The following is a 229869-nucleotide window of genomic DNA, read 5'->3' as shown; positions in this document are numbered from 1 at the left end:
GTCGTGACGTCGACGCGTCGGCGCCACACCCACGCAGGGACCGGGATACCGGTACGGGACCGCCGGCGGCAGCGCACCAGGGGTCGCACGGGTGGCACGAGCGAGTGCTGATAACACAGACGATTGTCCGCTCGCCCGTGGTTCCCCGCGCGTCGGCGGTGGGCCTCCGCAGGCGTCCGCCCGCGAGTGGATCAGCCAGGTATCAGCCCAGGTGGCGCACCCAGGTGGCGGTGGCTGCGGGTGGCCTGGCAGGTGTGGGCGGACCTGGCCGGTGGCGGTGGCTGCGGGTGGACTTACGGGAGCTGCCGCCCTCGGACGGAGGGCGGCAGCGGGTGTCCGGTGGAGCGTCAGCTACCGCTGTACTGGCGGCCGGCGAAGCGCCGGGCGAATCCGTCGCCGGTGTTCGCGGTGACGGTGTAGTCGTAGCGCCCCGCCGTGCTGCTCAGTGGGCCGCTCCAGCTGCCCCCGGCAGCGACGGTGACCTTCTGGGTGGACCCGCCGGACGCGCCCTGCGCCACGTTGACGCCGACGGTGAACACGACGGAGACCGTGCCGGCGTTGGTCAGGTGCAGCGTCTGGGTGGCACCGTCGGCCGCGTCCACGACATAGGCCTCGGGGTGCGCCTTGGTGGTGCTGGTCCACGTCCGGACATCGCCCTGGAAACCCCGGAGGTAGCCGTCCGGGCCGTGCAGGTCGATGTCGTAGAGGCCGCCGCCGTAGGTGAGAGCACTGAAGTAGTCGGAGATGCTGCCGCCCGCCGGGCAGGTGTAGCGCCAGTCGGCGAAGGTGCGGTGGTTGACCGCGTAGGCGGAGAAGCCACCGCCCAGGGAGCCGTTGCCGACGGTCTTGAACCAGAACCGGTTGGTGGACGGGTCGGTCCAGGAGGTGGTGTCGAAGCGGTAGCCGATCGGCAGCGCCGGGCGGTCACCGGACTCCGGGGTCGGCAGGGTGGAGCTGGACGGCGCCGTGGCGGCGGGCAGCGACTGCTCCGCGTCGGCGGCGGCGACCAGCGCCGCGGTGTCGGGCAGCGTTGTGGGGAAGCCGACCGGGGTGGTGGAGAAGCTGAACGCCGCGGTGAGGTCGCCGCAGATCTGCCGCCGCCAGGCGGAGATGTTGGGCTCGGTGACACCGGACCAGCGCTCGACGAACTGCAGTACGGAGGTGTGGTCGAAGGTCTGCGAGCAGACCCGGCCACCAGTGCTCCAGGGCGAGATCACGGTCATCGGCACCCGCGGGCCGAGGCCGATCGGCGCACCGCCGATGAACTCGTCGGCGGTGCCGGAGGGCGCCACCGGCGGGGCGACATGGTCGAAGAAGCCGTCGTTCTCGTCGAAATTGAGGAAGACCACGGTCTTCGCCCATACGTCGGGGTTGCTCGCCAGCGCGTCCAGGATGTTGTTGGCGTAGTCGGCCCCATAGGCGGGCGGGTACGCGGGGTGCTCGGACTTGGCGGCCGGGGCCACGATCCAGGACACCTGCGGCAGCACGCCGTTGGTGACGTCGGCGCGGAAGTCCGCGATGGAGTCCGCGGACCGGGCCAGGCCCTGGGTGTAGAGCGGCGAACTGGTGGACGCGTTCTGGAACTGGGTGAACCAGGCCAGGGGGTTGTCGTCGTAGTTGTCCGCCTCCTGGTAGATCTTCCAGCTCATCCCGGCGGACTGCAGGCGCTCCGGGTAGGTGGTCCAGGTGTAGCCCTTCTCGCTGTTGTCGGTGACCGGGCCGCCGGCCGTGCCGTTGGGGTCGATCCAACCGGTCCACTGGTAGAGGCGGTTGGGGTTGGTCGGACCCTGGACCGAGCAGAAGTACTGGTCGCAGATGGTGAAGGCGTCGGCGAGCGCGTACTGCCAGGGGATGTCGGCCCGGTCGTAGTAGCCCATCGTGGTCTTGGTCTTGGCCGGGATCCAGTTGTTGTAGAGCCCGTTGTTCCAGGCCGAGTGGGTGCCGGACCAGGAGTGGTCGAGGTCGGAGATCCGCTGGGCGTCGGTGGTGCTGGTGTCCAGGTGCCAGGGCTGCAGGACGGAGCCGCCCTTGGGGCCGCTGACGGTCTGCCTGAAGACGTTGGAGCCGTTCGGGAAGCGCAGCACCGAGGTGTCGCCGAACCCTCGGACGCCGGAGAGGTTCCCGTAGTAGTGGTCGAAGGAGCGGTTCTCCTGCATGAGAATCACGACGTGGGCGACGTCGGCGATCGAGCCGCTGCCGGTCGTCGCGCGGGTGGCGGCTGCGGCACGCAGAACCGAGAGCGGCAGCGCGTTCGCCCCTACGGCGGCGGCACCGGCAGCGCCGGCGCCGAGGAACGTGCGACGGGAGAGCGAGGGCATGACGGAACCTCCGGGAACCGGGCAGGGATGGGGAGGGCACTCCCGTTCACTGTCGGAGCGGGAGATGACGTGCGGCCCCGAGGCGCATGACGCCGCCATGAACATGGCCGTACTTGTGGTCCATACCCGTTATTCATACGTGATGTGATGGATCATCATATGCCGACTGCCGCCGCCCGGACAGGGGTCGACGGCAGGCGCTCGCGGAAGGGTCACCGGGTTGGGCTACCGGCAGCGTCAGGCGCTGTGCTGTTGGACGCCGTGCTGTTGGACGCCGTGCCGTTGCAGGCTGTGCCGTTGGCCGTTCTGGTGCGCCTCGGGTTGAAGACCCAGACCCGCAGCAGCAGGAAGCGCACGACGGTGGACAGGGCGTTCGCGCCGACCAGCGCTCCGAGCTCGGCGAGGTGCGAGGCACCGGGCGCAGCCACCCTCACCAGGGCCAGCGTCGCGGTACTCAGCACCAGCCCGATCAGAAACGCGATACCGCCCTCGACCTGGTGTTTCAGCGCGTCCCTCGAACCGGTGACGCCGAAGGTGAAGCGCCGGTTGGCGGCGGTGTTGGCGATCGCGGTGACGAACAGCGCCAGCGCGTTGGCCAGCACCGCGGGCGTCAGCTGACGCAGCACCAGGTACAGCGCCAGGTACGCCAGCGTGCTGACGACTCCGATCACGGCGAAGCTGGACAGCTGCCGTCGCATCGCGGGCGGCAACTGGGCCTGCTGCACCCGGGGCGGCACCGGCAGCCGGGTGGCACCCGAGACGGTCCTCCTGGCCACCCGCCACATCCCCTTGAGGTCGTCCTTCACCGTGCGGACGATGTCGACCCGGCTGTCCGGGTCGTCCACCCAGTCCACCGGGACCTCGTGGATCCGCAGCCCGCTGCGCTCGGCCAGCAGCAGCAGCTCGGTGTCGAAGAACCAGGTCTGGTCCTCGACCGCGCCGAGCAGCGCCTGCACCACGTCGGTGCGTCCGGCCTTGAAGCCGCACTGGGCGTCGGAGAACCTCGCGGCCATGGCGGTACGCAGCATCAGGTTGTAGCCGCGGGAGATGAACTCGCGCTTGGGCCCGCGGACCACCGCCGAGCCGCGGTGCAGCCGGCTGCCGATGGCCAGGTCGCTGTGCCCGGAGAGCAGCGGTGCGACCAGGGGCAGGAACGCCTCCAGGCCGGTGGAGAGGTCCACGTCCATGTAGCTGACGACGTCGGCGTCGCTGGCACTCCAGACGTGCCGCAGGGCGCGGCCCCGGCCCTTCTGGTCGAGGTGAACCGCGCGGACCGGCGCGAGTTCGGCGGCGAGGCCGGCGGCGACCTGCCAGGTGCCGTCGGTGCTGGCGTTGTCGGCGATGGTGATCCGGAAGCGGTAGGGGAAGGTCGAGGCCAGGTAGGCGTGCAGCCGCCGGACGCTCTGTGCGAGGACGCGCTCCTCGTTGTGGACGGGGACGACGATCTCGACGAGTCGGGCGCCCGCCGTCGGCTGGGCTTGCGGCTGGGCCGCCGGCGCTGTCGGTTGGCTCATGTCTGCCACCGTTGGCCATGGGACTGTGCACAGACTGTGGCCGACTTAGCGGGGACATGAGAGTCCGCGCCCCGGCTACCCCCGGGTCTCCGGGAAGCCCTGGCGGAGCCGGGTCTTGAGCACCTTGCCGGAGGCGTTGCGCGGAAGCTCCTGGACGAACTCGACCTGCCGCGGCACCTTGTAGTTGGCCATCTCCCGCCGCGACCAGGCGATCAGCTCCTCCGCCGCGCCGGGCGGCGGCTCCGTCCCGGGCACCACGAAGGCCTTGCCCACCTCACCGAGCCGGGGGTCGGGGACCCCGACCACGGCCACGTCGGCGACCAGTGGATGCCGGGCCAGCACCCGCTCGATCTCGGCCGGATAGGCGTTGAAGCCGCCAACGGTGTACATGTCCTTGAGCCGGTCGGTGATCCGCAGGTTGCCCTCGTCGTCGAGTACCCCGATGTCGCCGGTGCGCAGCCAGCCGTCGCGGGTGAAGGCAGCCTCGGTCTCCGCCTCGTCCTCGAAGTACTCGCGCATCACCGGATACCCCTGCACCTGCACCTCGCCGGGGGTGCCCGGCTGCTGCGGCTTGCCCTCCTCGTCGGCGATCCGGACGCTGACGCCCGGGACGGCGCGGCCGGAGGTGGCGGCGATCAGCCCGGGGTCGTCGCCACGCCGGCACATGGTGACCAGGCCGCAGGACTCGGTCAGTCCGTACGCGGTGAGGACGGTGGTGAACCCCAGCTCCTCCCGAATCCGGGTGACCAGCTCCAGCGGGACGACGGCGGCCCCGGTCACCGCGAGCCGCAGCGTGCCCAGGTCGTACCCGGCCCGGGCCGGGTGGTCCAGCAGCGACTGGTAGACCGTGGGCGCACCGGGCAGCACGGTGACCCGTTCGGTGGAGATCTTGGCGAGCACCGCCTCGGCCTCGAAGACCGGCTGCGGCAGCACCGTGGCCCCGCGCATCAGTGCGGCCAGGATCCCGGCCTTGTAGCCGAAGGTGTGGGTGAACGGATTGACCACCAGGTAGCGGTCGCCCTCGGCGAGTCCGGCCAGGTCGGCCCAGGTGGAGAAGGCCCGCAGGGTCTGGGCGTGGGTGGTGACCGCGCCCTTGGGACTGCCGGTGGTGCCGGAGGTGAACAGGATGTCGGCCGGGTCCTCGGGACGGATCGCGTCGGCGCGCTGCTGGACGCTGCGCGCGGGGACGTCACGGGCCGCGTCGAGGAAGCCGCGCCAGCTCCGGAACCCTTCGGGCGCGTCGGCCCGGTCGCCCAGCACCACGGCGTTCCGCAGGCCGGGCAACTCCGCGAACGGTCGGCCCGCACCGCCCTGTGCGGCCGCGCCGCCACCGGGCCGCCCGGCCGCCGCCCGCAGCGCGGAGACGTAGCTGACGCCGAGGAAGGCGTCCGTGACGAACAGCAGCTCGGCGCGGGTGCGGCGGAGCAGCTCGACCGCCTCGGCACCCTTGAGCCGGGTCCCCAGCGGGACGAGCACGGCGCCCGCCGTCACCGCGCCCAGCGCGGCCACGACGAAGTCGGGGGTGTTCGGTGCCCAGATCGCGACCCGGTCGCCCGGCCCGACCCCGGCCGCCATCACCGCGGCCGCCGCCCGTTCGACCCGTACGCCCAGGTCACGGTAGCTGAGCCGAGTGCGCGGGCCGACCACCGCCTCGGCCTCGCCGTAGCGCTGGGCGGCGATCCGCACCAGCCCCGGGATCGTGCCCCACTCCAGGTCCCCGCGCACAGATTCCTCCACTGGTCGCTCGGCCGCCCCTTGATGACGCTTCGTCAGATTAGATCCGCTACGGACTTCCGGCCAAGACCCACGCCGCCTATTCTGACGGCACGTCAGATTCGCTGCACTCGGGGGAATCCATGCTCAAGGACCGTACGGCGATCGTCGGCATCGGACAGACCCGCTTCGCCAAGCACCTCGACGAGCCGGAGAAGACCCTTGCCTGCCGGGCCGTGCTGGCCGCCCTGGACGACGCCGGGATCGACCCGTCGGAGGTCGACGCCCTCGCCTCCTACACCATGGAGGAGACCGACGAGGTCGAGCTGGCCAAGTCGATCGGCGCCGGCGACATCACCTTCTTCAGCCGCATCGGCTTCGGCGGCGGCGGCTCCTGTGCCACCGTCGCCCACCTGGCCATGGCCGTCGCCACCGGGCAGGCGAGCGTCGGGGTCGCCTGGCGGTCCCGCAAGCGCGGCTCCGGGGTCCGGCCGTGGACCAGTACCTCGGTGCAGCTGCCCACACCCGCGCAGTGGACCCGCCCGTTCGGGCTGCTGCGGCCCGCCGACGAGATCGCCATGCTGGCCCGCCGCTACATGCACGAGTACGGCGCGACCCGGGACCACCTCTTCAACGTCGCGCTGGCCTGCCGCAACCGCGCCAACCAGAACCCCGCCGCGGTGATGTACGACCGGCCGCTGACCCGTGAGATGTACATGGACGCGCGCTGGATCTCCGAACCGCTCTGCCTCTACGACAACTGCCTGGAGACGGACGGCGCGCTCGCCTGCGTGGTGGTCAGTGCCGAGCGGGCACGTGACTGCCGTCGGAAACCGGTCTACGTCCACTCCGTCGCACAGGGGCTGCCGGCCCAGCACCACGGCATGGTCAACTACTGGAACGACGACCCGCTGACCGGCCCCGCCTGGACCGCAGCCCGCCAGCTGTGGAAGACCGCCGACCTCGGTCCACAGGATGTGGACACCGCGCAGATCTACGACGCCTTCACCCCGCTGATCCCGCTGTCGCTGGAGGGCTACGGCTTCTGCGCACGCGGCGAGGGGGCGGCCTTCACCGAGGGCGGCGCGCTGGAACTGGGCGGGCGACTGCCCATCAACACCGCCGGCGGCGGGCTCTCCGAGGGCTATGTGCACGGGTTCAACCTGATCAACGAAGGCGTCCGGCAGCTCCGCGGCAGCTCCACCGCGCAGGTGCCCGACGCCGCGACCTGCCTGGTCACCGCCGGGGAGGGCGTCCCCACCTCGGCCCTGCTGCTGCGCGCCTGACCGGACGACGGCCCCGACTAGGCCAGCGCCCCGACCGGAGCGCAGCGGCGCCCCCGACGAGAGAGACGAGCCCCGATGACGTCATCCGCCGACACCACCGCGCCCGGCGCCACGCCCCGCACCGGCACCGGCAGCGCGCCGATCAGCGGCAGCGGGCACGGCACCGCCCCCAGCGCGGCGGCGACCGACCCGGCGGGCCCCGCCGTACCCGGCTCCGTGACGGCCGCCGTGCATGCCGCCGGAGGCATGGCGGACGGCCTGCTGCTGCCGTGGCCGGACGTCGACGGCGAGCCGTTCTGGCAGTACGCGCTGCGCGGCGAGCTCCGGGTGCAGGCCTGCGCCGACTGCGGACTTCGGCGCTTCCCGCCCCGTCCGTGCTGCCCGCACTGCCACAGCTTCGACTCCCGGTGGCAGCCGACGTCGGGACGCGGGCGGATCTGGTCCGTCGTCGTCGCCCACCCCCCGCTGCTGCCCGCCTACGCGGAACGCGCCCCCTACCCGGTCGCCGTGGTCGAACTGGACGAGGACCCCCGGATCCGGATGGCCGGCACGCTCACCCCGTCGGTCCGCCGCCCCGATGCCCCGTGGAACGCGGTGGCCCCGGGCCGGCTGCGCATCGGCGCCGCGGTGCAGGTGGTCTTCCAGACCGTCGCCCCCGGTGTCGCCGTCCCGCGCTGGGCACTGTGCGCGAGCCAGGGCAACAGCCAGGGAACCGGCCAGGGAACCGGCCAGACCGGAAACCCTTCCTGAGGCCGGGGCTGAGGCTGGTGCCGAGGTCGGGGCGGTCGGGCACTGAGCCACCCCGGTTACGATGCTCGGCATGACATGGCTGATCACAGGCGGAGCGGGTTTCATCGGGGCACACGTGGTGCGCTCCATGGTCGAGGACGGTCGCGCCGTCGTCGTCCTGGACGATCTGAGCACCGGTGATCCGGGCCGGCTGCCGGCCGGGGTGCCGCTGGTCACCGGGTCGACGCTGGACCGCGAGCTGGTGGCCCGGGTGCTGAAGGAGCACCAGGTCACCGGTGTGCTGCACATCGCCGCCAAGAAGCAGGTGGGCGAATCGGTGGAGCAGCCGCTGCGCTATTACCACGAGAACGTCGAGGGCCTGCGGGTCGTCCTGGACGCCGCCGCCGAGACGGGCGTGCGCCGGTTCCTGCTCTCCTCCTCCGCCGCCGTGTACGGGATGCCGGATGTCGAGACCGTCACCGAGCAGACCCCCTGCGTCCCGATGAGCCCGTACGGCGAGACCAAGCTCGTCGGCGAGTGGCTGGTCAAGGCGACCGGGCGGGCGCACGGCATGGGCACGGTGTCGCTGCGCTACTTCAACGTGGCCGGGGCGGCCACCCCGGAGCTGGGCGACCCGGGGGTCTTCAACCTGGTGCCGATGGTCTTCGAGCGGCTGGACGCCGGGCTGGACCCGCTGATCTTCGGCGCCGACTACGACACCCCGGACGGCACCTGCGTCCGCGACTACATCCACATCTCCGACGTGGCCTCCGCGCACGTCGCCGCCGTCCGGCGGCTGGAGGCGGACCCGGACGGCACCGAACTGGTCCTCAACATCGGCCGGGGCGAGGGTGTGTCGGTCCGCGAGATGCTGGACGCCATCGGCAGCGTCACCGGACTGGACACCACCGGCGAGGTGGTCGCCCGCCGGGCCGGCGACCCGGCGCGCGTGGTGGCCTCCGCCGAGCTGATCGCCAAGGAGCTCGGCTGGACCGCCGAGCACGACCTCGACTCGATGATCCGCTCCGCCTGGGCCGGCTGGCGCCTCCGTCACGGGTGACCGTCCCCGGGTCCCACCGGGGCGCGCGGCACCAGCCGTGCGCCCCGGCGCCCCAGGGCGCCCGCCTCGCTGCGACGGCTCAGTCGCGGTCGGTCGCGGTGCCCCGGACCGCGTCCAGGGCGTAGACGCAGCGGTCCTTGCTGCAGGCGAAGACCCTGCCCTGTGCGGCCACCGGGGAGCCGGTGATCTCGCCGCCGGTGTCCAGCTTCCAGCGCAGCCGCCCGGTGGTCAGGTCCAGGGTGTGCAGGGAGTGGTCCCTGCTGCCCAGGTGGACCAGTCCGTCGGCGGCCGCCGGGGCGCCGGTCAGCTCACCGCGCGCGCTGTAGCGCCAGCGCTCCTCGCCCCGACGGGCGTCGAACGCGTAGAGCGTGTCGGCGCTGCCGACCAGCACCGTGCCCGCCTCGACGACCACCGGGTCCGCGCCCTGGCGGCCACCGGTACGAGCCCGCCAGCGCAGCGAGCCGGTGGCCGCGTCCAGGGCGACGACGGTGCCGAGGTAGTCGGCGACGTAGAGCCCCCCGGCGGCCTGGTCGTCGTCCAGGGTCGGCGGAGTGAACAGCACCACCTGCGCGTCGTGCCGCCAGCGCTCGGCGCCGGTGGCCTCGTCCAGTGCGAGCACCCGGGCGCCCGAGGTGACGTGGAGCAGGCCGTTGCGCAGTACCGGGTGCGAGGGGACGTCCTCCCCCACCTGGTAGGTCCAGCGGGAGTGGCCGGTCGTCAGGTCCGCCGCGTGCAGCCGCCCGCCGCCGTAGTAGTAGACCGAGTCGCCGAGCACGCACGGGCCCGACTGGGGGCTCTCGTAGTCCTGCTGGGCCCCGTCGGCCTGCCACATCGGGCTGCCGTCGATCGCGGACAGCACTCGGACGCCGCCGCCCCGGGTCCCGGCGACCAGTGCGCCGCCGCCCGCGTCGAGGGAGAACGCCCAGCCGTCGACGACCGCGCGCCAGCGCTCGGCACCGTCCACGGCGCCGAGGGTGAACACATTGGGCCCGTCGGCGGCGTGCACCTGGCCGTCCGCCACGGACATCGCCCAGGCCACGTCCCGGGTCTTGAAGCGGCGCCGGCCCGTGGCGATGTCGAAGGCATGCACCTCGAAGCTGGTGACGTAGAGCGCACCGTCGCTGACCTGCGGCGCACCCCAGACGTCGTTGGTCATCCGGAACCGCCAGGGCCGCCAGCGGGGGTCCCCGGCCGCCCCGGCCTGAGCCTGTGCCTGGGACTGCGCCTGGGCCTGCTCCGTGGTCGTGGGGACCCGACGGATCCAGCCGGTGCCGGGCGGGGGCACCGGATCGCCCTCGGCGCCGGTCGAGGTCTCGCCCGCCTTGACGCCGGGTCCGATCGACACCGACCCGCCGACCAGCCGCACCACCGGGGTGGGCGAGGTGGGGCCGGCGACGGCGGCCTCGTCCGGGACCGGCGCCGCATGCCGGCGCCCGCCGCCGGGCTGCACCTTCTTGGTCGGCGGATGCTCCTCCACCAGCGCCGCCTGTGCGGGAACGGCGGCGGGCAGGGGCGAGGGAACGACCACCGAATGCTGCGAACGCGGATCGACGGTCACCGGCCCCGAGACGACCGCCGACACCCCGACCGGGGCCGGCACCGGCGCCTGCTGGGGCTGATGCTGAGGCTGCGGAGCGTGCTCCGGCTGACGCTGCGGCGCCTGCTGCGGCTGATGCTGTGGCGCTTGCTGCGCCTGATGCTGGGGCGCTTGTTGCGCCTGATGCTGGGGCTGCGCCGGCGGATACTGCGGTGCGCCCTGCGGCGGATAGCCGTAGCCGCCCTGACCACCCTGCCCCTGCGCACCCTGCCCCGGCGCACCCTGGCCGCCCTGCGGCGGGTAGCCCGACTGCGGCGGCTGCGGCGGGGCCGGCGGACGGCGGTTGGGGTGGCGGCGGCGGTCGATCAGTTCCAGGGCCGACGGCGGCAGCCAGTCCCGCGAGTCGTCGTCACCGTCCCCGTGCGAGAACAGGTGCGGGGCCAGCTCGGCCTGGATCTGCGCAGGCGTCAGCCGCCGTTCCGGGGCCGGGCGCATACAGGCCTTGACCAGCGGCGCCAGCTCCGGCGCGAGGCCCGACAGGTCGGGCGCCTCACGCAGCAGCATGAACACCGTCTCCACCGGGTTGGACCCGTGGTACGGCGCGTGGCCGGTGGCCGCGAAGACCATCAGCGAGCCGAGCGAGAAGACGTCGCTGGCGCCGGTGACGCCGCGGCTGTCCCTGGCCTGCTCCGGCGACATGTAGGCCGGGGTGCCCACCGCGACGTTCGTCATGGTCAGCCGGGTGTGCGAGACCCCGGCGGCGATGCCAAAGTCGATGACCCGCGGCCCGTCCTCGGTGACCAGTACGTTCGACGGCTTGAGGTCGCGGTGCACCAGCCCGGCCGCGTGGATCGACTGCAGCGCCTCGGCCGTACCGGCGATGAGCCAGCGGACCGCGTCCACCGGCATCGGGCCGCACTCACCGACCAGGTCCTCCAGCGAGGGAGCCGGGATGTAGGCCGTGGCCAGCCACGGCACCGGCGCGTCCGCGTCCGCCTCCACCACAGCGGCCGTGTAGAAGCCGCTGACCGTCCGCGCCGCCGCGATCTCGCGGGCGAAGCGGACCCGGAACAACTGGTCCTCCGCCAGTTCCGCACGCACGGTCTTGATCGCGACCCGGCGCCCCGCCGAGGACCGGGCCAGGTAGACCAGGCCCATCCCGCCCGCGCCAAGGCGGCCGAGCACCTCGAAGGGTCCGATCCGCCTCGGATCGTGCGCCGTCAGCTGGTCCACGTACCTCACACCTCCCCGTATGTGACGTCACAGGTCTGCGCCTGGCTCGCCGCGCCTGGTCGTCCGGGTCTGATTCTCCAACGCGAACCCGTGCCAGGGCCAACCAACCCCGCAGAAACGTCGCCGACCGGCCAAGCACACCCGTTCGGGCACTGTGTTTTGGACACTCCGGGGGCACGTCCGGCAACTGATCCAGAAATCGCCGTCCGCGCGTTAGATTGACGATCGGAGACGTGTCCGGAATACGTGGAGGCGCACGGGAGGCGCGACATGGCTGACGCCGCAGGACAGCTCGTCCCGGTCCTGGAGGATCTGCTCGGTACGGAGCTGCCGATACGGCTGCGCACCTGGGACGGCGCGGAGGCCGGGCCCTCCGGCGCGCCGTTGCTGGTGCTGCGCAACCGCCGCGCACTGCGGCACCTGCTCTGGCGGCCCGACGAACTGGGCCTGGCCAGGGCCTATGTCGCCGGTGACCTGGAGCTGGCCCCGGAGACCGACCTCTACCAGGTGCTGGGCGCACTGGACCGGCTGATCTCGCAGAGCCACACGGTGTCGCTGCGGCCGCACCCCCGGGACCTGTTCGGTCCGCAGGGGCGCCGGCTGCTGCGGACGGCGGTGGGCGTGGGCGCGCTCGGCCCCAGGCCGCCGCTGCCGCCCGAGGAGGCGACCCGGGAGAAGCTGACCGGCGCCCGGCACTCGCTGCTGCGGGACCGCAAGGCCATCAGCCACCACTACGACGTGGGCAACGAGTTCTACTCACTGGTGCTGGGCCCCTCGATGGTCTACTCGTGCGCCTACTGGCCGGCCGGCACCACCGGTCTCGAAGCCGCCCAGGAGGCCAAGCTCGACCTGATCTGCCGCAAACTCGGCCTGCGCGAGGGCATGCGGCTGCTGGACGTGGGCTGCGGCTGGGGCTCCCTGCTGCTGCACGCCGCCGAGCACTACGGCGTGCGCGGCACCGGGATCACCCTCTCCGCCGAGCAGAAGCGCGGCGCCGAGGAGCGGATCGCCGAGGCGGGCCTGTCGGACCGGGTGACGATCCGGCTGCAGGACTACCGCGAGGTCGCTGACGGCCCGTACGACGCGATCTCCAGCGTGGGGATGGCCGAACACGTCGGCTCCGAGCAGTTCCGCCGCTACGGCACCCAGCTGTACGGGCTGCTGGCCCCGGGCGGGCGGCTGCTGAACCACCAGATCGCGCGCCGGCCGAACCTGCCCGGCGAGGACTACCGGATGAGCCCCTTCATCGCCGCCTACGTGTTCCCGGACGGGGACCTGTCGCCGGTCGGCAACACCGTCAGCCTGCTGGAGGAGGCCGGTTTCGAGATCCGGGACGTGGAATCGCTGCGCGAGCACTACGCCCTGACGCTGCGGGCCTGGGTGGACAACCTGGAGGCCGAGTGGGACCAGGCGGTGAAACTGACCACCCTGGGCCGGGCCCGGGTCTGGCGGCTCTACATGGCGGCGTCGGCGATGGCCTTCGAGGAGAACCGGATCGGAGTGAACCAGATCCTGGCGGTGCGCACGGGGTCTGACGGTGCCAGCGGGCTGCCGCGCAGCCGGGAGGAGTGGCTGGCCAAGGACGTCTGAGCGGGCCCGGGCGGGGCCCGGGGGACTGTCACCGAACGGCCGGGGAGCAGCCGTGACCGCGACGGAGGCCGTGCGGCTACTGGTCCGTCAGTCTGACGGACCATTGGTCGTGCTCGCCGAATAGCGCGGAGATCTTGCCAAGGTAAACTGACGGCATGACAGGACAAGTTCGCACCGTCGACGGGCGTGTCGCCGGGCGACGCGGGCAGGCGACGCGGCAGAAGCTGCTCGAATGCCTTAGCGAGATGCTCAGCACATCGCCCTACCGGGACGTCAAGGTCATCGACGTCGCCCGGATGGCGGGTACCTCCCCCGCAACGTTCTACCAGTACTTCCCCGACGTCGAGGGCGCTGTCCTCGAAATCGCGGACGGAATGGCCCGGGATGGCGCCGCCCTGAAGGACCTGGTCGCCGAGAAGTCGTGGGCCGGCAAGACCGGCTACCAGACGGCTGAGGAGCTGGTGGACGGCTTCCTCAACTTCTGGCGCGACAACGAGGCAATCCTCCGTGTGGTGACGTTGGGCTCGGCGGAAGGGGACAAGCGGTTCTTCAAGATCCGCATGAAGATCCTCAACGCCGTGACCAACTCGCTCACGGACTCCCTGAAAGCACTCCAGGACACCGGCAAGGCCGACAAGTCCGTCAGTGCGCCGGCTGTCGCCGGCTCCCTGGTGGCCATGCTGGCCGCCGTCGCCGAGCACCAGAAGGGGTTCGACTCCTGGGGCGTCAAGGCCAAGGAGCTCAAGCCCAGCCTGGCGCTTCTGGTCTACCTCGGCATGACCGGTAAGAAGCCGCCGAAGTAGCAGACCGCTACTGAGCGCGGCCGCAGCACCAGTCCTGGGTCGCGAGCCCCGGCCTCCTGTCCGGCCGGACCGAACCGAGCCGTTAGGCACGCCTCGGGGGAGGTACATCGGTTCGAAGCTCGCGTCCATGTCCACCAAGGGCGGTCCCCACCCGGGGACCGCCCTTTCACGTGCGCCGTGCCCGTGCCGTGCGACCGTGCGGCCCGGTGTCGGCAACCGCGGCTTCGGCTACCGCGGCTTCGGCTCCAGCGGCTTCGGCTCCAGCCGGAAGATCCGCAGCTCCCGGTCCACCCGCGCCTGGTAGGTCGCGTACGGGGGCCACATCCGCAGCAGCGCGGCCCACGCCTCCGCCCGCTCCTCGCCCTCCAGCAGCCTGGCGGTGACCTGGACCGTGCGTCCCCGGTGCTCGACCACCGCCTCCGGACGGCCGAGCAGGTTGCCGGTCCAGGCCGGGTGGTCGGTGCGGCCGAAGTTGCTGCCGATCACCAGGAAGCCGCCGCCGCTCTCCGGCAGGCAGGCCAGCGGCGCGACCCTGGGCTCACCGCTGCGACGGCCGGTCGTGGTCAGGAACATCGACGGCAGCATGTACTGGCTGATCATCACCTTGCCGCCGGTCACCCGGTGCACCGCCTTGTCCAGGCGCGGCAGCAGATGCGGGGCGATCCGCGCGAACGTGGGCGAGGAGGAGACCTTCTGGATCAGCGCCTCCTGGCGCGACCTCGGCGGTCGGGGCACACCCGTGGTCATCTCAGGCCTCCAGGCGGTCGGCGGGGCGGTGCGGCTCCGGGGCGAACAGGGCGGCGTGCCCTGCGGCGCGGTCGCGCAGCAGGTGCGGGGGGCCGAACAGCAGTTCGTCGGCGGCGGCCCGGCGGAAGTACAGATGCGCGTCATGCTCCCAGGTGATCGCGATCCCGCCGTGCAGCTGGATCGCCTCGGCGGCGGCGGCGCGCAGCGCGTCCAGGGCGTGAGCCAGGGCCAGCGGGGCCGCGACACCCTCGTCCTCGGCCCGCTCCCGCAGTGCCCAGGCCGCGTAGTAGACCGCCGAACGCGCGGTCTCCACGGCGACGTAGACGTCCGACAGCCGGTGCTTCACCGCCTGGAAGGAGCCCACCGCCCGTCCGAACTGCTTCCTGACCTGGACGTACTCGACCGTCCTGGCCAGGCACTGGTGCGCGGCGCCGACCGCTTCGGCGGCCACCGCGAGGGCGGCCAGCAGCCCGGTGCGGGCCAGCGCGGGACCGGCGTCGCGCGCCGGGTCGCCCAGCGGGACGGCGGGGACGTCGCGCAGCTCGACGCCGCCGAGTGCGCGGGTCTCGTCCAGCGCGGCGTGGCGGGCCCGGGTCAGCCCGGGGGCGTCGGAGTCCACCAGGAACAGCACGGTCCGGCTGCGCGGGAAGCCGCCGGTGTGCGCGGCCACGACCAGCAGGTCGGCGCGCGCGCCGTCGAGCACCCGGGGCGCCTCCCCGTAGAGCAGCCAGCCGTCGCCCTCCGGGGCCGGACGGGCCTGGACTCCGCCGGCCCGGCCGCCGCCGGCCGGGGTTCCGTCCGGGAGGGCGTCCTGGCCGGTGGCCGGCAGCAGGTCCAGGCTGAGCGCCAGCGGGCCGGGGGTGGCCAGCGCCGCCGTCCGCGCCCCGCTCGCCAGGCCCGGCAGCAGCCCGGCGCGCTGCTCCGCGGTGCCCAGCTCCCGGATCGCGGACGCGGCCAGCACCGAGGACGCCAGCAGCGGCGAGGGCAGCAGTACCCGGCCGGTCTCCTCGCAGGCCAGTGCCAGCTCCACCGGGCCGAGCCCGGCCCCGCCGTACTCCTCCGGCAGCGCCAGGCCGGGCAGCCCGAGCTGGTCGGCCAGCCGGCCCCACAGCTCGCGGTCGTAGCCCTGCGGAGCGGCCGCCGCCGCGCGCAGCTCCTCGGAGCCGCAGCGCTTGGCCAGGAGCTCGCGCAGGGTGCGGCGGACGGCTTCCTGTTCGGGGGTGAGTGCGGGATCCATGCCGCCTCCAGCCTTCTCGTGGTCGTGTGGCAGCTTCTTCGCTCCTGACGGATCGTCATACTAGGAGGGTCCGGATCTGCGGCACAGGGGCACGGCCGAAGGAATCTGATGTACCGTCAGATTTGCTCGCCGGGCGCCCCCGGTGGGACACGCCGGGAACACCCCAGGGAGTTGGTCAGCCGTGCCCGCACCGTCACTGCACTCCCCGGTACCGCACCGGCCCCGGCGGCGGGTCGCCGTCGTCGGCGTCGCCCACTCCGACTGCGGCCGGGTGGACGGCATGACCCCGTTCCAGTTGCACGCCCAGGCCGCGCGCCGGGCGCTGGCCGACTCCGGGCTGCCGCGCTCGGTCATCGACGGCGTGGCCTCCAGCGGGCTCGGGCTGCTCGCCCCGGTCGAGGTCTCCGAGTACCTGGGGCTGCGTCCCACCTGGACCGACTCCACCTCCGTCGGCGGCTCCAGCTGGGAGGTCATGGCCGCGCACGCCGCCGACGCGATAGCCGCCGGACACGCCGAGGCGGTGCTGCTGGTCTACGGCTCCACCGCCCGCGCCGACCTCAAGGCCCGCCGCCGTACCGCCGGCATCGCGCTGGGCGCGCGCGGCCCGCAGCAGTTCGAGGCCCCGTACGGGCACACCCTGATCGCCAAGTACGCCATGGCCGCGCGCCGCCACATGCACGAGTACGGCACCACACTGGAGCAGCTCGCCGGAGTGGCCGTGCAGGCCCGCGCCAACGCCGCCGCCAACCCGGAGGCCATGTACCGGGCCCCGATCACCGTCGACGACGTGCTGTCGGGACCGGAGATCGCCTCCCCCTTCACCAAGCTGCACTGCTGCATCCGCTCGGACGGCGGCTGCGCGGTGCTGCTCGCGGCCGAGGAGTACGTCCAGGACGCCCGGACCGACCCGGTGTGGGTGCTGGGCAGCGGCGAAGCCCTCAGCCACAGCCTGATGCCGGAGTGGGAGGACTTCACCGTCTCCCCCGCCGCGGTCTCCGGCCGTCTGGCCTACCAGCGCGCGGGGGTCCGCCCGCCCGACATCGACCTGGCCGGGCTGTACGACGCCTTCACCTACATGCCGCTGGTGGCCCTGGAGGATCTGGGCTTCTGCGCCAAGGGCGAGGGCGGGGCCTTCGTGGAGGCCAAGCACGGCCGCCTGCTGCGGGACGGCGAACTGCCCACCAACACCGACGGCGGCGGGCTCTCCGCCTGCCATCCGGGCATGCGCGGGCTCTTCCTCATCGTCGAGGCGGTCCGCCAGCTGCGCGGGGACTACGCGGCCGACGCGCCCGAACGCCAGGTCCGCCGCGGCCCGGCGGCCCGCCTCCCCGAGGTCGCCCTGGTCAGCGGCACCGGCGGCTGGTTCTGCTCCTCCGGCACCCTGATCCTGGGCCGCACCTGACCCCACCCGAACGGATGAAGCCCGCCGGGAGCGCCTTCGTACTGGCTCCGAGCGGCCCCGGCTTCAGGCGGCCCCGGTCAGGGGCAGCGGACGACCTGGCCGGCGTAGGCGAGGCCGCCGCCGAAGCCGAGCAGCAGGACCGGGGCGCCGGAGCGCAGCTCGCCCCGTTCGACCAGCTTGGACAGCGCCAGCGGGATGGAGGCGGCGGAGGTGTTGCCCGAGTCGACCACGTCGCGGGCGACGACCGCGTCCGGGGCGCCGATCTTCGCGGCGATGGCGTCGATGATCCGCAGGTTGGCCTGGTGCGGGACGAAGCCCTCCAGCTCGGCCGGGGAGATCCCGGCCTTCTCGCAGGCCTGCAACGCCAGCGGGGCGATCTGGGTGGTGGCCCAGCGGAACACCGCCTGGCCCTGCTGGCTGATCGTCGGGTCCCAGCCGTCGATCCGGACCGCGTCGCTCTTGGACGGGTCGGAACCCCAGACCACCGGGCCGACGCCCTCGGTCTCGGAGGCTTCCAGCACCGCCGCGCCGGCGCCGTCACCGAAGATCACGCAGGTGGTGCGGTCGGTCCAGTCGAGGGTGTCGGACATCTTCTCCGCGCCGATCACCAGGGCGCGGGTCGCCGCCCCGGCCCGGATCGCGTGGTCGGCGGTGGCCAGCGCGTAGGAGAAGCCGGAACAGACGGTGTTGATGTCGTAGGCGGCCGGGGACGCGATCCCGAGCCGGGCGGCGACCTGCGCGGCGGTGTTGGGGCTGCGGTCGATCGCGGTACAGGTGGCGACCACCACCAGATCCACCGTGGCGGCGTCGAACCCGCTGGTGGCCAGCGCCTTCTCGGCGGCGCGGGTGGCCAGGTCAGCGACCGTCTCGCCCTCGGCGATGTGCCGGGTCCGGATGCCGACGCGGCTGCGGATCCACGCGTCGTCGGTGTCAACCATGGCGGCGAGGTCGTCGTTGGTGAGGACCTTCGGCGGCTGGTAGTGGCCGAGCGCGACGATACGGGAACCAGTCATGGCTCCACTCAAGCCGGTTACCGGCGAGTCGCCGGGCGTTGCCTGGGACAGTATCCGGGCGGCGATGCTGTAGGGGCCGGACAACTCAGCCCCCGGGACGTATGGACACAGGGGGTCCGAGGTTCGGCCAAAGTGGGTCAGAAACGCGATCGCGGCTGGTCAGGACTTCAGTGACGCCGCGTCGCCCATCACGATCACCGGGTGCTTGGACGGGTCCAGATCCCGCAGCAGCTCGGCCATGTCGGCCTTGGAGAGGCTGACGCAGCCGTGCGTCGGACCGCCGTGGTCGACGTGCACCCAGATCCCGCCACCCTTGCTCGCGCCCATCGGCCGGTCCGGGGACAGCGGCGAGGTGCCGGGGACGTGGTTGTAGTTGATCGCCACCACGTAGTCGAAGGCGTCCGCCAGCGACTCGCCCTCGAATCCGGTCCCCAGCGCCTGGAACGCCGAGGAGTGCAGATAGGGCAGCTTGGTGCCCGGGTTGGCGTCCAGGCCGCCCGCGTCGGTGAGCGAGAAGACGCCGATCGGGCTGTGCAGGTCGCCCTCCTGGTGGTCGGTGGTCCAGCCGTCCTTGGCGTTGTGCGAGGCCCAGGCGGTGCCCGGGAGCCAGGAACCGTCGGCGGTACGGGTGTAGAGGACGGCGGTGCCGGTGTTGGCGTCCTTCGCGGTGCCGGTGACCAGCAGCACCTGGTCGGTATTGGCCGGGATCTGCTTGAGGAAGGACGGGCCGACGCCGGGCAGCTGGGCCAGCGCGGTGGCCGGGGTCTCCCGCGTGGTGGAGCGCGAGGTGTCCGCCGGGGCGCTGCGGGTGGCGTCCGGGGCCGGGGCCGCACCCGCCTGGGCGGTGCTGGACTTCGCCGCCTCCGGGTGGACCAGGCCGGCGACCGCGATCACCGCCACCGCGGCGACCGAGCCGACACCGAGGAAACCGGTGCGCAGCCGGCGCTTCTTCTTGGACTGCTGCCGCGCCGCGACCCGGGCCTGCGCTCGGGACGGCCCGGAGGACCCGCGGCCCATCGGCCGTGACCCGCGCGGAGCGGCGGCCGGCGCCAGGGCGGTGGCGGCGGTGGACCCGAGGGCGACGGGGGCCGCCGCCGGCTCGAACGACTGCTCGGACTCGGGCTCGAAGGACGCGGACTCGAACGACGTCGGCCCGGACGGCCCGGACGGCCCGGACGGCCCGGGCTCGAACGTGTCCCGTTCGAGCGACCGGGGTTCGAACGGCCGCGACCCGGATGGTTCCGCCTCGAACGGCGATGGTTCGAACGGCGGCGACCCGAACGACTGCTGATCGTACGAATGCTGCTCGAACGCGCCCGGCTGGTACGGCTGGGATCCGAACGGCTCCGCTTCGGCAGGCGCCGGGTAGCCGTACTGCGCCGGAGACTCCTGCGAGGGGTACTGCTCGTAGTGCGGGTACTGCTGCTCGGTCGGAAAGTGCTGGTAGCCGTGCGGCTCCTGGAACCCCTGCCCGGCGAACTCCTGCCCGGCAAACCGCTGCTCCGGGAACCCCTGCTCTGCGAACCTCTGACCCGCGAACTCCTGCCCCGCGAACCCCTGCTCTGCGAACCCCTGCGGCTCCTGGTACTGCCCGTACGGGTCGTACTGTCCGTAGGGCTCGTACTCCCGGTCGAGTGACTGCTGGTACGGCTGGCCGTACGCGTACCCGTCGCCGGAGCCGGTCCCGTACCCGCCGTCACCGGGGGCGTAGCCCCCGTAGCCGTCCGAGCCGGAGGCGGCTCCGTCGGGGTGGGCGGATCGGACGTGACTCGACATGTGGGTGGTTCCTCGCAGGGGTGGAAGCGCGACTGGCAGGGCCCGCGGCGGCGGGCTGAGCTTATGGGTTCCGGCTCTCCTCGTGGGTGTTCCGGCCGCACCGTCCACTCGGCTGCGCAGCCTGCTCCTGCGTCACGGTACCCCTATCGAGTGACGGGTAACAGGAAGAGCACGCTCCTCAACACGATGTCCTCACAGCTTCGTCCGACGTCACCCGACGGTGCAGGACACCCCGCCGACGGGCTGGTGACGAGGGATCATCAGCCCTGAGCGGGACGGAACACAGGTGCGGCGACCGTGTCCACGCCGTCCTCCAACTGTGACCCTACTGTGGGGAAGCTCACATGCAACGCCATGCCGATGCACAGCGTCTCAGGGTCGCAGTCGACCACCGTGCTCATCATCCGCGGACCTTCGGCGAGCTCGACCACGGCGGCGACATAGGGCAGCCGGTCCCGGAACGGCGGCAGGTCGTTCGCGTACACCACGGACCAGGTGTAGAGGGTGGCCAGGCCCGAGGCCCGCTCCCAGGACACGTCCTCGCTCCAGCAGTGCGGGCAGAACTCGCGCGGGTAGTGGTGCGCCCGGCCGCAGGCGGCGCAGCGGCGCAGCAGCAGTCGCCCCTGAGCCGCGGCATCCCAGTAGGCGCGACTGAAGTCGTCGATGTCGGGCTGGTCGGCCGTGGTCATGACTCACACACTCCTGCTCGCCGCATCACGACTCCTCGCTCCGCTTCACCCGGTCTTCTCTCCATCCGCCCTCGTTCGCCTGTTATCAACCTGATCACCCTAAACTTCCCATATCGCAGCGATTGCCCCGATTGCCCATGCTCGCCACGGCCCTGGCACGGCGTCATGCGCCGAAGAGGTGCAGCAGGTGGTCGAGCGACCAGGTCTGCCAGCCCATGCCCAGCAGGGCCACCAGCGAGATCAGCGCCATCATCAGGTTCTGTCCCTGCTCGGCCCAGTCGTGGATCATCAGCACGAAGTAGAGGAGGTTCAGCAGCAGTCCGGCCACCAGCGCGATCGGGCTGAGCAGCCCCACCGTGAGCCCGAGCCCGAGCGCCAGCTCGGCGAAGACCACGACGTAGGCCATCGATGTGGGACGGGGGGCGACCAGCCGGTCGAACGAGCCGCGGACCAGCGTCCAGCGGTGCTTCTCCGCGACCCCCTTGGCCCAGGCGATGCCGGTACCGCGCTGCAGCCACCCGCGCTTGTCCTTGTGCCGCCAGCTCTCCAGCCACCACAGGCCGAGGCCGATCCGGAGCACCGCGAGACACTGCGCGGCGCTGAGCCCGTAGCTGTGGACGACCTGCATGTGCCGCCTCCTGGCAGTTCACTCCGGGCCCCGCCCGAAACATTTCTGACGATGCGTCAGTTCATCGCATCACGGCAGCCCACCGCAAGGGGAAGGTTCGATCCCGTCCTCTTCCTGGAGAGGCTTCCCGCCAGTAATCTGATGGAACGTCAGATTACTGGCGGGAAATGCTCGGGACAGAGTCAGGGACAGGACAGGAGGCGTCGCCATGCTGGACGCGGAGGGCGGGACCGATGTCGACGACTGCGGCGGCGCCGAACCGGTGGACGTCGGCGGCCGGCCGCTGCGCCCGCGCCCGGTCGACCTGGACGCCTTCTTCCGTCCCGCCACCGTCGCCGTGGTCGGCGCCTCGGACAGCCCCGGCCGACCCAACACCGGCATTACCCGTCAGCTGCGTGCCTGGTCGGAGCGGGTGGGCGCGCAGCTGTTCGCGGTGAACCCGGGCCGCTCCGAGGTCGACGGGCAGCCCTGTTACCCCGACCTGGCCTCGGTGCCGGCACCCGGCGGGGAGCCGATCGACCTGGCCGTGATCCTGCTGGCGGACCCGGCCCCGATCGTGCCGCAGCTGATCGAGGCCAAGGTCCGCTTCGCCGTGGCCTTCGCCTCCGGCTTCGCCGAGACCGGCGCGGCCGGCGCGGAGGCCCAGCGGCAGCTGGGCCAGCTGATCGCCGAGGCCCCCACCGGGCTGCGGCTGCTCGGCCCGAACACCAACCTCAACGCCTTCGAACGGTTCCGGGACGACCTGACCGGCCCCGCCGTCGCCCTGATCACCCAGAGCGGCCACCAGGGACGTCCGCTGTTCTCGCTGCAGGAGCTGGGCATCCGGCTCAGCCACTGGGCGCCGACCGGCAACGAGGCGGACCTGGAGGTCTCCGACTTCGTGCAGTGGTTCGCCGACCAGCCCGAGGTCGGCGCCATCGCCGCCTACATCGAGGGCCTCAAGGACGGCCGGGCGTTCCTGCTCGCCGCCGACCACGCCGCCCGGCGCGGGGTGCCCGTGGTCGCGGTCAAGGTCGGGCGGACCAGCGAGGGCGCCCGGATGGCCGCCTCGCACACCGGCAAGCTCACCGGCTCGGACGACGTGGTGGACGCGGCCTTCCGCCAGTTCGGCGTGATCCGGGTGGACGGCCTGGACGAGCTGCAGGACACCGCCGCGCTGCTGGCCCGGGCCAAGCCGCCGACCGCGCCCGGCGTCGCGGTCTACTCCATCTCCGGCGGGACCGGGGCGCACCTCGCCGACCTGGCCTCCGCCGCCGGGCTCGCCCTGCCGCGACTGTCGCAGCAGCGGCAGGACGAGCTGCACCAGTGGATCCCCGAGTACCTGAGCGTGGCCAACCCGATCGACAACGGCGGCCACCCGGTGGGTGACTGGCGCGGCCGGAAGATCCTCGACGCGATCCTGGCCGACCCGGACGTGGGCGTGCTGTTCTGCCCGATCACCGGGCCGTTCCCGCCGATGAGCGACAAGCTCGCGCAGGACCTGGTGGAGGTCGCCGAGACCACCGACAAGCTGGTCTGCGTGATCTGGGGCTCCCCGGTCGGCACCGAGGCCGCCTACCGGGACACCCTGCTGGGCTCCTCCCGGGTGGCCACCTTCCGCACCTTCGGCAACTGCGTACGCGCCGTGGCCGCGTACCTGGAGCACCACCGCTTCACCGCCCGCTACCGCAGCCCCTTCGACAACGCGCCGAGGACGCCCTGCGCCGGGAAGGCCAAGGCGCAGCGGGTGCTGCGGGCCGGGCAGCAGCTGAGCGAAGTGGCGGCGAAGCAACTGCTGCGCGCCTACGGGCTGCGGGTGCCGCGCGAGCAGCTGGTGACCAGCGCGGCCGGGGCGGTGCGGGCGGCGGGCATCGTGGGCTACCCGGTGGTACTGAAGGGCTCCGCCCCGGAGGTGGCCCACAAGACCGAACTCGGTCTGGTGCAGGTGGGACTGACCTCGGCGAGCCAGGTCAGGGAGGGCTTCCGGGAGCTGACCGACAACGCCCGCGCGGCCGGAATCCCCCGACTGGAAGGCGTGCTGGTCTGCCAGATGGTCGAGACGGGCGTGGAAATGGTGCTGGGCGTCACTCACGACCCCACCTTCGGCCCGACGGTGACCGTCGGCATGGGCGGGGTGTTCGTCGAGGTGCTGCGGGACACCGCGGTGCTGGTGCCCCCGTTCGAGTGCGGGGACGTACGGACCGTACTGCGGCGGCTGCGCTGCTGGCCGCTGCTGGAGGGGGTTCGCGGCGGTCCGCCGATGGACGTCGACGCGCTGGTCGAGACGGTGATGCGGGTCCAGCGGATGGCGCTGGAACTGGGAGGGGAGCTGGCCGAGTTGGACATCAATCCGCTGATGGTGCTGGAACGCGGCAAAGGTGTGGTCGCCCTGGACGCGATGGCGGTGTGCACGTGACCGCCCCTGTGGAGGAGGAGCTGCTGTGCCGGACGGACGGCGGGGTCCGCTGGCTGACTCTGAACCGCCCTGAGGCGTTGAACGCGGTGACGGCGGGGATGCGGGAGCGGCTGGTCGAGCTGCTGGACTCGGCCTCGGCCGACCCCGACGTCCGGGCGGTGGTGTTGACCGGCGCGGGCCGGGCGTTCTGCTCCGGCGCGGACCTGCGGGCGTCCTCCGGGGGCTCCAGCGGCGCTGGAGGCTCGGGCGGCCCTGGAGGCTCGGGCGGCTCGGGGGGTTCGGGGGGCGGAGCCGGGGCCGCGCCGGAGCGGGTGGCGGGCGACGTGGCGCGGATGCTGCGGCGCGGGGTGCAGCGGATGGTCGCGGCGGTGCTGGACTGCGAGAAGCCGGTGCTGGCTGCGGTCAACGGGACCGCGGCGGGGGTGGGCGTGCATCTGGCGCTGGCCTGCGACCTGGTCCTGGCCGCGGAGGGGGCCTCGTTCATCGAGGCGTTCGTCCGGCGCGGCCTGGTCCCCGACGGCGGTGGGGCGTACCTGCTGCCGCGACTGGTGGGACCGCAGCGGGCCAAGGAGCTGATGTTCTTCGGCGACGCGCTGCCTGCGGCGGACGCCGAGCGGATCGGACTGGTCAACCGGGTGGTCCCGGCGGAGGAGCTGGAGAAGACCGCGCGGGAGTGGGCGGAGCGACTGGCCGCGGGCCCCACCCGGTCCCTGGCCCTGACCAAACAGCTGGTGAACGCCTCGCTTGAGGCGGATCGGGCGACGGCCTTCGCCGCGGAGGCCACGGCCCAGGAGATCAACATGACCACCTCGGACGCCCCGGAGGGAGTCCGCGCCTTCGTGGAGCGACGCCCACCCCGCTTCACCGGGCGCTGAGCCGGGCGGCCATGCGGATGGGGGGTCAGCTCTCGATGACTTCGAGGCCGCCGACGAATCCGCCGGAGGCCTGCACCACGAGGTCCCGCTCGCGGCGGGTGTAGACCCGGTCGGCGTCGGCGCGCAGCGCCGTGCCGCCGTCCGGCGCGTGGTCCAGCGCCAGGACGGTGGCCTGGTAGCCGGCGCCCAGGTCGGTCGGCGCCGGGACCTTCAGCACGATCCGCTGTGCGTCGGCGACCGGCTCCCAGTCGCCGGTCACCACCGCGCTGCCCCGCAGCAGGCTGAAGCTGCCGTCCGCCTCCAGCCGCAGCATCCCGTCCGTCCCGTCCCAGGCGCCGGTCAGCTCGGCAGGGAGCGGCACCGGCTCGGGGCGCGGTATTCGGGTGCGCAGCAGCCAGGCCCCGGCGGCAAGCGGCAGCGCCGTCGTGCGCACCAGCTCGCTCCAGCTGAAGCAGAGCGCCACCGTGCCCTCCGTGGCCCCGTCGTTGAGGAACCAGACGACGCACCAGGTCAGCGCGGCGAACAGCAGCGAACCGATCAGCAGGGGGCGGCGGCCGCGCGTCAGAAACCTGCAGACGGTGGCGGCCAGCGCCAGCAGCACCAGGCAGCCCAGCGCCTCGCCACCGACCTGGCGGGCCAGGTCCAGCCGGCCCTGTGCGGCGAGGGCGGCCAGGTCCGAACCGCCGTCGGCGTTGAACTGCCAGGCCATCACCAGCTGCGACAGGTTCGTCAGCAGGAGCAGCGCGCTCACCGCACCGGTGGCCCGAAGCCATCGTCCGACCTGCTCACCCATGGGCGCCATCCCCTGATCCGGCCCGGCACCGGCCCGGACGCCGGGTCAGCGTATGCGGCGCCCGGCCGCCCCCGTCAAGAGTCCGCGGCTGTGAAGACCGGGATCAGTCGAGGTCCGGACGGGCCAGCCAGTCCTGCCAGCTGACCTCGCGGCCCACCAGGCACGGCTGCCGGAACGGCCACTCCTGGGCGAGCCAGGCCGGAACGAGGGCGTCCAGGTCGCGCTCCAGCTGGGTGCCGACCTGAGCGTCGACCACCCACCAGGAGACCTCCGCGTCGGCCCCGGCCTTGCGCGACGGATCGATGTAGACACAGCCGAGCAGGGCCGTGCCCGCCTCGTCGAACAGGGCGTAGTTGAAGGACTCGTGGGCCTCGATCTCGGCCTCGTGCCGGATCAGGTCGTCCAGGTCCTGCTGGTACGTCATGGTGGCCGGCGGCCACCCCCACGCCTCGCCGTAGAGGGACCACAGGCGCTCGCGCGACCCCATCACCGCCGGGTAGTCGAGCTCGGTGTCGGTCCCCCTGATGGGGCGGAGATAGTAGCCGCCGGGGAGGTCGACGCGCTCGGGATGGACGAAGTCTGCGGGGAGCCAGGTCATGCGGCGGAGGCTAGGGGACACGACGGCGTTCCGCATCCGATTTCCACGGCGACTGCGGAGTGTCGGCCCCCCCTTCTCATCTGACGATACGTCAGGTCTAATGGAGATTCGACGGAGGCCGGGGTCAGGGCCGGGACACGGACGACAGCGAGGCGACGATGGGTCACGAAGGCATGGCGGTGGCTGCGGTCCGCTACCTGCGGTCTGTTGCCGAGACCGCTCCCCCGGCCACCGAGGCCGAGGCACCGCCGCCGCTGCGCGCGGTACGGGCCGACGAGCGACTGCCCACCGCGGCCCAGGACCCGCGCCAACTGCGCTCTGTCCTGGGGCACTTCTGCACCGGGGTGACCGTGGTCAGCGCGGTCGCGGCGGACGGGGCGCCGGCCGGCTTCGCCTGCCAGTCCTTCTCCTCGCTCTCCCTCGACCCGCCGCTGATCAGCTTCAGCGTGGCGCGTACCTCGTCCTCCTGGCCCCGGATCGCCAACGCCGGATCGTTCTGTGTGAGCGTGCTGGCCGCCGACCAGGGCGAGCTGTGCCGGAACTTCGCGGTCAGCAGCTCGACCGGGGCGGACAAGTTCGCCGGGGTGGACTGGACCCCTGCGCCGGTCACCGGAGCACCCCGGCTCGCCGGAGCGCTGGCCTGGATCGACTGCACCATCCACGCCGTCCACACCGGCGGCGACCACCTCATCGTCCTCGGCCGGGTCTGCGACCTCGCGGTCCACCGCGACGACGCCGAGCCGCTGCTCTTCTACCGGGGCGCCTTCGGCCGCCTGCACGCCTGAACGGGACCGCCCGGAGCTGAACGGGACTGCCCGAGCACCGTCTGGCGAGGGGTCAGGCCGGCGCGGGCGCGCCGTCCCAGCCTTCCGCGGGATCCGCAGGCCTCGCGCGGAGCAGGAGCGCGCAGCTCGCGGCGACGACGCAGAGCGCCCCGGCGCCGTACCAGGCCGCGTCGTAGCTGCCCAACTGGTCCCGGACCAGGCCCGCGCCGAGAGCGACCAGCGCGGCGCCGACCTGGTGGCCACAGAACACCCAGCCGAACACGATCGGCGCGTCCTCGCCGAACCACTCCCGGCACAGTGCGATCGTCGGCGGCACCGTGGCCACCCAGTCCAGGCCGTAGAAGACGATGAAGACCACCATGCTGGGGTGCACCGTCCGCGCGAACAGGGCCGGCAGGAACAGCAGCGAGGCACCGCGCAGCAGGTAGTAGACCCCCAGCAGCCGGCGCGAGTCCAGCCGGTCGGTGAGCCAGCCCGAGAACACCGTGCCGACCACGTCGAACACCCCGACCAGGGCGAGCAGCCCGGCAGCCGCGGTCTCGGCCATGCCGTGGTCCCCTGCGGCCGGGATGAAGTGCGTGCCGACCAGCCCGTTCGTGGTCGCGCCGCAGATCGCGAAGGAGCCGGCGAGCAGCCAGAACGGCCTGGTCCGCGACGACGTACGCAGCACCCGCAGCGCCCGCAGCCCGCGGCCGCCAGGGCCATCCGTCGCGGGCGGCTCCTCGGTCGCCCCGTACGGCAGCAGACCCAGGTCGGCGGGGCGTTCGCGCAACAGCAACAGCACGATCGGGACCACCAGCAGCGCGCAGCAGGCGACCACCATCGAGGCGCTGCGCCAGCCGTACCCGTTGATCAGCCAGGCCAGCACCGGCAGGAAGACCAGGTTGCCGGCCGCGCTCGCGGCCGTGAGCACGCCGGTGACCAGCCCGCGCCGGGCCACGAACCAGCGTCCGGCGACGGTCGCGGTGAAGGCCAGCGCCATGGAGCCGCTGCCGATGCCGACCAGCACGCCCCAGCACAGCAGCATCTCCCAGGGCTGGGTCATCAGCATGGTCGCGCCACTGCCCAGAGCCATCAGCGTGAGCGCCACCGCGGCCACCCGGCGGATGCCGAAACGGTCCATCAGCGCGGCGGCGAACGGCGCCGTCAGGCCGTTCAGCACCATGTTGAGCGAGACCGCGGACGAGATGACACCGTGCGACCAGCCGAACTCCATGTGCAGGGGTTCCATCAGCAGGGCCGGGGTGGACCGGAATCCGGCCGCGCCGACCAGCACCAGCAGGCAGACGCCCGCGACGATCCAGGCATAGTGGAGCCGGGGCGCGTGCGGGGCGCCGGGCGCCGGGGACGTCCCGGCCCGCGAGGGACGGACGGCTCGGCCGGGGGCTGGGGGCTGCTGTGTGCTCACGGGACGAGTCTGGTCAGCGGCCCCGGCGGCCACGAGCGGCCGGAAAGACAGCTTGCGCAAGGATCGGGCCACGGGCCAGGCTGGGGGGATGCAGCCGCCCCGTCCGCATCGCGTCGCGGTCCTCGCCCTGCCCGGCGTGATCGCCTTCGAACTGTCCACGCCGTCACGGATCTTCGAGAGCGCCCACGCCACAGGTGACGATCCCCTCTACGAGGTGGCGACCTGCACCGTCGACGGCGGACCGGTGCAGACCAGCACCGACTTCCGGATCAGCGTCGACCACGGCGGCGAACTCCTGGCCCGGGCCGACACGGTGGTGATCCCGGCCTCTGTCGCCCTGGGGCCGATCATCGAGGAGGGACGCCTCACGGACGAGGTGAGCACCGCGCTGGCCCGGATCCGTCCCGGCACCCGGCTGGTCTCCATCTGCACCGGCGCCTTCGTGCTCGGCGCGGCCGGACTGCTGGACGGCCGTCCGGCGACCACGCACTGGAACTACAGCGAGCGGTTCCGCAGGCTGTTCCCCAAGGTCCGGCTCGACCCCGACGTGCTGTTCGTGGACGACGGGGACCTGCTCACCTCGGGCGGGGTGGCCGCCGGAGTCGACCTCTGCATGCACATCGTGCGCCGGGACCACGGCTCGCTCGTCGCCAACCGGGTGGCCCGGCGCTGCATCGTGCCGCCCTGGCGCGAGGGCGGCCAGGCCCAGTACGTCGACCTGCCCGTCCCCGACCCCGGTGGCGCCGGGACGGCCGCGTCCCGGGCCTGGGCGCTGGAGCACCTCGGCGAGCCGCTGGTGCTGCGCGACCTGGCCGAGCGCTCGGGGATGAGCGTGCGCACGTTCACCCGCCGCTTCCGCGAGGAGACCGGGCTCAGCCCCGGGCAGTGGCTGATCCGCCAGCGCGCGCACCGGGCCCGGCAGTTGCTGGAGGCCAGCGATCTGACGGTGGACCGGATCGCCCGCGACGTCGGCTTCGGCACCGCCGCGTCGATGCGCCAGCATCTGCGCGACACCCTGGGCGTCGCGCCCAGCACCTACCGCCGCACCTTCCGCCAGACCAGCTGACCCCCGGCCCTACAGGCCGGCCTACAGACCGGCGTACGAGTGCTTCCCGTTGATGCTCCAACCCCCGGGGGCAACCCCCGGACCCCCGGCCTACAGACCGGCGTACGAGTGCTTCCCGTTGATGCTCCAACCTCCGGGGGCAACCCCCGGACCCCCGGCCTACAGACCGGCGTACGAGTGCTTCCCGTTGATGAAGATGCTCACGCCGTAGGAGTTGAACAGGAAGCAGGCGAAGGCGATCAGCACCAGGATCGCCGCCCTGCGGCCCTTCCAGCCGGCCGTCGCCCGCGCGTGCAGGTAGCAGGCGTAGGCGACCCAGGTGATGAAGGCCCAGGTCTCGGTCGGGTCCCACTCCCAGTAGTGGCCCCAGGCCGCCTCGGCCCAGATCGCGCCCGCGATGATCGTGAACGTCCACAGCGGGAAGATGAAGGCGTTGATCCGGTACGACAGCTTGTCCAGCGTCGCCGCGGCGGGCATCCGCTCGCAGATGTCGGCCCAGCGGCCACCCTTGGAGCGACCGGAGGCCAGCGCGACCTCGTAGTAGTCGCGGCAGAGGTACATGATCGTGGTGATCGCGCCCGCGTAGAAGGCACCGCCGCAGATCATCGCGCCGGACACGTGGATCCACAGCCAGTACGAGTGCAGCGCCGGAACGAGCTGCTCCGAGGCGGTGTACAGGACGGTGACGGCCAGTCCGAGGCCGAGCAGCAGGCCGGTGGTCAGCGGCAGGCCGAGCCAGCGGACGTCGCGGCCGGAGAACAGCAGGCCCAGGAAGAGCAGCACCGCGACCAGGGTCAGCGCGCAGGTGAACTCGTACAGGTTGCCCCACGGCGGGCGTCCGGCCGAGACGCCGCGGGCGACCACGCCGCCGAGGTGCATCAGCGCGGCGAGCGTGGTGAGGCTGACCGCGACCCGGCCGAGCCGGTCGGCCCGCTCGTCGCCGCCGGCCGCGCCGACGCCGTCGGCGGGCGGCGCGGCGTCCCCGCGGGTCACCACGTCCACCTTGCCGGCCTTCGCGGCGACGGTACGGCTGAGCGTGGTCGTGCCGCCGTCCGCCCTGGTCACGGTGACCGCGACCGTGGGCGCCGCCGTGGACGCGGCCGCCTCGGCCTCCGCGAGGGACTCTGCCAGCGTCGCGCCCGGACGGGCCGTCAGCGCGGCGGACTGGCGGGCCACCCGGCTGCGTCCGCCGAAGGTCCACTCCAGGGTGTAAGCGAGGAAGGCGAAGAGGTACACCGCCATCGCGGAGTAGATCAGGACGTTGGAGATGTTCGCGAGATGGGTGTTGATCGCGGCATCGGCGAGGTGTGTCATCACACTCATCGTTCCTTGGAGGTGGACGGGGAGGAATGAACGACAGCGGACTCGGCCTCGTCGCCGGCTGTCTCGTGATCGGAGGACGTGTCGTCAGCGGACGCGTCGCCGGCGGCGCTCTCGTCCACCGGGGCGGAGTCCTGCAGGTCGAGGGCGATCTCGGCCAGCTCCTCCGCTATCCGCGACGACTCGCTGCGGGCGAGGCCGGCCAGCTCGACCGTGGTCACCCCGTCCGGGCCGGTGACCGCGCGGACCCAGATCCGGCGGCGCTGGACGAACAGCGAACCGATCAGGCCGAGGATCGCCAGCACCGAGCTGACCAGCGCGGCGGAGGTGCCGGGGTTGTGCGCGACGGTGAAGTTGGCCCACTGCTTGACGCCGGTGAAGGTGACGGTGCCGCCGCTGGGGAGCTTGAAGCCCTGCTGCGGGGAGAGCAGGAACTTCAGCGGCTGCTTGTCCAGGGTGAACTGGGTCATGTGCGAGGTGTCGAGGTCGTAGACGCTCTGCGGGATGCCCGAGCTGTCGCGCAGGTCCCCCTCGTAGCCGGTGATCGACAGCTGGGGGTTGGCCGGCGCCGGGAACACCGAGTGCGGACCCTGGGTGACGAACTGCGAGGGGTCCGCCATGGTCGGTGCGAAGATCCCGGAGAAGCCGAGCTGGGTCTTCTTGCCCTTGTCGGTGTAGCCGTCGTTGACCTTGATCGCGCAGAGCGAGGTCATGTTGCTGTCCTGCGGCAGGCAGGGTGTCGGGCCGTCGAAGATGACCTTGCCCTGGGCGTTGGTCACCTGGATCACCGGCGCGAACCCGTGCGCCGTCAGGTAGACGTTGTCGCCGCCCACCTCCAGCGGGTGGTTGACCAGGATCCTGCCGCTGGTCTTCCGGCTCGGGTCGCTGCCGTCCCAGTAGGACACCAGGGCCGCGAAGTAGCTGGCCTGGCCCGCGGCCGGACCGGAGGTCTGGTAGCTCGCGTCGAAGCTGTCCAGCCTGAAGCCGAAGGGGTTGAGGCTGTCGGCGGTGTAGAAGGTGCTCGGCGAGAAGTCGTCGTACTGGGTGACGTTGTTGCTGAAGGCCTTGCCCTCGACCACGATCACCGTGCCCATGCCGCCCGCGAGCTTGGTGAAGGCGAAGGCGATCAGCATCGCGACCAACGCGATGTGGAAGAGCAGGTTACCGACCTCGCGCAGGTAGCCCTTCTCGGAGGCGATCGCGTCCCCGGCGCGCGAGCTGCGGAAGCGCTTGCGGCGCAGCAGCGCCTCGGAGGCCTCCAGCACCGTCGCCGCGTCCGCGCCGGTCCGCCAGGTCGCGTACACCGGCAGCCGGACCAGGTGGCGCGGGGCCGCCGGCGGCTTCGCCCGCAGCACCCCGACGAACTGCCAGGTGCGCGGGATGATGCAGCCCACCAGCGAGACGAACAGCAGGATGTAGATCGCCGAGAACCAGAACGAGCTGTAGACGTGGAACATCCCCAGCTTGTCGAAGAGCGGGGCGAGCGACTTGTGGTTGCTGTGCCAGGCGGCGACATTCAGCGGCGACGCGGAGGTCTGCGGCACGATCGAGCCGGGGACGGCGGCGAGCGACAGCAGGAACAGCAGGATCAGCGCCACCCGCATCGAGGTGAGCTGGCGCCAGCCCCAGCGCAGCCAGCCGAGCAGGCCGATGCCGACGACGGCGTCCGACTGCTCCTGGCTCGGCGCGCTGCTGAGGCGTTCGGCGCTGGAGAGCTCGTCGCGCTCGTGGGTGTCGCTGTCGCGTCCGTGGTCAGTCATGATCAGTCAGATTCCCGGCGTGAAGTTGGCGGTCCAGTAACGCAGCTGAGCCACCAGCTGGTCCCATGCCCCGGTGATCAGCATCAGGCCGACGAGGATCAGCATGCCGCCGCCGATCCGCATGACCCACTGATAGTGCCGCTTGACCCACCCGAAAGCCCCCATCGTGCGGCGGAAGGCCAGCGCGGCGAGGATGAAGGGCAGGCCGAGGCCGAGGCAGTAGACCGCGGTGAGCAGGGCGCCGCGGCCGGCGGTGGCCTGGTCGTCGCTCATCGCGAGGGCGTTCACGGCGGTCAGCGTCGGCCCGAAGCAGGGCGTCCAGCCGACGCTGAAGACGATGCCCAGTACCGGGGCACCGATCAGGCCGACGACCGGCTTGCGGTGGCTGCGCAGTTCGCGCTGCGTGAAGCCGGGCAGGAAGCCCATGAAGGCCAGGCCCATGAGGATGGTGAGGGCCCCGGAGACCTGCTCGATGACCTTCTGATGGGCCTGCAGGGTGTTGCCGAAGTAGCCGAACAGCGTGCCCTCGGAGACGAGCACGGCGGTGAAGCCGAGGATGAAGAGCAGCGCCCCGAGCAGCACCCGTCCGCGCCGCTTGCCCTCCGCCGATGCCAGGTCCACGGCCGAGAAACCGGTGACGTAGGAGAGGTAGCCGGGGACCAGCGGCAGCACGCAGGGGGAGAAGAACGACACCAGGCCGCCCAGCAGGGCCACCGGGATCGCCAGGATCAGCGCGCCCGAGAGCACCGTCTGATTGTCGGCAACCGCCAGCAGGACGCCCTGACTGGGGGTCACGACTTCTCCGCGAGCACCGGGGCGAGGATCTTGTTGAGGTCGTCACTGCTCAGCGGCTCAAGCGCGCGCACCGCGATCCGCCCCTGCCGGTCGAAGACCAGCGTGGTGGGGATGGCCTGCGGGTTGAGCGTCCCGGGCGGGAACTTGAGCAGCAGCTCGCCGTCCGGGTCGTACAGGCTCGGGTAGGTGAGCCCGTGGTCGCTGACGAAGGACTGCGCGGCGGGGAGCTGCAGGTCCCGGGTGTCGATCCCCAGGAACTGCACGCCCTGGGCCTGGGTGGCCTTGTAGACCGACTCCAGGTCGCCCGCCTCGGCCCGGCAGGGGCTGCACCAGGAGCCCCAGACGTTGAGGACGACGACCTTGCCCTTGTAGTCGGCGAGGCTGATCGTCTTTCCGTCCAGGTCGGTGCCGGAGAGGCTGACCGGTGCCTTGCGGTCGGCCGCGGCGACCGTGGTGACCTCGCCGGTGCCCTGCACGATGTTCGTGTGGGAGCTGTCACTGGAGGTGCTGGCGGTGGAGCACCCGGCGAGGGCCAGTGCCGACGCGGCGGCGAGCGCGGCGATCAGCGTGCGGGCGGGGGTGCGACGGGTCAGGCGGGGACGCATGTGAAGAGTTTCGCATGGGTGTTTTGAACGGGTTCACCGCCCCCGGGCTCGTGTCCCGGCAGGCCCGTTGACCTGCCGCGACACGCGCCACACCGCGCGCCGACCGGCCGGCCCGACCCCCTGCCCTGCCGACCCGCTGCCCCGCCGACCCGCGGCCCCGCTGCCCCGCCGACCCGCGGCCGGGCAAACCCGCTGCGGGCCGACCCGGCGTCGCCGCGCCGTCGCCGCGCCGTCAGGCGCCGAAGCTCTTGGCGACCGGCGCGTCACCCTTGCGGCCCTTGCCGGTGAGGTGGGCCGGCAGCAGGTCCCTGGCCGGTTCGCTGTAACCGATGGAGACGATGGTGTCGCCGTGGTACGTGAACGTGGTCAGGCTCGCCAGCGAACACTGCCGCTTGCGCGGGTCGTGCCACAGCCGCCGGTGCTCGGTGAAGCTGCGGGTCACCCAGATCGGCAGCTGGTGGCTGACGCACACGGCCTCGTGGCCCCGCGCCGCGTCCCGGGCCGCGCCGAGCGCGCCCATCATCCGGACCACCTGCTCGATGTACGGCTCGCCCCAGGACGGGCGGAACGGGTTGGTCAGGTGCTTCCAGTAACCGGGGTTGCGCAGCGACCCGTCGCCGACCCCGAAGGTCTTGCCCTGGAAGATGTTGTCGGCCTCGATCAGCCGCTCGTCGGCGACCGTGTCCAGCCCGTGCGCCGCGGCGATGGGTCCCGCGGTCTCCTGGGCGCGCTCCAGCGGGGACGCCACCACGTGGGTGATGTCACGTCCGCTGAGGTGGTCGGCGACCCGCTCGGCCATCTTCCGGCCGAGGTCCGAGAGGTGGTAGTCGGGCAGCCGCCCGTAGAGCACGCCCTCCGGGTTGTGCACCTCGCCGTGCCGCATGAGGTGGACGACGGTGGTCTCGGGACTGCTCACCTGTACCGCTCCTTCTGACTGCGTGCCGCTGCCGGACGCTCGCTTGACGCCAGTATCGCCCAGCCTCCGCCGCGGGGACCGGGCGACACCTCTCGAAGTGCCTCGCGGGCCGCCGGCCCGGGGCGGTACCCCCCGAGTCGACGGCTGCGCCGCCCCGCGCTCGCTCGTTCGGGCCTGCCTCAGGCCGTCGCCTCCGCCGCGGCCCGGGCGGCCGCGGGCAGCGCCTCGGCGATCCGCTCGATCGCGCGGGCGTCGTGCGCGGCCGAGACGAACCAGGACTCGAACGCCGACGGCGGCAGGTACACCCCGGCCGCCAGCATCGCGTGGAAGAACGCGGTGAAGCGGAACGACTCCTGGCGGCGGGCCTCGTCGTAGTTCGTCACCTTCCCGTCCGTGAAGAAGACCGAGAACATGTTTCCGGCCGTCTGCAGCCGATGGGCCACGCCCTCCTTGCTCAGCGCCGCCGCCACGAGGCCGGAGACCTCCGCCGCGACCCGGTCCACCGTCGCGTACACCTCGTCGGTGCAGCCGCGCAGCTGGGCCAGGCCCGCCGCGGTCGCCACCGGGTTCCCGGACAGCGTCCCCGCCTGGTAGACCGGCCCGGCCGGGGCCAGGTGGGACATCACGTCCGCACGTCCGCCGAAGGCTGCGGCGGGGAAGCCGCCGCCCATGACCTTGCCGAAGGTCAGCAGGTCGGGGGCCCACCCCTCGTGTGCCGCCTCCAGGCCGTACCAGCCGGCCCTGGACACCCGGAAGCCGGTCATCACCTCGTCGGAGACGAACAGCGCGCCGTTCTCCCGGCACAGTGCGGCGAGTCCGCCGTTGAAGCCGGGCAGCGGCGGGACCACGCCCATGTTGCCGGGCGAGGCCTCGGTGATCACGCAGGCGATCTCGCCCGGGTGCGCGGCGAAGGCGGCCCGGACCGCGTCCAGGTCGTTGTAGGGCAGCACGATGGTGTCGGCGGCGGTGGCACCGGTCACACCGGGGGTGTCAGGAAGGGCAAATGTGGCCAGACCGGAACCGGCGGCGGCCAGCAGCGCGTCCACATGTCCGTGGTAGCAGCCGGCGAACTTCACGATCTTGGCGCGACCGGTGAAACCGCGGGCCAGTCGGATCGCCGACATCGTCGCCTCGGTGCCGGACGAGACCAGTCGCACCTGCTCGACCGGCGTGACCCTGGTCACAATCTCCTCGGCCAGCGCAACCTCGCCCTCACCCGGCGTACCGAACGAAGTACCGCGCACGACGGCCGCCTGGACGGCGTCGATGACGGCGGGGTGGGCGTGGCCGAGGATCATCGGACCCCAGGAACAGACCAGGTCGACATACTCCCGCCCGTCCGCGTCGGTCAGGTACGGGCCCTGGCCGGAGACCATGAAGCGGGGGGTGCCGCCCACCGCCCGGAAGGCCCGGACCGGCGAGTTGACACCGCCGGGAGTGACGACGGAGGCGCGGTCGAAGAGCGACTGGGACACGGGGGCTTCATAGGGGTAGCTCACACTGGACATGGTCTCAAATCGTCAACGTATGCAAACCGCTGCCTGTCACTCGGCCCGGCCGAGCCGATCATCTGGGACGATGATCGGGCCGCAGCAGTGCACAACCGCCCGCCGAAGGGACTCGGCGAACGGCATACCGCGTGGAGTCGGCCTACCGCGCGCCCGCTGCCTGTTGGCAAATCGATGACTGCCAGTAAGGATGGTCGCGGTGTCCGACGCGCGCGAGGGGTACGAGGATCCAGCCGGGGCTGCGCGCGGGCATCGACGTGAACGAGGCGGAAGCAGAGGTGGCGGCAGCGTGGGGGTGACCTACAAGTACTTCGGCGCTCCCGACCGCGCGACCGCGGCACGGGTACCGACCGCTCTGGGCCGTGACGGCCTCGGGCTGGACGCCGGGGAACTCGGCACGCTGGGCCGCCTCGGCGAGCTCTTCGGCCAGGACGGCCTCGAAGGCACCACGGACGAGCCGATCAGCGGCGGCCTCTCCACCAAGATCAAGCCGGAGACCATGAGCGCCATGGTGCTCACCGGTATCCAGGGCATCCCGCGCGCCGCCGTCCCCCCGCTGGAACTGGTCGTGCTCCACCCCGACTACGCCGTCTTCCAGCTCCCGCACACCGTCGTCGAACCGCTCCGCAAGGCGGACGAGGCCGAGCTCGGCACCGCCGCCTTCATCTGGTCCACCGTCCCCGACCGCGGCGGCCCCCGCGACGCCTTCGTGATCTACCAGATGCTCCACGAGTGGCAGGACTTCGCCAACCGCCTGCACGACGCCGGGCACCAGCTGTACTGCCTGATGTGGCCGTGAGCTGCGGGTTATCCATCCGCTCAGGACTGCCGGGTCTCCTCGGTGATCCAGTCCAGGTACTCGCGGCTGCCGGTCGGGATCTCGCCGACGATCACCTCCGGCGTGTCGTAGGAGTGCTCGGCCTTGATGTGCGCCTCCAACGCCGGGTACCGCTCGGCGGTGGTCTTGTAGAGCACCCGCCACTCCTGCGCGGTCTCCACTTCCCCCTGCCACCAGTACGTCGACGTGACCGGCCCGTCGACCTGCGCACACGCAGCCAGGCGCGCGGTCACGGCCGAACTGGCAAGAGCGGCAGCGGCGTTTGCGGAATCGGTCGTCGTGAGAACCGTCAGGTAGTCAGCCATGCCGTGAGCCTAGGTGCCGAGGGCAGTGCGATACGGCCACCGCACGCCTCAGGTCAACCGGATGCGAGCCGCAGATGGTTCATGAGCAGGCCGAGGGCGAACTCGAAGCGGTCAGGTCCGGTGCCGGAGATCAGCTCGGCGGCACGGCGTCGAGTGTGCGGGAATTTCTCGGCAGGCAGTGCGGTGAAGCGGTCCAGCAACTCCTCCTGGCTGAGCACCCATTCCTGATCCTGGCGCTGGTGCCGTTGCCGGACCAGCGACTGCTCCAGTGCATAGGCGCTGACGTAGAGGGAGAAGCTGCCCGCCTTCGCCCCCGAAGCGAAACTGTCCTGAGGCCGAAGTGCACCTGGCGCGATCGACCGGACCCACCCGCTCGTGGGCATACTGATCCCCGCCAGCTGACGACGCGACCGGGTCAGACGCCGAGAACCGTGATTGCCTGGCTGCCGTGGATCTGATCCAGATACGCCTGGATGTCGTCCCCGTCCGAGGTCGCGACGATCGCCGCATCGATCTCCACAGCCGTGAGCGCGACCAGGCCGTCCACGGGATCGGGTTTCTTCTTCGGGTTGAGGTCCGCCCTGCCGATCAGTTCGCCCACCCTGCGCCACTCCACCTCGGTGTAGCAGCACACCACCGCGCAGTCCTTGAGGGCCCGCGCCAGGTACGCAGTGCGGGCACCTCCCCGCCACGCCTGAGCGACCACCGGGGCGGGCACGACCGGACGCCCGGTCAGGCAGTACTCCGCGTGAAGCACTCGGGCTCGCCGGTCCCGCGGGTCGGCGAGCGCGATGAGCATCCCCGCGTCGTACACCACGTCGCCGAGTGAATCGGCGTCAGGACACGTCGGGCAGCCCCGATTCATGCCACGTTCCGACGGGCACGGATGGCTGCCGCCCGGGCTCGGGCCGCCGCAACCTGCTCCCTGATCCGAACGGAAACCTCCATCGGGGCGTCGCTCGCCGGCGGCCAGTCCAAGGACTCCGCCTCGGCCTCGGCAGCGGCAATGGCCGCGTCGATATCGGCGAAGGACGCAGCGATCCGCTCCCGGCGCACGGCCTCGGTGAGTGCGGCAGCAACCACGAAGGCAGAAACATCCTGACCGCCTTCCTCTGCGGCCAGCCTGATGCGTTCGGCCTGATCGAGATCCAGGCTGATGGAGATCCTCGTCTTCGCCATGGCAAAATCGTATCACGCCGTAATACGACAGCTGGAGTGGCAGGATTTCGCCAACCGACCGCGCGACGCGGGGCGCCGGCGCGGCGGAGGAGCCGTGCCCGGGTTACTTGGCCCCTTGCAGCTTGGGGTCCTGTGCGGCCTCCGCGTAGGCCTGTCGCAGGGTGTGGGTCAGGTACTCCTGCAACTCCTGGCGATGAGCGCCGGGCTCGTAGGTGATCTCCGGGCCGGGACCGCCCAGGCCCTCGACGAAGAAGTCGGCGTCCTCGGATGGCTGTCCGGCATGCTGATGGAAGGGATTGACGTCGCGCGTCCCCATCGACTCGAAGGTCGGGATCTCGATCGTGCCGGTGGTCTGCCTGGCCGCAGGCCGGTTCCTCTGGTACCAGTCGGACTGGTACCGGGGGTCGGTCGCCCCGATCTGATCGGACAGCAGATCGGCGGCCTGGCCGGACTCCAGGGCGTCGGCGATCTGCTCCAGGGACCGCCCGCCCTGGAACAGCTCCTCCATGTCCTTGAAGATCACCGGCTTGAACCCCGCCGCCAGGAGCAGCCGGGGCAGCAGCACATGGACGTTGAGCCGGCGGTTGGTGTCGTCGTACGGGTGGATGATGTGGATGGTCCGCACCACCCAGCCGATGGCCTTGAACCGTTCGCGGGTGGTCTTTGCCGCGTCGAGCTTCTCGTAGAAGCGGTCGAGGACTTCGCTGACGAGACCCTCGACCTCGCTGTCCTTGTAGAGGGTCTGGTTGAGCATCACGTCCACCCCGGGCTCGAAGTGGCCGGTCCAGGTGAGGGCGTCGGGCCGGATGTTGAAGGGCAGGAGTCCGTCCGCCTTGACCATGAGCGGTTTGCCGCCGACTGTCTCGTTGAGTACCGAGGGCGTCGGGGAGTCGGCACGCAGCGGATAGCCGGTGACGTATCCGGCCGTACCGGACTTGTCCGGCTTCTCCTTCAGCTCGGAGACCACGGTGTCGTGCATGGCCTCGTAGGTGCGGAAGTCGACGCGGTTGCCGATGGTCTCCGGGTCGTTCAGGTAGCGGTCGTAGGCGGCGGTCATGCTGCCCTGGAATCCCGGCGACTGCTGGTGGTCGTACAACTCCCCGGGGTTGTTCGGGTGCTTCCGGCGCGCCTCCTCGTGGTGCAGGGGGTCGAGGTAGCTGCGGTACCACTCCTTGCGGGGCAGCACATCCTCCAGGCGTTTGGCCCCCGACTGGCCGGAGTCGCTGACGCGTTGTACCGGCGTCGCCTGCCCGTCGTCCACGGACGTCGCACGGCGATCCGAGGCGATCACGCGGCCCACCGCCGCGTTGCCCGCCAGCCGCTGCATCGTCATGTAGTCCATCGCGCCGGGCGACTGCGTGGCGGACGGGCGTGGCCTGGCCCGGGAGGCATGCACGCGCGCTACCGTTTCGCCGGAGTCGGCCGAACGTCGCCTGTCCATCATGTGACTCCTCAGCGCTGTCGGTGAACCTGGCCGACAGGAGTGCTACGAACTCAGCCGACTGGACCGGCTGGGCCCCGATCGCCCGGACCACGGCCCTGGTCGACGAGTACGCGCGGGCTGTCGTCGCTGTCGTACCTCACGTGACCCGTCGCCCATCCTTTCTCCCGCCCTCCACCGTCGGCAAGGGCCTTGGTGCCCGCCCGGGGGCAGACCGTGTGCCCTTACGGACGGCCTGGTCGACCGGGCCCACCACGGTGCGGGCAGGCCCAGCGCACAGCCCTGCGCCCAATGGGGTACATCTGCCCGGACCCTCCTGCATTGTGGCTTTTTGACGTACATTCAACTCCAGGTGACCCGCTTGGCGGGTCGGTGAACCACCTACCTGGGGGGGTAGCAGTTGACCACGTTCATCATGGGCCACGGCAATTACACTGACAGCGAGCCGGACACCTTCGTCCCGACCGGCAGCAGGGTCGGGATCTACGCGGAGGTCAACACCCTGCTGGTCATCACGATCGGCATGGCGGTACTGGCCGAGCAGGGCGGGTTTGAGCCGCCGACCGTCTTCACCTCGACGGCGGACACGATCTCGCCGGTCCACAACTACCGGATCGGGCCGCTCACGCACCCCGAGTACCAGCGGATGCACACCGTCGAATCCTCGAAGAACACGATCATCTACATCGGCTTCACCGATGGCTTCGAGGCGGAGACCCAGCTCTGCACCAACCTCAAGGGCTGCAAGAACGGCCGGCACCAATGTGACGGCATCCTGGGCCGGGTCCAGGACACCGACATCCGGCTCAGCTTCTGCGTGGGGAAGTCGAGCGAGTCCGGACGGAACAGGATGACGACCACGTTCCCGGAGACCGAGACCTACACGGAGCCGAACGCCCGGCTGACCCGGTACATCGACTCGTCCAAGACCTGGTTCGAGAAGATCACGAAGAACCCGGCTGTGGCGATCCCCGAGTTCCACCAGCTCGCCCGCACCGCCGCGGGCGCCCGCGAGGCGGCGTTCATCCTGGCTTCGTCCAAGCGGCTGGAGGCCCTGCTGGTCCTCAACGACGCCCGCGAGTACCGCGCCTCGCTGAGCCCCTGGGATTTTCTCGCCTACCTCTACGGGCTGCCGGAGAAGTCCCGTGCCAGGGTGACCAGGCTGCTCCGGCGGGAGCCCGGACCGACGGCCGCCCCCGCGACAGTGACCGCGCTGGACCGTTTCGTCGCCTCCTACTTCGCCGCCACCACCGAGGAGCGCCGGGCCGGCTGGGCCGCCCTGACCCCGCAGGACCGGGAGCGGGGCACCGAGAACCCCCTGCTCAAGTTCTGGGCGACCCAGATCGTCCCCGTCATCGACGTCTACCAGAAGGGCTGGGACTCCCACGACCAGCCGGTCGGCTGGTTCCAGGGCGCCTCCTTCCGCTCCGCGCTCACGGAGTTCGGCGAGGCGGAGGCCCAGCTCTCACAGAGCTACGTGGACTCCTTCAACGCCTGCATGCTGTTCGGCTCCACCGCCGACGATGCGGCCTGCCTCGCGCTCTGGCAGCGTCTCGACGGGAACTCCGATGCCCAGCGCCTGCTGAGCATCGTGACCCACACGAAGGACCCGGGGGCCTGGAAGAAGGAAAAAGCCACGCCGGGTACCACGGCGGACCCGCTGGCCGCCTGGCTGGCCGAACGCCGGGCCGCCGAGCTGGAGGCCGAGCGCAGGGCGGAGCAGGCCGCAGCGAAGGCGTCACCGAAGGCCGCGGTGGTCGCGAGTTCGTCGTCATCGGAGAGTGAGGACCTGTTCGCGTCCGATCCCTTCGCGGACTTCTGGGACAACCTCACCGTGGAGAACTGGCGCGCCTGCGGGAACTGGCGCATGGGCGGTTCCGTCCAGGTCGTCGCGCGCGGAGGCTGTTTCAAGTTCGCCGAGCAGACCACCGCCCTGGCGGCCGCGTTCCCCGATGCCGTGTGGAGCACCTTCGAGGTGACGGAGCTGGGCTTCCACGGTGCCGCCATCCAGCAGAAGGGCGGCACCATCGACCTGGGCGCGTTCAGGGCCTATCTGGCGGAGCCGGCGATGACGCGTCTCACCACGATCACGGTGCGGTAGCGGGATTTCGTCGACGCCCAGGGCCTCCACGCCCAGGGTCTCCACGCGCAGGGTCTCCACGCGCAGGGTCTCCACGCGCAGGGTCTCCACGCGCAGGGCCTCCACGCGCAGGGCCTCCACGCGCAGGGCCTCAACTGTCGGCGGCGAGGCGGTCCAGCCACTCCCTCAGCAGATGCTGCTCCGCGCCGCTGAGAGTCGTCTGCTCGGGCAGCGCGGCGCGCAGCGCGCGGGCGGCGCCGGCCGGGCCGGCGTCCTGCACCGCCGGCTCCTGACTGGTTACCGCGGCGACCATGGACTCCCGAAGAGTGGTCAGCAGGGCCGGGTCGCGTCGGTCTTCGGGCTGGGACAGCCAGGTGAGTACCGCGCCGCGTGCCGTGGCGTGAATGAGCATGGCCGCGAGTTCCTCGTCGACGCGGAGCCAGCCGCCGGCGGCCAGGCGACGGATACGGCCCATCAGGATCTCCATGCCGGCGGTGAAGGCGGCCGACGTCTCCCTCGTGGGCTCGCTGTACATCAGCGTGTACAGCGCGGGATTGGCCAGGCCGAACTCGACCGCCAGGTCCCAGCCGGCTCTCAGGTCCTCGATGGGGTCCTGCGGGTCGGGGTCGATGTGCTTGGTCGCGAGAAACGTGGCGAAGCCGTGCTCGGCCAGCGCGTCGAGCAGCCCGTCCTTGTCACCAAACAGTCGGTAGATGGCCGGCGCCTGCACGCCTGCGGCGAGCGCGACCGCGCGGGTGGTGACCGCATCACGGCCCTCGCGCGCCAGCAGGTCGGCGGCGGCCTCGATGACGCGCTGCCGGGCCTGGTCGCGGCCCATGGCCGCGGTGTCGGATTCGACGGTGCCGGTGCCGTCGCTGCCGCGTGAACGTGATGACATGTATCAACGATACAGCGCAGACGGTTCCATTGTTAGTATCAGTGATACGCTGATGGTGATTCCACTGGAACTACACCGCTGGAGCGTGCCATGCTCATCGTGACCGGGGCCACCGGACAGCTCGGACGCCAGATCGTCGAGAGACTGCTGACCCGCGTGTCGGCGGACCGGGTCGGCCTCAGCGTCCGCGACCCCAGGAAGGCGCAGGCATTCGCCGACCAGGGGGTACGGGTGCGGCAGGGCAGCTTCACCGACGCCGCAGGCCTCGCCCACGCCTTCGAGGGCGCCTCCCAGGTGCTCATCGTGTCCGTCGACAGGATGGGCGAAGAGGCCGTGCGGCAACACCGTGCCGCGATCGAAGCGGCCGCCGCGGCTGGCGCCCGCCGCATTCTCTACACCAGCCACATGGGGGCCGGCGCCTCCTCGCAGTTCCAGCCCTGCCGCGACCATGCCGCCACCGAGGAAGTGCTGCGCGCCTCCGGCGTGCCGTTCACCTCGCTGCGCAACGGCTTCTACGCCGCCAGCGCGGTGCAGTTCCTCGGCCACGCCACGCAGGGCGGCCAGGTCGTGCTCCCCGCGGACGGACCGGTCAGCTGGACCGCGCACGCCGACCTCGCCGACGCGGCCGCCGCCATCCTGGCCGACGAAGGGTGCTTCGACGGCCCCACGCCGCCGCTCACCGCGGCGCAGGCGCTCACCTTCGACGACGTCGCCGGCATCGCCACCGAGGTCACCGGCCGCACCATCACCAGGACCACCGTGTCGGACGGCCAGTTCCGGGAACAGCTGGTGGGTCGCGGCGTCCCCGCCGAGGCGGCTGACCAGCTGCTCGGCATCTTCGCCGCCGGCCGCACCGGCGAGTTCGCCGCCGTCGACCCGACACTGGCCGCCCTGCTCGGCCGCGAACCCACCACCCTGGGGGCGGTGCTCAGCGAGCAGCTGCCCCGCGACTGACCGAGAATCAGCAGCTGGGAGCGGCCGGAACTGACGATTCGCACGGACGGGAACAGGGCGGGGAGTCGGGCTGTTGTGCCGATCATGACGACGACTCCGCGCCCGCGGCCCGAGGTTCTGCGCTACACCGCCTTCTCCCGCGACCCCGACGGCGGCAACCCCGCGGGTGTCGTCCTCGACGCCACCGGCCTGGACGACGCCGGGCAACTGGCCATCGCGGCCGAGCTCGGCTACTCGGAGACGGCGTTCCTGACCGCGCCGCCCGAGGGCCTCGGGGGCGAGCCCGGACGGACGTTCACCGCGCGCTACTTCAGCCCGAAGACGGAGGTGCCGTTCTGCGGCCACGCCACCATCGCCACGGCGATCGCGCTGGCCTCGCAGATCGGCCCCGGCGACCTGCTGCTGTCCACGCGGGCCGGGACGGTGCCGGTGACCGTGACCAGGGACGCCTCCGGCGGCTACCTGGCCACGCTCACCAGCGTCGAACCCGAGGTGACCGGGATCGCCGACGACGACCTCGCCGAGGCACTGGCCGCCCTGAGCTGGCCGGCGGGCGACCTGGACCCGGAGCTGCCGCCGCGGATCGCCTACGCCGGAGCCCGGCACCTGGTGCTCGCGGCGGCCGGACGAGCGCGGCTCGCCGACCTGGACTACGACTTCGAGCGGCTGGCGGCCCTGATGCGCCGGCTCGACCTGGTCACCCTGCAACTGGTGTGGCGCGAGTCGGCCACGGTGTTCCACGTGCGGGACCCGTTCCCGGTCGGCGGTGTCGTGGAGGACCCGGCGACGGGGGCCGCGGCGGCCGCGTTCGGCGCGTACCTGCGGACTCTGGGCCTGGTCGAGGCGCCGGTCGAACTGACGCTGCACCAGGGCCACGACATGGGCCGCCCCGGCCTGATCACCGTCTCCCTGCACAGCGACGACCCGTTCGTCAGGGTCAGCGGCACCGGCGTGCGCATCCCCGACGGCGGCTGATCCGCCCCGCCACAGCACCGTCGGCCGGCCCGACCCCCACGGGTCCGGACCGGCCGCCGGGGACCGTCGCGGTCAGGCCTGCCTGCGGGCCTCGGTCAGGATGCGCGTGGTGCGGGCGGCGGGGCCCGGCACCGGTGACCCGGTCAGTTGACGCAGGGAATGCCGCCCGCCTGAACCGCCGCGCCCTGGAACGGGATGCTGGAGGTGGGTGCCGCCGCGCCCGAGCCCGACCCGGAACCCGAACCGGCCGCGGAACCGGAGCCCGTGGGCAGGGTGAAGCCGGTGCCGAGAACGATCTCGACATGTCCCGCCCGGACGGACGAACTGGCGGTCGCACTCCCCGCGTTCAGACCGCCGGCGATCTGCTGGGCGGCGCTCTCCGCGCCGGACCCGTAGAGGACGGTGGTGTGCGAGCGCGCGGAGTGGCTGGCCACCTCTCCGGCCGTGTAGCCCTCGGCGACCAGCGCCTTGGACTCGGCGGCGGCGCCCCCGGTGACTCCGGAGCCGTTCAGCACGTCCACCACGGCCGGGGACACCGCCTTGGCCGGCTGGCTCGGCGCGGCCGAGCCCGCGCCGGACCCGGCAGAGCTGGGGGAGGACCCGGCCGCGTCGTGGCCGATCAGCGTCTGCATGATCCGCTTGATCTGGTCCGGGTCGACCAGGTTCACCGACTCCCCGTTGCGGGTCGCGAAGCCCTGGATCGGCAGGGTGTTGAAGACCACCTTGCCCCCGGTCAGGTTGGGGGCCTGCTGGGCGAAGTCCAGTATGTTCCACTGGTTGTCCAGCACCACGTCCTTCTTCACCACGTCGAACAGCGACTGCATCTTGCCCAGGTCGCTGAACAGCCCCTCCTGCTTCAGCTTGTACTCCACCGAGGAGATGAAGGCCTGCTGACGGTGGGTCCGGTCCAGGTCGCCGTTCTGCAGGTTGTGCCGCTGGCGGACGAAGGAGAGGGCCTGGGCCGCGTTCAGGGTGTTCAGGCCGGCGTGGAAGCTGGCGCCGGAGCCCTGGCCCGCCATCGCCGGGTCGGAGGTGGCGTGGTTGAGGCAGACGGTGATCGGCTGGACCGCCTGGGCGATGTCGTAGAAGCCGATCAGGTTGACCTCGGCGAAATGGTCGATCCGCACGCCGAGGAAGCTCTGCACGGTGGCCAGGGTCGCCTCGCGGCCCACCTCGCGGCTCTGCTGCTCCAGGTCCGCGCCCTTGACGCCCTGCGCCTGGAGCTTGGTCTCGGCGACCGACTTGGCCAGCCCGTAGGCCTCCTTGATCTTGTGCATCCCCTGCGGGCTGCCGTCGCCGTTGAGGGTCTCCACGTAGTCGTCGCGCGGGATGGAGAACGCCTGGACCTTGCCGCCGCCGGCCGGGATGTGCAGCAGGATCAGGGTGTTGGTGTTGTAGCCGCCGATGTCGCTGGAACCGCCGGCGTGCAGCTCGTCCTGGACCACCCAGTCGGGCAGGTTGTTGCCGTTCATGTCCTTGCGGCTGTCCAGCCCGATCAGGAGCAGGTTGACCGAGTTGTCCAGCTTCGGCGGCGCGTTCTTCTCGGTGACCGAGAGCGCGTCCGAGGTCTTCACCCCGGTCGTCAGCGCGTTGTAGGTGTAGGAGGAGACGCCCGCCGCGAGCAGCACCCCGGCGGAGCCGCAGACCGCGGCCACCCGCCCGGCCAGCAGCAGCGGGGAGGGCCGCGCGGCGCCGCGGCCGCGGCTGCGGGCGCCTCCCCGGCCCTGCTGCGAACGGCTCCGCGACCCTCGACGCTGCTCAGTCACGAACGCTCCTCTTCTTTCCGGCGCCCCGCGCCGCTCGCACGGCGATGGCCACCATCGCCGCCACGGCGGCCAGCGCCATGGCGGGGAAGGCGTGGGCGGTCCACTCGAAGGTGTGGGTGGCCAGCGCGGCACTGCCGGAGGTGTCCCCGCCGGCCATCGCGTCCGCGGCCGTGGAGATCAGCAGCACCAGCACCGGTGCGGCGGTGGCCACCCACCACAGCCCGTTGCTGCTGGCGAGCAGGCTCGCGGACACCGCGCCCAGGACGACGGTGACCAGGAAGACCGGACCGGAGGATCCGCCCGAGACCACCGCGCCGAGCAGCGGCAGCCCGAGCAGGAGCAGCACCACGAGCGCCGCCGAGTGCGCCGGCCTGCCACTCTGCGCCGCCCGGGCACCGCCGCGCGCCGTCTGACCACCGGGTCGCCTGGTTCCCCGGGGCGGGGCTGCCGCCCGGCTCGGTTCGTCCCCGCCCGGCCGACCCCAAGAGTCGGTCATTCCTCACACCCTCCACGCCGGTGGGACCACAGCGGCCGCCACAACCCGCATACTCACTGCACGAGGAGGACGCAGGACGCCCTCGGACAGTTGCGTAGTTGCGCAATGTAGCAAGCATGAACGACCCCGGTACACGCGAGGGCGCGTCGCGTTTGCCTGCCTTCGGCGGATCCGGGAAGCTGTCCGGGCATACCAACAGCCCGCCGTCGGGGCACGGGACGAGGGAGGAGGGTGAGACTTTGGACACGAACGGGACGCGGGGGGCCGCCGAAAGCCTTCCGCCCGATCTCCTGCAGGAGGCGGCCGGTACCTTCGGCCTGCTGTCGTCCACCATGCGGCTGCACATCGTGTGGGTGCTCACCCAGGGCGAGTGCGACGTCGGCACCCTGGCCGAGCAGGTCGGGGCGACGCTGCCGACCGTGAGCCAGCACCTGGCCAAGCTCAAACTCGCCGGGCTCGTCCGCGCCCAGCGGCAGGGACGCCGCCAGGTCTACGTCGTGGAGGACCCCAACCTCGCCGCCATCGTGCGGCTCATGGTGGCGCAACTGCAGGCCGCCGGTGTGCACGCCGACGGTGCGACCGCCACCGGTACGGACGCTGACGGTGCGTCGGCCGGGACCCGCCGTGGTCTGGGCGCCTGAGCCGGGTCCGCTGCGGCTCGTCGGCACGCCGCCGGAGCCCGCGCCGGCACACCCCGGGACCGACGCTCCCGACACCGTCGACCCGCGCGACCCGGCGGAGCAGGCCCTCGTCGGAGTCCACCGGTACCTCGACGGCAGTGCGCGGCTGAGCGAGCGGCAGCTGCTGCGTCAGCTGGGATCCGGCCTGCGCGGGCTGACCGAGCAGGACGCGGACGCCCGGCTCGCGGGCCTCGGCGAGAACCTGCTCCCCGAGGCCCGGGTCAGCCTCAGGGCACGGCTGCGCGCCAGCGCACGGGACCCGTTCACCCTGGTGCTGGCCGCGCTCGCGGGCGCCTCCGCGGTCATCGGCTCGATCGGCGCCGCGATCGTGATCACCGCGCTCGCCACGGTGGCCGGCACGCTGCGCTTCCTCGCCGAGCGGCAGGCCGACCGGGTCGCCGCGCTGGTCCGGGACGCGCTGGCCGACACCACGGCCACCGTGCTGCGCCGCGCCGACCCCGACGCGCCGCCGGTGGCCCGGGAGGTCGCCCCCGACCAGCTGGTCCCCGGCGACCTGGTCACCCTCGGTCCCGGCGACCCGGTCCCGGCCGACCTGCGGCTGCTGCGCGCCGACGGGCTGCTGGTCAGCCAGGCCGCGCTGACCGGCGAGTCCGCGCCCGTGCCGAAGGCACCAGACCTGCAGCCGAAGGCATCAGAGGTGCAGCCGCAGGCGCCCGTCGACGTCGCGTCGTCCGGGACGGACCTGTTCGGCAGCCCTCGGCTCTGCTTCCTCGGCAGCACCGTCACCGCCGGGACGGCCACCGGGGTGGTCCTGGCCACCGGACCGGACAGCCACCTCGGCGCCACTCACGCCCGGCCCCGCCGCCGGGCCACCCGCACCGCCTACGGCCGGGGCAGCGCGGGCATCGCCCGCAGCCTCGCGCTGTTCAGCGCACTCGCGGCAACGGCCGCGCTCACGGTGAACGCGGTCTGGTTCGGCGGCGGTCTGCAGGCGGCGGCCTTCGCCGTGGCGGTCGCGGTCGGCCTCACCCCCGAGATGCTGCCGCTGGTGGTGAGCAGCATCCTGGCGCGCGGCTCGGTGCTGCTGGGCCGCCGCCGGATCGTGGTCCGGCGGATGCCCGCGGTCTACGACCTCGGCGCGATGGACCTGCTGTGCACCGACAAGACCGGCACGCTCACCCGTGGCCGGCCCACGCTGTCCTGCCGGATCGGCCCCGAGGGCACACCTGATCCGACGGTGCTGCACTGGGCGGCGGTCAACAGCCTGCTCTCGCTGGAGCAGGGGGACCTGCTCACCGGTGACCCGGTCGACGAGGCGGTGCTCGACGCCGCCCACCCGCTCGGCCTGCCGCTGGACGCCGACGCCATGAGCGCCGTCGCCGTCGTGCCGTTCACCCCGGCCCGGCGACGGTCGACGGTCGTCCTCCGCCGCCCCGGCCACCCCGGCACGGTCACGCTGGTGACCAAGGGCGCCCCGGAGGAGGTCCTGCCCCGCTGCAGCCGCTTCCGCGCCCGGAGCGCCGACGTGGCGGACCGGGCGGACGGACCCGACGCCGCGGACGATCTGCCACTGGACGCGGCCGCGCAGGCCCGGCTGCTGGCCCTGGTCGACCGGCACGCACGGGAGGGCACCACGCTGCTGGCCGTCGCCCGCGCCCACCGGCCGGCCCGCCTCGGCGGGTACGGCCCCGGCGACGAGGCCCGGCTCACCCTGCTCGGCTTCGTCGGGCTCCGGGACGAGCTGCTGCCGGGCGCGCCCGCGGCGCTGGCCGCCCTCGCCGACGCCGGCGTCGAGGTCAAGGTGGTCACCGGGGACCACCCCGCCGTGGCCGCCCGGCTCTGCCGCGAGGCGGGTATCGCCGGTGCCGACCCGGACACCGTGGTGACCGGCGCCGACATCGGCCGCCTGGACGACATGCAGCTCGCCGAACTCGCGGCCCGCAGCACCGTCTTCGCCCGGACCACCCCGCACCAGAAGGCCCGGGTGGTGGCCGCGCTGCGCCGGAACGGCCGGACCGTCGGCTTCCTCGGCGACGGCGTCAACGACCTCCCGGCGCTGGCCGCGGCCGACGTCGGGATCAGCGCGGACAGCGCGGTCCCGGCCGCCCGGTCGGCGTCCGACGCGGTGCTGGTGAGCAAGGACCTGACCGTGCTGGGCGAGGCGCTCACGGTCGGCCGCCGGTCCGTCGGCGCCATCGCGACCTATCTGCGGATCACCTTCTCGTCCAACTTCGGGAACACCCTCTCCATGATCCTCGGCAGCATGCTGCTGCCGTTCCTGCCGATGCTGCCGACGCAGATCCTGGTGCAGAACCTCTGCTTCGACGCCGCGCAGCTGACCCTCGCCTTCGACCGCCCGCAGCCCTCGGCACAGTGCGCCCCGCGCATCCTGGACCGGCGTCGGACCATGGCGTTCATGGTCTGCTTCGGCGTCCTCAACTCGCTCTCCGACCTGATCACCTTCGCCCTGCTGGGCCATCTGACCGGACATCAGCACGATCCCGCCGCCCAGGCGGTGTTCCGCTCGGGCTGGCTCACCGAGAACCTGGTCACCCAGGCCCTGGCGCTGCACCTGCTGCGGCCCGACGCGGACACCGGGCCGTGGTCCGGGCCCTGGCGTCAGCGGGTCGCCGCCTGGCCGGTCTGGCTGGCCGCCGCCGCGCTGATCGCGGCGGCGCTGGGCCTGCCCCGCTCGCCGCTGGCCCCCGCGCTGGGCCTGGGAGCGCTGCCGCTCTCCTGGCTGCCGTACCTGGCGCTGATCGTGGGCTGCTACTGCACCATGGTGCTCACCGCCCGGCGGCTCTGGCGCTCCCGGTCACGGCAGCGCTGACGACTGGTCACTCGGCTCCCTCGGAGGCCCGTTTCGCACCTGAGGCCCGCGCACCCGTGGATCGCGCACCGCGACCCGCGTACCCGTGGACCGGGCGGCGGGCCTGACGGATAGTGGTGATCATGACTTCTCTGGTACGCAACATCACGGTCGACTGTGCCGACGCCTACGCGGTCGCCGCGTTCTGGGGCGCGGTCCTGGACCGCCCGGTGGTCGAGGACGAGGACCCCAGCCCCGGCGCGGTGGAGCTGCTGATCTCCACCGGCAGCGGCCCGGGCCTGCTTTTCCTCACCGTCCCCGAGCCGAAGTCGGTGAAGAACCGGCTGCACCTGGACCTCCAGCCGCAGGACCGCTCCCGGGACGAGGAGGTCGAGCGGCTGCTCGCCCTCGGCGCGACCCTGGTCGGCGACCACCGCAACCCGGACGGCACCGGCTGGGCGACGATGGCCGATGTCGAGGGCAACGAGTTCTGCGTGGAGCGCAGTGCCGCGGAGCGCGCCGCCACGAAGGGGAGTTGACGGTCCGTCGGGGGCACCGGAAGGCAGGCCGCGCGGGAACTGGAAAGAGTGTTGACAGTCCTAGTGGTCTAGTCCAAAGATTGTCGATGTCCAGCCAGTGGTCTCCATGAGTCACACCCCCACAGGAGAGCCCCGCAATGAGACATCCCCGTCCCCTCCGCGCCCTGCTGTCCGGCCTGGTCGCCGTCGCCGCCTCGGTCGGCGCGGTGGCCACCGGCGCCGGCGCCGCGCAGGCCGCGACACCGCTGCCGGTGCACGTGTTCGCGCCGTACTTCGAGGCGTACAACGGCGACAGCCCCGCCACGCTGTCCACCCAGTCCGGTGCCACCTACCTGACCATGGCCTTCGTCCAGGCCGCGACCAAGGGGTCCTGCACCCCCTACTGGAACGGTGACACCGGCAAGCCGATCGCCGGCTCCAGCTTCGGCGGCGACATCGCCGCGATCCAGGCCAGGGGCGGCGACGTGGTGCCGTCCTTCGGCGGCTACGCGGCCGACAACGGCGGCACCGAGATCGCCGACAGCTGTACCGACGTCAACTCCATCGCCGCGGCCTACGAGAGCCTGGTCACCACCTACGGCATCACCCGGATCGACCTCGACACCGAGGACAACTCGCTCACCGACTCGGCCGGGATCGACCGCCGCAACAAGGCCATCGCCCAGGTCGAGTCCTGGGCCGCGAGCAGCGGGCGCACCGTCCAGTTCTCCTACACCCTGCCCACGACGACCAGCGGCCTGGCCTCCAGCGGGCTGGCCGTGCTGCAGAACGCGGTGAAGAACAAGGCCCGCGTGGACGTGGTCAACATCATGACCTTCGACTACTACGACGGCGCCAACCACGAGATGGGCACGGACGCCGAGAACGCCGCCACCGGCCTGGAGGGCCAGCTCGCGTCGCTCTACCCGGGCAGGAGCGCCGCGCAGCTGTGGAGCATGGTCGGCATCACGCTGATGCCCGGCATCGACGACTACGGCGCGGCGGAGACCACCACGGTGGCCGACGCGAGCAACGTGGAGAGCTGGGCCACCGGCAGGGGCCTGGCCAGCCTGTCGTTCTGGGCGATGCAGCGCGACAACGGCGGCTGCGTCGGTACGGCCGGCTCGGACACCTGCTCCGGGATCGCCCAGGGCACCTGGGACTTCAGCCACGCGCTGGAGCCCTTCACCAGCGGCAGCGGCACCCCGGCGAACGACTTCTCGCTGTCCGTGGCCCCCGGCTCCGGCTCCGTCGCCCCCGGCGGCTCGACCACCGCGACCGTGAGCACCGCCGTCACCTCCGGCACCGCCCAGTCCGTCAGCCTGACCGCGAGCGGGGCGCCGAGCGGGGTCACCGTGGGCGTCAGCCCCACCCCGGTGACGGCCGGCGGCAGTGCCACCCTCACCCTGACCGCGTCCAGCTCGGCCGCGGCGGGCACCTACCCGATCACCCTCACCGGCAGCGCGGCCTCCGGCAGCCACACCGCGAGCTACTCGCTGACCGTCACCGGGTCCGGCGGCGGAGGCGGCGGGTCACTGGTCAACGGCGGGTTCGAGACCGGCGGCCTCAACCCGTGGAGCTGCCGGCCCGGCGACGCCGTGGTCAGCAGCCCGGTCCACTCCGGCAGCCACGCCCTGCAGGTCACCCCGACCGACTCGCAGACCGGCGAATGCGACCAGACCGTCACCCTGGCCCCCAACCACAGCTACACACTGAGCGGCTGGGTCCAGGGCAACTACGCCTACCTCGGCGTCAGCGGCGGAGCCGGCGGCAGCACCTGGGCCAGCGGCAGCGGCTGGACCAGGCTGACGGTGCCGTTCACCACCGGCGCCAACGGCACGGTCACCGTCTACGTCCACGGCTGGTACGCGCAGGGGAACGTCTACGCCGACGACCTCTCGGTGAGCTGAACCGGCGTCAGGCGGCCTTGACCGGGACGTCCAGCCGGACCAGTCCGGCCACGCCGAAGAACAGCGACACCGGGAGCGTGGACCCGACCGTCAGGCCCTTGGCGGGCGGCAGCACGATCGACGGCGAAGTGGAGCCGAAGGTCGTACTGCCGCCCGCGGCCAGCAGGACACCCGCCGTCGACAACGTGGCCGACCCGCCGCCCTGCAGCGTGGCCTGACCGCCACCGGGCACGGTCACCGTGGAGAGGTGCTCGGCCTCCGGCGCCGCGTTGCGGACGGTGAACTCCAGCCGCGCCGTGCCCGACGAGTCCACCCGCACCGTCGCGGCGGTGATCGACAGATCCACGTTGCGGGCGCGCATGCTGAGCGAGGCCCCGGTGGCGTCGGTACGCGCGGTGGACTGCACCTCCCCGGGCGCCTCCCGCTGTACGCCGGTCCCCGAGGAGCAGCCGGCGACCAGTACGGGCAGGGTGACGGCGAGCAGCGCGGCGCAGGCGGTGCGCGGGAGAAGACCTCGGTTTCGCATACCGGGCATTATCGTCCCCCGCCCCGGGGTCGCCCCGGCGGGGTCCATCCGTGTGAACGGACCGTGTCGCAGCGGGCACCCTGAGCGACCGCCCCGAAGTATGACCTGTAGGACAACACCACTGTGCGGACCGTCGGACCGGTCGCACCGTGGTGCACCGTCACTACGAAGGAGATTCCATGCGTTCCATCAGCAAGGCGGGGCTGCTGCTCGGCGCTGCCAGTGCCGTTATCGTCGCCGGAGCGGGGGTGGCCAGCGCCGACAGCACCGCGGTCGGCGCCGCGTTCGATTCGCCGGGTGTGCTCTCCGGCAACGTGGTCCAGATCCCCGTGGACGTGGACGCGAACGTCTGCGGCAACTCGCTGAACGTGATCGGCCTGCTGAACCCCGCGTTCGGCAACACCTGCGTCAACGGCGGGGGGCCGAAGTCCGACTGGCACCCCTCCAGCTGGCACCAGCACTTCTGGGACATGGCCCGCCACCACCACGGTGACGACTGCGACGACCACTGAGTCTGCGGTCCGAGTCCATGGCCGGATCTCATCCGCACCTCGCGTAAACGGACCCTCCGCCCCGTGGCGGAGGGTCCGCCGTGTCAACTGCCGACCAGGCCGTTGACCGCCCGGGCGGCGTACTCCCCGGCTTCGAGGGTGTTCTGCACCGCCCCCACCTTCTGGCCGACCCTGTCGGCGACGGCACCCTGCACCACCGGTACGGCCGTCTTGGCGGCGGCAGCGGCCAGACCGCCGGGGCCGCCGGCGCGGCGGCCCGGGTCGGTGGCGGCCTGGGCGGACGTTGCGGTGACGGCGAGAATCGCGGAGCCGGCCATGGCGGCGGCGAGGAAGTGACGTGCGTTCATGAGCGGTGCAACGAGCGGGAACGTCCGAGGTCACGGGCACCGCGGGCATCAGGGGACGCCGCGGGGAGCCATGGGCGAAACGATTCTGCTGACATGACGGCGCCCTGCCGGTGGCCGACAAGGAGGTCGGTGGCCACCGGCAGAGGATGCACCGGGGTGCTGCCGCGCGCCGAACGCGCCGCGTGGGTGTCGTACCGTCAGCCCGCGTTGGTGCAGGTGTTGCCGAAGGCCGGGTTGAGCGCGCCGATCACGTTGCCGCTCACGCCGCAGACGTTGACCGGGATGTGGACCGGCACCTGAATGTTGTTGCCGGAGCCGACGCCCGGAGAGCGCTCGGCGTCGCCCGCGGACTGCGCGCTGGCAAAGGCGGCACCGGCTCCACCCGTGAGGACACCGGCAGCGGCAACGGTGACCAGGGCACCCTTGACGACATTCTTCATTGTGTTACTCCATCAATTGGTCTGCAGAGGCGGTGCCGTGCAGATACGGACAAACCACTCAACGCCGCAGCCGCACCGATGGATCCGGCCAGCACCCATCATTCACCCTGGTGAATGAATTTCCATACTATTCGGCTTATCGAGTGCCTTTCCTTGCCACGCCGTTCCCGGGCCGACCCGACCTGCGTTGTCACCGGCAGAAGGCGCCCAGGACCGGGTGCCTCGTGAAAGGAACTGGACATGATGAAGACCAAGCGCGGAATCCTCGTCGTCGCGGCCGCCGCCGGGATCCTGGCCGGTGCCGCCGGTACCGCCGCGGCCAGCAGCATCGCGACCGGCGAGGCGGAGAAGTCCCCGGGCGTCCTCTCCGGCAACCTGGTCATGGTGCCGGTCCACGTGCCGGTGAACGTCTGCGGCGACACCGTCAACGTGATCGGCCTGCTGAACCCGGCCTTCGGCAACACCTGCACCAACGCGGGCTGATCGGCTTCCCCGAAGCTCTCGCACGCACCCGCCGGCACGCAGGAGTGCGCAACGCGCCTCACCGCGGCTGCGCACTGTCGGAGCGGCCCATGCCCGCTGTCGGCCACACGAGCGGTTGTGGCCGACGGCACGTGCCCCCGACGCGACCGCCCTCGTTCGCACATCGTCCGCCCAAACGGGGACGGACGGAAAGCAAAGGATCCTCCATGCGCAACGTGAAGCAAGCCCTCGTTCTCTCCGTCGCCGCCGTCGGCATCGCCCTGTCCGGCGCTGGTGCAGCGTTCGCCGACGCCGACGCGGTCGGTGGTGCCTCCGACTCCCCCGGGTTCCTGTCCGGCAACGTGATCCAGATCCCGATCCACATCCCGATCAACCTCTGCGGGAACACCGTCGACGTGATCGCGCTGCTGAACCCGGCGTTCGGCAACACCTGCACGAACCGCTGACCCAGTCGGCGTCCCCGGTGCCCGGGCACCCCCGTGGCACCGCTCCCTGAACACGTATGAAGGAGACTCCCATGCAGAAGGTCATGAAGGTCGCAGGCTTCTCCGCGGCCGCCCTCGCCACCGTCATCGCCGGCGCTGGTGCGGCCTCCGCCAACAGCACCGCCGTCGGCGAGGCCGCCAAGTCCCCTGGCGTCCTGTCCGGCAACCTGCTCCAGGTCCCGATCCACATTCCGGTGAACCTCTGTGGCGACAGCGTCAACGTGATCGGCGCGCTGAACCCCGCCTTCGGCAACACCTGCGTGAACACCACGGACAACTGCTGAGCGATTCGCGCCGAACGGCCGCTGCCCCCCGATGTCCACACATCGGGGGGCATTGCCGCACCCGCGTACAGCCCCGGCCGCACCCGAATTCCCCGGCGGCCCCGTACTTTCCCGGCGACAAAGGAACTCCCATGGCGTCACCCTCCACCAACGGCATCGCCACCGGCGCGCTGCTGCTGCTCGGCCTGCTGGCCGCCCCGTCCACGGCCTGGGCGGCCGACTCCGCCGCGCTTCCGGTGGGCCCGGCCGGGTCCACCGGCGGCAGCCAACCGTCGACCAGTCTGCAGGACCCGCAGGTCCTGCCCGCGGTGGGCGGTCTGAGCGGCGCGACCGGTTACGCGGTGGCACCGCTGAAGACCCTGCGGCTCGACCCGTTCGCCGCCTCGTCGGCCGACCCGCTGTCGAACGCGGTGGCGCTGCAGCCGGACGGCAAGGGCAGTCCCCCCGTCTCCACCGCCGCCGTCACCTCCCCGCTGAGCGACGGCGGCGGCGTCGCCAGCCTGCCGCTGGTGAACCGGGTCGACGGCGTCATCCCCGGCTGACTCGATCCCGCCCGATCCCCGGCCCCGCCCCGACCCCGAGCGATGGGCGCGCGGCGGCCGGTGCGGCGCACGGCGAAGGGTCCGACGGTTCCGCCGCGGGGGCGGACTCGTCGGACCCTTCGTCGTACTGCTGCTTCCGCGCGGCCGTGGGCCTCGATCAGCCCCTGAGCTCCTGGGCCATCCCCGCCGCGGTGTCCAGGAAGTCCTTCACGGTGTGACCGACGTGACCCTTCGCGCCGCTCTGGTCCACCGTCACCGAACCGGTGGGCGCGCTCTCCAGCCGAGGGGCACTCAGCTTGGGGTCCAGGTGCGCGAGGTCGAGCTGCGGACCCTGCGTCGAGCCGACCCCGCCCGGCAGGGTGAGCGGCTTGCCGAGGGAGGCGGCCGCCCCCACCGCCCGGACCGGCGCCTCGGGGAGCGAGACCGCGAGCCCCCCCGGGCGCACCGAACCGTCCCCGCCCGGGGCCGGACCCAGCACGTGCAGGTCAGGGGAGCCGTGAGCGGAACTCAGCGGCGGCACCAGCGGATCGGGGAGCAACGCCTGCGGGTCGTTCGTCTGCGGCGACGGCGGCACCAACGGCATCCCGGGGACGGAGCCGTGCACGCCGTCCAGGGAGCCCTCCCCGGTCACCGTCTGCACGGCGGTGCCCAGCGGCAGGTCGATCGGCACCCGCGAGGCGGCCGCCCCCTGCTCCATCGCGTCGACCTGACTCGGACTCAGTGGTTCGGCGGCAGCGGCCTGGACCGATGCCCCCAGTCCCGCGCACGCCGCAAGGGCGACCCAGGTAGCCCGCGCAGTGACATTCATATGATTCCCGTTCGTTTCCAGAATTTCCTCCGACTGTCCTGCGTGAACGATCCGGGAATCCCCGAATCACGCAAGGTCACCTGATTGCCGTACAGCCGACCGGATACCTGCACAGAACGGGTGAAGTTCGATGCCGGATCAGCAGGAACGGTAACCGGCCCGGAATCTGGTCGTTTTCAGTGAGCAGATGCTCGTCGGCGGCAGGTGTTCCGGACCGCGGCAGGTGTTCCGGGCGGTGTTCGTGCACCGATCGCTCGTGAATCGCCCCGGCGGCATCACCGAAGCGTTGACATCACCGAGAAAAGGATCTCCCATGATCAAGAAGGCCCTTGCCGCCGCCGGCGTCGCCGCCGCCGCTCTGGCGATGACCTCCTCCCCCGCCAGCGCCCTCGGCGACGCGGACGGGGCCTCCATGTCCCACCAGGGCAACGGCGGCACCAACGTCACCGGCACCTGGGGCGACCACAGCCCCAACTTCCACTTCCTGGACAACCCGAACATCTGCCTGCCCGAGGTCCACAACATCGCGGTGGGCGTGCTCGGCGTCGCTGTCCCGGTCGAGGTCCCCGTCCTGAACAGCCAGCCGAAGCAGTACTGCGCCATCGGCCAGGGCACCCAGGGCACCGGCGACTCGGGCGTCTCGCACGTCATCGGCTGACAGACCACCCCTCTCCAACACTCACACCCAACAAATGAGGAAGCACATCATGTACAAGAAGGCTCTCGCCGCCTGCGGCATCGCTGCGGCAGGTCTCGCCATGGTCGCCGGCCCCGCCTCGGCGATCGGCAACTCGGACGGCTCGTCGATGTCCTCGCAGGGCAACGGCGGCACCAACGCCACCGGCACCGCCGGTGACCACAGCCCGAACTTCCACACCCTGGACAACCCGAACATCTGCCTGCCCGAGGTCCACAACATCGCGGTCGCCGTCGTCGGTGTCGCGGTGCCGGTCGAGGTGCCGATCCTGAACAGCACCCCGAAGCAGATCTGCGACGTCGGCCAGACCACCCAGGGCACCGGCGACTCGGGCGTCTCGCACCTGATCGGCTGACCTGCTCCGCCGTGCACGACTGACCCTCCAGGTACGGAGAGGCGGGCCGAGGACATCGTCCTCGGCCCGCCTTCGTGTCAGGCCTGCAGCATCCGGGCGGCCTCGACGGCCCAGTAGGTGAGCACCTGGTTGGCGCCGGCCCGGCGGATGGAGGTCAGCGTCTCCATGATCGCCCGCTCCCGGTCGATCCAGCCGTTCGCCGCCGCGGCCTCGACCATCGAGTACTCCCCGGACACCTGGTAGGCGGCCACCGGCACCGGGCTCAGGTCGGCGACCTGCCGCAGGATGTCCAGGTAGGCCATGGCCGGCTTGACCATCACCAGGTCGGCCCCCTCGGCCAGGTCCAGTTCCAGCTCGCGGAGCGCCTCGCGGGCGTTCGCCGGGTCCTGCTGGTAGCTCTTGCGGTCGCCCTTCAGCGAGGAGCCGACCGCCTCGCGGAACGGACCGTAGAACGCGGAGGCGTACTTCGCGGTGTACGCGAGGACCGACACATCCTGGTGCCCCGCCTCGTCCAGCGCCCTGCGGACCACCGCGATCTGACCGTCCATCATCCCGGACGGGCCGACCATGTGGACGCCCGCGTCGGCCTGCACCACGGCCATCTCGGCGTAGCGCAGCAGCGTCGCGTCGTTGTCCACCGAGCCGTCGGGCGCGAGGACGCCGCAGTGGCCGTGGTCGGTGTATTCGTCCAGGCAGAGGTCCGACATCACCACGAGCTGGTCGCCGACCTCGGCGACCACGTCCCGGATCGCCTGCTGCAGGATCCCGTCGGGGTTGGTGCCCTCCGACCCGACGGCGTCCTGAACGGCGGGGACGCCGAAGAGCATCAGCCCGCCGACGCCGGCGGCCGCCGCCTCCACCGCGGCCTTCCGCAGCGTCTCCCGGGTGTGCTGGACCACCCCGGGCATCGCGCTGATCGGCACCGGCTCGCTGACGCCCTCGCGTACGAACAGCGGCAGGATCAGCTCCGCCGGGTGCAGCCGCGTCTCGGCGACGAGTCGCCGCACGGCGGGGGTGACCCGCAGCCGCCTCGGACGGACGTAGGGGCTCTCGATTCCCATCACGCGCTCTCTTCTCAAGTGAGACTGACCATGCGCTACACAGGGGCGCGGGGAACTGCGCTGCCAACCCTCTACGGAGGTGCATGGTTGGCAGCGCATGCTGTGTAAGTCAAGCAGAGCCCCGCGCCCCTGGGTGGTAACGGTGGCACCGCCTAGCGGGCCTTGCGGCGGGAGCCGGGGCGGCGCTCGCTGGGACGGTAGACCGGCTCGCCCGCCTCCGTCGCCGCGTCACGGCGGGCCGCGCCGAACTCGGCGAGGGCCTCGGCCAGGGCCGCGACCGACGGGGCCGGGGCGAGTACGTCCACCCGCAGCCCGTGCTCCTCGGCCGTCTTCGCGGTGGCCGGGCCGATACAGGCGATCACGGTGACGTTGTGCGGCTTGCCGGCGATGCCGACCAGGTTGCGGACCGTCGAGGACGAGGTGAAGATCACCGCGTCGAAGCCGCCGCCCTTGATCGCCTCGCGGGTCTCGGCCGGCGGCGGCGACGCGCGGACGGTGCGGTACGCCGTCACGTCGTCGACCTCCCAGCCGAGTTCGACCAGGCCGGCCACCAGCGTCTCGGTGGCGATATCGGCGCGCGGCAGCAGCACCCGGTCGATCGGGTCGAACACCGGGTCGTACAGCGGCCAGTCCTCCAGCAGACCCGCCGCCGACTGCTCCCCGCTGGGGACCAGGTCGGGCTTGACGCCGAAGGCGATCAGGGCCTGGGAGGTGCTCTCGCCGACCGCCGCGACCTTGATCCCGGCGAACGCCCGGGCGTCGAGGCCGTACTCCTCGAACTTCTCCCGGACCGCCTTCACCGCGTTCACCGAGGTGAACGCGATCCACTCGTAACGGCCGGTGACCAGGCCCTTGATGGCGCGTTCCATCTGCTGCGGGGTGCGCGGCGGCTCCACCGCGATGGTCGGCACCTCCGAGGGCACCGCCCCGTAGGAGCGCAGCTGCTCGGACAGGGCTCCGGCCTGGTCCTTGGTGCGCGGCACCAGCACGTTCCAGCCGAACAGCGGCTTGGTCTCGAACCAGGACAGCGTGGCCCGGCGGTTGACCTGCTCACCGACCACGGCTATGACGCTGCTCGCCGGGTTCACCGGGGCGGAGACCGGCGAGGGCAGCACCCGGGCCGCCTTCAGCTCGGCGGCCAGCGTGCCCAGCGTCGCGGTGTAGGTGCGCTGCCGGGTGGTGGTGCCCTCCAGGGTCACCGAGACCGGGGTGTCCGGCTTGCGGCCCTGCGCGACCAGTGCCGTCGCCGACAGCGGCAGCGCGCCGAGCCGGGTGCGGACCACCAGGGTGGCGTCGCAGGCGCCCAGGTTGGACCAGTCGTAGGCGTCCGGCGCGCAGTGCGAGGCGTCGACGAAACGCACGTCGGTGCCCAGGCCGTCGCGGAGCGGGACGCCCGCGTAGGCGGGGACCCCCACCGACTGGGCGACGCCGGGCACCACCTGGAACGGGACCCCCGCCTGCGCGCAGGCCAGCATCTCCTCGGCGGCCCGGCCGTCCAGGCCGGGGTCGCCGTCGACGGTGCGCACCACGTGCCGGCCGGCCAGCACGGCCGGGAACAGCCGGGCCACGGCCACGCCGCCGGCCGGGTCCCGGTCGGGGTCCGGGCTCTCGGCGGCCGGCTCGGCCTCGTGCAGTTCCACGCCCTCGGGGCAGTGGACCCGTACCGCGGCCGCGGTCAGCGGGTCGGCGAGGAGCACGTCCGCGGAGGCGAGCACCTCGACCGCGCGCAGGGTGAGCAGGCCCGGATCGCCGGGCCCCGCCCCCAGGAAGGTGACCTGGCCGACCGGACGGCGACCGGTCGGAAGGACATCGGACTGCTTAGTGGGGCTCACTTGGCTTGCTCCCCCATCAGACCGGCCGCGCCCTCGGCGAGCATCCGGGCCGCCAGCTCGCGGCCCAGGGCCGCCGCTGCCTGCTCGGACGCCGCCTCGGGCCCGAAGGCGCCGGTGGCGGACAACTGCACGACGGACGAACCGTCAACGGTGCCGACGAGTGCCCGCAGGGACAGCTCGGCGGTGGAAGGGTCCGAGCTGCGACGCTGCACCTCGGCCAGGGCTCCGACCGGGGCGGAGCAACCCGCCTCCAGCGCGGCCAGCAGCGCGCGCTCGGCGGTGACGGCGGCCCGGGTGGGCGCGTCGTCCAGGACGGCCAGGGCGGCGACCAGCTCGGTGTCGCCGCTGCGGCACTCGACGGCCAGCGCGCCCTGTCCGGGTGCGGGCAGCATCAGTGCGGTGTCCAGCAGCTCGGTGGCCTCGCCGAGCCGGCCCAGCCGGCTCAGTCCGGCGGCGGCCAGGACGACCGCGTCCAGCTCCCCGGAGCGGACGTAGCCGATCCGGGTGTCCACGTTGCCGCGGATCGGGACGGTCTCCAGGGCCGCGCCGCGCTCCGCCGCCCAGGCGTTCAGCTGGGCCATCCGGCGCGGGGAGCCGGTGCCGACCCGGGCCGGGCCGGGGTGGCTCTTCTCCACCAGCTCCTCCAGGGTCAGCCCGTCCCGGGCGACCAGGGCGTCCCGCGGGTCCTCGCGGAGCGGCACGGCCGCCAGCGCCAGCCCGTCCGGGGCGGCGGTGGGGAGGTCCTTCAGCGAGTGGACCGCGAAGTCGATCGAGCCGGCCAGCAGGGCGTCGCGCAGCGCCGAGACGAAGACCCCGGTGCCGCCGATCTGCGCCAGCTGCTCGCGCGAGGTGTCGCCGTAGGTGGTGATCTCGACCAGCTCGACCGGACGGCCGGTGGCGGCGGACACCGCCTCGGCGATCATCCCGGACTGGGCCAGCGCCAGCGCGCTGCGGCGGGTGCCCAGGCGGAGCACCGCGCCACTGGGCCCGGGTCGCCTCAATTCGCTGGTGTTGATGCTGAGTTGGCCACTCATGACATGATCATCCCGGTCGTGCTCGATGTGGATGTTCGGCGTACTGTGCTGCGGCAGGCCGTGCTCGGAGGCACCCCCGCCGGAGTTCTGCCCGGACGGCACTGCTAGCGTGCTGGGCAGGCCTCCGAGCGCCGCCGCTCCGGCGGTCGACACGGCTGCGCCGCCTCGCTGGTGACGGTGTGTCATCCCCGTTCACCGCCCTTCGGACGGCTGGTGGGCGCCCCGGCCACCGCCTGGACCGCAGCCGGGTCGAGGTCGAACAGCTCGCGCAGCGCCTCCGCGTAGGAGGCCCCGCCCGGCTCCCCGGCCAGTTGCTTGACCCGCACGGTCGGCGAGTGCAGCAGCTTGTCGACGACCCGGCGCACGGTCTGCGCCAGCTCGGCCCGGGCCCTGGCGTCCAGCTCGGGCAGCCGACCGTCCAGCCGCTCCAGCTCGGTACTGACCACCTCGGAGGCCATCGCCCGCAGCGCGACCACGGTCGGGGTGATCGCGGCGGCCCGCTGGGCGGCGCCGAAGGAGTCGACCTCCTCGGCGACGATCCGGCGCACCGCCTCGACGTCCAGCGCCCCGGCGGCGTCCTCCACCTCGCGGGCCGCCTCGGCCAGGGTCTCCAGGTCGACCAGGTGCACCCCGTCCAGGCCGTGCGCGGCCGCGTCGACGTCGCGCGGCATGGCGAGGTCCAGCAGCGCCAGCGGCGTCGTGCCGCTCCGCTTGGACACCGCGGCGGCGATCGCCTCGGCGGACAGCACGATGCCGGCCGCGCCGGTGCAGGAGATCACCAGGTCGGCCTCGGCCAGCGCGGTGCCGACCTCGGCGAAGGGGACGGTGCGCGCGCCGGCACCCGTACCCGACAGAGCGGTGCCGAGCGTGGCGGCCAGCCGCTCCGCCCGCTCGGGCGTGCGGTTGGCGATGGCCAGTTCGGTCACACCGGCGCGGGCCAGCGTCGCCGCGGCCAGCGAGCTCATCGAGCCGGCCCCGACGACCAGGGCGCGCATCCCGGCGACCGGGCCGGCACCGGCCGCGATCCGCTCCAGACCGAAGGTGACCAGCGACTGGCCGGCCTTGTCGATCCCGGTCTCGCTGTGCGCCCGCTTGCCGACCCGCAGTGCCTGCTGGAACAGCTCGTTCAGGCCGCGCCCGGCGGTGTGCTGCTCCTGCGCCAGGGACAGCGCGTCCCGCAGCTGGCCCAGGATCTGCCCCTCGCCGACCACCATCGAGTCCAGCCCGCACGCCACCGAGAACAGATGGTGCACGGCGCGGTCCTCGTAGTGGACGTAGAGGTGCGCGGTCAGCTCCTCCAGGTCGACTCCGGTGTGCTCGGCCAGCAGCACGGACAGATCGGCCACACCGGCGTGGAACTTGTCCACGTCGACGTAGAGCTCGATCCGGTTGCAGGTGGCCACCAGCGACGCCTCGCCGACCGGCGCGGCCGCCGCGGCGGCGTGCAGCAGCCGCTGCGGGGCGTCCCCGGTCAGCGAGGCGCGCTCCAGCAGCCCCACCGGTGCGGTGCGGTGGCTGAGGCCAAGTACCAGAAGGCTCACGCTGCTGCCTCGCTTCCCAGGCTCGTTCTCCGGGCGTTCATGCCGGCACCACCGCCGACACGTCGCCGTCGTCCCCGCGGTCCGCCTCGGTCGCGGCGGTCGCAGCGGCCTTGCCCCTGGCGCGGGTCACGGCACGGGCGGCGGCAGCGGCCACGGCCTTCGCTCCCGCCCCAGGGCGTGAGACTACTGCGGGCGGCTCGTCGGCGAGGTGGTCCTCGCCGGACTTGCGCTGCTCGTGGAAGGCGAGGATCTGCAGCTCTATCGACAGGTCGACCTTGCGCACATCCACCCCCTCCGGGACGGACAGCACGGTGGGGGCGAAGTTGAGGATGCTGGTGACCCCGGCCGCGACCAGCCGGTCGCAGACCTGCTGCGCGGCGCCGGGCGGAGTGGTGATCACGCCGATGGAGACGTGCTCCGCCCGGATGATCTCCTCCAGCTCGTCCATGTGCCGGACCGGCAGGCCGGCCGCGGTCTGCCCGGCCAGCGCGGGATCGGCGTCCAGCAGCGCCGCGACCCGGAAGCCGCGGGAGGCGAAGCCGCCGTAGTTGGCCAGGGCGTGGCCCAGGTTCCCGATGCCGACGATGACGACCGGCCAGTCCTGGGTCAGGCCCAGCTCACGGGAGATCTGGTAGACGAGGTACTCGACGTCGTAACCCACGCCCCGGGTCCCGTAGGAGCCGAGGTAGGAGAAGTCCTTGCGCAGCTTGGCCGAGTTGACCCCGGCGGCGGTGGCCAGTTCCTCCGAGGAGACGGTGGGCACCGAGCGCTCGGAGAGCGCGGTCAGGGCACGCAGGTAGAGCGGCAGCCGCGCGACCGTCGCATCGGGAATCCCCCGGCCGCGGGTGCGCCTGGGGGCGCCGCCTGCGGGCGGCGAGGCTGGGGTGGAACGTCCAGATGCCACGGTGCTCCTGAGGGTGAAGCTGTGCTGCGAACGCCAGGCTATGCGTTTGTGAACGTGTGCACAAAGATGGTGTCCGTTTTGTCCCGGCCGAGTGACGCGCATCACGCACGCCCCGTCAGCACGCCGAGCGGCCCGTCCGCGCGCAGCCGCGCCGCGGCGGTCCGCTGAAGCGTGCGCAACGGCCGGTCGGCGGGCGGGAGTCGCGGCCAGGGGACGGTCGCGGCGGCGGCCACCGCCCCGGCCAGGTCGGCGTCGGAGCCGCGCAGGCAGCGGCGGAGCAGCGCCGCGGTCGCCCTGGCGTCGCCGAGGGCGGTGTGCGCGGCATGCGGCGGCAGCCCGACGGCGGCGACGCAGTCGCGGAGCGAGTGCCCGGTGCCGCCCGGCAGTACCCGTCCGGCCAGCGCCATGGTGCAGAGCGAGGGCGCGGCCGGCAGCACCACCCCGATCCGGGCGAACTCCCGCACCAGGAAGGCCAGGTCACTGCGGACCTGGTGACCGACCAGCAGCCGCCCGCCGAGCAGTTCCAGCAGGAACGGGGCGATCTCGCGGAAGGCGGGCGCGCCCACCACGTGCCGCTGCGCTATCCGGTGCACCTCGGTCGGACCGACCGGCCCGGCCGGGTCGATCAGCGTGCTGAACTCCGCCCGCACCCGCAGCGAGGCGTGGTCCAGCAGCACCACGCCGACCTCCACCACCCGGTGCCGCCAGGGGCTTCGCCCGCTCATCTCGACGTCGACGACCGCGATGCCGCGAGCGGAGCCAGGGCCGGACAGCACGGTTTCCACTCCTCGGGGATTCGGGGAGTGCGCCGGTACGACGCACTCCGCCCCCCTCGGCATCGATCAATTAGATGGTAAGCACACCGACCGCCGATCCCCCAAGTTCGAGCCGGTGCCCCGGGCGATCGTCACCACATCGTTCCCGGCGCGATCGTTCCCGGCGCGATCGTTCCCAGCGCTGACCGCGAACCGGGAGGCGCGGCGGCTACGCGCCCAGCGCCTTGCGGAGCCGGGACTCGTCCACCCGCCAGAAGTCGTGCTGGCGGCCGTCGATCAGGGTGACCGGGATCTGCTCCCAGTACTTGCGGAACAGCTCCGGATCCTGGGTGATGTCCTGCTCCTCCCAGGCGAAGCCGAGCTCCCCGGCAAGCCGGGCGACGACCGCCCTGGCGTCGTCGCAGAGATGGCAGTCCGGCTTGCCGATCAGCGTGATCAGGTGATCGGCGGGACTCTTCCGGGGGTCACGACGCAGCAGAGGGCTCACCCGCGCCATTCTGCCCGGTCGCCGATACGGGATCGCACCGCTCCGCTGGCTATGCTCGCCGTATGTCCAGGCTGCGAAAGCTCCCGCAGGAGAAGCGTTCCTCCGCCGTACTGGCGGGCACCGCCGCCGCGCAGGCGGCCACCGCCGCCCAGACCACCGAGGCCACGGCCAACGAGGCAAGGGCCGCCGAGGCCACCGCCAGCGGGACCACCGCCCCAGAGGCCGCGAACAGCGACTCCGCGACCGACGGCGCCGGGGCCGGGGCCGCCGGCGCCGCGCCCGGCGCGAACACGGCTCCGTACGGCGGGCCGGAGGAGGCCGCCGACCACCAGGCCGCGGCGTTCTTCGACTGCGACAACACCATCGTGCAGGGCGCGGCGATCTTCTACCTGGGCCGCGGCCTCTACAAGCGCAAGTTCTTCAGCAAGCGCGAGCTGCTGCGCTTCGCCTGGCAGCAGGCGTACTTCCGGCTGCACGGGGCAGAGCACGCCGGGCACATGGCGGACGCCAAGGAGAGCGCGCTGTCCATCGTGCAGGGGCACCGGGTGGAGGACCTGGAGGCGATCTGCGAGGAGATCTTCGAGGAGTACATCGCCGAGAAGATCTGGCCCGGAACCCGCGCCCTGGTGAAGATGCACCTGGAGGCCGGGCAGCGGGTCTGGCTGGTCACCGCGGCGCCGCTGGAGGCGGCCCGGGTGATCGCGGCCCGGCTCGGGATGACCGGGGCGCTGGGCACGGTCGCCGAGGCGATCGGCGGGATCTACACCGGCCGCCTGGTCGGCGAGACCCTGCACGGCCCGGCCAAGGCCGAGGCGGTCAAGGAGCTGGCCGCGCGCGAGGGGCTGGACCTGGCCCGCTGCGCGGCCTACAGCGACTCCTCCAACGACATCCCGATGCTGTCCCTGGTGGGCTTCCCGTACGTGATCAACCCGGATGCGGAGCTGCGGCGACACGCCCGTGAGCAGGGGTGGCGGGTACGCGACTTCCGCACCGGCCGCAAGGCGGCCCGGGTCGGGATCCCGGCAGCGGCCGGTCTGGGCGCCGCGGCCGGCGGCACCGCCGCCGCGCTGGCCCTGTACCGGAACCGGCGACGCCGCGCCTGATCGGTTCCGATCGCCGCGCCCCGGGCGCGAACACCGGGGCGAACTCCGTGCGAACCCTCGCGCGAACCGGCGCCGGCCCTGTGGCCGGACGGCCCCCGCGGAGGAGGTCCGCCGCGGCTTGATCATCAAGCGCTGACATCTGATCAGTTGAGAGCAGACCTGCGCGGATCCCATCGGGCATAGCCGATCACATACTGCCACCAAGCAGTAACCGATGTGACTGAAGCGGCGAATTTGGCGACAGGGTGTAGCTGTTGTTGCACGAAGCGTTATTCTCGTCAGACGCACGCCGGAGCCCATGTGTCCCACGCTGGGTAAGCGGGCCCGCACTGCACGTAAACAGTTCTGCCTCTGGGAGTCCCGTGTACCCACACGTCCGGAACGACGCGCCTGCACCCTCCCTGGCCCCCGACGGCACCGCCGCGGGTGGCCTGGATCTGCTGCGCACCCTGGTACGCGAGCAGTTGTCCCCACTCTCGTCGTTCAGCGCGCTCGCCGTGGCCGGCGGTGTCGGCGGCCTGGAAACGACCGCCCCGCCACGCGGTTCGATGGCGCTGCGCACCCGCACCTCACCCGCCTCCTCACGCCCCCGGAACTCGTCCTGGGACCGGGCCGAGCCCCAGGTCTCCGCCGACAACCCGATCATGAAGCTGGTCGAACGGGCCCAGGACGGCGACAGCGAGTCATTCGGACGGCTGTATGACCACTACTCCGACACGGTGTACCGCTACATCTACTACCGGGTCGGCAGCAGGGCCACCGCCGAGGACCTCACCAGCGAGACCTTCCTGCGGGCGCTGCGCCGGATCGGCACCTTCACCTGGCAGGGACGCGACTTCGGCGCCTGGCTGGTGACGATCGCCCGCAACCTGGTCGCGGACCACTTCAAGTCCAGCCGCTTCCGGCTGGAGGTGACCACCGGCGAGATGCTCGACTCCAACGAGTGCGAGCGCAGCCCGGAGGAGTCGGTGCTGGAGTCGCTGTCCAACGCGGCGCTGCTGGACGCGGTGCACCGGCTCAACCCGCAGCAGCAGGAGTGCGTCCGGCTGCGCTTCCTGCAGGGCCTGTCGGTCGCGGAGACCGCGCGGATCATGGGGAAGAACGAGGGCGCCATCAAGACGCTCCAGTACCGGGCGGTGCGCACGCTGGCCCGGCTGCTGCCCAGCGACGCCAGGTAGCCGTCTCCCCTCATGACCCTTCACCCCCAAGTCCTTCACCCTCAAGATCCTGCGGGCGTAACCGAGCATCCCCGACGCTCGTTGCGCAGAGTGCAAAGTCCTCGTTGCGATACCGGAAACGCTGCGGCGGGGCTGTGCATCACCCTTTGGGGTGGTCTCAGGCACGACTGCGCAACCGTCCGGTCGGCCGAGTTGTCGACAACGACGAGAGGAGGTGCTGCCCATGACAGCCAACGTGCTTGAGCACCGTAGGGCGAGAGCCTTCGCCGACGCTGTGGAGGACCGCCCCAGCACTGCGGCCCCCAGCGGGCCGGGAGAGCACAGAGGCGAGTTCAGAGGCGAGTTCGGCGCACTGCTGGCGCTGGTGGACGCGCTCGCCGAGGAGCCCCTGCCCGCCCTCGACCCCCAGGTGCGGATGACCCAGCGGGCGCTGCTGGTGGCCGAGTTCGAGCGTGCCTTCGCGGGCGGCGGCGGTGCGGCCGTCCCCGGCCAGCGCAGCCGCGGCGCGCACCGCGCCACCGAGGCCGCCCGCCGGTTCCGTCCCAGCACCCGCTGGGGCCGTCGGCTGGCCGTCAGCGGACTCGCCGCCGGTGTGGCGATGGGGGCGCTCGGCGGGGTCGCCGCGGCCAGTTCCTCGGCCGTTCCCGGGGATTCGCTGTACGGCATGAAGCGCGGCCTGGAGAACTGGCAGCTGGACCTGGCCGGCTCGGACGCCGAGCGCGGCCGGCTGCTGCTCGACCAGGCATCCCACCGGATGTCCGAGGCCGAGGAGTTGACGTCCCGCCCGCAGAACGGGCAGGCGCTGAGCCCGCACGTGCTGGCCGAGGTCGCCCAGGCGCTCACCGACATGAACGCCGAGGGCAGTGCGGGCCGCGACCTGCTGAAGGCCATCTACCAGCAGGACCACGCGCTGGCCCCGATGCAGCGGCTGGCCCGGTTCGCCGAGACCCAGCAGCAGCAGCTGCGGGCCATCGAGCCCCGGCTCGACGGCCAGTTGGCACCGGTCACCAGCGAGGTCCAGAACCTGCTCGCCGGGATAAACGCGGACCTGGCGCCGCTGCACCTGGCTCCCGCTCCCGGCAGCGCCGACACCGGCGCACCACAGCCCGGCGGCAGCGACGGCGGCGGCACCGACGCGGGCACCGGTACCGGTGCGGCCACTGCGGGCCAGACCGCCGGCACGGCCCCGCAGGGCGCCACCACCAGCGGCACCGGCACGCTCCGGAACAGTTCCCCCGGGGCCAGCCCCAGCACCACCTCCGGCAGCGGCGGCCTGGTCGGCTCGCTCACCGGCGGGCTGCTGGGCAACGGCGCGCCGACCACGTCCCCGTCCGCGACGGCGCCGGGGGGCGCCGGAGCCACCGGTGGCGAGGCGGCCTCGCCGACCCCGGGCAACGGCGTCAGCATCCCCCCGCTGCTCCCGGGCCTGCTCCCGGGCATCGGGCTGGGCGTCTCCGGCGGCAGCTGACCGGCCGGGTGCGCGTCGGAGGTTCCCCTCCGGCGCGCACCCGTCGGCAGACGGCCGAACCCAGAAGAAGACGGACCCTAGAAGAAGACCGAACGGCGCTGCACCAGGAGCTTGTAGAGCGAGTGCTGCACGGTCTCGCGGACCTGGTCGGTGAGGTTGAAGAGCAGCATCGGATCGTCCGCCGCCTCGGGCGGGTAGCTGTCGGTGGGGATCGGGGTGCCGAACTGGATGGTCCACTTCGTCGGCAGCGGGATCGCCCCCAGCGGGCCCAGCCACGGGAAGGTGGGGGTGATCGGCACGTACGGCAGGCCGAGGATCCGCGCCAGCGTCCTGGCGTTGCCGATCATCGGGTAGATCTCCTCCGCGCCCACGATGGAACACGGAACGATCGGGACGCCCGCCCGCAGCGCCGAGGAGACGAAGCCGCCGCGGCCGAACCGCTGGAGCTTGTAGCGGTCCGCGAAGGGCTTGCCGATGCCCTTGAAGCCCTCCGGCCAGACACCCACGATCTCGCCCAGCTCCAGCAGTCGCTGCGCGTCCTCGTTGCAGGCCAGGGTGTGACCGGCCTTGCGGGCCAGCTCGTTGACGCCGGGCAGCACGAACACCAGGTCGGCCGCGAGCATGCGCAGGTGACGCCGGGTCGGGGTGTGGTCGTGGATCGCGACCTGGGTCATCAGCGCGTCCCAGGGCAGCACCCCGGAGTGGTTGGCGACGACCAGCGCGCCACCGGTGGTGGGCAGGTTCTCCGCGCCGCGCACCTCCAGCCGGAAGTACTTCTCGGCGATCGGACGCACCGCGCTGAGGAACACCTGCTCGGTGAGCTCCCGGTCGAAGCCGAACTCGTCGACCTGGTACTCGCCGGTGAGCCTGCGCCGCAGGAAGCCCAGACCGCCGGCGGCCCGCTGCTCCCAGCCCTTGCCCAGCAGCCGGTCCGCGACCCCGCCCAGCGGCCCGGCCAGCGCCTGGCCCACAGCGCCCGCGACCGCCTCCGCCAGCCCGCCGCCGGATGGCACCGGGATGCCGTCGTCGGAGCTCCCGTCGGCGCTCTCTTCGGCGCTCTCGTCGCCACCCTGATCGGTGCTCCTATCGGCCCGCGCCTCCGCGCCCGCCGGCTCCGCCTGTTCCCGCGTCCGGTCCCGCTCATGGCGGCCCCGCCCGGAGCGGGTCCGGCCGGCGCTGATCGGGATCACCCGCGCCACGCCGTCCTGCTCGACGGGGTCGAGCCCGGCGGCAGTGTCCTGGTCCGTCGCGGCGGCGGGCTCGGCGGCGGTCACGGCAGCCGGCTCGGCGCCGGGCTCCACGCCCGGCTCGGCCGGGAACCCGGCCGCGGGCTCCGCCGCGGGCTGCGGCACCGGTGCGGCCGCGGCACCGGCCGCCGACCGCCGGCCCACCCCGCGCCTGCGCGGCTTGCCGGTACCTGGCTGTTCCGTCGCGGAACTCATCGCGTCTTCCCTCCACCGATCGGCAGCAGTTCCGCCACCCGGGTCGTCCACCTGGCCACCTGGTCCGGCTGCAACAGCCCCGGACGGGTGCTGCCCGCCAGGTCGGCCAGCGCCGCGTCGGTGGTGTAGCGCGGGGTGTAGCCGAAGGTCTCCCGCAGCTGGGTGGTGTCGACCACCCGGCCGTGCGTCAGCATCCGCATCTGCTCCGGGGAGAAGTCCAGCAGCCCGGTCTGCCGGGCCAGTCCGGCCACCCAGCTGACCGCCGGCAGCAGCATCGGCACCGTCGGCCGGCCCAGCCGCCGCGCGGCCTGGGACAGCACCAGCACGCCCTCGCCGGCCACGTTGAAGGTCCCGCTGTTGGTGGTACCGCGCCTGGGCTCTGCCGCCGCGAGCCGCAGCACCTCGACCGCGTCGTCCTCGTGGACGAACTGCAGCCGGGGGTCGTAGCCGAGCACGGTGGGCAGCACCGGCAGCGCGAAGTACTCGTTCAGCGGGGTGTCGGCCTGCGGGCCGACGATGTTGGCGAAGCGCAGCACGCAGACGGCGACGTCGGGCCGGCGCCGGGCGAAGCCGCGGACATAGCCCTCGACCTCGACGGCGTCCTTGGCGAAGCCGCCGGTCGGGAACACCTTGGGCTGCATCCGCTCGTGGAAGACCGCCGGGTCCCGCGGCGCGGACCCGTAGACGCTGGTCGTGGACTTCACCACCAGCCGCTGCACCGACGGGGCCTTCTGCACCGCGGCGAGCAGCTGCATGGTGCCGATGACGTTGGTCTCCTTGACCGTCGACCGGCTGGTCGAACCCAGCATCGTGGTGCTGACGTTGAGGTGCACCACGGTGTCCACCGCGTGCTCCGCGATCACCCGGGCCAGCGTGGGCCTGCGGATGTCGGCGCGGACGAAGCGGTACTCGGCGAGCGCGGCGTCGGTCCCTGCACGGTCCGCCGTCCCTGAACGGTCGGCCGGTCCGGAGAGGTCGTGCGTGGAGGGCTGCACGTCGACACCGACGACCAGGTCCACCCCCGGCTCGCGGCGGACGGCCCGGACGAAGCGGCTGCCCAGGTGCCGGGCGACCCCGGTGACGAGCACGACTTTTCCCAACGGACAGTCCCTTCCGCCTGCGGCACGGATGGCGCCCGGCCTCAGCTGCACCGTATCGCGCCGATGTTGCGAGGCAGTGTCAGGCGCCCGACGCGCGAGGACGTGGTCCCGTCGTCCCGGTGAACGGCCACCGGACAGAACGCCGCCGCCCGCTCCGACAGTAGCGTCGGAGCGGGCGGCGGGACACCTCGTCGGCGCACTGCTGCGACCGCGGGCGGCTTACTTCTTGTTGCGACGCTGAACGCGTGTCCGCTTCAGAAGCTTCCGGTGCTTCTTCTTGGCCATACGCTTGCGACGCTTCTTGATGACGGAACCCACTGACAACCCTCACTCACTGGACAAACCCGCAGGAGCGGGAGTCAGAGTCCAAACGACTGACGTAAGCCACCAGCGTACCGAAACCTGGGTCCAGGACGTTAATCCGCCCCCCGAGTGCCGTCCGCCTGGTGTTCAGGTCCGCCGAAGCACCCGCCCCCGGGGGCAATCCACCCCTGACCGCAAACGGTCCGGCCGGGGCAGGAGAGCCCCGGCCGGACCGTCGTCGCGCTGCGCTCTCGTCACTTCCGTCCTGGCTCAGCCGCTCTGCCAGCCCTCGCCTACGCGGTCTCCCGTCCCACGTAGGACTCGCGAAGGTAGTCGTGGACCGCCTGCTCCGGTACCCGGAAGGAGCGGCCCACGCGGATCGCGGGCAGCTCACTGCTGTGCACCAGGCGGTACACGGTCATCTTCGACACTCGCATCACCGAGGCGACCTCCGCCACGGTGAGGAAGTTGACCTCGTTCAAAGGCCGCTCTCCAGACGCCATGACAACACCGACCCTTATCCGTGTGACGGGCACCGGCTTCCCCTCCGGTGACTCCAGCCAGCACACGCGTATACCCAGAGTAGGTGCGGGTGGTACCAGTGGGAAGAGGGAGGAGCCGCCCGAGATTACTGAGACATACCGGCCTGTTGCAGTACGTAGGCACTCAGCAATCCGTAGCACTCCGGTCGCACACCGTCGTCGAGCGGAACGGCCAGCTCCACGTCGCCCTCTGCCTCGGCGACGAACACCCCGGGGTCGTTGGAGTCCGCCAGGCCCGCCGCCCTGACGCCCAGTCGGCCGGCCCCGCAGGCCCAGCCGTGGTCGCCGAGCACCAGGTCAGGGCGGGGGTCGCCGCCGTCCGCCAGGGCCGCGAGGGCGAACCTGACCGGCTGCGGCGAGTGGGTGTGCACCGGCTCCGAGAGGGCCCCCGGCCCCGGCCCGCCGTCCGCGCCGGAGCGGGGCGCTCCGTTCGGCGGTGCCTCTTCATACACCCGGAGGACCGCGGTGCGCCGCACGTACCCCAGCGCACAGGAGCGCGCGCCGTCCGGGAAGTGCATCAGGAAGGGCGAGTTGTGCGCCGGCGTGAGGACGGCGCAGCCCGCGGCGCCGAGCGCGTCGCCGAGGTCGGCGTAGAAGCCGCCCAGCGGGCGGGGGTGGCCGGTGCCGAGCAGCACCGCCCCGCGCCGCGCGGCGGTGTCGGCGACGATCCCGGCGAGCCGGTCCAGCGCACGGACGGTCAGGTCCGGGTCGATGGTGTCCTGGCCGTGCCGGTGCTCCGGGTCCGCGGAGACGCCGCAGCGACGGGCCATCAGTTCCAGTACCTCGGCCTCGTCCCAACTGCCCTCGGGGTCGAGGCCGAACATCACCCCGGGGTCGCGGCGGGCGAACCGGGAGTAGTTCCTGAGGTTGTTTTCACGGGGGGTGGCGACCTGGCCGGCGATCCGACAGGCCATCAGGTGTGCGTACAGTTCCTCGGCTGCGATCACCCGGCCAGTGTCGCAGCGGGGAGCCGGGCCGCGGGGCCGTATCCGCGGGGCGGTGCCGACGGGGTGATGCCGGCCGGGCGGTCCCGGGGACCGCCACGGAGGCGGCGTCAGAAGTGCAGCCCGTGCAGCGGGAAGACGGCCTTGCGAGTGGCCAGCACCGCCTGGTCCAGCCGGTCGGCGGGGTCGTACCCGGCCTCGAAGTCCCGCCAGGCCGCGGTCATCCCGTCGGTCATCCGCTCCGGGGCGTGCTGCCGGGTCAGCCGGTGCACCTCGGCGCGCCACTCCTCCGGGGTGGGCTCCTCCGGCGCGATGGGGTGTCCGGCGGCGATGGCGACCAGGTGGGTCCAGCTCCTGGGGACCACGTCGGCCACCGCGTAGCCGCCGCCGCCGAGCGCCAGCCAGCGGCCCTCCGCATGTGTGTCGGCCAGTTGGGCGAGCGCGGCGGCGACGGCGCGCTGGGCGTCCAGGCTGACCGCGAGGTGGGCCAGCGGGTCCTCGATGTGGGTGTCCGCACCGTGCTGGGTGACCAGCACCTGCGGCCGGAAGGCCGCCAGCAGCTGCGGGACGACGGCGTGGAAGGCGCGGAGCCAGCCGGCGTCGCCGGTCCCGGCCGGGAGCGGCAGGTTGACCGCACCGCCGGGCGCGGCCGGGCCGCCGACCTCCTCCGCCCAGCCGGTCTGCGGGAACAGCGTGCGGGGGTGCTCGTGCAGCGAGATGGTCAGCACCCGGGGGTCGTCCCAGAAGACCCGCTCGACGCCGTCGCCGTGGTGCACGTCCACGTCGACGTAGGCGACCCGCCGGGCGCCGAGCTCCAGCAGCCGGGCCACGGCCAGGGCGGCGTCGTTGTAGACGCAGAAGCCGGAGGCGCTGCCGGGCATGGCGTGGTGCAGCCCGCCGGCCACGTTCACCGCTCTGCCGCCGCCGCGCCAGACCGCCTCCGCCCCGGCCACGGACTGTCCGGCGATCAGCGCGGAGGCCTCGTGCATCGCCGCGAAGGCGGGGTTGTCCTCGGTGCCCAGGCCGCGGGCCGGGTCGGGGACGCCGGTCGCCGCGGTCTGCCGGACGGCGGCGATGTAGGCCGGGTCGTGCACCAGCTCCAGGGTCGAGTCACCGGCGGGCGGCGCCGCGTCCACGGTGACCCCGGGCAGCCGGTCCAGGCCGAACGCCCGGACCAGCGCCATCGTCAGCCGCAGCCGGACCGGGTCCATCGGGTGGCCGGGGCCGAAGTCGTAGCGGGTGACCGCGTCGTCCCACTGCAGCCGCATCGGTACGGGGCGGCCGGCGGGCGCGGGGGCGGCGGCGCCGGGCGCCTGCTCGGGCAGAGTCATACCGCCACGGTAGCGGCCTCGACCGGCTCCTCCGTCCGGGACCCGAACGCCTTGCTGACGCCGAGGATCGCCAGCACCAGCACCATCGGCACCAGCATCGCGATCCGGTAGTTCAGCCCGCCGGCCAGCGCGCCCACCAGCGGGGAGCCGACCAGGAAGCCCACGTAGTTGAAGATGTTGAGCCGGGCCACGGCCGCGTCCGAGGCGCCCGGGAAGAGCCGCCCCCCGGCGGCGAAGACCTGCGGGACCACCACGCTGATCCCCAGTCCGACCACGGCGAAGGCCACCACCGCGGTCCAGTCCGACGGTGCCAGCGACACCAGCAGGAAGCCGGCCGCGCAGACGACCGCGCCCAGCCGCACCGTGCGGACGCTGCCCCAGCGCTGCACCCGGCCGTCCCCGAGCACCCGGCCCAGCAGCATCACGACCATGTACGCGGCGTAGGGCATCGAGTGCATCCGGGCCGAACTGTGCAGCAGGTCCTGCATGTACTTGGCGCTCCAGTTGGAGACCGTCGCGTCCGCGATGTAGGCGACGCACATGGCCAGGCACAGCGGCAGCAGCGGCTTCCACGGGATGGACCGGTTGGCCGCGGCGGCGGCCTCGGCCACCGCGTCGCCCAGCTCGGCGGGACCGGCGTAGCGCAGGCTCGCCAGCACCACGACCGGCACGACCGCGAGCCCGGTGGTGCCGAACAGCGCCAGCTGGCTGATGTGCCAGTTGGCACCGGCCCAGGCCAGCAGCGCCCCGAGGATGCCGCCGAGGCTGAAGGCGGCGTAGAAGCCCTGCATGATGCTGTGCCCGTACCGGTGCTGCAGCGCCACCGCGGACATCGCCTGGCTGGCGTCCAGGCCGCCCACCATCAGGCCGAAGGCGGCCAGCGCGACCGCCGCCTCCCACATCCGGTCGCCGGCGCCGACCCCGACCAGGGTCAGGCAGACCACCGGCTGGACGATGCGGAGCACCGCGCGCGGCGAGGTCCGCTTGACCACCCACTCCATCGAGATGCTGCCGACGCCCGCCAGGATCGGCACGGCGGCGAGGAACACCGGCAGCGCGCCGTCGCTGATGCCGTACTGGGTCTGGATGTCCGGGATCCGGGTCACCAGCAGGGCGAACACGGTCCCTTGGGCGACGTAGCTGACCAGCAGCGCGATCCGCGCCTGGCGCAGCCGCACCGACACCTCGGTGGCTGCCGCCGCCTCTGCTGACATTCCCGCACGCCCTTACTGACCGGTATCCGAACAGGTTGGCGAGAGCGTACGGACTCGGCGCGCGGACCGGAACCCCTTCCGGGGAAAAGATCAGATCCTGGAACCCACGTCGCTGCCGGTCCCCGGCGGTCCCGTTCCCTACGGTGAGAGCAGAGCGCACGTTGCGGCGCCCGCCAGGAAGGGGCCCCGACCATGAGCCCGGACGCACGATGAGACCGGATCCACGATGAAGCGGCAGACCCCGCCGGCGGATGCCGTCACGGAGGCGCTGGCCGCGGCCTTCGGCGCCGCCGAGCTGAGCCCGGAGGCGGTCAGTCCGGGCCTGCTGGCCCGGGTGCCGCTGGACCGGCTGCAGGCCACGATCGACGGGCTCAGGGAGCGGCACGGCCCGGTGCGCGCGGTGCGCCGGCACCGCGAGCTGTACCAGCTGCGCTTCAGTCGGGGGACCGAGCTGGTCTGGGCCCAGCTGGACCTGGACGGGCGGCTCAGCACGCTGGTGACCGGTCCCGGCGCGCTCACCGCCCGCGCGGAGGGGGTGCCCACGCAGGGCAGGATGCCGGTCGCGGAGTCCCTGCGTGCCCTCCCGCCGCCGGCCACACCGGACGCCCCCTCCGCCGCCGCTGCGGGACCCCGCTGCGCGGCCGCGGCGCTGGCGCTGCGGCGGCTGGTGGGCGCCTACCTCGCCGCCGCGACGGCGGCCGCGCTGCTGCCGTACCTCACCGGGACGGCGACCGGCTGGCTGCTGCTGACCGCGGTCACCTCCGTTCTCGCCTGGTACGCCCGCACCTGCGGGCCCACCCACGCGCTGCCGCCGTGGTTCCGCGCGCTGCCCCTGGCCGCCGCGGCCCTGGCCGTGCTGGCGGGACTGCGGGCCCTGCCGCTGCTCGGCCCCGGGCTGCCCTGGGACGTCCCCGGCCTGCCCGAGCTGGCGCTGTTCCTCGCGGTGTCCGGTCTGGCCTGCTGGACCCTCCCCCGCGTCCGGCCGGTCCGGCCGGCGCCCAGCGCCTACCCGCTGACGCTCCGTTCGCCGCTGCGCGGCGGCTGCTTCGCCGCGACCGAGGGCGGCGGCCCCGCCCTGAACCGCTACGCGCAGGAGTCGCTGACGCCGGGCGCGGGCCGCACCCGGCGCTACGCCGTGGACCTGGTCCAGCTCGGCGAGGGCGCGCAGTGGCGCGGCCGCCGCGCGCTGGGGCTGGCTCCGGCTGTCAACGAGCGCTATGCGATCTTCGGGCATCCGGTGCTCAGCCCGGTCGACGGCGTGGTGGTCGCCGCCGTCGACGGGCTCCCCGACCATCCGCCCGGCATGCCCTCGGTGGACCACCCGGAGGGCAACCACGTGGCCATCGACACCGGCAGGGCGGTGATCGTGCTGTCCCGGCTGCGGCACGACAGCGTCCAGGTGCGGCGCGGCCAGCACGTCGGCGCGGGCACGCCGGTGGGCGCGGTCGGCAACTCCGGCGACGGCACCGAGCCCGGCCTGCACCTGCGCGCCGAGACCCGTACCTCCTCGGGCGCGCCCGGAGGCGTCGGCGACGGCGTCGGGCTCCCGTTCCGGCTCAGCGAGCTCCGCCGCCCGCCGCACCGGGGCAGCCGCTTCACCCTGCCCGACTGAACGCGCCGGCAGTCCGCGCCGCCCCTGACCGCACCACCCGCCTGACCGCAGCATCCGGCAGGCAGGGACCCGCGCCCCGACCGGCCGCAGGTCAGCCGGGGAGGCCGAGCAGGGTGGCGGCCTGGGCCGTGTCGCCGTACAGCGCGGTGGCGTCGGCGAGCCGCTGACGCGGGGTCAGCGCGGTGTAGCCGTAGACGTCCATGCCGGCGGCCCGCGCCGCGGCGACGCCCAGCGGGCTGTCCTCCAGCACCGCGCAGCGCTCCGGCGGCACCCCCATGGTCCGCGCGGCGTGCAGGAACAGGTCGGGGGCGGGCTTGCCCCGGCCGACGTCCTGGGCGCTGAACAGCTGCTCCTCGGTGAAGAATCCGGACAGCCCGGTCACGCTCAGCGCGGCGCGGATCCACGCGTGGTGCGCCGAGGAGGCCACGCAGTAGCGCACGCCGGACTCCTGGACCCGCTTGACCAGTTCCGCCGCGCCCGGCACCGGGGTGAGCCGCTCCTCGAAGGCCGCGAACACCCGGGCGTGGAAGTCCTCGTCGAAGCCGTCGGGCAGCCGCGCGCCGTCGTAGCGCGCGGCTATCACCTCGTGGATGGTGTGCGCCGCCGCACCCATGAAGTCGCGGTACGACTCCTCGACGGTGGTGGGGTAGCCGAGCTCGGTCAGGTAGTCGGCGAGCAGCCGGTTGGAGAGGGGCTCGCTGTCCACGAGCACCCCGTCGTTGTCGAAGATCACCAGGTCGTAGCGCATCCGGCCACCCTACGGGCGGGTCACTTGCCGTTGCCGCCGGAGGCGAGTTCCTGGGAGCGGTTGCGGGCCGCCTCCAGCGCCGAGAGCAGCGCCGCCCGCACCCCGTGGTTCTCCAGCTCCCGGATCGCGGCGATGGTCGTCCCGGCCGGGGAGGTCACCGCCTCGCGGAGCTTCACCGGGTGCTCGCCGGAGTCGCGCAGCATCACCGACGCACCCACCGCCGCCTGGACGATCATGTCGGCGGCGACCGCGCGCGGCAGGCCGAGCAGGATGCCGGCGTCGGTCATCGCCTCGACCAGGAAGTAGAAGTAGGCCGGTCCCGAACCGGAGAGCGCGGTGGCCGCGTCCTGCTGCGACTCCGGGACCCGCAGCGTCTTCCCGACCGGCTTGAAGATCTCCTCGGTACGGAGCAGGTGCTCCTCCGACGCGTGCGAGCCAGCCGAGATGACGCTCATCGCCTCGTCGACCAGGACCGGGGTGTTGGTCATCACCCGGACCACCGGCGTGCCGGGGGCGAGACGCTCCTCGAACCAGGCGGTCGGGACCCCGGCCGCGCCGGAGATCACCAGGCGGTCGGCCGACACGTGCGGCGCCAGCTCCTCCAGCAGCGTGCCCATGTCCTGCGGCTTCACGGTGAGGATCAGCGTGTCCGCGGTCTTGGCCGCCTCCGCGTTGCTCACCGCCTCCACCCCGTAGCGCTCGCGCAGCTCCGCGGCGCGCTCCGGGCGCCGTGCCGTCACCAGCACGTCCGAGGCGGGCTTCCCGGCCCGCAGCAGTCCGGAGACCAGCGCTTCGCCGATCTTGCCGGTGCCGAGGACGGCGACTCGTTGGGTCATCTCAGGGCCTCCGTAGATCCGTACCGCTGCGGAATCGCCGCGCCGACTCGTGCCACGCCGGTCGGTTCGGCTGCGCGTTCATCCTCGCACCGGGGGCGGGTGCGCCGGGGCGGCCGTCCACCAGCCGGTCAGCCGTGCCCCGGTCAGCCGTGCCCCAGCGACCGAAGGAAGAAGGCGACGTTGGCGGGGCGCTCGGCGAGCCGCCGCATGAAGTAGCCGTACCAGTCGCCGCCGTACGGCACGTACACCCGCACCGTCTCGCCGGCTCCGGCCAGCCGGAGCTGCTCCTCGGTGCGGATGCCGTAGAGCATCTGGAACTCGTAGCCGTCCTGCCCCCGGCCGGCCCGTACCGCCAGGGCGCCGGCGATGTCGATCAGCCGGGGGTCGTGGGTGGCCACCATCGGGTAGCCGTCCCCCTCCATCAGCAGCCGCAGGCAGCGGACGTACGAGCGGTCCACCTCGCCCCGGCTCTGGAAGGCCACCCCGCCCGGCTCCAGATAGGCGCCCTTGACCAGCCGGACCCGGCAGCCGGTCTGCAGCAGCTCGCGGCAGTCGGCCTCGGTGCGGCGCAGGTAGGACTGCAGCACCACACCGACCCAGGGGTAGTCGGCGCGCAGCGCGGCGGCCGCGGCGAGGGTGGCGTCGGTGCTGCGGTGGTCCTCCATGTCCAGGGTGACCGTGGTGCCGGCCGGCGCGGCGGCGGCGCAGACGGCGCGGGCCCGGTCCAGCGCCTCCGCGCCGCTCCCCCGGCCCAGGTTCGCGCCGAGCGCGGACAGCTTGACCGAGACCTCCGCGCGGCGGCCCAGACCGGCCGCGCCCAGCCGCGCGAGCAGCCCGGTGTACTCGTCCCGGACGGTGTCGGCGTGGGCCGCGTCGGTGGTGTCCTCGCCGAGGAAGTCCAGGGACACCTGCAGCCCCCGCACGATCAGCTCGTCCACCGCGCGCACCGCGTCCTCGCGCTCCTCGCCCGCGATGAAGCGGTGCACCAGGTCGCGCCCGACCGGGGCGACCAGGACGGCCTGACGTGCGGCGGGGCTGCGGGCGGCGGCGAGCAGCAGGCGCGACAGCATGGGGCAACTCCCTCGGGTCCGGGCCCAGCCTAGGCGGGGCGGCCACGGCCGGGGGCGTGCCGCGCCTGATCGGTCCCCAGGAGGAGACCGGAGCCCGGGAAACTCAGGGTTGTCCCCTATGGCTTTCGGGCCCCCGTGAGCGCACCGTTGAAGCATGACTAGCAGTGATGTCTCGCCCCGCGAATCGCGCCAGCTCGCGGTCGCCTCGGCCACGCACGGGCCGTGGCGCACCGCCGGCGCGGTCGGCGTCGTCGGCGGCGCAGCGGCCCTCGGCGTCGACCTGATCTCCCTGCACTGGTCGCTGAGCATCCTGGCGGGCCCGGCGAGCATTGCCCTGTTCCTGTTCTTCCTGGTCGGCGGAGTCGGCTCGGTGCTGAGCAAGGGCGGCGAACGCAGGCTGCGCCGCTGGGCCTCGGACCATCCCTGGCAGACCGCGATGGTCCCGGCCGGTGCGCTGTTCGTGACCAACACGCTGAGCCAGTTCTTCCTGAGCAGCAGCGGGGTCTTCGCCAGCATCCTGACCGGGCTGTGGCACGCGGCGATCCTCGGCGCGGTGGTCGGCGTGGTCGGCGCGGTGGCCGGAGCGCGTCGCCGCAACAGCTGAGCGTCGGGCTCTTACCGGACTCTTATTGGTACAGATGTTTGATCTTCGGGATACTGTCGCGGTGCCGACACTCGACGATCCCCAGCCACCTCCCTCCGAAGGCTCCGACCCGTTCGAAGGACTTGTCCTCGACGAGGACTTCGTGCGCGGCGCCACGAAACAGGAGGGATCGGCCCGGGCCCGTGGCCTGGCCGCCAAGTGGAAGCACTCGCCGCCCGCCGACACCTCCTGGCGCGCGGAACCCACCGCGCCCAAGCGCCGCTGGTACCGGCGGGCGCCCAAACCGTCCCTCGTCGGATCCCGGAAGCCCCGGGGACGCTGGCAGGCGCCGGTGATCGCGCTGCTCGCCGCCGCGCTGGTGCTGGTCGGCCTCAACGCCGGAGCCGTGCACGACTGGTTGAGCAAGCACCTGTCGGGCAAGGCCCCCGACTACGCGGCCGGCCAGGCTCAGGCGACCCCCAGCCTGCAGGCCCCGGAGACCGCGCCGCCCACCGCCGCCCCCACCGTGGTGGCCGACCCGGCCGTCCCCACGGTCGCCCACCCCTTCGTCGGCTCCCCGGCCGCGAACTGGCCCGAGGGCGCGAGCGCGATCGTCGTCCCCACAGCGCATGCGGTGGGCACCTACAGCAGCACCAGCGTGGCCTCCTACCTGAACCTGACCAAGCAGTTCCTGGTCGACTCCAACCTGGACCCGGCTCTGCTGGCGGGCGCGGCCCCCACCGCGGCCATGGGGCTGATCGACCCGCTGGAGCAGAAGCTGCTCAGCTCGCTCCGCACGGAGCTGGCGCACCCCAACGCCAAGGACGGCGACGGAACCGAGCTGTTCACCCGGTTCAACCCGGACCAAGCGGTGCTCGACGGCACCGTGGTGAAGGTCCAGGGCGAGATGACCTTCACCAGTGACGGCAAGAACGGCCTGGCCATCCACGCCGACTACAGCTTCGTCTACCCGCTGCGCCCGGGACCGCACCCGGATGTCGCCGCCCCGCTGAGCACGGTGGCCCCGGCTTCCTGGCTGCAGGACGGCAACGGCAACGACACCGACGTGGCCCGCAGCATCATCCGCCGGGTCCTGGACGTCGACATCCCGGACGGGGTCCAGTACCAGCACACCCCGCACACGCTGTGGATCAGCCAGATGAACCAGGACCTCGCCAACAGTGCCTGCGGCGTCTCCAACGGGTTCATCAACCCGCAGTTCCCGCTGGCAGCGCCGCAGGGTACCGGCGGGGAGCCGTCCGCGAGCGGCCCCGCCGTCGACCCGTACGACCGCAGCAAGCCGCCGACCGCCCAGCAGCCGGGCACCTGCGGCCAGCTCTCCCGTACCTGACCGGACGTCAGCGCCGCTTGCGCTTCCCGCCCGCAGGGGCGGGGGCGCGGCGGCGGGCGTGGGCGGCCAGCGCCAGCTCGTAGCGGGCCCGCTTCTCCGCCTCGCCCGGGGCCTCCAGCAGGCTGCGGCAGAAGTAGGCCAGCAGCGCGCCGACGCAGCCGATCAGCAGCATCGGGCCGACCGACTTCTCGTCGGCCATCCAGCCGGTGAGCGATTCCCTGCCCCTGCTGAAGACGTTCCAGCTGCGGATCGCGGCGACCGTCGAGCAGATCAGCACCGCGACCACCAGCAGCAGGTTCACCGACGAACCGGCGCCGGAGTCGAACACCCCCTGCACGCCCAGCCGCATCAGCAGCGCCCCGGCGACGGCGGCGGCCAGCGCGCCGACGCTCACCGTTACCCGGCGCAGCCAGTAGCCGGTGTCGTGGGTGACCCAGCGGGTGCCGAAGTAGCGGATCGGGTCGGGGCGGGGTTCGGTGTCGGACACGCCTCCGAGTATGCGGCAGCAGGGGCGCGGGGCTCTGCTGGTTCAACTGCGTGCGCTGCCAGCCCTCTACGGAGGTGCATGGTTGGCAGCGCAGTTCCTCGCGCCCCTGCTGTGGCTCTCAGTTGCCTCGCCTGCGGGCGCAGCCGCTAGCCGAGGCGGGAGACGTCCCGCACCGCGCCCTTGTCGGCGCTGGTGGCCATCGCCGCGTAGGCCCGCAGGGCTGCGGAGACCTTGCGGTCCCGCGCCTTCGGGCGGTAGCCGTCACCGGCCTCCAGCGCGGCGCGGCGCGCGGCCAGCTCCTCGTCGGAGACCTCCAGCCGGATCGAGCGGGCCGGGATGTCGATGGTGATCAGGTCGCCGTTCTCGACCAGCGCGATCGTGCCGCCGGACGCGGCCTCGGGCGAGGCGTGGCCGATGGACAGGCCCGAGGTGCCGCCGGAGAACCGGCCGTCGGTGACCAGCGCGCAGGCCTTGCCCAGGCCGCGGCCCTTCAGGTACGAGGTCGGGTACAGCATCTCCTGCATGCCCGGACCGCCCCTGGGGCCCTCGTAGCGGATGACGACGACGTCGCCCTCCTTCACCCGCTTGGTCAGGATCGCCTCGACCGCGTCCTCCTGGGACTCGACCACCACGGCCGGGCCCTGGAAGGTCCAGATCGACTCGTCGACTCCCGCCGTCTTCACGACGCAGCCGTCCACGGCCAGGTTGCCGTAGAGGATGGCCAGGCCGCCCTCCTTGGAGTACGCGTGCTCGATGTCGCGGATGCAGCCGCCGACCGCGTCGGTGTCCAGCGTGTCCCAGCGCTCGGACTGGGAGAAGGCGCTCGCGGAGCGGACACAGCCCGGTGCGGCGTGGAACATCTCCACGGCCTCGGCCGACGGGGAGCCGCCGCGGATGTCCCAGTTCTTCAGCCAGTCGGCCATGGACGGGCTGTGCACGGTGTGCACGTCCTCGTTGAGCAGCCCGCCCCGGTACAGCTCGCCGAGGATGGCCGGGATGCCACCGGCGCGGTGCACGTCCTCCATGTAGTACTCGCCGTTGGGCGCGACCTTGGACAGGCACGGCAGCCGGCGCGACAGCGCGTCGATGTCGGCCATGTCGAAGTCCAGCTCCGCCTCCTGCGCGGCGGCCAGCAGGTGCAGGATGGTGTTGGTCGAGCCGCCCATGGCGATGTCCAGTGCGACCGCGTTCTCGAACGCGGCCCGGGAGGCGACGCTGCGCGGCAGCACGGTGCCGTCGTCCTGGCCGTAGTGGCGGCTCGTGATCTCCACCACGGTGCGGCCGGCCGCCTGGTAGAGCGCCTTGCGCGCGGTGTGGGTGGCCAGCACCGAGCCGTTGCCCGGCAGCGACAGGCCGATGGCCTCGGTCAGGCAGTTCATCGAGTTGGCGGTGAACATGCCCGAACACGACCCGCAGGTCGGGCAGGCGTTCTCCTCGATCCGGGCGATGTCCTCGTCCGAGACGTTCTCGTTGACCGCGTCGGAGATCGCGTTCACCAGGTCGAGCTTGCGGACGGTGCCGTCGACCAGGGTGGCCTTGCCGGCCTCCATCGGACCGCCGGAGACGAACACGGTCGGGATGTTCAGCCGCAGGGCCGCCATCAGCATCCCGGGCGTGATCTTGTCACAGTTGGAGATGCAGATCAGCGCGTCCGCGCAGTGCGCCTCGACCATGTACTCGACCGAGTCGGCGATCAGGTCGCGGGAGGGCAGCGAGTAGAGCATCCCGGCGTGGCCCATGGCGATGCCGTCGTCCACCGCGATGGTGTTGAACTCGCGCGGGATGCCGCCGGCGGCCTGAATCGCCTCGGAGACGATCCGGCCCACCGGCTGGAGGTGCGTGTGCCCCGGCACGAACTCGGTGAAGCTGTTCGCGACGGCGATGATGGGCTTGCCGAAGTCCTCGCGGGCCACACCTGCGGCCCGGAGGAGGGCACGGGCTCCTGCCATGTTGCGACCGTGGGTGACCGTACGCGACCTCAGCTCGGGCACTGTGCTCATCTCCTTCGTCTGTGACGAACGAGCCTACGCCGCGATCCCGCGAGTCGGACACCGTGTCCGCGATGCGGGACCCGTCCGGTCGCTCTCCGACCCCCGGCCCGCGGTCCCCGCCCGGGTCAGTGCCGTCCGGAACCCACCTGGGCGGAGGCGGCCAGGTGCAGCCGGGTGAAGGCCAGCGCCTCGGCCAGGTCGGCCTCGCGTTCGACCGGTCCGGCCGCGCGGCGGGTGTTGACCTCCAGCACGACATGGCCGCCGAACCCGGAGCGGGCCAGCCGCTCCAGCAGCTCCGCGCAGGGCTGCGTGCCCCGGCCGGGGATCAGGTGCTCGTCCTTGGCCGAGCCGCTGCCGTCCGCCAGGTGCACGTGGGCCAGCCGGTCGCCCATCCGGTCGAGCATGGCGAGCGCGTCGGTACGGGCGGTCGAGACATGCGACAGGTCCACGGTGAAGTGCCGGTAGTCCTCGGTGGTGGGGTCCCAGTCCGGCGCGTAGGCGGCCACCTCACGGTCCCGGTAGCGCCACGGGTACATGTTCTCCACCGCGAACCGGACGTCGGTCTCCCCGGCCATCTGCCAGATGCCCTGCACGAAGTCCCGGGCGTACTGGCGCTGCCAGCGGAACGGCGGGTGCACCACCACCGCGGAGGCGCCGAGCTTCTCGGCGGCGGCCCGGGCCCGGACCAGCTTCTGCCACGGGTCGGTGCCCCAGACCCGCTGGGTGATCAGCAGGCAGGGCGCGTGCACCGCGAGGATCGGCACCCCGTGGTAGTCGGAGAGGCGGCGCAGCGCGTCGATGTCCTGGCTCACCGGGTCGGTCCACACCATCACCTCGACGCCGTCGTAGCCGAGCCGACCGGCCATCTCGAACGCCGCAGCGGTGTTCTCCGGGTAGACCGAGGCGGTCGACAGGGCGACCTTGGCGTCCGGGACCAGCAGCGGGGACGTGCGGCGGCCGGGCGGCAGCGCCCGGTCCCGCGCCCGCGCCAGCACGGCGGGACTGGGCAACCCCAGCAACGGCTCCGCCTCCGCCGGCTGCGGCTGTGGGGCCTGCTGCGGCGCCCGGTCCGGGTGCTGCTCCGGATCCTGCCGCTGGTCCCGCTCCGGCTGTGAGCCGCGCGCCGTGTCCTGGTCGGGTGCCTGCTTGCGCTTGGGGCGCCCGCCCCGGGCCTGCTGCTCCTGCGGCGCGTCCTGCTGGGGGTCGCTCGCCGCGGGGGCGGCCGACCGCTTGACCGCGGTGGTCTTCCGGGCCGTTCCGGCCACCTTCTTCGCCGCCACCTTCTTCGCCGCCACCTTCTTCGCCGCGGCCGCCTTCACCGCGACCGCCCGTTTCGCGGCCCCCGCCTTGGCCGCCCGCGCCCGGCGGGGCGGCTGCTCCTCGGCGCGGTCCTCCACATTCCGGTTCTCGCCCGCTGGATCCGCCACGGACACAGCGTATGCGCGTCCGCCGGGCAGCACACGGAAGGTTCCGCTACCCGGGGCCCTCCGTACGGGGTCCGCACCGGGTCCGCCGCCGGTCCACGCCGGAGGCGGATCCGGGCCCGACCTCGGCCTACTCGCCGGACATCTGGTCCAGCCTGCGCAGGATCAGGCCCTCACGGAGGGCCCAGGGGCAGATGTCGAGTTCCTCGACACCGAAGAGGTCCATCGCGCCGTCGGCGACCAGCGCGCCGGCCAGCAACTGTCTCGCCCGGCCCTCCGACACCCCCGGCAGCACCGCCCGCTGAGCCGCCGTCATCGACGCGAGCCGCGGCATCCAGGCCGCCAGGCCCGCCCGGGTCAGCCGGCGCGGCACGAAGGGCCCCTCCCCCTCCCGCGCCGCGCCGGTGATCCGGGCCAGCTGCTTGAAGGTCTTCGAAGTGCCGACCACCCGGTCCGGCGTGCCGAGCCGCGACACCTCGGCAACGGTGCGGGCGATCTCCGCGCGGACATGGCGGCGCAGCCGCCGTACCGCGTCCGCCTCGGGCGGGTCGCCCGGGAGCCAGCCGGCCGTGAGCCTCCCGGCGCCGAGCGGCAGCGACACCGCCGAGTCGGGCTGCTCGTCCAGCCCGCAGGCGATCTCCAGCGAGCCGCCGCCGATGTCGAGCAGCAGCAGCCGGCCGGCGGACCAGCCGTACCAGCGCCGGGCCGCGAGGAAGGTGAGCCGGGCCTCGTCGCCGCCGGAGAGCACCCGCAGGTCGACGTCCGTCTCGCGCTGGACCCGCTTCAGCACCTCCTCGCCGTTGACCGCCTCCCGCACCGCGGAGGTGGCGAACGGCAGGACCTCCTCGACGCCCTTGTCCTCGGCGACCCGCATGGAGGAGGCGACCATGTCGACCAGCCGCTCCACGCCCTCCTCGCTGATCGCGCCGCCCTCGTCCAGCAGTTCGGCCAGCCGCAGCTCGATCTTGTGCGAGTACGCAGGCACGGGGGCAGCACCGGGGTGCGCGTCCACCACCAGGAAGTGGACAGTGTTCGATCCCACATCGAGTACGCCGAGTCGCATAATCGGCCACGCTACGCGATCGGCGCGGGCGACTCACCCGCACCGCCGGAACCGGCCCCGAACGCGATCCGTTCCGGAGGGATCCGCTGGTAGGACGTAGGGTTGGCCAGGTGCCAGCAGTAGACGTGACGCTCACCGATCGCAAGGCAGTCGAGAAGGCTGCGAAGAAGGCCGCTGCCGCCGCCCGCAAGCGCGAGGTCCCGCTGGACTTCCCCCGGGCGTGGGTGGAGTTCGCCGACCCCGAGGACGCCGAGCAGGTCTTCCGCTGCGACCTGACCTGGCTGACCTCCCGCTGGACCTGCGTCTTCGGGCGCGGCTGCCACGGCATCCGGCCCGGCCGCGCCGGCGACGGCTGCTGCACCCTCGGCGCGCACTGGTCGGACGAGGACGACCGGCAGCGGGTCCTCGGCCACGCCGCCCGGCTCACCCCGGAGACCTGGCAGTTCCACAAGCAGGGCAACGGCCCCAAGGGCATCAGCGAGCCCGACGAGGACGGCGACCTGCGCACCCGCCGGGTCGACGGCGCCTGCATCTTCCTGAACCGGCCCGGCTTCCCCGGCGGCGAGGGCTGCTCGCTGCACACCCTCGCCGTGGCCGAGGGCAAGGAGCCGCTGGAGACCAAGCCGGACGTCTGCTGGCAGCTGCCGGTCCGGCGCACCTACGACTGGATCGACCGGCCCGACGACACCCGCTACCTCCAGGTCACCATCGGCGAGTACGACCGCCGGGGCTGGGGCGCCGGCGGCCACGACCTGCAGTGGTGGTGCACCGGCAGCCCGGACGCCCACGTCGGCCCCGACCCGGTCTACCTCAGCTACCGGCCCGAGCTGACCGAGCTGATGGGCGCGGGCGGCTACGCCGTCCTGGCCCGGCTGTGCGAGCAGCACCTCGCCGCCCCCGGCGGCCCGCTGGCCCCGCATCCCGCCGACTGAGACGGCGGCCCGGAGGGGCGGGCCCGGCCAGAGCGAGCGGCTACGGCGACGACGTCGGGCAGGTGGCCTGCGTCATCAGCCCGGTGTGGTCGACGACGGCGGACAGGGGGCCGTCGGCCTGGTCGCCGTTCAGCGTGACCTGCCACTGCCAGGTGGGAGGAACGGCGAGGCCGCCGCCGGTCGCGATGTCGCCGTACCAGTTCGTCAGGGGCCGGTCGGCGGGGGAGCAGTCGAGGCTGCTGACCTGCGGGCCGACGAGACCGTCACCGGCCTTCCCGCCGGAGACCTGCGAACCGAAGACCGCGGCGATCGTCTGGTGCCCGAGGCCTCCGGGCAGCTGCCCGCTGCCGCAGGAGACTCCGCTGATCCTGCCGGTCCGGTCGTCGAAGGTGAATGCCGCGTGGTCGGGCAGTTGCACGGAGCCCCGGTACAGCAGCACGCCGCTGTGGTCCATGGTCAGCGCGCCGTCCGCCACCGCCCCGCAGGTGGCACCGAGCCCGCCGCTGCCCCAGACCCGGGTGAACGCGGCCTGGTCCGTGAACAGCGCCGCCACCTGGCCGAGCTGCACCGTCCCGCGGGTGGCCGGGTTCTCGTACCGCTCGGCGGCGAGGAGGACGGTCCTCATCGTGGCCCATCCCCGAGCGGCGTCCGGCGCCGAGGCCGGTGGCGACCCGACCGGCCGGGGGGCGGCGGGGCCGGCCGTCACGGGAACGGTGTGCGACGGGCCTCCGCCGGACAGCAGCGCGGCGAGCCCGGCCCCGAGCGCGGCCACCGCCGCCACCGACGCGGCCAGCGCCCAGACCTGCCGGCGGTGACGCCGCCCGGACGCGGCCAGCTGCTGCGGGTCGTAGGCCGGTACCGGCTCGTTCCCGGCACTGTCGTTCATGGCTCTCACCAGCTCCCGTTCCACCTCGATGTCACCCGGCTCGTTCACTGCCCGCCACCCTGCCCTCTGCTCCTCGAACGTCTTCCGCTCCGCGCACGACCTCCCGCAGCTTGGCCAGCCCCCGGACGGCCTGGGACCTGACCGTGGAGGCCGAGATGCGCAGGAGATCGGCGATGCCCTCGTCGGACATGTCGTCGTAGTAGCGCAGCACCAGCACGGTGCGCATGCGCACCGGAAGCAGGTGCAGCGCGCGCATCAGCTCGTCCCGCTGCACCACCTGCCGGTACGGGTCGACGCCGCGGTCGTGTGCTCCGGCCTGCTCCAGCGGCACCTCCGTGCCACCGCGCTGCCCGCGCCAGCGGTCGTTGGCCAGGTTGACCAGCACCCGCCGGGCGTAGGCCTCGGGCGAGTCCGCCCGGGCGACCCGCCCCCAGTGCCGCCAGACCCGCTCCAGGGTGGACTGCACCAGGTCGTCCGCCACCTCCCGACTGCCCGTCAGCAGCAGTCCGGTCCGGAACAGCGCAGCGGACCTGGAGTGGACGAACTCGGCGAACTCCGCCGTCTCAGCGGCACGCATCCGATCCCCCCACTCCAGGTCCCCGCTTCCCCCGTACCCGACCTGACGGTGGGACGGTGCGGTCCCGCTGCACGAGCCTGACAGCCGTTACCCGACCGTTATCCGGTCACGACCGAGGGCGCGCGGTGCCGTCCGGACGGAGCGGCCCCGGACGGGGACCCCGCCCCGGTGGCCGAGGCGGTGGCGGAGGGGGTCGCGGTGGCGGACGGGCTGGCCGACGGGCTCGGGGGGTGACTGCCCGCGCCCGAGCCCGCGCCGGAACCCGAACCCGAACCCGGGCTGGTGACGGAGCCGGACGGGGCCGGCGTCGGTCCTCCCGACGGGGAACCGGTCACCGGGGGCGCGCTGCTCGGCGGCGGCGTCGACGGGGCGCCCACCGGCGGGGGCAGGCCACGGCGTCCCCCGGTCCCCGGTCCCTGCAGCACGACCACCGACCCGGACGGCTCGACGGTCAGCTGCTCGGTCCACGCCGCGTCCGGCAGCCGCGCCTCGTCGACGGTGACCAGCAGCGTGAACTGCCCGCCCGGCTGGACCGTCCCGGAGCTGCGGCTCAGCCGCAGCCAGTCGGCCGAGGTGGCGGCCTGCCAGGCCACCGCGGTCCGGCCGGGGTTGGCCAGGGTGACCACGGTGCGGCCGTTCAGTTCGCCGGCGGTGACCGTCAGCAGCCCCGGCGCCGGGTCGCTCAGCGCGACCAGCGGGGTGACCCCTCCGGTCCCGGACGACGAGGGGCCGGTGAGCAGCGGGCCCAGGGCGGCGCCGTGGTGTCCGCCGGTGCCGTGCGGCGGGCCCGGGGGCAGCGGATCACCGGGCCGGGCGGCGTCCGGCGGGGTGCCGCCGGTCGGGGTGCTGTCGACCTGGACCGAGGAGACCGGCGACTCCTCCGGGCTCTGCCCCGGACCCTGGTGGGCGACCCAGAGCGCGACCACCGGCGCGGCGACCACCAGGGCGATCACCGAGCCGGTCATCGTCCGCTGCCGCAGCAGCGCCGCCCGCTCGCTCCTGGGTGTGCGGTGCACCGGGAAGCCGCGCCGGTCGAACCGGATCTCCTGGGCGACCGCACCGGTCCTCGGCCCCGGCGCAGAGGAGCGCGCCGCGCCGGTCCTGCGCGCCTCCGGCGCCCCGGTGGCGCCGGAGGGCCCGCGCCGGCAGCGCCCGCCGCCCAGCACGGCGAAGAAGCCGTCCCCGCCCGTGGCGGACCAGGTCTCCGGCGGGGCCTGCACCAGCCCCAGCGTCTCCGGCGTGCGCAGCGTCCCCGGCCAGGGCCCGGCCGCCGCCGCGCGCTCGGCGGTGCCCCGGCAGGTCGGGCAGTCGTCGACATGGCGGACCAGCTCACCGCGGAGCGCCGCCCCGAGCACCGGGCCGCGCCGGGCCGCGAGCCGGGCCAGCTCCGGGCAGTCCTCGGCCCCGAGCACGGTGAGCACCGCCGCCGTCCGCTCCAGCTCGCAGACCGCCTGCGCGGTCAGCACCCCGGCCTGGTCGGCCCGCAGGCCGAGCACGGCGGCCAGCTCCACCCCGTCCAGACCGTGCCGCCCGGCCAGCTCCAGCACCTCCCGCTGCAGCGGCGGGATCCCGGCCGCCTCCGGCCAGGACAGCGCGGCCAGCCGGGACTGCTGCGAGCTGTGACGCCCGGTCACCCCGTGCCGGTCGGCCCCGGTCGGGGCCGCCTCGGTCCGCAGCAGGCAGGTGTAGCGCGCCAGCGCGTAGAGCCACGCCCGCGCCTGCTCGGGGCGGCGCAGCCGACGGCGGTGCCGGATCGACAGCTGCCGGACCTCGCGGACGGCCGCGACCGCCTCCTCCTGGTCGCAGAGCGCCGACAGGCAGTAGGTGAACAGGGCGTCGCCCAGCAGCTCCCAGCAGTCGTCCAGCGAGCGCGGTCCGCCGCCCCGGACGGTGGGGCCGGTCCGGGCCGCGTGTGCACCGTGCTGAGGCCTGATCTGCGCGTCGGTGGTCACCCCATCGACGGTAGGGCCGGCGGCGGGCTCCGACCGGCCGATACGCCCGGGGTACCCCTTTCGAGTGACGGTGCAGGACAGCGACCCGCCCCGGGCCCGGCCGCGCCGCTCCGCCCGCCGTCCCGGGCCGCGTTGTCAGTGCTGCCCTGTAGCGTGCACGGCATGGCAGCCCGAACGACCACGCCCAAGGCCCGCGCCTCGTACCGCTGTACGGAGTGCGGCTCCACGCCGCCCAAGTGGACCGGCCGCTGCACCGAGTGCAACGCCTGGGGGACCATCGAGGAGTACGGCGCGGTCGCCGTCCGCACCACCGCCGCGGGCCCGGTGACCACCGCCGCCCGGCCGATCGGGCAGGTCGACGCGACGGTCGCGGCCTCCCGCCCGACCACCATCGGCGAGCTGGACCGGGTGCTCGGCGGCGGCCTGGTCCCGGGCGCGGTGGCGCTGCTGGCCGGTGAGCCCGGCGTCGGCAAGTCCACGCTGCTGCTGGACGTCGCCGCCAAGGCCGCCAGCGAGCGGCACCGCACGCTGTACATCACCGGCGAGGAGTCGGCGAGCCAGGTCCGGCTGCGCGCCGACCGGATCAACGCCCTCTCCCCGCACCTCTACCTGGCGGCGGAGACCGACCTCGCCGCCGTCCTCGGCCACATCGAACAGGTGCAGCCCTCGTTGCTGGTGCTCGACTCGGTGCAGACCATCGCCTCGGCCCAGCTGGACAGCGCCCCCGGCGGCCCGGCCCAGATCCGCGAGGTGACGGCCGCGCTGATCCGGGTGTCGAAGACCCGGGCCATGTCCACGCTGCTGGTCGGCCATGTCACCAAGGACGGCTCGATCGCCGGACCCCGGCTGCTGGAGCACCTGGTGGACGTGGTGCTGCACTTCGAGGGCGACCGGCACGCCCGGCTGCGGATCATCCGCGGCGTCAAGAACCGCTACGGGGCCACCGACGAGGTCGGCTGCTTCGAGCTGCACGACTCCGGGATCACCGGGGTCGCCGATCCGTCCGGACTGTTCCTGACGAAACGTGACAAACCGGTGCCCGGCACCTGCCTGACCGTCACCCTGGAGGGCCGCCGCCCGCTGGTCGCCGAGGTGCAGGCGCTGATGGTGGACTCGCAGATCCCCTCCCCCCGGCGCACCACCTCGGGCCTGGAGTCGCCCAGGATCGCGATGGTGCTGGCCGTGGTCGAGCGGCACGGCGGGGTCCGGCTCGGCAAGCTCGACATCTACACGGCGACGGTGGGCGGGGTGAAGCTCACCGAGCCGGCCGCCGACCTGGCCATCGCCCTGTCCGTGGCCAGCTCCGCGGCGGACACCCCGCTGCCGCCGAACCTGGTCGCGATCGGCGAGGTCGGGCTGGCCGGCGAGGTCCGCCGGGTCACCGGCGTCGAACGCAGGCTGGCCGAGGCCGCCCGGCTCGGCTTCAGCCATGCCCTGGTTCCGCCGGATCCGGGCAAGGTGCCGCGCGGCATGAAGGTGGTCGAGGTGGCCACCATCGGCGAGGCGCTGGCCGCCATTCCGGGGCGCGGCCGGGCCGCCAGGGCGGCGGAAAGGGCCGCGGAGCGATAACCAGGCACGCCCCGGCGCGCCCACCGGTAAACTCGGAGCCGCACACCGCACCCCCCACCGGAGGAGTCGTCCCGTGGCAGCCAACGAACGGGCGGATCGCTCCTCCCGCGAGGAGGCCCTTCTACGGGCCTCGCTCAGCGCCGTAGCCCCAGGCACCCCCCTGCGCGACGGCCTGGAGCGCGTCCTGCGCGGCCGTACGGGCGGGCTGATCGTCGTCGGCTTCGACAAGACGGTGGAGTCGCTCAGCACCGGCGGCTTCGTCCTCGACGTGGAGTTCTCCGCGACCCGGCTGCGCGAGCTCTGCAAGCTCGACGGAGCGGTGGTCCTGGACAAGGACATCACCAGGATCGTCCGGGCCGGCGTCCAGCTCGTGCCGGACGCCAACATCCCCACTGAGGAGACCGGCACCCGGCACCGCACCGCCGAGCGGGTCAACAAGCAGACCGGCTACCCGGTGGTCTCGGTCAGCCAGTCGATGCGGCTGATCGCCCTCTACGTCAACGGCACCCGCCGGGTGATCGAGGACTCCGCCGCCATCCTGTCCCGCGCCAACCAGGCCCTGGCCACGCTGGAACGGTACAAGCTGCGACTGGACGAGGTGGCCGGCACCCTCTCCGCGCTGGAGATCGAGGACCTGGTGACGGTCCGTGACGTGGCGGCGGTGGCGCAGCGGCTGGAGATGGTCCGCCTGATCAACCGTGAGATCGCCGGCTACGTGATCGAGCTGGGCACCGACGGCCGGCTGCTGTCGCTGCAGCTGGACGAGCTGATCGCGGGTGTCGAGCCGGAGCGTGAGCTGGTCGCCCGGGACTACTTCCCGGACCGCGCCGCGAAGCGCGGCCGTACCGTCCAGGAGGTGCTCACCGATCTGGAGGGCCTCACCCACGCCGACCTGCTGGACCTGCAGACGGTGGCCAAGTCGCTGGGCTACCCGGGCACCCCGGAGGCGCTGGACTCCGCCGTGAGCCCGCGCGGCTACCGGCTGCTGGCCAAGGTGCCGCGGCTGCCGAACACCGTCATCGAGCGGCTGGTCGAGCACTTCGGCGGCCTGCAGAAGCTCCTCGCCGCCAGCATCGACGACCTGCAGACCGTCGAGGGCGTCGGCGAGTCCCGGGCCCGCTCGGTCCGCGAGGGCCTCTCCCGGCTCGCCGAGTCCTCGATCCTCGAACGCTACGTCTGAGGCGCCGCCCCCCGGTCGCGGCGCCCTGCGGGCCTCGTCCCCTCAGCTGCCGAAGGGCGCCAGCTTGAACTGGTGCGAGGGCTGGACGGTGACGCCGGTGATCCCGACCCGGGCGACGTAGGTACCGGGGGCGGCCGCCGCGCCGCCGTGGCCCGGGGTGCAGCCCGGGGCGGAGGTGGTGCGCGCCCACTGGAACACCGCGGTGATCGGCGCACCGGACGCCGGGACGGCGTACCACTGGGCCGCGGTCACCCGCGGGCAGTCCCCGGAGGACCAGACGTGGGGGCTGGAACTGCTGCTGACCACCACGACCGCGGACTCGGCCCCGAGGTCCACCCGGCAGGCGGCCCCGCTGGTGTTGCTCACGGCCAGCTGGAAGGCGGGCCACTGCGAGGAGTTGTAGGACTGCTCGGTGCTGGTCAGCGACAACTCGACGTCGGCGGCGGCGCAGGCGGGCAGGTTCATCGTGCCCGCGGCGTTCGCCGGAGGCGGCGTGGCGCCACCGCCCGTGCCGGGGGCGGCGGTTGATCCGCCGGAACCGGAGCCCGAGCCAGAACCCGAGCCCGGGCCCGATCCGGTGCCGCCGTCGACGGACACCACGCCGCCGGTGGTACCGGCCGGTGCGCTCGCGCTGCCGCTGGGCGTCGGGCCCTTGCCGCCGTTGCCGGCCGTCGAGCCGTCGCTGGAACCGCCGTTGCCGGAACCGGTCGGCCCGGGAGTGATGGAAGTGGCCGGATGCGAACCCGAGGGCGACGCCGATCCGACCTTCGCCGTCCCGTTGCCACCGCCGAAGAGCAGCCACATCAGCAGCGCGAACGCCGCGGCGAGGACCACCAGCACGACAAGACGCCGCCGCCAGTAGATGGACGAGGGCAGCGGCCCGACGGGATTGCGCAAAGAAGGCACGAGCAAACCTTACGAGAGTTCACCCCCCGGTCAGCACAACACCGCCGTACCTTGCGTCTCTTCTTTCACATCATCGTCCTGATCGACCGGATGGATGGTTCTCTGCCACCATTTCGGCTACCCCCCCCCGCGATTCGTCGGCCGTGGGCGGCGGTTGGCCGGTCGCAACGGCCGGGACCCGGCCGGGGGACGGCGTGTGCGAGGATCGAAGTGACCTCAAACGAGAGCGCCATGAACGAGAGCACCGTGAACCAGAGCCCCCCGCGCCGGAGCCCGGTCGGCACCCGCGCAGTGAACACCGCTGCGGTGAACACCCGCGCGGCGCACGACAGTGCGGTACAGGACGCCGCCGTACAGGACGCCGCGGCCCTGCACCGCACCGTACTGGCCTGGTACGCGGCCAACGCCCGCGAACTCCCGTGGCGCGAACCGGACGCGGGGGCCTGGGCGGTCATGGTGAGCGAGTTCATGCTGCAGCAGACGCCGGTGAAGCGGGTGCTGCCCATGTACCGGGCCTGGATGGAGCGCTGGCCCACCCCGGCGGCACTGGCCGCCGAGCCCGCCGGCGAGGCGGTGCGCGCCTGGGGCCGGCTCGGCTACCCGCGCCGGGCGCTGCGGCTGCACGCCGCCGCCACCGCGATCACCGAGCAGCACGACGGTGTCGTCCCGGCCGACCACGCGGCGCTGCTGGCGCTGCCCGGCGTCGGCGACTACACCGCGGCCGCGGTCGCCTCCTTCGCGTACCGGCGGCGTCACACGGTGCTGGACACCAACGTCCGCCGGGTCCTGGCCCGGCTGGTCGACGGCCGCGAGTTCCCGCCGACGGCGCCCAGCGCCGCCGAGCGGCGAACCGCGACCGCGCTGCTGCCGGAGCAGCCGGAGACGGCGGCGACCTGGGCGGTCGCGGTGATGGAGCTGGGCGCCCTGGTCTGCGTCGCGCGCTCGCCCGACTGCGGGCGCTGCCCGGTCGCGGCGGACTGCGCCTGGCTGCAGGCCGGCCGTCCGGCGCACGACGGGCCGCCGCGCAAGGGGCAGACCTACGCCGGCACCGACCGCCAGGTGCGCGGCAAGCTGCTGGCGGTGCTCCGCGAGGCGCACGCGGAGGTCCCGCAGGCGGCGCTGGACGCGGTCTGGCCGGACCAGGTGCAGCGGGCCCGGGCCCTGGACGGCCTGGTCGCCGACGGCCTGGTCGAGCCGGTCGCCCCGGGCGTCTACCGCCTGCCCGGCTGACGCCACCGGGCCGCCGCCAACGGCCCGACGACGCCCGGCCGGGTCAGGCCTCGACGGCCATCGTGGGGGCGGCCTCCGGCGCCGCCTTGGGGGTGGCCCGCAGCGGCACCTCCACCAGGAACGCCGAGACGGCGATCCCCACCGCGCTGACCAGCGCGCCCCACAGGAAGATGCTGTGCACCCCGCTCGCCACGGCGTGGTCGTAGGCGTCCCGTACCGGTGCCGGCAGGTGGCCCAGCATGGCCGGGGAGAGCTGCGCGTGTCCGGCCACGACCTGGCCGCCGCCCGCGCCGAGACGGGAGGTCATGGTGCCGGCCACCCGGTCGCTGAAGAGCGCGCCGAACAGCGAGACGCCGAAGGACCCGCCGATGGTGCGGAAGAAGGTGGAGCTGCTGGAGGCCACCCCGAGGTCCCTGAGGGCGACGCTGTTCTGCGCGACCAGCATGGTGATCTGCATGAGGAAGCCCATGCCGGCGCCCAGCACCACCATGAACAGCCCGGAGGTGAACCGGCTGGTGCCGACGTCCAGCCGGGAGAGCAGCAGCATGCCGACGGTCATCACGATGCTGCCGATCACCGGGAAGACCTTGTAGCGGCCGGTGCGGGTGACGGCCTGGCCGACGACCAGGGAGACGACCAGCATCCCCAGCATCATCGGCATCAGCAGCAGCCCCGAGTTGGTCGCCGAGGCGCCCTGGACGCTCTGCTGGTACAGCGGCAGGAAGGTGATCGCCCCGAACATCACGAAGCCGACCACGAACGCCAGCCCGCAGATCAGGCTGAAGTTGCGGTTGCGGAACACGTGCAGCGGGAGCACCGGCTCCTCGCCCCGGGCCTGCACCCGCTGCTCGACCCGCAGGAAGCCGGCCAGGGCGACCGCCGCGAGCACCAGCATCCCGGCGATCTGCCAGGAGCCCCAGGCGTAGGTCTGGCCGCCCCAGGTGGTGACCAGCACCAGCGCCACGATGCCGACGGTGAGCAGCCCTGCACCGAGGTAGTCGATCCGCGCGGTGGACCGCTGCTGCGGCAGCCGCAGCGTCAGTGCGATGACGACCAGCGCCAGCGCCCCCAGCGGGATGTTGATGTAGAAGATCCAGTGCCAGCTGAGGTGGTCGGTGATCGCGCCGCCGACCAGCGGTCCGCCGATCATGGCGACCGCCATCACCGCAGCGAACATCCCCTGGTAGCGGCCCCGGTCGCGCGGCGGAACCAGCGCGCCCATGATCGACATCACGCCGACGATCAGGCCGCCCGCGCCCAGCCCCTGCAGCGCCCGGAAGGCGATCAGCTCGTTCATGTTCTGGGAGAGCCCGGAGAGGGCGGAGCCGATCAGGAAGATCACGATCGAGGCCATGAAGATGCCCTTGCGACCGTAGAGGTCGCCGAGCTTGCCCCAGATCGGCGTGGAGGCGGTGGTGGCCAGGATGTACGCGGTGACCACCCAGGACAGGTGGTTGACGCCGCCCAGGTCGCCGACGATGGTGGGCATCGCGGTGCCCACGATCATGTTGTCGAGCATCGCCAGCAGCATGGCGATCAGCAGGCCGCTGAGCACGATCCGGATCTCGCGCGGACTGCGCACCTCCTGCACGCCCGGGTCCGCGCCGGCGTCCGGCTCCGCCGCCGAGGGCGGATCCGACCGCCCCGGTCCGGCCGGTCCCCCCGGCCCCGCCTGCCCCGAAATCTGGTCCTGAGCCATCCGACTGTCTCCCCACACCCGAACTTACTTGCCGCCCGGCTAGTACCCGTGCCAGGCGCACGGTAAGCTCAAGAGCCGGTAGTCGTCAACCCGTTTTCACCCGTCCCAGGCGGGAGCCGCGGGAACGACTCCCGGAGCGGCCGCACCCCCCATCAGACAGGTACACAGGCGAAGAGATGACTACCCAGACACCTCGCGGAGACACCCGGGCGCGCATCATCGACGTCGCCCTGGAGCTCTTCGCCGAGCACGGGTACGACAAGACGTCGCTCCGCGAGATCGCCGACCGCCTCGGCGTCACCAAGGCCGCGCTGTACTACCACTTCCGGACCAAGGAGGACATCCTCGCCGGGATCGTGGACACCATGTCCGCCCCGATCGAGGAGGCCATCGCCTGGGGCCGGGAGCAGCCGTACAGCCCCGCGGTACGCGACGAGATCGTGCGGCGCTTCGCCGAGGGCATGGCCGACCGGCAGCCGCTGCTGCGGTTCTTCCACGAGAACCAGCCCACCATCCGCGAGCTGAGCGTCGGCACCCGCTTCAAGGAGCGGATGATGGAACTCACCCGGCTGATGCAGGGGCCCGAGCCGACCTTCGAGGACCGGGTGCGCTCGGCCATCTCGCTGATGGCCATCAACGTGACCCAGTTCATCACCGAGGCCTGCGCCGAGGACACCGAGCTGGTCACGACGCTGCCGGGCCCGGAGGCCCGCCGTGAGGTCGCGCTGCGGGTGGCGCTGGACATCGCCGAGCGGATCGGCAAGCCCGACAGCACGGCCTGACCCGGCGCCCACGGAGCTCTGGCCGCCGGCTCCGGACGGCCGGCGGCAGGGCCCGTGAGAAGGGCCACACGGCACCGCGCCCGATACCGGGGGTGCGCAACTCATGCCAGTCTGATTTTCTCGACTACGTTCACTCTTTTCGCACTGGCACGCTTTTCGCACTGGCACGCGCACCTCCTTTCCCCCACCGACGGGAGCGCCACCGTGACCCTCCGACTCAAGCCCGGAACGTCCTGGGCCGACACCTACGCCCGCTGCCTGGCCGCCGCCCCCGAGGCGTTCACCCCGGACCGCCTGCTCAACCTGGTCCGCGGCGACTGGCACGCCGTCGGCACCCCCGGCACCCACACCACCCCGGTGGACGGCCACCCGATCCCGGGGCCGCCCCGGGTCGACCTCGCCGAGGCCGCCACCGCCGTCGACTTCGCCATCGCCGAGCACCGCGGCTGGTCCGCGACTCCACTGGACGAGCGCAAGGCCCGGGTGGCCGCCGCCGTCGAGGCGCTGGCCGGACAGCGCGACCTGCTGGCCATGCTGCTGGTCTGGGAGATCGGCAAGCCCTGGCGGCTGGCCTGCGCCGACGTGGACCGGGCGCTGGACGGGGTGCGCTGGTACCTGGAGAACATCGACCGCCAGCTCGGCGTGGACACCGCGTCCCCGCGCACCCCGCTGCCCGGCCCGGTGTCCAACATCGCCAGCTGGAACTACCCGATGAGCGTCCAGGTGCACGCCGAGCTGGTGCAGCTGCTGGCCGGCAACGCCGTGGTGGCCAAGACGCCCTCGCAGGGCGGATTCCACTGCCTCACCCTGGCCCACGCGCTGATGCGCCGGGCCGGGCTCCCGGTCACCCTGCTGTCCGGGATGGGCTCGCAGATCGCGGACTCACTGATCCGCTCCCCCGGCCTGGGCGCGCTGGCCTTCGTCGGCGGACGCGCCAACGGCCGCCGCGCGGCGACCTCGCTGGCCGACCTGAACCGGCGTCACTTCCTGGAGCAGGAAGGCCTCAACACCTGGGGCGTCTGGGACTTCAGCGACTGGCCCACGCTCGCGGCGCATCTGCGCAAGGGCTTCGAGTACGCCAAGCAGCGCTGCACCGCCTACCCCCGCTACGTGGTCCAGCGCCGGCTGTTCCCGGCGTTCCTGGAGACCTACCTGACGGTCCTCGGCGACCTGCGGTTCGGCCACCCGCTGGCCGTCGCCGACCCCGACGCGCCGCTGCCCGAGCTGGACTTCGGCCCGGTGATCCACGCCGCCAAGGCCCGCGAACTGCGCGGCCGATTCGAGGACGCGGTCACCTCCCGCGCCGTCCCGCTGTACCGGGGCAGCCTGGCCGAGGGCGCCTTCCTGCCGGACCAGGACACCGGCGCCTACCTGGCCCCCGCCTCGGTGCTGGACCCGCCGCCCAACTGGGCGCTGCACCACTCGGAGCCGTTCGGACCGCTGGACTCGGTGGTGCTGGTCGACACCGAGTCGGAGCTGCTGGCCGCGATGAACGCCGGCAACGGCTCGCTGGTCGCCAGCATCGCCACCGACGACGAGGGCTTCGCCGCCCGGATCGCGCCGGACCTGCTGGCCTTCAAGGTCGGCGTCAACAAGCCGCGGTCCCGCGGTGACCGCGAGGAGGTCTTCGGCGGCCTCGGCGCCTCCTGGAAGGGCGCGTTCGTCGGCGGCGACCTGCTGGTGCAGGCGGTCACCCACGGGCCGGGCGGGGACGACGAGAAGCTCTTCGGCAACTTCCCCGGCTACTCGCTCTACCCGGCGCGCTAGCGGCCGGGCCACCGCCCCGGCAGTCACCGCGGCACCCTCCGCAGCAACCGTCCGCCACACTGTTGACCCGTCAGTAACTTCGTGTGACGCTCCTGGTTGAGCCCTGCTCAAGCGCCCGTGCGCCACCCCGCACAGCACACGCCGAGGAGCCAGCCGATGACGACCCACGAGCTCTACACCCATGCCGTCACGGAGGGGACCTGGACCGTCCCCGCCACCGGCGCCGCCCGCTTCACCTGGGAGTACGACGACGGCCGGGAGCGGCTGCTCGCCCTCTACCAGAAGGGCAAGGACAAGCAGTGGGACGCGGTCAGGCGCATCGACTGGTCCCTGGAGGTCGACCCCTACGACCCGCTGGGGCTCCCGGACGAGGCGCTGGCCATCTACGGCACCCCGTACTGGGACAAGTTCAGCCCCAAGAACCGCGCCGACCTGCGCCGGCACTACGCCTCCTGGCAGTTCAGCCAGTTCCTGCACGGCGAGCAGGGCGCCATGGTCTGCGCCGCGCGCATCGTCGAGTCGGTCCCGGACCTGGACGCCAAGTTCTACTCCGCCACCCAGACCATGGACGAGGCCCGGCACGCCGAGCTCTACTCCCGCTTCCTGCACGAGAAGATCGGGATGCTCTACCCGATCAACGACAACCTGCAGGCGCTGCTGGGTGACACCCTGCGGGACTCCCGCTGGGACATGCCCTACCTCGGCATGCAGGTGCTGATCGAGGGCCTGGCCCTGGCCGCCTTCGGGATGCTGCGCGACACCACCACCAAGCCGCTGCCCAAGCAACTGCTGGCCTACGTCATGCAGGACGAGGCCCGGCACGTGGCGTTCGGGCGGATGGCGCTGCGGGACTACTACTCCCAGCTGTCCTCGGCCGAACTGGCCGAGCGCGAGGAGTTCGTGATCGAGGGCTGCTACCTGATGCGGGACCGGCTGCGCGGGGTGGAGGTGCTGGAGAACTTCGGCATCCCGCTGCGCGAGGCCGAGGAGATCAGCGAGCAGAGCGAGTACCTGCAGTTCTTCCGCAAGCTGCTGTTCTCCCGGATCGTGCCCTGCGTCAAGGACATCGGCCTGTGGGGCCCGAAGCTCCAGCAGGCCTATGTGGACATGGGCGTGTTCGAACTCGGCGACTCCAACCTCGACCTGCTGATGCAGCAGGACGAGGACATCGCCGAGCAGCTCGACGCCGAGCGCTTCGCCACCGAGGAGGCCGCCCGCATCGCCGAGGTCGCCGAGGCCATCGCCGAGGGCAGCGCCTCCTGATCGCTCCGCCGGCCCGGGGCCCGCCCCCTGGGTCGGCGTTCGTATGACCGGTTATCCACAGGCGGAGATGCGCCGGTGGCGTCCCAGGCGAAAGCCTTGGGCCATGACCACTCACTCCACCATCGCCGACCTGGCCTACCGTCAGGGTGGCGTGATCCTCAGGCGTCAGGCCCAGGAGGCCGGGCTCAGCAGGGAGCAGCTGCGGCTCCTGGTGCACCGCGGCCGATGGCTGGTGCTGCACACCGGCGTGTACCTCACCACCGGGCTCGGGCCCCGGTCCGAGCCGCCGCTGCTGGCCCGGCTCTGGGCCGCGCATCTGCGCTGCGGGCCCAGCAGCGTGATCGGGTTCGGCGGCGCGGCGCGGCTGCTCCGGCTACAGGGCCTGCCACGGGAGATGCCGCAGGTGGACGTGCTGCTGCCGCGCGGCCGGCATCCGCGTCCTGACATCCGGCTGCGGCTGAGGGTGGCCAGTCTGGGTCCCGGGGAGGTGGTCCGCCGGCGCGGCCTGCCGACCACCTCCGCCGTACGGACCCTGGCCGACCTGCTGCTGCGGGTGCCCGAGGGGCAGGGTCTGTGCCTGCTGGACTCCGCCCTGCACCAGCGGCTGGTGACCGCCGCCGAGGTGGAGCAGGCGATCCGCTACCGCCGTGGCGCCGGTGCCGCCCGGGCGCTGCTGCCGCTGGCCGACGGCAGGGCCGAGTCGCCGCTGGAGTCGCTGGCGCGGCTCGACTGCATCCGCGGCGGGGTGCCGCCGGACGACCTGCAGTACCCGGTCGTCGACCGGCACGGGCACCGGCTGACCAGGACCGATCTGTGCTGGTGGCGCGGTCTGCGCAGACCGCTGCTCGGTGACACCGAGCCGACGGGCGGACGGCCCGCGACGGCCGGCGCGGCGCCGCTGGTCGACGCCGAGCTGATCCGCTTCAGCCGGGCCGACGTCGAGCAGACCGGACGGGTGGCCGCGAAGGTGCGGGCCGCGCTGCAGCGACTGCGGGTCGACTGAGGGCCGGCCCGGCCCCGGCCCGGAAGCGGCCCGGAAGCGGCCTGGGTTGAGGGTCCGGGTCGATTCAGCGGCTGGGCGGGTTGAGGGTCCAGGTCAGCATCACGCAGTCCTCCTCCTCGGTGGCGCCCGCCGAGCGGTAGGTCGCCAGCGCCGCCGGGTTCCCCCGGTCGGTGAGCACCCACATCCCGTACAGCCCGCGTTCGCGGGCCAGTTCGGCGAGCCCCCGGACCAGCGCCCGGCCGATGCCCCGGCGGTGCCACGCCGGGTCCACGGCGAGCTCGTAGAGGAACATCTCGGTGCCCTTGTCGGGGTGGGTCACCTCCACACCGCTGACGAAGCCGACCGGGCGGCCGTCCTCGTGGGCCAGCAGCAGATGGTGGTCGGGCGACGCCAGGAACCGTTCGGCTGCCTCCTGCCGCGCGGGGCCGTCGTACAGCCCCTCGGCGGCGACGACCTCCGCGATGGTCGTCGCACGTCGGATGTCGGCCATGGCGGACTCCTCTCCCGATCGGTTCCGGTGACGTCGGGCCATATCCTGTCGTACCTTCAGATCCACTGGAGCACAGGAAATCCGACCGACGGGGGACGGCATGTCCGGATTCGAGGAGATCGAACTCTCCGCAGCGGTGCGCGCCATCCGCGAGCAGCTGACACTGGCCGCGCAGGAGGGCGAAAACTCCCCCATCCGCTTCGGAGTCGGGCCGATCCAGATGGAGTTCGCCGTCGAACTCCGCCGCGAGGCAGGTGCCAAGGGCGGGGTGAAGGCCTGGGTGGTCAGTGCCGAAGCCGAGGCGAAGCGCTCGCAGGGCACCACCCACCGGGTGTCCTTCACCCTGACTCCCACGGACGCGGCGACCGGCCGCGACATCGAGATCGGCGACCACCGGCCGGCCGGCGTCTCGCGCTTCGGCCGTTCCGGGGACGGGAACTGACGGCTCGTGCATCCTCAGCGCGAGCGCATCGCCGCGGTCGTCGGCGCCGGTCAGGGCAGCGGCTACCTGCTCGACTCCCGGCTGGTGCTGACGGCCGCTCATGTCCTCGGCGACACCGCCCCGGAGGTCGTCCTCCCCGGCGGCCCGGGCCCCGTGCCCTGCGAGGTGGTCTGGTCCCGCTACGACGACGACTGCGACGCGGCCCTGCTCCTCGCCGGGAGCGACCTCCTGGCCGACGGGGAGCGGCACCCTCCGGAGGGGCATGCACCGGTATGGGGACGGGTCGAGGACCTCGTCCCGCGGCCGGGGGCCCATGCCATCGGGTACCCGCACGTCCAGCGGGACCACGACGGCGAGTTGGAGGCGGAGCAGCTGGTCGGGACGCTCAAGCCGGCCAGCGGGATGCTGCGGAACCGGCAGACCCTGGACAGCTCGCACGGCGCACCCGCCGCGCGCCCGGACGGCGGCTCGCCCTGGGCCGGCTTCTCGGGCGCGGGCGTGTTCCTCGACGACCGTCTCATCGGGGTGGTCCGCTCCGATCCCCGCCAGTGGCGGCACGGGCGGGTGGAGATCACTCCTGCGGCGGCGGTGCTGGACTCCCCGGGCCTCCTGGCGCTCTGCGAGGACCTCGGCTACCGGCCGAGGACGGTCGGCCTCTCCCCGACCGCCGACGAGTTCGAGCAGCGGCTGCGCGACTTCATCGTCAAGCAGTCCAGCACCCTGCACATCATCGGCCTCAGCCGGGGCGGCGACGACGAGGAGTTCTGGCCGCTGGACGCGAGCTACTTCAGCCTGGAACTGCTCGGCCCCGGCTCCCACCGCGACCCGGAAGGGCTGGGGCCGGTCCCGCAGCGCGCCGAGCAGGCCCTCAGCGGGCACCGGCGGATCCTGGTGCGGGGTTCGGCCGGGTCGGGGAAGACCACCTTGCTGCAGTGGCTGGCCACGGCCACCGCACGCCGGGAACTGCCGCCGTCGCTGGCCGACTTCGCCAACTGCGTCCCGCTGCTGATCCGGCTGCGCGCCCTCACCGGCCGCGGCGAACTCCCCTCGCCCGAGGAGTTCCTCGGGCTGGTCGCCAAGCCCCTCGCCGGACACCCGCAGGCGGTGGCCGGCTGGGTCACCGAGCAGTTGCAGAACGGCCGGATCCTGCTGCTCGTCGACGGAGTCGACGAGGTCCCCGCGGCCGACCGCGCCCGCACCGGGGGCTGGCTCACCGATCTGCTCGACGCCTACCCCGACGCGCGCTACGTGGTCACCACCCGACCCTCCGCGGTCCGCGAGGGCTGGCTGGCGCACAGCGGCTTCGTCGAGCTCGACCTGCTGCCGATGAGCCGCGGCGACGTCGCCGTCTTCCTCGACAAGTGGCACCGCGCCGCCGGGAACGACGAGCGCCTGACCGAGTGGCGCGACGCGCTGACGGCCGCCATGCTCAGCAAACCCGATCTGGGCCGCCTCGCCACCAGCCCGCTGATGTGCGCGCTGATCTGCGCCCTCAACCGCGACCGGCGCGGCTACCTCCCGCAGGGCCGGATGGAGCTGTACACGGCCGCCCTGGAGATGCTGCTGGTGCGCCGCGACCGCGAACGCGGCATCGGCGGGCTGGAACTGACCCTGGAGCAGCAGATCCAGCTGCTCCAGCGGCTCGCCTGGTGGCTGGTCAACAACGGCGCCACCGAGATCGGCACCGACCTGGCCGAACGCAAGCTCGCGGACGTGCTCCCCTCCATGCCCGCGATCACCTCCGGGCCGGCACAGGTGCTGGACCACCTCCTGGTCCGCAGCGGCCTGCTCCGCCGGCCCACGGCCGAGAGCCTGGACTTCATCCACCGCACCTTCCAGGACTACCTGGCCGCCAAGGCCGCCGTCGAGGACGAGGACCTGGGCGTGCTGGTCCGCAACGCCCATGACGACCAGTGGGAGGACGTGCTGCGGATGGCGGTCGGCCACGCCCGTCCCCGCGAGCGCGCCACGCTGCTGCGCCGGCTGCTGGCGGAGGCCGAGCAGGACAGCCGGATGTATCTGCTCGCGGCGGCCTGCCTGCAGCACGCCACCGAGCTCGACCCGGCCGTGCGCCAGGAGATCCAGGACGCGGCCGCCCGGCTCGTCCCGCCCACCGACCCCGACACGGCCAGGAAACTGGCGACCGCGGGCCCGATCGTGCTGGACCTGCTGCCCGGCCCCGACGGGCTCAGCGACGCGACGGCGCACGCGGTCGTCATCACCGCCACCCAGATCGCCGACCACCGGGCGATCCCCCTGCTCGCCCGCTACGCGGACCACCCGAGCCTTGAGGTCAGGGAGGAGATCGGCCGGTCCTGGATCCGGTTCGACACCCGTGCGTACGGCGAGCAGGTGGTCTCCCGGATGGCCGAGGACGGCAGCGCGCGCGTCTACGCCAGTTCCCTGGAACAGCTGGAGTTCCTCGCGGGCAGCGGCCCGTGGCGCAAGCTGGAGTGGATCGGTCCACTGGCCGGGGACGAGCTCGGCGCGCTGAGCTTCCCGCTGGAGTCGCTCCGGCTGCGCGGCGTCACCAACCCGCTCGGGCTGACACCGCTGCTGCGACGGTGCCGCCCGTCCGAACTCTGGCTGAGCGACTGCCCCGGCGCCATCAGCCTCGCCCCGCTGCGGGACAGCCCGGTGGAAACGCTCCATCTGCACTGGAACCCGGCGCTCGGCGACATGGGATCACTCGCCGACGCGGCGGCACTGCGCTCGTTCGCCATAGCCGCCGACGCCGACGCCGAGGACAGCGGCGGCGGCGAGGCCGAACTGCGCCTCCCCCCGGGCCTGACCAGGCTGTACCTCGGCAACTTCGGCGCCTCGCCGGAACTGGTCGAACACATGCTCCGCTGCTGCCGCGACCTGCGGCTGCTCTACGTCACGGCGCACAGCCTCCCCTCGGAACGGCGTGAACTGCTGCGCGGGCTCCGCGACCTGAGCTCGCTCCGGGTCAACCACGAGCGGCTCGCCGAACTCGGGGACCAGGAACCGCTCCCCGGGATCACCGAACTCCATCTGCAGTTCCCCCTCGGCTCCACCGGCCTGGACCAACTGCCCCGGGTCTACCCGGACCTGCGGAGCCTGCGCCTGGCCGACCGGGCCTCGGCGATCGACACCCTGGACCTCTCCCAGCTGGCCGGACTGCACGGCTGCGAGGTCGAACTGCATCTGCACGACGAGGACGCGTCGCCCTCCATCTTCGGCTTCGGCAAACGCTTCGTCCCGGAGGCCCGCAGCCTCACCATCCCCTGATCCCTCACAGCACAGGACGGCACAGCGCCGGACGCCGTAGGGCCCGGCCCCCCTGTCGGGGAACCGGGCCCTACGGTGTTCGACTGCGGTGCTCAGCCCTTGCTGAGGTCCGGGCCCGCGGCGACCGGCGGAGCGTCGGCGATGGGGACCTTGTCGTTCCCCTGGAAGGTGAACTTCGCGGTCTTTCCCTCGCCGTCGACGTCCACGACCACGATGTGGCCGGAGCGCAGCTCGCCGAAGAGGATCTTCTCCGACAGCACGTCCTCGATCTCGCGCTGGATGGTCCGGCGCAGCGGCCGGGCACCCAGGACCGGGTCGTAACCACGCTTCGCCAGCAGGGACTTGGCGGCCGGGGTCAGTTCCAGACCCATGTCGCGGTCCTTGAGGCGGTCGTCCACCTTGGCGGCCATGAGGTCGACGATCTGGATGATGTCGTCCTCGGACAGCTGGTGGAACACCACGATGTCGTCGACACGGTTGAGGAACTCGGGGCGGAAGTGCTGCTTGAGCTCCTCGCCGACCTTGGTCTTCATCCGCTCGTACCCGCTGGTGATGTCGCCCTGGGCGGCGAAGCCCAGGTTGAATCCCTTGGAGATGTCACGGGTGCCGAGGTTGGTGGTCATGATGATGACCGTGTTCTTGAAGTCGACGACCCGGCCCTGGGAGTCGGTCAGCCGACCGTCCTCCAGGATCTGCAGCAGCGAGTTGAAGATGTCCGGGTGGGCCTTCTCGACCTCGTCGAAGAGCACGACCGAGAACGGCTTGCGGCGCACCTTCTCGGTGAGCTGGCCGCCCTCCTCGTACCCGACGTAGCCGGGAGGCGAGCCGAACAGCCGCGAGACGGTGTGCTTCTCGCTGAACTCGGACATGTCGAGCTGGATCAGCGCGTCCTCGTCGCCGAAGAGGAACTCGGCGAGGGTCTTGCTGAGCTCGGTCTTACCGACACCGGACGGACCGGCGAAGATGAACGAGCCGCCGGGGCGCTTGGGGTCCTTGAGGCCCGCACGGGTGCGCCGGATGGCCTGGGAGAGCGCCTTGATGGCGTCCTTCTGGCCGATGACGCGCTTGTGCAGCTCGTCCTCCATGCGCAGCAGCCGGGAGGACTCCTCCTCGGTGAGCTTGAAGACCGGGATGCCGGTGGCCGTCGCCAGCACCTCGGCGATCAGCTCCTCGTCCACCTCGGCGACGACGTCCATGTCGCCGGCCTTCCACTCCTTCTCCCGCTTGGCCTTGGCCTGCAGGAGCTGCTTCTCCTTGTCGCGGAGCGAGGCGGCCTTCTCGAAGTCCTGCGCGTCGATCGCGGACTCCTTGTCCCGGCGGACGTCGGCGATCTTCTCGTCGAACTCGCGCAGGTCCGGCGGCGCGGTCATGCGGCGGATGCGCATACGCGAGCCGGCCTCGTCGATGAGGTCGATGGCCTTGTCCGGCAGGAAGCGGTCCGAGATGTAGCGGTCCGCCAGGGTCGCCGCCGCGACCAGGGCCGCGTCGGTGATGGAGACCCGGTGGTGCGCCTCGTAGCGGTCCCGCAGACCCTTGAGGATCTCGATGGTGTGCGCCAGCGAGGGCTCGGCGACCTGGATCGGCTGGAAGCGGCGCTCCAGCGCCGCGTCCTTCTCCAGGTGCTTGCGGTACTCGTCCAGCGTGGTGGCACCGATGGTCTGCAGCTCGCCCCGCGCCAGCATCGGCTTGAGGATGCTGGCCGCGTCGATCGCGCCCTCGGCGGCACCCGCACCCACCAGGGTGTGGATCTCGTCGATGAACAGGATGATGTCGCCGCGGGTGCGGATCTCCTTGAGCACCTTCTTCAGGCGCTCCTCGAAGTCACCGCGGTAGCGGGAACCGGCGACCAGCGCACCGAGGTCGAGGGTGTAGAGCTGCTTGTCCTTGATCGTCTCCGGGACCTCGCCCTTGACGATCGCCTGGGCCAGACCCTCCACCACGGCGGTCTTGCCGACGCCGGGCTCACCGATCAGGACCGGGTTGTTCTTGGTGCGGCGGGACAGCACCTGCATGACCCGCTCGATCTCCTTCTCGCGCCCGATCACCGGGTCGAGCTTGGCCTCGCGGGCAGCCTGGGTGAGGTTGCGCCCGAACTGGTCCAGGACCAGCGACGTCGAGGGGGTGCCCTCGGCGGGGCCGCCGGCCGTGGCCGACTCCTTGCCGCCGCCCTGGTAGCCGGAGAGCAGCTGGATGACCTGCTGCCGGACCCGGTTGAGGTCGGCGCCGAGCTTCACGAGGACCTGGGCGGCGACGCCCTCGCCCTCGCGGATGAGGCCGAGCAGGATGTGCTCGGTCCCGATGTAGTTGTGGCCGAGCTGGAGGGCCTCGCGGAGCGACAGCTCCAGAACCTTCTTCGCCCGAGGAGTGAAGGGGATGTGGCCGGACGGGGCCTGCTGCCCCTGCCCGATGATCTCCTCAACCTGCTGGCGGACCGCCTCAAGAGAAATCCCGAGGCTCTCCAGGGCCTTAGCGGCGACACCCTCACCCTCGTGGATCAAGCCCAGGAGGATGTGCTCGGTGCCGATGTAGTTGTGGTTGAGCATCCGGGCTTCTTCCTGAGCCAGGACGACAACCCGCCGCGCGCGGTCGGTGAACCTCTCGAACATCGTTAATCGCTCCTCAGAGCGGTCGGGCAGTGAGGGGTCGGTCCCCACCCTGTCCTTCCGCATGCTAGTCCCGGAGGCCGGAACAGCTCACTTCAACCGCCGACACCCCGCCGCCCCGCGACGCTCGTGACGGTCACAATGACTCCAACCGAATGCTGCGGGATGGTGTTCCCGCAGGCCAGGCAGATCCACCTGGAAACGCTACGCCGACGGCGAACGCTTCCCCCGACACGCCGCGGAGCATTGCTCACCTGCTGCGTAAGCACTGCTCCTCAACCATTCATACCCGGGCCACCCGGACTTCCATACCGATTTCCGGGCATCAGCTGTTCGCCCACCGAGAAGTCGGCCGACCCGCACGGGCCGGGCAGGTGACGCTGTGCGCCGGGTGAGGCGTCCTGCGTAACCGGATCCCCCGGTGGACGTTGTTCCGGTTGTGACCAGCCCTCAGCTCGCGGGCCCCCGGGTCCCCGGCCAGGCCCGGCAGTGCCCCTGCGATGCCGCCGGGCAGCCCGGCCCGACCGGGCCGTGCGACCGGGTGGACGCGCCGCTGGACGCGGGCCTGGCCGCGCTGGCCCGGCTGCGCCGACGCGGACGGCCCACCGGAGCCGTGACGGTCCACGGGGACCGGCTGACGGTCCGGCTGGCCCCCGGCAGCGCCGAGGACGTGCCCGATCTGCTCCGCTGGCTCGGCTGGGGGCATCTGGACGGTGTGCTGAGAGCGCGCCGTGGCTGCGCCGCACCCCCCGCACTCCTCCCGGCCGCGGCACCCCGCACGGCCCCGCCGCCGCCGGCCGTACCGCCGCCGGTGGTGGTCCCGCACCGGCGTCCGGCGTCGGCGGACGCCGCACTGCCCCCGGAGCACCTGCCCGGGCTGCTGGACGCCCTGGCGGACGCCTGCGCCCGGGCCCATCTGGACCGGACCCTCGTCAGTCGTTGGCCTTCTCGTACGCCTTGAGGATCGTGCTGGGGACCCGGCCACGGTCGTTGATGTCGTAGCCCTGCTCCTTGGCCCAGGCACGGATCTTCGCCGTGTCCGGGTTTCCGCCGACCGGACGCGGAGCGCGGCCGCCACGGCCACCGCGTGCGACGCCGGCCCGGCCGCTCTGCTTGCGGCCCTTCTCGGTGTACGGGTTGAGCAGCTCGCGCAGCCTCCCCGCATTCGTGTGCGTGAGGTCGATCTCGTAGGCAACCCCGTCAAGAGCGAACGTCACCGTCTCGTCCGCCTCGCCGCCCTCGAGATCGTCGACAAGAAGGACCTGAACCTTCTGCGCCACGGGCTTCCCTTTCCTCAAAAGCATGGATTACTTGTAGGAAAGGAAACCCTCTTTCCGCGAAAAATTCAAACCCCCGCGTGAGAGGCATCTTCGGACCGCCCGCGGCACCCCGCTCAGAGATGCAACAGCATCCGGGTGTTGCCCAAGGTGTTGGGCTTGACGCGTTCCAGGTCGAGGAACTCGGCGACACCTTCGTCGTAGCTGCGCAGCAGCTCGTCGTAGACAGTGCCGGGCACCGGAGTGGACGCGATCTCGACGAAGCCGTGTTTGGCGAAGAAGTCGACTTCGAACGTCAGACAGAAAATTCGGCGCACACCGATCCAGCGGGCCGTCTGCGTCAACTTGACCAGCAGCTGGTGCCCGATACCGGTGCCACGGCAGGACGGATCGACCGCCAGCGTCCTGACCTCGGCCAGATCCTCCCACATCACGTGCAGCGCGCCGCAGGCCACGACCTCCGCGGTGTCGTCCCGCTCGGCGACCCAGAACTCCTGAACGGACTCGAACAGGGTCACGGTGGGCTTGTCGAGCAGGATTCGTTCGCGCGCATAGCCGTCCAAGAGCCGGCGTACCGCGCGCACATCAGTGGTCCGCGCCCGGCGGATCGTGACCTCCATGCGGCGAACCTATCGTGTGCCGGCCCGGGGCTGCGCACCGATATCACCGTCGGCGGGATCCGTACTCGACGCGCCACTCGCCTCGGTGGTGACATCGACACCGGCATCGGTACTCTGCTCGTCACTCGTACTCTGCTCGCTACTCGCCTCGACGGGCGGCGGCGCGGCGACCCGCAATGCGTCGCGCAGTGCTTCCTGCTGTTCCGGGGACATCATCCCGAAGAAGTGGACCAGAGCCGCGGCCGGGTTGTCACTCGTCGCCCACGCCTCGTTCATCAAGGCCGCGGTATAAGCCTCGCGGGAGGAGACCGGCTCGTATCGGAAGGCGCGGCCCTCCTGTTCCCGGCGAAGCCATCCCTTCTGGAACAACTTGTCCATCACGGTCATCACGGTGGTGTATGCGAGCTCGCGCTCCCGGAGCAGATCCTCAAGCACCTCACGAACGGTGACCGGGCGGTTCCACTGCCATACCCGGGTCATCACCTCGTTCTCCAGTTCACCGAGCTGGCGCACCATAGCGGATCTCTCCCCCTGGCCGTGCAAATATCACCTTTACCGGACAAAGCCATTGTGGCGCGCCAAACCGCCGGATAACCCGCATTCCCGGAAACCGGGCGTGCCCGCCCGGCCCCCGCGCTGCCCGCTGCCCGCTCAGTCCTCGGCGGTCCGCGGACCCGGGGTCCCGGCGAGGGTGATCGCCTCCGCGACGGCGTCCTCCTTGGCCGCGTTGGCCCCGCCCTGGTTGCGGAACAGGGTGCGGATCATCAGTGCGAAGGCGATGGCCATCACGACGGGGGGCGTCAGAGCCTCTAGGTACTGCATGTTCCGGACCGCCTACGGGGAGGGACGACTGCGCGCTGCCGCCCGGACCGCGCGCTGCTGGCCTGAAAAGGCTAACCCCGGCCCCTGAACGGATCAGGGACCGGGGTCGGCGCTGCAGCGGCGGGCCGCCGGAGGCTACTGCTGGGCGTCCGGCTTCACCAGCGGGAAGAGCACCGTCTCGCGGATGTTCTTGCCGGTCAGCATCATGATCAGACGGTCCACGCCCATGCCCATGCCACCGGTGGGCGGCATCGCGTACTCCAGGGCGCGCAGGAAGTCCTCGTCCACCTGCATGGCGTCGACGTCGCCGCCGGCCGCGAGCAGCGACTGCGCGGTGAGCCGGGCCCGCTGCTCCACCGGGTCGACCAGCTCGGAGTAGGCGGTCGCGATCTCGGTCCCGAAGATCACCAGGTCCCACTTCTCGGCCACGCCGGGGATGCTGCGGTGGGCACGGGTCAGCGGGGAGACCTCGGTCGGGTAGTCCCGGATGAAGGTCGGCCGGATCGCGTTGTGCTCCAGCAGCCGCTCGACCATCTCCAGCACCAGCTGGCCGTGGCCCCACTTCTTCTCGTAGGGGATGCCGTGCTCCTCGGCGAGCGCACGCAGCTCGTCGACCGTGGTCTCCGGGGTGACCTCGACCCCGAGGTGGGCGGAGATGCCCGGGTAGACGCTGACCGTCTCCCACGGCTCGGCGAGGTCGATCTCCGTCTCCTCGCCGTGGGCGTCCAGGCCGCGCACCACGGTGCCGCCCAGGGCGTCCTTGGCGGCGTTCAGGACCAGCTCGCGGGTGAGCTCGGCCTGGGTGTCGTAGTCGCCGTAGGCCTCGTAGGACTCGATCGCGGTGAACTCCGGGTTGTGGGTCGCGTCGGCGCCCTCGTTGCGGAAGTTCCGGTTGATCTCGAAGACCTTCTCGGTACCGCCGACCATGAGCTTCTTCAGGTAGAGCTCGGTCGCGATGCGGAGATAGAGGTCCATGTCGTAGGCGTTGATGTGGGTCTTGAACGGGCGCGCGTTGGCGCCGCCGTGGACCGGCTGCAGCATCGGCGTCTCGACTTCGAGGAACCCGCGCTCCTCGAAGGTGCGGCGCAGCGAGCGGACCACCCGGCTGCGCAGCTGCAGCATCTCCCGGGCCTCGGCGTTGACGATCAGGTCCACGTAGCGCTGGCGGACCCGGGCCTCCGGGTCGGACAGGCCCTTGTGCTTGTCCGGCAGCGGGCGCAGACACTTCGCGGTGAGCTCCCACCGGTCCACCATGACCGAGAGTTCGCCGCGCTTGGAGGTGATGACCTCGCCCTCGACGCCGACGTGGTCGCCCAGGTCGATGTCGGACTTCCAGGCCGCGAGGCGCTCCTCGCCGAGCTTGTCCAGCGAGAGCATCACCTGGAGGTCGGCGGTGCCGTCCCGGAGCGTGGCGAAGCACAGCTTGCCGCCGGTGCGGCTGAGCACGACCCTGCCGGTGACCCCGGCGCGGTCGCCGGTGGCGACGTCGGCGTCCAGGCCCGGGTAGGCGGCGCGCAGGTCGGCCAGGGTCGTCGTACGCGGGAACCCGACCGGGTACGGGTCCACGCCGGCGGCGCGCAGGCGCTCCAGCTTCTCGCGGCGGACCCGCATCTGCTCGGGAAGGTCGTCGGACGCGGGTACGGGGGTCTGATCAGTCACCCCACCAGGGTATCCACCCCACGGGCGGCCTTCCGCCACAACAGGGGTGCGGGGAACTGCGCGAGGCGGAAGGGCACAGGTCGTCGCCTTCCGATCTCGCGCAGTTCCCCGCGCCCCTTTCAGCCCGTCGCGAGCTGCGCCTCGCCGTGGGGGCGGCGCACCCCGCGGGGCCAGAGGTCGCCGGGGGTCGGGATCGGGCGCGGCGGCTCCGGCGGGGCGGGGGTGTCCCCGTCCCGGCTGCCGCCCTTGGGGGCGCTGTCCTCGGGGCCGGGGGTGGCGGCGAACGGGGCCATGGGGATCGGTCCTCCACGTCGGGACGGAAGGGGGCGTGCATGGCCCCCCGCTGCCGGGGCGGCAGCTCGTGACTGGTCACGCAGGCGTGACGGCCGGGCGAACTCCGCGACGTTGTCGCTCGCCGGGGCCGGCGGCGGGATCGCGGCGGCGGGCGCGGCCGGGCCCGGCTGCAGCCGCCGGCGCACCGCGGCCTCCGCCAGTTCCGCGCAGCGCGAGCGCAGCCGCAGCCGCCGGCTGCGCTCGCCGTGCGCGCACGGCAGCGCGGTCAGGGCGCGGAGCGCGGACAGGTCGTCGGCGGCAGGGAGGTAACCGTCCGCGACGGCGTCCTCCAGCCGCTCCAGGTAGCCCGACGCGCTGCCGGGCAGGGCCTGGCGGTAGCGGGTCAGGTCGGCGAGCGCGAAGGCCCGCATCCGGCCCGCCTCGTGCACCGCCTCGTCGATGGACTCGGCGAGCCGCAGCACGTCCTGGACGTCCTCCACCCAGGCGGCGCGGACCCAGTCGTCGACGGCGGCGGCCGGGAGCCGGGAGCCGGGCAGCGGGAACGTGGCGAGGGCGCTGAGGGTGGGCGTCGGAACGGACGACAGGGAAGAGGCAGGGCTTGCCGGGTGCAGCACCTGGGCGAGGGCCCGTCGCAGCACCCGCAGCTCGTCCGCGCTGAAGGCCATACCGCCGCGCGACCCGTGAGGCGTAGGCATGGAGCGACACTATGCCGATGATGTCCCATTTGTGATTATCGACGCGCGAACCCACCCGAACGGCCCCACGCGCTGCCGCCCGGGAGGACTGACGGAAGGTCAGCCCGCGGTGTTGCGCTCGTAGACCAGGCGCAGTCCGATCAGCGTCAGCCAGGGCTCGTGCACGTCGATGCTGCTCGCCTCGCCCAGCACCAGCGGGGCGAGCCCGCCGGTGGCGATGACCTGGACCTCGTCCGGGTCGGTGGAGAGCTCGGCGGCCATCCGGTTGACCACGCCGTCCACCTGCCCGGCGAAGCCGTAGAGGATGCCGGACTGCATGCACTCGACGGTGTTCTTGCCGATCACGTTCCGCGGTCTGACGATCTCGATCTTCCGCAGCATCGCCCCGCGCGCCCCCAGCGCGTCCACGGAGATCTCGATGCCCGGCGCGATGGCCCCGCCGACGTAGTCGCCCCGCTCGTTGACCGCGTCGAAGGTGGTGGCCGTACCGAAGTCGACGACGATGCACGGGCCGCCGTAGAGGTGCTTGGCGGCCAGGGTGTTGACGATCCGGTCGGCGCCCACCTCCTTCGGGTTGTCCGTGAGGACGTGGACGCCGGTCTTCACCCCCGGCTCCACCAGGATGGCCGGCACGTCGCCGTAGTAGCGGCGGGTGACCTCGCGCAGCTCGTGCAGCACCGAGGGGACGGTGCTGCAGATCGCCAGGCCGTCGACGGTGTCCTCGCCCAGCGCGGGGTGCGCCCCCATCAGGCCCTGCATCAGCACCGCGGTCTCGTCCGCGGTGCGACGCGGGTCGGTGGACACCCGCCAGTGCTCCACGATCTCCTCACCGTCGAACAGGCCGAGGACGGTGTGGGTGTTGCCGACGTCGATCGTGAGCAGCATGGCGGTGGAAGGCTCTCTCGGAGAAGGGGTGCGGCGGCCGATCGAAGGACTATCCGCGGAGGTCCAGACCAATGTCAAGGATCGGCGAGGAGTGCGTGAGCGCGCCGACGGCGAGGAAGTCGACCCCGGTCTCGGCCACGGCCCGGGCGTTGTCCAGGGTCAGCCCGCCGGAGGACTCCAGCCGGGCCCGGCCGGCCACCAGCGCCACCGCCTCGCGCAGCTCGGGGACGGTGAAGTTGTCCAGCAGCACCAGGTCGGCCCCGGCCTCCAGCACCGGCGGGATCTGGTCCAGCCGGTCGACCTCGACCTCGACGGCCAGCTCCGGGTAGGCGGCGCGAACCGCGGTGAACGCGGCGGCGACACCGCCGGCGGCGATCACGTGGTTGTCCTTGACCAGGGCCGCGTCGGACAGCGCCATCCGGTGGTTGGCCCCGCCGCCGCAGCGCACCGCGTACTTCTGCAGGGCGCGCAGCCCGGGCAGGGTCTTGCGGGTGTCGCGGACCACGGCGCCGGTGCCCTCCAGGGCGTCGGCCCAGGCCCGGGTCGCGGTGGCGATGCCGGAGAGGTGGCAGAGCAGGTTGAGCGCGCTGCGCTCGGCGGTGAGCAGGTCCCGGGTGCGGGTCGTGACGCTGAGCAGCACCTGCCCGGCCTCGACCCGGTCGCCGTCCTCGACGTGCCGCTCGACGCTGAACTCCTCCTCGGCGACCAGCGACAGCACCGCCTCGGCGATCCGCAGCCCGGCCACCACGCCGGCCTCGCGGGCGGTGAAGTCGGCGGTGGCGACGGCGTCCTCGGGGACGGTGGCGACCGAGGTGACGTCCTCGCCGCCGGCCAGGTCCTCGGCCAGCGCGAGGGTGGCGACGTCCTCGACCTCGACCGGGTCCAGGCCGGCCTCCACCAGCAGGGCGGCGAGCTGGGGGTCGAGGCCGGTCTCGTACTCGCCCTCGCCGCAGGCGCAGCCGTCGCCGCAGCCGCCGGCCTCGTCGACGAGCGGGAGATCTTCGTGGATGTGGAGGTCGTTGGCGCTCATGCGGTTCAGTGCTCCTGGGGAAGGGTCGTGAGAAGGCTGTCCTGCTGACTGCTGATCAGGTGGGTGCGCCAGGTGGCGTCGTCGCGGTCCGGGAAGTCCTCGCGCCAGTGGCAGCCGCGGGTCTCCTCGCGCAGCAGGGCGGCGGCGGTGAGCGCGGTGGCGACCAGGTGCAGGTTGGTCGCCTCCCAGGTCTCCACCTGCGGCTGCTCGCCCTTGCCGGTGTCGGCGGGCTCGGCGGTCAGCGCGGCCAGGCCGTCGGCGGCCTCGGCCATGGTGACGGCACTGCGGAGCACGCCCACGCCCCGGGTCATCAGCCGCTGGATCTCGGCGCGGGCCTCCGGCGCCAGCAGCGGCACCCGGACGGCCGCCTGCGCGCCGTCCTGGTGACGCGGGGTCAGCTTGCCGGCCCGGTCCCTGGCGACGATGTCGGCGGCGATCCGCTCGGCGAAGACCAGGCCCTCCAGCAGCGAGTTGGAGGCCAGCCGGTTCGCGCCGTGGACCCCGGTGCAGGCGACCTCGCCGCAGGCGTACAGGCCGGAGACCGAGGTGTGGCCGCGCAGGTCGGTGCGCACCCCGCCGGAGGCGTAGTGCGCGGCCGGGGCCACCGGGATCAACTGGGTGACCGGGTCGATGCCGTGGCCGCGGCAGGAGGCGAGGATGGTGGGGAAGCGCTCCTCCCACATCGGCGCGCCGAAGTGCCGCCCGTCCAGGTACATGTGCTCGGTGCCGGTCTCGCGCATCCGCCGCATGATGCCCTTGGCGACGATGTCGCGGGGCGCCAGCTCGGCCAGCTCGTGCTGCCCGACCATGAACCGGGTCCCGTCGGCGTCCACCAGGTGGGCGCCCTCGCCGCGGACCGCCTCGGAGATCAGCGGCTGCTGGCCCTCGGCGTCCGGGCCGAGCCAGAGCACGGTGGGGTGGAACTGGACGAACTCCAGGTCGGTCACCTCGGCCCCGGCCCGCAGCGCCAGCGCCACGCCGTCACCGGTGGACACGGCGGGGTTGGTGGTCGCCGAGAACACCTGGCCCATGCCGCCGGTGGCCAGCACCACCGCGCGCGCCTGCACCGCGCCGACGCCGTCGCGCTGGCCCTCGCCCATCACGTGCAGGGTCAGCCCGGCGGTGCGGCCCTCGGCGTCGGTGAGCAGGTCCAGCACCAGGGCGTGCTCGACCACCTCGACGTCGGCGTCCGCGCGGACCGCCTCGACCAGGGCGCGGGAGATCTCCGCGCCGGTGGCGTCGCCGCCGGCGTGCGCGATCCGGCGGCGGTGGTGGCCGCCCTCGCGGGTGAGCAGTATCGAGCCCTCGGCGTCCGCGTCGAAGTGCGCGCCGGTGGCGATCAGCCGCCGTACCGCCTCGGGGCCCTCGGTGACCAGGACCCGCACCGCCTCCTCGTCGCACAGCCCGGCGCCGGCCACCAGCGTGTCGTCCAGGTGCTGCTCGGGGGTGTCGCCCTCGCCGAGCGCGGCGGCGATGCCGCCCTGCGCCCAGCGGGTCGAGCCGTCGTCCAGCATGGCCTTGGTGACGACCAGCACCCGCAGGCCGGAGGCCCGCAGCCGCAGCGCGGTGGTGAGCCCGGCCACGCCGGAGCCGACGACCACCACGTCGGTGGCGGCGGTCCAGCCCGGGGCCGGGGCGGTGAGCCGGGTCACTGCGGTCATGCTTCGCTCCGTGCGTACGTGGGCGCGCTGTTGGCCGCGCCGTCGGGGTCACCGTACGCCTGCCCGGGTATGGCACGGGAATCCGTCTGCCCGGAGACCAGACCGCTGCCCTCGGGGGCGTGCGCGGCGTCCCCGCCGAGGTGGGTCACCTTGTTGTCACCGTCCACGAAGACCACCCGCGGCCGGTAGGTCCGCGCCTCGGCGTCCTCCAGCTGGGCGTAGGCGATCAGGATGACCAGGTCGCCGGGGTGCACCAGACGGGCGGCGGCGCCGTTGATACCGATGATGCCGGTACCCCGCTCCCCCGCGATCGTGTACGTCTCCAGCCGGTTGCCGTTGTCGATGTCGACGATGTGGACCAGCTCGCCGGGGAGCAGGTCGGCGGCGTCCAGCAGATCCTGGTCGACCGTCACCGAGCCGACGTAGTGCAGGTCGGCCTGGGTGACGGTGGCACGGTGAATCTTGGACTTGAGCATGGTGCGGATCATGGTCACGTCTCCTGTGGTGAGTACATGCCGGGCGGGACATCGGGGACTCGGTCCGGACCGCAGCGCGGTTCGGTTCGCCACGCGGTCCGACCGACGTGCTGTTCAGCCGAACTGCAGCCGAACGTTGTCGATCAGGCGGGTGGTGCCGACCTTCGCGGCGACGGCCAGCACGGCCTCGCCCCGGAAGCCGTCCTGCTCGATCCCGGTGAAGTCGGCCGGGTCGATGACTGCGAGGTAGTCCGGCACCAGGCCGGCTGCCGCGAGAACCTGGTCCGCCGCCCTGCGCACCGCCTCGGGACCGGCGGGGGCGGCGTCCCGGCCGGCGAACAGCGCCCGGGACAGCGCCAGCGCCGTGCGCCGGTCCTCCGCGGCGAGGAAGCGGTTGCGGCTGGACAGCGCCAGGCCGTCCTCCTCGCGGACCGTCGGCACGCCGACGATCTCCACCGGGAAGTTCAGGTCCCTGACCATGCGCCGGATCAGGGCCAGCTGCTGGCCATCTTTCTCTCCGAAGAAGGCCAGGTCAGGGGCGGTGAGATGGAGCAGCTTGGCGACCACGGTGAGCATCCCGTCGAAGTGCCCCGGGCGGGACGCGCCCTCGTACCCGGTGCCCATCGGCCCGGCGTCGATCCGCACCCGCGGCTCGCCGCCCGGATAGACCTCGTCCACCGACGGGGCGAACACCACGCTCGCCCCGGCCTGCCCGGCGAGGGCCAGGTCGGCGTCCAGGGTGCGCGGGTAGCGGTCCAGATCCTCGCCCGGGCCGAACTGCAGCGGGTTCACGAAGACCGTCACCACCACGGTGCCGCCGGCGCCGACCCGGTCCCGGGCCGCCCGCACCAGCGCGGCGTGGCCCTGGTGCAGCGCACCCATGGTCATCACCACCGCGCGGGCGCCGCCGCGCCCGACACCGGCCAGCTCCGCGGCCGTCCGGACCAGTGTGGTGCTCACGTCTCCTCCTCCGCGAGGACGTCCAGCAACGCCTCGGCCGACTCCGCCTTCAGCATCCCGTTGGCCAGGGCCCGGTCCGCCGTGGCCCGGGCCATCGCCCGGTAGCTGTCCAGCACCTGCGGCGAGACCGCCCGCAGCTGTGTGATGTGGGTGCGCACGGTCCCCGCGTCACCGCGTGCCACCGGCCCGGTCAGCGCGGCGTCGCCGCTGCGCAGGGCGTTGTCCAGGGCCGCGCCGAGCAGCGGGCCCAGCATCCGGCCGGGCTCCGCGACACCCGCGTCGGTGAGGATCTCCATGGCCTGCGCGACCAGGGTGACCAGGTGGTTCGAGCCGTGCGCCAGGGCCGTGTGGTAGAGCGGGCGGACGGCCTCCGGCACCCACTCCGGCTCGCCGCCCATCTCCACCACCAGCGCCTCGGCCACCGGCCGCAGTTCCTCCGGCGAGGTCACCCCGAACGGGCAGCCGGCCAGCCGGGCCACGTCCACGGCGGTGCCGGTGAAGGTCATCGCGGGGTGCAGCGCCAGCGGCAGCGCCCCGGCCCGGGTGGCGGGTTCCAGCACCGCCACCCCGTGCGCGCCCGAGCTGTGCACCAGCAGCTGTCCCGGCCGCACCGCGCCGGTGGCCGCGAGTCCGGCCACTAGCTCGGGCAGCACGTCGTCGGGAACGGTCAGCAGCACCAGGTCGGCGGCGGCCATCACCTGCGGCGGGGTCACCAGCCGCACCCCCGGCAGCAGCAGCTCGGCGCGGCGGCGCGAGGCCGCCGACACCCCGGAGGCGGCCACCACCCGGTGCCCGGCCAGCTGCAGGGCCGCGCCCAGGGCGGGCCCGACCCGCCCGGTGCCGACCACCCCGACGGCCAGCCGCGCGGGCCGGTTGTCGGGCGCGGCGGGGTCACCGAGATCGGGCAGCCCGAATCCGTTCGCGCTCACGCTTGGTGCACCTTCTTCCGTTCCAGTCCTCGTGGGTACCGGACGTACCGCCCCATCCTAAATGGCGACCGGGTCAGGCGGCCTCGGCCCGGCGGGGCGGCTCGTTGTAGGCCGCGGTACGGGGCTGGTCGGACAGCGCGTGGATGGCGTCCATGATCTCGTCGGTGACCGCCCGGCGGACCGGGCCGGCGGGCCGGACGTCCGCCCGGTCGCCGAAGTCCAGCGGCGCCCCGAAACGCACGGTGACCCGCCGGATCCGCGGCAGCCGCGAGCCCACCGGCTGGATCTTCTCCGTCCCGGCCAGCGCCACCGGGACCACCGGCGCACCCGAGGTCAGCGCCAGCCAGGCGACGCCGGTACGGCCCCGGTACAGCCGTCCGTCCAGCGAGCGGGTGCCCTCCGGGTAGATGCCGAAGGCGCCGCCGCCGGCCAGCACGCCCAGCGCGGCGTCCAGGGAGGCCTGCGCCGCGCGGTGGGTGCCGCGCTCCACCGGGACCGCGTCGATCGCGGTGAACCAGGCCCGGCTCAGCCACCCCTTGAGACCGGTGCCGGTGAAGTACTCGGCCTTGGCCAGGAAGACCACCGGCCTCGGCGCGACCAGCGGGATGACCACGCTGTCGATGAACGAGAGGTGGTTGCTGGCGATGATCACCGGCCCGCGCCTGGGCACGTTCTCGCGGCCCTCGACCACCGGTCGGTAGACCGTCCGTGCCAGCGGGGCCAGCACTGACCTGGCAACAGCTGCGAACACGGGTCCTCCGGGGGCTGCGGGTTGGCCTGGCTGCGGGATCGTACGACATCGGCGCCGATCTGGGGAGCCCCGCCCGGGGGCCTCCGGGCCCTCTGACCGGCGCACGGGGATTGGGGCATCATCGAGCCTATGACTCCTGGTGACGGCATGACGGACGACGCGATGAAGGATCCCGGCCGGCGGCGTTTCGAGGCGCGCCGGTCGAGCACCCGGATGCTGTCCGGCCTGCGGGCGCAGAGCCTGCGCGAGAAGGCCGCCGCGCTCGCCGACGCCCCGTACGACCTGGACCTGGCCCCCGACGTGTACGGGGACGGCGTCGTCGAGGTGCTGGAGGAACGGGTCGCCGGGCTGCTGGGAACCGAGTCCGCCGCGTTCTTCCCGACCGGCACGATGGCGCAGCAGGTCGCACTGCGCTGCTGGGCCGACCGCACCGGTGACCGGACCGTCGCGATGCACCCGCTGGCGCACCCGGAGCGGCATGAGCGGATGGCGTACTCCCAGCTCAGCGGGCTGCGCAGCGTCTGGCCGACCTCCGCGCCGCGGGTCGCCCTGGCGGCCGAGATCGAGGACTTCGCCGAGCCCTTCGGCACCCTGATGCTGGAGCTCCCGCTGCGTGACGCCGGCTTCGTCCTGCCGAGCTGGGCCGAGCTGGAGGCGACCGTCGCGGCGGCCCGGGAGCGGGACGCCGTGGTGCACTTCGACGGCGCCCGGCTGTGGGAGACGGTGCCGCACTTCGGCCGGCCGCTGTCGGAGATCGCCGCGCTGGCGGACTCGGTCTACGTCTCGTTCTACAAGACGCTGGGCGGGATCAGCGGGGCCGCGCTGGCCGGCCCGGAGTCGTTCGTCGACCAGGCGAAGACCTGGCGGCACCGCTACGGCGGCCAGCTCTTCGAGCAGTGGCCCGCGGCCCTGAGCGCGCTGGCCGGTCTCGACCGGGAGCTGCCCCGCCTCGGCGAGTACGTCGCCCACGCCAAGGTGGTGGCCCAGGCCCTGGCCGAGGCGCTGTCCGAGCTGCCCGGCGCCCGGGTGTTCCCCGAGCCGCCGCACACCCACCAGTTCCAGCTCTGGCTGCCGTTCGGCGCGGACGCCCTGAACGAGGCGGTGGTCCGCTACGCGGAGCGGACCGGCCGGATGCTGTTCGGCCTGTGGCACGAGCGGGGCCTGCCGGGGATCTCGCAGTGCGAGATCACCGTGCACGGCCCGGCCCTGGAGTGGTCCGCCGACGATGTGCGCAGCTCCGTCGGCGAGTTCCTGGAACTGCTCCGGGGCTGCTGACGCGCTCCTGGCGCCGCTCAGCCGGGGCGGACCAGGCCGGTCTCGTAGGCGAGCACGACGGCCTGGACCCGGTCGCGCAGCTGCAGCTTGGTGAGGATGCGGCCCACGTGAGTCTTCACCGTCGCCTCGGACAGCACCAGCCGGTCGGCGATCTCGCCGTTGGACATGCCCTGCGCGATCAGCAGCAGCACCTCGCGCTCGCGGTCGGTGAGCCGGGCCAGCTCCGGGGTGTCCAGCGGCGGCTGCGAGCTGGGCAGCACGGTCGCGAAGCGGTCGATCATGCGGCGGGTGGTGGTCGGGGCGACCACCGCCTCCCCGCCGGCCACCGCGTGGATCGCCGCGACCAGCTCGGCCGGCGGGACGTCCTTCAGCAGGAACCCGCTGGCCCCGGCCTTGAGCGCGGCGAAGGCGTACTCGTCCAGGTCGAAGGTGGTCAGGATGAGGACCCGGGGGCCCGGCCCGGCGCCGCGCTCGCCGCTCTCCACGCAGATCCTGCGGGTCGCCTCGACACCGTCCATCCGGGGCATCCGCACGTCCATGAGGATCACGTCGACCGGGGTGGCCGCCAGCGCCTCCAGGGCAGCGAGCCCGTCACCGGCCTCCGCGACGATCTCGATGTCGGGCTGGGACTGCAGCACCATCCGGAAGCCGGTGCGCAGCAGCTCCTGGTCGTCGACGAGCATCACACGGATCGGCATGGCGGGGGTCCTTTGCGCGAGTGGTTCAGGTGCTGCCACGGTGTCGGGTACTGCCACGGTGTCAGGTGCGGGGACGGGTCAGGTGCTGGGGGCCGTGCTCGGGCGGCGGGAGGGGGCCAGCGGCAGCACCGCGTTGATCCGGAAGCCGCCGCCGTCGCGGGGGCCCGCGTCCAGCGTGCCGCCGACCATGCCGACGCGTTCGCGCATGCCGATCAGCCCGTGACCGAAGCCGTCCTCGCCGCCGTCCCTGGCCAGCTGCGCACTGGCGCCGCGGCCGTTGTCCTCGATCAGCATCTCCACGCTGCGCTCCTCGAAGCGGATCCGCACCGTCGCGCTGGCCTCGGGGCCACCGTGCTTGCGGGCGTTGGTCAGCGCCTCCTGGACGATGCGGTAGGCGGTCAGCTCGACCCCGCGCGGCAGCTCCCGGGGTTCCCCCTCGACGCTGAAGGCCACCGGCAGGCCGGCCGTGCGGACCTGCTCCAGCAGGTCGGGGAGCTGCTCGACGCCGGGCTGCGGCACGTACTCGCCGACGCTGTCGGCCGAGCGCAGCAGCCCGAGCAGCCGGCGCATCTCCTCCAGCGCCTGGCGGCCGGTGCTGGCGATGGTCCCCAGCGCCTGCTTGGCCTGCTCCGGGGAGGAGTCCATGACGTAGGAGGCGCCGTCGGCCTGAACGATCATCACGGACACATTGTGGGCGACGACGTCGTGCAGCTCCCGGGCGATCCGCGCGCGTTCCGCCGCGACCGCGACCTTGGCCTGCGCGTCCCGCTCCCGCTCCAGTCGGGCGGCCCGGTCCTCCAGCTCCATGTAGTAGGCCCGGCGGATCCGGGTGAGCCGGCCCAGCACCCAGCTGAGGATGAACGGGCTGGAGGCGATCAGGCTGAGCACCGCGTTGGTCAGGGTGCGGTGGTCGACCCCGGTGGCGAACCGGTAGAAGAACATCGGCCCGGCCAGCGTTCCCACCAGCAGCGTCAGCCGCGACATCCAGACGTGGGCGAAGGCGGCGGCGGTGTAGGCGATCACCAGCAGGGCGGCGTCGGCGCTTATCGGCGACCAGTGGAAGGCGACCTGGGCGAGTCCGACCGCGATGGCGACGCCCACCGTCACGTCCGGGTAGCGGCGGCGCAACACCAGCAGAACGCACAGGACCACCGAGATGACGGCGAACGCCGTCATCGGGTACGGGATCCCACCGGTGTCCGCGTGGTCCCGGTTGGTGTGGAGCTGGCTCACGCCCTCCAGCAGGCACACCAGGAACAGCAGACCGGCCCACACCGCGTCCGCCACGGTGGGGTGCCTGCGGAACCAGCTGTAGAGAAGTTGCACAATCCCAGCGTATGCAGCTCAGGGGAGTGCTGGGTCCCCCGCCGGGCTGAGTCGTGCTCCTCCGCAGGTCGGAGAGTAAGCCGTGGTGACTCTATGGTGCTGTGGTGAACATGTGGCTGGGGTGGCGGCAGGCGACTGATGAGGCGTTGTACGGGCGCGGCGGGGCAGGCGGCTTCTTCACCTCGGGAAACGGGCCCGCCGCCCACTTCCGCACCTCCGTACATGCGTCGGCGCTGTTCGCGGGCGCGGTGCTGGACCTGGTCCGGCAGGTCGACGAGGCCCTGGGCCGACCGGCCGAGCTGGTGGTCACCGATGTCGGGGCGGGCCGGGGCGAGCTGCTGACCGCGCTGGCGGAGCGCGCCGGGGCCGAGCACCCCGGGCTCGCCCGGCGGCTGCTGCTGCGGGGCGTGGAGAAGGCGGCCCGCCCCGCCGGGCTGCCGGACCGGGTGGCCTGGGGCGGGCGGATCGAGCCCGCGGAGGCCGGGGTGCTGATCGCCAACGAGTGGCTGGACAACGTGCCCGTGGAGATCGCCGAGGTGGACCCGGACGGGGTGGCCCGGCTGGTCGAGGTCGACCCGGCCTCGGGCGGGGAGCGGCTCGGCGCGGTGGTCTCCGGCGCCGAGGCGGAGTGGCTGCGGCGCTGGTGGCCGCTGGACGGGGAGGAGCCGGGCCTGCGCGCAGAGATCGGGCTGCCGCGCGACCGGGCCTGGGCCGAGGCCGTCGGCTCGCTGCGGCAGGGCGTCGCCGTGGCGATCGACTACGCCCACAGCGCCGGCTCCCGGCCGCCGTTCGGCACCCTTGCCGCGTTCCGCGGCGGGCGCGAGGTGCGACCGGTGCCGGACGGCAGCTGTGACCTGACCTCCCACGTGGCCCTGGACTCCTGCCTGGACGCGGCCGCCCGGGGCGCCTCGCCCGTCCACAGCCTGTGGACGACGCAGCGCGCAGCACTGCGCCTGCTCGGCGTTCGCGGCGACCGGCCCCCACTGGCCCTGGCCGGCACCGACCCGGCCGGCTACCTGCGGGCCCTGGCCGCGGCGGGCGAGGCGGCGGAACTCACCGCGACCGGCGGCCTGGGCTCCTTCGTCTGGGGCCTGCAGTCGGTCCGGATCCCGCTCCCCGAGCCGTGGCCTGGGCTCGCGCACGCCGGGGATGGCACACTCTTGGCTCATGACGAGTAGCACACGCCAGGCCATGGTCGGGATCGGCGCCGGCACCGAGTTCGGCACCAGCGACATGGTGCTGAACATCGGCCCGCAGCACCCTTCCACCCACGGCGTGCTGCGGCTGCGGCTGAACCTGGACGGCGAGCTGATCACGGCCGCCGAGCCGGTCGTCGGCTATATGCACCGGGGCGCGGAGAAGCTCTTCGAGGCCCGTGACTACCGGCAGATCATCATGCTGGCGAACCGTCACGACTGGCTGTCGGCCTTCGCCAACGAGCTCGGCGTCGTGCTCGGCGTGGAGCGGATGCTCGGCATGGAGGTCCCGGTCCGGGCCACCTGGACCCGCACCCTGCTGGCCGAGCTGAACCGGGTGCTGAACCACCTGATGTTCCTCGGCTCCTATCCGCTGGAACTGGGCGGGATCACCCCGATCTTCCACGCCTTCAAGGAGCGCGAGCAGCTCCAGGCGGTCATGGAGGAGGCCTCCGGCGGCCGGATGCACTACATGTTCAACCGCGTCGGCGGCCTCAAGGAGGACCTTCCGGCCGGCTGGTACGGACGGGTGCGCGCCGCGGTGGCCGCGGTCCGCGGCCGGATGGACGTCTTCGACAACCTGGTGCTCGGCAACGAGATCTTCCGCGCCCGCACCCGCACCGTCGGCGTGCTCTCCCCCGCCCACGTCCACGCGTACGGGGTGAGCGGGCCGATCGCCCGCGCCAGCGGGGTGGACTTCGACCTGCGCCGTGACGAGCCCTACCTGGCGTACGGCGAGCTCGCCGACGTGCTGCGGGTGGTCACCCGGACCGAGGGCGACTGCCTGGCCCGCTTCGAGTGCCTGCTGGAGCAGGTCCACAACGCGCTGGACCTCGCCGACGCCTGCCTCGACCGGATCGGCGAGCTGGCCCCCGGGCCGATCAACCAGCGCCTCCCCAAGGTCCTGAAGGCCCCCGAGGGCCAGACCTACGCCTGGACCGAGAACCCCCTCGGCGTCAACGGGTACTACCTGGTCTCCCGGGGCGACAAGACCCCGTGGCGGCTGAAGCTGCGCTCGGCCTCGTACAACAACGTCCAGGTCCTGACCGAACTGCTGCCCGGGACGCTGGTCGCGGACATGGTCGCCATCCTCGGCTCGATGTTCTTCGTCGTCGGCGACATCGACAAGTAACCGCCGCCCGCGAGGTCGGCGAGCGGCGGCACTGTCCTGCTGGCGGATCGGACCCGCTGTGCGGTTGGACCCGCTGTGCGGTCAGCGCGCGTCGCGCAGTGCTCGCAGGTCCAGGGCCTCGGTCTCGTCGTCGGCGGTGAGGTCGACCAGGGCGGGCTCCGCCGGGGGCGCCTCGGCGGGGCGCGCCTCGGCCGGGTGCTCCGCGCTGTAGCGGTCCTGCGCGGCGGCGGCCTCGTCGCCGACCACGTCGGCCAGGTCCCCGAGCCGGTTGAGGCCGGTGGAGATGGCCGCCTCCTGACGCGAGAAGAAGTTGAACGTCCCGGCACCGGCGGCGCCGGTACCGCCGGCCTGCCGGCGCAGGTCCCAGGCGGGGCGCGGCGGGGAGGACGGCGCGACCGCCGAGGCGGGCCGCATCGGCGGCAGCGCCGCGCGGGCCCAGGCGGGGCCCATGCCGACGATCGGCGTCTCCGCCGGCGGCAGCTGGGCCGCCTGCGTCGGGGCATCGGCCTCCGGCCGGGAGCGCGGACCGCTGTGCTCCACCCCGACGGCGGTCGCCGCCCGGGCCTCCGCCCCGGGCACCGGCGCGGACGCGCTGCGCGCAGCGACCCCACCGCCCTGAGCCACAGCCTCGCCCCCGCCACCCTTCCCGCCAGACGCCTGCACAACCACGTCCCCAGCCGGGGCCTGCCCGGTCGGGGCCTGCCCAGCGGCGGCCTGCCCGGCGGGGGTCTCGGCGGCGGGGGTCTGGGCGGCTGCGATCTGCCGACCGGGAGCCTGCATGACAGGCGACTGCACGGGCGGGGTCTGCGGACCGGCAGCCGCGACAGCGGGGGCCTGCCCGGGCGGGGTCTGCGGGCCGGTAGCCGGCACGCCGGCGGCCTGCACGGCCGGGGGCTGGGCGGTGGCGGTGGTTTGAGGGTGGGTCAGCGGGGCGGCGGTCGGTGCGGTGGCGGGGGTTGACGGGGACGGGGCGGCGGCGAGCTGCAGGGCGCCGCCGCGCGCTGCGGCGGCGATCCGCTGGGCGCGGGCCACCGCGGCCCGGCGCTCCAGGGTGCGCATCGCCGACGCGGCCTTGAGGTAGGCGGTGGGGGTGGGGCGGGCCCCACGCTTGGCGGCCTCGCGGCGCCGGAGCTCCTCGGCCTCCCGCAGCGCCTGTTCGGCGGCCAGCCGCGCGCGCTCCCGCAGCAGCCGGGCGTTCTCGCCCTCCGACCGCATCAGCTGGCTCCGCTGCGCCAGCAGCTGCCGCTCCAGCCGCTTGACCTGCTCGTCCGCGTTCTCGGCCAGATACTCCAGCTCCGCCACGCGGTCCTCGAAGCGGGCCTCGTCCCGCGCCCTCGCGGCGACCTCGACCTCCAGCTCGACCTGCCCGGCGTGCTCGCGCAGCCGCAGCAGCACCGCACCGGCGAAGGCGCCGACCGACGCCGCCACGACCAGGACCTTCAGCACCGTCGGGTCACCGGTGAACGCCGCTGATATCAGCGAGGCGATCGCCAGCACTCCGCAGGCGGTGGGCGGAAGAAGCCTGCTCAGAGGCGAGGACTGACGGTGGCGACCACGAGGCATGCCCGAAATCTAGCGTGACGCCTCCGGCCATGTCAGGCGAGGGGCCAAAGACGGTCTTGACAGCCACCGTTGATGACATCGAGCCAGGGCTGGGGGACGCAGAGTCACCGTTCCGTGCCCGCGTCGTCCCGATTTCGGGGTGATCGGAAGATGATCACCCGCTTGGGTGAGCCAACCGGATCCGGCCACCCGCCGCCGCGGGACCGTCAGGGACGCTCGGACCATCAGAGGCGCTCGGACCGTCAGGGGCGCTGGGCCGGGGTGGAGTTGCGGGGGGCGGTGGCGTCCGGGTCGTCCGGGAGCCGGCAGATGTGCTGCAGCCACAGACCGGCCGCCATCACCGCCACCCCCGCGAGCACCGCGAACAGCGCGGTCAGGGCCTGGCCCTTCCGTGCCGGGACGGTGTCCATCAGGCTCAGCAGGAACACCCCCATGCCCCCGTACACGCCGGTGACCAGAGCCGAGACCAGCGCGCTGGCCTGGCCGAGGACCACCGCGCGGGCCGCCGACAGCGGGTCGACGCCCTTGGCGCCGGGGACCCGGTCCCGCTGCGCCCGCAGCCGTCCGCGCAGGTTGATCGCGGTCACGGCGAGCACCACGGCGATGAGCGCCAGGACGATCGGGGCGGCCGCGGGCACTCCCGGCAGCGAGCCCACGGAGTTCCACAGCCGCGAGCCCCCCCAGGAGAGCACCCCTGCGACAACGGTGATACCGGCCAGCACCACAGGGCGTAGCGGCTTCACGATCTCCCCTTAACAATGAGCAACGACAACCGTGGGCCCGACGCTACTCCGGAAGGTGCAGCGAGATGTCCGCGCGCCGCAGCACGCCCTTCTCGCCGACCGACGCGAGCAGCTCGGCGACCGGCCCGTGGCCGGGGATCTCCGCCGCCGGATCGGCGTCCAGCCACGGCGCGAGCACGAACGCCCGCTCGTGCGCCCGGGGGTGCGGCAGCGTCAGCTCGGCGGCGTCCTGGACCACGCCCTCGTAGGCGACGATGTCCACGTCCAGGGTGCGCGGGCCCCAGCGCACCGCGCGGACCCGGCCGAACGCGTCCTCGACCGCGTTGGCGCGCTCCAGCAGCGAGCCCGGCGGCAGGGTGGTGCGCAGCACCAGCACCGCGTTCAGGTACGCGGGCTGGTCCTCGGGGCCGCCGACGCCCTCGGTCTCGTAGACCGCCGAGACGGCCTTGATCCGCACGCCGGGCGTGTCCTCCAGCGCGTCCACGGCGCCCTGGAGGGTCTCCAGCCGGTTGCCGAGGTTGCTGCCGAGCGCGATGACCGCGCGGCGGGGGTTGTGCAGGGTGCTGTCCGCCTCGTCGACCTGCTGCTCGACCTCGGGGGACACCGGGGTGGTGGTGGGATCGCTGCTCATCCGCGGCTCCGAACGATGGTGATGGTCACGTCGTCGAACGGCACGGTGATCGGGGCGTCCGGCTTGTGCACGGTCACCTCGACCTCCTGTACCGCCTCGTGCTTCAGGCACTGGTCGGCGATGCGCTGGGCCAGGGTCTCGATCAGGTCCACCGGCTCGCCCTGCACCACGGCGACGACCTCCTCGGCCACGACGCCGTAGTGCGCGGTACGTGTGAGGTCGTCACCCGAGGCGGCGGGCCGGGTGTCGACGCCCAGCACCACGTCCACCACGAAGGTCTGGCCCATCTCCCGCTCACGCGGGAAGACCCCATGGTGTCCACGGGCACGCAGGCCCCGAACCGCGACACGGTCCAGCAATCGAATCACTCCCACACTGGTCGAGCGCCCCGGTCCGCACCCGGCCGTGCGGCCGGGAAGGCAGGCGGAAACGCGGCAGGCGACGATGCCTGCACGATCCAAGCTACCTCCGGGGACCGACAGTCCCGCCCGCGGCAGCGCCGTCCGGCGCCACTCGCGCACCGGACGGACGGGTGAACGCCGCCGACGCGCCGAGCCATTCCCCGGGGCCGGGTCCGGCCCCGGCCACCGCGCTCACTCCCCGTCGTCACCGCTGGTCAACACGGGTGAACCATGGTGCGACCAGAGCTTCCAGCCGTCCCGGGTCCGGCGGAACAGATTCGTGGCGACGACCTGGCCGCCGACCAGCGGGCCCAGCTCGCCCTCCTCCTCCGCCTCGCCGCCGGAGAGGATGTTCTCGGTGCAGGTGACAAGTGCCACATCACCCAGCAGCTCGATCTCCACGTCGGTGAGGAAGAACTGGATGTACTCGGTGTGGGCCATGATCAGCGCGTAGGAGCGCAGCACCGAGGCCCGCCCGCGCAGCACCGGCCAGCCCGGGTGGACGCAGACGGCACCCTTCACGTCGTCGGCGTCGGCGCCGGAGACCCAGACGTCGGTGAGCGCGTCCAGGTCGCCGGCCTCCAGGGCCTCGTAGAGGGCGCTGTTCGCGGTCTCCACCGCGTCCCGGTCGGTCGTGGTCATCCGGCTCCGCCCTTCGCGCCGCGCAGCGCGGCCTCGACCCGTACCGCGTCCGCCGTCGCGGGGACCTCGTGCACCCGGACCGCCCAGGCGCCCTGCGCGGCCGCCAGCGCGGACACCGCCGCCGTGGCGGCGTCCCTGGCCCGGGCCGGGCGCACCTCGCCGGTGGCCGGGTCGGCGAGCAGGGTGCCGAGGAAGCGCTTGCGGGAGGCCGCCACCAGCACCGGCCGCCCCAGCCGGGACCAGGCGTCCAGCCGGGCCAGCAGGGCCCAGTCGTCCTCGCGGCTCTTGGCGAAGCCGAGGCCGGGGTCGACGATCAGCTGCGAAGGGTCGACGCCGCCGGCCACCACGGCCTCCATCTGCCGCTCCACCTCGTCGATCACCTCGCCGACCACGTCGTCGTACCGGGCCAGGTCGTCCATCACGGTGGACTGACCGCGCCAGTGCATCACCACGAACGGCACCCCGGTGGCGGCCGCGACGGCGATCATCCCCGGGTCCGACCGGCCGCCGCTGACGTCGTTGATCACCGCGGCACCGGCGGCGACCGCCGCCTCGGCGACGGCGGCCCGCATGGTGTCCACGCTGACCCGCACCCCCGCCCCGGCCAGGCCGCGGACCACCGGCAGCACCCGGCGCAGTTCCTCGTCCTGGGTCACCCGCACCGCACCGGGACGGGTGGACTCACCGCCGACGTCGACGATGTCGGCCCCCTGGGCGGCGAGTTCCACACCGTGGGCGACGGCCTTGTCCGGGTCCAGCCACAGTCCGCCGTCGGAGAAGGAGTCCGGGGTGACGTTGACGATGCCCATCACCCCGCAGCGGCCCCAGTCCCAGTGCGGCAACCCGGGCAGCGGGCTCGTGTACGCGTTCATGCGCACCATTCTCCCGGCAACCGCCCCCGGCCCGGCCCCCCGGGCCGCCCTGCGGCGCGCCACGCCCATGCGGCCCTCCCGGCGGGATGGCACGGTACGGCGGCGGCTACCGCGCCTCGGCCGGCTTGGCGGCCAGCTGCTCCTGCGGGCGGGCGGCGGCCGCGGCCTGGCGGCGGCGCAGGAACTTCGGCAGCTCCATCACGATGAAGGCCTCGGCCTGCAGGGCCGAGATGCCGATCCGCGGCAGGTCCCGGGCGGTCGGGTAGACCAGGAAACGGGGCTCCCAGATGGGCCGGAACTTGGCGTTGAACTTGTACAGCGACTCGATCTGGAACCAGCGGGAGAGGAAGACCAGCAGCCCGCGCCAGGCGCGCAGCACCGGCCCCGCGCCGATCCGCTCGCCCCGGGCCAGCGCGGAGCGGAACATCGCGAAGTTCAGCGAGACCCGGGTGACCCCGAGCTCGGGACCCGCCTGCAGGGCCTTGACGATCAGCAGCTCGTTCAGACCGGGGTCGGCGTCGCGGTCGCGGCGCATCAGCTCCAGCGAGATGCCGTCCCTGCCCCAGGGTACGAAGTGCAGCACCGCGCGGATGTCGCTGGCCCCCTCGGGCGCGTCCTCCGGCAGCTTGTGCGCGGTGACCACCACGCAGCCCTCGTCCGCCGGGTCGCCGAAGCGGCCCAGCGCCATCGAGAAACCGCGCTCGGTCTCGGTGCCGCGCCAGGCGTCCGCCGCGTGCCGGATCTGGTCCCGCTCGGCCTCGTCCAGCTCGTCGACGCGCCGCACCCGGCACTCGTACCCGGAGCGCTCGATCCGCTTCACCATCTGACGGACGTTGCGCATCGCGCGTCCCTCCAGGGTGAAGTCCTCGACCTCGACGATGGCCTCGTCGCCGATCTCCAGCGCGTCCAGGCCGGCCTCGCGGGTCCACACCTCGCCGCCGGTCTCGCTGCAGCCCATCACCGCGGGCACCCAGGCGTAGCGGTGGGCCTCCTCCATGAAGCGCTTGATCGCCCCGGGCCAGGCCTCGACGTCACCGATGGGGTCGCCGGAGGCGAGCATCACCCCGGAGACCACCCGGTACGCGATCGCGGCCTTGCCGCTGGGCGAGAAGATCACGCTCTTGTCGCGGCGCAGCGCGAAGTACCCCAGCGAGTCCCGGGCCCCGTGCTTCACCAGCAGGTCGCGGACCTGGCCCTCCTCCTCGCGGGTCAGCTCGGCGATCGGCTTGGACGGCTTGGTCGCCAGCCAGACCGTGCTGACCGCGGTGAACAGGCCCAGCCCGGCGAGCGAGTAGTAGACCAGGTCCTCGGTGCGCGCGTTGGTGTAGTGGATCGGGCCCCCGATGCCGATCAGGCCCCAGATCACCTGCCAGACCCGGTCCATCAGGCCGGGCACGCCCAGCGTGGTCCTGGCGTGCGAGCTGACGATGACCAGACCCAGACCGAAGCTGATCATCGACATGGCCAGGAAGTTCCACAGGGCCCGCCAGCGGGTGCGCGGGTCGGACAGCGCGTAGAACTCCTTGTGGTTCACCAGCACGATCACGAAGACCACGAAGGAGACCACGGCCGTTCCGGTGTGGTGCCAGCGCAGTGCCTCCAGCAGCCCGCCGACCGGCAGCAGCACCGCGACGGCCTTCCAGGCCCGCTGCTTACGGCGGCGCAGCGCGTGCGCCAGCATGATCAGCAGGATGCCGACGACCAGGGAGGCGGCGGTCGCCACCGTGGTGACCGTGCCGGGCAGGAAGCTGGCGATCTCGTGGACCCGGCTGCCCTTGAAGTTCGGAGCGACCCCGCCGACGATGTTGACGAGTCCCACCAGGGCCGTGGCGTATCCGACCACGGCGGGGACCCACGGGCGGGAGACATCGGGCAACTGCAGGCCCTTGCGGTTCTGGCTCTCGGTGGCCTGGGGATCGCTCATGGGTGTCCAGGGTAGGGCCTCAGGTAAGGACTTCGGTCAGACTCCAGTAGGAGAGCCCTGTCCGCAAGCATGAGTTTCGTCTCGTCTCATAACGTTTTGCTAAACCGCGGCAACTGGGCGGGCATGCTGGAACGTCTAGACCCCCGGCCAGACCACCCGGCCAACTGGACCACCCGCCAACTGGACCACCCGGCCAGACAGCGCCCCGGACGCGGCACGCCCTTCAGGCAACAGGAAGTGAACATGGGACTCACCAGTCAGAAACTGCAAATACTCATCGCGTTGTTGGCGGTGCTCTGTTTCGCGGCGACGGTGTGGGTCTGGCCGCGGCTCGGCCTGCGGAACTGGAAGGCATTGCTGGGCCGGGTGGGCCTGCTGTTGACCAGTCAGGTGCTGACGCTGGCCGCGCTCGGCCTGGCCGCCAACAACTGGGGCGGTTTCTACAGTTCCTGGGACGACCTGCTGGGAACCGGCGGCCAGAACGCGCCGGCCACCATCAACAACGGCCAGGCGGCCAAGGGGCCCCAGACGCACACCGCCGCGGACGTGTCGGTGCTCAGCAGCAAGCCGGTCCCGCTGATGCTGCCGGGAGCCCCCACCAAGGCCAGTGGTGGCAGCGTTCAGAAGGTCGACATCAAGGGCAGCGGCACGGGCCTGGACGAGCCGGCCTACGTCTACCTGCCGCCGCAGTACAGCGACCCCGCCTACGCGCACCGGGCGTTCCCGGTGGTGCTGGTCTTCACCGGCTACCCGGGTACCCCGGAGAACCTGATCAGCCGGATGAAGTACCCGACCATCGCGGCGCAGGCCATCTACCAGCAGAAGATGCAGCCGACCATCCTGGTGATGATGCGTCCGTCGGTCGCCATGCCCCGCGACAACGAGTGCGTCGACGCGGTCGGCGGCCCGCAGGCCGAGACCTTCTACACCAAGGACCTGCACCAGGCGATGGCCGCCCACTACCGGGTCGGCACCACCGGGGCCGGCTGGGGCGTCATCGGCGACTCCACCGGCGGCTACTGCGCACTGAAGCTGACCATGCGTCACCCGGAGGCGTTCACCGCCGCCGCCTCGCTGTCCGGCTACTACTCGGCCGCCGTGGACAGCACCACCGGTGACCTCTTCGGCGGCAGCAAGCAGCTGCAGAACGAGAACGACCTGATGTGGCGGCTGAAGAACCTGCCGCAGCCGGCCGTCTCGCTGCTGGTCGCCAGCAGCGTCAAGGGCGAGAGCGACTACGCGGCCACCAAGGCGTTCGCCGCCGCCGCCAAGGATCCGCTGAAGGTCGCGACGATGTACCTGCCGAGCGGCGGGCACAACTTCACCACCTGGAACCAGGAGACGCCGATAGCGCTGCCCTGGCTGGCGGACAAGCTGAGCGTTCCGGCCAACGGCGGCACCGCTCCCGGCACCACGCCGGGGACGTCGACTCCGGGGATGCCGCCGCTGGGGACGCCGACGCCGGGGTCCAGCCCCAGCTCGCCGTCACCGTGGGCCCTGCCCGCCTCCGCCGACGAGGCGATCGCCCCCCGGCCGTTCTGACGTTCCGCCGTTCTGACGTTCCGTCGGCGACGTCAGCACGCCGACGCTCCGCGCCTCGCTCGAAAGAGCGAGGCGCGCGCTTCGCTGACCGCGGCCGTTCGCGGTGACCGCAACCGTTCAGATCGCTGCTCAGTGGCCGATGATGAGGCTCATCGCCTCGGCGCGGGTGACCGCGTCGCGCAGCTGGCCCCGGACCGCGGACGTGATCGTCTTCGCGCCGGGCTTGCGGATCCCCCGCATGGACATGCACATGTGTTCGCACTCGATGACCACGATCACCCCGCGCGGCTCCAGGATCCGCATCAGCGAGTCCGCGACCTGGGTGGTCAGCCGCTCCTGCACCTGCGGGCGGCGGGCGTAGACGTCGACCAGGCGGGCCAGCTTGGACAGGCCGGTGATCTTCCCGCTGGTCGAGGGGATGTAGCCGACGTGCGCCACGCCCCGGAACGGCACCAGGTGGTGCTCGCAGACCGAGGTCACCTCGATGTCCTTGACCAGCACCAGCTCGTCGTGGCCCAGGTCGAAGGTGGTGGTCAGCACATCCTCGGGCTGCTGCCAGAGACCGGCGAATATCTCCCGGTAGGAGCGGGCGACCCGGGCCGGGGTCTCCCGGAGGCCCTCACGGTCCGGATCCTCGCCCACGGCGATCAGCAGCTCGCGCACCGCGTCCTCGGCCCGCTTCTGGTCGAAATCACGGACCGCTCCGGTCGCGCCCTCGATGGTCACCGGGTCGGTCATGGGTCTCCTCCAGTTGGTGGCCTGCAGATCGAAAGCCGCTGCCCCAAGGTTAGAACCTTGGGGCAGCGGCTGACATTCCGGTTGATTCCGGCTGAAATCCCAGGGACTCAGCCGTCCGTGGGCTCCTGCGGGAACTTCACGATGTCCACCGGGGCCGGCGCCTCCAGCTGTGCGGTGCCGTTGGCGAGCGAGAGCTCCTTCGGCGACTGCACCGGCGGGCGGGTGGACGGGGTCCGCCGCGCGGAACCGGTCCAGGCCGGACGGGCCGGACGCTTCACGATCGGAGCGAAGATCGCGGCGATCTGCTCCTTGTTCAGCGTCTCCTTCTCCAGCAGTTCGAGCACCAGGGTGTCCAGGATGTCGCGGTTCTCGACCAGGATCTCCCACGCCTCGTTGTGGGCGTTCTCGATCAGCTTCTTGACCTCCTCGTCCACCAGCGCGGCGACCTCTTCCGAGTAGTCGCGCTGGTGACCCATCTCACGGCCCAGGAAGGGCTCGGAGCCGTCGGTCCCGAACTTGATCGCACCCAGGCGCTCGGTCATGCCGTACTGGGTGACCATGGCCCGCGCCGTGGTGGTGGCCTTCTCGATGTCGTTGGACGCGCCGGTGGTCGGGTCGTGGAAGACCAGCTCCTCCGCCGCGCGACCGCCCATCATGTAGGCCAGCTGGTCCAGCATCTCGTTGCGCGTGGTCGAGTACCTGTCCTCGTCCGGGAGCACCATGGTGTAACCCAGGGCCCGGCCGCGGGACAGGATGGTGACCTTGTGCACCGGGTCGCTGTTCGGCGAGGCCGCCGCGACCAGGGCGTGACCGCCCTCGTGGTACGCGGTGATCTTCTTTTCCTTCTCCGACATGATCCGGGTGCGCTTCTGCGGACCGGCCACGACGCGGTCGATGGCCTCGTCGAGGGTGAAGTTGTCGACCAGCTTCTTGTCGCTGCGCGCGGTGAGCAGCGCGGCCTCGTTGAGAACGTTGGCCAGGTCGGCGCCGGTGAAGCCGGGGGTGCGCCGGGCGACGGTCATCATGTCGACGTCCGGGGCGACCGGCTTGCCCTTCTGGTGCACCTTGAGGATCTCGAAGCGGCCCTGCAGGTCCGGGCGGTCGACCGCGATCTGGCGGTCGAAGCGGCCCGGGCGCAGCAGCGCCGGGTCCAGGATGTCGGGACGGTTGGTGGCCGCGATCAGGATCACGCCGCCCTTGACGTCGAAGCCGTCCATCTCGACCAGCAGCTGGTTGAGGGTCTGCTCACGCTCGTCGTGCCCGCCGCCGAGGCCGGCGCCGCGGTGGCGGCCGACCGCGTCGATCTCGTCGACGAAGACGATCGCCGGGGCGTTCGCCTTGGCCTGCTCGAACAGGTCGCGGACCCGGCTGGCGCCGACACCCACGAACATCTCGACGAAGTCGGAGCCGGAGATCGAGTAGAACGGCACCCCGGCCTCACCCGCGACCGCACGGGCCAGCAGGGTCTTACCGGTTCCGGGCGGGCCGTAGAGCAGCACACCCTTGGGGATCTTGGCGCCGACGGCCTGGAACTTGGCCGGCTCCTGCAGGAACTCCTTGATCTCGTGGAGCTCCTCGACCGCCTCGTCCGCGCCGGCGACGTCCGAGAAGGTCGTCTTGGGCGTGTCCTTGGTGATCAGCTTCGCCTTGGACTTGCCGAACTGCATGACGCGCGAGCCGCCGCCCTGCATCTGGTTCATCAGGAACAGGAACACCACGATGATCAGCACGAACGGCAGGAAGGAGAGCAGCAGCCCGACGAAGGCGTTCTGCTTGTCCACCTTCACGGTGAAGCTGCTGAGCTGGCCGTTCTTCACCAGGGTCTGCATGTTGTCCTGCAGACCCGCGGCGTACTGGTCCGAGGCGTAGGGGGCCTGGATCTGGTCCGTGCCGTCGACCTTGACGCCGCTCTTCAGCTGAACCTTGATCATCTGACTGTCGCCAGTGGTGATCTGGACCGAGTCCGCCTGGCCGTTGTTGATCGCGGCGACGACTCGGCTGGTGTCCTCGGTCTTGTAACCGGCCGAGGAGGACACCACCTGCATCAGCACGACGACGGCGAGGACGGCGAGCACGATCCACATCACCGGCGCACGGAAGTATCGCTTCACGTCCATCCATGCGGGGCGACATCAGCCGCCCCGTCCCTCCTGCCACTGTGCGGCGCTCCCAGCGGTGAGCCGGGGCGCGTCCTATGTATGACCTCGACCGGTTGGTCATCCGCCGTCAACGCGACAACGGTGGATTATTGGACGGTACCGCAGTCGCCCGCCCGGCAATGCCAAGGCGACCACTGCGGACCGGTGTCACACGGCCCTTCCCCGGGTCCAACGGAGGGAAACCCTCCCCTGTTCCCCACCAGCGGACGCAGTCCGCCGGTGCGACCGGGTCGACGGTCGTTCGTCGACGGCCGTTCCGGGCCGTCGTCACTCCGCCGCCGCGGATCAGCCGCCGTAGACGTGCGGCGCGAGCGTGCCGACGAACGGCAGGTTGCGGTACTTCTCGGCGTAGTCGAGGCCGTAGCCGATCACGAACTCGTTGGCGATGTCGAAACCGACGTACTTCACGTCGATGGAGACCTTGGCCGCGTCGGGCTTGCGCAGCAGCGTGCAGACCTCCAGCGAGGCGGGACCGCGCGACTGCAGGTTGCTGAGCAGCCAGGACAGGGTGAGCCCGGAGTCGATGATGTCCTCGACGATGAGCACGTCCCGGCCGCTGATGTCGGTGTCCAGGTCCTTGAGGATGCGGACCACACCGGAGGACTTGGTGCCCATGCCGTAGGAGGACACCGCCATCCAGTCCATCACGACCGGGGTGTGCAGGGTGCGGGCCAGGTCGGCCATCACCATCACGGCGCCCTTGAGCACTCCCACGATCAGCAGTTCCCTGCCGGCGTAGTCGCGGTCGATCTGCTCGGCCAGCTCGGCCAGCTTGGCGTCGATCTCTTCCTTGCTGATGAGCACCTTGGCAAGGTCGGTGCCCATGTCCTTCTCGTCCACCCGCGGTACTTCCTCAAGTGCTGGAGATCCGGTGTCTGCGTCAACCTTGCCACACCGCGCCGCGACTACATGCGGCGGAAGGCCAGCCGGCCGGAGCGACGGCGCAGTTCCACGGCGCCGGGGAGGTGCAGCGGGCCCTGTCCGCGCCAGCCGGTGACCAGCAGGTCCATCGCCTCGACATGGCGGGCGAAGAGGTCGCCGGGCGGGCTGCCGGCCCGGATCGCGGCCCGGCGCAGCACCCGGCGGCGGACGGCCGGCGGCAGCACGGCGAGCTTGCCGGCGTCCAGGCCGTCGGCCTCGCCCGGGACGGCGGCGGGCACCGCCGCGTCCAGCTCGGCCTGGGCCGCCCAGGAGTCCAGCGCGTCGGCGTCGTCACGGAACAGCCGGGCGGTACGGGCCAGGGCGTCCACCACTCCGCCGCCCAGGTGCTTCTCCAGCACCGGCAGCACCTCGTGGCGGACCCGGGCCCTGGTGTAGGCGGGGTCGGCGTTGTGCGGGTCGTCCCAGACCGGCAGGTCCAGGACGGCGCAGGCCTGACGGGTGATGCTGCGGTCGAGCTCCAGGAAGGGCCGGCGGTAGCGGCCGGTGGCGGCCGGCATCCCGGACAGCGAGCGCGGTCCCGAGCCCCGGGCCAGCCCCAGCAGCACCGTTTCGGCTTGGTCGTCGCGGGTGTGGCCGAGCAGGATGACCCGGGCCCCGTAGCGGTCGGCGGCGCTGTCCAGCGCGGCGTAACGGGCGTCCCTGGCGGCGGCCTCCGGGCCGCCGGAGCGGCCGACCCGAACGCCGAGGGCGTCGACGGGGTCCAGTCCGAGCAGCCGCAGCCGTCCGGCCACCTCGACCGCGCGGGCGGTGGATCCCTGCTGCAGGCCGTGGTCGACGGTGACCGCACCGGCCCGCAGGCCCAGCTTGGCGGCCTCGAAGGCGGTGGCGGCGGCCAGCGCCATGGAGTCCGCGCCGCCGCTGCAGGCGACCAGGACCAGCGGGGCGTCCGGCGCCGGCCGGGGGCGGGGGGTGCGCAGCTTGCCGTGCCGGGGGTCGACGTCGCCGATCGGACGGAAGACCGGGCGGGAGGCGGGGATCGGCGCGGCGGCTCGGGCGGCGCCGCCGGCGACGGCGTGGCTTCCCGCGGCGTCGGAGTACGGGCCGGCGGGATTCGCGGCGGCGGAGGTCGCGCCGACGGAGTACGTGCCGGCGGCGGTCGTGGCAGAGGCGGGGTGGGCGGTGAAGGTGTCGGGAACCTGGGCGGCGACGTCGTTGAGGACCCGGCGTACTGCCAGGCGTATCGCGGCCACCGCGGGGTGCGGACCCATGATTGATCACTCCTCGGAGCGGGCGGGAGCTGAGGGGTTGCCGAATCGTCTCACACAGTGATCGGGCGATTGCGGATTGTCGTAAGGGGATCGTTGCAGAAGTCTTCCGTGCTCCGCGCCCCGCCGGTTCCCCCGGCAACCATGGTCCGCTCGGACGGGTGAATGGTGAAACGATTCTTCACCCCACCGCCCAGCCAGCCGCGCCCCGGCACCCCGCCCCGGCAGCCCTCCCCGAGGCCGCACCGCTCACTTGTGGATACGTGTCACCCAGGCGGCCGGGTTGTGGATCTCCTCCTTCGTGGGCAGCGTGTTCGGGGACGTCCACACCCGGTTGAAGCCCTCCATCCCGACCGCGTCCACCGCCGCGCGCACGAACACCGCGCCGTCCTGGTACTGCCGCATCTTGGCGTCCAGGCCGAGCAGCCGCCGCAGCACCTGGTCCATCCGGCCACTGCCCTTGGCCCGGCGCTGCTGGAACTTCTCCCTGATCTCCGCCACCGACGGCACCACCTGCGGCCCGACGCCGTCCATCACCACGTCGGCGTGGCCCTCCAGCAGCGACATCACCGCCGTGAGCCGGCCCAGGATCTCCCGCTGGGTGGGGGTCTGCACCACGTCGATCAGGCTGCCCGGACGGTCCTCGCCCTCCTGCGGCTCGCCACCGAAGCCGGGCAGCGAGCCCAGCGCGTCGCGCAGCCGCTCCAGCAGGGTGGCCGGGTCCATGTCGGTCTCGGCGAGGAACGCGTGGATCTCGCCCTCGATGTGGTCGCGCAGCCAGGGCACGGCGGTGAACTGGGTCCGGTGGGTCTCCTCGTGCAGGCACACCCAGAGCCGGAAGTCGTGCGGATCCACGTCGAGCTCGCGTTCGACCTGGACGATGTTCGGCGCCACCAGCAGCAGCCGGCCCGGCTGCACCGGATGCTCGTCGTCCAGCGAGGAGAGGTCTGACGGGACCTCAGCCGGGGCGAAGGTCTCGTACTGGCCGAGCACCTTGGCCGAGAGGAAGGCCAGCAGTATGCCGACCTCGACGCCGGTGACCTTGCCGCCGACCAGGCCCATCGCCGCGCCGCCCGGCATCGTGGCGCGGCGCTGCTGCATCCGCTCGGTGAGCGGGGTGATGACGGTCCGGAACCCGGCCACGTTCGCCTTGATCCAGCCGGGACGGTCCACCACCAGCACCGGCGTGCCGGCGCCCGGGGCGTTCATCCCGGTGAAGGCGCGGACATGCTCCTCCGCGTCCACCGCGTGCCTGCGCAGTTCGGTGACCGCGGCGCGTGCCTCCTCGCGGGTGACGTCAGGGCCCGGCCGCGCGAGCCGGGTCGCGGTCGCCACCGCGAGATTCCAGTCGACCATGTCCGTCGTGTCCGAAGCGCTGCCCGCGCCGTTTCCGGCGCCGTCCGAGTCCGCCATGTTCGCACCGCCGCTCTGGCTCGTCATAGCTGCCACCGTACGTTGTCCTGCCCGCTAGCGGCAGCCGCATCCCGCGACGCGCGCGGCAAGGCTGCCGAGCGGGCCGCGCACGGCGTCCGCCCCGGCGGTCCCGTTCGACATGAAGGCGAACACCAGCAGCCGTCCATCCCGGTCCACGACCAGTCCGGCCAGGGTGTTCACGGTCTTCAGCGTCCCGGTCTTGGCGCGCACCACACCGAGCCCGGCCGAGGCGCTCGGCGGGGTGTAGCTCGGGTTGTCGAGGGTGCCGGCGAAGCCGAGCACCGGCAGACCGCTGATCACAGACCGCAGCTCCGGGTGGGCCGGCGAGGCGGCCAGCATCAGCACCCGGGTGAGCACCGCGGCCGGCACCGCGTCGCCGCCGTCCAGGCCGCTGGCGTCGGTGAGCCGGGTGGCCCCGAGCGGCACGCCCAGCCTGCTGAGCTGCTGGAGCACGGCGGCGGCGCCGTTCGCGAAGGTCGGCGTCCGGCCGGTGGCCAGCGCGATCTGGTGGCCCAGGGTCTCGGCGATGTCGTTGTCACTGTCGGTGAGCATCCGCTCGACGATCTCGCTCAGCGGCTGCGAGCTGACCTCCGCCAGCGGCGCCGACGGAGCCGCCGCGTTCGACGCGGTGGCCGGGGCGGTGCCCGGAGCACCGGCCGGGCCGGTGCCCGCGGTCGGAGCGCCCAGCACGGTGATGCCACGTTGGCGCAGCAGCCGGACGAAGGTCGCGGCGGCGGTCGCGGCCGGATCGCCGTACCGGGGGGCGTTCTCCACGGTGTGCGGGTCGATCCGGCCCTCGTCCACGGTGAGCGACTGGATCGGCGCGAGGTTGTCGTCCACCCCGCGCGGGGACCGGGCACCGCCCGCGAACAGCGAGATGTCGTACGTCAGTGTCACCGTGGCCGTGTGCGTCGCCGTGAGCGCGGCGGCGGTGCGGTCGGCCAGCGTGGCCAGGCTGGCCTGCGGGTCGTCGCCGCCGGTGGGCGCCCCGGTCAGGGTCGGGTCACCGCCGCCCACCAGCACCAGCCGACCCGGCGCGGGGCTCAGCACCCGGGTGCCGAAGCGGTGCCCCGGGCCGAGCAGCGAGAGCGCGGTGACGGCGGTGAGCAGCTTGTTGGTGGACGCGGGGGTCAGCGGGTTGTCGGCGTCCGACGCGTACAGGCTCTGGCCGGTGGCGCCGTCCAGCACCGAGGCCGAGACCTTGCCGAGCACCGACGCCGACAGGGCGGTGGAGAGCGAGGCGGCCAGACCGCCGCCGGTGGGCAGCGGGGCGGTGCTGCCGACGGCCGAGGCGGCCGGGAGCAGGACATCCTGGGCCGGCTGCCAGGACGGCGGCGGCACCGGCCTGACCTGCGCCGAAGCAGCGGCGGCCGCCCTGGCGGCGCCGGTACGGTGCGCGCTGCCGCGCTGCTCGACGCGCTGTCCGCCCTGCCACGGCCCGGCCGCCGCGACGCTCCCCGCCGCCAGCGCGAGCCCCAGTCCCCCCGCCACCAGCGCGACCCCCCGCACCGGTGCCAGCGCGAACCGGCGCAGCAGGTCCCCCCTTGCAGTACCCATCCGGACCTGCCCCTTTCCCGAGCACCCCATGCCGTAGGAGAGACTATTGGCTGCCAACGTCAGACTGCGCACATCTGCACCACATGGAGGAGCCTTGGAATTCGACGTCACGATCGAGATTCCGAAGGGTTCGCGGAACAAGTACGAGGTCGACCATGAGACTGGTCGCATCTTCCTTGACCGGATGCTCTTCACCTCGACCCGCTACCCGGCCGACTACGGCTTCGTCGAGGGCACCCTCGGTGAGGACGGCGACCCGCTGGACGCGCTGGTCATCCTGGAGGAGCCGACCTTCCCCGGCTGCCTCATCAAGTGCCGCGCGATCGGCATGTTCCACATGACCGACGAGGCGGGCGGCGACGACAAGCTGCTCTGCGTCCCGGCCTCGGACCCGCGCTGGGAGCACCTGCGCGACATCCACCACGTGTCGGAGTTCGACCGCCTGGAGATCCAGCACTTCTTCGAGGTCTACAAGGACCTGGAGCCGGGCAAGTCGGTCGAGGGTGCCCACTGGGTCGGCCGGGTCGAGGCCGAGGAGGAGATCGTGGCTTCGGTCAAGCGCCTCGCGGACTCGGGCACGTCGCACTGACCCCCGCGCGGGTGTCGCACTGAACGCCGCCTTTCCTGCCGGACACCCGGCCGGGAGGCGGCGTTCGGCGTCAGAATGACGGCATGGCACTGCCGAAGGCGAACGCGCTGACGATCCGGATCGAGGGCCACGACCTGCCGGGGCTGACCTGCGGCGGCTCCCCGGACTTCCCCGGCTACGCGGGGATCCAGGTCGCCGTGCAGCGGCGCAACCGTCCCGGCGAACTGCTCGGGCCGCAGCCCGGCGACGCGGACGCGGTGAACTGGACCCTGGACGCCACCGCGAAGCCCGCCGCCGAAGGGGGCGTCGAACTGACCGGCCCTCACATCCAGGGCGGCCCGGGCAACCGCTTCATCTACCTCAGCTGGGGCACGGTGCTCCCGCCGGACCGGACGTTCATCCTGTTCCGGCGGGCCAAGCTGCTGCTGGCGGCGGTGCCGCCGGAGGTGCTGACCGCCGCGCTCGACACCGGCACCCTCACCGGCCGCCTCGGCCTGACCGACGCCAAGGGGCACCCGCTCTGCGCCCGCGTGGTCCCGCCGGCGATCGACTGGTCCGCAGGCCGCCGGCACGCAGCTCCCGGTCAGGGGCGGGCGTAGTAGGTGGGGGTGCCCATGATCCAGAGGTCGGCGGTCCTGACGACGTCGCCGGTACGGGGGGCCTCGATCACCTGGTCGTCGCCGAGGTAGAGGGCGACATGGTAGATGTCCTGCGGGGTCCCGTCGTGGGACCAGAACACCAGGTCGCCGGGGCGGAGCTGGCGATAGACGAGGTGGGTCGAGCGGGCGTACTGGTCGGCGGCGAGGTGGGGCAGCCGGACCCCCGCACGCTCCCAGGCCCGCATGGTCAGCCCTGAGCAGTCGAAGGTGGCAGGTCCCGCGCCGCCCCAGAGGTACGGGTCGCCCAGCCGGGTGCGGGCATACGAGACCGCGACGGAGGCGGCGGCCGGGCGGTACGCGGCCACGGGTCCGCCCGGTACGACGGCGGCCGGGGGCGCGACCGCGAGGGCCGACTGTCGGGCGGCCGCGGCGGTGGCCTGGGCGGTGGTGGCCTCCAGCGACTGCTCCCGCTGGGCCGCCAGGGCGACCGGGACCCGCTGGGCGGTGGCCAGCCGGGCCACCAGCTCGGTGCGGGCGGCGTCGATCTGCGCCATCGCCGCGCGCTGGGCTGCCAGCCGGGCCTGCACCTCGTCGGCCGCCTGCCCGACCGCGACCGCCGCCAGGGCGGCCGTCGCGGCGGCCTGGAAGGCGGCGGTCGACGCCGCGACAGCGCCGGCGGCGGTGGCGGTGGCGGTCGCCACGATCTGTCCGGCCTGGTCGCCGACCGCCCGCAGGGCCTGCTCCTGGAGGTCGGCGGAGTGCAGGTTGCGGGCCTCCAGCAGGTCCTGAACGCCCGCCAGCGCGGCCGGCACACCGGCCCGGTACTCCGCGGCGGCCAGCGCGGCGGCCGCCTGGCGGGCGGTCTCCCGGTCGCCGGCCGCGCGTCCGGCCAGGGCCGCCGCCTGTACGGCCTGCTGCTGCGCCTGCTGCTGACGCAGCGTCGCCGCGTCGTAGCGCTCGACGGCCAGCCCCGCCTCGATGTCCAGCGCCGCCACCGCGCCCTTGGCCTGGTCCAGCCGCGACTGGACGGCGGCGACGTCGTCGGCGGCCGCCCCTCCGGCGGCGACCGCTCCGACGGCCACCCCTCCCGTACCGGGCGGCGGGTTGTCGGCGGCGGCCCGGCCGGACAGCGGAGCGGCCACGAGCAGCGCGGCGGCCAGCACGGCAGCGAGCGCGGCGACCGGCCCGGTGCGGCGAGCGGTGCCGCGAGCAGTGCCGCGAGCGGTGGAGAGGAGCACGGATCCAGTCTGCGGCGCGGTGCGGCTCCGCCGCAGAAGCTGACGGACCATCCGAGTGACTGGCCGTCAGCTCGACCAGTCCGGAGGGTCAACCCCGACGGGCGCGGTCGGCCCTGATCGGGTCGGGCCTCCGCTGTCGGGGCGGGCGGCGGTCAGGCGGGCGGGAGGCGGCGGTCGGGTCGGCCTGGAGGCTGGGCGCGGGGTCGGCCGTGGCCGGGTGGGACGGCCGGAGGCTGGGCGCGGGGTCGGCCGTGGCCGGGTGGGACGGCCGGAGGCTGGGCGCGGGGTCGGCCGTGGCCGGGCGGTCAGCCGCGTTCTGGGCGGGGGCGGGGGCGGATGCGCCGGCGGCCCGCGGCGATGGTGCGGCGGCGGGCGGTGGCGGAGGCGCGGCGCCCGTCCGGGGTGGGCGTCCCGGCCCGGGGTACGGGTCGCTCGGGGTGGCGCCGGCCGGCGTCGGCGGCGGCCGGCGCGGGCCGGCGTACCGACGGGGCCGGAGGGGCGGCGGTGAAGGCGCCCCGGTGGCGGGAGGCCGGCAGCCGGGCCAGGCGGCGCATCCGGGCCTCGTCCTGGGGCAGGTAGAGCTTGACGGTCGGTCGGCCGGTCCGCTGACCGGCGACCCGCTGCGCCATCCGCTCGGCGAGCAGGTGCGCACGGGTGGGCCGGACGCCGGCCGGCGTCGGCTTGCCGGCGATGAGGTCGAACAGCCTCCGCCGGGCCGCGTCGGCGCGCCCGTGCCAGCGGGCCTCGCGACGCCGGGCCCGGGCGTACTTGCGCGCCCGGCCGGTGTAGCGCCAGCGGGCCCACGGGCTGTTGGGGCGGGCCAGCCGGATCGCCCCGATCCAGGAGACGCCGGGCACCATGATCCCGATCATGCCGCTCCAGAACTTGCCCTTGAACAGCGTGATGGCCGTGAACAGCGCGTTGGCGGAGATGACGCCGATCAGGCCCCAGCGGACGTGGCTGCCGGGGGTGACCCCCAGCGGGAGGTAGCCGACCAGCAGCAGCCCGGTGAACAGGATGCCGACGATGACCGCGTCCACGGATTTGCGGCCCTGTTCGCTCCAGTAGACGTCCTCCAGGTGCAGCAGCAGCGCGAACTCGTCCAGCACCAGCCCGCAGCCGATGCCGAAGACCAGGCCGAAGACGTCCAGCCAGGGGTGGGTGCCGGCGGTGGCGAACGCGCCCATGCCGCCGAGCAGCAGGAAGAACAGGCCGAAGACCACATGGTGGATGTGCAGGCCACCGGGGGTGACGTTGCCGGGCCACCAGCGCACGCCGCGCCGGATCATCCGCACACTCAGCCGGATGAACAGGAAGGAGCCGATGAAGCCCACCAGGACCAGGAACAGCGGCTGCTTGCCCGGGTCCTGGATGTGGCGCGCGTAGGACCCCCAGAAGGTGGGCCACATGACCTCGTCTCCTCCTGTTCGTACGGGTCGTGCCGGTCGCTGCGGTCGGTCAGAAACCGCGGGTGCGCTTCGCGGCGCGGCGCGCCACCTCTGGGCCCGCGCCCGGCGGGACCTGCAGGAACAGTCTCGCCACTTCCCCGCCCAGGTTCACCCCGACGGCCAGGGCCAGCGCGATCGCCGCGGCCCGGCTGATGTAGACCAGGCCGGTCAGCGGCTGGCCCTTGGCGAGCGAGAGCAGCCCCAGGTAGATCACCGATCCGGGCAGCAGCGGGCCGAGCGCGGCGGTGACGTACGGCAGCGAGGAGGCGTAACGGTAGCGGGAGGCGAGCTGGCCGAACAGGCCGACCATGCCGGCCGCGATCCCGGTGGCGATGATCGCGGAGGCGTGCGCCTGGACGGTGAGCACCCCGTACACGGTCCAGCCGATGCCGCCGAACAGGGTGACCGCGGGCAGCACCCGGCGGGAGGTCTGCAGCAGCATGGCGAAGAACAGTGTCAGCGCCATCGCGGCGGGCAGTTGCAGGGCCGGGAAGGGCTTGATCGCGAAGGTCTGCTCCGGGTGCAGCGAGGCGCTGAACTTGACGCCCACGTAGAGCACCAGCAGCACCCCGAGGACGATGCCGACGACCAGGTAGATGACCTCCAGCAGCCGGGCGGCGGCGGTGATGTAGAAGCCGGTCAGGCCATCGGCCACGGCTGCGACCAGGGCCCGGCCGGGCAGCAGCGCGAACAGCCCACCGGTGATCACGACCGAGCCGCGCAGCTGGCTGTCGCCCAGGGTGAGCACCACGCCCAGCGCGGCGGCGGGCATGGCGGCGACGACGAACTGGTAGAACTCCGGCAGCTCCCGGGTGGCCAGGGCCCAGGCGAGCCGGTCGCCGATGACGGCGGCGACGAAGGCGGTGACGAAGACCAGCCAGGCCTGCGGGTCCGCCCGGCCGCCGACGAGCAGGGTCGCCGACCCGGCGAGCAGTCCGGTGGCGACGGACAGCAGCCAGCCCGGGTAGGGATGCCGGTTCCGGCGGATCTCGGCGAGCCGCCGGTAGGCGTCCTCGACGCTGGCGTGCTCGCCGGTGATGTCGGCGACCAGCCGGTAGACGGAGGCCAGCCGGGTGTAGTCGGAGCCCCGGCGGCGCACCACCCGGGAGGCGGTGACCGGCGGATCCACCAGCGAGGGCTGGTAGCTGATGGAGATCAGCGTGAAGGTGACCTGCGGCTCGCAGCGGTCCAGGCCGCAGGCGTGGCTGACGCCGAGCATGGCGGCCTCGACGTCCTCCGCGCTCTCGCCGCTGGCCAGCAGCAGCTCGCCGATACGGAGCGTCAGGTCGAGGATGCGGGGGACGTTGCGCACCACCTCGGCGGGTTCGGGCGCCGAGCTGCGCTCGAAGGCCGGGCGCTCGGACATCGGGGTGCGCAGCAGCGTGCGCATCCGGTCCGGCCAGGGCGCGGCGCCGGGGGCGCCGACGCGCAGCAGCGACACCGGTATCCCGGCGGCCGGGGTGTAGCCGAGGGTGGACCACTCGTCCTGGTCGGTCTCGGCGCCGGGCGTGGCCTGTTCCAGCGAGGAGGGCGTGGTCCCGCCGCGTTCGGCGGGGCCGAGCAGGCCCGGCGTGACCGGACCCCGGGATTCGTCCCACTCCCTGTCGTCGGGCTTGTCGTCGGCCCGGTCGTCGGCCCGGTCGTCATCTTTGTCGAAGCCCGCGTCGAAGCCCTCGTGGTCCTCCGCGTCCTTGGGCGTACCGCCTGGATCTGGCCTGCTGCCCTCGGGCACCCGTCTACTCCTCGCCGAACCGACCGTCTGCTGCGGTCTCCACCTTGCCCGAACGCACGGGGCCGCGCATACCCGGTTCCGCCGTCCATCGCCGCATGTCAGCACCGACCCCCTGGTCAATCCTGGATTGACGGTAGAGGCCCGGAACGACAGGGCGACGCAACGGTCACCGACCCCATATGGGGGATATTTACCAGTCGAGATGGAACTATGTCGACTTGTTAGTGAATGCTGGGCATGCGACGTCAGGATCGGCGGACCGGGCCGGCCAACCCTCCGCCACCACCCCACCTTCACTCTCAGGGAGATCGCGTGTCCCGTATGCGCACCTTCGCGGTGTTCACCGTGCTCGTGGCACTCATGTGTCTGGGCATCGGCACCGCCTCGGCGGACGGCAACGCCGCCGGCGCCGGGCAACAGTCCAACGCCGGCATCGTCAGCAACCAGAACTCGGGCGGCCGGGGCGGAGCGGTGCACGGCAACGCCGTCACCATGCAGCAGACCGGCACCGGCGGTGGCGCCTCCAACGCCGACAACGCCGCCGGGATCGTCGGCGACTCGGGCACCCTGGGCAGCGCCCAGCGCAACAGCGACCGGACGGCGATGGATCTCTACTACTGACGCCTGCCCTCGGCAGCTCGCGGAACCGGCCACCGCGACGCCACCCCGCTCTACCAGCGCCAGAGCGGGTGGGTGGGCGGACCGGGAAGGGTCAACCCAAGGGCCACCAGGGGCCGACAGCGGATGGGGCTGTCGGCCCCTCCCCCTGTCCAGCTCCTGCTCCCCCCGCTCCCCCGCTCCCCGGACACCGGCACTGCGGACACCGGATCCGCGAACACCGGCTCCGCGGACACCGCTGCTGTGGACATTCGGCGCCGTGGCGTCAGCCGTGGTGGCGGACCACCACGAAGGCGTCCAGGGACGGATCGTAGTGGTCGTGATGCGGAACTCCGGTGGCGTTGGCCTCCTGCCAGGCCCGGTGCAGCGCCCTGCTGGCCGGGCCGTCGCCGGAGTAGGTCGCCACGACCACGCCCCCCTGCGGCGGGCAGAGCCGACAGGTAGCGGTCTCGATCATCGTGCTCGTCATCGCGTACTCCCGTTCTCGTGCCGTACGGGACGGCCGCGCGCCCCTGCTCGGTTCCCGGATCGCACCGGAGGCGGTGACGAACCAACGACAGACGGTAGCCGCTTCCCCCGGCGGACGGACAGCCGCGCTGGTGGCAGCGGCCGCTGAGGGCGGCTCAGCCCGCCGCCAGCAACGTCCGCCCCAGCCAGTCGCTTCCGTCCCGCACGCCGGGCAGCGCGAAGAAGTACCCGCCACCGGTCGGCGAGATGTAGTCCACCAGTGGCTCGTCGATCAGACGGGTCTGCACCGCCTCGAACTGCCGGACCACGTCCTGCTGGTAGCAGCAGAAGGCCAGGCCCATGTCGAGGTTGCCGACGCCGTCGATGCCCCGGTCGTAGTTGAAGCCGCGCCGCAGGATCCGCGAGTCGTCGGTCTTCGCGGTACGGGGGTTGGCGATGCGGATGTGGGCGTCCAGCGGGATGGCCGCACCCTGCGGGTCCTTGGCGTAGTCGGGGATGTCGGTCTCGTTGGCCCCGTCCAGCGGCGCCCCGGTGTCCTTGCGGCGGCCGAACATCTTCTCCTGCTCGGTGAGCGAGACCCGGTCCCAGAACTCCACCAGCATCCGGATGATCCGCAGCACCTGGTAGCTGCCGCCGGTGGCCCAGGCCGGTTCCCCGTTGCCCGCGTCCACCCACACCAGGCGGTCCATCTCGCGGGCGGAGCCGACGTCCGGGTTGGCGATGCCGTCCTTGAAGCCCAGCAGGTTGCGCTGTGCCCCGCTCGGGCGCGGGGTGTTCTGGAAGCCGTCGATGCGCCACTTCACCTGCATCAGCCCCCGGGTGTGCCGGGCGATGTCGCGCATCGCGTGCAGCACCGTGTCCTGGCGGTCGGCGCAGATCTGCAGCGACAGGTCGCCGTGGCACTCGGCGGCCTGCAGGTTGTCGTTGGGGAAGGTCCGCATCGGGCCGAGCCTGCGCGGCTTCTGCGCCGCCAGCCCGTAGCGGCCGTCGAACAGGGACGCGCCCACGCCGACGGTCACGGTCAGGTTGTCGGTGGGGACGACCGGGCCGAGGATCCCGTTGTCGGCGGGCGGCGCGCCGACGCCCAGGTCCGGCGGGGTACCGCCGCTGGTGAGAGACCGGATCCGGTCGGTCAGCGTGCGCAGCAGCTGCTCCAGGCCCTTGCGGTCGGGGGCGATGACGGTCATCGAGAGGAAGGCGGCGAAGGCCGGGGCCGGGGTGGTGATCCCGGCCTGGTGCTCGCCCTGGAACGCCACCGACCCGCCGGTGCCGTCGGAGCCGTTGCCCGCCGCCGCGGCCGGGGTCGCGGTGAGGGTGCCCGCACCGATCGCCCCGGCGGCCACGGCGGCGCCGACGGCGCCCGCGCCGAGAGCGGTCTTCACCACGGTGCGACGGGAGGTGCCGAAGCCGAAGGGGCAGCTGCCGGCGGCGGGGGCCGCGGGACCCGGGCCCGGGTCGGAGGGGGATACGGAGTCGGTCGAGGGCTGGTGCTGAGCAGTCATCAGGCGGACTTCCGGATCTCAAGAAGGTCGGGGACGGGGGCGAGGTCTTCCAGCAGCTGGCCGACGGCGCCGTTGAGGGTGGTGCGGGTGTCCGGGTCGAGTTGCTGCACCGGTGTCCAGCCGCCGCCCTGGTGCGCGGTGTTGAGCAGAGCGGTGACGCGGGCGATGTCCGCGTCCACGGTGGCCAGCAGGGACGGGCTGCGCTTGGCGATCAGTGGGCGCAGCACCGCGAGCAGTTCCTGGGTGCCGGTGAGGTTGGCCTGGGCGGTGGCCAGATTGCTGCCGCTGCCCTCGTCGGTGTCGGCGGTGAGCTCGAACTGGAGCGTGTTCTCCAGGATCTCGTGGGTCCGCAGCGGCAGGTCGGTCGGGTCGAAGTCCTGGGTGGGGAAGGCCTTCTGCAGCCCGGTCACGTCGCTGAGCAGCCGGCTGCCGACGGGGGCCAGGCTCTGCGCCGACCCGCCGTGCCACAGGCCGTACTCAAGGCGGTGGAACCCGCTGAAGTCCGGGTCCTGGACGCCGCCCGGCAGGCCGTCGGCCCGGCCGTTGATCTTCTTGTCGAAGTCGGAGAAGGTGCCGTAGGCCGCGCCGAGGGAGGAGTACTGGAGGTGCGCGGTCAGCCAGTCCGCCTTGGCGGCGGTGAGATCGCCGCTGTCGAGGTCGCTCGTGAGCTTGGCGGTCTCGGTGGCCAGGACGGCCAGGCCGGCGTTCACATAGGCCTTGTAGGAGGCCAGCGGGGCGTCCAGGTCCGAGGCGGCCAGCGGCAGTACCGCCTTGGCGACGGCGCCGCCGCCGGAGACGTGCACGGCGGCGGAGGTGACGGCGGTGCCGCCGGTGGGGACGCAGCGCCAGGCGTACTCACCGCTGCCCAGGGTCGCGGTCAACGCGCGGGTGGTGCCCGGGGCGAGGCCCTCGATCTCGCCGTAGACGGCGTTGCTGGAGGGGTCGATCAGGTAGACCTCCGACGTCTGCTTGCCGGTGTTGTGCATCTGGAAGGTCTGCTGGCCGGGCTGCGGAGCGGTGAAACCGGCCCCGCAGGCGGTCGGTGACACGGAGACGGTCGCGGCGGCGACGGGCTTGCCCCCGCTGGCCGAGATCACCGCTGCCGCGGCCACCGCGGGAACGGCCACGACCGCGGTCGGCACCACCCACCGCCGCGCACGCGCCGCCCCGCCGGGGCGCCGTCCGGCGACGGGGGCCCGCTCGGCGGCGGCGGTCGGCGCGGCAGCAGGCTCAGCGGCGGCGGGGGTCGGCGCGGCGGCGGCGGTCGCGGCGGCGGCGGTCGCGGCGGGGGTCGCGGTGGGGGTGCGGAGGCCTCGGACGAAGAGGGTCATCACGATGGCGAGGTAGGCCGCGTAGGCGGCGATCTGCAGCCAGGTCATCTGCGTGGTGAGGTTGAACACGCCCTGCACCAGGGTCGCGTACCAGGAGTTGGCGTCGACGCTGCCACCGAGGTCCACCGCGAAGGCGTGCGCCCCGGGCAGCACGCCGCCCTCCTGCAGGTCGCGCAGCCCGTAGGCGAGCACCCCGGCGGCGATGACGATCAGTCCGGCGCCGGTCCAGGTGAAGAACCTGGTCAGGTTGATCCGCAGGACCCGCCGGTAGAGCGCCCAGCACAGCCCGGTCGCCAGGACCAGGCCGACGGCCGCGCCGATCAGCGGTCCGGTGGTGCTGCCGGCCGTCTGCGCGGTGGTCCAGATGAACAGCGCGGTCTCCAGCCCCTCCCGGCCGACCGCGAGGAAGCTGGTGAGCACCAGCATCCCGGCGCCGACCGCCAGCGCCGCGTTGACCTTGTCGCGGATCTCGCCGGAGAGATTGCGGGCGTTGCGTCGCATCCAGAAGACCATCGCGGTGACGAAGGCGACCGCGATGATGCTGAGCGCTCCGCCGAAGGCCTCCTGCGCGGTGGTGGGGAGACTGTGCGCGGTGAAGGTCAGGACAGCACCAAAACTGAGGGAGAGTCCGACGGCGGCCAGCACCCCGGTCCACACCTGTGGAAGCCGATGTTTCTGATCGGAGCGAACCAGGGTAGCCACCAGGATGGAGACGACCAGTCCCGCTTCGAGCCCCTCTCGGAGCCCGATCAGGAAGCTGGGAAAAGCGTCGTCCCACATGGCGTGAACCCCTCCGCTGGATCAAGTTAGCTTAGGCATACCTTAGTGAGCCGACCCTAAGCCGTCCAGGCCGGGGTCCGGACATGCCGGAGCCCGGCCCCGCAGAGCGGGACCGGGCTCGACTGACAGAACGTCAGCAGTCAGCGCACATGTACGGAGACGGGCGCGGAGGTGCGGTCCACGGTCCGGCGGTGGTGGCTGCCCACCAGGCCGATCAGTTGGGCGCGGAACTCCGCGGTGCCCCGGCGGGTCGCCTTCACCGTGACTGCGAGATGCCCGGCGGAGGCGCAGCTCAGCTGGGTCCAGCCGCCGCCGTTGACCCGCTCGTCGATGCAGAGCTGGATCGGCGCGCCGCCGAAGTCGTCGGTGGCGCCGGCCGCCGTCACCTGGATGGAGCCGTAGTGCGCCACCGAGTGGCTGCGGACGCCGACGGCCAGATTGGACTTGGCGGAGGCGGCGGTCGCGCCGGCCACCAGCCCCCCGGTCAGAACGGCGGTGGCGGCGAGGGTCGCGCCGAGGCGACGGGCGGTGCTGGGCAAGGTCTCCCCCTGGGACGAGTGATACGCGGTGCAGGCGCACGGTACCGACTGCATCGGCCGCACCACCAGCTCTGCCCCTATCGACACACGGCGAACCTCGACGGTTCCCGACTGCCCAGCATCCACGCAGAGAGCACGCAGAGAGCACACAGCGGCAGCACAGCGAAGCCGGCCCGCGACCGTGCTCAGGCGGCGGTCGGGCGGAACCTCGGACGGAGCTCGCCGTCGCCGCCGGCCACCTCAAGACGCACCGGGGCCCCCGGCCACAGCTGGTGCGCCGGAGCGGGGGCCAGCCGGGCGTTCATCCGGAAGCCCTCGTCGAGCTCGACCACCGCGCTGCACTCGGCCGGCGCCGCGGCGGAGGGCAGCGCCATCCGGTAGATCCGGCCCTGGCCGCTGCTCCGCTCCCAGCGGAAGTCGGTGCCGCCGCAGGTCACGCAGAGCAGACCGACCTGCGCGGAGCGGCTGGCACACCAGCGGCAGCGCCGGTACCGCAGCTCGCCCCGGGCCAGACCGTCCCGGTAGACCTCGACCGGGTCGAGGGCGGAGGCGTCGATCAGAGAGGCGTCGACCGGAGAGGCGTCGATCAGATGGTCGATGGGCATGGCGAAGGCTCCTGCACGGGTCCGCAGCTCGAACGATCGTTAAGTTACGGATGCCCGTCGTCACTGTCCAGCCCCATGAAGTGATGTGACGGACGCCATCCGACGGGTCGGAACGGCCGTTTCCCCGCTAGAATCTGAACGATCGATCAGTCATCACAGCAAGGACGGCCCCATGCCCGTGCGACCCTCGGGACAGAACGCGCTGCTGCAGGCCGCCCGCCAGGAGTTCGCCGAGCGCGGCTACGGCAGCGCCTCGATCCGGGACATCGCCCAGCGCGCCGGAATGAGCCTCTCGGCGATGTACCACTACTACTCCGGCAAGCAGGACCTGCTCCACGCGCTGCTCGAAGAGGGTATGGACACCTACTTCGCCGCCTGCGCGGAGGCGCTGGCGGCGGTCGGCGACGCGCCGGCCGACCGGCTCTCGGCGGTGGTCGCGGCCACCACCCGGTTCCGGGCCGAGCATCCGGCCCGGAGCAACATCGTGCTGTCCGAGGAGCGCCACCTCACCCCGGAGACGCTGGCGCACTTCAGCCGGCGTCACGCCGAGGCCTCCAACCTGTTCCGCCACGCCATCGAAGCCGGCGTGGCGGCGGGGGTCTTCCTCACCCCGTACCCGGACGAGGCACGGCGAGCGGTGATCGCCATGTGCAACGCCGTCGCCCAGTGGTTCCGCCCGGACCGCGAGCTGAGCCTGGACGCCCTGGTGGACCGGCATGTGGAACTCGCGCTGACGATCGTCGAGTACCGGCCGCAGCGGTCCTGGTCCGGCCGGACCCCCTGAGCCGGACCCTCTGCCCCGAACCCTCTGGGCCGGTCAGGCCTGACCGGCCTGCTCGGCCTCCTTGCGGACCTCGTCCATGTCCAGCGCGCGGGCCTGCTTGATCAGGTCCTCCAGGGCCGGGGCCGGCAGCGCGCCCGGCTGGGAGAAGACCACCGTGCGGTCGCGGATGATCATCAGTGTCGGGATGGAACGGATCTCGAAGGCCCCGGCCAGCTCCTGCTGGGCCTCGGTGTCGACCTTGGCGAAGACCAGGTCCGGGTTCTCCTCGGCGGCCTTCTCGTACACCGGGGCGAACATCCGGCACGGGCCGCACCAGGAGGCCCAGAAGTCGACCAGCACGAAGCCGTTGTTCTCGACGACCTCGTTGAAGTTGTCCTTGGTGAGTTCGAGGGTGCTCATGCCGCGCTGCCTACTCTCCTGAGAAGGGGATGCCTGCGAGAGGCGGATCTCCGGGCCTACTGCCGCCCATAACGGGCGGGGCGGCCGCGGTTATTCCACCGCACGCCCCGCCCGGCGGCATCGCCGGCGGACAACCCTAGTCCAGGCCGAGGACCGCCGACAGGCCGTCCGGCCCGGTGCCGACCTTGCGGTAGGCGGAGGCCAGCAGCCGGCTGGCGGCCTTCTCGGTGATGTCCAGCTCCTGCGCGATCCGCTGGGTGGGCACGCCCACGGCGGCCAGTTCGGCGACGGCGCGCTCCTGCTCGTTGAGCACCCGCAGCGCGATCGCGTGCAGCCGGTCCGGGCTGGTGCCGGAGGCCTGCAGTTCGGCCCGGCCGCGGATCACCAGACCGTCGGCACCGCACTGCGCGGCCAGCTGGATGCCCTGCTCCAGGGCGTCCGCCGCCTCCCGGGGACGGCCGGCCCGGCGCAGCGCGGCACCCAGGTCGACCAGTGCGAGGGTGTGCTCGTAGGCGGCCGGCGACTGACCCAGCCGTTCCACGGCCTGCCGCAGCAGGCCCACCGCCTTTCCGGGTTCGGCGACCGCCGCGCACCAGCGCAGCGCGGTGCCCACCGCCGAGTTGGTGCCGATCCGCTCAGCGCGCTTGAGCGCCTCCGCGGTCAGCGCCCTGGCCCGCTGCGGGTCCTCGTCGGCGATGGCGACCGCGAGCGGCCCCGACCACGGCGCCCACACCGTGTAGTGCCAGTCCTTGGCGTCCAACTGGCGCCCGGACTCCTCCAGTTGGATCGCGGCCTCCTTCCTCCGGCCCTGCGCCAGCAGCAGCCTCCCGTACAGGGTGGGCGCGTCGGGGACGACCATGACCGGCGGGAACGGCGGCTTGAAGGAGTAGTCCTCGGCGAGCTGCACCGCCTCGTCGAGCTGACCGCGCGCCATCAGGGTGTCGCAGAGCGCGGCGACGATGTCCCACTGCAGCGGGGTGTTCCGGCCGAGCCGGTCGGACTTGCGCAGGGTGTCGCGCAGGAAGTTCTCGGCGTCGTCGAGCCGGCCCCAGCGGCACAGCGCCAGCCCGCGCATGAGGTTGACGAAGGCCAGGTGCCCGCCGCTCCAGCCGGCCACCTCGTACTCGTCGGCGGCCTGGTTGAACAGCGCGATGGCCAGGTCCAGCCGGTCGTTGTAGATGTACGTGAGGCCGATCAGCACCGGGATCTCAAAGCCCCACACGGTGTTGGTCCAGCCGATGCCCTCGGCGAGCCGCCCCCGGTCGAAGGCCCGCTCGGTGAGCGCGAGCACCTGTGCGGACTCCTCGCCGCGCAGGGTGAGGTCGAAGGCCCGCATCACCCGGACGGCCCGGGATCCGGAGTCGGTACCGGTCAGGGACTCGGAGAGTTCCGCGAGCCGCCGCGACCGCTCCAGGCCGTCCGGCTCCTCGCGCAGGAAGGCCCGCCACATGAAGTACGCGGCCTGCAGCCGGGTACGGCCGAGCCCCGGCTCGGTGCGGGCCAGCTCGACGGCGGTGACCTCGGCCGCCTCCGCCATCTGGTTGCTGTGGCCGAGGGCCTGGCCGAGCCGCAGGGTGGCCTGTTCGCGGAGCTCCGTACTCAGGCCGGGGCTGGCCTCCATGGCGGCGCGCAGGTGGTTGATCGTCGCCTGGAGGTCGGTGAGCAGCGCGGAGCAGCCGAGTTCGAACAGCACCTCGGCGCGGTCCTCGTCGGCCGGGGGCTCCTGCAGGGCGCGCTCCAGGCAGCGGCGGGCGGTGTCCGGGGCGCCGACGGCGAGGTGCTCCCTGGCGGCCTGCCGCAGCTGGCGCACCACCAGCTGGTCGTCGTCCGGATACAGCTCCATCAGGTGCCGGGAGGCGGCGGCCATGGAGCCGCCGTTGTCGATGACCTCCGCCGCGGCCTTGCCGTGCATCGCGGTGCGGATGTTGGGGAACAGCATCGACTGGTAGATCGCGGTGGCGATGGTGGGGTGGACGAAGCCGAGCCCGATCCGGCCGTCCGGCAGCGTCTCGTCCTTGATCAGGCGCTCCTCGCGGAGCCACTGGATCGCGGTCGCCGCGGCGGACGGGGTGATCACGGCGACCCGCGCGGCGATGTCCGGGTCGATGGCGTTGTCCAGCACCGCGAGGGCGTAGGCGAAGCGGTAGGTGTCCGGGCCGTACTTCTCCAGCCGCCGGGCGATGGCCGGACCGCGTCCGGCCGCGACCAGTTCGCGCAGTTGCCCGGCGTTCTCGTTGATCGGGGCGAGCTGGCGGTCCTTGAGCTTGGCGACGAGAGCGCCCAGCTCGTAGGGGTTGCCCGCGGTGATGGACCAGCACTGGCGGCAGAACATGTCGTCGGCGTCCTCGCCGAGTTCGTTCCGGACCAGCTCCTCCACCGCGGCCGGGCTGAGGTCGTGCAGTTGCAGGATGCAGCCGATGCTGTCCGGGGCGAGCAGCGGCTCGGCCTCGGACGGCATCTCCTCGGGCCGGAAGGCGGCGGCCAGCAGCACCGGCAGGCCCGCGACCCGGCCGGTGGCGAACGAGGTCAGCCAGTTCAGCGACTCGATGTCGGCCCAGTGCACGTCGTCCACGATCACCAGCAGCGGGCCGTTGCGGACCGCCAGTTGGCTGACCATCCAGTCCAGCGCGTCACGGACACCCTGCGGGTCCGAGGGGGCGTTCACGGTCGGGGCGACCAGGCCCAGTGCGGGCGCGACCAGGTCGTACTGGGACGCCTCGATGAGCTCGGTGCGGCCCCTGTCGTCGAGCTTGGCCAGTGCGGGCTGCAGCAGTTGCCGCACCACATGGAAGGCGGCCTCGCGGGAGCGCTCACCGCCCCTGGCGTAGAGCACCGTGCACGGCTGCTCGCGATCCACGGCCGACCGGCGGAGCTGGGCCAGCAGACTGGTCTTGCCGATACCGGCCGGACCGCTGTAGAGCAGCATCCCGCCCAGGTCGGTCCTGCCTCTGCGATGGCCTTCGCAGAGCGCGTCCAGCGCCTGCTCGGCCTGCGCCGTGAATTCTTCCCGCTCGTACAGCCCGCGCCCAGTCACCGCATGCGCTCCGTCCGTCGCCGTCTGCTCCGAGGTTATCCAGCAGTGGCCAGATGGGGGAGGAGTATCCGCAAAGCGGCTGGGGGAGCGTTTTCGCCATCTCTCGTTGATACTTGAACACATGACCGAAGCGACACTGCCAACAGACGATCAGTTCGGGTAGCGTCGCTGGCACTTGGGCGCGGTGGGGGGCAACTCGCCGTGTCCGGCGCGTGGCACGGAGAGGAGGAATTGACTGTGGAGCTCACCATACCCTTCCCACAGCGGATCAATCCGCACCGGGATGCGGCCGCAGGTCACAACCTCAGCTGGCTCCAAGCGCACGACATGCTCCGGGGCAGTGAGGCGATCGACCGCTACACCAGCTGGAACCTGGCCGACCTGGCGGCATGGAGCTTTCCCGACGCGAGCCCGGAGGAACTCGTGCTGGCCATGGACCAGCACGCGTTCTACTTCCTGTTCGACGACCAGTTCGACAGCGAGCTCGGGCTGCACCCGGTGGAAGTGGCCGACGTCTGCGCCCCGCTGATCGAGATAGCGGCCTCGGACCCGGAACGGACCACCCCCCGCCGGCACGGCACGCCCATCATCTCGGCCTTCGCCGACCTGTGGCGGCGTGGCTGCGCGGGGATGTCGCCGCGCTGGCGGGCCCGCGCGTCGTACCACTGGGAGTGGTACTTCGCGGCACATCCCAATGAGGCACTCGGCCGGGCGCTGGCCGCCGAGGCCCGGCGGGACGGCACCGACGGCGAGATCCCCGGACTGGACGCATATCTGATGCTGCGTCGGGGAGCCTCCGGGGTGGAGACGGTGCTCGATCTGATGGAGCGCATGCTGGGCGAGGTGCCCGCGGTCGCCTTCCACAGCCCGGAGTTGCGCCAGATGCGCCAGCTGGCCGCGGACGCCCCCGCCACCAGCAACGACGTCTGGTCGTACGGAAAGGAGGCGGCCCGCGGGGACGTCTACAACCTGGTGGTGGTGCTGCAGCACCAGCAGCAGTGCACGCTGGCCGAGGCGGTCTCCGCGGTGCTGGCGCAGGCGCAGTGGATGATCGACGAGTTCGTCCGGCTGTCGGAGCGGGTGCCGGAGCTCTGCGAGCGGCTGGGCCTGCGCGGCGCGGAGCGGCGGGCGGTGGAGCGCTACCGGGACGGCATGGGCTCCTGGATGCGCGGCTACTTCGACTGGGAGCACCGGACGGTGCGCTACCGCCCGGAGGGGACGCTGCCGCCGGACCGTCCCAACTACCTGGAGACGTTGCTGCGGCGGCGCTGGTAGCCGCCCCGGCACCACGACGACCGGCCTCTGGACATCCAGCCCAGGGGCCGTTTCGGCGTACCCTGGAGGGTCAGGGCCCCCGTTCGGGAGGATGCCATGACCCACCACCAGTTCCACGTCGACCAGGCGGGGCACTCGATCACGGTCAACCTCCGCAGCGGACATCCGCCGGAGATCGAACTGCTGGTCGACGGCAAGGAGCTCGACTACCACCACGAACGCCTGGCGGACAGCGTGACACTGACCGGTGAACTGCCGTCCACCCCGCCGCAGCCGTTCTCGGTCCGGGTCGACCATGTGCACCACCGCGCCCGGCGCGCGGTCTGCACCCTGATCACGGACGTGGACGAGCGGGTCATGCCCGAACGGGCCATGGCCTGACCGCGGCCCCGTCCCGGCCGCCGGCGTCCCGGCCTCGCACCACCCGCGCCGACGGAGGCGAATTCGCCTCCGTCAATTCGTCATGTCCATGCGCGTCGGGAGCCGTTATCGCACCGCGGGCGTCCCTGGCAAGAAGGCGATAACCCCCGGATAAACGGTCCGTCTAGCTTCGGGAAGCAGACAGGACACACCTCTGGAGGGGGTGCCGGATGGACTTCAGCATTCTGGGGCGCGTGGAAGCAAGAAACACCGGTGGGAGGGTCGCATTGTCCGGGTCGAAGGTGCACACCGTGCTGGCCACGATGCTTCTCGCGGAGGGGAGGGTGGTCTCGGACACCCGGCTCAGCTCGATGCTCTGGGGGTGGGACCCGCCCGCCACCGCCAGTGCCCAAATTTACACTTACATGTCACGACTACGCAGATATCTCGGCCTTGAGGTCGAGATCGTCCGGCGGCCGCCCGGGTACGTGCTGAACGCGCCCGGCTCCCGGATCGACGTCGAGGAGTTCGAGCGACTGGACCGCCTCGGCCGGGAGGCCCTGCGCGAGCGCCGCTACCCGGAGGCGCAGTCGCTGCTGCGGGAGGCGCTGCGGCTGTGGCAGGGCCCTGCCCTGGCCAACGTCACCGAGTTCATGCAGGAGACCGAGCTGCCGAGGCTGGAGGAGGCCCGGATGCTCACCCTGGAGAGCCGGATCGAGGCCGACCTCGCGCTGGGGCTGCACGAGCCGGTCACCGCCGAGCTGACCCGGCTGGTCGCCGAGTTCCCGATGCGGGAGCGGCTGCGGGCGCAGCTGATGACCGCGCTGTACCGGTGCGGCCGCCAGGCCGACGCGCTGAACACCTTCCACCAGGGCCGCGCGCTGCTCGCCGAGCAGCTCGGCGTGGATCCGGGCGAGGCACTGGGCGCCACCTACCAGGCGGTGCTGGTCGGCGACGTCGGCCGACCGGAGGCGGAGCTCACCCGCCGCGCACCGGTGCGCGGCGTGCCGTCGATGCTGCCACCCGCCGAGGACCACTTCATCGGACGCGGGCGCGAGCTGGCCGAGCTGACCCGCAGGCTCACCGAACGGACCGCCGAGGGCGGAGGACCCCGACGGCTGCTGATCACCGGGATGGCCGGCGTCGGCAAGACCACACTGGCGGTGCGCGCCGCCGGTGACAGCGCCGCGAGCTTCCCGGACGGGGTGCTCTTCGCCGAGCTGTGCCACCCGGACGGCACCGCGAAGGACACCGCCTCGGTGCTGCGGCAGCTGCTCCGCGGCCTGGGCGACCCGGCGCCGGAGCACGAGGGAGCGCAGCAGGAGGAGCTGGTCCGGCGCTACCGGGGTCGTACGGCCGGCCGGCAACTGCTGGTGGTCCTGGACAACGCGGTCGGCGACCTGCAGCTGGCGCCGCTGCTGCCGGGCGGGGCGGACGCCGTGGTGCTGATCACCAGCCGGCCCCGGCTGGCCAGGGTGTCCGGCGCGGACACCCTGGCGCTCTACCCGCTGGACGAGGAGGAGGCCCTGGAACTGCTGGCCTCCTCGATCGGCCCGGACCGCCTGGAGCAGGACCGGGACGCCACCGACGACCTGGTCGCCTACTGCGGCGGGCTGCCGCTGGCGCTCTCCATCGTGGCGGCCAAGCTGGCCTCCCGGCCGCACTGGCCGCTGGGCCGGCTGGCGGCCCGGCTGGCCGACCCGTCCCGCCGGCTGGGCGAGCTGTCCTTCGGCGACGTGAACCTGCGCCGGGCCCTGCTGCCCTCGGTCCGCCGGCTCGGTCCCGAGCCGCTGGAGGCCCTGGCCAGGCTCTCCCCGGCCGGCACCGGGACCTTCCCGGCCGCAGCGGCCGCGGAGTGGTTCGGGGTCAGCGAGGACGAGGCCGAGGAGTCCCTGGAGGAGCTGGTGGACGCCGCGCTGCTGGACCTGTCCGCGCTGGATCCGCAGGGCCGGCCGCTGTACCGCTGTCATGAGCTGGTGCTGCTGCTGTCCTCCTGGCTGGGCGCGGCCGACCTGGCCGGGGTGGCCGACACCGCGGCCGCCGCAGGGTGAGCGACCGCCCCGGCCCTGGCGCCGTTCGCGCCGGTCACCAGTTGCGGGCGCGGAACGCGTCCGTGCCGGAGCCCGGCGGGAACGGGGCCAGGGCCGGGCGGATGGTGCCGCGCACGATGCTCCAGGCGTCCTCGACCAGCCGCTCCCGCGGCGGCCGGGGCGTCCTGGCCAGCGCGTCCGCGCAGACCGCCCACAGGGCGGCGACCGCCGCCACCGCCCGGAGCCCGCAGGACTGCCGGACCGAATGGGCACGGGCCCGGCCCACGTCCGTCCGGAAGCCGAGCTCCGCGGCCTGCACCCGCTGGGCCTCGCGGGCGAGTGCCCCGGCCGGGGGCGCGAACAGGGCCGCCCCGAACGGGTGGTCGTACACCTGGCGGACCCAGGTCGCCGTGCGCAGCCGCTCGCGCTGCTCCCAGCCGCCGGGGGCGGCCGGGCCGGGGTCCGCCGCCTCGACGGCGTCGGTCAGGGCCGCGAGGAACGCGGCCAGCTCCTCGCTGCCGGGCTGACCGCCCTGCTCCGTGAGCCGTTCGGGGGATGCCAGGGCGTTGACGTACTCGACGGGCTGGGTGGTCACGGGATCTCGTTCCTTCCGAGCGCACGGATGATCGGGCGGGTTGCGGTGCGGGGCAGTGCGCGGTGCGGGGCAGTGCGCGGTGCGGGGCGGTGCGCGGTGCGGGTCAGGGGGTTCGGTGGAGGCGGACCGGGACCGGGCCGAGGTCGGCCGGGCGGGCCAGCGCGGCGGCGACCGCGTCGGAGAGCCGCAGGTCCTGCACGGTCCACCGGGTGCTGCGGCCGGCCGACTCGTCCCGGACCAGGACCGGCCCCGGCAGCTCCGGGCGGGTCTCCAGGCGGGTCAGATCGGCACCGATCAGGCCCGCCCCCAGCGCTTTGACCACCGCCTCCTTGCGGGTCCAGATCCGGTGGAAGGCGCGGTCGCGGGCCGCCCCCGGGGGCCGGCCGCGCAGATAGCCGCGTTCCGCCGCGGTGAGCACCGAGTCGAACAGCGCCGGGTCCCGGACCGGGCGCAGCGCTTCGACGTCCACGCCGATGGCGGCGCCGGCGGAGACCGCGAACACCCCGCACCCCGCCGTACGGGACAGGCTGATCGACAGCGGCGGCTCCAGCGCCGGCTCGCTGATCCTGGGCGGGCCGTGGCTGTCGTCCGCGCAGCCCCCGCAGGGGTGGCGACCGAGGCCGATCGCGCCGGGATCGACCCCGAGCAGCCCGCCCAGCGCGCGCCGGGCGCCGGCTCTGACCTGAACGAAGGCGGCGACCTCGGATTCGGCCGGCAGGCACAGCGCGCGGCGGAACTCCTCGGTGCCCAGCAGCGCCAGATCGTCGGGGTCGGTCCGTTCCGGCGGCCGCCAGCACCAGACATGGGCCACCGTTCCACAGCCTGACTCGCTGAACGCGCGAGGCCTCGATTCCACCAGGACTACCCCCTTCGCCGTTCGCCGATATCGGTCGCTTATCGTTCCCTTCGAGCGTGCCTGGAGCGCCTACGAACGACCTATACGCAGCGTTCACGGTGGTCACCGGATCGCCGAGGGCGTGCGAACGGGCCCGGCGCGTCTCCGCAGAAGCGCCGGGCCCGGTGCGGGCCCGGGCCGGCGTGCTGACGTCAGGGGTCAGCCGCGGAGCCCGGACCGCGACCCCGGGGGGTACCGGGGTCGTCGACGGCGACCACCCGAATCGCCGTGTCGCCGGTCCCGGTCCGGACGCGGGGGGCGTCCGGACCGGGACCGGGGCTGTGGTCCCCGGCCTCAGGGGGCCGGGGCGGGGGTGTACGTCGGGCCGGGCGGCGCGGTGCCCGCGCCGCCGTCGTCCCGCAGCCCCAGGGCGAGCAACTCGCGCCGGGTCCAGTCGATCTCGGCGGCGAGTCCGGCCGCGAGATCCCCGGCCCGGTCCGGACGGCGGTCGTCCGGCAGCACCGACCAGGTGTAGGTCTCCACCTCGATGTGGTCGGTGAGCGCCCTGGGCCCGCCGAACAGCTGCGCCAGGGTCTCCCGCAGCACTTCGGTGGTGCTGCTCAGCGGCGGCTCCGGCTGCTGGTGCAGCGGTACGTGGTAGTGGATCCGCCAGGGCTCGCGTCCCGGCAGCGCGCCGGCCAGTGCCGGGCCGAGGTCGTCGGCGCCCAGCAGCACCCCGTCCGGGCCCGGCTCCCTGGTCTGGTGCAGGAACCGGGGCTCGGCGAACGGCAGCAGCGCCTCGCGCACCAGGGGGTCCGCGGGCTGTGCGGCCGACAGCGCGGCCGAGGCCTGGAGCTTGACCACCGCGACGCCGGCGTCCAGCAGGCGGGCGACCGCGTCGGCCGGATCCTCGTGCGCCACCGCCAGGTGGCAGCTGTCCAGGCAGAGCCCGATCCAGTCCCGGTCGGTGCCGGCCAGGACGTCCAGCGCCTGCTCGGTGGTCTCCGCCAGGCAGCCGGGTTCGGGCTCGACCGCGACCCTGACCACCCGTCCGGTCTCCTGCTCCAGCCGCTTCAGGCCGAGCGCCAGCTCGTGCAACTGCCGGGCGGCGGCCGCACGCTGTACCCCGCTCCAGGCGGTGCGCCAGGCCAGCGGCAGGGTCGAGACCGAGCCGCGGACCGCGTCCTCGGGCAGCAGTCCGGCCAGCACCCGGGCCAGGTTCAGGGTGTAGTCGAGCCGGGCCGGCTCGGACCAGTCCGGCACGTAGACGGCCCGTTTCACCACCGGGGCGTGGAAGCCCCGGTAGGGGAAGCCGTTCAGGGTGAAGGTCTCCAGCCCGCGCTCGTCGAGCTCACGGCGCAGCCGCGCCACCGAGGCCGGGTCCGCGGCGAGTTGGGCGGCGGTGTCGGCCGGCAGCCACAGGCCCACGCCGAGCCGGTCCGCGCCGAGCCTCCGGCGGACCGGCTCGGCGTAGTCGGACAGCTGGGTGACGATGCCGTCCAGGGTTTCGGCCGGGTGCACATTGGTGCAGTAGGCGAGGTGGACGGTGCTGCCGTCGGTGTGTCGAAGTCGCATGGGTCCCACTCCTACGTCTGTCCCCCGGCCTGACGCCGCGTCCGAGGAGTGCGGACGATCGGGAGCTGGTGGCACGTCAACTCTGCTGCGGTCGCCTATCGGCGCCCTATACGCCGGAGGCCGGGCCGGCCGGCCCGGCTTCCCGCCGCTGCCGCCGTTCCCGGCCTCCGCCGCCGCGCCACCGGATGCGGTGCGCGGCGCTGTACTGGTGCCGCCTGTTCGGCGGTGCGTGCTGGTGCTGTCGTGCTGGTGCGGTGCGTACCGCTGCCGGCTGCGGAGCGCGTCAGGTCCACTCGCCGTTGCCCGGACCGTCCGGAACGGGGACGACGGTGGCGTCGGCGACGGCGGCGTGCCCGCCGATCCGGTGCACGACGGCCGCGTCGGCGGACACCTGCACCGCCGCGATGATCGCGGCCGTTCCGACCAGCGCCACGATGATCCTCTTGAACTTGTTCGCCGCGACCTTGATCCCCCGGTGGAACTGCATGGTCTGACTCTCCCTCGTGGTGTGAGCTGCGCTCTTTCCGACACCGCAGACGCTACGAGGCAGCGGCTTCGGTGCTTTATCGTCCCGGCTTCCCTCACCCCCCACCTGCGAGGGCTCGACCCGAACGGGCGGCCTCGGCCAGGAAGTTGTCCAGCAGCCGCAGCCCGCCCACGGTGCTGATGGACTCGGGGTGGAACTGGACTCCCTCCACAGGCAGGGTGCGGTGCCGAAGCCCCATCAGGTAGCCGTCGTCCTCGGCGTGCGCGGTGCCGAGCAGGGCGTCCGGCAGCGGCTCCGCGACGATGAGGGAGTGATATCGGGTGGCGGTCATGGTGTCCCCGAGTCCCGCGAAGACGCCCGCCCCGTCGTGCCGGACCTCGCTGGTCTTGCCGTGCTTCAGCCGCTGCGCGACGGTGACCTCGCCGCCGTGGGCCAGCGCTATCGCCTGGTGGCCCAGGCAGATGCCGAGCAGCGGCACCCGTCCGGCGAAGGCCCGCACCAGCTCCACGTGCCCGGAGTCGGCCGGATGGCCCGGGCCGGGGCCGAGCACCACCGCGTCCGGCCGGCGCATCACCAGCCGGTCCGGGGGCTCGGTGCGGGACCGGACCACCTCGGTGTCCGCGCCCAGGGTGCGCAGGTACTGGTCGATGATGTGGGTGAAACTGTCGTACGCGTCGACGAGCAGGACCTTCACGGCAGCAGTTCCTCACCGGTCAGCGCCCAGTAGGCGGCGCCCATCTTGTGCAGGGTCTCCCGCCACTCCGCGCGGGGGTCGGAGTCGGCGACGACGCCGGCGCAGCTCTGGGTCGAGTAGCCGGCGCCGTCGTGCACCACGGTCCTGATGCACAGCGCCAGCATCGACCAGCCCCGGCTGTCCACCAGGCCGACCGCGCCCGCGTACATCCCCCTGGGCTGCGGCTCCAGTTCCTGGATCAGCTCCATGGCCCGGATCTTGGGCGCCCCGGTGACCGTCCCGGCCGGGAAGGTGGCGCGCAGCACGGACCAGACGTCCTCGGTGGGCGCCGCCGTCCCGCGCACCGTGGAGACCAGGTGGAACACATGCGAGAAGGTCTCGACGGACATCAGCCGCTCGGTGGCCAGGGTGCCCGGCAGGCAGACCCGGCCGATGTCGTTGCGGCAGAGGTCGACCAGCATGATGTGCTCGGCCCGCTCCTTCTCGCTGGCCCGCAGCACCTCCACCCGGGGCCGGTCCAGCTCCGGATCGCCGCTTCGCGGGGTGGTCCCGGCGATCGGCCGCATCACCACCTGGTCGCCCTCGGTGCGGAACAGCACCTCGGGGCTCGCCCCGATCAGCGTGGAACCGCCGCGCGGCACCAGGTACATGTACGGGGACGGATTGCGTCCGCGCAGCCGCCGGTAGACGTCCAGCGGCCGCAGCTCGGTCTCCACCTCGATCCGGTGACCGATCTGGATCTGGTAGATGTCGCCGACCCCGATGTGCTCCAGGCAGCGCTCCACCCGGTCCAGGTAGGCCGGTTCGTCGATGCTGTCGCGTACCGAGCGCGGTGGCGGCGCGTCCGGTACCGGCGGCAGCGGGGGCAGTGCGGCGACCAGTGCGGCGAGGTCGGCGAGGTCCGCGTCGGCGTCCCGGGGCGGCAGGTCCGGCCCCTCGGCGCTGAGCCGCAGCACGCCGCCGGAGTCCTGGTCGTACCAGAGCGTCTCCCGGAACAGGGTGAGCACCAGGTCGGGTTCCGCAGTCGCGTCGGCTCTGGGTGGCAGCTCCTCCATGTGCCAGGCCGCGCCGTACCCGATGGTGGCCAGGAAACCGAAGGCGTAGGCGTCCGCGGGCCGTCGGGTCTGCACCCGGAACAGCTCCTGGGCGCCCCGGAGCAGCTCCCAGACCTGCTCCGGACGGGCGAGGGCGCGCTCGAAGCTCCGCTCGTGGGCCTGCCCGGCAGCGGCGCCGTCATCGGCGTTCCCGACGGCGCCCGCCACGCGGCCGTTCGCCGTGCCGCTCACGGCGCCGTTCACCGAGCCCGTCAGCGCCGCATCGGCCACCGCGCCCTCGGGCGGGGCCGCTGCGGCCAGGCCGAGCCGGTCGGCGACCACCAGCAGCGCGCGGACCAGCGGGGCCGTGCCGGAGACCGCGATCCGGCCCGGGTGGACCCGCAGTTCGGCCAGGCTCCCCCGGCCCACGATCGAGGAGTCGCCCTCCTGTGCCGGCCCCTCCAGGCTCTCCAGCAGGAACACGTCCTGCTCCCCCCGCGCCAGCAGCGCGGCGTACAGCTGCAGCGGCGAGTGCGGGGCGAGCCGGGTCTCCTCCACCCGCACGGGGAGGGACTGCCGCCCGCCGGCCGGGGCCCGGACGGCGGCGTCGAGCAGAGTGGTCACTGGTGTCTCCTTGGCTCGGCTGGTCTGCCGTACCGGCGCGTCCCGCATGGGCGGTCTCCAGGGAGCGGGAGCGAGGTACTGCCTCCGCACCGTAGGAACCCCCGCTATCCCCGGCCTATGTGCACCGTCGTCGCCCGCACCGACGCCGCCCGCACCGACGTCGCCCGCACTGTCGTGAGGACGCCGTCCCCGAAGAAGTGGCGCCCGCCGGGCGCGGCTCAGGGGGCGCCCGGCGCGGCCGCCACCAACGCGGTCAGGGCCTGCTCCGCACGGTCGCGCCACTGCGGGGCGCCGACCCGGACGAAGACGTCCCGCGCGGCCAGCAGGTTGGTCCTGGCCTCGGCCTCCCGGCCGAGCCGCCCGCACATCTCGCCGAAGACCAGCTGGGTCTGACCCTCGATCAGCTGACTGCCCATTCTGCGGGCGATCTCCAGCGCCTCGACCAGCACCGCCTCGGCCGACTCCGGCGTACCCGCACCGAGCCGGGCCTCGCCCTGGCCGAGCAGCGCGTAGGACAGGCCCATCAGGTCGGACTTGCCCTTGGAGATCGCCGCCACCCGCTGGAACGCCGCTTCCGCCGACTCGAACCGGTCCAGCGCCAGATAGGCCCGGGCCAGCCGGTGCACCGACTGGGCCAGGTTGCGCACCCCGTCCTCGCCCATGCCCTCGCCGATCCTGACCGCTTCCTCGGCCAGCTCCAGGGCCAGCCCCGGGCGGCCCTGGTCGGTCTGCACCTGGGCCATGTTGTTGAGGGTGTGGGCCTCGGAGAAGCGGTCGCCGAGAGCCCGGAAGACGGCCAGCGCCTCCTCCAGCCGTCCCATCGCGGTGCCCCAGTCGCCCCTGACCCGGTCCACGATCGCCAGGTTGCGCAGCGTCATCGCCCGGCCCAGCTCCGAGCCCGCCGCCTGATACAGCCCCAGTGCCGCGTCCAGCTCGGCGACCGCGTCCTCGAAGCGCTGCAGCCGCAGCTGCACCGCGCCCAGGTGATAGCGCATCACCCCCTGGCCGAGGGTGTCCCCGGCGGAGACGGCGGCGGCCAGCGCCTGCTCCGCGCAGCTCCGCCAGTCATCGGTGTAGTTGCGGGTCTCGAACAGTCCGATCATCGAGCCGGTGAGGTCCCAGGCGAGATCGGCCAGCCCGGTCCGGGCGGCCTGCAGCACCACCGCGCGCAGCGAGAGCCGCTCCGCCTCGTACCACTCCAGCGGCGCCGCCAGCAGTTCCTCCAGCAGCGCGGAGTCGATCGGACGGCGCGCCGCCGCGCTGTGCACCACGCTGTAGTCGCCGCCGTACTCGCGGCGGTGCGCCTCCTCGGCGATGGCCAGGCAGGTACGGAAGACCCGGTCGCAGGCGGCCAGCCGGTCGCTCTCGGGCTCCTCCTCCCTGGCCCGTTCGCCGGCGTACAGGCGCAGCAGGTTCTGCAGCCGGTAGCGGAACTGTCCGGTCGCGTCGATGCCGACGACCTCCAGGAACTGCGCGTCCACCAGGTGCTCGATCAACTGCTCCGCCTCCATCACCCCGGTGTCGAGCAGCGCGGCGCCGGTCCAGGCGGTGAAGTCGGGCACGTCGAGCAGGCCCAGGCAGCGGTACAGCTTGGCCGCGTCCCGGGACAGGAAGCGGTAGCTCAGCGCGAAGCTGGCGCGTACCTGCGACTCGCCCTGGCTCAGCTCGTCCAGCCGGCGCCGCTCGTCGCTGAGCCGGGTCACCAGGTGCCGCACGGTCCAGTGCGGCTTGGAGGCCAGCCTGGCGCCGGCGATCCGCAGCGCCAGCGGCAGCCGGTCGCAGAGCTCGGCCAGCCGGGCCGCGTCGACCCTGGCGGTCCTGATCCGCTGCTCGCCGACGATCCGGCAGAGCAGTTCGGTGGCCTCCTCCTCGGGCAGCATGCCCAGGTGCACCCGGGCCTGCGCGGGCCAGGTCACCAGCTGTTCCAGCTGCTCCCGGCTGGTGCCGAGGACGCAGGAGGCGCCGCTGCCCGGCAGCAGCGGCCGGATCTGCGCGAAGGTGCGCACGTTGTCCAGCACCACCAGCACCCGCCGGTCCGCGAGCACGCTCCGGTACAGCGCCACCCGCTCCTCCACCCCCGCCGGGATCTGCTGGCTGGGCACGCCCAGCGAGCGCAGGAAGCGGCTCAGCACCTCGCTTGCGGCGGTGGGTTCGTGCAGTTCGTCGTAGCCGCGCAGGTCGGCGAAGAGCCGCCCGTCCGGGAAGTCCTCGGCGACCCGGTGCGCCCAGCGCACCGCGAGTCCGGTCTTGCCGACCCCGGCGACCCCGGTGATCAGCCCTACCGTCGGCGCCAGTTGGCCGTCCTGCTCGGCGATCAGATGGTCCAGCGCCGCGAGTTCCGACTCCCGGCCGGTGAACCCCGGTACGTCCGGCGGCAGTTCCGATGGCACCACGGTGACCTCGGGCGGCGGCAGCTCGTCCGGAGCGGCCGCGACGACGTCGACCGGCAGGGCGGCCCGGCGGCTCGGCGCGGGCGCGGGGCTGAGCGCGGGGTCGTCCCGCAGGATCGCCTCGTGCAGTTCCTGCAGCACCGGCCCGGGCACCAGGCCCAGCTCGTCGATGAACTGGCGGCGCGCGTCCCGGAAGTTCTCCATCGCCTCGGCCCGGCGGCCGGAGCGGTACTGGGCCAGCATCAGGTGGTAGCGGGTGCGCTCGCGCAGCGGGTGCTCGCGCACCAGCGCGGTGAGTTCCGGCACCAGCTCCTGGTGGTTGCCGAGTTCGAGCCGGACCGCGGTGGCGTCGTCGTAGGCGTTGAGCCGGCACTCCTCCAGCCGGGCCGCCTCGTCCTCGACCAGCTGCCCGGACACCCCGGCCAGCGCGGGCCCGCGCCACAGCGACAGCGCCTGCGCGTAGTCGCGTGCGGCATCGGCGAACCGCTGCTCCCGCACCCCGAGTTCGGCCCGTTCGACCAGCTCGCCGAAGGCGATCGAGTCGACGTCGTGCCCCTCCGGGTGCAACTGGTAGCCCGGGTGGGCGGTGACGATGACCTCCTCGGTGGCCCCCTCCGCCCTGAAGGTCTTGCGCAGCGCGGCGATCACGATCGCCACCTGGGTCCGCGCGGTCGCCGGAGGCCTGCCGTTCCACACCTCGTCGACCAGCGCCTCCACCGGGACGATCCGCCCCGGACGGATCAGCAGCATGCCCAGGATCGTTCGCTGGCGCGCCCCACCGATAGCGACCGCGCGTTCGCCCGCAGTGACCGTCAGTGGGCCCAGGATCTTGAAACTGAGCCGTTCCCCCACCGGACCTCCCAGCCATACTGCCCCGCCCCGAGGCATATGGCATTCACATTACCGGTACAACCGGCGTGACTCGGCGGTGCCCACCGGCAATGTTCCGATGTCCCGAGTGGCACGCTCGGACGAAATGCCAATTCCACGGAGCGGCCGTGACTCCGCAGTGCTGTGACCGTCCGAGACAATCTCACCGTAGCCGGTCAAAAAGGACCCGATGGATAACCGATCGTCACCATCGGCCTGTTCAGCGGGCGTTCGCAAGACCGCGACAGAGAGGTTCACGGGTTCCGGCGATGACGACGGCCATTCCCGGCAAAGCCGCACCGACAACGGCCAGACAGCATCAGCCACCACACACGTCGCAAATGTCCATGCCAATACGAAAGGCGACAAGGAATGCGACCGCATGGCGATATACCGCAATCCGCCCATGTCCACCGGGCCACAGCGGGTCGGACTGTGCACATCGGCGGCTATTTCATCATGTACACGTCTATTCCATCCCGGGCCGCCCCGAGTGGATTCTTACTCCACAGTAACCCGGTGCGACGGCCGCCCGCCGCACCGGCACCCCGGCACCTCGGATGGCCGGATTGCGCCTGTCGTCATTACCGCCGGCGTCCCGCCCGCGACCCGCGCATAGCGTGGGCACAGATTCAGGGTATACGTCCTTGCCAAGGATTCGGCGAAATGCTTCGAATACGTCCGGTGGCACCGGAGCCATATCCCCGCGGTCGCGGGGCGCCGCTCAGTTCGCGCGGATCCGATGACTGACGCCGCGTCAGACCGGATCGGGCCCCGGGCGGAGATCGCCGTCGGCCGCCGGGTCCGGGCTAATCTGCTCGAATGACGACCGAGTTGACGCTGCTGCCACGGGTGGCCCTCCGCGGGCAGGAGATCACCGGACCACGGCTGCGCGGGCTGCTCGCACTGCTGGCCGGGAACCTGCGCGGCGGCTGCAGCGTGGCGCGGCTGGTGGACGGACTCTGGCCGGAGGAGCAGCCGGAGAACCCGGGCAAGGCGCTGCAGGTACTGGTGTCCCGGGCCCGGTCGCAGTTCGGCGCGGAGCTGATCGCCAGTACCGCCACCGGCTACCGGCTCGCCCTGCGCGACGACCAGGTCGACGCGGCCGCGCTGCCCCTCGCCGCCGCCGACTGCGCGCTGCACGCCCAGGCCGGCGACCACGCCGCCGCACTGGCCAGGGCCGAGGCCGGGCTCGCGCTCTGGTCCGCGGACGGCGACCGGGACGGCGGCGGGACCGGCGATCCGGTGGCCGAGCTGCGTGCCGAACGACGGCCGGCGTACTGGGCGCTGGCGCGCAACCGGGCCCTGGCGCTGGCTCGGCTGGGACGCCGGGACGAGGCCGTGACGGCACTGGCCGGCCTGGCCCGCGAGTACCCCAGGGACGAGGAGATCCTGGTCGAGCTGCTCCGCTGCGAAGCGGCGACCTCAGGACCCTCGGCCGCGCTGGCCCGGTTCGAGCACTACCGGCGGACCCTGCGCGACGAGCTGGGCACCGACCCGGGTGCCGCGCTCCGCTCCGTGCACCAGCAACTGCTCACGGCCGAGGCCCCGCTGGTCCGGGCCGGGGTCGCCCACGAGCCCAACGAGCTGCTCGGCCGGGAGCGCGACCTCGCCGCGATCGGCGCACTGCTGCGCTCGTCGCGGGTGACCTCGATCGTGGGCGCCGGCGGGCTGGGGAAGACCCGGCTGGCGAACGCGGTGAGCCGGGACGCCGACCAGCGCGTGGTGCAGTTCGTGGCCCTGGCCGGCATCACCGACGACGGCGATGTCGTCAGCGAGGTCGCCTCGGTCCTCGGCGTCCGCGACTCCCGGCCCGCCACCCTGCGCGGCCCGGCGATCCCCGCCGACCTGCTGGCCGGCGTCGCCGCCGCGCTCGGCCCGGGCCCGGCGCTGCTGGTCCTCGACAACTGCGAGCAGGTGGTGCGCGGGGTCGCGGAGCTGGTTCGGGCGCTGGTCTCGACCACCCCCGACCTGCGGGTGCTCACCACCAGCCGCACCCCGCTCGGGCTGTCCTCCGAGTCGGTCTACCCGCTGCCCGAACTGAGCCCGGCGATGACCGTGGAACTCTTCGACCAGCGCGCCCGGGCCGCGCGGCCCGGCGCAGAGCTTCCGGCGCACGAGGTCCGGGAGCTCTGCCGCCACCTGGACGGGCTGCCGCTGGCGGTCGAACTGGCCGCCGCCCGGGTCCGGGTGATGTCGGTCGCCGAGATCACCCGCCGGCTGACGGACCGGTTCACGCTGCTGCGCGGTGGCGCCCGGGACGCTCCGGAGCGGCACCGCACCCTCCAGGCCGTGGTCGACTGGAGCTGGAACCTGCTCGAACCCGAGGGGCGGAGGGCACTGCGGCTGCTCTCGGTCTTCCCCGACGGCTTCACCGCCGAGGCCGCCCGGTTCCTGCTCGGCGACGAGGCGTCGGGGGCACGCGATCCACTGGAGGCCCCCGATGTGCTGGAGACCCTGGAGGTCCTGGAAAACCTGGCCGACCAGTCGCTGTTGAAGGTCGCCGGCACGCCCTCCGGCACCCGTTTCCGGATGCTGGAGACCGTTCGCGAGTTCAGCGCCGCACGCCGCGAGTCCGACGCCGAGACCGCGCGCGCCACCGAGGGGTTCCTCGGGTGGGTCCGGGCCTACGGCCGGTCGCACCACGACGCGGTGTTCGGCGCCGACCCGGTGCCGGTGCTGGAGCGGGTCCGGGCCGAGCAGGACAACCTGCTGACGGCGCTGCGGCTCGGCCTCGCCACCGGGGACGGCGCCGCCGCGGTGGCCGCCTCCGCCCTGCTCGCGGGCCTGTGGTCGGTGGAGTCCAACTACGCCCGGCTCGGAGTGCTGACCGAGGACATCGGCCCGCTGCTGTCGCACTTCCGACCCGGCCCCGAGGACCTGGAGGTCACCCGGACCGCCGCCGTGCTGTCCACCGCCGCCACCTTCCTGACCCTCGGCCCGAGGGCCGTGCGGGCGCTGGTGGTACTGCGCCGGATGCCCCCGCAGGAGCGGAAGTCGCTGGTCGGCGACATCGCGACGGTGCTGGCAGCGTCCCCGGACGGGCCCGGCCCGGACCACCCGGCCCTGCGTGCGCTCTGCGACGACCCCGATCCGCACCTGGCCGGGGTGGCCAACGTCCTGGCCGCCTACCGCTGGCACAACCAGGGCGAGCCCGAACGCGCACTGGCCGCCGGCCACCGGATCGTGGACGCCTTCGACACTCCGGCCACCCCGCTGATGCGGGTCCTCGCCCTGGGCCTGCTCGGCGATCTGTGCCTCCAGGTCGGCCGGGGCGGGGAGGCGCTGCGCCATCTCACCGGCGCGCTCGACATGATGGAGCGGCTCGGGGACCGCTCCGAGTCGGTCGGGATCCGCTGGGGCATCGTGCTGGCGCACCTTCAGCTCGGCTCGGTGGACGAGGCGGAGCGCTGGCTCGCCCTCGCCGCCGCCGATCTCACCGACGAGGACCCGGGCACCTACTCCTTCGCCCTTGGCGTGCGAGCCGAGATCCTGATCTCCCGGGGCGAGGTGGGGGCCGGGCTGGAACTGTGGCGCGAGGCGGTCGGCCGGCTGACCGACGACCGCTCCCCCGACTCCCCGGTGGACCCGGCGCTGGCGCCCTGGTTGATGGAGTGCCAGGCCGTCACCGTGGTCGCGCACGCCCGGCACGGGCGGCTCGACCAGGTCCGGGGCCTGGTCGACGGCCTGCCGCGGCGGCTCGCCGCGCTGCTCGGCGACCCGCTGGAGCCGTCGCCGTCGCTCGCGGAGTCGCCCCTGTGCGGCACGCTGGTACTGGCGCTGGTACTGGCAGACCTCGCCGATCTGACCGACCCGACCGACCCGACGAACCCGACCGATCGCTCCGAACCCGCCGCCGGGACGGACGCCCGGCGGGCCTGGTGCGCCGGAGGAGTCGCGCTGGCCGAACGCCTGCGCTTCCGCTGCGGATTCCAGCCCACCATGTCGCCGGGCCCGGCCCGCGAGTCCGCCGAGAACGCCGACGGGCCGGCCTACGCGGAAGCCGTCTCCGCCTACGCCGACCTGACCCGCCCCGAACTGTGGAGCACCGCCGTCGCGTTGCTGCAGGAGCGGGAGCAGCAGCGGGGCCCGGAACAGCAGCGGGACACGTGAGCGGCGGGGCAGCGTCTCCGCTGCCCCGCCCCGCTGCCCTGCCGAATTGCCCCGTCGGGCTGCCGTTCAGCTCCCGTCGCGGTTGAAGACCGCCCGGGCCCCGACGAAGCCGACCACCGTCAGCAGCACGCACCAGCCGAGCGCCCAGGCCCCGCTGTGGCCGATCGGGGTGCCGGTGAGCAGGCCCCGGAGGGTGTCGATGACCTTGGTGAAGGGCTGGTTCTGGGCGACCCAGCGCAGCCCCACCGGCATCGTCGACGGGTCGATGAAGGCGCTGCTGAGGAAGGGAAGCACGAACTGGAGCGGCAGGGTGGAGCTGTTGGCGGCGGCCGGGGTCTTGGCCTGGAGCCCGAGCGCGGTCGCCACCCAGGTCAGCGCGATGACCAGGAGCAGGGTGAGGCCGGTCGCGGCCAGCCACTCGACCGGGGTGGCGGAGGAGCGGAAGCCCAGCGCCAGCGCGGTGCCCACCACCAGGACCAGGCTGAGCATGGTCCTGATCACGGAGCCGACGGCCTGGCCGATCAGCACCGACGGCCGGAAGATCGCCATGCTGCGGAACCGGGGGATGACCCCCTCGTTCATGTCGGCGGAGATGCTCACCGAGGTGGCGGCGCAGCCGCTGCCGACCGTCATCACGATGATGCCGGGGATGACGTAGTCCAGGTAGTGGCCCCGGGACCCCCCGCTGAGCTGGCCGCCGAGCACGTAGACGAACAGCAGCAGCATGAAGATGGGGGTCAGGATCGTGGCGACGGTCATGACGGGGTACCGCAGGGTGTGCCGGAAGTCGCGGCGGAGCATCGTGGCGGAGTCACGGACGGCGTAGGTGAGAGTGCTCATCGCTGGCTGCCAATCATGTCGTTGGAGGTGGTGGCCGGGATGGTGCCGCTGATGTCGGTGTCGCCGCTCGTCCCGCTGCCGGTGAGGGCGAAGAAGACGTCGTCGAGGTCGGGGGTGTGCACGGTCAGGTGCCCGGCCCGCACCGACGCCCCGTCGAGCTGGTCGAGGACGGCGCGCAGGGAGGCGACGCTGCCGTCGCTGGGGATGCTGAGGGTCAGCGCGTTGTCGTCCCGGGCTGAGGTGCGGAACACCCGGGCCGCGGCGTCGAGTTCGACCATGTCGGCGAACTGGAGCCGGACGTGGCTTCCGGGGATCAGCCGCTTGAGCTCGGCGGCGGTGCCCTCGGCGACCAGCCTGCCGCCGTCCAGCACCGCGATCCGGTCGGCGAGCTGGTCCGCCTCCTCCAGGTACTGGGTGGTCAGGAAGATCGTGACGCCGTCGGCCACCAGGGCCCGGATGGACTCCCACATCGACCGGCGGCTGCGCGGGTCCAGGCCCGTCGTCGGCTCGTCCAGGAAGATCACCCGGGGGTTGCCGACCAGGGTCATCGCCAGGTCGAGCCGGCGCTTCATCCCGCCCGAGTAGGTCGCGGGGGTCCGCTTGGCCGCCTCGACCAGGTCGAACTGCTCCAGCAGCTGCGCGGCGCGGCGGCGGCCCTCACGCTTGCCGAGGTGGTTCAGGTCCGCCATCAGCACCATGTTCTCCTCGCCGGTGAGGAGGTTGTCGATGGCCGAGAACTGGCCGGTGACGCCGATCGCGGCGCGCACCGCGTCGGCCTCCCGGGCCACGTCGCGCCCGGCGACCGTGGCCCGGCCGCCGTCCGGGCGCAGCAGTGTGGACAGGATCTGCACGGTGGTGGTCTTGCCGGCGCCGTTCGGGCCGAGCAGCGAGAACACCGTGCCCTGCGGGACGTCGATGTCGATGCCGTCCAGCACGACGTGGTCGCCGTAGGCCTTGCGCAGTCCGGCCGCGGTGATCGCGGACGGGGCTGGGGTGGTGGACATGGTCCCCTCCGTTCGTTTCCGTGGCCCCTGCGGCCTCGGCTACGAACACGAGAGTGCGCCCACCTGGATTTGCCGCGGTTTCAGCGCGGTTTCAGCCCCCGAAGCCCGCTGACACCGCGTGTTCCGCGCCCGCCTGTTCCGCGCCCGCCGCGCCCGGGCACGACCGGGCGCGGCGGGCACGGCGGGGCCGCGCCGCTGACCCCTCGGCAGCGGTGCGGCCCCTGTCGCGGCCTGGCCGGGCCCGGGTCAGGCCGGGCGGAGCCAGGCCGCGGTATCGGGGGGCAGCAGGCCGTCGGCGAGCGGCCCGCTGGCGAGCAGCACCCGGCTGTGCTCCGGCAGCGGAGCCGGCCCGGTGCCCAGGTTGACGACGCAGGCGAAGCCGTCGCCGGGTCCACCGCCACGGGTGAAGGCGAGCACTCCGGGGCCGCCGGGGAGCCAGGTCAACTCGCCGTCGCCGAGCGCGGGTTCGTCGCGCCGCAGGCGCAGCGCCCGGCGGTACAGGCTGAGCATGGAGTCCGGGTCCGCCGCCTGCCGGGCGACGGTGAGCGCCGCCCAGGAGGCCGGCTGCGGCAGCCAGGCGGCGACCGGCTCCTGGCGGTCCGGGCTGAAGCCGAACGGTGCGTGCTCGCCGCTCCAGGGCAGCGGGACCCGGCAGCCGTCACGACCGGGGTCGGTGCCGCCGGTGCGGTGGAACATCGGGTCCTCGATGACCTCCGTCGGCAGGTCCTCGACCTCGGGCAGGGCCAGTTCCTCGCCCTGGTAGAGGTAGACCGAGCCGGGCAGGGCCAGACTGAGCAGCGCCGCCGCCCGGGCCCGCCGGGTGCCCAGCCGCAGGTCGGTGCGGATGCCGTGGGCCTTGGCCGCGAAGTCGAAGCCGGTGTCGGCGCGGCCGTAGCGGGTGACCGTGCGGGTGATGTCGTGGTTGGCGAGCACCCAGGTGGCCGGGGCGCCGACCGGCGCGTGCGCGGCGAGCGTGGAGGTGATCACCTCGCGCAGCCGGGCCGCGTCCCAGGGGCAGGTGAGGAAGCCGAAGTTGAAGGCGGTGTGCAGCTCGTCGGGGCGCAGGTAGCGGGCGAAGCGCTCGGGGTCGGGCAGCCACAGCTCGCCGATCAGGGCGCGCGGCCGCCGGTAGGACTCTGCGAGCTTGCGCCAGGAGCGGTACACCTCGTGGAGTTCGTCGCGGTCCACATAGGGGTGCGGGTCGGCGCCCTCGACCAGGTCGGGCAGGGCCGGGTCCTTGACCAGCTCGGCGGCCGAGTCGATGCGCACCCCGGCCGCGCCCCGGTCGAACCAGAACCGCAGCACCTCCTCGTGCTCGCGGCGGACCTCCGGGTGCTGCCAGTTGAGGTCGGGCTGGGCGGAGGCGAAGCGGTGCAGGTACCACTGCCCGTCCGGCAGCCTGGTCCAGGCGGTGCCGCCGAACTGCGAGGTCCAGTTGTTGGGCGGCAGCTCGCCGTGCTCGCCGCGGCCCTCGCGGAACCAGAAGCGCTCGCGCTCCGGCGAGTCCGGACCGGCCGCCAGCGCCTCCTGGAACCAGCGGTGCCGGTCGGAGACATGGTTGGGGACGATGTCGACGACGGTGCGGATGCCGTGCCCCAGTGCCTCGCCGATCAGCCGCTCGGCCTCCGCCAGGGTGCCGAAGGCGGGGTGGATGGCGCGGTAGTCGGCCACGTCGTAGCCGCCGTCGGCCATCGGGGAGGCGTACCAGGGGGTGAACCACAGGGCGTCGACGCCGAGTTCGGCCAGGTAGGGCAGCCGGGAGCGGACCCCCGCCAGGTCTCCCACGCCGTCGCCGTCGGCGTCGGCGAAGCTGCGGGTGTAGACCTGGTAGATCGCGGCGCCACGCCACCACTCGTGGGGTCGGTGCACGGTAGGTGTCTCCTCGGGAGGTGTCAGCCCTTGAGGCTGCCGGCGGTCAGGCCGGACATGATGCTGCGTTGGAAGACAAGGAAGAACAGCACGGTGGGGACCGCCGAGATCGCGGCGGCCGCGATCAGCACGTTCTCCGGCACTCCCAGCGAGAGCGAGTAGATCCCGGCGTTGAGCGTCTGCCTGGCCGGGTCGGGCTCGGCCAGCAGCGGCCACAGGAAGTCCTTCCACACGTTGACGAGCGCGAAGATGGACACCACGCCCAGGATGGGCCGGGACATCGGCAGCACGATGGAGATCAGGGTGCGCAGCGGTCCGGCGCCGTCGACGGAGGCGGAGTCCAGCAGTTCCTGCGGCACGGAGTCGAAGAACCGTTTCAGCAGGTAGATGGTGAAGGCGTTGGCCACGGAGGGGAGCCAGATCGCCCAGGGTGTGTTGAGCAGGTTGAGGTGCAGCAGCGGGAGGTCGAGCACGGTCAGGTACTGCGGCACCACCAGGACCATCGCCGGGATCATCAGCGTGGCCAGCATCAGGCCGAGCACCGCCTTGCCGAGCACCGGCCGCAGCTTGGACAGCGAGTAGGCGGCGGCGACGTCCAGCACCAGCTGGAAGGCCAGCGCCCCGAAGGCGTACCAGAGCGTGTTCAGCAGCAACTGGGCGATGTTCAGCCGGTTCCAGGCGTCGCCGTAGTTGGCTGCCACCACCTGGTGCGGATAGAGGGTGGGCGGGGTGCGGATGGACTCGGCGGTGCCCTTGAGCCCGTTGGTCACCAGCAGGTAGAGCGGCCCCAGGAAGACCAGGGTGGCCAGCAGCACCACCGCGACCAGGACCACCCGGTAGACGGTCCGGTTCAGCTGGACCGGATTGACCAGGGTGCGGGTGCCGCTCATGACTCCAGCCTCCGGTTGACGCGGACGTAGACCACCGAGAACCCGGCCAGCACCAGCAGCAGCATCAGGCCGAGCGCGCAGGCCGCACCGTAGTTGGAGAAGTTGAAGGCGTACTGGTAGATCAGGTAGACCACGGTGGTGGTCGAACCGTCCACGCCCTGGCCGCCGTTGGTGAGCACGAAGGGCTCGACGAAGACCTGCATGGTGGCGACGATCTGCAGCATCAGCATCAGCGAGAGGATCAGCCGGGTCTGCGGCACGGTCACGTGCCAGATCCGGCGCAGCAGCCCGGCGCCGTCGAGTTCGGCGGCCTCGTAGAGCTCACCGGGGATGTTCTGCAGGGCGGCCAGGTAGATCAGCGTGGCACTGCCCATGTTCATCCAGGTGGACGCGACGACCACGGCGACCATCGCCATGTTCGGCGACTGCAGCCAGGCCGAGGTGGGCAGGTGCAGCAGCGAGAGGATCCGGTCGAACAGTCCGTAGTCCGGGTTGTAGAGGTACTTGAACAGCACCAGCGAGGACACCGGCGGCAGCATCACCGGCAGGTACACCAGCACCCGCAGGTAGCCCCGGGCGTGCCGCAGTTCGTTGAGCACGATCGCCACGCCGAACGGCAGGGCGAAGCCGAGCAGCAGCGCCAGCCCGGTGAACTCGGCGGTGTTGCGCCAGGCCTGCCAGAAACTGGGGTCGTTGACGATCTGGTCGAGGTTGTGCAGCCCGACCCAGGTGGTCCGGCCCGCGCGCTCCTTCTGGAAGCTCATCACCACTTCGCGGACCATCGGGTACCAGGAGAAGCAGGCGAAGCAGAGCACGGCGCCGATCAGGAAGCCGTGCCCGGCGAGGTTGCGCCGCACGGATCTGCGCAGCGCCCCAGTGGTGTTCACTGGGCGTTCGCCAGCACCTCGTTGACCTGCGACTCGGCGGTGTCCAGCAGCTTCTGCAGGTCCGCGTTGGGGTCGGTCACGGCGGAGGCCATCGCGGTGTCGAGGATCTTGTAGATCGCCTGCGCGTTGGCGGGCTCGCCGACGCCGGGCACGTTCGCGCTGACGAACGGCGCGAAGGCCTGCACCGACATGGTGGCGTTGGCCGTCTTCAGCTGGGTGTCCTTCGCGGCTGTGGCGCCCTGGAACAGCTCGGGCTCCGGCAGTCCCACGGCCTGCCCGGACGCCTTCGACCTGGGGTAGTTGTACTGCTGTCCCTGGCCCTCGGTCAGCCACAGGTAGCTGAGCAGCTGGACGCCCGCGGTGATCTGGGCCGGAGTGTCCTTGATGTTGAACATGTAGTCGTCGCCGCCGGCCAGGGTGCCGGCCCCGGGTCCGGTGTCGCCGGGGATCGGGCCCATCCCGAAGTCCTCGTAGTGGGCGCCGAGGCTCTGCACCATGTAGGTGATGTCGTCGGGGGCGGCGATGTACATCCCGAGCTTGCCGGCCGCCATCTGCTTCTGCAGGTCGCCCCACTTGTAGAGCTGGGTGGTGCCCATGACCTTGTCGTCGAACCGCAGCTTGTGCAGGTTCTGCAGGATGGCGAGGCCCTGTGCGGTGTTGAACGCGGCCTTCTTGCCGTCGGCGCTGACCATGGCGCCGCCGCGGGCGTCCATCTCGGCGGTGAAGTGCCAGCCGCCGTTGTTTCCGGCGCTGTAGTCGCCGTACCCGGCGATGCCGCCGCCCAGGGCGGTGATCTTCTGTGCGTCGGCCTCGACCTCGGCCCAGGTCTGCGGGGGCTGGTCGGGGTTGAGTCCGGCCTGCTGGAACAGCTTCCGGTTGATGATCAGGCCCATCGAGTAGTTGGTGCGCGGCACCGCGTAGGTCTTGCCGCCGGACTTCATCGCATCCCAGACCGAGGGCAGGATGTCGTCCTTGACCGGCAGGTTCTGTGCGGTGACGTACGGGGTGATGTCGGCGGCCTGGCCGGCGTCCAGGACCTGCTGCCGGTCGGTGAAGTAGGTGTAGAAGACGTTGGCCTCGGTGCCTCCTCTGAGCGCCGCCGTGAAGAGCTCCGGCGTCTCGCAGGGAAAGGTGTCGATGCTCTTCACCGTGATGTTCGGGTGGAGCTTCTCGAAGCCGGCGACGTCGTCGGCCCACTGCTGACGCTGGGTCGGACGGCTGGTGGGCGGGGCGCAGTCGACCGTGATGGTGACCTTCCCGTCGCTGTTGCCGCCGGTGCCGGAACTGCCGGTGGCGGAGCTGGAGCAGGCGGCCGCGGTGAGCGAGAGCGCGCCGACGACCAGCAGCGCTGCGGATCTGCGCATGGGTGGGTGACCCCTTCATGAGCGGAGGGTGGTGGGGAGTGGTGGCCATCACTCAAGCACCGCTGACATCTGAGCACAAGATGTCGACTGAATGACGCAAGAACTGAACATGCTTCCCTCGACATCTGCGGCCCTACCGGGACATCACCCTTGAGCCGCACGATCCAGCCGCAGTCTTCCCGCTCGGATACGCAAGAGATCACTCAGGAGTTGCGGAAATTATGCGAAGTCTGCTCGGAATATTGCGGCTTCGTGTCCTGCGGATTACGGTTCCCACGCGCCGTCCCCCTCGCGCCGTCCTTCGAACCGTCCCGTACGCCCGGCGGCCGCACGTCGCAGCTCCCCGTCCCCGTTCCGCACGTTCGAAGGAGCAGGCTGTTGTTCCAGTCCCTACGCATACTCAGGCGCGCGGTCGCCGTGGCCGGCAGCACCGCGCTGCTGTCCGCCGGTGTCCTGGCCCTGGCAACCCCCTCGGCCTGGGCGGCCGCGACCGGCGGCAGTGGCGCGAGCCTGCCCTACGCCGAGGTGCAGGCGGAGAGTTCCGCCACCGACGGCACCGTCATCGGGCCCAGCTACACCCAGGGCCAGCTGGCCGACGAGGCGTCAGGCCGCAAGGCGGTGACCCTTCAGGGCAACGGCAGCGGCCAGTACGTCAGCTTCACCACCCCGGTGGCGACCAACTCGATCGACTTCCGCTACAGCATCCCGGACAGCTCCGACGGCTCGGTCTACAGCGCGCCGCTGTCGCTCTACGTCAACGGCACGCGACAGCCCGACTTCAGCCTCACCAACGCCTACAGCTGGTTCTACGGCAGCTACCCGTTCACCAACACCCCCGGCAGCAACCCGCACCACTTCTACGACGAGACACACCGGCTGCTCCCCGCCACCTATCCCGCCGGAACCACCTTCCGGCTGCAGGTCGACAGCGGCGACAGCGCGGCCTCGTACACCCTGGACTTCGCCGACTTCGAGCAGGTCGGTCCGGCCCTGGCGCAGCCGGCCGGTTCCGTCTCGGTCACCAGCGAGGGCGCCGACGCCGGCGGCGTCAACGACTCGACCAGCGCCTTCAACGCGGCGATCAGCGCGGCGGGCCCGGGCGGCACGGTGTGGATCCCGCCGGGGACCTTCGACATCCCCGGCCACATCAGCGTCAACAACGTGACCGTGGCCGGCGCGGGCATGTGGTACTCCACGGTCACCGGCTCGGCTCCCGGCTTCTACGGCAACTCCGCGCCCTCGCCCAGCAGCAACGTCCACCTGCAGAACTTCGCGATCTTCGGCAACGTGCAGAACCGCGACGACAGCGCCCAGGTCAACGGCATCGGCGGCGCGATGAGCAACTCGACCGTGTCGAACCTCTGGATCGAGCACGACAAGGTCGGCGCCTGGATGGACGGCCCGATGGACGGCCTGACCTTCAGCGGCATGCGGATCCGCGACACCACCGCCGACGGGATCAACTTCCACGGCGGCGTCACCAACTCCAAGGTGACCAACAGCGACATCCGCAACACCGGCGACGACGGCATCGCGACCTGGGCGGATTCCAGCCTCGGCGCCGACGCCAACGACACCATCTCGAACAACACCGTGGAGCTGCAGCAACTCGCCAACGGCATCGCGATCTACGGCGGCCACGACAACCTGGTCACCGGCAACCTGGTCCAGGACACCGGCATCACCCAGGGCGGCGGCATCCAGGTCGGCCAGCGGTTCACGTCCACCCCGGTCGGCACCACCACCATCTCCAACAACACTCTGATCCGGGACGGCAGTCTCGACCCGAACTGGCAGTTCGGCGTCGGCGCACTGTGGTTCGACGGCAGCCAGGGCGCCATCACCGGACCGATCAACGTGAGCAACACGCTGATCGAGCAGAGCCCCTACGAAGCCGTGCAGTGGGTCGAGGGCACCATCAGCGGGGTCTCGCTCAACAACGTGACCATCGCCGGCACCGGGACCTTCGCCCTGCAGGAGCAGACCGGCGGCGCCGCGAGCTTCACCAACGTGACCGCGACCGGCGTGGGCGCGCCGTCCCCGGTCTACAACTGCGAGGGCGGCAACTTCACCGTCACCGACGGCGGCGGCAACTCGGGCATCAGCGGCACCCCGTACTGCAGCGGCTGGCCGCCCCCGGTCTACCCGCCGTACCCGCCCACCGGCGTCACCGCCGCGCCCAGCGCGCTCGGCTTCGGCTCGGTCGCGACCGGGGCGACCGGCGCCGCGCAGACGGTGACCGTCTCCAACCCGACCGGCACGGCCGCCGCGGTCTCGTCCATCGCCACCACCGGGGACTTCGCGCAGAGCACCACCTGCGGGACGTCCATCGCGGCGAACGGCTCCTGCAGCGTCGCGGTGACCTTCACCCCGACCGCGACCGGCAGCCGCACCGGTTCGCTGACCGTCATCGCGGGCGGCGTCACCAACACCGTGAGCCTCTCCGGCACCGGCACCGCGCCCGGCCCGGTGCTGAGCGCCAACCCGGGCTCGCTCTCCTTCGCCCGAACGGCGGTCGGCTCGTCCGCCGCCCCGCAGACGGTGACGGTGACCAACTCCGGCACGACCGGCGCCACCGTCTCGAACGTGGCGGTGACCGGTGACTTCAGCCAGACGAACAACTGCTCCTCGGTCGCGGTCGGCGCCTCCTGCGCGGTGACCGTCACCTTCCGGCCCACCGCGGCCGGCACCCGCACCGGCACCCTGACCGTCACCGGCAACGCCACCAACAGCCCGACCACCGTCGCGCTGAGCGGCAGCGCCATCGACAGCACCACGAACATCGCCGCCGGTCAGCCGGCCTCGGCCAGCTCCAGCAACGGCCAGTACGTGCCCGCCAACCTGACCGACCCGGACCCGTCCAGCTACTGGGAGAGCACCAACGGCACCTTCCCGCAGTGGGCCCAGGTCGACCTCGGCCAGAACTACAGCGTCGGCAGGCTGGTGCTCAGGCTCCCGCCGTCGACCGCCTGGGGCGCGCGCACCGAGACCCTGTCGGTGCTGGGCTCCACGGACGGCAGCACCTTCTCGACCATCCTCGGTTCGGCGGGCTACAACTTCGATCCCACCGCCAACAACAACACCGTCACCATCCCGTTCAGCGCCACCACCGCGCGCTATGTACGGGTGAACATCACCGCCAACACCGGCTGGCCGGCCGGCCAGCTCTCCGACTTCGAGGTCTTCCCCAGCGGCGGCGGCTCCTCGTCGGCGACGCTGTCGGTGGCCCCGACCTCGCTGAGCTTCGCCAGCCAGACGCTCAACACCACCAGCCCCGCCCAGGCGGTGACGGTGACCGACACCGGCACGGCCGCCGCCTCGGTGTCCTCGATCGCCACCACCGGCGACTTCGCCCAGAGCAACAGCTGCGGCACCTCGATCGCGGCGGGGGCCTCCTGCACGGTCGACGTCACCTTCACGCCGACCGCGTCGGGCACCCGCACCGGCAGCATCACCGTCAACGGCAACGCCACCGACAGTCCGGTCACGGTCGCGCTGACCGGCACCGGCGCCGGGACGGTCGCCACCAACCTCGCGGCGGGCAAGGCCACGTCCGAGTCGAGCAACACCCAGAACTACGTCTCCGCCAACGTGACCGACGGCAACCAGAGCACCTACTGGGAGAGCGCCAACAACGCCCTCCCGCAGTGGGTGCAGGTCGACCTCGGCTCCGCCCAGAGCGTCAGCCGGGTGGTGCTGGAACTGCCCGCCAGCACCGCCTGGGCCGCCCGCAACCAGACGCTGTCGCTGCTGGGAAGCACCGACGGCAGCACCTTCACCACCGTGGTGGCGTCCGCCACCTACACCTTCGACCCCAACGTCAACAGCAACACCGTCACCATCACCTTCCCCGCCACCACCCAGCGGTACTTCCGCGCGAACATCACCGCCAACACCGGCTGGCCGGCCGGCCAGCTCTCCGAGTTCCAGCTCTGGACCAGCTGACCCGGCCCTGCTCCCACCCCTGGTGCCTCCGAGCGCGACTGCTCGGAGGCACCACCTCGTCCGCCGCGAAATTGCGTCGCCCTTGCCTGTAACGGAACCGGCCGCCGAGGTGTCTATAGGGGCAATGCCGAACCACGGAGGACATGCATGAGCCCTGAAGCGCCTGCGGACTACCTGGAGTTCGCCGCAGCCCGCAGTGGGCACCTCTTCCGCACCGCCTGCCTGCTCACCGGCGACTGGCACCTGGCCGAGGACCTGGTCCAGGAGACCCTGGGCAAGATGTACCGGTCCTGGCGCCGGCTCAGCCGGGTCGACTCCCCGGTCGCCTACGCCCACACCGTGATGGTGCGCACCTACCTGTCCCAGCGAAGGCGCCGCAGCTCCACCGAACGCCCCAGCGAGCGCCTGCCGGAGCAGTCCGGCCCGGGCGAGGACACCGCGCTGAGGCTCACGCTGATCGACGGCCTGGCCCAGCTCTCCACCCGGGACCGGGCGGTGCTGATCCTCCGCTACTGGGAGGACCGCTCGGTGGAGGAGACCGCCCACGCCCTGCGACTGTCGCCGGGTGCGGTGCGATCCCAGTCCATGCGCGCCCTGCAACGACTGCGCACCCTGCTCGGCGAGGGATTCCCCGACCTCGCCGCCCGGTGAACCGCGCCCCCGGAACCCCACGACGACACAAGGACGGCTCTCACCATGCCCTTTGACGACCCGGCTGTCGGCGACACGGCTGCCGTCGACGCCACTCCGGACGAACTGTTCGCACAGCGCCTGCCCGACCGACTGGGCGCGGCGGCAGAAGACTTCCCCCCGCCCGGCCCCCACCTCGACCAGCGGAGCCTGGTCCGCGGGAAGCGGATGCGGCGCACCCGGCGACTGCAGATCATCGGCTCGACGGCGGCAATGGCGGCGGTCGTGGCGATGGTGGGCGGGATGCTCCTGCACCGGGGTCCCAGCTTGCCGGTGGGCGCCGCGGCGACGCCCTCCCCCTCGCAGTCGGCGCACACGGTGCCGGTGCCGGTCGCCGGCCCCACGGTCGGGCCCCCCGTCTCCGCCGCCGACATGCTCGCTACCCTGGAACGCACCCTCCCACCAGGAGGGTCCTATTCCAAGAGCTTTCTGGGTGACGGAACCGGGTCGGCCGGCGGGGCGCCGTCCGCCGCCATCGTCTACAGCACCCCGCACGGCAGCAGCGAGATCGACGTGACGATCTCCCGGGACACGCCCGGCTTCCCCGTCGACAGTGAGGACAAGGGCGGCTGCATCGGAATCGAGGAGCGGCCCTACGACGTCTGCACGACGACCATCGAGCCGGACGGCTCTGTCCTGCACTCCACCACGTCTTTCACCCACCCCGACTCCGACACCGGCCAGAAGCGCTGGTACGCCGATCTCATGCGGCCGGACGGGGTCCAGCTCTTCGTCGAGGAGTTCGGGGCGTCGGCCGGCTCCGCCGACCCGCTTCTCTCCCTGAACCAGCTCGCCGCCGTGGTCCAAAGCCCGGTCTGGGCGAAGGCCGTCGCCGCCACCCCGACTCCGCCGGCGGAAGCCCTCCTGCCGGTCCAGCCAGGGACGCTGCCCGCCAGTCAGATGGCACACATCTTCCAGAGCCTGCTCCCCGCCGGCGGAACGGTCGGCAACGCGAACGGCCAGGACGGATTCGCGGAGGTCGTCTTCGACGACGGCCACGGGAAGGCCATGATCCAGGTCAACGCCCAGCCGAAGGCTGTGGACACCGCCGCCCTCTTCACCTGCGCCCAGACCACGACCTACTGCCGCATCTCGACTCTGCCGGACGGCACCAGGGTCATGGCCGTCCAGACCCCGAACGAGAAGGGTGGCAGGGCGAGCGTCTGGCGAGTGGACACCCTGCGCCCGGACGGCTACCGCGTTGTGGCGCTGGAGTGCAACTCCTACTCCGAGGCCACCCCGCCCACCCGTCCGCAGCCGCCGCTCACCTTCGCCCAACTCCAGGCCCTCGCCACCAGCCCGCTGTGGGGCCACTGACCCACACCGATCCGGTGCCGCGGTCCACACGGCCGGACGGCCTCGGTCATACGTGCACGGCCCGGGCATCGATGGAGGGGTCGCGCACACCCTGGAGCAGGGTGGCGGCCAGGGCCGCGGCGGCGAGCAGGATGCCCGCGGCCCAGGCGGTGGCGACGGCGTAGCCGTGGACCGCGGCGGTGGCGGGGTCGAGCGCGGCGCCCGGCCGGGTGAGTGCGCGGGTGGCGGCGCCGGCGGCGATGGTGTTGAGCAGGGCGGTGCCCAGCGACGCGCCGATCTGCTGCGCGGTGTTGACGGTGGCCGAGGCGATGCCGGCGTCCCGCTCCGCGACGCCGAGCGTGGCGGTGGCGATGCAGGGCATGGCCACGGCGCCGAGGCCGAGGCCGATCAGGATCTGCGCGGGCAGCACCAGGGTGGTCCAGGAACTGTGCACGTCCAGGCCGGTGAGCAGCCAGAGCCCGGCGGCGGCGGTGAGCAGCCCGGGGATGATCAGGGTGCGCGGAGCGACGTGCGGCAGCAGCCGGGCCGAAATCCGGGTGGCCGCCACCAGCATGGCCCCCACCAGCGGCAGGAAGCCCAGTCCGGTGCGCAGCGGACGGTAGCCGAGGACGGTCTGCTGGTAGTAGGTGAGGAAGAAAAAGACGCCGAACATGGCCACCGCGGCCAGCCCGATGGTCAGGTAGACGGCGAACCGGGTGCGGTCGGCCAGGATCCGGGCAGGCAGCAACGGCGACCCGGTACGGGCCTCGACGACGGCGAACGCCGCCAGCAGGCCCGCGCCCGTACCGAACAGGGCCAGCGTGCCCGGGTCGGTCCAGCCGTCGCGCTCGGCGTGGGACAGGGCGTACACCACGGTGGCGAGTCCGCCGCAGCCGAGCAGCGCACCGGGGATGTCCAGCCGGGCGGACAGCTTCTCCCCGCGGTCGCCCGGCCGCCGGTCGACCAGCCACGGGACGGCACCGGCGGCGGCGACGGCCGCGATGGGGACGTTGACGTAGAGGCACCAGCGCCAGCTGCCGTACTGGGTGAGCAGGCCGCCGGCGATCAGGCCCAGCGCGCTGCCGGCGCCGCCGACCGCGCTGTAGAGGCCGAACGCGCGGGCCCGCTCGGCGGGTTCGGTGAAGGTGGTGGTCAGCAGCGAGAGCGCGGCCGGGGCGAGCAGTGCGGCGAAGACGCCCTGGACGCCGCGCGCGGCGAAGATCTCGCCCGCGGTGTGGGCCGTGCCGCCCAGTGCCGAGGCCCCGGCGAAGCCGGCCAGCCCGGTGAGGAAGGCCCGCTTGCGCCCGATCAGGTCGCAGAGCCGTCCGCCGAGCAGCAGCAGTCCGCCGAAGGCGAGGGTGTAGGCGGTGATCATCCACTGCCGGTCACCGTCCGAGATGCCCAGGGAGCGCTGGGCCGAGGGCAGGGCGATGTTCACCACGGTGGTGTCCAGCACCACCATCAGCTGCGCGCAGGCGATCACGGCCAGGGCGCGCCAGCGGGTCCGGTCGACGGCGGGCGCAGGGGGCGCCAGGCTGTCGACGAGCCCGTTCATCACCACCCCACCGCCGGTCGCGGTTCCGCACCTGACGACAGCAGCGACGACGCGGACCATCCGGCCGGAGCCGGCCGCGGGACGGTGACCAGGGCGGACGGGAGAGGGGGGCGCACCGGGTACTCCACCGGGTGGCAGTAGGCCAGACCGGCCAGGCTCTGCCCGGTGAAGAAGCGGGTCAGCAGGTCCGCGAGCTGGTCCGGGACCTCCAGGTGGATCGCGTGGTCCGCGTCCCGCAGCACCGTGAAGAGCGCGCCCGGGCAGCCGAGGGCGAACTCCCGGCACAGCTCCGGCGGGGTGAAGGCGTCATGCTCGCCGGTGGCCACCAGCACGGGCGCCGCGACCCGCGGAGTCGGCGACGGCAGCCCCTGCTCCAGCAGCCGCAGGGTGTTGTTGCGGTACTTCTCCCGGTCCGAGTCGCCGATGTCCCGGAACAGCCGGTGCAGGATCCGGTGCACCGCCGACCGGCGGGCCACCCGCGCTCCCGGCTCGGCGCTGAGCAGCATGTGCGTGCCGAGGTCGGCGAACTCGTCCATCCGTCCGTTGTCCAGCAGGTCGAGGGACTGCCGCATGGCCTCGCGGACGCGCTCGGGAATCCGGGACACCGGGCCCACCACCACCAGGCGGCGCACCGCCTCCGGATGGGTCTGGGCGTAGCGGTAGGCGATGGCCGCGCCGTAGGAGCCGCCGAACACGTCCAGCCGACGGTGCCCGGCGGCGCCGAGCAGCGCGTGCAGCGACTCGGTGAGGAAGTCCACGCCGTAGGACGCGGGGAGCGTGTCCGCGTCACCCCAGCCCGGAAGGTCGACGGTGACCACGTGGAACGTTTCGGCAAGCGCCACCTCCAGCCGGCCCCACGCCGTCTTGCGCTGGAACGCCCCTCCGATCAGCACCACCGTCTCGGCCTCGGGATCGTGGTGCCGCAGCGTGCGGCTTTCGGACTTGTAGCCGCGGTACTCCGACACCACGAACTCTTCGAAATCCAAGACGCTCCCCTGCTCGCACCGACTGCTGGCGGCACGCAGTCCCCGTGACCACCACGGCGGCGTACGCCCCGTCAACTGCAACGACCACAGGACCCTCAGGTCACGCCCGGCACACCGCTCCGCCGGGCACACGGACAGCGACGCAGCCGGTCCGTCCGCAGGGCAGGTCAGCGGGTGTGGTGGGAGTGTTCCGCCGAGTCGAGGGCGGACCCCGCCTGGTCGGCCAGGGTCACCGCGGTGAGGCGCGCCTGGAGGGACGGCACCGCCCCCGGGGTGGGCCGGATCATGAAGCGGCCGACATAGCGCCCGCTGGCGAAGGAGCGCAGCTCGACCTCCTCGTCCGGGAGCCCGAGCCGGTCCACGTCCCACGCCCTGCGGCCCACCTGGACTCCGCCGTCCTGCTCCAGGCGCGGCGGGTGGCCGATCAGGGATCCGTACTCGAAGCGGCAGTCGCGCGCCTGCAGCAGTTCGGTCAGCTGCTGCGAGACTCGGGCGATCACGACGTCGGGGGAGGTGCTCGACTGGGCGAGCTGCGCGGCGTCGTGGATCCGGGCGAGGTAGCCGGCGTCGGTGATTGCGATGACCTGCATCCGCCGGGCGTGGACCGCCAGTTGGGAGACCACCAGGCCGACCACGAGCAGCAGCACGGCGGTGGTGATGTCGGCCGACTTGCTGATGGAGAAGCGCTGGTAGGGCTGGGTGTAGAAGAAGTCGAACCAGACGGCTGAGGACACCGCCGCCAGCGCCCCGGCGGTCCGGCTGCCGAGCACGGCGACGGCGACGACGGCCACCACCAGGATCAGCGCCACGTTGGTGTTCGACAGGTGCGCGCGCCACGGCAGCAGCACCGCGCACACCGCCAGGGGTACGGCGATCCCGGCGATCATCGCCACCGGCCCCCGCGTCGCATACCGGGTCATGACGCACCTCCCGCAGCCAAGCGGCAGAGCCTTTTCCGCCTGTCTTGGATGGTATGCCCGCCAGGCCGTCACAGCACCGGCGCAGGACGGCCGGCCGGCCGAAGCGTGGCAGGCCGGCCGCAGCGCGGTGCGGTGGGCCGTTCGCGCGCGGTCAGGCGACCGTCCGCAGCGCGGTGCGTCGCGGCAGCGCGCCGCCGGCGTTCCGCTCGACCGGGGCGGTCACCGCGGACGGGGCCACCGCGACCACGGTGCAACGGGCGTGGGCGAGGCAGTAGCGGCTGACCCCACCGTGGAAGAGCCGGGCCAGGCGCCCCTGCCGGCCGGTGCTGACCACGAGCAGGTCGGAGGGCCGATCGGCGACGGCCACCAGGGCCTGTCCGGGCCGCTCGGCGCGAACCACCTGCCGCTCGATCCGCAGGCCGGACGGGAATCCGCCGAGCGCCTCCCCGAGCGCGGCGTCGAGGCGGTCGCAGGCGGCCTGCCGCCACTGCTGGAGCAGCGGCGGGCAGGGGTGGTTGCGGTAGGCGATCTCGCCGCCGACCGGGTGCCAGGCCAGCACCGGGACGAGCACGGCGTCCCGGAGGCGGGCCTCCTCGGCCGCTCGCCGCAGCGCGGCCAGGCTGCTCGGCGATCCGTTGACGCCTACGACGACGCGGTTCTCGGCCATGGTGCTTCGCTTCCCTCAGTGGTGCCTGCCGACCGGACATCGGTCGGGCCTGAATCCTCGGTAGGTCCCACCAGAAGTGAGCTGATTGCTCAGCCCCAGTGGCGATCCCTCTTGGATTCATTGGACATCATGACGAGGAGCCTTCGAATCACCCTTGACGCCTTCCATACGGATCCGGGCTCGGCCTTGATGCCCTGTTGACCGCCGTACGGGTCACGGCCGGCGGGGGACGTCGATACGGAAGCGCAGCCGGCAGATCACCGCGTCGGTGTAGTGGCGGATCGCGCGGTCCAGTACCGGGCCGCGCTGGTTCTGCAGCAGGCGCTGCCAGAGCCGGGGCAACTGCATCTCGGGGATCAGCACGACCAGCCGGTCGTGGGCCTCCTCGGCCTCCACCGCGTGCAGGTGGTCGATGATCGGGCGGGTCAGCGAGCGGGTCCTGCTGGTCAGCACGGTCAGCGGGACGTTCGGGTGCCAGGCGTTCCACGCCTCCTGGATGCGTTCGGTGCTGGGCGCTTCGGCGTCGTCGGGGTGGACCACGGTCACCGCGCGGACCTCGTCGCCCAGCGACAGCGCGGCGGAGATCGCCTCGCGGGTGAGCAGGTTCACCGCGCCCACGGGGACGATGACCAGGGAGCGGCGTTCCTGCGGCGGAGCCGGCGTCTCGCCGAGATGGAGCCCGGCGCCGATCCGCCGATAGGTGCGGTTGATCGTCTCGAACAGGACGACCAGCCCGGTGACGGCGAGGAACACCAGCCAGGCGCCCTCGGTGAACTTCGCGATCAGCTCGATCACCAGGGCGATCGCGGTGAGCAGCGCGCCCAGCGCGTTGAGTGCGGCCCGCCCGGGCCAGCCGGGCCCCCGCTCGGCGCGCCAGTGCCGGACCATGCCGACCTGGGAGATGGTGAACCCGATGAAGACGCCGATGGCGAAGAACGGCACCAGCGCCTGCGTGTCACCCTGCGCGCCTACCAGCAGCACCAGGGCGGCCCCGGCCAGCACGAACACCCCGTGCCGGTAGACCTGCCGGTCCGCGCGCAGGGCGAAGACATGCGGCACGTTGTTGTCGCGGGCGAGCAGCGAGGTGAGTACCGGCATCCCCCCGAAGGAGGTGTTCGCGGCCAGCGCCAGCAGCAGCATGGTGGCGAACTGCACCACGAAGAATCCGGCGGTGTGGCCGAACGAGGCCTCGGTCAGCTGCGCGAGCACGGTCTTGGAGGTACTCGGGGCGACGTGGAACTTGCCGATCAGCAGCGACAGGCCCAGCAGCATCACGCCGAGCAGGGCGCCCAGCGCGACCTCGGTGCGCTGGGCCCGCTTCACCCTCGGGGTCCGGAAGGTCGGGACGGCGTTCGCGATGGCCTCGACCCCGGTCAGCGCGGAACAGCCGGACGCGAAGGCGCGCAGCAGGAGCAGCAGTCCGACGGTGCCGGTCGCCGTGGCGGCCGGATGGGTCGGTTCCACCACCGGGTTCGCGCGCAGCAGGCCGGCGGTCACGACCGCGACGATCGCCACCACGAACACCACCGTGGGCACGATCATCACCTTCGCCGACTCGGCGACCCCGTAGAGGTTGACCCCGGTGATCAGCGCCAGCACCACCACGCAGAGCACCACCCGGTCGCCGTACAGGGACGGGAACGCCGAGGTCAGCGCCGCGACACCGGCCGACACCGAGACGGCGACGTTCAGCACGTAGTCGATGATCAGCGAGGCGGCGGCGACCAGGCTGACGCGTCGGCCCAGGTGGCGCCCGGCCACCGCATAGGCACCGCCACCGTTCGGGAACACCGCGATCACCTGGCGGTAGGAGAACGTCAGCGCGGCCAGCAGCACCACGATCGCGACGGTGACCGGGAGGGTGTAGCCGAGCCCATGGCTGCCCGCCGCGGCGAGGACCACCACGATCGCCTCCGGCCCGTAGGCCACCGAAGCCAGCGCGTCCAGCGACAGTGCGGCCAGGCCCTGCGGCACCGTCAGCCGGTCCCGCTCCGCCCCCGCCGTACCCGGCGCCGCACCCGGATCCGCGCCGGAGCCGGGATCCGCGCCGGAGCCTTCCGAGCCTGAACCCGAGCCGGAACCCTCCGCGTTGCCCGCCGCGTCCGCGCTGGTCGACACCGCGCACCACCACCTCGTGCTCCTGAGACCCGCCCGGTCACGGCGACCCTAGCGGCGGCGGAACGTCCTGCGGACGAGCCACCCGGGAGCACGGCAGCACTGGCACCGCACGGAGGAACCTGCGTCGACCCGATGGCCGTATCCGTCCGCCACGGCACGGCCTCAGGCCCGGAGCCGGCCCGCGGCGCTACAGCTTCTCGTCACGCATCACCTCCAGGTTCATGAACCTCGGGGCGGTGCTGCACAACTGCTGCATCCTGCCGGAGATCCGCTGGGTCTCCGGCAGTTCGCTGTTGCGCATGGCCTCCGCGTAGGAGGGGAACTCGACGATGTTGACGAGATGCGTGGGGTTGTCCCGGTCCTTGGCCAGCATTCCGTGGACGGCGGTGCGCTCGCCGTCCGTGGCCGCGAGCCACTCGTCCATGAGCTGGTCCAGCTCGTCCGTGCGGGTCAGTCCACCGTGACGACCATCTTGCCGAGTGCGGTCCCCGCCTCCATGACCCGGTGGGCTTCGACGATCTCGTCGAAGCGGAAGACGCGCGTCGGGCGGGCCCTGAGGACGCCTGCGGCGACCTTGGCGTAGATCTCGTCCAGGGGCACGGCACCGAGGGGGAAGGCGGGGCCGCCCAGAACGAACGCGCTGCCGAAGAAGCTCAGCCGGACACCGCTCGGCAGGTCCGCGATCGGGTCGAAGCCGTCGACCGGGGCGAATCCGCCCAGGAAGCCGATCTGGCAGACGCGGCCGCGCGGCCGGACCACTGCGAGCGAGTCACGCAGCACGCTGTTGCCGACGATGTCCAGCACGGCGTCCACCGCCAGACCGCGCTCGGCGACCTGCGGCGCGAGCGCTCCATCGTCGATCAGCACCCCGTCGGCGCCGAGCTGCTTGAGCAGGCGCGCGCGCCCGGGGTCCCGGGTGGTGGCGAGTACGGTCGCGCCGTGGTCGACCGCAAGGTTCACGGCGGCCTGGCCGAGGGACGAGGTCGCGCCACGGACCAGGACGGTCTCGCCCGCTCTCAGGTCGAGGTTGTCGTGCAACCCGCTCCAGGCCGTCGCGTAGACCTCGGGGACGGCCGCCAACTCGGCCCAGCCGAGGTCGGCGTGGACCCGGGCGACGTTGGCTTCGGGGACGGTGACCAGCTCCGCGTAACTTCCGTTCCGGGTCCGCCCCATGCCGCCGAGGATCGCCACCACCCGGGCGCCGACCGGCAGTCGGCCGGACGGATCGGCTTCCACCGTGCCCGCGCACTCGATGCCGGTCACGGCGGCGACGTCGCCCCAGGCGCCGCTGCGCATATAGGCCTCGGCGTGATTGAGGCCGAAGGCCCGGACCCGGATCAGCACCTCGCCGTCCGCGGGCACCGGGTCGGGCAGGTCGGCGAGGGTGAGCACCTCGGGTCCGCCGTGGGCGGAGATGACGATGGCCTTCATGGCCCGACTCCATTCTTGAGCAGTCATTCAACTATTGGCCCGAAAGAAGGGCCACCTCGGCGGTGGCCCCTTGTCCTTCTTCCCGCCCTGCGTTCTGCACACTGCCGCCTTGTGGCGTCAGACCACCAGCGCCGCAAAGGCGTTGTCGACGACCGCGCGCAACAGTGCGGCATCGGGATTGGCCTTTCCGACCACCATCAGCCCCTGGCAGGTGGCCACCAGCAGCTTGGCACTGCCGGCGCCGTCCAGCCCGGCACGGACCTCACCCCGCCGACCCGCGTTCTCCAACGCGTGCGTCATGCACCGCTCCAGTCGGGCGAGGTGTCCGCGCACCACCGCCGCCGCCTCGTCGTCCACCGCGGCCTTCTCGATCGCCGTGTTGACGAGCAGGCAGCCCTGCCGCCCCTCGGGACTGAGCAGATCGCGCACCAGCCCGTCGAAGTAGCCCCGAATCTCGGCCAGCGAAGCATCCGGCGCTTCCAGCTCGCCCAGCTTCTGCGGAACGACGAGCCGGGAGTAGCGCTCCAGCGCCTTCAGGAACAGCGCGTGCTTCCCGCCCGGGAAGGCACTGTAGAGACTCCCCGGCTTGACTCCGGTCGCCTTCACCAGATCCTCGACCGTGGTCGCCTGATAGCCACGCTCCCAGAACCGCAGCATGACCTGGTTCAGCACGGTGTCGGGCTCGAACTCTCGGGGTCGGGGCATGCGGAAAACATACATGAACGACCATTCAAGAACAAGGGCGGCCCCGGGAATATCCACGGCTTGGCGATCCGTGGCTGGGCGGTTCCTGGTTACTTCCGGGGATTCCGGGTGCAGTGGTCCCGACGGCCGGAATTCGGCCGATGCGACAGTGGCGCGCACCTCGGGCGCCGCCCGGACCGACAGGAAATGCCATGACGAAGTGGACCGCCGCGGAACTTCCCGATCTGGCCGGGCGCACGGCAGTGGTCACCGGTGCCTTGGGAGGCATCGGCCTGATCACGGCCCGCGAACTGGCCGGGGCGGGCGCGCGCGTGGTGCTCGCGGTGCGCGACACCGGCAAGGGCGCGAAGGTCGCCCGCGCCATGGCCGGTGCCACGGAGGTGCGGCGGCTGGACGTGTCGAGCCTGGACTCGGTGCGGGCGTTCGCCGAGGCGTGGACCGGTGACATCGACATCCTGGTCAACAACGCCGGAATCATGCAGGTCCCGTTGGCCTACACCGCCGACGGCTTCGAGTCCCAGGCGGCGACCAACTATCTCGGCCCGTTCGCCCTCACGAACCTGCTGCTGCCGCACATCACCGGCCGAGTCGTCACCGTCTCCTCCCAACTGCACCGCCGCGGGCAGGTGCGCACCGACGACCTGAACTGGAGGACGCGTCAGTACAACGCGACCGGCGCGTACTGCGACTCCAAGCTCGACGTGACCCTGTTCGCGATCGAACTGGACCGCCGGCTGGCCGGTTCGGGCAGCCGGGTCCGCTCGCTGCTGGCCCATCCCGGCATCGCGGCGACGAACCTGACCTCCCACGTCGGCGGCTTCCCCGGCCTTGCGAACCGGGCCATGCGGTTCATGGTCAACGACGCCGAGATCGGCGCACTGTCGACCCTCTACGCCGCCGTCGAGGACATTCCCGGCGGCTCCTACGTCGGCCCGAGCGGCGTCGGCGGAATCAGGGGATTCCCCGCGGTGGGCAAACCCTCCCGCGCGGCTCTGGACCCGGAGACCGCCCGCGCGCTGTGGACCGCCACCGCCGCGCTCACCGGCACCGGCACCGGCACCCAACCGGCCGTCACCACCTGAGCGTTGCGTTGCCCCCTACCGTGCCGGGACCGCGCCGTCGTAGACGTTGTCCGGGGTCGCGATCGCGGTGACAGCCCGAGCGAGAAGCGTGGACGGTCCACGTCGGCAAGTCCACTCGTTCGGGCCAGGGCCCGGTCAGCGGGGGGCCGCGGTGATCCGTACGCGGTCGCTCTCCCTGTCGGACAGGAACGACGCCAGGCCGTGTCCCTCCTCGGCGACGGTGGCGTACTCGGCGCGGGAGAGGCCGCGCAGCGGGGTGACCGTCAGGGTGCCCGCGGCGACGGTCCAGGTCGCGGCGACCCGGCCGTCCACCAGCACGACCCGGGCGCCGGCGACGGACAGGCCGCGGTGGGCGTCGTCGATGATCCGGGTGCGGTCGTGATAGCCGAGGATCGCGTTGTCGAATGCCGGCAGGAACCGCACCGGGGCGGGTGTGTCGGGGTCGGGGCGCGGTGCGTCGGGGAGGTCCAGCAGTTCCCGGCCCCGCTCGTCGCGGAAGGTGACCAGTTCCTCTCGTATCGCGGCGATCGCGGCCGGCAGCCCGGCGAGGCCGCACCAGGCGCGCAGGTCGGCCGAGGCGGCGGGGCCGAACGCGGCCAGATAGCGCCGTACCAGTGCCTGGCCGACCGGATCGGAGCCGTCCGGGGACGGAGGGTCGATCTCGCGCCCCAGCCAGGAGGAGAGCAGGACGTTGCGCACTCCCGCCCTCGTCCGCCACAGCCCGCGGGGCGGCAACTGCACCACCGGGACCAGGGCGGCGATCAGCATCTCGCCCAGTGCCCTCGGGCCCGGCGCGGGCCAGCGGTCGGCGAGCGCCCGCGCGAGCTCGGTCATCGAGCAGGGCCCGCCGTCAGCCAGCACCGCCCGGCCCGCCGCGGTGAGCTCGCCGAGGTCGACCCCGTCCAGTTCGCGACGATAGGTCCCCAAGACCCGTTGGCGCAGCATCGCGTCGTGGCGGGCCCGCCAGGCCAGGGCATCGTCGGCGGTGACGAGATGGACGGTCCGGCGCATGAGGTGCGTCCGCACCAGGCTTCGCCGGACCAGGAGGTCGGAGAGCAGCGCCGGGTCGAACGCACCCAGCCGCGACCAGAGCCCGACGAACGGCTCCTGCGGTTCCTGCGCCTGCAGGCCGCACAGGTGCGCGACGGCGCCGAGGACCGGCAGGTCGCCCCGATCGAGCAGCAACTGCCGGGCGAGCGTGGCGCGATTGAGCGCCCGGACGCCGAGAACGGTGCCAGGCCGGTGCGCACGGCCCCGGACCCCGGGCCGCCCCGGTTCGCTCATCCGCACTGGTGCCTCCCTGCCGTCAATTCGCCCTCGCCCGGGCGGATGCCCGGGCGAGCCGCCCACCGACCTCCGGTGGTCAGGACTCGTGGTGTTCGCTGTATTCGCTGACGACGTCCACGACCCAGGTGACGCCGAAGCGGTCCGTGAGCATTCCGTACAGGGGTGCCCACATGGCGGGCGCCAGCGGCTGCTGGACGGTCGCACCGTCGGAGAGCTTCTCCCAGTACGCGGTGACCTCCTCGGCCCCCTCGCCGCGCAGCGAGACGAAGAACGCGTTCTCGCCCCGGTTCCACGGCAGGTGCGAGGGGACGTCGTAGGCCATCACCCGAAAGCCGCTGTCGGCGGCCACCTGTCCCCACATCACCTGGTCGGCCTCGGCGGGGTCCTGGACGTTCCCGGCGTCCTGGTAGCTGACCGCAGTCAGATCTCCGCCGAACACGGAGTGGTAGAACGTGAGCGCCGCGCCGGCGTCACCTCGGAAGTTCAGGTGGGTGACTGCATGGACGGACATGATCGACTCCCTGTCGCTGGATTCCTGGTGCCGGGGCGGTCCTGCGTCCCGCCCCACCGATCACACTCGCAGGGGTAGCGGACAGGATGTGGCCGCTTCTCGAGGCAGTATGGGGAGCATGCAGAAGACCTCAGCGCGACTGCTGTCCTTGCTCTCGCTGCTCCAGGCACGCCGGGACTGGCCCGGGGCGCTGCTGGCCGAGCGCCTGGAGATCAGCCCGCGCACCGTGCGCCGCGATGTCGACCGCCTGCGCGAGCTCGGCTATCCCATCGCAGCGGTCAAGGGCCCCGACGGCGGCTACCGGCTCGACGCCGGGACGGAACTGCCGCCGCTGCTGTTCGACGACGAGCAGGCCGTCGCCCTCGCCGTCGCTCTGCAGGCAGCGTGCGTCAGCGGCGCCGGCATCGAGGAAGCCGCCATGCGTGCACTGACCACCGTCCGGCAGGTCATGCCCGCACGGCTGCGCCACCGGATCGACGCCCTCCAGGTCACCGCCGTCGAACGGCCCGCAGCCCGACCGGACACGCGGGTCGACAGCCGCCTGCTCATGACGCTCGGTTCCGCCGTCCACGCCCGCGAAGTGCTGCGCTTCGACTACGCCCCCGCATCCCCGGCCGGAGCCGGACCCGGCGGCGACGATCCCGCCACCCTGCCGCCGCGCCGGGTCCAGCCCCACCACCTCGTCACCTGGGGCGAGCGCTGGTACCTCCTCGCCTGGGACCTCGACCGCGAGGACTGGCGCACCTTCCGCGTCGACCGGATCACCCCGCGGACCCCCACCGGGCCACGCTTCGCCCCGCGCGAACTGCCCGGAGGTGACGTGGCCGCGTTCCTGGCCGGCAGGTTCCGGGGCTCCGACGCCTCCGGCGACTGGCCCTGCCGCGGCGAGGTCATCCTCGACCTGCCCGCCGCCGACGTGTCCCGGTACACCCGCGACGGAGTCGTGGAGGCGCTCGGCCCGGCACGCTGCCGGCTCGTCCTGGGCTCCTGGTCATGGCCCGGCCTGGCCGCCGCCATCGGCAGGTTCGACGCCGACATCGAGGTCGTCGGCCCGGCCGAACTCAAGCACGCCTTCGCGAACCTGGCCCGCCGCTACGCCGACGCCGCCACCGGGCTAAGCAGTGGTGGATGACGTCAGCTGGTCGAGTGCGTCCCGCAGAGCGGCCCGCGAGGTCACGCCGAGCTTGGGGAAGAGCTGGTAAAGGTGGGTGGAGATGGTGCGCGGGGAGAGGAAGAGCCGCTCGCCGATCTCCTTGTTGGTGAGACCGGCCGCGGCCAGCTTGGCGATCTCCGACTGCTGGGGTGTCAAGGGGCTTCCGGGACTGCTCGGGCCGCCCTCCCGGTGGCCGCCGGTGGCTCGCAGTTCCTGGGCCGCCCGGTCGGCCCAGGGGTGTGCGCCCAGTTGCTGGAAGGTGTCGATCGCGGCGGCCAGGTGCTGCCGTGCCTGGGTGGTGGATCTGTTGCGTCGTAGGTGTTCACCGTAGTGGAGGTGGATCCGGGCCAGGTCGAACGGCCAGCACTCGGCCTCCGGCACTGCCAGCGCCTGCTGGAACCGGGCATCCCTGCCGCTGTCGGAGACGAGGGCGGTGCATGCCAGGAGAAGCATCTTCAGCCTCGGGGAGATGGTGTCCAGGCCGGCCTCCACGGCGGCGGCGACGTGGGCTCGGGCTTCGCTGTGGCGTCCGGTTCGCACGGCGGCTTCGGTGAGTTCCAGCAGCAACCACAGGGCCTGCGGGACGAACGGGGGCAGGACGCCGGCCGGCGCGACGATCGTGGCCTGCCGGTATGCCTCCTCGAAGTCGCCCTGGCCGAGCGCGGTCAGGGTTCGCACGTGCGCGGCGTAGAAGCCCACGGCGCCGGCTCGTCGCGGTCGCGCCCATTGGTCCATCGCATCGGTCATGGCGGCGGCGGTGGTGTGGTCACCCCGGATCGCGGCGCGGGCGGCGAGGAGGAAGTTCCCGGGCCAGGCAAGCATGGGGTAACCGTAGTCCTGGCAGAACGCGAGTCCCTCGTGGGCAACCCGGGTCAGCAGGTCCCACTGCCCGGTGAGCAGCGCGTGGTTGCCCAGCAGGAACAGGGCGTCGATCGCCGGTGCCACGAGCTCGCCTTTGCGCCCGGCGTCGGCGACCCGCGTGAGTGCCTGGGTGCAGCCGCCGAGCCGGTCGACGTAGGCGGAGGCGATGCCGACGCGGATGATGGTCACCGGGTCGGACTCACGGGCGAGTTCGGCGATGGCCGCGTCGAGCCGTGCCAGCTGCTGAGGGGTGCAGCGGGCCGGGTCGGCAAAAGTCGCCCGGGTGATCGCCAGGATGCCGGGGTCGGCGCTGAAGGTGTTGAGGGCGGCGTCCATCGGCTGCCACATGTCCGGTCGACCGCTGAAGAAGCAGACCAGCATCAGCGTGTGCAGTGCTTGGGCGAGGGTGGGCTCCCGTGGGTCGTGCGGTTCGCGCTGTAAGGCCACGGCCGAGCTGAGCAGGTGGTGGGCGGTGTCGATGTCGCCCGATCCGTTGAGCAGGTACGAGGAGCCGGCCACGGCCGCGACCAGGGATTCCGAGCCGGGTGCCGCTCGGCGCGCGTCGTCGAGCAGCCGGGGGACCTGGTGCAGGTCACCGGTGATGCTGGCTCCAAGGTAGGCCGCCTCCGCCAGTCTGCGGGCACGCTGTCCACCGTCGGGGGTCAGGTCCGCGGCCCGCAGCAGTGACGCGATGGCGATGGAGCCGTCACCGCGGCGACCCATACTCCGAGCGGCGCGCTCCAGCAGCGCCGCCACCCCCTCGTCCGGGGTTACCGTGGCCTGCCCGAGATGCCATGCCTGCCGCTCCGGCTGTTCGGCCAGCGGACTGGCAAGGGCACGATGTGCGCTGCGTCGCTGATCGCTCGTGGAAACGTCGACCACCGCGGCGCGGATCAGCGGATGACGGAACGCCAGGCGCCCGGTGCGGTCGTCGACGCGGACCAGGTGGGCTCGCTCGGCGGGGCCGAGATGCTTGAGACTGCACCGATCCGCCACCGCCGCCTGCAGTACCGACAGGTCACCGGTGCCCTCCAGAGCGGCGAGCAGCAGGAGCCGACGCGTGATCGCCGGGAGGGTGCTGACGCGTGACGCGAAGGCCGCCTGGAGGCGACTGCTCAGGGGAAGGTAGGCGGGGAGGGCGTCGGAGGCGGTGCGCTGGGAATCGCTCAGCGGCACCGGAAGCTCGAGCAGCGCCAGGGGATTTCCCTGCGCCTCGGCCATGAGGCGCTGCCGAACCTTGGGTGCCAGTGCCGGGTATCGCTCGGCCAACAGCGCGTCGGCGGCCCGCTCGTCCAGTGGTTCGAGGATGTGGACGGGCAGGCCGGTGTGCTCGAAGAAACTTCCCGCCTCCGGTCGCGCGGCACAGAGCAAACCCACCTTCGTGCCCAGGAGCCGACGGGCGACGAAGCCCAGCACGACCGCACTGGTGGGATCCATCCACTGCAGGTCGTCAAGGACGAGCAGCAACGACCGCTCGTGCGTCATCCGGGTCAGCAGCGCCAGCAGCGCACCTGCCACGGTCTGGTGTGCGGGCGCCGGACCGCTGCCCAGCCCCAGGGCGACCGTCAGCGCGGCCCTGTGACCCGGGCCGAGTGTGTCGACCTCGTCGATGACCGGCAGCAGGAGCTGTTGGAGACCGCTGAAGCTCGTCTGTGCCTCGAACTGCACCGCCGTCGCATGCAGGGAGGGAATCCTCGCGGCCGCCGCCCGGTGAGCGGCCGCGGCAAGCAGCGCGGTCTTCCCGACACCGAGTTCCCCCGAGACGAGCAGAGTGCCGCCGGCAGTGGACAGGCTGGTGAGGAAGATGTCGATGCGCTGAAGGTCGGCGTCCCGGCCGACCAGCACCCGGTTGAGGCCCTCGTCGTCGACGGCGGCCGTGGTCGTGGTCGTGGTCGCGATGGCACACCCCTGTGTGATTCGGTGGGAGGGATGCGACAAGTCTGCGGCGCAGGCGGCTTCGGCCGCTTCTGTCACACGACCTGACTTGGCGGGCGGCACTACGAGTTGATCAACTCCTCCAGGCGACGACGTCCCTGAGCTGGAAGCGCGAGGTGACGCCGAGCTTGGGGAAGGCCCGGTTGAGATGGAAGCCGACGGTACGCGGGGACAGGAACAGTCGGGACGCGATCTCCTTGTTCGACAGACCCCGCGCGGCGAGCTGGACGATGGCCAACTGCTGAGGGGTCAGCTCCATGGTCACGTCCTGCCGGCGCACCTCGGCGGTGTCCACGCCGGCCGCCCGCAGCTCCGCGGCGGTGCGGGTCGTCCACGGGATCGCGCCGAGGCCTTGGAAGAGCTCCAGCGCCTCACTGAGCGGAGCCCGGGCGTCGGCCGGCCGTTGGCGCCGACGAAGCCACTCCCCCAGATCGGCGAGGGCAAGGGCGCGTTCGAAGGGCCACTGGTCACCTCCGGGCTCGAATGCCGCCTCGCGGAGCAGCTCTTCGGCTCGCGCGGCGTCCTCGGCGAGGAGGCCCTGAGCCCGGCACAGGATGAGATGCAGTCTCGGCGAGGTCCTGGCGGGCAGTTGCTCCCTGGCGGCTCGGAGGGTGGCCTGCGCCTCCTCGGTCCGGTCGATGCGCACGGCACTGGCCGTCAGATCGGCGAGCCCGAGGAAGGACCGGTGGAAGTGCACCGGGGTCCCGTCGCGGTGGAAGAGCCGGCTGAGGTGGAAGTAGGCGGCGTGGTGATCGCCGTCCGCGAGTGCCGCCAGCGCGCTCGCCTGGCGGGCGCCCACCTCCGAGACGCGTGTCCCTCTCAGGTCGAAGTCGCGGGTGGCGTCGGCGAGAGTCTGCCGTGCCCGCTGACTGTCCCCGCGGACGGCGGCGAGCGCGGCGGCCTGGATCTGCGTGCTGACTGCGGCGAGTTCCATCCCCCCGACCGCGGCCGCCCGTTCGGCCTCGCTCACCCCCGCGAGGGCGGCCGGCCAGCGGCCGGCGTCGAACAGGGCACTCGCGTAGGTGTAGGCGATGGTGGCGTTCGCCCCCGCGGTGGCTGCCTGGCGGTGGATCTCCAGCACAGCGCCGAACACCTGAACGGCCGACTCGGTCTCATCCAACGCCCAGGCGGCGGCTCCGAGCATCCCCCGGCTCCCGAGCGGGGTGCCGTCCAGGGCCACAGCACGGCGCAGGTGAGTCAGGGCTTCGTCGCGCGAGCCGAGCGGATCGCAACAGGCGAGGATCCACGCGTGGGAGTTCGGGTCCCGGGGAGCAAGCCGGCGGTAGCGGTCCAGGATGGCATCCCGGAATCGCGGGTCACCGCTGTTGTAGGCAGCCGCGGCCGCAGCCCCGAGCGCGCCGACAGCCTGTTCCGGGCAGGTCACCGCCCAGGCGTCGGCCGCCGCCGTCAGCCGGTCGACTGCTTCGTCGTGCCGACTGGTCAGGGACAGGGCCCAGCCGGCATTCAGGTCAGCCTCGGCACGGGCGTCGTCCGTGTCGGCGTCGGCCGCGGCAGCGGCGGTGAGTTCGGCAACCCAGCGCGGATGGCCCGCGAACATGGCGAACTGCGAGGCCGCGTTGAGCCGGCGTACCCGGTCGTCCGTGCGCGGGCTGAGCTGGGCGGCCCGTTCCAGGGTCATCGCGGCAGCCGCGTAGCCACCGCGGCGGCGTGCCCGCTCCGCCGTGGCTTCGAGGGCATCGGCGATGGCTTCGTCCGCGACGACTGTGGCGGCGGCGCGGTGCCAGGCTCGGCGGTCCTCGTCGAGGTCGGGTACCGACGCGATCAGGCGGTGGGCCCGGGAACGCCGGTCGAAGGGGGCTGCGGCCAGGACCGCTGATCGGATCAGGGGGTGCCGAAACCTGATCACTCCCTGCTGCAGGGTGAGCAGCCCGGCCTTCTCGGCCGCGGACCAGGCCTCGTCCGCGGCCCGCGCCACCTCCGTCCGGCCGGCGAGGACAACTGCCGCGCCCGCGGCGGACGGTGTCGGTTCGGCCGGGTCGTCGCCGGGCGTCGAGGCCTCGGGGTCGGGCTGCAGGACGTCGCCGAGGATCTCTGCCAGGGCGGCCATGTCGGGCAGGTCGGCGACCGCCGCAAGCAGGAGCAGGCGGCGCGTGGGCTCCGGCAGGGCGTGGAGGTCCGCGGCGAAGAGTTGCTCCAGGCGCTCGGTGAGCGGGAGTTCCAGGCCCACCGGCTCCTCGGTCAGCGAACGGGTGGCAGCCGCCCGGGAGAGCTCGACCAGGGCGAGCGGGTTGCCACCGGCCTGACGCAGGACCTGGCGTCGCGCGCGGCCCTGCGGAGGCGCCGCCAGGGAGTCGAGCAGGCGCGCGGCGTGGACGTCGTCGAGGTCCTCGACCTGCTGAAGCGTGCTCTGACGCGTCCAGCCCTGGGGCAGTCCTGCGGGACGGCACGCCAGGAGAAGGCCGACGGGTTCACCCTGGAGTCGTCGGGCGCACAGGCTCAGGAGATCCTGGGTGGACCGGTCGACCCACTGGAGGTCGTCGACGATCACGAGGAGCGGTCCGGTGACCGCCCACCGGGACAGGACCCGCAGCAGGGCTCCGGCCAGCGCGAGGCTCCCCCCAGCCGCTGTCCCTCCCCCGCGCAGGGCGGTTTCGAGGAGCGTCCGGTCCTCGGCATCGATGTCGGCCGGGATGCTGTGCCAAGGGTGCAGCAGCAGGTCCAGTCCGCTGAAGGCGAGACCGGCCTCCTCCGGGCGCCCGACCACCCAACGGACCTGCCCGCCTTGGTCTTTGATGCGCCTGGCCGCGTCCTCCAGAAGCGAGGTCTTGCCGATGCCCGGCTCCCCCAGCAGCAGCAGTGTGCGCTCCGCCGCTCCGGCCTCGGGTCCTGACGTGTCGATCGACAACAACTCCCCGCGCAGGCGGTCGAGCAGGCCGTCGATGAGGTTCAGGGGCTGATCCCGGCCGAGCAACCTCGTCTGCACTGATGACACTGCGCCCCCTGCGCCCGGCACTCCACCCCGCTGGCGAGAACAAGATTAACCGCAGGCGGCATGTGCGAGCCGTGCCGGCACACGGCTTTGGCGTCCGGAACCGACCTTCCCGGGGCCGCCGGGCCACGTGGCAGTCCGGCTGATCGCGGCACTGGTCGTCGGGGCCGACTCCGGTGTGAACTACGTCATTTGACGCAATCGAAGACTCCCCCCGGATTTCTAGGCTGCCCCCATCTCCCCGAATGAGCCCGGGCATGAGCCCCGGGGATGGAGGCAGTGCTGTGCATGCAGGCCAAGAAGTGAAGAACATCGTGCTGGTGCACGGTGGGTTCGTCGACGGGTCCGGCTGGCAGGGGGTCCACGACCGGCTCACCGCCGACGGCTACCGGGTGGCGGTCGTGCAGAACGCGACCGTCTCGCTGGCCGGTGACGTCGCCACCACCCACCAGGTCCTCGACAGCCTGGACGGTCCGGCCGTGCTGGTCGGCCACTCCTACGGCGGCGCCGTCATCACCGAGGCCGGGAACCACCCCAACGTCGCCGCCCTCGCCTACATCACCGCGTTCGCGCCCGACAAGGGCGAGTCCGTCAACACCCTGATCGCCGACCCTCCGCCCGGTGCACCGGTCCCACCGATCCTGCCGCCCACCCAGGACGGGTTCCTGTTCCTGGACCGGGACAAGTTCGCCGCCTCGTTCGCCGCCGACGTGCCCGAGAAGCTGGCGGCGTTCATGGCCGACTCCCAGGTCCCGTGGGGCCTGGACGCGCTCGGCGGGGCAGTCTCCGAGGCAGCGTGGCGGTCCAAGCCGTCCTGGTACCTGGTCGCCACCGACGACCGCATGATCCCGCCACCCGCCCAGCGCGCCATGTCCGAGCGCGCCGGATCGGCCGTCACCGAGGTCGCCGGAAGCCACGCCGTCTACGTGTCCGACCCCGCCGCGGTGGCCGCCCTGATCGTCCGGGCCGCCACATCCGTCAGCAGCCGCTAGGAAGCAGCGCCGCGGTCGCCCCAGCACGTCCGCTCCGCCTGGGGCCCGCAACGGCGGGCCCCAGGCGGAGCACTCCCGTCCCCACCAGCTTTCAGGAGTCCCCATGGGTCCCGACATCTCCCGCCGCCGGGTGCTCGCCACCGGTGCCGCCGTCGCCGGGTCGGCAGCGCTGCTGACCCCGTTCGGCTCCACCACCGCGGCTGCCGCCACCAACCACGGGCCCGCCGCCGGGCCCGCGACCAAGCCGACCGTCGTCCTGATCCACGGTGGATTCGCCGACGCCTCCTGCTGGAACGGCACCATCGAGCTGCTCCAGCAGCACGGGTACCCGACCATCGCCCCGGCGAACCCGCTGCGCTCCCTTCCCGGGGACGCCGCCTACATCAACAGCGTGCTCCGGTCGATCGACGGCCCGATCGTCCTGGTCGGGCACTCCTACGGCGGTGCCGTCATCACCAACGCCGCCGCCGACGTCGACGGCGTCAGGGCGCTCGTCTACATCGCGGCCTTCGTCGCAAGGTCGTCGAGGTACCGGGCGCCTCCCATGTCGCCATGATCAGCCACCCGGACGTCACCGCGCACCTGATCGAGACCGCCGCCAAGGCCACCGACTGAGCCAACCGCGACCCAGGCCCCCGGCGGAGCCACGACGCCGTTGACGGGGGAGGCGGCCCGTCGGATGGGCGACGCTCTCTGGCCGAGAACTGAGACCAGCCCCACGAAGGACGCTCGGGCCCGTCGCCGCAGGCGCCCGCGTTGAACGCGAATGCCCCGGTCGGAGGAATCCGACCGGGGCATCCTGCTGAGCCGCCTTCGGGATTCGAACCCGAGACCTACGCATTACGAGTGCGTTGCTCTGGCCAACTGAGCTAAGGCGGCGCCGTTGACGGTCTGTCGATCGGCAACGGAGGACAGTCTACACAGTCCGGAGGGGTGATCCTCACGGGGTTTCTAGCCGGCGGAGGCGGTGGCGAGTTTGGCGGCGAAGCCGATGAACAGGGCGGCGACGCTGGTGGTGAGGCCGGCGGAGAGGCGGCGACGGCGGCGGAAGGCGTTGGCGAGGTAGGTGCCCGCCAGGATCAGGGTGCTGAGGTAGAGCACGCTGAAGAACTGCAGCGTGGCGCCGAGGATGCTGAAGGAGAGCGCCGGATCACTGTAGGAGCGGTCGACGAACTGGACGAAGAACGACAGCAGGAAGAGGATCGCCTTCGGGTTGAGCAGGCTGATCACCACCGCGCGGCGGAACGGGCGCTCGCGGTCGGCGGACGGGGCGCCGTCGGCGGAGGCAGCAGGGGCCGGGGACGTGGCGGCGAGATCGTCCGGGGCGGGGTGCGCGTCCCGGTCGCGCCAGAGCCGGCGGGCCGACTTCAGCATGCCGTAGCCGATGAACAGCAGGTAGGCCGCACCGACCAGCTTCACCACGTCGAAGGCCACGACGCTGGCGCGGAGCAGCGAGGCCGCGCCGAGAGAGGTGAGCACGATCAGCGTGGTGTCGCCGGCAAAGACTCCCGCAGCGGCCCGGAAGCCGGTGCGGACGCCCTTGCGGGCCGCGACGGACAGGACGTACATGGAGTTGGGACCGGGCAGCAGCACGATCAGCAGCGCGCCCAGCAGGTACGTGGCGTAGTGGGTGACCCCGAACATGGACAATCCTTTCGCCGCACCACCGACTGGTATGACGAAAGGATTGTGGCACTTCTTTGGTCCTTACTGGCAGACAGTGCCCTTGGCCGGGGGCTTTCCCTGGATCAGGTAGAGGTTGACCGCCGTGTCGATGCAGTCGCTGCCCCGGGCGTAGGCGGTGTGGCCGTCCCCGTTGTAGGTGAGCAGGGTTCCCGACTCCAGCTGCGCGGCCAGCGACTGCGCCCAGGCGTAGGGGGTGGCCGGGTCGCGGGTGGTGCCGACGACCACGATCGGCGCCGCACCGGCCGCCTTGATGGTGTTGGGCTCCCCCGTCGCCGGCACCGGCCAGTACGCGCAGCTCAGGCCGGCCCAGGCGAGCGAGGCGCCGAACCGCGGCGAGGCCTTCTCGAAGGCCGGGAGCTGCTGCTCGACCTGCTGCGGCGTGGTCGCGGCCGGTGGCAGGTCCAGGCAGTTCACCGCCGAGTTGGCGTACATCAGGTTGCTGTAGTGCCCGGAGCCGCTGCGCTCGTAGTACTGGTCGGAGAGGGCCAGCAGGCCGGAGCCGTCGCCGGCCTCGGCCTGGAGCAGTGCCTGCCGCAGCTGCGGCCACTGGGTCTGGTCGTACAGGGCGGCGATCACGCCCGTGGTGCCCAGCGCCCCGTCCAGCTGACGGGAGCCGCCGGTGGGCAGCGGGTGCGCGTTCAGCGAGGCGACCAGGGCGTCCAGGCGCGGGCCGGTCTGCGCCGTGCTGCTGCCCAGCGGGCAGGCGGTGTGCTTCACACAGTCACTGGCGAAGGAGTCGAACGCCGTCTCGAAGCCGCCCGCCTGCTCGCTGTTCAGCTGCTGCGGGGTGAGCGACGGGTCCATCGCGCCGTCCAGGACCATCCGGCCCACCCGGCTGGGGAACAGGCCCGCGTAGGTCGCGCCGAGGAAGGTGCCGTAGGACTTGCCGAGGTAGTTGAGCTTGGGGTCGCCGAGCAGGGCCCGCAGCACGTCCATGTCCCGGGCCGAGTCGATGGTGCTGACGTGGCCGAGCAGCATTCCGGAGTGCTGCTCACAGCCCTGCGCGAAGGACTTGTCCGCGGACACCAGGGCATTGACCTCGGCGGGCGTGGTCGGGGTGGAGTCGACCGCCGTGAACGCGTCCATCTGCTGGTCGGAGAGACAGGTGACCGGGCTGCTGCGGGCCACTCCGCGCGGGTCGACGCCGACGATGTCGTAGGAGTCGCGCAGCGGGGCCGGGAAGGACAGCGCCGCGTACTCGGCGTAGTCGACCGCGGAGCCGCCGGGGCCGCCCGGGTTGATCAGCAGCGAACCGAGTCTCGGGAAGCCCTGGCCGCCGGCCGGGTGGCGGACGACCGAGAGCGAGATGTCGCCGTCGGCGAGGTGCGCGTAGTCCGTCGGGACCTTCATCGTGGCGCACTCGTACCCGCTGTCGCAGGACCCCCAGCTCAGCTGCTGCGTGTAGTAGCGCTGCAGCGCGGCCGGGATCGCCGCCGGCAGTGGCTGCAGTGGCGCCGCCGACGCGGTCGAGGCGGCGTCGGCCGAGGAGGACGAGGACGTGCCGGTGGAGCCCAGTGTGCCCGACCGGGACGGCTGCACCGGGGCGGGTGAGGTGCAGCCGCTCAGTGCCAGCCCGGCGAGCAGGATCGAGGCGGTGACGGCGCGTCGCAGTCCGTTCATGGAGTCCTCTAGTTCGTGGATTACACCGAGCGTAGCCGTCGGCGTGACCGTCACCCAGCCGAGCCGAGCTGCTCGGTGAGGTAGCCGGCCGCGAGTCGGATCAGGCGGAAACGTTCCCGCTGCACGGTGAAGTCCCGCACCACGGACGACAGCCGCACATCGGCGTGCGGACGGCGTGCGAGCGCGATGTGCAGCCGGGCGGCCGAGTCCTGACCTGCGGTGTCGCGGTGCGCGTCGGCCAGCAGCAGGCGGACGGCGGAGGACGTGGCCGCCGTGGCGGCTCCTGTCGCGGAGTGCGCGGACGGGAGAGCAGGGGACGGAAGAGCAGGGGACGGAAGAGCAGCGGACGGGGTCAGTGCGTCGTAGGAGCCGCCGATGCCGGCGGCCGCGAGGTAGTCCTCGGGGTGCGCGATTTCGGTGCCGACTGCGCAGGCGGCGCCGCCGTCCAGACCCAGCAGTCCCCAGTAGCGGGCGGCGGACTGCACCCGGAAGCGGTCTGCCAGCGCGTGCCGCAGGGTGACGGCGTCGCCGAGCCCGGCCCCGCCCGGCCCCCGGTCACAGGCCGCCGTCGGCGTGACCGGGGCGACCAGCACGAAGGGCGTGGACCGTCCGGTGGTGACGGAGGCGGCAAGGGCGTCGAAGACGTCGTCCAGGTGCGCCTCGTCGGCTCGGACCAGCAGCACCGGCAGCAGGCCGGACCGGGCCGGGTACTGCTGCGGCAGCCACACCTGGACCCGCTGCGCGACGCCCGGCAGCTCGCCCTGCAGCAGTTCACCCCCGGACGGGTGGCCCGTCGTGACCAGCGCCGTCGTTGCGGACCCGGTCGCCACCGGCCGGGCGCCCAGGCCCGGATCGGCGGGAACGGTCCGGCCCGCGTTCGGCGTCGGCTGCTCGCCGCCGCCCGAGGCCACCATCCCGGTTCCGGCCGCGAGCACGGCCCCGACCACCAGCAGCGCGGCGCCGCCGCGCAACACCGTGCCCCGGTAGCGCGGCGTCAGTTCGTAGACCAGCCCCGCCCGTTGCCGCCGCCACGACGCCACCGCGCCACTGGCCAGCCACGCCGCCGTCAGCACACCCAGGACACCCGCGACCACGAAGGCCGCCCACCACACGATCACCTCGGTGCCATCCCCCGCGGCCCGGGCCAACCCCCACGTACCCGGTGAACTGTCACCCGAAAGGGGGACGAGGCGAGGCCCGCCCGCAGGTAGCCGCTCCGTGGCACCCCCGCAGCGGACACGGGAGCAGGACCGGCACGGGGGCGGACGGGCGCAGGTACGGGCGCGGGTACGGAGCAGGTACGGGTACGGAACGGGCACAGGTGACGGAACGGGCGCGGGCGGCACCGCCCCGGGGGGCGCGGCCTCGCGGGTGGTGTCAGCCCGCGCGCAGGGCCACCGTCATCGCCTCGACGGCGAGCAGCGGGGCGACGTTGCGTTCCAGCGCGGTTCGGCAGGTCAGCACGGCCTCGATCCGCCGTAGCGTGCCCTCGGGGGCCGACTCCTGTGCGATCCCCTCGATGGCCCCGCGCAGTTCCTCGTTGGACAGCTCCCCCACCGCGCCGAACTGGACCGCGAGCACGTCCCGGTAGAAGGAGGCCAGGTCGATCAGGGCGCGGTCCAGGGTGTCCCGCTGGGTGCGGGTGGCCCGGCGCTTCTGCCGGTCCTCCAGTTCCTTCATCGCCCCGGCGGTCCCGCGCGGCAGTCGGCCGTTGATCCCGGCGGCCGCGCCCAGTGCGGCCCGCATGTCTTCGGTCTCCTTGGCGTCGACCTCCTCGGCGACCTGCTTGGCGTCCTCGGCGGCGGCGTCGATCAGCTGCTGTGCACCGGCCAGGCAGGCACCCAGGTCACCGACGCGCAGCGGCAGCTTCAGCACCTCGGCCCTGCGGGCGCGCGCGGACTCGTCCAGGGCCAGCCGGTGGGCCCGGCCGATGTGGCCCTGGGCCGCCCGGGCGGCGAAGGACGCCATCGCCGGGTCGACGCCGTCCCGGCGGACCAGAACGTCCGCCACCGCGGCGACCGGCGGGGTGCGCAGCACCAGCAGTCGGCAGCGGGAACGGATCGTCGGCAGCGCATCCTCCACGGAGGGCGCGCAGAGCAGCCAGACGGTGCGCGGGGCCGGCTCCTCGATGGCTTTCAGCAGGACGTTGGCGGCGCCCTCGGTGAGCCGGTCGGAGTCCTCCACGACGATGATCTGCCAGCGCCCGCCGGCCGGGGACATCGACGCGTTCCGGACCAGGTCCCGGGTCTCCTTCACGCCGATGCTCAGCACATCGGTCCGCACGCTCTCGACGTCCGCGTGGCTGCCGATCAGCGCGGTGTGGCAGCCGTCGCAGAACCCGCAGCCGGGCACCCCGCCCAGCTCCAGATCCGGCGAGGTGCACTGGAGCGCGGCGGCGAAGGCCCGCGCGGCGGTGGCCCGGCCCGACCCCGGCGGACCGGTGAACAGCCAGGCATGCGTCATCCCGCCGGCGGCCGTATCGCCGCCCGCCAGTACCGCCCGGGCCGACCGGGCGGCGGCGACCAGCTGTTCCACCACCTGGTCCTGTCCGACCAGGTCGTCCCACACGCTCACGATTTCTCCGGTTGTCGCTGTGTGCCCACCGACGTGTGCCCACCGACGGAGCCTAGCCGCCGACACCGACAGCGGGCGTCACTGGCGCTGGGGGCCGGTCTCGCCCTCGTCGCCGTCCTGCCACTGGGACCACTCCTCTCGGGGGCCGAGCAGCTTGTCGGTCAGGGTGGGCAGGTCGTCCAGCGGGGTCTCCTCCGCCCAGTCGTACCGGCCGCGCCCCTGGGAGGCGGGTGCGGCCGGGTCGACCACGGGCATCTCCCTGGTGCGCTCGACCGGTGGCGTCGGCCGCGCCGCCGGCTGATCCCCCTCGGGGCGGAACAGCCAGTCGGGCACCTTGTCCTGCACGCTCTCGTCGCTGCGCGGCTTGGCGACGCGCCAGGACTTGGGCAGCCGCCGGGCGTCCCCGTCACCGGAGGACGCGGGACCGGAGGACGCGGGACCCGAGGAGGCAGCACCCGAGGACGCGGTACCCGCTGACCCAGCGCTCGGCGAAGCAGGGCCGGGCGACGCGGTGGATGAAGACGCGGGCGGCGCGGGGACCTTGGGCATGACCGTGGTGCGGTCCTCGGCTCCGTTGCCGCGACCGGTCTCGACGGCACGACCACGGGCCGGCGGCGCCGGGGCCACCGTCGGCATCACCGTGGTCTCGTCCTCCGGCTTCGGCGTGCGACGGGACGGCGGGGTGGCTCCGGCGGCAGGGGCAGGCGCCGCCGCGGGGGCGGTCGGCGGGGTCGTGGGCCTGGGCGGCAGCAGCGCGTCCGCACGGCGGATCGCCTCGGCCTGGACCTCGGGCGATATCACCTCGGTGGCGTCCTCGGCGATGGATGCTCCGCCGTCGGGGCCGGCGGCGGGCTTCGCCGCGGGCATCTCCCGGGTCGGGTCCTCGGCCCGGAGTTCCGCACCGGCCAACGCGGAGGCCTGCGCTGCGGCGGACGCCTCAGCGGCTGCGGCGGCTGCGGCTACCGCCGCCACCCGCTCCTCCTCCGCACGCCGCAGCGCCTCTTCGGCGCGACGGCGCTCGTCGGCACGCCGCTCGTCGCGCTGGCGCTCCAGCTCCGTCAGCCGAGCCGCCTCGGCCTCGGCGCGGCGGCGTTCGGCCTCCTCGGCGGCGCGGCGCTCGGCCTCCTGCGCTGCCCTGCGCGCCGCCTCGGCCTCAGCCGCCAGGCGGGCCTCCTCGGCGGCGAGACGGGCGGCCTCGGCCGCCTTGCGGTCCTCCTCGGCCTGCAGCGCCTTCTGCTTCTCTTCCTCCTGCAGCCGGAGCCGCTCCAGCAGCGCCTGCTTCTCCCGCTCGGCCTTCTCGGCCTCGGCCTTGAGCCGGGCCTCCTCGGCGATCCGCCGCTCCTCGGCCTCGCGGGCCAGCCGCTCCTGCTCGGCGCGGGCCTCCCGCTCCTGCTCGGAGAGCGGCAGCTCGCGGTCGAGCCGGTGCCGGATCGCGGTGGTGACGGCGGCGGGCGACTGCGCGGCGTCGACCACCAGGTAGCGCGCCGGGTCGGCGGCGGCGAGCGACAGGAATCCGGCCCGAACCCTGGCGTGGAACTCGGCCGGCTCGGACTCCAGCCGGTCCAGCGCCTCGGTGAACCGTTCCCGCGCCGCCGCCGGGTCGACGTCCAGCAGCACGGTGAGGTCGGGGACGAGCCCGTCGGTGGCCCAGCGCGAGATCCGGGCGACCTCGCTGCCCGCCAGGTCGCGGCCGGCGCCCTGGTAGGCGACGGAGGAGTCGGAGTAGCGGTCGGTGATGACGACGGCGCCGCGCTCCAGCGCCGGGCGGATCACCGTCTCCACGTGCTCGGCCCGGTCCGCCGCGTAGAGCAGGGCTTCGGCACGGTGCGAGATGCCGGTGTTGCCGACGTCCAGCAGCATCGCCCGGAGCCGCTGGCCGATGGCACTGCCGCCGGGCTCGCGGGTGACCACGACCTCGTGGCCCTTGCTGCGGATCCACTCGGCGAGTGCCTGGGCCTGGGTGGACTTCCCGGCGCCGTCGCCGCCCTCCAGGGCGATGAAGAAGCCGTGGCCGGCCCGGTGCGGAACCGGTCGCGGGCCGCCGCGCAGGGCGTCCCAGACCTCGCGGTTGAACGAGGCGACGCCGCGCCGGTCGTCCGCGCGGAGGTACACCGGCACCGCGAGGACCAGCAGCAACAGACCGACCAGGGCGAGCGCCAGCCCGGCGCCGTCGTGGTCGAAGCGGAGCGAGGAGGCGGACTGACGGCCGAAGGCGGCGCCGAGCAGCGGGGTGACGACCAGTGCGACCCCGACCGCGACCCGCAGCATGGCGTGCAGGTGCTCGGCGACCCGGGGCTGCCGGGCCTCCTCGGTCTCCAGGTCCAGCAGCACCCGCCCGGTCCTGATGGCGACCCCGGCGGCGATGCCGGCCGCGGTGATCAGCACCAGCGCCAGCACGTAGTCCCGGACCAGGCCGGCCAGCAGCAGCGCCAGCCCCGTACCGCCGAGGGCCAGCGGCAGCAGCCGGCGGCGGCCCAGGACGGGCAGCACCGAGGCGGCGACCCGCATGCCGAGCAATGGCGCGGCGGTCGCGGCCAGCACCATCAGGCCGTAGCCGACCGTGCCGGCCCCGGTGTCGGCGCTGTGCTGCAGCGCCACGGCGACGGCCGCGGCCATCGCGGCGGCGGCGCCGGCGACCGAGAAGCTGAAGACGACGGACGTGCCGGTACGGCCGCGCGGGCCCTTGAACGCGTCGGCCGCATCGGCCGCGGCGTCGGTGCCCCGGGTGGCGGCGACATCGGTGGGGGCGCGCAGCCCGGTCAGCGGGGAGCGCGGCGGTACGGGGGCGCCGGTGGCGCCGGGACGGGGCAGTTCCTGACGGAACAGCAGCACGACCGACGTGAGCAGGAAGCCGGCCGCGCCGAAGGCGGCGAGCGTGCCGGTGTGGCCGCTCAGCCAGCCGGCGCCGGAGGCGAGCCCGTTCTCGACCAGCGTGAGCAGCGCCAGCGCGGCCGCCGCCAGCGGTACGGCGGTGTAGCCGGTCCACAGATCGACGTGGCGCAGCACCGGACGCTGGTTCACCGGCGGCACGCCGGGGGCGGCGGTGGGCAGGAGTCCCTCGGCGACGGACTCCCTGGTGATCGTCCAGACCCGTTCGGCCGCACCGGTCAGGAAGACCGTCAGCAGCAGCCAGACCAGCGCGGTGGCCTGGTCCCAGACGATCCAGAACGGGGCGACGGCGAGCAGCGCGACCCGCAGCAGGTCCGCGCCGAGCAGCGTCCAGCGGCGGTCGACCCGCCGCAGCAGCTGCGCCAGCGGGTCCAGCAGCAGCGCCCCGAAGAACAGCGTCGCCAGCAGCCGGACTACGAAGACGGTGGCGATGGTGACCATCGCGCCCCGGTAACCGCCGCCGAAGGAGCCGTCGCTGTCGGCCGCGACCACGGCGAGGACGAGCAGCGTCAGCAGGCCGAGCCGGTCGCCGACGGTGCCGAACAGCTGCGCCTGCCAGAGCGCGCGGTACGGGCGTACGCGGAGCAGCGCCCTGGCTCGGTCGGAGGCGCTGCCGCCGGGCGTCACCGTCGCGACGGCGGGCACGGCCGAGTCCGCCGCCGGGGAGGCGCCCGGTACGGTCGCGTCTGGCTGCTGGTCGGGTCCGGGCTCGGCACTCGTCATAGCGGTCAGCCTATCCGGAGGGGCCGACACCACACCCCTGTGCGTCACGACGGCCCTGGTTCATGACAGAGCTGTGACCTGTGGCGCACCGAATCGGAGGCAATTGATCCGCTTTGCCACGGCCCGGCCACCGCGTCGGCACACCGGCTTCACCGCCGACCCGGGCCGAAGCCCGTTCCGCGCCCCCGGCGACCGAGCCCACACCGGGGTCCGTGGGGGAGCACGACCGGGAGACCGGGACGGGCGGGCGGCTGCGGTCCCCTGCCGCCGCGCGCCCGTCCCGGGGTGACCCGCCCTGCCTAGCCGGCCGGGGTGGACGCCGTCTCGGCCACAGCCGGATCGGCGGCCGCGGTCTTGCTCGCCGCCGTCTTGCTCGCTGCCGTCTTTTTGGCCGCCGTCTTGGCCGCGGTGGTGGTCTTCTTCGCCGCCGTCTTCTTCGCGGCGGTCTTCTTGGCCGCCGTCGTGCCGGTCGCGGCCTTCTTGGCGGGGGCCTTCTTCGCCGGGGCCTTCTTGGCGGTCTTCTTCACCGGCCCCTTGGCACGCTTCTCCGCCAGCAGCTCGTAGCCGCGCTCCGGGGTGAGCTCCTCGACGCTGTCGTCCCTGCGCAGCGTGGCGTTGGTCTCGCCGTCGGTCACGTACGGGCCGAAGCGGCCGTCCTTGACCACCACCGGGCGCTCGCTGACCGGGTCGGTGCCCAGTTCCTTGAGCGGCGGCTTGGCCGCGGCCCGGCCGCGCGCCTTGGGCTGCGCGTAGATCGCCAGCGCCTCCTCCAGGGTCACCGTGAACATCTGCTCCTCGTTCTCCAGGGAGCGCGAGTCGGTGCCCTTCTTGAGGTACGGGCCGTAGCGGCCGTTCTGCGCGGTGATCTCCACGCCCTCGGCGTCAGCGCCGACGGTCCGCGGCAGTCCGAAGACCTTGAGCGCGTCCTCCAGCGTCACGGTGTCCAGGGACATCGTCGACAGCAGCGACTGGGTCCGCGGCTTGACCGCGTTCTTGCCGGTCTTGGGCAGGCCCTCGGGCAGCACCTCGGTGAAGTACGGGCCGTAGCGGCCGTCCTTGGCGACGATCTCGTGGCCGCTGACCGGGTCCTGGCCCAGCTCGCGCACGCCGCTGGGCTTGGCCAGCAGTTCCTCGGCCAGCTCCGGGGTGAGCTCGTCCGGGGCCATCTCGTCCGGCACGTCGGCGCGCTGCTCGCCGCGCTCCACGTACGGGCCGTAGCGGCCGACGCGCAGCACGATGCCGCTGTCGCCGAGCGGGAAGGAGCTGATCTCCCGGGCGTCGATCCGGCCCAGGTCGGTGACCAGTTCCTTCAGCCCGCCGACGTGGTCCCCGTCACCGTTGCCGGCGTCGGCCGCGGCGGCGACCACCTCCGGCGCGCTGCCCTCGCCGTAGTAGAAGCGGCGCAGCCACGGCACCGACTCGCCCTCGCCCTGGGCGATGCCGTCGAGGTCGTTCTCCATCTTGGCGGTGAAGTCGTAGTCGACCAGCCGACCGAAGTGCTCCTCCAGCAGTCGGACCACGGCCAGTGCCAGGAAGGACGGCACCAGCGCGGTGCCCTTCTTGAACACGTAGCGGCGGGCCACGATGGTGTCGATGATCGCCGCGTAGGTGGACGGGCGGCCGATCTCCCGGTCTTCCAGCTCCTTGACCAGCGAGGCCTCGGTGTAGCGGGCCGGCGGCTTGGTGGCATGGCCGTCCGGGCTGATCTCGTCGGCCCCGAGGGTGTCCCCCTCGGCGACCGGCGGCAGCCGGCGCTCGCGGTCGTCCAGCTCGGCGTCCGGGTCGTCGCGGCCCTCGACGTAGGCCTTGAGGAAGCCGTGGAAGGTGATGATCTTTCCGGTCGCGGAGAACTCGGCGTCGCGGCCGTCGCTGGAGGCGCCCGCGACCTTGACGGTGACGGACTGGCCGACCGCGTCCTTCATCTGCGAGGCGACGGTGCGCATCCAGATCAGCTCGTACAGACGGAACTCGTCGCCGCGCAGCCCGGTCTCGGCGGGGGTGCGGAAGCGGTCGCCGGAGGGGCGGATCGCCTCGTGCGCCTCCTGCGCGTTCTTGACCTTGCCGGTGTAGACGCGGGGCACGTCCGGCAGGTACTCGCGGCCGTAGAGCTGCTCGACCTGGGCCCGGGCCGCACCGATCGCGGTGCCCGAGAGCGTGGTCGAGTCGGTACGCATATAGGTGATGAAGCCGTTCTCGTACAGCTTCTGCGCCACGTCCATGGCCCGCTTGGCACCGAAGCCCAGCTTGCGCCCGGCCTCCTGCTGCATGGTCGTGGTGCGGAACGGCGCGTACGGGGAGCGGCGGTACGGCTTTGACTCGACGCTGCGGACCCGGAAGGCGGTGTCGGCGAGCGCGGCGGCCAGCGTCCGGGCGCCCTCCTCGTCCAGGTGCAGGGTCTGGGCCGAACCGGCCTTGAGCTGACCGAGGGAGTCGAAGTCCCGGCCGGTGGCGACCCGGCGGCCGTCGACCGAGGACAGCCGGGCGCCGAAGGTGCCGGGGTCGCCGGCCTCGACGCCACGGCCGGAGGAGAACACGGCGGTCAGGTCCCAGTAGGACGCCGAGCGGAACGCCATCCGCTCCCGCTCGCGCTCGACCACCAGGCGGGTCGCCACGGACTGGACCCGGCCCGCCGAGAGCTTCGGCATGACCTTCTTCCAGAGCACCGGGGAGACCTCGTACCCGTACAGACGGTCCAGGATGCGGCGCGTCTCCTGGGCGTCGACCAGGCGCTTGTTCAGCTCACGGGGGTTGTTGACGGCCTCCCGGATGGCGTCCTTGGTGATCTCGTGGAACACCATGCGGTGCACCGGCACCTTGGGCCGCAGCACCTCCTGCAGGTGCCAGGCGATGGCCTCGCCCTCGCGGTCCTCATCGGTGGCGAGGAAGAGTTCGTCGGCGTCCTTCAGCAGCGACTTCAGCTTCGCGACCTGGGACTTCTTGTCGGCGTTGACGACGTAGATGGGCTCGAAGTCGTGCTCGACGTCGATCCCGAGCCGGCGCACCTCGCCGGTGTATCCGTCCGGTACCTCTGCTGCTGTGCCGGGGAGGTCGCGGATATGCCCGACGCTCGCCTCGACCACATATCCGGGGCCGAGGTAGCCCTTGATCGTCTTCGCCTTGGCCGGCGACTCGACGATCACGAGTCGCTGTACTTGGCGTGCGGTCTCGTTGGTCGGGGACACCTTCGCTCTTCTCTCCCGGTCGAGTGGGGGGTGGTGGGGGCCGCTCGCTCCACTACACGGCCCTGAGAGCGGAGTGTGACCGCACCCAGGTCCCCCTTGTCAAACGGACGAATCCGGATTTGTGCGCTCCGGGCTCCGACCGACGACTCTCGAACGGTAACCCGACAGGGGGTGTTCCCGCCGTACAGATCCCTGGCAACGGCCGATGCGAGGGGGCCTGTGGCGACTTCCGGGCAGCTCTGGGAGCCTCCGGCCGGACCATGGATCCCCGACCGGCCGAGAACAGAACCGGACACGCCGGATGATAGGACTGGCGCTCCGGGAGTTCGCGGACAGAACGACACCTTCGGCGTGTTCTGCGCCCATCCGGCCCCATCCGACCTGCCGTTTCTGCTAGCAAACGCCGGGATGCGCGGCCCCGGGCAGTGCCGGCTGCGGGCACGGGAACCGCCGGCGGAGGGAGCCCGGCGGGTCAGGAGAAGAGGCCGGCGAGCAGTGCCGCGCCGCAGACCACGAAAGCCAGCCCGAGCACGGCCCAGAAGACGTCGCTGCGGGCCTGCCCCACCCCGTTGACGGCAACCAGCGTGGGCCGGGCCGGATCGTAGGAGACCGGCACCAGGGAGTCGACCGCCAGCGCCGGAGTACGGCGGATGGTGGTCCAGCCACGGGGACGGGTGACCACCTCGCCGTGGCCCTCGACCTGGAAACCGAGCACCGGTGCGGTGTCCGGGTGGTCGGCGGCCGCGTCCGGGTCCACCAGCACGCGGGCCATCGCCGACACCCCGTTGCGGCGCAGCCCCCGGCGGGTCCGGATCTCGGCCGCGCACCAGGCCAGCACACCGGCCCCGAACAGCGTGAACCACGCTCCGGTGAACACGCTCAGTGGAGTCCCCACGCCGTTTTCGCCCCGCCCCAGTCGACCGCCCGGCAACCCAATCGGTAAGACCGTCAGATTGTCAGCAGACGGGCAACGCCGGGCGTCTCCCGGGCGACATGGAGATGAACGGAGGTATGCCGAGAGGCCGCGCCGACGGACCTCCCCAGGACGCGGACCGACGCGGGACCGCCCCTGTTGCGTGCCTCAGATCACACCGGGAGCGGCGGTCACCCGGCGTCCTGTTGCGGCTCCAGGAAGCCCTGTTCGACCAGCATCCGGATCTGCTCCGGGGTGCGGTCGCGCAGCAGCACCGGGTCCTCGTCGATCAGCCCGGCGATGGCGTCCAGGATCTCCCCGGCGGTGAGCGTCCCGTCGCACACCCCGGCGAAACCCGCGCCGACCGTGTCGACCTTCGTCGCCCGGCGCATTCCCCGGTTCTGACGCAGGATCACATGCTCCGGGTCGTCCGCTCCGGGCGAGCCGACCTGCTCCTGGACCACCTCGTCGGCGAGCCGGTAGCGGGCCGCCAGCAGCGCGGCGTCGTCGTGGTCGCGGAGGAAGTCCTGGCGGGCGAACCAGAGCTCGATCTGCGGGCCGAGCGGCTGCTCGACCGGGTGCGGCCACTCCTCGACCCGGACCACCGGGCGGGCGCCCTCCGGGGTCTTCCGCAACGTGATCCAGCCGAAGCCGACCCCTTCGACCTTCGCCGCCTCGAAGGCGTCCAGCCACTCGCCGTAGCGCGCGTCGTAGGACTCCCGGCTCTCCCGGTGGTCGCCGCCGTCCCGCAGCCACAACTCGGCGTACTGTGTCACGTCCTGGACCTCGCGCTGGACCACCCAGGCGTCGCAGCCGGTGCCCGCCGTCCAGGCGGAGACCCGGTCGCGCCAGTCCTCGCCGCGTACGTGCTGCCAGTTCGCGAGCAGCTGGCAGTAGCCACCGGGAGCCAGATGGCGCCCCGCCCCGGCGACCAGGCTGCGGCACAGGTCGTCCCCGGCCATGCCGCCGTCGCGGTAGGTGAACCGGCCGCCGGGGGAGATCACGAACGGCGGGTTGGAGACGATCAGGTCGAAGGTCTCCTGCTCCGCGACCGGCTCGAACAGGCTGCCCTGCCGGGTCCCGACGTTGTCCAGCCCGGACAGCGCCATCGTCAGTGCGGTGAAGTGCAGCGCACGGGGGTTCACGTCGGTGGCGACGACCTCCGCGCCGTGCCGCGCCGCGTGCACGGCCTGGACGCCGGACCCGGTGCCCAGGTCGAGCACCCGGTGGACCGGGCGGCGGACGGTGATGTTCGCCAGCGTGGTCGACGCCCCGCCCACCCCCAGCACGAGTTCGGCACGGGGCACGTCGGTGCGGGCGGCGGCGCCGATGCCGCCCGCACCGCCGACCGCGCAGCCCAGGTCGGAGACGATCCACGCGTCACCGGCCCGGCTGTCGCCGGCGATGTCGCTGGCGTAGGGGCGCACGTCCACGGTGGCCCTGACCTCGTCCCCGTCCCGCTCCAGCCAGCCGCCGGCCAGGCAGTCGTCGACCGGCAGCGCGGCACGGGCCGCCGCGTAGGGGACGGAGCGCTGCAGCAGGAACAGCCGCAGCAGCGTCTCCGCCGCGGAGCCGCCGCCGGTGACGCGCAGCGCCGGCACCGTCTCGCTGCGGGCGAGGGCGGCGTAGGCGGGGCCGCCGAGCAGCTCCAGGCAGCCGTCGGCGGTGAAGTCGGCGGCGCGGAAGGCTGCCCGGAGGCGGGCCGTCAGTTCGTGGTCGACGTCGGGACGGAGGGGCGCAGGCGCGGTGCTAGGTGTCACCGGGCCATTGTCCCCCTTCCCGACGCGACGGCGCGCGTGCCGCGCGACCCCCGCGTGCCGGTCGCCCACCGTCCGCCCGCGGCTCGGCGAAGCCCGTCAGTGGGCCGGGCCGGTCGCTGGGCGAGGCCAGTCAGCGGGTCGAGCCGGTCAGCGGGCGAAGCCGGTCAGCGGGCGATCCCGGTCAGCGGGCGAAGCCGACCAGTGGGCGAAGCCCGGTCGGTGGGCGGAGCCCGGTCAGTGGGCCGAGCCGGACGGGGACGGGGTGGCGGAGGGCTTGGCCGGGGCGGAGCCCGACGGCTTGGCCGTGGCGGAGGTGGAGGCCGAGGTCGACGTCGTCGCGGCGGGGGACCCGGTGGCCGCCGGGTCGGAGGCCCCCGGTGCGGTGGTGGAGCCGCCCGCCGGGCCGGCGTTCACGCTCTTGCAGGCGGGCTGCTTGGCGAGGGCCGTGCCGAGGTCCCCGGTCTGCAGCTTCTGCAGCGCCGCGGTGGACAGCTCGGACTGCTGCTGCACCTGGTCGCTGACGCCCTTCAGGCTCGCCGCGAACTTGGCCTGGTCGGTGACGTCCAGCGCCTGCACGGCCTGCTGCACCTTGGTGTAGCCGCCGGAGGCCTGGTTCAGTTCGCTGACGGCGTCCGCCTGGGTCTGCGCGCCGCTGTCGACCTTCGGTGCGCCGGCCTGCTGGACCGCCTGGGCCAGCTGCGTGTTGGCGGTCGCCAGGATCCCGAAGTCGGCTGCCAGCCGGGTCTGCAGATCCTTCGGGGTCTCCCCCGTCTTCACCGCGCCGGTGTCGGCCAGCGCGGTGTTCGCCTGCTGGATCGGGGTCTGCATGCCCCCGCACACCGACTTCGCCCAGGCGTCGAGCTGCGGGCCGTCACTGCTGCCGCAGGCGCTGGCGCCGAACGCGAGCACCACCAGCGGAGCCGCAAGTCCCAGCCACTTCTTCGTCACCACGGGTTCCTCTCCTCGCACGGGGCCGAGCGGCACCGGTCCGGCTTGGGAACCTACACGCCGTGGCACGACCGCGGCGCGCAGGCTAGCGTACCGACCAGTCGGGTTGGCGACGGTGAGAAGCCACACCCCCTGGAGTCCCTGGAGTGCCTGGAGGCCGCAGCATGCCCCGTACCACCGCGAACGCGCACGGGATCGAGCTGGAGTACGACACCTTCGGCGACCCGGCGGACCCGACGATGCTGCTGGTCATGGGCCTCGGGGCACAGATGACCGCCTGGCCCGACGGATTGTGCGAGGCGTTCGCCGGCCACGGGTTCCACGTGGTGCGCTTCGACAACCGCGACGCCGGGCTGTCCAGCCACCTGGACCACGCCCCGCAGCCCGATCTGGTCGCGATCATGCACGGCGACCCCTCCTCCGCCCCCTACCTGATCAGCGACATGGCGCAGGACGCGGTCTGGCTGCTGGACGCACTCGGGGTGGAGCGGGCGCACGTCGTCGGCGCGTCGCTGGGCGGCATGATCGTGCAGCAGCTGACGGTGGACCACCCGGACCGGGTGCTCAGCCTGTGCTCGATCATGTCGCGGCCCGGGGACCGGGCCAGCGGCAGGCCCTCCCCCGAGGCCGGTCAGATGTTGCTGCGTCCGCGCGCCCAGGACCGGGCCGGGGTGGTCGCGGCGCGGGTGGAGAGCTCCCGGCTGATCGGGTCGCCGGACTACCCGGAGGACCCCGCCGTGCTGCGGGTGCGGCACGAGGCCTCGTACGACCGCTCCTACCGGCCGGACGGCTTCGCCCGGCAGTTCGCCGCCGTCCTCGCCTCCCCGGACCGCACCGCGGGGCTGCGCGGGGTCACCGTGCCGACGCTGGTGATCCACGGCCTGGCGGACCCGCTGATCGACCACAGCGGCGGCGAGGCCACGGCGAAGGCCGTGCCCGGCGCGGGACTGCTGCTCCTCCCGGGCATGGGGCACGACCTGCCGCAGGCACTGTGGCCGACGATCGCTACCGCGGTCGCCGGCAACGCCTTCTCCCGCGACGGCGACCAGACGGCCGCCGACGCCTGATCAGGTGACCGAGGTGGGGTGCGGGGTGTCCTCGGCCCCCGCCCCGTCGTCGCCGTCCTCAGCGGCCTCGGCGCTCCCGGACCGGGCCGCCGGCACCGCTGCGGCGCCGGCGGCCCCGTCAGCAGCGGACCCGGCGCCGGAACCGGCAGCGGCACCAGCAGCGGCGGGCTCGGCCCCGACGGAGATGCCGCGCCGCTTGGAGATCCACACCGCGGCGACGATCACCGCCAGGCAGAGCACCGCGACACCGACCCGCAGCCCGACGTTGGCGTCCGCGCCGAAACTGAACTTCACGATGGCCGGCGCCACCAGCAGCGATACCAGGTTCATCACCTTGAGCAGCGGGTTGATGGCCGGTCCGGCGGTGTCCTTGAACGGGTCGCCGACAGTGTCGCCGATGATCGTGGCCTCGTGGGCGGCACTGCCCTTGCCGCCGTGGTGCCCCTCCTCGACCAGCTTCTTGGCGTTGTCCCAGGCGCCGCCCGAGTTGGCCAGGAAGATCGCCATCAGGGTGCCGGTGCCGATCGCCCCGGCCAGGTACGAGCCGAGCGCGCCGACCCCCAGCAGGAAGCCCACCGCGATCGGCGCGAGCACGGCGAGCAGTCCGGGGGTGGCCAGCTCCCGCAGCGCGTCCCGGGTGCAGATGTCCACCACCCGGCCGTAGTCCGGCAGTTCGGTCCCCTCCATGATCCCGGGCTTGGTCCGGAACTGCTCCCTGACCTCGAACACGACCGAACCGGCCGAGCGCGAGACCGCGTTGATCGCCAGCCCGGAGAACAGGAACACCACGGCCGCACCGAGCAGCAGCCCGACCAGGTTGTTGGGCTGGGAGATGTCCAGACTCAGGCTCAGCCCGTGGGCGGCCGAGCCGACCTGGGCCTCCGCGGTGGCGATCGCGTCGGTGTAGGAGCCGAACAGCGCCGTGGCGGCGAGCACGGCGGTGGCGATGGCGATGCCCTTGGTGATCGCCTTCGTGGTGTTGCCGACCGCGTCCAGCTCGGTCAGCACCTGGGCGCCGGCACCGGTCACGTCCCCGGACATCTCGGCGATGCCCTGGGCGTTGTCGGAGACCGGGCCGAAGGTGTCCATGGCCACGATCACCCCCACCGTGGTCAGCAGACCGGTACCGGCCAGGGCGACGGCGAACAGGGACAGCATCAGCGAGCCGCCGCCGAGCAGGAACGCCCCGTAGACCGCCGCGCCGATCACGACCGCCGAGTAGACGGCGGACTCCAGCCCGAGCGAGATGCCGGACAGCACGACGGTGGCCGGGCCGGTCAGCGAGCTCTTGCCGACGTCCATGACGGGGCGCCGGTTGGTCTCGGTGAAGTAGCCGGTGAGCTGCTGGATCACCGCCGCCAGCACGATCCCGATGGCGACGGCGACCAGCGCGAACACCCTCGGGTTGCCGGCGTGGCCGCTGATCTCGGCGGGCACGCCGTGCAGGTCGGCGAAACGACCCGGGAGGAAGGCGAAGACCGCCGCGACCACCAGCAGCAGGGAGAAGGCGGCGGAAATGAAGAACCCGCGGTTGATGGCCGACATGCCGCTGCGGTCACGGGTGCGGGGCGAGACGGCGAAGATGCCGAGCACGGCGGTGATGACGCCGATGGCGGGGACCAGCAGCGGGAACGCCAGCCCGTCGTCACCGAAGGCGGCCTTGCCGAGGATCAGCGCGGCGACCAGGGTGACGGCGTAGGACTCGAACAGGTCGGCGGCCATCCCGGCACAGTCGCCCACGTTGTCGCCGACGTTGTCGGCGATGGTGGCGGCGTTGCGGGGATCGTCCTCGGGGATCCCCTGTTCGACCTTGCCGACCAGGTCGGCGCCGACGTCGGCGGCCTTGGTGAAGATGCCGCCGCCGACACGCATGAACATGGCCAGCAGCGCCGCGCCGAAGCCGAAGCCCTCCAGCACCTTGGCGGCGTTCTCCTTGTAGATCAGCACCACGACCGAGGCGCCGAACAGGCCCAGCCCGACCGTGATCATCCCGACCACGCCGCCGGTACGGAAGGCGATCCGCATGGCCCGGTGCGAGACGCCCCGGATGTCCGGAGCCGCCTCCGCCGCGCCATCGGGTTGGGCGGCGTCGGGATCGGGGGTGGCCGCCCGGGCGGCGGCGGCGACCCGGACGTTGCTGCGGACCGCCAGGCGCATCCCGATGTAGCCGGTGAGCCCCGAGAAGCCGGCGCCGACCAGGAAGAACACCGAACGGCCGATCCGCTGGGACCAGTTGTCGGCGGGCAGGAGCAGCAGCAGGAAGACCACTGCGGTGGCGAACACCCCGAGGGTGCGGAACTGCCGGGCCAGGTAGGCGTTGGCGCCCTCCTGGACGGCGGCGGCGATGCGCTTCATGGCCTCGGTGCCCTGGTCGGCGGCGAGGACCTGACGCACCAGCAACCACGCCACCCCGAGGGCGGCGAGCGCGATGACGGCGACGATGACGACCACGGTGCGGCCGTCGCTGGTGAGAACGGCGGGAGCGGCGGTGAGTACGCGCCCCGACGTCGGTACCGATGGAGCACCGGAGAAGACGAGCCCGGCCATGCGTCCTCCTAGACGTCTGGCTCGTGCGCCGGGCGGGCGGCGAAGGGTGGTGCCGGTGGTGCGGTCCGCTCGGCTGCGCGGGCGAGGTGATGCCGTGTCATATCGCGGTGCCTTCAACACGGCAGGCCGCGATTCTAGGAATCACGGCCTGATCAAAACAGAGGAAGCGCAGGGATTAGCACATGAAACGCCAATATTTCCTTGATCCATGACCGATCGTCTGTTCTGGTGCGAAACGGACGTTTGACGGCATGGAAAGATGGACAGCCATGACCGAATGCGGCCATGGCCGCCCGGCGGCAGAGTGGCCGTGGGAGCCCTTCGAGCCCTACGGGTGCTGGCGGCGTCGTGCCGTCAGGGCAGCACGGGATGAACGGCCACCGGCCAGCTCATCCGGACCAGGCCGCCGTCCTCGTCGTTGCTGATGTCCAGGTCGTCGACGAGCCCGCTGATCACGGCCAGCCCCATCGCGGCCTCGGCGGTGTCCTCACCGTCGGAGTCGTTGTTGTGGCTGTCGGCACTGCCGTTGCGGCTGACGCTCTTCGCGCCGACACCGTCGCCGACCTCGATCAGGAACCGCTTCTCCTGCTCGACGAGTTTCACCCGAACGGCGTCGTCGATGCCGTTGCGGCGGTGCAGGCCGACGGCGCGCGAGCAGGCTTCGCCGACCGCGAGGCGCACCTCGTCGAGGACGGACTCGTCCACTCCCGCTCTTCGGGCGACCGCGGCAGCGACCAACCGCGCTGTCCGGACATGCTCCGGAAGCGCGCTGAATCGGAGTTCGACGGTGGCCATGGCTCTCCCCCTCGAAGGTTCATGCTTCTCCGGTCGACGCCGGCTCCGGTCGACGCCGTCTGTGGACGACGGGCGTCTCCGGACGGCGGCCGGCCCCGGGGCCCCAACGGGACCCCGGGCGTCGCGGTGACTGGCTCGGCGGGCAGCCGGGCGTCAGTCGGTCGCGGCGACGGCCTCGTCCACAGAACTGTGGATGGGGAACACCTTGGTGAGCCCGGTGATACGGAAAATCTTGAGGATCCGCTCCTGGTTGCAGACCAGACGCAGGGAACCCTCATGGGCGCGTACCCGCTT

General features: G+C 72.6%; 196 protein-coding genes and 1 tRNA gene (1 of these 197 running past the window's edge). 62 read left to right on the top strand and 135 right to left on the bottom strand.

Annotation, left to right across the window (positions count from 1 at the left end):
- Positions 1-347 precede the first annotated feature (347 nt).
- The 3 genes from ABH925_RS13470 to ABH925_RS13460 form a co-directional block, all read right to left on the bottom strand.
- Positions 348-2318 (bottom strand): phosphocholine-specific phospholipase C, encoded by a 1971-nt coding sequence (locus tag ABH925_RS13470; protein WP_370147696.1) that lies wholly within the window; start codon positions 2316-2318, stop codon positions 348-350.
- A gap of 212 nt (positions 2319-2530) precedes the next feature.
- A complete protein-coding gene (locus ABH925_RS13465) occupies positions 2531-3832 on the bottom strand; it encodes a glycosyltransferase (protein WP_370147694.1) in 1302 nt (433 codons plus the stop codon).
- A gap of 75 nt (positions 3833-3907) precedes the next feature.
- Entirely contained in the window at positions 3908-5557 is a 1650-nt protein-coding gene (locus tag ABH925_RS13460) for a FadD3 family acyl-CoA ligase (protein WP_370147692.1), read from the bottom strand.
- Positions 5558-5688: 131 nt separating this feature from the next.
- Between ABH925_RS13460 and ABH925_RS13455 the strand changes: the two genes are divergently transcribed.
- The 3 genes from ABH925_RS13455 to galE all read left to right on the top strand — a co-directional run bounded on the left by ABH925_RS13455 (position 5689) and on the right by galE (position 8620).
- Positions 5689-6831: a lipid-transfer protein gene (locus ABH925_RS13455; protein ID WP_370147690.1), complete on the top strand. Its 1143-nt coding sequence runs from the start codon at positions 5689-5691 to the stop codon at positions 6829-6831.
- A gap of 75 nt (positions 6832-6906) precedes the next feature.
- A complete protein-coding gene (locus tag ABH925_RS13450; RefSeq protein WP_370147688.1) occupies positions 6907-7581 on the top strand; it encodes a Zn-ribbon domain-containing OB-fold protein in 675 nt (224 codons plus the stop codon).
- Between the two features lie 70 nt (positions 7582-7651).
- Positions 7652-8620, top strand: a complete 969-nt coding sequence (gene galE / locus ABH925_RS13445) for a UDP-glucose 4-epimerase GalE (RefSeq protein ID WP_370147686.1) — start codon at positions 7652-7654, stop codon at positions 8618-8620.
- Positions 8621-8699: 79 nt separating this feature from the next.
- Here the strand turns inward: galE and ABH925_RS13440 are convergent, their stop codons facing one another.
- Positions 8700-11390, bottom strand: a complete 2691-nt coding sequence (locus ABH925_RS13440) for a serine/threonine-protein kinase (RefSeq protein WP_370147685.1) — start codon at positions 11388-11390, stop codon at positions 8700-8702.
- A 270-nt stretch (positions 11391-11660) separates the two neighbouring features.
- Between ABH925_RS13440 and ABH925_RS13435 the strand changes: the two genes are divergently transcribed.
- On the top strand, positions 11661-12980 hold the full coding sequence (locus ABH925_RS13435; RefSeq protein WP_370147684.1) for a class I SAM-dependent methyltransferase: 1320 nt from the start codon (positions 11661-11663) through the stop codon (positions 12978-12980).
- A gap of 155 nt (positions 12981-13135) precedes the next feature.
- Positions 13136-13783, top strand: a complete 648-nt coding sequence (locus ABH925_RS13430) for a TetR/AcrR family transcriptional regulator (protein ID WP_370147683.1) — start codon at positions 13136-13138, stop codon at positions 13781-13783.
- A 228-nt stretch (positions 13784-14011) separates the two neighbouring features.
- Here ABH925_RS13430 and ABH925_RS13425 read toward each other — a convergent pair whose 3' ends face one another.
- Both ABH925_RS13425 and ABH925_RS13420 read right to left on the bottom strand, forming a co-directional pair.
- Positions 14012-14530: a nitroreductase family deazaflavin-dependent oxidoreductase gene (locus tag ABH925_RS13425; protein WP_370147682.1), complete on the bottom strand. Its 519-nt coding sequence runs from the start codon at positions 14528-14530 to the stop codon at positions 14012-14014.
- Position 14531: 1 nt separating this feature from the next.
- Entirely contained in the window at positions 14532-15767 is a 1236-nt protein-coding gene (locus ABH925_RS13420; protein WP_370147681.1) for an acyl-CoA dehydrogenase family protein, read from the bottom strand.
- A 181-nt stretch (positions 15768-15948) separates the two neighbouring features.
- Between ABH925_RS13420 and ABH925_RS13415 the strand changes: the two genes are divergently transcribed.
- Positions 15949-17169, top strand: a complete 1221-nt coding sequence (locus ABH925_RS13415; protein WP_370147680.1) for an acetyl-CoA acetyltransferase — start codon at positions 15949-15951, stop codon at positions 17167-17169.
- Positions 17170-17246: 77 nt separating this feature from the next.
- Here the strand turns inward: ABH925_RS13415 and ABH925_RS13410 are convergent, their stop codons facing one another.
- From ABH925_RS13410 to ABH925_RS13395, 4 genes are all read right to left on the bottom strand, one after another.
- Positions 17247-18182, bottom strand: coding sequence for a beta-ketoacyl-ACP synthase III (locus ABH925_RS13410; protein WP_370147679.1), 936 nt, complete (start codon positions 18180-18182; stop codon positions 17247-17249).
- Between the two features lie 159 nt (positions 18183-18341).
- Entirely contained in the window at positions 18342-19958 is a 1617-nt protein-coding gene (locus ABH925_RS13405) for a L,D-transpeptidase family protein (RefSeq protein WP_370147678.1), read from the bottom strand.
- Between the two features lie 260 nt (positions 19959-20218).
- A complete protein-coding gene (locus ABH925_RS13400; RefSeq protein WP_370147677.1) occupies positions 20219-20647 on the bottom strand; it encodes a Zn-ribbon domain-containing OB-fold protein in 429 nt (142 codons plus the stop codon).
- 163 nt (positions 20648-20810) lie between these two features.
- Positions 20811-21275, bottom strand: coding sequence for a DoxX family protein (locus tag ABH925_RS13395; RefSeq protein WP_370147676.1), 465 nt, complete (start codon positions 21273-21275; stop codon positions 20811-20813).
- A 208-nt stretch (positions 21276-21483) separates the two neighbouring features.
- On the opposite strand from ABH925_RS13395, the gene ABH925_RS13390 reads away from it, so the two are divergent.
- Positions 21484-23670 (top strand): acetate--CoA ligase family protein, encoded by a 2187-nt coding sequence (locus ABH925_RS13390; RefSeq protein ID WP_370147675.1) that lies wholly within the window; start codon positions 21484-21486, stop codon positions 23668-23670.
- The gene (locus ABH925_RS13385; protein ID WP_370147674.1) at positions 23667-24545 is read left to right on the top strand and encodes an enoyl-CoA hydratase/isomerase family protein; all 879 of its coding nucleotides are present in this window, start codon (positions 23667-23669) and stop codon (positions 24543-24545) included. Before ABH925_RS13390 ends, ABH925_RS13385 begins: the two co-directional genes overlap by 4 nt.
- Positions 24546-24570: 25 nt before the next feature.
- Here ABH925_RS13385 and ABH925_RS13380 read toward each other — a convergent pair whose 3' ends face one another.
- Both ABH925_RS13380 and ABH925_RS13375 read right to left on the bottom strand, forming a co-directional pair.
- A complete protein-coding gene (locus ABH925_RS13380; protein WP_370147673.1) occupies positions 24571-25338 on the bottom strand; it encodes a hypothetical protein in 768 nt (255 codons plus the stop codon).
- Positions 25339-25441: 103 nt separating this feature from the next.
- The gene (locus tag ABH925_RS13375; RefSeq protein ID WP_370147672.1) at positions 25442-25936 is read right to left on the bottom strand and encodes an N-acetyltransferase; all 495 of its coding nucleotides are present in this window, start codon (positions 25934-25936) and stop codon (positions 25442-25444) included.
- Positions 25937-26109: 173 nt separating this feature from the next.
- Here ABH925_RS13375 and ABH925_RS13370 point away from each other — a divergent pair, with 173 nt between their 5' ends.
- Positions 26110-26721: a flavin reductase family protein gene (locus tag ABH925_RS13370; RefSeq protein WP_370147671.1), complete on the top strand. Its 612-nt coding sequence runs from the start codon at positions 26110-26112 to the stop codon at positions 26719-26721.
- A 52-nt stretch (positions 26722-26773) separates the two neighbouring features.
- On the opposite strand, the gene ABH925_RS13365 is transcribed toward ABH925_RS13370, so the two are convergent.
- Positions 26774-28129, bottom strand: coding sequence for an MFS transporter (locus tag ABH925_RS13365; RefSeq protein WP_370147670.1), 1356 nt, complete (start codon positions 28127-28129; stop codon positions 26774-26776).
- 88 nt (positions 28130-28217) lie between these two features.
- On the opposite strand from ABH925_RS13365, the gene ABH925_RS13360 reads away from it, so the two are divergent.
- Entirely contained in the window at positions 28218-29195 is a 978-nt protein-coding gene (locus tag ABH925_RS13360) for a GlxA family transcriptional regulator (protein WP_370147669.1), read from the top strand.
- Between the two features lie 159 nt (positions 29196-29354).
- On the opposite strand, the gene ccsB is transcribed toward ABH925_RS13360, so the two are convergent.
- From ccsB to hemL, 6 genes are all read right to left on the bottom strand, one after another.
- Positions 29355-30518, bottom strand: coding sequence for a c-type cytochrome biogenesis protein CcsB (ccsB, locus tag ABH925_RS13355; RefSeq protein ID WP_370147668.1), 1164 nt, complete (start codon positions 30516-30518; stop codon positions 29355-29357).
- Positions 30515-32275: a cytochrome c biogenesis protein ResB gene (locus ABH925_RS13350; protein WP_370147667.1), complete on the bottom strand. Its 1761-nt coding sequence runs from the start codon at positions 32273-32275 to the stop codon at positions 30515-30517. Before ABH925_RS13350 ends, ccsB begins: the two co-directional genes overlap by 4 nt.
- A 6-nt stretch (positions 32276-32281) precedes the next feature.
- Entirely contained in the window at positions 32282-33070 is a 789-nt protein-coding gene (locus tag ABH925_RS13345) for a cytochrome c biogenesis CcdA family protein (protein WP_370147666.1), read from the bottom strand.
- A complete protein-coding gene (locus ABH925_RS13340; RefSeq protein ID WP_370147665.1) occupies positions 33067-33675 on the bottom strand; it encodes a TlpA family protein disulfide reductase in 609 nt (202 codons plus the stop codon). Before ABH925_RS13340 ends, ABH925_RS13345 begins: the two co-directional genes overlap by 4 nt.
- A 232-nt stretch (positions 33676-33907) precedes the next feature.
- A complete protein-coding gene (locus ABH925_RS13335; protein ID WP_370147735.1) occupies positions 33908-34558 on the bottom strand; it encodes a histidine phosphatase family protein in 651 nt (216 codons plus the stop codon).
- 212 nt (positions 34559-34770) lie between these two features.
- Positions 34771-36099 carry a glutamate-1-semialdehyde 2,1-aminomutase gene (gene hemL / locus ABH925_RS13330; protein ID WP_370147664.1) on the bottom strand — a complete coding sequence of 443 codons (1329 nt, stop codon included), beginning with the start codon at positions 36097-36099 and terminating at the stop codon, positions 34771-34773.
- 190 nt (positions 36100-36289) lie between these two features.
- Between hemL and ABH925_RS13325 the strand changes: the two genes are divergently transcribed.
- Positions 36290-36898: a hypothetical protein gene (locus ABH925_RS13325; RefSeq protein WP_370147662.1), complete on the top strand. Its 609-nt coding sequence runs from the start codon at positions 36290-36292 to the stop codon at positions 36896-36898.
- A 20-nt stretch (positions 36899-36918) separates the two neighbouring features.
- Here the strand turns inward: ABH925_RS13325 and cutA are convergent, their stop codons facing one another.
- The 5 genes from cutA to ABH925_RS13300 all read right to left on the bottom strand — a co-directional run bounded on the left by cutA (position 36919) and on the right by ABH925_RS13300 (position 39817).
- Positions 36919-37242 (bottom strand): divalent-cation tolerance protein CutA, encoded by a 324-nt coding sequence (gene cutA / locus ABH925_RS13320; protein ID WP_370147661.1) that lies wholly within the window; start codon positions 37240-37242, stop codon positions 36919-36921.
- A gap of 53 nt (positions 37243-37295) precedes the next feature.
- The gene (locus ABH925_RS13315; protein WP_370147660.1) at positions 37296-37625 is read right to left on the bottom strand and encodes a hypothetical protein; all 330 of its coding nucleotides are present in this window, start codon (positions 37623-37625) and stop codon (positions 37296-37298) included.
- A 32-nt stretch (positions 37626-37657) separates the two neighbouring features.
- Positions 37658-38059, bottom strand: coding sequence for a hypothetical protein (locus ABH925_RS13310; RefSeq protein WP_370147659.1), 402 nt, complete (start codon positions 38057-38059; stop codon positions 37658-37660).
- A gap of 44 nt (positions 38060-38103) precedes the next feature.
- On the bottom strand, positions 38104-38421 hold the full coding sequence (locus ABH925_RS13305; RefSeq protein ID WP_370147658.1) for a hypothetical protein: 318 nt from the start codon (positions 38419-38421) through the stop codon (positions 38104-38106).
- A 103-nt stretch (positions 38422-38524) separates the two neighbouring features.
- Positions 38525-39817: a hypothetical protein gene (locus ABH925_RS13300; protein WP_370147657.1), complete on the bottom strand. Its 1293-nt coding sequence runs from the start codon at positions 39815-39817 to the stop codon at positions 38525-38527.
- Between the two features lie 445 nt (positions 39818-40262).
- Between ABH925_RS13300 and ABH925_RS13295 the strand changes: the two genes are divergently transcribed.
- Positions 40263-41963, top strand: a complete 1701-nt coding sequence (locus ABH925_RS13295; RefSeq protein WP_370147656.1) for a hypothetical protein — start codon at positions 40263-40265, stop codon at positions 41961-41963.
- 130 nt (positions 41964-42093) lie between these two features.
- Here ABH925_RS13295 and ABH925_RS13290 read toward each other — a convergent pair whose 3' ends face one another.
- Positions 42094-42780, bottom strand: a complete 687-nt coding sequence (locus tag ABH925_RS13290; RefSeq protein ID WP_370147734.1) for a TetR/AcrR family transcriptional regulator — start codon at positions 42778-42780, stop codon at positions 42094-42096.
- Positions 42781-42930: 150 nt separating this feature from the next.
- On the opposite strand from ABH925_RS13290, the gene ABH925_RS13285 reads away from it, so the two are divergent.
- Positions 42931-43794, top strand: a complete 864-nt coding sequence (locus ABH925_RS13285; RefSeq protein ID WP_370147655.1) for an NAD(P)H-binding protein — start codon at positions 42931-42933, stop codon at positions 43792-43794.
- Between the two features lie 84 nt (positions 43795-43878).
- Entirely contained in the window at positions 43879-44769 is an 891-nt protein-coding gene (locus ABH925_RS13280) for a PhzF family phenazine biosynthesis protein (RefSeq protein ID WP_370147654.1), read from the top strand.
- Positions 44770-44912: 143 nt separating this feature from the next.
- Here ABH925_RS13280 and ABH925_RS13275 read toward each other — a convergent pair whose 3' ends face one another.
- Entirely contained in the window at positions 44913-46535 is a 1623-nt protein-coding gene (locus tag ABH925_RS13275; RefSeq protein ID WP_370147653.1) for an LCP family protein, read from the bottom strand.
- A complete protein-coding gene (locus ABH925_RS13270) occupies positions 46528-46884 on the bottom strand; it encodes a DUF6542 domain-containing protein (protein ID WP_370147652.1) in 357 nt (118 codons plus the stop codon). Before ABH925_RS13270 ends, ABH925_RS13275 begins: the two co-directional genes overlap by 8 nt.
- Before the next feature lie 386 nt (positions 46885-47270).
- On the opposite strand from ABH925_RS13270, the gene ABH925_RS13265 reads away from it, so the two are divergent.
- From ABH925_RS13265 to ABH925_RS13250, 4 genes are all read left to right on the top strand, one after another.
- Entirely contained in the window at positions 47271-47672 is a 402-nt protein-coding gene (locus ABH925_RS13265) for an ArsR/SmtB family transcription factor (protein WP_370147650.1), read from the top strand.
- Entirely contained in the window at positions 47656-50502 is a 2847-nt protein-coding gene (gene mgtA, locus ABH925_RS13260; protein WP_370147649.1) for a magnesium-translocating P-type ATPase, read from the top strand. The genes ABH925_RS13265 and mgtA overlap by 17 nt, the downstream gene beginning before the upstream one ends.
- Before the next feature lie 122 nt (positions 50503-50624).
- On the top strand, positions 50625-51020 hold the full coding sequence (locus ABH925_RS13255; protein WP_370147648.1) for a VOC family protein: 396 nt from the start codon (positions 50625-50627) through the stop codon (positions 51018-51020).
- Positions 51021-51157: 137 nt separating this feature from the next.
- Positions 51158-52909: a carbohydrate binding domain-containing protein gene (locus ABH925_RS13250; RefSeq protein WP_370147647.1), complete on the top strand. Its 1752-nt coding sequence runs from the start codon at positions 51158-51160 to the stop codon at positions 52907-52909.
- 7 nt (positions 52910-52916) lie between these two features.
- Here the strand turns inward: ABH925_RS13250 and ABH925_RS13245 are convergent, their stop codons facing one another.
- Positions 52917-53435, bottom strand: coding sequence for a hypothetical protein (locus ABH925_RS13245; protein ID WP_370147645.1), 519 nt, complete (start codon positions 53433-53435; stop codon positions 52917-52919).
- A gap of 179 nt (positions 53436-53614) precedes the next feature.
- Here ABH925_RS13245 and ABH925_RS13240 point away from each other — a divergent pair, with 179 nt between their 5' ends.
- Positions 53615-53947 carry a chaplin gene (locus tag ABH925_RS13240; RefSeq protein ID WP_370147644.1) on the top strand — a complete coding sequence of 111 codons (333 nt, stop codon included), beginning with the start codon at positions 53615-53617 and terminating at the stop codon, positions 53945-53947.
- 83 nt (positions 53948-54030) lie between these two features.
- Here the strand turns inward: ABH925_RS13240 and ABH925_RS13235 are convergent, their stop codons facing one another.
- Entirely contained in the window at positions 54031-54294 is a 264-nt protein-coding gene (locus tag ABH925_RS13235; protein ID WP_370147643.1) for a hypothetical protein, read from the bottom strand.
- A gap of 197 nt (positions 54295-54491) precedes the next feature.
- Positions 54492-54734 carry a chaplin gene (locus ABH925_RS13230; protein WP_370147642.1) on the bottom strand — a complete coding sequence of 81 codons (243 nt, stop codon included), beginning with the start codon at positions 54732-54734 and terminating at the stop codon, positions 54492-54494.
- A 240-nt stretch (positions 54735-54974) separates the two neighbouring features.
- On the opposite strand from ABH925_RS13230, the gene ABH925_RS13225 reads away from it, so the two are divergent.
- From ABH925_RS13225 to ABH925_RS13210, 4 genes are all read left to right on the top strand, one after another.
- Positions 54975-55217: a chaplin gene (locus ABH925_RS13225; RefSeq protein WP_370147641.1), complete on the top strand. Its 243-nt coding sequence runs from the start codon at positions 54975-54977 to the stop codon at positions 55215-55217.
- Positions 55218-55423: 206 nt separating this feature from the next.
- Positions 55424-55663 (top strand): chaplin, encoded by a 240-nt coding sequence (locus ABH925_RS13220; RefSeq protein ID WP_370147640.1) that lies wholly within the window; start codon positions 55424-55426, stop codon positions 55661-55663.
- Between the two features lie 71 nt (positions 55664-55734).
- On the top strand, positions 55735-55986 hold the full coding sequence (locus tag ABH925_RS13215; RefSeq protein WP_370147639.1) for a chaplin: 252 nt from the start codon (positions 55735-55737) through the stop codon (positions 55984-55986).
- 131 nt (positions 55987-56117) lie between these two features.
- The gene (locus ABH925_RS13210) at positions 56118-56528 is read left to right on the top strand and encodes a hypothetical protein (RefSeq protein ID WP_370147638.1); all 411 of its coding nucleotides are present in this window, start codon (positions 56118-56120) and stop codon (positions 56526-56528) included.
- A 157-nt stretch (positions 56529-56685) separates the two neighbouring features.
- Here ABH925_RS13210 and ABH925_RS13205 read toward each other — a convergent pair whose 3' ends face one another.
- On the bottom strand, positions 56686-57225 hold the full coding sequence (locus tag ABH925_RS13205) for a hypothetical protein (protein ID WP_370147637.1): 540 nt from the start codon (positions 57223-57225) through the stop codon (positions 56686-56688).
- 424 nt (positions 57226-57649) lie between these two features.
- On the opposite strand from ABH925_RS13205, the gene ABH925_RS13200 reads away from it, so the two are divergent.
- Together ABH925_RS13200 and ABH925_RS13195 are read left to right on the top strand one after the other, a co-directional pair.
- The gene (locus ABH925_RS13200) at positions 57650-57994 is read left to right on the top strand and encodes a rodlet layer protein (RefSeq protein WP_370147636.1); all 345 of its coding nucleotides are present in this window, start codon (positions 57650-57652) and stop codon (positions 57992-57994) included.
- 34 nt (positions 57995-58028) lie between these two features.
- Positions 58029-58388 (top strand): rodlet layer protein, encoded by a 360-nt coding sequence (locus ABH925_RS13195; RefSeq protein WP_370147635.1) that lies wholly within the window; start codon positions 58029-58031, stop codon positions 58386-58388.
- 77 nt (positions 58389-58465) lie between these two features.
- Here ABH925_RS13195 and hemB read toward each other — a convergent pair whose 3' ends face one another.
- From hemB to ABH925_RS13160, 7 genes are all read right to left on the bottom strand, one after another.
- Positions 58466-59449 carry a porphobilinogen synthase gene (gene hemB / locus ABH925_RS13190; RefSeq protein WP_370147634.1) on the bottom strand — a complete coding sequence of 328 codons (984 nt, stop codon included), beginning with the start codon at positions 59447-59449 and terminating at the stop codon, positions 58466-58468.
- A 152-nt stretch (positions 59450-59601) separates the two neighbouring features.
- The gene (locus ABH925_RS13185; RefSeq protein WP_370147632.1) at positions 59602-61281 is read right to left on the bottom strand and encodes a uroporphyrinogen-III synthase; all 1680 of its coding nucleotides are present in this window, start codon (positions 61279-61281) and stop codon (positions 59602-59604) included.
- Positions 61278-62315 carry a hydroxymethylbilane synthase gene (gene hemC, locus ABH925_RS13180; RefSeq protein ID WP_370147631.1) on the bottom strand — a complete coding sequence of 346 codons (1038 nt, stop codon included), beginning with the start codon at positions 62313-62315 and terminating at the stop codon, positions 61278-61280. Before hemC ends, ABH925_RS13185 begins: the two co-directional genes overlap by 4 nt.
- A gap of 182 nt (positions 62316-62497) precedes the next feature.
- Complete coding sequence (locus ABH925_RS13175; RefSeq protein WP_370147630.1) at positions 62498-63856, bottom strand: glutamyl-tRNA reductase; 1359 nt, start codon at positions 63854-63856, stop codon at positions 62498-62500.
- A 37-nt stretch (positions 63857-63893) separates the two neighbouring features.
- Entirely contained in the window at positions 63894-64760 is an 867-nt protein-coding gene (locus ABH925_RS13170) for a redox-sensing transcriptional repressor Rex (protein ID WP_370147629.1), read from the bottom strand.
- 101 nt (positions 64761-64861) lie between these two features.
- Entirely contained in the window at positions 64862-65536 is a 675-nt protein-coding gene (locus ABH925_RS13165; RefSeq protein WP_370147628.1) for an exonuclease domain-containing protein, read from the bottom strand.
- A 208-nt stretch (positions 65537-65744) separates the two neighbouring features.
- Positions 65745-66032 carry a glutaredoxin family protein gene (locus tag ABH925_RS13160; protein ID WP_370147626.1) on the bottom strand — a complete coding sequence of 96 codons (288 nt, stop codon included), beginning with the start codon at positions 66030-66032 and terminating at the stop codon, positions 65745-65747.
- Positions 66033-66085: 53 nt separating this feature from the next.
- Between ABH925_RS13160 and ABH925_RS13155 the strand changes: the two genes are divergently transcribed.
- The 3 genes from ABH925_RS13155 to ABH925_RS13145 all read left to right on the top strand — a co-directional run bounded on the left by ABH925_RS13155 (position 66086) and on the right by ABH925_RS13145 (position 69772).
- Entirely contained in the window at positions 66086-67126 is a 1041-nt protein-coding gene (locus tag ABH925_RS13155; protein ID WP_370147625.1) for an HAD family hydrolase, read from the top strand.
- A 362-nt stretch (positions 67127-67488) separates the two neighbouring features.
- Positions 67489-68304, top strand: coding sequence for an ECF subfamily RNA polymerase sigma factor, BldN family (locus ABH925_RS13150; RefSeq protein ID WP_370147624.1), 816 nt, complete (start codon positions 67489-67491; stop codon positions 68302-68304).
- Positions 68305-68527: 223 nt separating this feature from the next.
- Positions 68528-69772 (top strand): DUF5667 domain-containing protein, encoded by a 1245-nt coding sequence (locus tag ABH925_RS13145; protein WP_370147623.1) that lies wholly within the window; start codon positions 68528-68530, stop codon positions 69770-69772.
- A 77-nt stretch (positions 69773-69849) separates the two neighbouring features.
- Here ABH925_RS13145 and ABH925_RS13140 read toward each other — a convergent pair whose 3' ends face one another.
- The 7 genes from ABH925_RS13140 to ABH925_RS13110 form a co-directional block, all read right to left on the bottom strand.
- On the bottom strand, positions 69850-71214 hold the full coding sequence (locus tag ABH925_RS13140; protein ID WP_370147622.1) for a lysophospholipid acyltransferase family protein: 1365 nt from the start codon (positions 71212-71214) through the stop codon (positions 69850-69852).
- On the bottom strand, positions 71211-72314 hold the full coding sequence (locus tag ABH925_RS13135) for an NAD-dependent epimerase/dehydratase family protein (RefSeq protein ID WP_370147621.1): 1104 nt from the start codon (positions 72312-72314) through the stop codon (positions 71211-71213). Before ABH925_RS13135 ends, ABH925_RS13140 begins: the two co-directional genes overlap by 4 nt.
- A gap of 219 nt (positions 72315-72533) precedes the next feature.
- Entirely contained in the window at positions 72534-72632 is a 99-nt protein-coding gene (locus tag ABH925_RS13130; RefSeq protein WP_003948845.1) for a 30S ribosomal protein bS22, read from the bottom strand.
- Positions 72633-72910: 278 nt separating this feature from the next.
- The gene (locus tag ABH925_RS13125) at positions 72911-73120 is read right to left on the bottom strand and encodes a helix-turn-helix domain-containing protein (protein WP_030261033.1); all 210 of its coding nucleotides are present in this window, start codon (positions 73118-73120) and stop codon (positions 72911-72913) included.
- Between the two features lie 125 nt (positions 73121-73245).
- A complete protein-coding gene (locus tag ABH925_RS13120; RefSeq protein ID WP_370147620.1) occupies positions 73246-74106 on the bottom strand; it encodes a phosphatase in 861 nt (286 codons plus the stop codon).
- Positions 74107-74213: 107 nt separating this feature from the next.
- The gene (locus tag ABH925_RS13115; protein ID WP_370147733.1) at positions 74214-75371 is read right to left on the bottom strand and encodes an acetoin utilization protein AcuC; all 1158 of its coding nucleotides are present in this window, start codon (positions 75369-75371) and stop codon (positions 74214-74216) included.
- Positions 75372-75430: 59 nt separating this feature from the next.
- Complete coding sequence (locus tag ABH925_RS13110; RefSeq protein ID WP_370147619.1) at positions 75431-76648, bottom strand: MFS transporter; 1218 nt, start codon at positions 76646-76648, stop codon at positions 75431-75433.
- 226 nt (positions 76649-76874) lie between these two features.
- Here ABH925_RS13110 and ABH925_RS13105 point away from each other — a divergent pair, with 226 nt between their 5' ends.
- Complete coding sequence (locus tag ABH925_RS13105) at positions 76875-78260, top strand: M23 family metallopeptidase (RefSeq protein ID WP_370147618.1); 1386 nt, start codon at positions 76875-76877, stop codon at positions 78258-78260.
- Positions 78261-78351: 91 nt separating this feature from the next.
- Here the strand turns inward: ABH925_RS13105 and ABH925_RS13100 are convergent, their stop codons facing one another.
- From ABH925_RS13100 to ABH925_RS13090, 3 genes are all read right to left on the bottom strand, one after another.
- Positions 78352-79008: an HAD family hydrolase gene (locus ABH925_RS13100; protein ID WP_370147617.1), complete on the bottom strand. Its 657-nt coding sequence runs from the start codon at positions 79006-79008 to the stop codon at positions 78352-78354.
- A gap of 20 nt (positions 79009-79028) precedes the next feature.
- The gene (proC, locus tag ABH925_RS13095) at positions 79029-79844 is read right to left on the bottom strand and encodes a pyrroline-5-carboxylate reductase (RefSeq protein ID WP_370147616.1); all 816 of its coding nucleotides are present in this window, start codon (positions 79842-79844) and stop codon (positions 79029-79031) included.
- A gap of 143 nt (positions 79845-79987) precedes the next feature.
- Positions 79988-80914, bottom strand: a complete 927-nt coding sequence (locus ABH925_RS13090; RefSeq protein ID WP_370147615.1) for a proline dehydrogenase family protein — start codon at positions 80912-80914, stop codon at positions 79988-79990.
- A 154-nt stretch (positions 80915-81068) separates the two neighbouring features.
- Between ABH925_RS13090 and ABH925_RS13085 the strand changes: the two genes are divergently transcribed.
- Complete coding sequence (locus tag ABH925_RS13085) at positions 81069-81518, top strand: hypothetical protein (protein ID WP_370147614.1); 450 nt, start codon at positions 81069-81071, stop codon at positions 81516-81518.
- Between the two features lie 61 nt (positions 81519-81579).
- Positions 81580-82848: a hypothetical protein gene (locus tag ABH925_RS13080; protein ID WP_370147613.1), complete on the top strand. Its 1269-nt coding sequence runs from the start codon at positions 81580-81582 to the stop codon at positions 82846-82848.
- Between the two features lie 7 nt (positions 82849-82855).
- Here ABH925_RS13080 and ABH925_RS13075 read toward each other — a convergent pair whose 3' ends face one another.
- The 4 genes from ABH925_RS13075 to ABH925_RS13060 all read right to left on the bottom strand — a co-directional run bounded on the left by ABH925_RS13075 (position 82856) and on the right by ABH925_RS13060 (position 87813).
- Positions 82856-83335 carry a hypothetical protein gene (locus tag ABH925_RS13075; RefSeq protein ID WP_370147612.1) on the bottom strand — a complete coding sequence of 160 codons (480 nt, stop codon included), beginning with the start codon at positions 83333-83335 and terminating at the stop codon, positions 82856-82858.
- Between the two features lie 146 nt (positions 83336-83481).
- Positions 83482-85326: a dihydroxy-acid dehydratase gene (ilvD, locus tag ABH925_RS13070; RefSeq protein ID WP_370147732.1), complete on the bottom strand. Its 1845-nt coding sequence runs from the start codon at positions 85324-85326 to the stop codon at positions 83482-83484.
- A gap of 125 nt (positions 85327-85451) precedes the next feature.
- Positions 85452-86267, bottom strand: a complete 816-nt coding sequence (locus tag ABH925_RS13065) for a sugar phosphate isomerase/epimerase family protein (RefSeq protein ID WP_370147731.1) — start codon at positions 86265-86267, stop codon at positions 85452-85454.
- A gap of 613 nt (positions 86268-86880) precedes the next feature.
- The gene (locus tag ABH925_RS13060) at positions 86881-87813 is read right to left on the bottom strand and encodes a Ppx/GppA family phosphatase (protein ID WP_370147611.1); all 933 of its coding nucleotides are present in this window, start codon (positions 87811-87813) and stop codon (positions 86881-86883) included.
- A 203-nt stretch (positions 87814-88016) separates the two neighbouring features.
- On the opposite strand from ABH925_RS13060, the gene ABH925_RS13055 reads away from it, so the two are divergent.
- On the top strand, positions 88017-88745 hold the full coding sequence (locus tag ABH925_RS13055) for a hypothetical protein (RefSeq protein WP_370147730.1): 729 nt from the start codon (positions 88017-88019) through the stop codon (positions 88743-88745).
- Between the two features lie 40 nt (positions 88746-88785).
- Here the strand turns inward: ABH925_RS13055 and ABH925_RS13050 are convergent, their stop codons facing one another.
- The 3 genes from ABH925_RS13050 to ABH925_RS13040 form a co-directional block, all read right to left on the bottom strand.
- Positions 88786-89679 (bottom strand): hypothetical protein, encoded by an 894-nt coding sequence (locus ABH925_RS13050; protein WP_370147610.1) that lies wholly within the window; start codon positions 89677-89679, stop codon positions 88786-88788.
- On the bottom strand, positions 89663-90208 hold the full coding sequence (locus tag ABH925_RS13045) for a SigE family RNA polymerase sigma factor (RefSeq protein ID WP_370147609.1): 546 nt from the start codon (positions 90206-90208) through the stop codon (positions 89663-89665). Before ABH925_RS13045 ends, ABH925_RS13050 begins: the two co-directional genes overlap by 17 nt.
- 98 nt (positions 90209-90306) lie before the next feature.
- Entirely contained in the window at positions 90307-92160 is a 1854-nt protein-coding gene (locus tag ABH925_RS13040) for a hypothetical protein (RefSeq protein WP_370147608.1), read from the bottom strand.
- 162 nt (positions 92161-92322) lie between these two features.
- Between ABH925_RS13040 and radA the strand changes: the two genes are divergently transcribed.
- Both radA and disA read left to right on the top strand, forming a co-directional pair.
- Positions 92323-93729 carry a DNA repair protein RadA gene (radA, locus tag ABH925_RS13035; RefSeq protein WP_370147607.1) on the top strand — a complete coding sequence of 469 codons (1407 nt, stop codon included), beginning with the start codon at positions 92323-92325 and terminating at the stop codon, positions 93727-93729.
- A gap of 73 nt (positions 93730-93802) precedes the next feature.
- Positions 93803-94909, top strand: coding sequence for a DNA integrity scanning diadenylate cyclase DisA (disA, locus tag ABH925_RS13030; protein WP_370147606.1), 1107 nt, complete (start codon positions 93803-93805; stop codon positions 94907-94909).
- Positions 94910-94951: 42 nt separating this feature from the next.
- On the opposite strand, the gene ABH925_RS13025 is transcribed toward disA, so the two are convergent.
- Positions 94952-95815, bottom strand: coding sequence for a hypothetical protein (locus ABH925_RS13025; RefSeq protein ID WP_370147605.1), 864 nt, complete (start codon positions 95813-95815; stop codon positions 94952-94954).
- A gap of 231 nt (positions 95816-96046) precedes the next feature.
- On the opposite strand from ABH925_RS13025, the gene ABH925_RS13020 reads away from it, so the two are divergent.
- Positions 96047-97045 carry an A/G-specific adenine glycosylase gene (locus ABH925_RS13020; protein ID WP_370147604.1) on the top strand — a complete coding sequence of 333 codons (999 nt, stop codon included), beginning with the start codon at positions 96047-96049 and terminating at the stop codon, positions 97043-97045.
- Between the two features lie 43 nt (positions 97046-97088).
- Here the strand turns inward: ABH925_RS13020 and ABH925_RS13015 are convergent, their stop codons facing one another.
- Positions 97089-98744, bottom strand: a complete 1656-nt coding sequence (locus ABH925_RS13015) for a DHA2 family efflux MFS transporter permease subunit (RefSeq protein WP_370147603.1) — start codon at positions 98742-98744, stop codon at positions 97089-97091.
- A 176-nt stretch (positions 98745-98920) separates the two neighbouring features.
- Between ABH925_RS13015 and ABH925_RS13010 the strand changes: the two genes are divergently transcribed.
- From ABH925_RS13010 to ABH925_RS12995, 4 genes are all read left to right on the top strand, one after another.
- Positions 98921-99526, top strand: coding sequence for a TetR/AcrR family transcriptional regulator (locus tag ABH925_RS13010; protein WP_370147602.1), 606 nt, complete (start codon positions 98921-98923; stop codon positions 99524-99526).
- Between the two features lie 204 nt (positions 99527-99730).
- Positions 99731-101293 carry an aldehyde dehydrogenase family protein gene (locus tag ABH925_RS13005; protein WP_370147601.1) on the top strand — a complete coding sequence of 521 codons (1563 nt, stop codon included), beginning with the start codon at positions 99731-99733 and terminating at the stop codon, positions 101291-101293.
- Positions 101294-101449: 156 nt separating this feature from the next.
- Positions 101450-102556 (top strand): ferritin-like domain-containing protein, encoded by a 1107-nt coding sequence (locus tag ABH925_RS13000; RefSeq protein WP_370147600.1) that lies wholly within the window; start codon positions 101450-101452, stop codon positions 102554-102556.
- Positions 102557-102659: 103 nt separating this feature from the next.
- Entirely contained in the window at positions 102660-103559 is a 900-nt protein-coding gene (locus tag ABH925_RS12995; protein ID WP_370147599.1) for a type IV toxin-antitoxin system AbiEi family antitoxin domain-containing protein, read from the top strand.
- A gap of 64 nt (positions 103560-103623) precedes the next feature.
- On the opposite strand, the gene ABH925_RS12990 is transcribed toward ABH925_RS12995, so the two are convergent.
- Positions 103624-104049, bottom strand: a complete 426-nt coding sequence (locus ABH925_RS12990) for a GNAT family N-acetyltransferase (protein ID WP_370147598.1) — start codon at positions 104047-104049, stop codon at positions 103624-103626.
- Positions 104050-104149: 100 nt separating this feature from the next.
- Here ABH925_RS12990 and ABH925_RS12985 point away from each other — a divergent pair, with 100 nt between their 5' ends.
- Together ABH925_RS12985 and ABH925_RS12980 are read left to right on the top strand one after the other, a co-directional pair.
- Positions 104150-104491, top strand: coding sequence for a trypco2 family protein (locus ABH925_RS12985; protein ID WP_370147597.1), 342 nt, complete (start codon positions 104150-104152; stop codon positions 104489-104491).
- Between the two features lie 6 nt (positions 104492-104497).
- Entirely contained in the window at positions 104498-107743 is a 3246-nt protein-coding gene (locus ABH925_RS12980) for an NACHT domain-containing protein (RefSeq protein WP_370147596.1), read from the top strand.
- Between the two features lie 92 nt (positions 107744-107835).
- Here ABH925_RS12980 and ABH925_RS12975 read toward each other — a convergent pair whose 3' ends face one another.
- Positions 107836-110349, bottom strand: coding sequence for an ATP-dependent Clp protease ATP-binding subunit (locus tag ABH925_RS12975; protein ID WP_370147595.1), 2514 nt, complete (start codon positions 110347-110349; stop codon positions 107836-107838).
- 436 nt (positions 110350-110785) lie between these two features.
- Between ABH925_RS12975 and ABH925_RS12970 the strand changes: the two genes are divergently transcribed.
- A complete protein-coding gene (locus ABH925_RS12970; protein ID WP_370147594.1) occupies positions 110786-111307 on the top strand; it encodes a hypothetical protein in 522 nt (173 codons plus the stop codon).
- Here ABH925_RS12970 and ABH925_RS12965 read toward each other — a convergent pair.
- From ABH925_RS12965 to ABH925_RS12905, 13 genes are all read right to left on the bottom strand, one after another.
- The gene (locus tag ABH925_RS12965) at positions 111279-111626 is read right to left on the bottom strand and encodes an Lsr2 family protein (RefSeq protein WP_370147593.1); all 348 of its coding nucleotides are present in this window, start codon (positions 111624-111626) and stop codon (positions 111279-111281) included. The two genes, ABH925_RS12970 and ABH925_RS12965, sit on opposite strands and share 29 nt — an antisense overlap.
- Positions 111627-111739: 113 nt before the next feature.
- Positions 111740-112243 (bottom strand): amino-acid N-acetyltransferase, encoded by a 504-nt coding sequence (locus tag ABH925_RS12960; RefSeq protein WP_370147592.1) that lies wholly within the window; start codon positions 112241-112243, stop codon positions 111740-111742.
- Positions 112244-112252: 9 nt separating this feature from the next.
- Entirely contained in the window at positions 112253-112759 is a 507-nt protein-coding gene (locus ABH925_RS12955; RefSeq protein WP_370147590.1) for a BlaI/MecI/CopY family transcriptional regulator, read from the bottom strand.
- Positions 112760-112894: 135 nt separating this feature from the next.
- Entirely contained in the window at positions 112895-113065 is a 171-nt protein-coding gene (locus ABH925_RS12950) for a hypothetical protein (protein ID WP_370147588.1), read from the bottom strand.
- Positions 113066-113200: 135 nt separating this feature from the next.
- On the bottom strand, positions 113201-114724 hold the full coding sequence (gene lysX / locus ABH925_RS12945; RefSeq protein WP_370147587.1) for a bifunctional lysylphosphatidylglycerol synthetase/lysine--tRNA ligase LysX: 1524 nt from the start codon (positions 114722-114724) through the stop codon (positions 113201-113203).
- 119 nt (positions 114725-114843) lie between these two features.
- Positions 114844-115713, bottom strand: coding sequence for a hypothetical protein (locus ABH925_RS12940; protein WP_370147586.1), 870 nt, complete (start codon positions 115711-115713; stop codon positions 114844-114846).
- Positions 115714-115812: 99 nt separating this feature from the next.
- On the bottom strand, positions 115813-116598 hold the full coding sequence (locus ABH925_RS12935; RefSeq protein ID WP_370147585.1) for a type III pantothenate kinase: 786 nt from the start codon (positions 116596-116598) through the stop codon (positions 115813-115815).
- A 49-nt stretch (positions 116599-116647) separates the two neighbouring features.
- Entirely contained in the window at positions 116648-117628 is a 981-nt protein-coding gene (nadC, locus tag ABH925_RS12930; protein WP_370147584.1) for a carboxylating nicotinate-nucleotide diphosphorylase, read from the bottom strand.
- Positions 117629-117633: 5 nt separating this feature from the next.
- Entirely contained in the window at positions 117634-119289 is a 1656-nt protein-coding gene (locus ABH925_RS12925) for an L-aspartate oxidase (protein WP_370147583.1), read from the bottom strand.
- The gene (gene panD, locus ABH925_RS12920; protein ID WP_370147582.1) at positions 119286-119777 is read right to left on the bottom strand and encodes an aspartate 1-decarboxylase; all 492 of its coding nucleotides are present in this window, start codon (positions 119775-119777) and stop codon (positions 119286-119288) included. Before panD ends, ABH925_RS12925 begins: the two co-directional genes overlap by 4 nt.
- 102 nt (positions 119778-119879) lie before the next feature.
- Complete coding sequence (gene panC / locus ABH925_RS12915; RefSeq protein WP_370147581.1) at positions 119880-120725, bottom strand: pantoate--beta-alanine ligase; 846 nt, start codon at positions 120723-120725, stop codon at positions 119880-119882.
- Complete coding sequence (locus tag ABH925_RS12910; RefSeq protein WP_370147580.1) at positions 120722-121654, bottom strand: Rossmann-like and DUF2520 domain-containing protein; 933 nt, start codon at positions 121652-121654, stop codon at positions 120722-120724. The genes panC and ABH925_RS12910 overlap by 4 nt, the downstream gene beginning before the upstream one ends.
- Before the next feature lie 73 nt (positions 121655-121727).
- A complete protein-coding gene (locus ABH925_RS12905; RefSeq protein WP_370147579.1) occupies positions 121728-122405 on the bottom strand; it encodes a lysophospholipid acyltransferase family protein in 678 nt (225 codons plus the stop codon).
- Positions 122406-122534: 129 nt separating this feature from the next.
- On the opposite strand from ABH925_RS12905, the gene ABH925_RS12900 reads away from it, so the two are divergent.
- Positions 122535-123680 (top strand): low specificity L-threonine aldolase, encoded by a 1146-nt coding sequence (locus ABH925_RS12900; protein ID WP_370147578.1) that lies wholly within the window; start codon positions 122535-122537, stop codon positions 123678-123680.
- Positions 123681-123697: 17 nt separating this feature from the next.
- Here ABH925_RS12900 and ABH925_RS12895 read toward each other — a convergent pair whose 3' ends face one another.
- Positions 123698-124378 (bottom strand): response regulator, encoded by a 681-nt coding sequence (locus ABH925_RS12895; protein ID WP_370147577.1) that lies wholly within the window; start codon positions 124376-124378, stop codon positions 123698-123700.
- 78 nt (positions 124379-124456) lie between these two features.
- On the bottom strand, positions 124457-125704 hold the full coding sequence (locus ABH925_RS12890) for a sensor histidine kinase (RefSeq protein ID WP_370147576.1): 1248 nt from the start codon (positions 125702-125704) through the stop codon (positions 124457-124459).
- 110 nt (positions 125705-125814) lie between these two features.
- Here ABH925_RS12890 and ABH925_RS12885 point away from each other — a divergent pair, with 110 nt between their 5' ends.
- Both ABH925_RS12885 and ABH925_RS12880 read left to right on the top strand, forming a co-directional pair.
- On the top strand, positions 125815-126882 hold the full coding sequence (locus tag ABH925_RS12885) for an SAM-dependent methyltransferase (RefSeq protein WP_370147729.1): 1068 nt from the start codon (positions 125815-125817) through the stop codon (positions 126880-126882).
- On the top strand, positions 126872-128032 hold the full coding sequence (locus tag ABH925_RS12880; RefSeq protein ID WP_370147575.1) for an NADH-quinone oxidoreductase subunit D: 1161 nt from the start codon (positions 126872-126874) through the stop codon (positions 128030-128032). Before ABH925_RS12885 ends, ABH925_RS12880 begins: the two co-directional genes overlap by 11 nt.
- A gap of 81 nt (positions 128033-128113) precedes the next feature.
- Here the strand turns inward: ABH925_RS12880 and ABH925_RS12875 are convergent, their stop codons facing one another.
- The 7 genes from ABH925_RS12875 to ABH925_RS12845 form a co-directional block, all read right to left on the bottom strand.
- Positions 128114-129595, bottom strand: coding sequence for a hypothetical protein (locus ABH925_RS12875; RefSeq protein ID WP_370147574.1), 1482 nt, complete (start codon positions 129593-129595; stop codon positions 128114-128116).
- 242 nt (positions 129596-129837) lie between these two features.
- Positions 129838-130338 (bottom strand): DUF3180 domain-containing protein, encoded by a 501-nt coding sequence (locus ABH925_RS12870; protein ID WP_370147573.1) that lies wholly within the window; start codon positions 130336-130338, stop codon positions 129838-129840.
- Between the two features lie 43 nt (positions 130339-130381).
- Complete coding sequence (folK, locus tag ABH925_RS12865; protein ID WP_370147572.1) at positions 130382-130969, bottom strand: 2-amino-4-hydroxy-6-hydroxymethyldihydropteridine diphosphokinase; 588 nt, start codon at positions 130967-130969, stop codon at positions 130382-130384.
- Entirely contained in the window at positions 130966-131325 is a 360-nt protein-coding gene (gene folB / locus ABH925_RS12860) for a dihydroneopterin aldolase (protein ID WP_370147728.1), read from the bottom strand. Before folB ends, folK begins: the two co-directional genes overlap by 4 nt.
- Before the next feature lie 237 nt (positions 131326-131562).
- Positions 131563-132012 carry a nuclear transport factor 2 family protein gene (locus ABH925_RS12855; RefSeq protein ID WP_370147571.1) on the bottom strand — a complete coding sequence of 150 codons (450 nt, stop codon included), beginning with the start codon at positions 132010-132012 and terminating at the stop codon, positions 131563-131565.
- Complete coding sequence (gene folP / locus ABH925_RS12850; protein ID WP_370147570.1) at positions 132009-132884, bottom strand: dihydropteroate synthase; 876 nt, start codon at positions 132882-132884, stop codon at positions 132009-132011. Before folP ends, ABH925_RS12855 begins: the two co-directional genes overlap by 4 nt.
- A gap of 106 nt (positions 132885-132990) precedes the next feature.
- Positions 132991-134808, bottom strand: coding sequence for a phosphatidylglycerol lysyltransferase domain-containing protein (locus ABH925_RS12845; RefSeq protein WP_370147569.1), 1818 nt, complete (start codon positions 134806-134808; stop codon positions 132991-132993).
- 243 nt (positions 134809-135051) lie between these two features.
- On the opposite strand from ABH925_RS12845, the gene ABH925_RS12840 reads away from it, so the two are divergent.
- On the top strand, positions 135052-136350 hold the full coding sequence (locus ABH925_RS12840; RefSeq protein ID WP_370147568.1) for an alpha/beta hydrolase: 1299 nt from the start codon (positions 135052-135054) through the stop codon (positions 136348-136350).
- A gap of 129 nt (positions 136351-136479) precedes the next feature.
- Here ABH925_RS12840 and folE read toward each other — a convergent pair whose 3' ends face one another.
- The 6 genes from folE to dacB all read right to left on the bottom strand — a co-directional run bounded on the left by folE (position 136480) and on the right by dacB (position 144385).
- Entirely contained in the window at positions 136480-137088 is a 609-nt protein-coding gene (folE, locus tag ABH925_RS12835) for a GTP cyclohydrolase I FolE (protein WP_370147567.1), read from the bottom strand.
- Between the two features lie 107 nt (positions 137089-137195).
- Complete coding sequence (gene ftsH / locus ABH925_RS12830) at positions 137196-139205, bottom strand: ATP-dependent zinc metalloprotease FtsH (protein WP_370147566.1); 2010 nt, start codon at positions 139203-139205, stop codon at positions 137196-137198.
- Positions 139206-139532: 327 nt separating this feature from the next.
- Positions 139533-140087, bottom strand: a complete 555-nt coding sequence (gene hpt, locus ABH925_RS12825; RefSeq protein WP_370147564.1) for a hypoxanthine phosphoribosyltransferase — start codon at positions 140085-140087, stop codon at positions 139533-139535.
- A 65-nt stretch (positions 140088-140152) separates the two neighbouring features.
- Positions 140153-141397, bottom strand: a complete 1245-nt coding sequence (gene tilS, locus ABH925_RS12820; RefSeq protein WP_370147563.1) for a tRNA lysidine(34) synthetase TilS — start codon at positions 141395-141397, stop codon at positions 140153-140155.
- Positions 141398-141643: 246 nt separating this feature from the next.
- A complete protein-coding gene (locus tag ABH925_RS12815) occupies positions 141644-142750 on the bottom strand; it encodes a zinc-dependent metalloprotease (protein WP_370147727.1) in 1107 nt (368 codons plus the stop codon).
- A 111-nt stretch (positions 142751-142861) separates the two neighbouring features.
- A complete protein-coding gene (gene dacB / locus ABH925_RS12810) occupies positions 142862-144385 on the bottom strand; it encodes a D-alanyl-D-alanine carboxypeptidase/D-alanyl-D-alanine-endopeptidase (protein ID WP_370147562.1) in 1524 nt (507 codons plus the stop codon).
- Positions 144386-144479: 94 nt separating this feature from the next.
- Here dacB and ABH925_RS12805 point away from each other — a divergent pair, with 94 nt between their 5' ends.
- Positions 144480-144974 (top strand): inorganic diphosphatase, encoded by a 495-nt coding sequence (locus ABH925_RS12805; protein ID WP_370147561.1) that lies wholly within the window; start codon positions 144480-144482, stop codon positions 144972-144974.
- Between the two features lie 83 nt (positions 144975-145057).
- Entirely contained in the window at positions 145058-145573 is a 516-nt protein-coding gene (locus tag ABH925_RS12800) for a DUF5990 family protein (RefSeq protein WP_370147560.1), read from the top strand.
- On the opposite strand, the gene ABH925_RS12795 is transcribed toward ABH925_RS12800, so the two are convergent.
- From ABH925_RS12795 to ABH925_RS12785, 3 genes are all read right to left on the bottom strand, one after another.
- Positions 145558-146811: a C40 family peptidase gene (locus ABH925_RS12795; RefSeq protein WP_370147559.1), complete on the bottom strand. Its 1254-nt coding sequence runs from the start codon at positions 146809-146811 to the stop codon at positions 145558-145560. The genes ABH925_RS12800 and ABH925_RS12795 overlap by 16 nt on opposite strands.
- A gap of 305 nt (positions 146812-147116) precedes the next feature.
- Positions 147117-148220: a hypothetical protein gene (locus tag ABH925_RS12790; protein WP_370147558.1), complete on the bottom strand. Its 1104-nt coding sequence runs from the start codon at positions 148218-148220 to the stop codon at positions 147117-147119.
- Between the two features lie 49 nt (positions 148221-148269).
- Complete coding sequence (locus ABH925_RS12785) at positions 148270-149991, bottom strand: threonine/serine exporter ThrE family protein (RefSeq protein ID WP_370147557.1); 1722 nt, start codon at positions 149989-149991, stop codon at positions 148270-148272.
- Positions 149992-150303: 312 nt separating this feature from the next.
- Here ABH925_RS12785 and ABH925_RS12780 point away from each other — a divergent pair, with 312 nt between their 5' ends.
- On the top strand, positions 150304-150612 hold the full coding sequence (locus tag ABH925_RS12780) for a hypothetical protein (protein ID WP_370147556.1): 309 nt from the start codon (positions 150304-150306) through the stop codon (positions 150610-150612).
- A gap of 262 nt (positions 150613-150874) precedes the next feature.
- Here ABH925_RS12780 and ABH925_RS12775 read toward each other — a convergent pair whose 3' ends face one another.
- The 5 genes from ABH925_RS12775 to ABH925_RS12755 all read right to left on the bottom strand — a co-directional run bounded on the left by ABH925_RS12775 (position 150875) and on the right by ABH925_RS12755 (position 155834).
- Positions 150875-151078: a hypothetical protein gene (locus ABH925_RS12775; RefSeq protein ID WP_370147555.1), complete on the bottom strand. Its 204-nt coding sequence runs from the start codon at positions 151076-151078 to the stop codon at positions 150875-150877.
- A 154-nt stretch (positions 151079-151232) separates the two neighbouring features.
- Positions 151233-152579 (bottom strand): iron uptake transporter deferrochelatase/peroxidase subunit, encoded by a 1347-nt coding sequence (gene efeB / locus ABH925_RS12770; protein ID WP_370147554.1) that lies wholly within the window; start codon positions 152577-152579, stop codon positions 151233-151235.
- Entirely contained in the window at positions 152579-154690 is a 2112-nt protein-coding gene (efeU, locus tag ABH925_RS12765; RefSeq protein ID WP_370147553.1) for an iron uptake transporter permease EfeU, read from the bottom strand. The genes efeB and efeU overlap by 1 nt, the downstream gene beginning before the upstream one ends.
- A gap of 140 nt (positions 154691-154830) precedes the next feature.
- Positions 154831-155229 carry a hypothetical protein gene (locus ABH925_RS12760; RefSeq protein WP_370147552.1) on the bottom strand — a complete coding sequence of 133 codons (399 nt, stop codon included), beginning with the start codon at positions 155227-155229 and terminating at the stop codon, positions 154831-154833.
- A gap of 185 nt (positions 155230-155414) precedes the next feature.
- Positions 155415-155834: a Zn-ribbon domain-containing OB-fold protein gene (locus ABH925_RS12755; protein ID WP_370147551.1), complete on the bottom strand. Its 420-nt coding sequence runs from the start codon at positions 155832-155834 to the stop codon at positions 155415-155417.
- Between the two features lie 172 nt (positions 155835-156006).
- Between ABH925_RS12755 and ABH925_RS12750 the strand changes: the two genes are divergently transcribed.
- On the top strand, positions 156007-156618 hold the full coding sequence (locus ABH925_RS12750; RefSeq protein WP_370147550.1) for a TetR/AcrR family transcriptional regulator: 612 nt from the start codon (positions 156007-156009) through the stop codon (positions 156616-156618).
- Between the two features lie 33 nt (positions 156619-156651).
- On the opposite strand, the gene trxA is transcribed toward ABH925_RS12750, so the two are convergent.
- Entirely contained in the window at positions 156652-157065 is a 414-nt protein-coding gene (trxA, locus tag ABH925_RS12745; protein WP_370147726.1) for a thioredoxin, read from the bottom strand.
- Positions 157066-157153: 88 nt separating this feature from the next.
- Complete coding sequence (locus tag ABH925_RS12740; protein WP_370147549.1) at positions 157154-160051, bottom strand: AAA family ATPase; 2898 nt, start codon at positions 160049-160051, stop codon at positions 157154-157156.
- Positions 160052-160288: 237 nt separating this feature from the next.
- Between ABH925_RS12740 and ABH925_RS12735 the strand changes: the two genes are divergently transcribed.
- From ABH925_RS12735 to ABH925_RS12725, 3 genes are all read left to right on the top strand, one after another.
- Positions 160289-161326 carry a terpene cyclase gene (locus ABH925_RS12735; protein ID WP_370147548.1) on the top strand — a complete coding sequence of 346 codons (1038 nt, stop codon included), beginning with the start codon at positions 160289-160291 and terminating at the stop codon, positions 161324-161326.
- A 96-nt stretch (positions 161327-161422) separates the two neighbouring features.
- The gene (locus ABH925_RS12730; RefSeq protein ID WP_370147547.1) at positions 161423-161707 is read left to right on the top strand and encodes a hypothetical protein; all 285 of its coding nucleotides are present in this window, start codon (positions 161423-161425) and stop codon (positions 161705-161707) included.
- 266 nt (positions 161708-161973) lie between these two features.
- On the top strand, positions 161974-163737 hold the full coding sequence (locus ABH925_RS12725; protein WP_370147546.1) for a BTAD domain-containing putative transcriptional regulator: 1764 nt from the start codon (positions 161974-161976) through the stop codon (positions 163735-163737).
- A 34-nt stretch (positions 163738-163771) separates the two neighbouring features.
- Here the strand turns inward: ABH925_RS12725 and ABH925_RS12720 are convergent, their stop codons facing one another.
- The 7 genes from ABH925_RS12720 to ABH925_RS12690 all read right to left on the bottom strand — a co-directional run bounded on the left by ABH925_RS12720 (position 163772) and on the right by ABH925_RS12690 (position 172838).
- Positions 163772-164311 carry a hypothetical protein gene (locus tag ABH925_RS12720; protein ID WP_370147544.1) on the bottom strand — a complete coding sequence of 180 codons (540 nt, stop codon included), beginning with the start codon at positions 164309-164311 and terminating at the stop codon, positions 163772-163774.
- Between the two features lie 103 nt (positions 164312-164414).
- A complete protein-coding gene (locus tag ABH925_RS12715; RefSeq protein ID WP_370147543.1) occupies positions 164415-165122 on the bottom strand; it encodes a 4'-phosphopantetheinyl transferase superfamily protein in 708 nt (235 codons plus the stop codon).
- A 378-nt stretch (positions 165123-165500) separates the two neighbouring features.
- The gene (gene eboE, locus ABH925_RS12710) at positions 165501-166721 is read right to left on the bottom strand and encodes a metabolite traffic protein EboE (protein WP_370147542.1); all 1221 of its coding nucleotides are present in this window, start codon (positions 166719-166721) and stop codon (positions 165501-165503) included.
- 283 nt (positions 166722-167004) lie between these two features.
- Positions 167005-167208 (bottom strand): hypothetical protein, encoded by a 204-nt coding sequence (locus ABH925_RS12705; RefSeq protein WP_370147541.1) that lies wholly within the window; start codon positions 167206-167208, stop codon positions 167005-167007.
- Between the two features lie 94 nt (positions 167209-167302).
- Positions 167303-167902: an aminodeoxychorismate/anthranilate synthase component II gene (locus ABH925_RS12700; RefSeq protein WP_370147540.1), complete on the bottom strand. Its 600-nt coding sequence runs from the start codon at positions 167900-167902 to the stop codon at positions 167303-167305.
- Positions 167899-169560 (bottom strand): anthranilate synthase component I family protein, encoded by a 1662-nt coding sequence (locus ABH925_RS12695; RefSeq protein ID WP_370147539.1) that lies wholly within the window; start codon positions 169558-169560, stop codon positions 167899-167901. The genes ABH925_RS12700 and ABH925_RS12695 overlap by 4 nt, the downstream gene beginning before the upstream one ends.
- 218 nt (positions 169561-169778) lie before the next feature.
- Entirely contained in the window at positions 169779-172838 is a 3060-nt protein-coding gene (locus ABH925_RS12690; RefSeq protein ID WP_370147538.1) for a BTAD domain-containing putative transcriptional regulator, read from the bottom strand.
- An 804-nt stretch (positions 172839-173642) separates the two neighbouring features.
- On the opposite strand from ABH925_RS12690, the gene ABH925_RS12685 reads away from it, so the two are divergent.
- A complete protein-coding gene (locus ABH925_RS12685) occupies positions 173643-176933 on the top strand; it encodes a BTAD domain-containing putative transcriptional regulator (protein WP_370147537.1) in 3291 nt (1096 codons plus the stop codon).
- 66 nt (positions 176934-176999) lie between these two features.
- Here the strand turns inward: ABH925_RS12685 and ABH925_RS12680 are convergent, their stop codons facing one another.
- From ABH925_RS12680 to ABH925_RS12655, 6 genes are all read right to left on the bottom strand, one after another.
- Positions 177000-177773, bottom strand: coding sequence for an ABC transporter permease (locus tag ABH925_RS12680; protein ID WP_370147536.1), 774 nt, complete (start codon positions 177771-177773; stop codon positions 177000-177002).
- Positions 177770-178777 (bottom strand): ATP-binding cassette domain-containing protein, encoded by a 1008-nt coding sequence (locus ABH925_RS12675; protein ID WP_370147535.1) that lies wholly within the window; start codon positions 178775-178777, stop codon positions 177770-177772. The genes ABH925_RS12680 and ABH925_RS12675 overlap by 4 nt, the downstream gene beginning before the upstream one ends.
- A gap of 246 nt (positions 178778-179023) precedes the next feature.
- Positions 179024-180646 carry a glycoside hydrolase family 13 protein gene (locus ABH925_RS12670; RefSeq protein ID WP_370147534.1) on the bottom strand — a complete coding sequence of 541 codons (1623 nt, stop codon included), beginning with the start codon at positions 180644-180646 and terminating at the stop codon, positions 179024-179026.
- A 23-nt stretch (positions 180647-180669) separates the two neighbouring features.
- Positions 180670-181536 carry a carbohydrate ABC transporter permease gene (locus ABH925_RS12665; RefSeq protein WP_370147533.1) on the bottom strand — a complete coding sequence of 289 codons (867 nt, stop codon included), beginning with the start codon at positions 181534-181536 and terminating at the stop codon, positions 180670-180672.
- Positions 181533-182423, bottom strand: coding sequence for a carbohydrate ABC transporter permease (locus ABH925_RS12660; RefSeq protein WP_370147532.1), 891 nt, complete (start codon positions 182421-182423; stop codon positions 181533-181535). The genes ABH925_RS12665 and ABH925_RS12660 overlap by 4 nt, the downstream gene beginning before the upstream one ends.
- The gene (locus ABH925_RS12655; RefSeq protein WP_370147531.1) at positions 182420-183787 is read right to left on the bottom strand and encodes an extracellular solute-binding protein; all 1368 of its coding nucleotides are present in this window, start codon (positions 183785-183787) and stop codon (positions 182420-182422) included. Before ABH925_RS12655 ends, ABH925_RS12660 begins: the two co-directional genes overlap by 4 nt.
- 378 nt (positions 183788-184165) lie before the next feature.
- Here ABH925_RS12655 and ABH925_RS12650 point away from each other — a divergent pair, with 378 nt between their 5' ends.
- The 3 genes from ABH925_RS12650 to ABH925_RS12640 all read left to right on the top strand — a co-directional run bounded on the left by ABH925_RS12650 (position 184166) and on the right by ABH925_RS12640 (position 189739).
- On the top strand, positions 184166-187732 hold the full coding sequence (locus ABH925_RS12650; protein ID WP_370147530.1) for a choice-of-anchor D domain-containing protein: 3567 nt from the start codon (positions 184166-184168) through the stop codon (positions 187730-187732).
- Between the two features lie 147 nt (positions 187733-187879).
- On the top strand, positions 187880-188383 hold the full coding sequence (locus ABH925_RS12645; protein WP_370147529.1) for a SigE family RNA polymerase sigma factor: 504 nt from the start codon (positions 187880-187882) through the stop codon (positions 188381-188383).
- A gap of 45 nt (positions 188384-188428) precedes the next feature.
- Complete coding sequence (locus tag ABH925_RS12640; RefSeq protein WP_370147528.1) at positions 188429-189739, top strand: hypothetical protein; 1311 nt, start codon at positions 188429-188431, stop codon at positions 189737-189739.
- A gap of 46 nt (positions 189740-189785) precedes the next feature.
- On the opposite strand, the gene ABH925_RS12635 is transcribed toward ABH925_RS12640, so the two are convergent.
- The 8 genes from ABH925_RS12635 to ABH925_RS12600 form a co-directional block, all read right to left on the bottom strand.
- Positions 189786-191273 carry an MFS transporter gene (locus ABH925_RS12635; RefSeq protein ID WP_370147527.1) on the bottom strand — a complete coding sequence of 496 codons (1488 nt, stop codon included), beginning with the start codon at positions 191271-191273 and terminating at the stop codon, positions 189786-189788.
- Complete coding sequence (locus tag ABH925_RS12630; protein ID WP_370147526.1) at positions 191273-192259, bottom strand: alpha/beta fold hydrolase; 987 nt, start codon at positions 192257-192259, stop codon at positions 191273-191275. The genes ABH925_RS12635 and ABH925_RS12630 overlap by 1 nt, the downstream gene beginning before the upstream one ends.
- A gap of 167 nt (positions 192260-192426) precedes the next feature.
- Positions 192427-193179: a DUF4118 domain-containing protein gene (locus ABH925_RS12625; protein WP_370147525.1), complete on the bottom strand. Its 753-nt coding sequence runs from the start codon at positions 193177-193179 to the stop codon at positions 192427-192429.
- 151 nt (positions 193180-193330) lie between these two features.
- Positions 193331-193846 carry a universal stress protein gene (locus ABH925_RS12620; RefSeq protein ID WP_370147524.1) on the bottom strand — a complete coding sequence of 172 codons (516 nt, stop codon included), beginning with the start codon at positions 193844-193846 and terminating at the stop codon, positions 193331-193333.
- Positions 193847-194059: 213 nt separating this feature from the next.
- On the bottom strand, positions 194060-195964 hold the full coding sequence (locus ABH925_RS12615) for an APC family permease (protein ID WP_370147523.1): 1905 nt from the start codon (positions 195962-195964) through the stop codon (positions 194060-194062).
- A gap of 187 nt (positions 195965-196151) precedes the next feature.
- Complete coding sequence (locus ABH925_RS12610; RefSeq protein WP_370147522.1) at positions 196152-196388, bottom strand: hypothetical protein; 237 nt, start codon at positions 196386-196388, stop codon at positions 196152-196154.
- 26 nt (positions 196389-196414) lie between these two features.
- Positions 196415-197395, bottom strand: a complete 981-nt coding sequence (locus ABH925_RS12605; protein ID WP_370147521.1) for a zinc-binding dehydrogenase — start codon at positions 197393-197395, stop codon at positions 196415-196417.
- A 117-nt stretch (positions 197396-197512) separates the two neighbouring features.
- Positions 197513-198157, bottom strand: a complete 645-nt coding sequence (locus tag ABH925_RS12600) for a TetR/AcrR family transcriptional regulator (RefSeq protein ID WP_370147520.1) — start codon at positions 198155-198157, stop codon at positions 197513-197515.
- A gap of 134 nt (positions 198158-198291) precedes the next feature.
- Between ABH925_RS12600 and ABH925_RS12595 the strand changes: the two genes are divergently transcribed.
- Positions 198292-199182, top strand: a complete 891-nt coding sequence (locus ABH925_RS12595) for an oxidoreductase (protein ID WP_370147519.1) — start codon at positions 198292-198294, stop codon at positions 199180-199182.
- Between the two features lie 135 nt (positions 199183-199317).
- Here the strand turns inward: ABH925_RS12595 and ABH925_RS12590 are convergent, their stop codons facing one another.
- On the bottom strand, positions 199318-200466 hold the full coding sequence (locus ABH925_RS12590) for a winged helix DNA-binding domain-containing protein (protein WP_370147518.1): 1149 nt from the start codon (positions 200464-200466) through the stop codon (positions 199318-199320).
- A 79-nt stretch (positions 200467-200545) separates the two neighbouring features.
- Complete coding sequence (locus tag ABH925_RS12585) at positions 200546-200980, bottom strand: VOC family protein (RefSeq protein ID WP_370147517.1); 435 nt, start codon at positions 200978-200980, stop codon at positions 200546-200548.
- A gap of 118 nt (positions 200981-201098) precedes the next feature.
- Between ABH925_RS12585 and ABH925_RS12580 the strand changes: the two genes are divergently transcribed.
- Positions 201099-202112 (top strand): helix-turn-helix transcriptional regulator, encoded by a 1014-nt coding sequence (locus tag ABH925_RS12580; RefSeq protein WP_370147516.1) that lies wholly within the window; start codon positions 201099-201101, stop codon positions 202110-202112.
- Here the strand turns inward: ABH925_RS12580 and ABH925_RS12575 are convergent.
- A complete protein-coding gene (locus ABH925_RS12575) occupies positions 202095-204932 on the bottom strand; it encodes an AAA family ATPase (protein WP_370147515.1) in 2838 nt (945 codons plus the stop codon). The two genes, ABH925_RS12580 and ABH925_RS12575, sit on opposite strands and share 18 nt — an antisense overlap.
- Positions 204933-205002: 70 nt before the next feature.
- Positions 205003-207882: an AAA family ATPase gene (locus ABH925_RS12570; RefSeq protein WP_370147514.1), complete on the bottom strand. Its 2880-nt coding sequence runs from the start codon at positions 207880-207882 to the stop codon at positions 205003-205005.
- A 254-nt stretch (positions 207883-208136) separates the two neighbouring features.
- On the opposite strand from ABH925_RS12570, the gene ABH925_RS12565 reads away from it, so the two are divergent.
- Positions 208137-208871: an alpha/beta fold hydrolase gene (locus ABH925_RS12565; RefSeq protein ID WP_370147513.1), complete on the top strand. Its 735-nt coding sequence runs from the start codon at positions 208137-208139 to the stop codon at positions 208869-208871.
- A gap of 103 nt (positions 208872-208974) precedes the next feature.
- Positions 208975-209427, top strand: a complete 453-nt coding sequence (locus ABH925_RS12560) for an alpha/beta fold hydrolase (RefSeq protein WP_370147512.1) — start codon at positions 208975-208977, stop codon at positions 209425-209427.
- 249 nt (positions 209428-209676) lie between these two features.
- Here the strand turns inward: ABH925_RS12560 and ABH925_RS12555 are convergent.
- The 10 genes from ABH925_RS12555 to ABH925_RS12510 all read right to left on the bottom strand — a co-directional run bounded on the left by ABH925_RS12555 (position 209677) and on the right by ABH925_RS12510 (position 225169).
- Positions 209677-209750, bottom strand: a tRNA-Thr gene (locus ABH925_RS12555).
- A 72-nt stretch (positions 209751-209822) separates the two neighbouring features.
- Positions 209823-210515, bottom strand: coding sequence for a leucine efflux protein LeuE (gene leuE, locus ABH925_RS12550; RefSeq protein ID WP_370147511.1), 693 nt, complete (start codon positions 210513-210515; stop codon positions 209823-209825).
- A gap of 63 nt (positions 210516-210578) precedes the next feature.
- Complete coding sequence (locus ABH925_RS12545; protein ID WP_370147510.1) at positions 210579-212177, bottom strand: alpha/beta hydrolase; 1599 nt, start codon at positions 212175-212177, stop codon at positions 210579-210581.
- A gap of 50 nt (positions 212178-212227) precedes the next feature.
- On the bottom strand, positions 212228-213295 hold the full coding sequence (locus ABH925_RS12540; protein ID WP_370147509.1) for a hypothetical protein: 1068 nt from the start codon (positions 213293-213295) through the stop codon (positions 212228-212230).
- 259 nt (positions 213296-213554) lie between these two features.
- The gene (locus tag ABH925_RS12535) at positions 213555-214751 is read right to left on the bottom strand and encodes a DNA polymerase III subunit delta' (RefSeq protein ID WP_370147508.1); all 1197 of its coding nucleotides are present in this window, start codon (positions 214749-214751) and stop codon (positions 213555-213557) included.
- A 78-nt stretch (positions 214752-214829) separates the two neighbouring features.
- Positions 214830-218363, bottom strand: a complete 3534-nt coding sequence (gene tmk / locus ABH925_RS12530) for a dTMP kinase (protein ID WP_370147507.1) — start codon at positions 218361-218363, stop codon at positions 214830-214832.
- A gap of 299 nt (positions 218364-218662) precedes the next feature.
- Positions 218663-221545, bottom strand: coding sequence for a type I DNA topoisomerase (gene topA / locus ABH925_RS12525; protein WP_370147506.1), 2883 nt, complete (start codon positions 221543-221545; stop codon positions 218663-218665).
- 472 nt (positions 221546-222017) lie between these two features.
- Positions 222018-222422 (bottom strand): DUF3592 domain-containing protein, encoded by a 405-nt coding sequence (locus tag ABH925_RS12520; RefSeq protein WP_370147505.1) that lies wholly within the window; start codon positions 222420-222422, stop codon positions 222018-222020.
- 227 nt (positions 222423-222649) lie between these two features.
- The gene (locus ABH925_RS12515) at positions 222650-224218 is read right to left on the bottom strand and encodes a methyltransferase (protein WP_370147504.1); all 1569 of its coding nucleotides are present in this window, start codon (positions 224216-224218) and stop codon (positions 222650-222652) included.
- Between the two features lie 234 nt (positions 224219-224452).
- On the bottom strand, positions 224453-225169 hold the full coding sequence (locus tag ABH925_RS12510) for a small secreted protein (RefSeq protein WP_370147503.1): 717 nt from the start codon (positions 225167-225169) through the stop codon (positions 224453-224455).
- A gap of 161 nt (positions 225170-225330) precedes the next feature.
- Here ABH925_RS12510 and ABH925_RS12505 point away from each other — a divergent pair, with 161 nt between their 5' ends.
- The gene (locus tag ABH925_RS12505; RefSeq protein ID WP_370147502.1) at positions 225331-226233 is read left to right on the top strand and encodes an alpha/beta fold hydrolase; all 903 of its coding nucleotides are present in this window, start codon (positions 225331-225333) and stop codon (positions 226231-226233) included.
- On the opposite strand, the gene ABH925_RS12500 is transcribed toward ABH925_RS12505, so the two are convergent.
- From ABH925_RS12500 to bldG, 3 genes are all read right to left on the bottom strand, one after another.
- Complete coding sequence (locus tag ABH925_RS12500) at positions 226234-228780, bottom strand: sodium-translocating pyrophosphatase (protein WP_370147501.1); 2547 nt, start codon at positions 228778-228780, stop codon at positions 226234-226236. It lies immediately after the preceding gene.
- A 354-nt stretch (positions 228781-229134) separates the two neighbouring features.
- Positions 229135-229575 (bottom strand): ATP-binding protein, encoded by a 441-nt coding sequence (locus tag ABH925_RS12495; RefSeq protein WP_370147500.1) that lies wholly within the window; start codon positions 229573-229575, stop codon positions 229135-229137.
- Positions 229576-229728: 153 nt separating this feature from the next.
- Positions 229729-229869, bottom strand: the end of a protein-coding gene (gene bldG / locus ABH925_RS12490; protein WP_030253930.1) for an anti-sigma factor antagonist BldG. Its footprint extends 201 nt past the window's final position; the window shows 141 of its 342 coding nt (coding positions 202-342); its start codon lies beyond the right edge, outside the window; the stop codon is at positions 229729-229731.

This window comes from Streptacidiphilus sp. EB129 (assembly GCF_041262645.1).
Classification (GTDB): Bacteria; Actinomycetota; Actinomycetes; order Streptomycetales; family Streptomycetaceae; genus Streptacidiphilus.
Note: the sequence above shows the minus strand (reverse complement) of the source record. Positions and strands in the feature narration are given on the sequence as shown.

What these genes read in the sequence shown, in the direction of transcription:
- ABH925_RS12935 (WP_370147585.1), bottom strand. Translation starts at nt 116,598, where the DNA reads ATGCTGCTCACGATCGACGTCGGCAACACCCACACCGTCCTCGGCCTG.
- galE (WP_370147686.1), top strand. Translation starts at nt 7,652, where the DNA reads ATGACATGGCTGATCACAGGCGGAGCGGGTTTCATCGGGGCACACGTG.
- ABH925_RS13240 (WP_370147644.1), top strand. Translation starts at nt 53,615, where the DNA reads ATGCGTTCCATCAGCAAGGCGGGGCTGCTGCTCGGCGCTGCCAGTGCC.
- ABH925_RS12690 (WP_370147538.1), bottom strand. Translation starts at nt 172,838, where the DNA reads ATGCCTCGGGGCGGGGCAGTATGGCTGGGAGGTCCGGTGGGGGAACGG.
- ABH925_RS12580 (WP_370147516.1), top strand. Translation starts at nt 201,099, where the DNA reads ATGCAGAAGACCTCAGCGCGACTGCTGTCCTTGCTCTCGCTGCTCCAG.
- panD (WP_370147582.1), bottom strand. Translation starts at nt 119,777, where the DNA reads ATGATCCGCACCATGCTCAAGTCCAAGATTCACCGTGCCACCGTCACC.
- ABH925_RS13395 (WP_370147676.1), bottom strand. Translation starts at nt 21,275, where the DNA reads ATGCAGGTCGTCCACAGCTACGGGCTCAGCGCCGCGCAGTGTCTCGCG.
- ABH925_RS12875 (WP_370147574.1), bottom strand. Translation starts at nt 129,595, where the DNA reads ATGCCTCGTGGTCGCCACCGTCAGTCCTCGCCTCTGAGCAGGCTTCTT.
- ABH925_RS12730 (WP_370147547.1), top strand. Translation starts at nt 161,423, where the DNA reads ATGACCCACCACCAGTTCCACGTCGACCAGGCGGGGCACTCGATCACG.
- ABH925_RS12940 (WP_370147586.1), bottom strand. Translation starts at nt 115,713, where the DNA reads ATGCCTACGCCTCACGGGTCGCGCGGCGGTATGGCCTTCAGCGCGGAC.
- ABH925_RS12675 (WP_370147535.1), bottom strand. Translation starts at nt 178,777, where the DNA reads ATGTCCACCACCCCAGCCCCGTCCGCGATCACCGCGGCCGGACTGCGC.
- ABH925_RS13425 (WP_370147682.1), bottom strand. Translation starts at nt 14,530, where the DNA reads ATGACCACGGGTGTGCCCCGACCGCCGAGGTCGCGCCAGGAGGCGCTG.
- ABH925_RS12800 (WP_370147560.1), top strand. Translation starts at nt 145,058, where the DNA reads ATGGCACTGCCGAAGGCGAACGCGCTGACGATCCGGATCGAGGGCCAC.
- ABH925_RS13060 (WP_370147611.1), bottom strand. Translation starts at nt 87,813, where the DNA reads ATGCGACTCGGCGTACTCGATGTGGGATCGAACACTGTCCACTTCCTG.
- ABH925_RS13020 (WP_370147604.1), top strand. Translation starts at nt 96,047, where the DNA reads ATGAACGAGAGCACCGTGAACCAGAGCCCCCCGCGCCGGAGCCCGGTC.
- ABH925_RS12705 (WP_370147541.1), bottom strand. Translation starts at nt 167,208, where the DNA reads ATGCAGTTCCACCGGGGGATCAAGGTCGCGGCGAACAAGTTCAAGAGG.
- folK (WP_370147572.1), bottom strand. Translation starts at nt 130,969, where the DNA reads ATGAGCAGCGATCCCACCACCACCCCGGTGTCCCCCGAGGTCGAGCAG.
- efeB (WP_370147554.1), bottom strand. Translation starts at nt 152,579, where the DNA reads ATGACTGCTCAGCACCAGCCCTCGACCGACTCCGTATCCCCCTCCGAC.
- folE (WP_370147567.1), bottom strand. Translation starts at nt 137,088, where the DNA reads ATGACCGACCCGGTGACCATCGAGGGCGCGACCGGAGCGGTCCGTGAT.
- efeU (WP_370147553.1), bottom strand. Translation starts at nt 154,690, where the DNA reads ATGTGGGACGACGCTTTTCCCAGCTTCCTGATCGGGCTCCGAGAGGGG.
- ABH925_RS12590 (WP_370147518.1), bottom strand. Translation starts at nt 200,466, where the DNA reads ATGAGCGAACCGGGGCGGCCCGGGGTCCGGGGCCGTGCGCACCGGCCT.
- ABH925_RS13340 (WP_370147665.1), bottom strand. Translation starts at nt 33,675, where the DNA reads ATGCGTCCCCGCCTGACCCGTCGCACCCCCGCCCGCACGCTGATCGCC.
- ABH925_RS13405 (WP_370147678.1), bottom strand. Translation starts at nt 19,958, where the DNA reads ATGTCGAGTCACGTCCGATCCGCCCACCCCGACGGAGCCGCCTCCGGC.
- dacB (WP_370147562.1), bottom strand. Translation starts at nt 144,385, where the DNA reads ATGGGTACTGCAAGGGGGGACCTGCTGCGCCGGTTCGCGCTGGCACCG.
- ABH925_RS12775 (WP_370147555.1), bottom strand. Translation starts at nt 151,078, where the DNA reads ATGACGAGCACGATGATCGAGACCGCTACCTGTCGGCTCTGCCCGCCG.
- ABH925_RS12840 (WP_370147568.1), top strand. Translation starts at nt 135,052, where the DNA reads ATGGGACTCACCAGTCAGAAACTGCAAATACTCATCGCGTTGTTGGCG.
- ABH925_RS13285 (WP_370147655.1), top strand. Translation starts at nt 42,931, where the DNA reads ATGCTCATCGTGACCGGGGCCACCGGACAGCTCGGACGCCAGATCGTC.
- ABH925_RS13230 (WP_370147642.1), bottom strand. Translation starts at nt 54,734, where the DNA reads ATGAAGAATGTCGTCAAGGGTGCCCTGGTCACCGTTGCCGCTGCCGGT.
- ABH925_RS12815 (WP_370147727.1), bottom strand. Translation starts at nt 142,750, where the DNA reads ATGGTCGACTGGAATCTCGCGGTGGCGACCGCGACCCGGCTCGCGCGG.
- ABH925_RS13315 (WP_370147660.1), bottom strand. Translation starts at nt 37,625, where the DNA reads ATGCCCACGAGCGGGTGGGTCCGGTCGATCGCGCCAGGTGCACTTCGG.
- ABH925_RS13255 (WP_370147648.1), top strand. Translation starts at nt 50,625, where the DNA reads ATGACTTCTCTGGTACGCAACATCACGGTCGACTGTGCCGACGCCTAC.
- ABH925_RS13045 (WP_370147609.1), bottom strand. Translation starts at nt 90,208, where the DNA reads ATGCGTGCCGCTGAGACGGCGGAGTTCGCCGAGTTCGTCCACTCCAGG.
- radA (WP_370147607.1), top strand. Translation starts at nt 92,323, where the DNA reads ATGGCAGCCCGAACGACCACGCCCAAGGCCCGCGCCTCGTACCGCTGT.
- ABH925_RS13160 (WP_370147626.1), bottom strand. Translation starts at nt 66,032, where the DNA reads ATGGCGCGGGTGAGCCCTCTGCTGCGTCGTGACCCCCGGAAGAGTCCC.
- ABH925_RS12960 (WP_370147592.1), bottom strand. Translation starts at nt 112,243, where the DNA reads ATGGAGGTCACGATCCGCCGGGCGCGGACCACTGATGTGCGCGCGGTA.
- ABH925_RS13205 (WP_370147637.1), bottom strand. Translation starts at nt 57,225, where the DNA reads ATGGAGCAGGGGGCGGCCGCCTCGCGGGTGCCGATCGACCTGCCGCTG.
- ABH925_RS13470 (WP_370147696.1), bottom strand. Translation starts at nt 2,318, where the DNA reads ATGCCCTCGCTCTCCCGTCGCACGTTCCTCGGCGCCGGCGCTGCCGGT.
- ABH925_RS13430 (WP_370147683.1), top strand. Translation starts at nt 13,136, where the DNA reads ATGACAGGACAAGTTCGCACCGTCGACGGGCGTGTCGCCGGGCGACGC.
- tmk (WP_370147507.1), bottom strand. Translation starts at nt 218,363, where the DNA reads ATGACGAGTGCCGAGCCCGGACCCGACCAGCAGCCAGACGCGACCGTA.
- ABH925_RS13210 (WP_370147638.1), top strand. Translation starts at nt 56,118, where the DNA reads ATGGCGTCACCCTCCACCAACGGCATCGCCACCGGCGCGCTGCTGCTG.
- ABH925_RS13100 (WP_370147617.1), bottom strand. Translation starts at nt 79,008, where the DNA reads ATGCGCTACGACCTGGTGATCTTCGACAACGACGGGGTGCTCGTGGAC.
- ABH925_RS13350 (WP_370147667.1), bottom strand. Translation starts at nt 32,275, where the DNA reads ATGACTGACCACGGACGCGACAGCGACACCCACGAGCGCGACGAGCTC.
- ABH925_RS13290 (WP_370147734.1), bottom strand. Translation starts at nt 42,780, where the DNA reads ATGGGCCGCGACCAGGCCCGGCAGCGCGTCATCGAGGCCGCCGCCGAC.
- ccsB (WP_370147668.1), bottom strand. Translation starts at nt 30,518, where the DNA reads ATGAGTGTGATGACACACCTCGCCGATGCCGCGATCAACACCCATCTC.
- ABH925_RS13410 (WP_370147679.1), bottom strand. Translation starts at nt 18,182, where the DNA reads ATGACTGGTTCCCGTATCGTCGCGCTCGGCCACTACCAGCCGCCGAAG.
- eboE (WP_370147542.1), bottom strand. Translation starts at nt 166,721, where the DNA reads ATGCGACTTCGACACACCGACGGCAGCACCGTCCACCTCGCCTACTGC.
- ABH925_RS12885 (WP_370147729.1), top strand. Translation starts at nt 125,815, where the DNA reads ATGTGGCTGGGGTGGCGGCAGGCGACTGATGAGGCGTTGTACGGGCGC.
- ABH925_RS13090 (WP_370147615.1), bottom strand. Translation starts at nt 80,914, where the DNA reads ATGCTGTCGCGCCTGCTGCTCGCCGCCGCCCGCAGCCCCGCCGCACGT.
- ABH925_RS12505 (WP_370147502.1), top strand. Translation starts at nt 225,331, where the DNA reads ATGCCCCGTACCACCGCGAACGCGCACGGGATCGAGCTGGAGTACGAC.
- hemL (WP_370147664.1), bottom strand. Translation starts at nt 36,099, where the DNA reads ATGTCCAGTGTGAGCTACCCCTATGAAGCCCCCGTGTCCCAGTCGCTC.
- ABH925_RS13360 (WP_370147669.1), top strand. Translation starts at nt 28,218, where the DNA reads ATGCAGCCGCCCCGTCCGCATCGCGTCGCGGTCCTCGCCCTGCCCGGC.
- hemB (WP_370147634.1), bottom strand. Translation starts at nt 59,449, where the DNA reads ATGGGAATCGAGAGCCCCTACGTCCGTCCGAGGCGGCTGCGGGTCACC.
- ABH925_RS12995 (WP_370147599.1), top strand. Translation starts at nt 102,660, where the DNA reads ATGACCACTCACTCCACCATCGCCGACCTGGCCTACCGTCAGGGTGGC.
- folP (WP_370147570.1), bottom strand. Translation starts at nt 132,884, where the DNA reads ATGAACGCGTACACGAGCCCGCTGCCCGGGTTGCCGCACTGGGACTGG.
- ABH925_RS13140 (WP_370147622.1), bottom strand. Translation starts at nt 71,214, where the DNA reads ATGAGTTCCGCGACGGAACAGCCAGGTACCGGCAAGCCGCGCAGGCGC.
- ABH925_RS13325 (WP_370147662.1), top strand. Translation starts at nt 36,290, where the DNA reads ATGGTCGCGGTGTCCGACGCGCGCGAGGGGTACGAGGATCCAGCCGGG.
- ABH925_RS12790 (WP_370147558.1), bottom strand. Translation starts at nt 148,220, where the DNA reads ATGTGGCCCACCTTCTGGGGGTCCTACGCGCGCCACATCCAGGACCCG.
- ABH925_RS13015 (WP_370147603.1), bottom strand. Translation starts at nt 98,744, where the DNA reads ATGGCTCAGGACCAGATTTCGGGGCAGGCGGGGCCGGGGGGACCGGCC.
- ABH925_RS13375 (WP_370147672.1), bottom strand. Translation starts at nt 25,936, where the DNA reads ATGACCTGGCTCCCCGCAGACTTCGTCCATCCCGAGCGCGTCGACCTC.
- ABH925_RS13250 (WP_370147647.1), top strand. Translation starts at nt 51,158, where the DNA reads ATGAGACATCCCCGTCCCCTCCGCGCCCTGCTGTCCGGCCTGGTCGCC.
- ABH925_RS13370 (WP_370147671.1), top strand. Translation starts at nt 26,110, where the DNA reads ATGGCGGTGGCTGCGGTCCGCTACCTGCGGTCTGTTGCCGAGACCGCT.
- ABH925_RS13200 (WP_370147636.1), top strand. Translation starts at nt 57,650, where the DNA reads ATGATCAAGAAGGCCCTTGCCGCCGCCGGCGTCGCCGCCGCCGCTCTG.
- ABH925_RS12680 (WP_370147536.1), bottom strand. Translation starts at nt 177,773, where the DNA reads ATGAGCACTCTCACCTACGCCGTCCGTGACTCCGCCACGATGCTCCGC.
- ABH925_RS12605 (WP_370147521.1), bottom strand. Translation starts at nt 197,395, where the DNA reads ATGAAGGCCATCGTCATCTCCGCCCACGGCGGACCCGAGGTGCTCACC.
- nadC (WP_370147584.1), bottom strand. Translation starts at nt 117,628, where the DNA reads ATGAGCGCCAACGACCTCCACATCCACGAAGATCTCCCGCTCGTCGAC.
- ABH925_RS13245 (WP_370147645.1), bottom strand. Translation starts at nt 53,435, where the DNA reads ATGCGAAACCGAGGTCTTCTCCCGCGCACCGCCTGCGCCGCGCTGCTC.
- ABH925_RS12895 (WP_370147577.1), bottom strand. Translation starts at nt 124,378, where the DNA reads ATGCCGATCCGTGTGATGCTCGTCGACGACCAGGAGCTGCTGCGCACC.
- tilS (WP_370147563.1), bottom strand. Translation starts at nt 141,397, where the DNA reads ATGGGTCCGCACCCCGCGGTGGCCGCGATACGCCTGGCAGTACGCCGG.
- proC (WP_370147616.1), bottom strand. Translation starts at nt 79,844, where the DNA reads ATGACCCAACGAGTCGCCGTCCTCGGCACCGGCAAGATCGGCGAAGCG.
- ABH925_RS13450 (WP_370147688.1), top strand. Translation starts at nt 6,907, where the DNA reads ATGACGTCATCCGCCGACACCACCGCGCCCGGCGCCACGCCCCGCACC.
- ABH925_RS13010 (WP_370147602.1), top strand. Translation starts at nt 98,921, where the DNA reads ATGACTACCCAGACACCTCGCGGAGACACCCGGGCGCGCATCATCGAC.
- ABH925_RS12585 (WP_370147517.1), bottom strand. Translation starts at nt 200,980, where the DNA reads ATGTCCGTCCATGCAGTCACCCACCTGAACTTCCGAGGTGACGCCGGC.
- ABH925_RS13435 (WP_370147684.1), top strand. Translation starts at nt 11,661, where the DNA reads ATGGCTGACGCCGCAGGACAGCTCGTCCCGGTCCTGGAGGATCTGCTC.
- ABH925_RS12900 (WP_370147578.1), top strand. Translation starts at nt 122,535, where the DNA reads ATGACTCCTGGTGACGGCATGACGGACGACGCGATGAAGGATCCCGGC.
- ABH925_RS12645 (WP_370147529.1), top strand. Translation starts at nt 187,880, where the DNA reads ATGAGCCCTGAAGCGCCTGCGGACTACCTGGAGTTCGCCGCAGCCCGC.
- ABH925_RS12975 (WP_370147595.1), bottom strand. Translation starts at nt 110,349, where the DNA reads ATGTTCGAGAGGTTCACCGACCGCGCGCGGCGGGTTGTCGTCCTGGCT.
- ABH925_RS13280 (WP_370147654.1), top strand. Translation starts at nt 43,879, where the DNA reads ATGACGACGACTCCGCGCCCGCGGCCCGAGGTTCTGCGCTACACCGCC.
- ABH925_RS13110 (WP_370147619.1), bottom strand. Translation starts at nt 76,648, where the DNA reads ATGTCAGCAGAGGCGGCGGCAGCCACCGAGGTGTCGGTGCGGCTGCGC.
- ABH925_RS13115 (WP_370147733.1), bottom strand. Translation starts at nt 75,371, where the DNA reads ATGCGGCTGCAGTGGGACGACGCGGTCACCCGCTACGACTTCGGCCCC.
- ABH925_RS13000 (WP_370147600.1), top strand. Translation starts at nt 101,450, where the DNA reads ATGACGACCCACGAGCTCTACACCCATGCCGTCACGGAGGGGACCTGG.
- ABH925_RS12655 (WP_370147531.1), bottom strand. Translation starts at nt 183,787, where the DNA reads ATGCGCAGATCCGCAGCGCTGCTGGTCGTCGGCGCGCTCTCGCTCACC.
- ABH925_RS12595 (WP_370147519.1), top strand. Translation starts at nt 198,292, where the DNA reads ATGACGAAGTGGACCGCCGCGGAACTTCCCGATCTGGCCGGGCGCACG.
- ABH925_RS13215 (WP_370147639.1), top strand. Translation starts at nt 55,735, where the DNA reads ATGCAGAAGGTCATGAAGGTCGCAGGCTTCTCCGCGGCCGCCCTCGCC.
- ABH925_RS13145 (WP_370147623.1), top strand. Translation starts at nt 68,528, where the DNA reads ATGACAGCCAACGTGCTTGAGCACCGTAGGGCGAGAGCCTTCGCCGAC.
- ABH925_RS13155 (WP_370147625.1), top strand. Translation starts at nt 66,086, where the DNA reads ATGTCCAGGCTGCGAAAGCTCCCGCAGGAGAAGCGTTCCTCCGCCGTA.
- ABH925_RS12880 (WP_370147575.1), top strand. Translation starts at nt 126,872, where the DNA reads ATGACGAGTAGCACACGCCAGGCCATGGTCGGGATCGGCGCCGGCACC.
- ABH925_RS13390 (WP_370147675.1), top strand. Translation starts at nt 21,484, where the DNA reads ATGCTGGACGCGGAGGGCGGGACCGATGTCGACGACTGCGGCGGCGCC.
- ABH925_RS12500 (WP_370147501.1), bottom strand. Translation starts at nt 228,780, where the DNA reads ATGGCCGGGCTCGTCTTCTCCGGTGCTCCATCGGTACCGACGTCGGGG.
- ABH925_RS12750 (WP_370147550.1), top strand. Translation starts at nt 156,007, where the DNA reads ATGCCCGTGCGACCCTCGGGACAGAACGCGCTGCTGCAGGCCGCCCGC.
- ABH925_RS12845 (WP_370147569.1), bottom strand. Translation starts at nt 134,808, where the DNA reads ATGAGCGATCCCCAGGCCACCGAGAGCCAGAACCGCAAGGGCCTGCAG.
- ABH925_RS12755 (WP_370147551.1), bottom strand. Translation starts at nt 155,834, where the DNA reads ATGCCCATCGACCATCTGATCGACGCCTCTCCGGTCGACGCCTCTCTG.
- ABH925_RS12685 (WP_370147537.1), top strand. Translation starts at nt 173,643, where the DNA reads ATGACGACCGAGTTGACGCTGCTGCCACGGGTGGCCCTCCGCGGGCAG.
- ABH925_RS12990 (WP_370147598.1), bottom strand. Translation starts at nt 104,049, where the DNA reads ATGGCCGACATCCGACGTGCGACGACCATCGCGGAGGTCGTCGCCGCC.
- leuE (WP_370147511.1), bottom strand. Translation starts at nt 210,515, where the DNA reads ATGTTCGGGGTCACCCACTACGCCACGTACCTGCTGGGCGCGCTGCTG.
- ABH925_RS13235 (WP_370147643.1), bottom strand. Translation starts at nt 54,294, where the DNA reads ATGAACGCACGTCACTTCCTCGCCGCCGCCATGGCCGGCTCCGCGATT.
- ABH925_RS13455 (WP_370147690.1), top strand. Translation starts at nt 5,689, where the DNA reads ATGCTCAAGGACCGTACGGCGATCGTCGGCATCGGACAGACCCGCTTC.
- ABH925_RS12950 (WP_370147588.1), bottom strand. Translation starts at nt 113,065, where the DNA reads ATGCAGTACCTAGAGGCTCTGACGCCCCCCGTCGTGATGGCCATCGCC.
- ABH925_RS12855 (WP_370147571.1), bottom strand. Translation starts at nt 132,012, where the DNA reads ATGACCACGACCGACCGGGACGCGGTGGAGACCGCGAACAGCGCCCTC.
- ABH925_RS12640 (WP_370147528.1), top strand. Translation starts at nt 188,429, where the DNA reads ATGCCCTTTGACGACCCGGCTGTCGGCGACACGGCTGCCGTCGACGCC.
- ABH925_RS12620 (WP_370147524.1), bottom strand. Translation starts at nt 193,846, where the DNA reads ATGGCCGAGAACCGCGTCGTCGTAGGCGTCAACGGATCGCCGAGCAGC.
- ABH925_RS12560 (WP_370147512.1), top strand. Translation starts at nt 208,975, where the DNA reads ATGGGTCCCGACATCTCCCGCCGCCGGGTGCTCGCCACCGGTGCCGCC.
- ABH925_RS13465 (WP_370147694.1), bottom strand. Translation starts at nt 3,832, where the DNA reads ATGAGCCAACCGACAGCGCCGGCGGCCCAGCCGCAAGCCCAGCCGACG.
- ABH925_RS12545 (WP_370147510.1), bottom strand. Translation starts at nt 212,177, where the DNA reads ATGAACGGACTGCGACGCGCCGTCACCGCCTCGATCCTGCTCGCCGGG.
- ABH925_RS13125 (WP_030261033.1), bottom strand. Translation starts at nt 73,120, where the DNA reads ATGGCGTCTGGAGAGCGGCCTTTGAACGAGGTCAACTTCCTCACCGTG.
- ABH925_RS13305 (WP_370147658.1), bottom strand. Translation starts at nt 38,421, where the DNA reads ATGGCGAAGACGAGGATCTCCATCAGCCTGGATCTCGATCAGGCCGAA.
- ABH925_RS12955 (WP_370147590.1), bottom strand. Translation starts at nt 112,759, where the DNA reads ATGGTGCGCCAGCTCGGTGAACTGGAGAACGAGGTGATGACCCGGGTA.
- ABH925_RS13085 (WP_370147614.1), top strand. Translation starts at nt 81,069, where the DNA reads ATGACTAGCAGTGATGTCTCGCCCCGCGAATCGCGCCAGCTCGCGGTC.
- ftsH (WP_370147566.1), bottom strand. Translation starts at nt 139,205, where the DNA reads ATGGACGTGAAGCGATACTTCCGTGCGCCGGTGATGTGGATCGTGCTC.
- ABH925_RS13225 (WP_370147641.1), top strand. Translation starts at nt 54,975, where the DNA reads ATGATGAAGACCAAGCGCGGAATCCTCGTCGTCGCGGCCGCCGCCGGG.
- ABH925_RS12925 (WP_370147583.1), bottom strand. Translation starts at nt 119,289, where the DNA reads ATGACCGCAGTGACCCGGCTCACCGCCCCGGCCCCGGGCTGGACCGCC.
- ABH925_RS13420 (WP_370147681.1), bottom strand. Translation starts at nt 15,767, where the DNA reads ATGGATCCCGCACTCACCCCCGAACAGGAAGCCGTCCGCCGCACCCTG.
- ABH925_RS13400 (WP_370147677.1), bottom strand. Translation starts at nt 20,647, where the DNA reads ATGACCACGGCCGACCAGCCCGACATCGACGACTTCAGTCGCGCCTAC.
- ABH925_RS12610 (WP_370147522.1), bottom strand. Translation starts at nt 196,388, where the DNA reads ATGGACGAGTGGCTCGCGGCCACGGACGGCGAGCGCACCGCCGTCCAC.
- ABH925_RS12985 (WP_370147597.1), top strand. Translation starts at nt 104,150, where the DNA reads ATGTCCGGATTCGAGGAGATCGAACTCTCCGCAGCGGTGCGCGCCATC.
- ABH925_RS13335 (WP_370147735.1), bottom strand. Translation starts at nt 34,558, where the DNA reads ATGCGGCACGGCGAGGTGCACAACCCGGAGGGCGTGCTCTACGGGCGG.
- ABH925_RS13105 (WP_370147618.1), top strand. Translation starts at nt 76,875, where the DNA reads ATGAAGCGGCAGACCCCGCCGGCGGATGCCGTCACGGAGGCGCTGGCC.
- ABH925_RS12565 (WP_370147513.1), top strand. Translation starts at nt 208,137, where the DNA reads ATGAGCCCCGGGGATGGAGGCAGTGCTGTGCATGCAGGCCAAGAAGTG.
- ABH925_RS12625 (WP_370147525.1), bottom strand. Translation starts at nt 193,179, where the DNA reads ATGACCCGGTATGCGACGCGGGGGCCGGTGGCGATGATCGCCGGGATC.
- ABH925_RS12635 (WP_370147527.1), bottom strand. Translation starts at nt 191,273, where the DNA reads ATGAACGGGCTCGTCGACAGCCTGGCGCCCCCTGCGCCCGCCGTCGAC.
- ABH925_RS12665 (WP_370147533.1), bottom strand. Translation starts at nt 181,536, where the DNA reads ATGAGCGGCACCCGCACCCTGGTCAATCCGGTCCAGCTGAACCGGACC.
- cutA (WP_370147661.1), bottom strand. Translation starts at nt 37,242, where the DNA reads ATGGCTGACTACCTGACGGTTCTCACGACGACCGATTCCGCAAACGCC.
- ABH925_RS12495 (WP_370147500.1), bottom strand. Translation starts at nt 229,575, where the DNA reads ATGGCCACCGTCGAACTCCGATTCAGCGCGCTTCCGGAGCATGTCCGG.
- ABH925_RS13380 (WP_370147673.1), bottom strand. Translation starts at nt 25,338, where the DNA reads ATGGGTGAGCAGGTCGGACGATGGCTTCGGGCCACCGGTGCGGTGAGC.
- ABH925_RS13220 (WP_370147640.1), top strand. Translation starts at nt 55,424, where the DNA reads ATGCGCAACGTGAAGCAAGCCCTCGTTCTCTCCGTCGCCGCCGTCGGC.
- hemC (WP_370147631.1), bottom strand. Translation starts at nt 62,315, where the DNA reads ATGAGTGGCCAACTCAGCATCAACACCAGCGAATTGAGGCGACCCGGG.
- ABH925_RS13195 (WP_370147635.1), top strand. Translation starts at nt 58,029, where the DNA reads ATGAGGAAGCACATCATGTACAAGAAGGCTCTCGCCGCCTGCGGCATC.